This is a genomic window from Bacteroides sp. AF39-11AC (genome assembly GCF_003474285.1).
Lineage (GTDB): Bacteria > Bacteroidota > Bacteroidia > Bacteroidales > Bacteroidaceae > Bacteroides.
The window spans coordinates 602840-788589 of record NZ_QROH01000002.1; the positions used below are offsets into that span (position 1 = coordinate 602840).

130 protein-coding genes and 1 pseudogene (1 of these 131 cut by a window edge) are annotated in these 185750 nt (G+C 43.0%); 77 read left to right on the forward strand and 54 right to left on the reverse strand.

Features of this window, described 5'->3' with window-relative positions:
- Positions 1-1036, reverse strand: the 5' portion of a protein-coding gene (locus tag DW036_RS05110) for a retron St85 family RNA-directed DNA polymerase (protein ID WP_118461818.1). The gene continues 86 nt to the left of window position 1, outside the view; the window shows 1036 of its 1122 coding nt (coding positions 1-1036); its start codon is at positions 1034-1036; its stop codon lies off the left edge, out of view.
- 270 nt (positions 1037-1306) lie between these two features.
- On the opposite strand from DW036_RS05110, the gene DW036_RS05115 reads away from it, so the two are divergent.
- From DW036_RS05115 to DW036_RS05190, 15 genes are all read left to right on the forward strand, one after another.
- Positions 1307-2845 carry a peptide MFS transporter gene (locus DW036_RS05115; RefSeq protein WP_118461820.1) on the forward strand — a complete coding sequence of 513 codons (1539 nt, stop codon included), beginning with the start codon at positions 1307-1309 and terminating at the stop codon, positions 2843-2845.
- A gap of 39 nt (positions 2846-2884) precedes the next feature.
- A complete protein-coding gene (hpt, locus tag DW036_RS05120; protein WP_022209252.1) occupies positions 2885-3421 on the forward strand; it encodes a hypoxanthine phosphoribosyltransferase in 537 nt (178 codons plus the stop codon).
- 53 nt (positions 3422-3474) lie between these two features.
- Positions 3475-4047, forward strand: a complete 573-nt coding sequence (locus DW036_RS05125; protein ID WP_118461822.1) for an adenylate kinase — start codon at positions 3475-3477, stop codon at positions 4045-4047.
- A 498-nt stretch (positions 4048-4545) separates the two neighbouring features.
- The gene (gene obgE / locus DW036_RS05135; RefSeq protein WP_118461826.1) at positions 4546-5718 is read left to right on the forward strand and encodes a GTPase ObgE; all 1173 of its coding nucleotides are present in this window, start codon (positions 4546-4548) and stop codon (positions 5716-5718) included.
- Complete coding sequence (pgeF, locus tag DW036_RS05140) at positions 5715-6536, forward strand: peptidoglycan editing factor PgeF (protein WP_118461828.1); 822 nt, start codon at positions 5715-5717, stop codon at positions 6534-6536. Before obgE ends, pgeF begins: the two co-directional genes overlap by 4 nt.
- A 10-nt stretch (positions 6537-6546) precedes the next feature.
- Positions 6547-7191, forward strand: a complete 645-nt coding sequence (locus DW036_RS05145) for a lipoprotein signal peptidase (protein ID WP_118461829.1) — start codon at positions 6547-6549, stop codon at positions 7189-7191.
- Complete coding sequence (locus DW036_RS05150) at positions 7161-7826, forward strand: B3/4 domain-containing protein (RefSeq protein WP_118461831.1); 666 nt, start codon at positions 7161-7163, stop codon at positions 7824-7826. Before DW036_RS05145 ends, DW036_RS05150 begins: the two co-directional genes overlap by 31 nt.
- Before the next feature lie 18 nt (positions 7827-7844).
- Positions 7845-8471, forward strand: a complete 627-nt coding sequence (locus DW036_RS05155; protein WP_118461833.1) for a M23 family metallopeptidase — start codon at positions 7845-7847, stop codon at positions 8469-8471.
- Positions 8472-8540: 69 nt separating this feature from the next.
- Positions 8541-9584 carry a PhoH family protein gene (locus DW036_RS05160; protein ID WP_233560306.1) on the forward strand — a complete coding sequence of 348 codons (1044 nt, stop codon included), beginning with the start codon at positions 8541-8543 and terminating at the stop codon, positions 9582-9584.
- Positions 9562-10506 (forward strand): phosphoribosylaminoimidazolesuccinocarboxamide synthase, encoded by a 945-nt coding sequence (locus DW036_RS05165; protein ID WP_061436422.1) that lies wholly within the window; start codon positions 9562-9564, stop codon positions 10504-10506. Before DW036_RS05160 ends, DW036_RS05165 begins: the two co-directional genes overlap by 23 nt.
- Positions 10507-10576: 70 nt before the next feature.
- Positions 10577-11314: a bifunctional demethylmenaquinone methyltransferase/2-methoxy-6-polyprenyl-1,4-benzoquinol methylase UbiE gene (ubiE, locus tag DW036_RS05170; RefSeq protein ID WP_118461835.1), complete on the forward strand. Its 738-nt coding sequence runs from the start codon at positions 10577-10579 to the stop codon at positions 11312-11314.
- Between the two features lie 32 nt (positions 11315-11346).
- Complete coding sequence (locus tag DW036_RS05175; protein ID WP_118461837.1) at positions 11347-12093, forward strand: shikimate dehydrogenase; 747 nt, start codon at positions 11347-11349, stop codon at positions 12091-12093.
- 17 nt (positions 12094-12110) lie between these two features.
- A complete protein-coding gene (locus tag DW036_RS05180) occupies positions 12111-13061 on the forward strand; it encodes an alpha/beta hydrolase (RefSeq protein ID WP_118461839.1) in 951 nt (316 codons plus the stop codon).
- Positions 13062-13099: 38 nt separating this feature from the next.
- Positions 13100-14005: a YgcG family protein gene (locus DW036_RS05185; protein ID WP_118461841.1), complete on the forward strand. Its 906-nt coding sequence runs from the start codon at positions 13100-13102 to the stop codon at positions 14003-14005.
- A gap of 134 nt (positions 14006-14139) precedes the next feature.
- Positions 14140-14721: a LemA family protein gene (locus DW036_RS05190; protein WP_007212564.1), complete on the forward strand. Its 582-nt coding sequence runs from the start codon at positions 14140-14142 to the stop codon at positions 14719-14721.
- 123 nt (positions 14722-14844) lie between these two features.
- Here the strand turns inward: DW036_RS05190 and DW036_RS05195 are convergent, their stop codons facing one another.
- Together DW036_RS05195 and DW036_RS05200 are read right to left on the reverse strand one after the other, a co-directional pair.
- Entirely contained in the window at positions 14845-15405 is a 561-nt protein-coding gene (locus tag DW036_RS05195) for a hypothetical protein (RefSeq protein ID WP_118461843.1), read from the reverse strand.
- A 13-nt stretch (positions 15406-15418) separates the two neighbouring features.
- Positions 15419-15907 carry an RNA polymerase sigma factor gene (locus DW036_RS05200; RefSeq protein ID WP_061436135.1) on the reverse strand — a complete coding sequence of 163 codons (489 nt, stop codon included), beginning with the start codon at positions 15905-15907 and terminating at the stop codon, positions 15419-15421.
- 1062 nt (positions 15908-16969) lie between these two features.
- Here DW036_RS05200 and DW036_RS05210 point away from each other — a divergent pair.
- From DW036_RS05210 to miaA, 12 genes and pseudogenes are all read left to right on the forward strand, one after another.
- Positions 16970-18139: an AIR synthase-related protein gene (locus DW036_RS05210; RefSeq protein ID WP_118461845.1), complete on the forward strand. Its 1170-nt coding sequence runs from the start codon at positions 16970-16972 to the stop codon at positions 18137-18139.
- A 5-nt stretch (positions 18140-18144) separates the two neighbouring features.
- Complete coding sequence (locus tag DW036_RS25390; protein WP_147350487.1) at positions 18145-18348, forward strand: hypothetical protein; 204 nt, start codon at positions 18145-18147, stop codon at positions 18346-18348.
- 5 nt (positions 18349-18353) lie between these two features.
- Positions 18354-19466, forward strand: coding sequence for a peptide chain release factor 1 (gene prfA, locus DW036_RS05215; RefSeq protein ID WP_022208719.1), 1113 nt, complete (start codon positions 18354-18356; stop codon positions 19464-19466).
- A 25-nt stretch (positions 19467-19491) separates the two neighbouring features.
- Complete coding sequence (locus DW036_RS05220; protein ID WP_118461847.1) at positions 19492-21243, forward strand: DUF4153 domain-containing protein; 1752 nt, start codon at positions 19492-19494, stop codon at positions 21241-21243.
- Between the two features lie 36 nt (positions 21244-21279).
- Entirely contained in the window at positions 21280-22104 is an 825-nt protein-coding gene (pyrF, locus tag DW036_RS05225; RefSeq protein WP_118461849.1) for an orotidine-5'-phosphate decarboxylase, read from the forward strand.
- Positions 22105-22162: 58 nt separating this feature from the next.
- Positions 22163-23091, forward strand: a pseudogene (gene rhuM / locus DW036_RS05230) (RhuM family protein).
- 50 nt (positions 23092-23141) lie between these two features.
- Positions 23142-24371 carry an HD domain-containing protein gene (locus DW036_RS05240; protein ID WP_118461853.1) on the forward strand — a complete coding sequence of 410 codons (1230 nt, stop codon included), beginning with the start codon at positions 23142-23144 and terminating at the stop codon, positions 24369-24371.
- An 85-nt stretch (positions 24372-24456) separates the two neighbouring features.
- Positions 24457-25497: a UDP-3-O-(3-hydroxymyristoyl)glucosamine N-acyltransferase gene (lpxD, locus tag DW036_RS05245; protein WP_118461855.1), complete on the forward strand. Its 1041-nt coding sequence runs from the start codon at positions 24457-24459 to the stop codon at positions 25495-25497.
- A gap of 3 nt (positions 25498-25500) precedes the next feature.
- On the forward strand, positions 25501-26886 hold the full coding sequence (locus DW036_RS05250; RefSeq protein WP_118461857.1) for a bifunctional UDP-3-O-[3-hydroxymyristoyl] N-acetylglucosamine deacetylase/3-hydroxyacyl-ACP dehydratase: 1386 nt from the start codon (positions 25501-25503) through the stop codon (positions 26884-26886).
- Between the two features lie 87 nt (positions 26887-26973).
- On the forward strand, positions 26974-27741 hold the full coding sequence (gene lpxA, locus DW036_RS05255) for an acyl-ACP--UDP-N-acetylglucosamine O-acyltransferase (protein WP_007215340.1): 768 nt from the start codon (positions 26974-26976) through the stop codon (positions 27739-27741).
- A gap of 23 nt (positions 27742-27764) precedes the next feature.
- Entirely contained in the window at positions 27765-28325 is a 561-nt protein-coding gene (locus DW036_RS05260; RefSeq protein WP_118461859.1) for a hypothetical protein, read from the forward strand.
- Positions 28326-28453: 128 nt separating this feature from the next.
- Positions 28454-29350, forward strand: a complete 897-nt coding sequence (gene miaA / locus DW036_RS05265) for a tRNA (adenosine(37)-N6)-dimethylallyltransferase MiaA (protein ID WP_118461861.1) — start codon at positions 28454-28456, stop codon at positions 29348-29350.
- A gap of 3 nt (positions 29351-29353) precedes the next feature.
- Here miaA and DW036_RS05270 read toward each other — a convergent pair whose 3' ends face one another.
- The gene (locus tag DW036_RS05270) at positions 29354-30601 is read right to left on the reverse strand and encodes a carcinine hydrolase/isopenicillin-N N-acyltransferase family protein (RefSeq protein WP_118461863.1); all 1248 of its coding nucleotides are present in this window, start codon (positions 30599-30601) and stop codon (positions 29354-29356) included.
- A 142-nt stretch (positions 30602-30743) separates the two neighbouring features.
- Here DW036_RS05270 and DW036_RS05275 point away from each other — a divergent pair, with 142 nt between their 5' ends.
- On the forward strand, positions 30744-31919 hold the full coding sequence (locus DW036_RS05275; protein WP_118461865.1) for a peroxiredoxin: 1176 nt from the start codon (positions 30744-30746) through the stop codon (positions 31917-31919).
- A 16-nt stretch (positions 31920-31935) separates the two neighbouring features.
- Here DW036_RS05275 and DW036_RS05280 read toward each other — a convergent pair whose 3' ends face one another.
- From DW036_RS05280 to DW036_RS05300, 5 genes are all read right to left on the reverse strand, one after another.
- A complete protein-coding gene (locus DW036_RS05280) occupies positions 31936-32541 on the reverse strand; it encodes a TonB-dependent receptor plug domain-containing protein (protein ID WP_118461866.1) in 606 nt (201 codons plus the stop codon).
- A 91-nt stretch (positions 32542-32632) separates the two neighbouring features.
- The gene (locus DW036_RS05285) at positions 32633-33400 is read right to left on the reverse strand and encodes a TlpA disulfide reductase family protein (protein WP_118462052.1); all 768 of its coding nucleotides are present in this window, start codon (positions 33398-33400) and stop codon (positions 32633-32635) included.
- 94 nt (positions 33401-33494) lie between these two features.
- Positions 33495-35651 carry a M56 family metallopeptidase gene (locus DW036_RS05290; protein WP_118462053.1) on the reverse strand — a complete coding sequence of 719 codons (2157 nt, stop codon included), beginning with the start codon at positions 35649-35651 and terminating at the stop codon, positions 33495-33497.
- A gap of 13 nt (positions 35652-35664) precedes the next feature.
- The gene (locus DW036_RS05295; RefSeq protein WP_118461868.1) at positions 35665-37509 is read right to left on the reverse strand and encodes a TlpA disulfide reductase family protein; all 1845 of its coding nucleotides are present in this window, start codon (positions 37507-37509) and stop codon (positions 35665-35667) included.
- Positions 37510-37530: 21 nt separating this feature from the next.
- Complete coding sequence (locus DW036_RS05300; RefSeq protein ID WP_118461869.1) at positions 37531-37893, reverse strand: BlaI/MecI/CopY family transcriptional regulator; 363 nt, start codon at positions 37891-37893, stop codon at positions 37531-37533.
- Between the two features lie 166 nt (positions 37894-38059).
- Between DW036_RS05300 and DW036_RS05305 the strand changes: the two genes are divergently transcribed.
- Together DW036_RS05305 and DW036_RS05310 are read left to right on the forward strand one after the other, a co-directional pair.
- Positions 38060-38764: a hemerythrin domain-containing protein gene (locus DW036_RS05305; RefSeq protein WP_118461871.1), complete on the forward strand. Its 705-nt coding sequence runs from the start codon at positions 38060-38062 to the stop codon at positions 38762-38764.
- The gene (locus tag DW036_RS05310; RefSeq protein ID WP_118461873.1) at positions 38754-39368 is read left to right on the forward strand and encodes a response regulator transcription factor; all 615 of its coding nucleotides are present in this window, start codon (positions 38754-38756) and stop codon (positions 39366-39368) included. The genes DW036_RS05305 and DW036_RS05310 overlap by 11 nt, the downstream gene beginning before the upstream one ends.
- Before the next feature lie 586 nt (positions 39369-39954).
- Here DW036_RS05310 and DW036_RS05315 read toward each other — a convergent pair.
- Genes DW036_RS05315 through DW036_RS05330 form a run of 4 tightly spaced genes read right to left on the reverse strand, consistent with a single transcriptional unit; the run spans position 39955 to position 43016 of the window.
- Complete coding sequence (locus tag DW036_RS05315) at positions 39955-40437, reverse strand: hypothetical protein (RefSeq protein ID WP_118461874.1); 483 nt, start codon at positions 40435-40437, stop codon at positions 39955-39957.
- Between the two features lie 25 nt (positions 40438-40462).
- Positions 40463-40663, reverse strand: a complete 201-nt coding sequence (locus DW036_RS05320; RefSeq protein ID WP_118461876.1) for a DNA-binding protein — start codon at positions 40661-40663, stop codon at positions 40463-40465.
- Between the two features lie 41 nt (positions 40664-40704).
- A complete protein-coding gene (locus DW036_RS05325) occupies positions 40705-42045 on the reverse strand; it encodes an alpha/beta fold hydrolase (RefSeq protein WP_118461878.1) in 1341 nt (446 codons plus the stop codon).
- Positions 42046-42056: 11 nt separating this feature from the next.
- Positions 42057-43016 (reverse strand): SPFH domain-containing protein, encoded by a 960-nt coding sequence (locus DW036_RS05330; RefSeq protein WP_118461880.1) that lies wholly within the window; start codon positions 43014-43016, stop codon positions 42057-42059.
- 162 nt (positions 43017-43178) lie between these two features.
- On the opposite strand from DW036_RS05330, the gene DW036_RS05335 reads away from it, so the two are divergent.
- Positions 43179-47546 carry a response regulator gene (locus DW036_RS05335; RefSeq protein ID WP_118461882.1) on the forward strand — a complete coding sequence of 1456 codons (4368 nt, stop codon included), beginning with the start codon at positions 43179-43181 and terminating at the stop codon, positions 47544-47546.
- Positions 47547-47635: 89 nt separating this feature from the next.
- Here the strand turns inward: DW036_RS05335 and DW036_RS05340 are convergent, their stop codons facing one another.
- The 10 genes from DW036_RS05340 to DW036_RS05385 all read right to left on the reverse strand — a co-directional run bounded on the left by DW036_RS05340 (position 47636) and on the right by DW036_RS05385 (position 64975).
- Complete coding sequence (locus tag DW036_RS05340) at positions 47636-49222, reverse strand: DUF5123 domain-containing protein (RefSeq protein WP_233560308.1); 1587 nt, start codon at positions 49220-49222, stop codon at positions 47636-47638.
- A gap of 32 nt (positions 49223-49254) precedes the next feature.
- Positions 49255-51276 carry a RagB/SusD family nutrient uptake outer membrane protein gene (locus DW036_RS05345; protein ID WP_305000350.1) on the reverse strand — a complete coding sequence of 674 codons (2022 nt, stop codon included), beginning with the start codon at positions 51274-51276 and terminating at the stop codon, positions 49255-49257.
- 7 nt (positions 51277-51283) lie between these two features.
- Positions 51284-54514 carry a TonB-dependent receptor gene (locus DW036_RS05350; RefSeq protein ID WP_118462057.1) on the reverse strand — a complete coding sequence of 1077 codons (3231 nt, stop codon included), beginning with the start codon at positions 54512-54514 and terminating at the stop codon, positions 51284-51286.
- A gap of 235 nt (positions 54515-54749) precedes the next feature.
- Positions 54750-56051 carry a pectinesterase family protein gene (locus tag DW036_RS05355; RefSeq protein WP_118461886.1) on the reverse strand — a complete coding sequence of 434 codons (1302 nt, stop codon included), beginning with the start codon at positions 56049-56051 and terminating at the stop codon, positions 54750-54752.
- A gap of 30 nt (positions 56052-56081) precedes the next feature.
- Complete coding sequence (locus tag DW036_RS05360; protein WP_369905919.1) at positions 56082-57632, reverse strand: pectate lyase; 1551 nt, start codon at positions 57630-57632, stop codon at positions 56082-56084.
- Between the two features lie 238 nt (positions 57633-57870).
- On the reverse strand, positions 57871-60276 hold the full coding sequence (locus DW036_RS05365) for a TonB-dependent receptor domain-containing protein (protein ID WP_118461888.1): 2406 nt from the start codon (positions 60274-60276) through the stop codon (positions 57871-57873).
- A 256-nt stretch (positions 60277-60532) separates the two neighbouring features.
- Positions 60533-62194, reverse strand: coding sequence for a hypothetical protein (locus tag DW036_RS05370; protein WP_118461890.1), 1662 nt, complete (start codon positions 62192-62194; stop codon positions 60533-60535).
- A 47-nt stretch (positions 62195-62241) separates the two neighbouring features.
- Entirely contained in the window at positions 62242-63408 is a 1167-nt protein-coding gene (locus DW036_RS05375) for a MalY/PatB family protein (protein ID WP_118461892.1), read from the reverse strand.
- Between the two features lie 69 nt (positions 63409-63477).
- A complete protein-coding gene (locus DW036_RS05380; protein WP_118461894.1) occupies positions 63478-64095 on the reverse strand; it encodes a CPBP family intramembrane glutamic endopeptidase in 618 nt (205 codons plus the stop codon).
- 1 nt (position 64096) lies between these two features.
- Complete coding sequence (locus tag DW036_RS05385) at positions 64097-64975, reverse strand: prenyltransferase (protein ID WP_118461896.1); 879 nt, start codon at positions 64973-64975, stop codon at positions 64097-64099.
- 226 nt (positions 64976-65201) lie between these two features.
- Here DW036_RS05385 and DW036_RS05390 point away from each other — a divergent pair, with 226 nt between their 5' ends.
- The 4 genes from DW036_RS05390 (at position 65202) to DW036_RS05405 (ending at position 69766) form a co-directional block, all read left to right on the forward strand.
- Positions 65202-65987, forward strand: a complete 786-nt coding sequence (locus tag DW036_RS05390; RefSeq protein ID WP_118461898.1) for a Cof-type HAD-IIB family hydrolase — start codon at positions 65202-65204, stop codon at positions 65985-65987.
- A 19-nt stretch (positions 65988-66006) separates the two neighbouring features.
- Positions 66007-68016 (forward strand): tetratricopeptide repeat protein, encoded by a 2010-nt coding sequence (locus DW036_RS05395; RefSeq protein WP_118461900.1) that lies wholly within the window; start codon positions 66007-66009, stop codon positions 68014-68016.
- Between the two features lie 73 nt (positions 68017-68089).
- Positions 68090-68704 (forward strand): L-threonylcarbamoyladenylate synthase, encoded by a 615-nt coding sequence (locus tag DW036_RS05400; RefSeq protein WP_118295483.1) that lies wholly within the window; start codon positions 68090-68092, stop codon positions 68702-68704.
- A 51-nt stretch (positions 68705-68755) separates the two neighbouring features.
- Positions 68756-69766, forward strand: a complete 1011-nt coding sequence (locus tag DW036_RS05405; RefSeq protein ID WP_118462061.1) for an AI-2E family transporter — start codon at positions 68756-68758, stop codon at positions 69764-69766.
- A 136-nt stretch (positions 69767-69902) separates the two neighbouring features.
- On the opposite strand, the gene DW036_RS05410 is transcribed toward DW036_RS05405, so the two are convergent.
- The 7 genes from DW036_RS05410 to DW036_RS05440 form a co-directional block, all read right to left on the reverse strand.
- On the reverse strand, positions 69903-70316 hold the full coding sequence (locus DW036_RS05410) for a DUF3244 domain-containing protein (protein ID WP_118461902.1): 414 nt from the start codon (positions 70314-70316) through the stop codon (positions 69903-69905).
- Positions 70317-70466: 150 nt separating this feature from the next.
- Entirely contained in the window at positions 70467-72146 is a 1680-nt protein-coding gene (locus DW036_RS05415) for a lipopolysaccharide assembly protein LapB (RefSeq protein WP_118461904.1), read from the reverse strand.
- Positions 72147-72207: 61 nt separating this feature from the next.
- On the reverse strand, positions 72208-73848 hold the full coding sequence (locus tag DW036_RS05420) for a sialidase family protein (protein WP_118462063.1): 1641 nt from the start codon (positions 73846-73848) through the stop codon (positions 72208-72210).
- 47 nt (positions 73849-73895) lie between these two features.
- The gene (locus tag DW036_RS05425; RefSeq protein WP_233560310.1) at positions 73896-74552 is read right to left on the reverse strand and encodes a hypothetical protein; all 657 of its coding nucleotides are present in this window, start codon (positions 74550-74552) and stop codon (positions 73896-73898) included.
- Positions 74553-74769: 217 nt separating this feature from the next.
- Positions 74770-75582: a glucosamine-6-phosphate deaminase gene (nagB, locus tag DW036_RS05430; protein ID WP_118295487.1), complete on the reverse strand. Its 813-nt coding sequence runs from the start codon at positions 75580-75582 to the stop codon at positions 74770-74772.
- Between the two features lie 48 nt (positions 75583-75630).
- Positions 75631-76830, reverse strand: a complete 1200-nt coding sequence (locus DW036_RS05435; protein ID WP_118461906.1) for an FprA family A-type flavoprotein — start codon at positions 76828-76830, stop codon at positions 75631-75633.
- Between the two features lie 60 nt (positions 76831-76890).
- Positions 76891-77820 (reverse strand): TIGR01212 family radical SAM protein, encoded by a 930-nt coding sequence (locus DW036_RS05440; protein ID WP_118461908.1) that lies wholly within the window; start codon positions 77818-77820, stop codon positions 76891-76893.
- 535 nt (positions 77821-78355) lie between these two features.
- Here DW036_RS05440 and DW036_RS05445 point away from each other — a divergent pair.
- The 6 genes from DW036_RS05445 (at position 78356) to DW036_RS05470 (ending at position 85733) form a co-directional block, all read left to right on the forward strand.
- Positions 78356-79315 carry an ROK family protein gene (locus DW036_RS05445; RefSeq protein ID WP_118461910.1) on the forward strand — a complete coding sequence of 320 codons (960 nt, stop codon included), beginning with the start codon at positions 78356-78358 and terminating at the stop codon, positions 79313-79315.
- Positions 79316-79366: 51 nt separating this feature from the next.
- Positions 79367-80512: a sugar MFS transporter gene (locus tag DW036_RS05450; RefSeq protein ID WP_118461912.1), complete on the forward strand. Its 1146-nt coding sequence runs from the start codon at positions 79367-79369 to the stop codon at positions 80510-80512.
- A gap of 34 nt (positions 80513-80546) precedes the next feature.
- Positions 80547-81308 carry a sugar isomerase domain-containing protein gene (locus DW036_RS05455; RefSeq protein WP_007666871.1) on the forward strand — a complete coding sequence of 254 codons (762 nt, stop codon included), beginning with the start codon at positions 80547-80549 and terminating at the stop codon, positions 81306-81308.
- A 169-nt stretch (positions 81309-81477) separates the two neighbouring features.
- On the forward strand, positions 81478-83691 hold the full coding sequence (locus tag DW036_RS05460) for a S9 family peptidase (protein WP_118462067.1): 2214 nt from the start codon (positions 81478-81480) through the stop codon (positions 83689-83691).
- Complete coding sequence (gene lipA / locus DW036_RS05465) at positions 83688-84557, forward strand: lipoyl synthase (protein ID WP_118461913.1); 870 nt, start codon at positions 83688-83690, stop codon at positions 84555-84557. Before DW036_RS05460 ends, lipA begins: the two co-directional genes overlap by 4 nt.
- Positions 84558-84614: 57 nt before the next feature.
- On the forward strand, positions 84615-85733 hold the full coding sequence (locus DW036_RS05470) for a hypothetical protein (RefSeq protein ID WP_118461915.1): 1119 nt from the start codon (positions 84615-84617) through the stop codon (positions 85731-85733).
- Here the strand turns inward: DW036_RS05470 and DW036_RS05475 are convergent.
- Positions 85699-86403 carry an SAM-dependent methyltransferase gene (locus DW036_RS05475; RefSeq protein WP_118461917.1) on the reverse strand — a complete coding sequence of 235 codons (705 nt, stop codon included), beginning with the start codon at positions 86401-86403 and terminating at the stop codon, positions 85699-85701. The two genes, DW036_RS05470 and DW036_RS05475, sit on opposite strands and share 35 nt — an antisense overlap.
- Positions 86404-86525: 122 nt before the next feature.
- Positions 86526-87383, reverse strand: coding sequence for an enoyl-ACP reductase (locus DW036_RS05480; protein ID WP_022391855.1), 858 nt, complete (start codon positions 87381-87383; stop codon positions 86526-86528).
- Positions 87384-87899: 516 nt separating this feature from the next.
- On the opposite strand from DW036_RS05480, the gene DW036_RS05485 reads away from it, so the two are divergent.
- From DW036_RS05485 to DW036_RS05525, 9 genes are all read left to right on the forward strand, one after another.
- Positions 87900-89504: a glycoside hydrolase family 28 protein gene (locus tag DW036_RS05485; RefSeq protein ID WP_118461919.1), complete on the forward strand. Its 1605-nt coding sequence runs from the start codon at positions 87900-87902 to the stop codon at positions 89502-89504.
- Positions 89505-89755: 251 nt separating this feature from the next.
- Positions 89756-90976, forward strand: coding sequence for a DUF4861 domain-containing protein (locus DW036_RS05490; RefSeq protein ID WP_118461921.1), 1221 nt, complete (start codon positions 89756-89758; stop codon positions 90974-90976).
- A gap of 36 nt (positions 90977-91012) precedes the next feature.
- The gene (locus tag DW036_RS05495) at positions 91013-92692 is read left to right on the forward strand and encodes a glycoside hydrolase 43 family protein (protein WP_118461923.1); all 1680 of its coding nucleotides are present in this window, start codon (positions 91013-91015) and stop codon (positions 92690-92692) included.
- A gap of 398 nt (positions 92693-93090) precedes the next feature.
- Positions 93091-93744, forward strand: coding sequence for an HAD family hydrolase (locus DW036_RS05500; RefSeq protein ID WP_118461925.1), 654 nt, complete (start codon positions 93091-93093; stop codon positions 93742-93744).
- A gap of 404 nt (positions 93745-94148) precedes the next feature.
- A complete protein-coding gene (locus DW036_RS05505; RefSeq protein ID WP_118461927.1) occupies positions 94149-96632 on the forward strand; it encodes a glycoside hydrolase N-terminal domain-containing protein in 2484 nt (827 codons plus the stop codon).
- Between the two features lie 292 nt (positions 96633-96924).
- Positions 96925-100185, forward strand: a complete 3261-nt coding sequence (locus tag DW036_RS05510) for a TonB-dependent receptor (RefSeq protein WP_233560312.1) — start codon at positions 96925-96927, stop codon at positions 100183-100185.
- Between the two features lie 22 nt (positions 100186-100207).
- Positions 100208-102193 (forward strand): RagB/SusD family nutrient uptake outer membrane protein, encoded by a 1986-nt coding sequence (locus DW036_RS05515; protein ID WP_118461930.1) that lies wholly within the window; start codon positions 100208-100210, stop codon positions 102191-102193.
- Between the two features lie 20 nt (positions 102194-102213).
- Positions 102214-103902 (forward strand): DUF4957 domain-containing protein, encoded by a 1689-nt coding sequence (locus DW036_RS05520; RefSeq protein WP_158585944.1) that lies wholly within the window; start codon positions 102214-102216, stop codon positions 103900-103902.
- 95 nt (positions 103903-103997) lie between these two features.
- A complete protein-coding gene (locus tag DW036_RS05525) occupies positions 103998-105410 on the forward strand; it encodes a glycoside hydrolase family 140 protein (RefSeq protein ID WP_118462069.1) in 1413 nt (470 codons plus the stop codon).
- A 13-nt stretch (positions 105411-105423) separates the two neighbouring features.
- Here the strand turns inward: DW036_RS05525 and DW036_RS05530 are convergent, their stop codons facing one another.
- Positions 105424-109875 carry a hybrid sensor histidine kinase/response regulator transcription factor gene (locus tag DW036_RS05530; protein WP_118462071.1) on the reverse strand — a complete coding sequence of 1484 codons (4452 nt, stop codon included), beginning with the start codon at positions 109873-109875 and terminating at the stop codon, positions 105424-105426.
- Between the two features lie 85 nt (positions 109876-109960).
- Between DW036_RS05530 and DW036_RS05535 the strand changes: the two genes are divergently transcribed.
- Positions 109961-111115 (forward strand): dienelactone hydrolase family protein, encoded by a 1155-nt coding sequence (locus DW036_RS05535; protein WP_118461934.1) that lies wholly within the window; start codon positions 109961-109963, stop codon positions 111113-111115.
- Positions 111116-111136: 21 nt separating this feature from the next.
- Complete coding sequence (locus tag DW036_RS05540) at positions 111137-115549, forward strand: two-component regulator propeller domain-containing protein (protein ID WP_118461935.1); 4413 nt, start codon at positions 111137-111139, stop codon at positions 115547-115549.
- 91 nt (positions 115550-115640) lie between these two features.
- On the opposite strand, the gene DW036_RS05545 is transcribed toward DW036_RS05540, so the two are convergent.
- The 6 genes from DW036_RS05545 to DW036_RS05570 form a co-directional block, all read right to left on the reverse strand.
- Complete coding sequence (locus DW036_RS05545) at positions 115641-116792, reverse strand: dienelactone hydrolase family protein (protein ID WP_118461937.1); 1152 nt, start codon at positions 116790-116792, stop codon at positions 115641-115643.
- Positions 116793-116808: 16 nt separating this feature from the next.
- A complete protein-coding gene (locus tag DW036_RS05550) occupies positions 116809-118341 on the reverse strand; it encodes a RagB/SusD family nutrient uptake outer membrane protein (RefSeq protein ID WP_118461939.1) in 1533 nt (510 codons plus the stop codon).
- A gap of 21 nt (positions 118342-118362) precedes the next feature.
- Positions 118363-121356, reverse strand: a complete 2994-nt coding sequence (locus tag DW036_RS05555) for a TonB-dependent receptor (protein WP_118462073.1) — start codon at positions 121354-121356, stop codon at positions 118363-118365.
- 31 nt (positions 121357-121387) lie between these two features.
- A complete protein-coding gene (locus DW036_RS05560) occupies positions 121388-121597 on the reverse strand; it encodes a hypothetical protein (RefSeq protein WP_118461941.1) in 210 nt (69 codons plus the stop codon).
- A 161-nt stretch (positions 121598-121758) separates the two neighbouring features.
- A complete protein-coding gene (locus DW036_RS05565; RefSeq protein WP_118461943.1) occupies positions 121759-123075 on the reverse strand; it encodes an acetylxylan esterase in 1317 nt (438 codons plus the stop codon).
- Positions 123076-123223: 148 nt separating this feature from the next.
- Complete coding sequence (locus DW036_RS05570; protein WP_118461945.1) at positions 123224-124990, reverse strand: pectinesterase family protein; 1767 nt, start codon at positions 124988-124990, stop codon at positions 123224-123226.
- A 148-nt stretch (positions 124991-125138) separates the two neighbouring features.
- On the opposite strand from DW036_RS05570, the gene DW036_RS05575 reads away from it, so the two are divergent.
- Entirely contained in the window at positions 125139-125486 is a 348-nt protein-coding gene (locus DW036_RS05575) for a cupin domain-containing protein (RefSeq protein ID WP_115502660.1), read from the forward strand.
- 91 nt (positions 125487-125577) lie between these two features.
- Here DW036_RS05575 and DW036_RS05580 read toward each other — a convergent pair whose 3' ends face one another.
- Complete coding sequence (locus DW036_RS05580) at positions 125578-127680, reverse strand: pectinesterase family protein (protein ID WP_369905956.1); 2103 nt, start codon at positions 127678-127680, stop codon at positions 125578-125580.
- Positions 127681-127983: 303 nt separating this feature from the next.
- Between DW036_RS05580 and DW036_RS05585 the strand changes: the two genes are divergently transcribed.
- Entirely contained in the window at positions 127984-129429 is a 1446-nt protein-coding gene (locus tag DW036_RS05585) for an MFS transporter (protein WP_118461946.1), read from the forward strand.
- A 387-nt stretch (positions 129430-129816) separates the two neighbouring features.
- Here the strand turns inward: DW036_RS05585 and DW036_RS05590 are convergent, their stop codons facing one another.
- The 6 genes from DW036_RS05590 to DW036_RS05615 all read right to left on the reverse strand — a co-directional run bounded on the left by DW036_RS05590 (position 129817) and on the right by DW036_RS05615 (position 138673).
- Positions 129817-133209, reverse strand: a complete 3393-nt coding sequence (locus DW036_RS05590) for a DEAD/DEAH box helicase (protein ID WP_118461948.1) — start codon at positions 133207-133209, stop codon at positions 129817-129819.
- A complete protein-coding gene (gene tatC / locus DW036_RS05595) occupies positions 133209-134030 on the reverse strand; it encodes a twin-arginine translocase subunit TatC (RefSeq protein ID WP_118461950.1) in 822 nt (273 codons plus the stop codon). The genes DW036_RS05590 and tatC overlap by 1 nt, the downstream gene beginning before the upstream one ends.
- Positions 134031-134121: 91 nt before the next feature.
- Positions 134122-134337 (reverse strand): twin-arginine translocase TatA/TatE family subunit, encoded by a 216-nt coding sequence (locus tag DW036_RS05600; protein WP_022392885.1) that lies wholly within the window; start codon positions 134335-134337, stop codon positions 134122-134124.
- Between the two features lie 99 nt (positions 134338-134436).
- Complete coding sequence (locus DW036_RS05605) at positions 134437-136965, reverse strand: bifunctional UDP-N-acetylmuramoyl-tripeptide:D-alanyl-D-alanine ligase/alanine racemase (protein ID WP_118461952.1); 2529 nt, start codon at positions 136963-136965, stop codon at positions 134437-134439.
- Positions 136941-137930, reverse strand: a complete 990-nt coding sequence (locus DW036_RS05610) for a GSCFA domain-containing protein (protein ID WP_118461954.1) — start codon at positions 137928-137930, stop codon at positions 136941-136943. Before DW036_RS05610 ends, DW036_RS05605 begins: the two co-directional genes overlap by 25 nt.
- 20 nt (positions 137931-137950) lie before the next feature.
- Positions 137951-138673 carry a helix-turn-helix domain-containing protein gene (locus tag DW036_RS05615; protein ID WP_118461956.1) on the reverse strand — a complete coding sequence of 241 codons (723 nt, stop codon included), beginning with the start codon at positions 138671-138673 and terminating at the stop codon, positions 137951-137953.
- Positions 138674-139374: 701 nt separating this feature from the next.
- Here DW036_RS05615 and dxs point away from each other — a divergent pair.
- The 14 genes from dxs (at position 139375) to DW036_RS05685 (ending at position 154845) form a co-directional block, all read left to right on the forward strand.
- On the forward strand, positions 139375-141279 hold the full coding sequence (gene dxs, locus DW036_RS05620) for a 1-deoxy-D-xylulose-5-phosphate synthase (protein ID WP_118462076.1): 1905 nt from the start codon (positions 139375-139377) through the stop codon (positions 141277-141279).
- A complete protein-coding gene (gene trkA, locus DW036_RS05625; RefSeq protein WP_007666955.1) occupies positions 141276-142616 on the forward strand; it encodes a Trk system potassium transporter TrkA in 1341 nt (446 codons plus the stop codon). Before dxs ends, trkA begins: the two co-directional genes overlap by 4 nt.
- Before the next feature lie 5 nt (positions 142617-142621).
- Positions 142622-144073 (forward strand): TrkH family potassium uptake protein, encoded by a 1452-nt coding sequence (locus tag DW036_RS05630; protein ID WP_118461958.1) that lies wholly within the window; start codon positions 142622-142624, stop codon positions 144071-144073.
- A gap of 103 nt (positions 144074-144176) precedes the next feature.
- A complete protein-coding gene (locus DW036_RS05635) occupies positions 144177-144557 on the forward strand; it encodes a hypothetical protein (protein WP_187374555.1) in 381 nt (126 codons plus the stop codon).
- 112 nt (positions 144558-144669) lie between these two features.
- A complete protein-coding gene (locus DW036_RS05640; protein ID WP_007212460.1) occupies positions 144670-145023 on the forward strand; it encodes an NADH-quinone oxidoreductase subunit A in 354 nt (117 codons plus the stop codon).
- Positions 145011-145610: an NADH-quinone oxidoreductase subunit B gene (locus tag DW036_RS05645; protein ID WP_118461960.1), complete on the forward strand. Its 600-nt coding sequence runs from the start codon at positions 145011-145013 to the stop codon at positions 145608-145610. Before DW036_RS05640 ends, DW036_RS05645 begins: the two co-directional genes overlap by 13 nt.
- A gap of 7 nt (positions 145611-145617) precedes the next feature.
- Complete coding sequence (locus DW036_RS05650; RefSeq protein WP_118461962.1) at positions 145618-147210, forward strand: NADH-quinone oxidoreductase subunit D; 1593 nt, start codon at positions 145618-145620, stop codon at positions 147208-147210.
- A gap of 96 nt (positions 147211-147306) precedes the next feature.
- Positions 147307-148383 carry an NADH-quinone oxidoreductase subunit NuoH gene (gene nuoH, locus DW036_RS05655; RefSeq protein WP_118461964.1) on the forward strand — a complete coding sequence of 359 codons (1077 nt, stop codon included), beginning with the start codon at positions 147307-147309 and terminating at the stop codon, positions 148381-148383.
- Positions 148384-148438: 55 nt separating this feature from the next.
- Positions 148439-148915 (forward strand): 4Fe-4S binding protein, encoded by a 477-nt coding sequence (locus DW036_RS05660; RefSeq protein WP_118461966.1) that lies wholly within the window; start codon positions 148439-148441, stop codon positions 148913-148915.
- Positions 148916-148994: 79 nt separating this feature from the next.
- Entirely contained in the window at positions 148995-149510 is a 516-nt protein-coding gene (locus tag DW036_RS05665) for an NADH-quinone oxidoreductase subunit J (protein ID WP_118221920.1), read from the forward strand.
- Between the two features lie 12 nt (positions 149511-149522).
- Positions 149523-149831, forward strand: a complete 309-nt coding sequence (gene nuoK, locus DW036_RS05670) for an NADH-quinone oxidoreductase subunit NuoK (protein WP_022392897.1) — start codon at positions 149523-149525, stop codon at positions 149829-149831.
- Positions 149832-149871: 40 nt separating this feature from the next.
- Positions 149872-151839 carry an NADH-quinone oxidoreductase subunit L gene (gene nuoL / locus DW036_RS05675; protein ID WP_118461967.1) on the forward strand — a complete coding sequence of 656 codons (1968 nt, stop codon included), beginning with the start codon at positions 149872-149874 and terminating at the stop codon, positions 151837-151839.
- Between the two features lie 48 nt (positions 151840-151887).
- Positions 151888-153369 carry a NuoM family protein gene (locus DW036_RS05680; RefSeq protein WP_118461969.1) on the forward strand — a complete coding sequence of 494 codons (1482 nt, stop codon included), beginning with the start codon at positions 151888-151890 and terminating at the stop codon, positions 153367-153369.
- Between the two features lie 36 nt (positions 153370-153405).
- Complete coding sequence (locus DW036_RS05685; RefSeq protein ID WP_118461971.1) at positions 153406-154845, forward strand: NADH-quinone oxidoreductase subunit N; 1440 nt, start codon at positions 153406-153408, stop codon at positions 154843-154845.
- Positions 154846-154932: 87 nt separating this feature from the next.
- Here the strand turns inward: DW036_RS05685 and DW036_RS05690 are convergent, their stop codons facing one another.
- Complete coding sequence (locus DW036_RS05690) at positions 154933-157719, reverse strand: ATP-binding protein (RefSeq protein ID WP_118461973.1); 2787 nt, start codon at positions 157717-157719, stop codon at positions 154933-154935.
- A gap of 257 nt (positions 157720-157976) precedes the next feature.
- Between DW036_RS05690 and DW036_RS05695 the strand changes: the two genes are divergently transcribed.
- Positions 157977-160781 (forward strand): TonB-dependent receptor, encoded by a 2805-nt coding sequence (locus DW036_RS05695; RefSeq protein WP_118461974.1) that lies wholly within the window; start codon positions 157977-157979, stop codon positions 160779-160781.
- Positions 160782-160858: 77 nt separating this feature from the next.
- A complete protein-coding gene (locus tag DW036_RS05700; protein WP_118461976.1) occupies positions 160859-162358 on the forward strand; it encodes a hypothetical protein in 1500 nt (499 codons plus the stop codon).
- Positions 162359-162602: 244 nt separating this feature from the next.
- Here DW036_RS05700 and DW036_RS05705 read toward each other — a convergent pair whose 3' ends face one another.
- The 3 genes from DW036_RS05705 to DW036_RS05715 all read right to left on the reverse strand — a co-directional run bounded on the left by DW036_RS05705 (position 162603) and on the right by DW036_RS05715 (position 165759).
- Positions 162603-163856, reverse strand: a complete 1254-nt coding sequence (locus DW036_RS05705; RefSeq protein ID WP_118461978.1) for a mechanosensitive ion channel family protein — start codon at positions 163854-163856, stop codon at positions 162603-162605.
- Between the two features lie 65 nt (positions 163857-163921).
- Positions 163922-164917: a DUF4435 domain-containing protein gene (locus DW036_RS05710; RefSeq protein ID WP_118461979.1), complete on the reverse strand. Its 996-nt coding sequence runs from the start codon at positions 164915-164917 to the stop codon at positions 163922-163924.
- 20 nt (positions 164918-164937) lie between these two features.
- Positions 164938-165759 (reverse strand): AAA family ATPase, encoded by an 822-nt coding sequence (locus DW036_RS05715; RefSeq protein WP_118461981.1) that lies wholly within the window; start codon positions 165757-165759, stop codon positions 164938-164940.
- Between the two features lie 91 nt (positions 165760-165850).
- On the opposite strand from DW036_RS05715, the gene DW036_RS05720 reads away from it, so the two are divergent.
- Positions 165851-166765 carry a DMT family transporter gene (locus DW036_RS05720; RefSeq protein ID WP_118461983.1) on the forward strand — a complete coding sequence of 305 codons (915 nt, stop codon included), beginning with the start codon at positions 165851-165853 and terminating at the stop codon, positions 166763-166765.
- A 68-nt stretch (positions 166766-166833) separates the two neighbouring features.
- On the opposite strand, the gene meaB is transcribed toward DW036_RS05720, so the two are convergent.
- The 4 genes from meaB to DW036_RS05740 all read right to left on the reverse strand — a co-directional run bounded on the left by meaB (position 166834) and on the right by DW036_RS05740 (position 178611).
- Positions 166834-167937 carry a methylmalonyl Co-A mutase-associated GTPase MeaB gene (gene meaB / locus DW036_RS05725; RefSeq protein WP_118461985.1) on the reverse strand — a complete coding sequence of 368 codons (1104 nt, stop codon included), beginning with the start codon at positions 167935-167937 and terminating at the stop codon, positions 166834-166836.
- Between the two features lie 90 nt (positions 167938-168027).
- Positions 168028-169098: a DUF1573 domain-containing protein gene (locus tag DW036_RS05730; protein WP_118461987.1), complete on the reverse strand. Its 1071-nt coding sequence runs from the start codon at positions 169096-169098 to the stop codon at positions 168028-168030.
- Between the two features lie 71 nt (positions 169099-169169).
- Positions 169170-174929, reverse strand: coding sequence for an alpha-2-macroglobulin family protein (locus DW036_RS05735; protein ID WP_118461989.1), 5760 nt, complete (start codon positions 174927-174929; stop codon positions 169170-169172).
- A gap of 775 nt (positions 174930-175704) precedes the next feature.
- Positions 175705-178611, reverse strand: coding sequence for a hypothetical protein (locus tag DW036_RS05740; protein ID WP_118461991.1), 2907 nt, complete (start codon positions 178609-178611; stop codon positions 175705-175707).
- 250 nt (positions 178612-178861) lie between these two features.
- Between DW036_RS05740 and DW036_RS05745 the strand changes: the two genes are divergently transcribed.
- The 6 genes from DW036_RS05745 to DW036_RS05770 form a co-directional block, all read left to right on the forward strand.
- Positions 178862-179809 carry a site-specific integrase gene (locus DW036_RS05745; RefSeq protein ID WP_118462080.1) on the forward strand — a complete coding sequence of 316 codons (948 nt, stop codon included), beginning with the start codon at positions 178862-178864 and terminating at the stop codon, positions 179807-179809.
- A 396-nt stretch (positions 179810-180205) separates the two neighbouring features.
- Positions 180206-183415 (forward strand): PL29 family lyase N-terminal domain-containing protein, encoded by a 3210-nt coding sequence (locus DW036_RS05750; protein ID WP_118461993.1) that lies wholly within the window; start codon positions 180206-180208, stop codon positions 183413-183415.
- 267 nt (positions 183416-183682) lie between these two features.
- Positions 183683-183985, forward strand: a complete 303-nt coding sequence (locus DW036_RS05755; protein WP_118461995.1) for an STAS-like domain-containing protein — start codon at positions 183683-183685, stop codon at positions 183983-183985.
- Positions 183986-184278: 293 nt separating this feature from the next.
- The gene (locus tag DW036_RS05760) at positions 184279-184632 is read left to right on the forward strand and encodes a type II toxin-antitoxin system RelE/ParE family toxin (RefSeq protein WP_007667031.1); all 354 of its coding nucleotides are present in this window, start codon (positions 184279-184281) and stop codon (positions 184630-184632) included.
- Positions 184629-184919: a helix-turn-helix domain-containing protein gene (locus DW036_RS05765; RefSeq protein WP_007667035.1), complete on the forward strand. Its 291-nt coding sequence runs from the start codon at positions 184629-184631 to the stop codon at positions 184917-184919. Before DW036_RS05760 ends, DW036_RS05765 begins: the two co-directional genes overlap by 4 nt.
- Before the next feature lie 268 nt (positions 184920-185187).
- Positions 185188-185750, forward strand: a 563-nt coding sequence (locus DW036_RS05770; protein WP_187374556.1) for a phage integrase SAM-like domain-containing protein, incomplete at its 3' end; no start/stop codon positions are given.

Below are 185750 nucleotides of genomic sequence, written 5' to 3' on the forward strand. Positions count from 1 at the left end.
GAGTTCCAATCAGACGCTTCAGGTAAGCAGGATCATGAGAACCTATCCGGCGTTGATGCTCCGCAAGCCCTTTCGTCAGAATGAAATGGACATTCTTGCGTATCTCCCTTTTCTTTGCTTTAGGAATGGTCAGTTTCACACCGGAACTGATGGAAACGCCTGTGATAATCTTTCTCTTATGCCCACTCAGGAAACGGGTTTTCTTATGATTGATTTCAAACTTTTCCTCCCGAATGATCTGTTTAATCAAAGGCAATATCTGTTGTGCCGGAAAGACATCTCCTGAAAAGGTGAGATCATCCGCGTAGCGGGTATAAACCAGATTGTATTCAGTAGCCAGTGCCGCCAGTTTTTTATCCATCTCATAAGAGATGATATTACTCAGCGCCGGACTGGTAGATGCTCCCTGAGGCAAACATCTGCGTACACAGCATAAAGCCGCAAGCACTCTTGCAATCTTCGGCGGATATCCCATACTCTCGAACATTTTCCGTACCCGCGGACTGCGTATAGAACCAAAGAAATCATGGATATCAGTTTTCAGCACATAGGGCTTGCCCAAGTGTGGCCGGACATTATCGGAAATGGACATCTTGCACCGGAAACCGGTAGCGGCGGGATGCAGATTCACAAATGATAAAACGCGCTGATTAATAGCATTCTGAATGGTTTTCAGCTCTTTGTCCGGTGCTGAAATCATACGGTAGCCTCCCTTTCTTTTGCCAATCCAGAATTCCCGGTAATGTCCGGGAATATCTTTCAGTATCTCCTTTAGAACCGCTTCTTCCACTCCCAACAGATTGGCACACTTCGCCACCGCCTCTGCATCAAACCACGGAATAACGGTCGAAGCAGAAGCGCCAAACCACCGGCTGAACCATCCCTTACGGGTAGTTTCCGTATCAGTAGCATCTTCTGTATTGCTGCGGTTTCCGGCTTTCCACCTTTTGTATCCTTCCTGTTCACGACTCGAAGAGATAATTTTGTAAATCAACAAGCCGGTGACAATCAGTACCGCTATTAGAATTCCGTTCATCTTACATAGCCAAAAAAGGAAGAGGATGAGTATTTACTAATGTAAATCGTGGTATTTATACCAGAGTATTTACATTTCTAAGAAAGCTCCTGAGCTTACGAGGCGACTGCACCTCTTTCCTGCTAAATCTTTTTCTCATCCTCTTCGTACGCAAAAATAGATTTTTTTTCACTTATAGCGCAAAAGAGAGACAATTTATTTTAATGTAGTAATGTTTTTTTAATCAGATTCTATAACTTTGCCTCCCATAAAGAAAATATCTATACTATAATGAGTACATCCAAACACCCGAAAGGTCTTTACCTCGTCTTTGCTACCAGCACGGCAGAACGTTTCAGCTACTACGGTATGCGTGCTATCTTCATCCTGTTTCTAACCCAGGCACTCTTGTTCGATAAGGAACATGCCGCCTCTATTTATGGCAGTTATACCGGACTGGTTTATCTCACTCCGCTCATCGGCGGATATATTGCTGATAAATACTGGGGCATCCGGCGTTCCGTTTTCTGGGGTGCCATGATGATGGCGGTAGGCCAGTTCCTGATGTTCTTCAGTGCGTCGATGCTAGATACTAAAGAGCTTTCCCACTGGTTGATGTATGGGGGACTCACCTTCTTGATTTTAGGAAACGGATGCTTTAAGCCTACAGTTTCGTCATTGGTCGGACAACTTTATGAACCGGGAGACAGACGCCTGGACTCTGCTTATACTATATTTTATATGGGTGTAAATGTGGGTTCTTTCTTCGCCCCACTGGTTTGCGGTTACTTCGGTGAGACGGGTGATCCTAATGATTTCAAATGGGGATTCCTGATTGCAGCAATCGTTACAGTATTCACGGTAATTCTGTTTGAAACGCAAAAAAGCAAGTATCTGATCGGTCCTGACGGAAAACCGCTCGGCATTATTCCGGACGCCAAACGGGAGCAACCGAAAGAACATAAAACAGTTCAGCAAACAGCCATAGACAAAGATAAGAAGATGCGCAACAATTTGCTTCTCGGAGCACTGACCATTGCCCTTGCCTTATTCTTCTACTGGTGTTTCGGCAACGATTGGGTCAGTATAGGGATATTCACGGCCTGTATCATCTTCCCCGTCAGCATTCTGCTGGATGGCTCTCTGACAAAAATAGAGCGTGACCGTATCTTCGTTATTTACATTATCGCTTTCTTCGTTATATTCTTCTGGGCAGCCTACGAACAAGCAGGTGCTTCACTCACCCTTTTCGCTGCCGAGCAAACCGACCGTACAATCCTCGGTTGGGAAATGCCTGCCTCCTGGATACAATCTTTCAATCCGTTCTTCGTAGTTATACTGGCAGCCATTATGCCCAGTGTATGGGGTGCGCTGAACAAACGAGGCATGGAGCCGGCTTCCCCCACCAAACAAGCTATTGGTTTGTTACTGCTCTCACTGGGGTATTTAGTCATTTGCTTCGGTGTGAAAGATGTACAACCCGGTGTAAAAGTCAGCCTTATCTGGCTAACCGGACTTTATTTCATCCACACTATGGGAGAAATAGCCCTCTCTCCTATCGGCTTATCCATGGTAAACAAACTCACTCCTGTCCGTTTTGCCTCTCTCATGATGGGAATCTGGTATCTTTCCACCTCTACTGCCAATAAATTTGCAGGAACTTTAGGCGGTCTTTATCCCGAAGACGGGAAAGTGAAAACCCTGCTTGGATTCCGCATCGAAACCATGTTCGACTTCTTTATGGTATTCGTTATCATGTCCGGCGTAGCCTCTCTTATCCTCTTCCTGCTCTCAAAGAAATTACAGAAGATGATGCATGGAGTGGAATAAAAATCGTATTTTTGTGCCAATTTTAAAAATCTATCCCTTATGGACACCATACAAATAAAAGACAAAAAGTTCACTGTTTCTATCAAGGAACAGGACATTCTGAAAGAAGTAACCCGCGTTGCAAATGAAATCAACCGCGATCTGGCTGGTAAAAACCCTCTATTTCTCAGCGTCCTTAACGGTTCGTTTATGTTTACTGCTGACCTGATGAAAAACATTACTATTCCCTGCGAGATTTCTTTTGTGAAACTGGCTTCTTACCAGGGGGTGTCCTCTACCGGAGTTATCAAAGAAGTGATCGGTATTACCGAAGATCTGACAGACCGCACGGTAGTGATTGTGGAAGATATTGTAGATACTGGCCTGACTATGCAACGTCTGTTGGACACGCTGGGCACACGTAACCCGAAAGAAATTCACATCGCTTCGTTGCTGGTGAAACCCGATAAGTTGAAAGTAGATTTGAATATCGAATACGTAGCCATGGAAATCCCCAATGACTTCATCGTAGGTTACGGATTGGATTATGACGGTTTCGGGCGCAATTATGCGGATATTTATACAGTAGTGGATTAAAAAGGAATTTGAATTAGGTATAATATAAGTAACAGTTAAATTGTAAATCACAAATGTTGAACATTGTAATTTTCGGTGCTCCCGGTTCAGGAAAGGGAACACAAAGTGAGAAAATCGTAGAAAAGTACGGTATTAACCACATCTCAACCGGTGACGTGTTGCGTGCAGAAATCAAGAACGGCACAGAACTGGGCAAAACAGCTAAAAGTTATATCGATCAAGGTCAGTTGATCCCTGACGAACTGATGATTGATATCCTTGCAAGTGTATTCGACAGCTTCGAAGACAGCAAAGGTGTAATCTTCGACGGTTTCCCCCGTACGATTGCACAGGCAGAAGCTCTGAAGAAAATGCTTGCTGAAAGAAATCAGGAAGTAAGCGTTATGCTCGACCTGGATGTACCTGAAGACGAACTGATGACCCGCCTCATCAAACGCGGTAAGGATTCCGGTCGTGCCGATGATAACGAAGAGACTATCAAGAAACGTCTTCTTGTTTACCATTCACAGACTTCTCCGCTGATTGACTGGTACAAACAAGAAGGACAATACCAGCACATCAAAGGACAAGGTGCACTGGAAGAAATCTTTGCTGATGTTTGCGCTGCAATTGATGCTGCAAAGTAAAGTAACACAATCATAATTTAGAAGCGCGGTATTATCATTTTCATGGTATTACCGCGCTTTGTTGTTCTTTTATATAGCCTGAGATGTATGGAAAATGAAACACGCATGCAGTGAGATAGTTGATTCTTCCACAAAGAATCAAGAGTTTGTCTACAAGAAGTTAACTTCCTGTCGACAAACTCTTAACTTCTTGCAAACAAGAAATTAAGAGTTTGCAACCACCTAATATACAGCAATATAAAAACATTATAAGAAAAGAGATTTTATATCAAAACATTACCATTTACCTAATTCCACTAAAAACGTTCTGTCCGCAAAATCGGACTTACATTCAACCTCCCCTATCATATAACCAAAAGCTTTCAGCCTGGCAGAGTTTAGACGAAACTAGAGTTAGCAAGCAAAAAGGAATAAAAAAGTTTGAGGTAGTCCTAGAGAATCGTTACTTTTGCATCGAAAAAGAAAATAAGTATTTTAAAATCAATTGTAAGGAAAGAAATGGCTGAATCGAACTTTGTTGACTACGTAAAGATATATTGCCGCTCCGGAAAGGGCGGACGAGGCTCTACGCACATGAGGCGTGAGAAATACATACCCAATGGCGGCCCCGACGGAGGTGACGGAGGACGAGGAGGTCACATCATCCTGCGCGGCAACCGTAACTACTGGACGCTATTACATTTGCGCTACGACCGCCATGCACTGGCCGGACATGGAGAATCCGGTTCCAAGAACCGCAGTTTTGGTAAGGACGGAGAAGACAAGATTATTGAAGTTCCCTGTGGCACAGTGGTATACAATGCCGAAACAGGTGAATATATCTGTGACGTCACCGAGCATGGGCAAGAAGTAGTTCTGCTGAAAGGTGGACGCGGCGGACTGGGTAACTGGCACTTCAAGACAGCTACTCGTCAGGCACCCCGCTTTGCACAACCGGGCGAGCCGATGCAGGAAATGACAGTAATCATGGAGCTGAAGCTCTTGGCAGATGTAGGGCTGGTAGGCTTCCCGAATGCCGGAAAATCGACCTTGCTTGCTTCCGTATCTGCCGCCAAGCCCAAGATAGCCAACTATCCCTTCACCACATTGGAACCCAACCTGGGTATTGTTTCTTACCGTGACAGCAAGTCGTTTGTCATGGCGGACATTCCCGGCATCATTGAAGGAGCCAGTGCCGGTAAAGGTTTGGGATTGCGCTTTCTGCGACACATCGAGCGTAACTCTCTGTTGCTCTTCATGGTGCCTGCCGATAGCGACGATATCCGGAAAGAATATGAAATCCTGTTGAATGAACTGAGCACTTTCAATCCTGAAATGCTGGACAAGCAACGGGTACTTGCCATCACCAAGAGCGATATGCTCGATCAGGAATTGATGGACGAAATAGAGCCTACACTCCCTGCAAACGTTCCGCATGTATTCATTTCTTCCATTACCGGTATGGGGCTTTCCGTACTGAAAGATATTCTTTGGGAAGAATTGAATAAGGATAGCAACAAAATAGAAGCTATAGTCCACCGTCCGAAGGATGTAAGCAAACTCCAGCAAGAACTGCAAGAAATGGGTGAGGATGAGGACCTCAGCTATGAATATGTGGAAGACGACGAGGATGTGGAAGACTTGGAAGACTTTGAATATGAGGAGGAAGACTGGGAGGATGACAAGCAATGATTGCTCTGACAGAAGATAAACGAATGTTGGGGTACGGGGTTTTGACACCGTACTCCAACATTTTTTGTTTCGCAACTACCCGCCGGGAAGGTTTCAGCAAAGGAGATTATGCCTCTTTCAACTGTACACCTTACACGGGGGATGATGTGGAATCTGTCCGTCGCAATCAGGAACTACTCTGCAACTCCATGCCTCAACACCCTAAAGAATTAGTCATTCCGTTCCAGACACATGGTACAAAGGTGAAAGTGATTGATGAAAAGTATCTCAATGCCACATCTGGCGAGCGTACGGCCATGCTGCAAGGGGTGGATGCACTAATCACCAAGGAACCGGGTTGCTGCATTTGCATTTCTACGGCAGACTGTATTCCTATCCTGTTGTATGACCGCAAGAACCAAGTGGTAGCCGCCGCCCATGCGGGTTGGCGGGGAACGGTGAATTACATAGCCGGACATACTCTCGACAGGATGCGGGCACTCTATGGAACCGATGGAAAAGATGTTATCGCTTGTATCGGCCCCGGCATATCCTTGCCTTCTTTTGAAGTAGGCGAAGAAGTGTACGAAGCTTTCCGCATGAACGGTTTTGCAATGGATTATATATCAGAATGGAAGCCGGAAACACATAAGCATCACATCGACCTGTGGGCTGCTAACCGGATGCAGTTGCTCGACTTCGGCGTACCCGGCGAGCAAATAGAAACATCTGGTATTTGTACCTATATAAGGCATGAAGAATTTTTCTCGGCAAGACGGCTTGGCATTAAATCTGGACGTATACTATCGGGAATTATGATAGTAGACACAAAACCATAACTTTTTTAATATGAAGAATATTTTGTCCAAGGGGCAGCTATCGATTCTCATTGTATTGGGAATTTTGATTCTTGACCAAATCATAAAGATTGAAGTAAAAACAAATATGTACTATGGCGAAAGCATACATATCACGGATTGGTTTTATCTTCGCTTTATAGAAAATCCCGGCATGGCTTTCGGTATGCAGATAGTGCCTAAAGCCATTCAGACTATTGCCCGTACAATATTTTCCATCGCGATTGTATGGTATATCGCCATACTTATTAAAGCTAAATATAAGCGCGGTTACATTGCATGCGTTTCATTGATATTGGCAGGAGCTATCGGGAATATCATCGACAGCATATTCTATGGCGTTATTTTCAGTAAGAGTACACCCGCCGAGCTCTCTACTTTCGTACCTATAGGGGAAGGATATACCGGTTGGCTGCATGGGAAAGTGGTCGATATGTTCTACTTTCCTCTTTTTGAGTTTAACTGGCCAAACTGGATGCCATTTATTGGAGGAGACAATTTTGTATTCTTCAGTCCGATATTCAATTTGGCGGATGCTGCCATCAGTTGCGGAGTGATTATTTTGTTTTTGTTTTACATGAAAAGTTTAAATAGCAGTTTCAGTTTATGTACCAGATCACCGTATCAGAAGAAATAAAGAATGCCTGCCCCATCTTCAAAGGTGCAGCCGTTTATGCAGAAGTTACCAATACAGCCTTTTGTGAAGGGCTTTGGGAAGAGATCAACGCTTTCACCCGGGAACTGACTTCCACTACCCAGCCGGAGGACATCAAACTGCAACCCGCCATTGCAGCTACCCGCGAAGCTTATAAACGTTGCGGTAAAGACCCCAGCCGTTACCGTCCTTCTGCCGAAGCCTTGCGCCGCCGCCTGATGCGCGGAATTGCCCTTTACCAGATAGACACACTGGTTGACCTGATTAATCTGGTGTCTCTGCGCACCGGTTATTCCATCGGTGGTTTCGATGCGGACAAGATACAGGGCACTGACCTCAAACTGGGAGTTGGACGCGCCGAAGAACCATTCGAAGGTATCGGACGGGGCGTGCTGAACATCGAAGGACTTCCCGTCTATCGCGATGCCGTAGGCGGTATCGGTACTCCCACCAGCGACAATGAACGTACTAAAATGGATTTAGGTACCCAGCATATCCTTGCCATCGTCAATGGTTACAGCGGACAGGAAGGTTTGCAGGAAGCTGTCGAAATGATACAGGAGTTACTGAAAAAATACGCTTCCTCGAATGGAGGAGAAATTATCTATTTTGAATAACGAGAAGGACCTTTAATCATGAACATATTCTTTCTGTTACTATCATTCGCACTGGCTTATACTCCGCCTGAAGAGAAACCAAACTTCTCGCAAATGGAAATCAATCATATCCGGGTTACTACACCGGGGCTTTTCGATAACGATAAATTGTTAGAATTGCATCTGGAACAAATACCTGATACCGCCTATTGCTTTCCGCTTCCCGGAGGAAAAGTGATTTCTCCTTACGGACGCGGTGGCGGCCGCCACTCGGGGATTGATATCAAGACTTGCGCCAAAGACACGATACGCAGTGCTTTCGATGGCATTGTACGTATGTCGAAGCCTTACAGTGCTTACGGTAACGTAATCGTTGTGCGCCATTCTTCGGGATTGGAAACGATATACAGTCATAATTTTAAGAATCTTGTTCAGAGCGGTGACGTCGTAAAGGCCGGACAACCCATTGCACTGACCGGACGTACCGGACGAGCCAGCACCGAACACCTTCATTTTGAAACCCGCGTCAACGGGCAGCATTTCAACCCCAATCTCATTTTCGATTTCAAAGAAAGGACACTCCGCAAAGAGTGTATTCACTGCACCAAGAATGGAAAAGGCGTCATCGTGAAGCCTGCAACAAAAAAAACAGCCGGAACCAGCTAAGTATCCAAACGTTTCACTAAATTTGCAACTGTTTTACCTATAAAACGACATGAACTTATAAACAATTCAATGATAGAAAAACTGATTGTTCTTGAGGATATCGACCCGGTTATCTTTTACGGTGTGAATAACGCCAATATGCAGTTGATAAAAGCTTTGTACCCCAAACTGCGCATTGTTGCACGCGGCAATGTCATCAAAGTATTGGGAGATGAAGAAGAGATGTGCGCATTCGAAGAAAACATTACCAAGCTGGAAAAATACTGCGCCGAATACAACTCATTGAAAGAAGAGGTGATCATCGATATCATCAAAGGAAATGCACCGCAAGCAGAAAAGTCGGGTAACGTCATCGTATTCAGCGTGACAGGCAAACCGATCATCCCCCGCAGTGAAAATCAGCTTAAACTGGTGGAAGGTTTCGCCAAGAACGACATGGTATTTGCCATAGGTCCTGCCGGTTCGGGAAAGACGTATACTGCCATTGCCCTTGCCGTACGTGCCCTCAAAAATAAAGAGATCAAGAAAATCATCCTCAGTCGCCCCGCCGTGGAAGCCGGTGAGAAGCTTGGATTCCTGCCCGGTGACATGAAGGATAAGATAGACCCGTACCTGCAACCATTGTATGATGCCTTGCAGGATATGATTCCGGCTGCCAAACTGAAAGAATACATGGAACTGAACATCATTCAGATTGCTCCCCTCGCCTTTATGCGCGGACGGACGTTGAATGATGCAGTCGTAATTCTGGATGAAGCGCAGAACACCACTACCCAGCAGATCAAGATGTTCCTCACCCGTATGGGTATGAACACCAAGATGATCGTAACGGGAGATATGACACAGATCGACCTGCCCTCTTCCCAGACTTCGGGACTGGTACAGGCACTCCGCATCTTGAAAGGTGTGAAAGGCATCAGCTTTGTGGAACTGAACAAGAAAGATATTGTGCGTCACCAATTGGTAACCCGCATTGTAGATGCCTACGAGAAATTTGATAAGGAAACCAAAGCCGAACGGGATAGTCGCAAAGAAGCGAAAGCGGAAAGTAACCTCAATAATAGATATCCAAATCATAAATATAACAATGATGAAAGCATTAACAAAAACTGATTTCAATTTTCCGGGACAGAAAAGTGTGTACCACGGAAAAGTACGCGATGTTTATAACATCAATGGTGAAAAGCTGGTTATGGTAGCAACCGACCGTATCTCCGCATTCGACGTTGTTTTGCCGAAAGGCATTCCTTTCAAAGGACAAATGCTGAATCAGATTGCAGCCAAATTTCTGGATGCCACTACTGATATCTGTCCCAACTGGAAGACAGCTACACCCGACCCGATGGTAACGGTAGGTGTAATGTGCGAAGGTTTCCCCATCGAAATGATTGTACGCGGTTATCTTTGTGGTAGCGCATGGCGTACTTACAAGAGCGGTGTACGCGAAATCTGTGGTGTGAAGTTGCCCGAAGGAATGAAGGAAAACCAGAAGTTCCCCGAACCCATCATCACCCCGACTACGAAAGCTGAAATCGGTGAACACGACGCAGACATTTCAAAAGAAGAAATTCTTGCTAAAGGTCTGGCTACTCCCGAAGAATATGCCGTATTGGAGAAATATACCATGGCACTCTTCAACAGAGGAACTGAGATCGCAGCAGAACGTGGTCTGATTCTGGTAGATACAAAGTATGAATTCGGTAAGCACAACGGTACTATTTACCTGATGGACGAAATCCACACACCGGACTCCAGCCGCTACTTCTACTCCGAAGGTTATCAGGAACGTTTTGAAAAAGGCGAAGCACAGAAACAACTTTCTAAAGAATTCGTTCGCGAATGGTTGATGGACAATGGTTTCCAGGGCAAAGAAGGACAACAAGTTCCGGAAATGACAGACGAAATCGTAGCATCCATCAGTGAGCGTTACATTGAACTGTACGAGCATATCACCGGAGAACAATTCGTGAAGGAAGATACCAGCAACATTGCTTCACGTATCGAAAAGAACGTAACGGAATACTTAAATAAGTGATAAACGGTTTAGTGACAAGTGATTAACAGGTTTATTAATCACTTATCACCAACTACTAAACACTATCAACATGGATTATCCCCAGGAACATATCAAACCCTACGGTAAGGACGGAAAGAAGAGTGAACAGGTAGAAGAAATGTTCGACAACATAGCTCCTGCTTACGATAAGCTGAACCATACCCTTTCATTAGGCATCGACCGTAGTTGGCGCCGGAAAGCGATCCATTGGTTAAAGCCTTTCCAACCGAAGCGCATCATGGACGTAGCCACCGGTACAGGTGACTTTGCCATTCTTGCCTGCCGCGAGTTGCAGCCCGATGAACTGATAGGCACCGACATCTCAGAGGGAATGATGGACGTGGGACGTAATAAAGTAAAACAGGCGCACCTCTCGGACAAAATATCCTTTGCCCGGGAGGACTGCACCTCTCTCTCATTTGCCGATGACACGTTCGATGCCGTAACCGTAGCGTTCGGCATCCGCAACTTCGAAGGGTTGGACAAAGGGTTGGCGGAAATGTGCCGCGTGCTGAAAACCGGAGGGCATCTCATCATTCTGGAACTCTCCACGCCGGACCGTTTTCCGATGAAACAACTTTTCACCATCTACTCCAAAGTAGTCATCCCTCTGCTCGGCAAATGCCTGTCAAAAGACAATAGTGCTTACACCTACCTGCCCCAAAGCATCCGTGCTTTCCCGCAAGGCGAAGTGATGCAGGAAGTTATTCGCAAAGCAGGTTTCAGTCAGGTTAATTTCCGCAGACTGACGTTCGGTATATGCACTCTTTATACTGCGACTAAATGAAATGATTATTGACATAGCACACTAAGAGAATTATGCAGAAATACGGTTTAATAGGCTATCCGCTGAGACATTCGTTTTCCATCGGATATTTCAATGAAAAGTTCAAATCGGAGAATATCGATGCCGAATATGTGAACTTTGAGATACCCAACATCAATGACTTTATGGAAGTCATAGAGGAAAATCCCAACCTCTGCGGACTTAATGTGACCATCCCGTACAAGGAACAGGTCATCCCCTTTCTTGACGAACTGGACAAAGATACCGCAAAGATCGGCGCAGTGAACGTCATCAAAATCATCCGCCAGCCGAAGGGAAAAGTAAAGCTTGTCGGCTACAACTCGGATATTATAGGTTTTACACAGTCCATTGAGCCTTTACTGCAACCCCATCACAAGAAGGCGCTGATTCTGGGTACAGGCGGTGCGTCCAAAGCCGTCTATCGCGGACTGGCCAATCTGGGCATCGAAAGCGTATTCGTATCGCGTACGAAAAAGGAATCGTCTTATCTCACTTATGACGAACTGACACCGGAGATCATGCAGGAATATACAGTCATCGTAAACTGTACGCCCGTAGGCATGTATCCTAAGGTGGATTTCTGTCCGGATATTCCTTATGATCAATTAACTCCCAACCATTTGCTCTACGATTTGTTATATAATCCCAATGAAACCCTTTTCATGAAAAAGGGAGAGGCTCACGGCGCCGTCACTAAAAACGGGCTGGAAATGCTGTTATTGCAAGCATTTGCCGCATGGGAAATATGGAACAAATAGAGTGAAAGGAAGGAAATATGAAGAAAGGTATCAAGTACAGTCTGCTCGGACTGTTAGCAGTTATCATTATTGCCCTCACAGGTGCGAGTTTCTACATGCTCGGCTACTCGCTGAGACCGGAGCACAACAAAGGGAAAGATATTCCCGGCTCCTACGAGTATATGCTCAGCGAGTACCCGCAAATCAAGCCTTGGATAGATAGTTTGCAAACAGCCGGTGCTTTACGGGATACCTTTATTATCAACCCTGAAGGAGTGCAACTGCATGCCATTTACGCAGCCGCTCCCGAACCTACTCACAAAACAGCCGTCATCGTGCATGGTTATACGGACGATTGCATCCGTATGCTGATGATAGGTTACCTTTACAACAAAGATTTAAAGTATAACATTCTGCTGCCCGACCTGCAAAATCAGGGATTAAGCGGAGGCCCTGCCATTCAAATGGGTTGGAAAGACCGGCTGGACGTATTGCGCTGGATGGACATTGCCAACGATATTTACGGCGGAAATACCCAGATGGTAGTACATGGCATCTCTATGGGTGCCGCCACCACTATGATGGTATCCGGTGAGCCTCAACAACCTTTCGTGAAATGTTTTGTGGAAGATTGCGGTTATACCAGCGTATGGGACGAATTCTCCTATGAGTTGAAAGGGCAGTTCGGGCTGCCTCCTTTCCCGTTGATGTACACCACCAGCTGGCTGTGTAACGCGAAATACGGCTGGAACTTCAAGGAAGCTTCTTCGCTGAATCAGGTCAGGAAGTGCAAACTGCCGATGTTCTTCATTCATGGCGATGCAGATACATACGTACCCACCTGGATGGTCTTCCCGCTCTATGAGGCAAAATCGGAACCTAAAGAATTGTGGCTTGCCCCCGGTGCCACACACGCCATGTCCTATAAGGATCACCCGGAGGAATACACCGAACGTGTGAAGAATTTTGTAGGAAAATACATCTATTGATGTGATTTTTCCTATATTCGCCACACAAATACATTAGTATGAAAAGATTAATCTCCATAAGTTTATTCCTATGCCTGCTGCTATCCGTGCAGGCACAGAAGGTCTATACTACAGACAATATCCCCAAAGTACATCTTCAGAACAAAATGCGCTATGTCTGCAATCCGGACGGCATCCTCTCTCAGGCTGCCTGCGACAGCATCGACCGTATGCTGTATGCATTGGAACAACAGACCGGCATTGAGACAGTAGTTGCCGTAGTTCCGTCTATCGGCAATGATGATTGCTTTGACTTTGCACACCGCCTGCTCAACGAATGGGGTGTGGGAAAGAAAGGAAAGAATAATGGTCTGGTCATTCTTCTGGTGACCGACCAGCGCTGCATCCAGTTCTACATTGGTTACGGACTGGAAGGAGATCTGCCCGATGCCATCTGTAAACGCATCCAGACGCGCGACATGATTCCCTATCTGAAAGATGGTAACTGGGATGCGGGTATGGTTGCCGGTGTGCGTGCCGTATGCGGCAGACTGGACGGCAGCATGGTGAATGATACAGATGATGAAGAAGACATTTCCTTCTTCGGCATTCTGGCAGCAGTTATCGGATTCTTTGTTGTTGCCGGAGGAATCGGTTGGATGGCGGCACGTGCCGCAAGCAAATGCCCCAACTGCGGACAGCACAAATTGCAACGCACCAGCAGTAAAGTGGTTTCACGGATCAACGGAGTAAAAACGGAAGATGTTACCTACACTTGCCTCAACTGCGGACACAAGGTAGTACGCCGCAAACAGTCGTATGATGAAAACTATCGCGGAGGTGGCGGAGGAGGTCCGGTCATATTTGGCGGTGGCGGAGGCTTCGGCGGCGGAGGCGGTGGCTTCAGCGGAGGCAGCTTCGGTGGAGGTATGGGAGGTGGCGGAGGTGCCGGTTCCCGATTCTGAGAGTTGAAACTCTCAGAGTGACAAGCTACGGGCTACAAGCTACAAGTGCCTTTCGGTATCACAGCGCAGCAACTCGTAGCTTGTAGCTCGCAACTTGTAGCTAATTAATAATAATCATTTAATAAAAGAAAAGTATGAAGAAATCAACTATTATCATTCTTGTTGTTTTAGCTCTCCTCGTCATTTGGGGTGTCACTGGTTATAACGGACTGGTAACTATGGATGAAAACGTAAGCGGACAATGGTCAAACGTTGAAACACAATATCAACGCCGTGCCGACTTGATTCCGAATCTGGTTAGTACGGTAAAAGGATACGCTTCTCATGAAAAAGAGACTCTGGAAGGTGTGGTAGAGGCTCGCAGCCAGGCTACTCAAATTAAAGTAGATGCTAACGATCTGACTCCGGAAAAGTTGGCTGAATACCAGAAAGCTCAAGGTGCGGTAACTTCTGCATTGGGTAAGTTGCTTGCCATTACTGAGAATTACCCCGACTTGAAAGCAAACCAGAATTTCCTGGAACTGCAAGCTCAATTGGAAGGTACTGAAAACCGTATCAACGTGGCACGCACCAACTTCAACAATGCAGCAAAGAACTTCAATACCGCCATCCGCCGCTTCCCGAAGAACATTCTTGCAAGTCTGTTCGGTTTCGAAAAGCGTGCTTACTTTGAAGCTTCCGAAGGAGCTGAAACAGCACCGCAGGTACAGTTCTAAAATAGACATAGTCCTACCGTAACAAACGGTTCAATAAAAACAAGTCCCCCTTCCACCCATTGGAAACTCCGATCTATTCGAGTCTCCGGGATGGAAGGGGGACTTTCATTTTTTTTAAGATGACTACTGTAAATCCGTTATTGCCTCTTTCAATTCTTTTATCCCGCTCCATGCTTTGAGGAACAAACGGATTCCTATCAGCAACCCTACGACAAGCCCAGTCCAGGCACCTATTAATATATAGCGATCACCCATTTGAGACATATCCCATATCATACTTGCCAGCAAAGGTACGGCACACAACACACTCCCAGCTATTCCCACTTTGAAAGACATCCGGAAGCGACTCTCCGCCAGGCACACTTCACGTACAGTCATCTTCAGGCAATCAATCTTCCTTAGCAGCAACATCCACGTGAATTGCCGGGCTATTATCACAGCTACAAACAGAAACAACAGTATCCACGTTGACATGCTAAAATCACACATCTGATTATGAACAATATACCAGCAAAAAAAAGGTAAACAGATCACTACAACCGTAAATCGCCGCAACACACGATCCTGTACCTGCTTTACTTTGCTGACCACCTTACTATTTAGTTGCTGGCGCTGCTCCATTTCCAGACGCCCGAGCCTTTCTTCCATTATATTCCAATTTTGTTTTAATTCTTCCAGTTCCATAATCTGTTTTATTTTAGCTATTCGCTTGTTTGGTAAGTTTATCCTTAATTCGTTTCAATTTTGAAGCTACGGTATTGCGCGGCACACCGACAATTTCCGCAATCTCTTCGTAAGAATTTTCATCCAGCCACAGCAAGATGACGGCACGTTCAAACTTGTCCAGTCCCGCAATGAGGCGATACATCTCTTTCAAGCGTTTGGTCGTTTCACTATCTTCTGCTTCCAAGCCATAGAGGGAATCCAAGGAAGTATGTTCGCCCCGGCGTTGCTGCTGGCGGTAGAAGGAGATACAGGTATTTAATCCCACGCGGTAAATCCACGAAGAAGGTTTACCCTTTCCTTCATAACCCTCGAAGCCTTTCCAAAGGTTTATTACTACATCTTGGTAGAGATCTTTAAAATTATCTCCATCCGTTGCATACATGTAGCAGATTTTATAGATCACTCGCTTGTATTCCTCGATGAGGGAAGTGAACTGTTTTTCCTTATTATTTTGTTCCATCTTAAGATAGTCTTTTATACATAAGACGCCCGATTTGGATATTAGTTGCAAAAGGGAAGAAAAAAACAAATTAAAGCTGTTTTCACGTTCAGAATTTGCCATCTTTTGCCACCGCATTGGCAATACTTTGCCACTTCGATGGCAAGGCTTTGCCAACACGATGGCAAAGTATTGCCAATGCGGTGGCAAAAGATAAACAAAGTAATAGCAACAATTACTTCACTTAGAGTCCACTGTTCAGTAAGGTTAGCTATAAAGATTTTATAGTTTATTTCTACCCCACTCTATATATACTCTTACATAAAAAAATGTATCTTTGTGGCGTATTTCTTTCGTAGGAAAGAGATATATTTTGCGATTTGGAGATATCATTTTATTATTCGTAACTTCTAAAATCTGGTAAATTTCTACAAGAGCGAATAATAAGTGGAAGTCTCCACGTCTGGATTGCATATAACTCTGTTATATACACTCTGGCGTGGGGCTATTACTTATTATTTTCTTGACGGGTTTACCAGAGCCTTGGAGTTGAATAATAATGTTAATAGTTCCCACGTCTCTTATTTTATAGTCAGAGAAATAGGAACACACAACTAACCCTTTAAAAACTTATAACACGATGAATGAACCTCTTACCTGCTCCTGTCAAATGAAAACCGACTTAGAAAACTCAGCCGATGCATTTTCTTTTTTCAAAGAGAACTACCCTTTATCCAGTATTACGAATAATCTGAATACACTTTCCAAGCAAGAACTGCGCTGTGCTTGTTGCTTGATGGGGACTGTCTTAACAGGAATATCCCAGAAGAAAACAATTTGGGAACGATTGAAAGTAAAGAAGTAATGTTTGATTAATTTCTTATGCAAAGGCAAGGCTATAAGCAAAATAATCGCTACTTTTGCTACGTGAAGATAGGCTGCACCTCAGCAAAATGCAAATGCCGGGGCATTCAGTTTAAATAAATCTCTCACATTCGAAAAAGAGAATGAATTCTCTTTTTACTCATAAAATCGAGATTTTGCACTATCTTTGCACATTCAATTGAAAAAACATATCAACTCATGAGTAACCAAAGATACATGATGCGCGGTGTCAGCGCTTCTAAAGAAGATGTGCACAATGCCATCAAGAACATCGACAAAGGTATTTTCCCGCAGGCTTTCTGCAAAATTATCCCTGACATTTTGGGCGGTGACCCGGAGTATTGCAACATTATGCACGCCGACGGTGCAGGCACAAAGTCCTCATTGGCTTATATGTACTGGAAAGAAACAGGTGATCTTTCTGTTTGGAAAGGCATTGCACAGGATGCACTGATTATGAATATCGACGACCTGCTCTGCGTAGGTGCAGTAGATAATATCCTGGTTTCTTCTACCATCGGACGCAACAAACTCCTCATTCCGGGAGAAGTAATCTCCGCCATCATCAACGGTACGGACGAATTGCTCGCCGAGCTCCGCGAAATGGGTGTAGGCGTATATGCTACAGGAGGTGAAACTGCCGATGTAGGCGATTTGGTGCGTACCATCATCGTAGACAGTACCGTAACTTGCCGCATGAAGCGCAGCGATGTGATTGATAATGCCAATATCCGTCCGGGCGATGTAATTGTAGGCTTGGCTTCTTACGGACAGGCTACTTACGAAAAAGAATATAACGGTGGCATGGGCAGCAACGGATTGACCAGTGCCCGTCATGATGTATTCTCCAAATATCTGGCAGAGAAATATCCCGAAAGTTATGACAAGGCAGTGCCCGAAGAACTGGTTTACTCCGGTGGTCTGAAACTGACGGATGCCGTAGAAGACAGCCCGCTGGATGCCGGAAAATTGGTACTCTCTCCTACCCGCACGTATGCGCCGGTAGTGAAGAAGTTGCTGGATGCACTTCGCCCTGAAATTCATGGTATGGTACACTGCTCGGGTGGTGCACAGACGAAAGTGCTGCACTTTATAGGTGATAATTGCCGCGTGATTAAGGATAATCTGTTCCCTGTTCCTCCTTTGTTCAAAACGATTAAAGAGCAGAGCAATACAGACTGGGCAGAGATGTACAAGGTATTCAATATGGGACACCGTCTTGAAGTATATCTATCGCCCGAACATGCCGAGGAAGTAATTGCCATCAGCAAGAGTTTCGGTATTGATGCACAGATTGTTGGACGTATTGAAGAAAGCAACCAGAAAGAACTGATTATCAAGAGTGAGTTCGGAGAATTCAAATACTAAATTCAATGAAGAAACTGATTTATATCTTATGCTGCCTCTTCTGCCTTTTCATCACCGTAGATATGGGGTATGATACGTGGGAACAGTTATCAGCGAAACCATTTTCTTTCAGGCTGTTCATGCGTATACTTGCATTGTTGGGTTGGTGTGTCATAACTTATGGCGTCGCCACCCGGAGATATGGATGGGTACAAAAACTTTGCAAATAAAATAAATGGCAGACAACAATACCATATTAGAGAAACTCGAAGGGCTTGTTGCCCGCTTCGAAGAAGTATCGACGCTGATTACAGACCCGGCAGTGATTGCCGACCAGAAGCGTTACGTTAAACTCACCAAAGAGTACAAAGAACTGGGCGACCTGATGGAGGCCCGCAAAGAATATATCCAAGTGCTGAACGGCATCGAGGAAGCCAAAGAGATCATCTCCAATGAAACAGACCCGGAGATGCGGGAAATGGCACGCGAAGAATTGGATGCCTGTCAGGCACGCCAGCCGGAACTGGAAGAACATATCAAACTCCTCCTCGTACCTGCCGACCCGCAAGACAGCAAGAACGCCATCCTCGAAATCCGCGGGGGTACAGGTGGTGACGAAGCCGCTATCTTTGCCGGAGACCTCTTCCGCATGTATACCAAATATTGCGAAACGAAAGGTTGGAGGATGGAAATATCCAGCGTCAACGAAGGCGCGGCAGGCGGATTCAAGGAAATCATTTGCAGCGTTACGGGCGACAATGTATACGGAACATTGAAATACGAATCGGGGGTACACCGCGTACAGCGTGTTCCGGCTACTGAAACTCAGGGACGTGTGCATACCTCCGCCGCATCCGTAGCCGTGCTGCCCGAAGCCGAAGAGTTCGATGTAGTAATTAATGAAGGCGAAATCAAATGGGATACTTTCCGAAGTGGCGGTGCCGGCGGACAGAATGTAAATAAAGTTGAGTCCGGTGTACGTCTGCGCTATGTATGGAGAAATCCGAACACCGGCGCTTCTGAAGAAATCCTGATTGAGTGTACCGAAACACGCGACCAACCGAAGAATAAAGAGCGTGCCCTCTCACGTCTGCGTACCTTCATTTACGACAAGGAACATCAGAAATATCTGGACGATATTGCCTCCAAGCGAAAGACAATGGTATCTACCGGAGACCGCTCCGCTAAAATCCGTACCTACAACTATCCGCAAGGACGCATCACCGACCATCGTATCAACTATACCATCTATAACCTCTCCGCCTTTATGGACGGTGACATTCAGGATTGTATCGACCACCTGATTGTAGCGGAAAATGCAGAACGTCTGAAAGAAAGCGAACTGTAAGCCAACAGGTTAAGAAGCAGAGCGAATGAAAGGACAGCTACTACATAAAGTATTTCATACCCTGACGGAAGCGTTTCAAAATTGCCTGAGGCGCTTTCCTTCTACAGTATGTTTCGTCCTTGCACTTACCGCTTATTTAGTCTATCTGGTAGCTACCGACCTGGATGATGACAGGAAGCTGGTGATGGTTCTGGGTTACTATTTTTCTATCGGTACGTTGCTCTCACTCACTCTCCACCTGTGGAGCGAAGAGATAAAGAGCAAGATAAAAGGAGTGATCGTACATATAATAATGCACGTATTGCTGATTGCCGATGCGGTGTACCTCTACAGTCTTTCACCGGAACAGTCGCTTACCGAAATAGGCATAGCCCACGGAGCCGCCATCCTGGCACTGTGGCTTTCGGCTTTCTTCCTTTCATTCATCAAAGAAAAGAATGACATTCCAAGCTGGAACTTCGCTTCATACACGGTCGGCGCTTTTGTCACGGCCAATGTGGTGGGGCTTATCATGAGCGGTGGAATCAGTCTGCTGGTGTTCTCGCTCCGCCAACTCTTCAATGTGGATGTAAGTTGGAATTGCTATCTGTATATCCTTATTATATGTAGCGTGTTGCTTCCGATGTTGCTCTTCCTTGGCATGTTGCCCAAAGATGAACAAAAACACAACCGGGAGCCGCAACCGTCGGAGTTCCTGAACGGCACGATACATTTTCTCTTCCTCCCGCTCATGGCAGGATATCTCCTCGTGCTTTATGTTTATGCAGCCCGCATTTTTATCAGTTGGGAACTGCCCACAGGCTGGGTTTCCTGGCTCGTGGTAGCACTGATGGCAGGATGTATCGCCATTGAATTCGGACTATATCCCGTACGTATTCAGGAGAAGAAACCTATAAACGAATGGATTGCGCGTTGGTTACCCGCTTTGGTATTGCCGATGCTGGTACTGATGACAATCGGCATTATACGCCGCTTCAACGATTACGGCGTTACCATCAATCGCCTTTACCTTATAACTCTCAACATCTGGTGCTACATTGTTTGTATCGGACTCGTCTTCACTAAAGCCCGGCGCATCAGTTGGATACCGATTTCGTTCTCCATCCTCTTTCTGCTAACTTCGGCACTACCAGTCAATTATGCAAGTATCACCCGGAATATCATGCGCAGCAGCGTAGAGAAAGAGCTGAAACGCACCAATTTGAAACTGCCACTCACCCGTGATCAATACGATGACTGGATGGAATCGCTCCCGGCAGAAACGGCAGTGCAAGTAAACGACAAGGTCAGATATCTGCGCAACTGGTTCGGACGGAAAAGTATTGCCGACCTTGTGGACAAGGATGCCTCTTTCTATTCTTCTAAAAATTACGGTACTACCGATACAACAGACGATTCCGATTCCTTTGTATCATACAGCGGCAAGAGTTCCCGGCAAGTCAGCATCCAGATACCGGACGGGTACCATCAGTTCATAGCCATACCGGATGGAGATATACAGGACAGATACTTCCACATACCATACGACTATCTGGAAACAGGAATACTGCCTGTTCCTCTTACCACTCAGACTAACAATAAGAACGATACGATCTTCATTGACCTGAAAACAATGGAGGCACTTGATAATCACAAATATAATCAAATGCCCCCTACCCGATTTAAATGTAATTCCGACAAATGCCTTTTCATGCTTACAAGTTTCTCTCTGGATTACAATAAGAAAAGGAAAGACGCTCTCAGGTTACGCATAGAAGGCTACTTATTCAAGAAATAACCAAACGAATTATAAACAGATTAAATAGATTCAGTAATGGATAAACAACAACTTTTTGAAAATATCAAGCGTAAGAAATCATTCCTCTGCGTAGGTCTGGATACAGACATCAAGAAAATTCCGGAACACTTGTTGAAAGAAGAAGATCCGATCTTCGCCTTCAATAAAGCCATCATCGACGCAACGGCTGACCTTTGCATTGCCTACAAACCGAACCTCGCTTTCTATGAGAGCATGGGTGTGAAAGGCTGGATTGCTTTTGAAAAGACTGTGAAATATATCAAGGAAAACTATCCCGACCAATTCATCATTGCCGATGCAAAACGTGGTGACATTGGAAATACCTCTGCCATGTATGCCCGCACATTCTTCGAAGAACTGGACATCGACTCTGTAACCGTAGCCCCTTACATGGGTGAGGACAGTGTTACTCCGTTCCTGACTTACGAAGGCAAGTGGGTAATCCTCCTGGCACTGACAAGCAACAAAGGTTCCCACGACTTCCAATTGACGGAAGATCCCAACGGAGAACGCCTTTTCGAAAAAGTACTGCGCAAGTCTCAGGAATGGGCCAATGACGGACAGATGATGTACGTGGTAGGTGCCACACAAGGCCGCGCTTTCGAAGATATCCGCAAGATTGTTCCCAACCACTTCTTGCTTGTGCCGGGTGTAGGTGCACAGGGTGGCTCACTGGAAGAAGTTTGTAAGTATGGCATGAACTCCACTTGCGGACTGATTGTAAACTCCAGCCGTGGCATCATCTATGTGGATAAGACTGCAAAATTTGCAGAAGCTGCACGCAATGCCGCAAAGGAAGTGCAACGGCAGATGGCGGAACAGTTGAAGGCTATCCTTTGATAGCCACTGAATAGCTAAGAAACTTAATGAAAAGGTTATCAGAAAACCAGCAGCAATCATGAACCAAAGCAAGATTGTCATATATCAAACCCAGGATGGAAAGACTTCCATTGATGTGAAGCTGGAGCAGGACACAGTGTGGCTTACACAGGCACAAATGGTTGAGCTTTTCCAGAAAGACCAGTCTGTAATCGCCCGCCACATTGCGAATGTATTTAAGGAAGGAGAACTTGACAAAAATAGTAATATGCAAATTTTGCATAATACTCTCTCCAAATATAAACCTACTACCATTTACAACTTGGATGTCGTCATTTCCGTAGGTTACAGAGTAAAGAGCCAAAGAGGTACACAATTCCGTATATGGGCAAACTCTGTTCTGAAAGACTACTTGATTCGTGGTATCGCCGTCAACGACAATCGCTTAAAGCAGCTGGGAGAGGCCATCAAAATATTAAAACGCACCACCAACCAACTTGACGCCCAACAAATGCTTGCCGTAGTAGAGCAGTACACTATAGCCCTTGACCTACTGGACGATTATGACCATCAGTGCATCAGAAAACCCGACGGGAATAAAGCAACGTATGTTCTGACCTACGAAGAATGCCGTAATGTAATAAACAGCATGAAGTTCAATACAGACAGTGATCTCTTCGGCAATGAAAAAGATAAATCTTTCTATAGCAGTATCGGCGCTATCTACCAAACCTTTGGCGGAGAAGATGTTTATCCGTCCGTTGAGGAAAAAGCCGCCAATCTACTCTATTTCATATAACCAAGAATCATTCATTCAACGATGGCAACAAGCGTATTGCAGCTACCATATTCCTCTATTTTCTGCAAAAGAATAGAATTCTATATCATGAAGACGGAGAGAAACGCATCAATGACAGCACACTTGTCGCAATAACCATCATGATAGCCGAATCAAAAACAGAAGAAAAGGAGATTATGACAAGATTGGTTATGAACTTCTTAACATAAACATTAGAATCAGACAAAAACTTTATATAAAAACGAGTAAATTATAACACATGCCCTACGAACGAAAGATCATTAACGACCCGGTGTTCGGGTTCATCAATATCCCGAAAGGGTTGCTGTACGACATCGTGCAGCATCCCCTTTTGCAACGTTTAACCCGCATTAAGCAACTAGGTTTGTCGTCTGTGGTTTATCCCGGTGCGCAGCACACTCGCTTTCAACATTCGATGGGGGCTTTCCATTTGACGAGCGAAGCTGTCCAGCAGCTCGCCAGCAAAGGAAACTTCATTTTTGACAGTGAAGCCGAAGCTGTGCAGGCGGCCATTCTGATGCATGATATCGGACACGGTCCTTTTTCTCATGTACTGGAAGATACTATCGTACAGGGTGTATCTCACGAGGATATCTCCCTCATGCTGATGGAACGCATCAACAAAGAAATGAACGGGCAGCTCACCCTTGCCATCCAAATATTCAAGGACGAATACCCCAAGAAGTTCCTGCACCAACTGGTCAGCGGACAACTTGACATGGACCGCATGGACTACCTTCGCCGCGACAGTTTTTACACCGGCGTAACGGAAGGTAACATCGGCTCGGCACGCATCATCAAGATGCTCGATGTGAAAGAAGATCATCTCGTGGTAGAATCCAAAGGCATCTATTCCATTGAGAATTTCCTCACGGCCCGCCGCTTGATGTACTGGCAGGTATATCTGCACAAAACGTCCGTAGCATACGAGAAAATGCTCATCAGCGCCCTGCTCCGTGCCAAAGAATTAGCAAGTAAAGGTGTGGAATTATTTGCTTCACCGGCATTGCGTTTTTTCCTTTACAATGACATCTACAAGGAAACTTTCTATAACAATCCGGAGTGCCTGGAGAACTTTATCCAACTGGATGACAATGACATATGGACCGCATTAAAGGTCTGGAGCACCCACAACGACAAGGTTCTGTCCACGTTGAGCCTCGGTATGATCAACCGTAATATCTTTAAAGTGGAAATTTCTACCGAACCGATATGTGAAGAAAGGAAAAAAGAGTTAACTTTGCAAATCAGTCAGCAACTGGACATACCCCTCTCCGAAGCGAGCTATTTCGTCTCTACCCCCAGCATTGAGAAGAATATGTACGACCCGGCAGACGATAGTATTGATATCCTTTATAAAGACGGAAGTATCAAGAATATTGCTGAAGCATCGGACATGCTCAATATTTCCCTACTGTCTAAAAAGGTAAAAAAATACTATCTTTGCTACCAACGTTTGCATAGGTAAGTATAAAATATTCACCCAAGGACAAGGAAATATAAAAAAAAAGTCCGTTATTTGTGATTTGAAACCATCTAACAAGAATAAGACAATGGAGTTCTCTGCTAAACAAATTGCAACATTTATCCAAGGAGAAATCGTTGGAGATGAGAATGCAACTGTACATACTTTTGCCAAGATAGAAGAAGGCATCCCCGGTGCTATATCGTTTCTGTCAAACCCCAAATATACATCTTATATCTACGAAACCCAAGCCAGTATTGTACTGGTAAACAAAGACTTCGTTCCTGAAAAAGAAATAAAGGCTACTTTAATTAAAGTGGATAATGCCTACGAAAGTTTGGCGAAATTGCTCAATCTTTACGAACAAAGTAAGCCTAAACGTGTGGGTATCGATCCGTTGGCTTTCGTTGCCGAGACTGCTAAAATCGGCAAGGATGTTTACATTGCCCCCTTCGCTTGCATTGGTGAATACGCAGAAGTGGGAGACAATACAATGATACATCCACACGCTACTGTCGGTAGTGGTGCCAAAGTGGGCAGCAATTGTATCCTATATGCCAATACAACCATTTATCATGACTGCCGGATAGGTAATCATTGCATCCTGCATTCCGGCTGTGTGATCGGTGCGGATGGTTTTGGTTTCGCCCCAACTCCCGAAGGTTACGAAAAAATACCTCAAATCGGTATCGTAATACTGGAAGACAATGTAGAGATAGGCGCAAACACTTGCGTGGACCGTGCTACAATGGGGGCAACCATCGTACACAAAGGTGTGAAACTGGACAACCTGATACAGGTAGCCCACAATGACGAAATCGGTGCAAACACCGTTATGGCGGCGCAAGTGGGTATTGCAGGATCTACCAAGATAGGCGAATGGTGCATGTTCGGCGGTCAGGTAGGCATTGCAGGACATATCCATATCGGAAATAAAGTGAACCTCGGAGCACAGTCCGGTGTTCCCAGTAATATTAAGGATGGCAGCCAGTTAATCGGTACTCCTCCCATGGAACTGAAACAATACTTCAAAGCCTCCGTTGCCCAACGGAACCTGCCGGACATGCTAACAGAACTCCGCCAGCTCCGTAAAGAACTGAATGAATTAAAACAACAAATAAATAAGTAACAAATGTTGAAACAAAAGACTCTGAAAGACAGTTTTTCCCTCAGTGGTAAAGGTCTTCACACGGGACTTGACCTGACCGTTACTTTCAATCCGGCTCCGGACAACCACGGATATAAAATCCAACGCATCGACGTAGAGGGACAACCTATCATTGATGCGGTTGCGGATAATGTGACTGAGACCACGCGTGGTACCGTTCTTTCCAAGAATGGTGTGAAGGTTAGCACGGTAGAGCACGGTATGGCAGCCCTTTATGCCTTAGGCATCGACAACTGCCTGATACAAGTCAACGGTCCTGAGTTTCCTATTCTGGACGGTAGCGCCCAATACTATGCAAAAGAGATAGAGCGCGTAGGTACAGAAGAACAAAACGCCGTTAAAGATTTCTATATTATCAAGTCGAAGATTGAGTTCCGCGATGAAAAGACCGGTTCTTCCATCATCGTGTTGCCCGATGAGAACTTCAGTCTGAATGTACTGGTATCTTACGATTCGACCATCATTCCCAACCAGTTTGCAACACTGGAGGATATGTCGAAATTCAAAGACGAAGTAGCTGCCAGCCGCACATTCGTATTCGTACGCGAGATTGAACCACTGTTGCAGGCCGGCCTCATCAAAGGCGGCGATCTGGACAATGCCATTGTGATCTACGAACGCGAAATGTCCCAGGAAGACTTCGACAAGTTGGCCGACGTAATGGGAGTTCCTCACATGGATGCCAAACAAGTGGGTTACATCAACCACAAACCGCTGGTATGGGCCAATGAATGTGCCCGTCACAAATTGCTCGACGTAATCGGTGACTTGGCTTTGATAGGTAAGCCTATCAAGGGACGTATCATCGCTACCCGCCCGGGACATACCATCAACAACAAATTCGCCCGCCAGATGCGTAAGGAAATCCGCCTGCACGACATACAGGCTCCGACTTACGACTGCAACCGCGAACCCGTCATGGATGTAAACCGTATCCGCGAACTGTTGCCGCACCGTTACCCATTCCAATTAGTGGACAAGGTTATCGAAATAGGTGCCAACTATATTGTAGGTGTGAAGAATATCACTGCCAACGAACCCTTCTTCCAGGGACACTTCCCGCAAGAACCGGTAATGCCGGGTGTATTACAGGTTGAAGCTATGGCACAGGTAGGTGGTCTGCTTGTATTGAACTCCGTAGACGAACCTGAACGTTATTCTACCTACTTCATGAAGATAGATGGTGTGAAGTTCCGTCAGAAGGTAGTGCCGGGTGACACCCTTATCTTCCGCGTAGAACTGCTTGCTCCTATCCGCCGTGGCATTTCCACGATGAAAGGTTATGCGTTCGTAGGCGAGAAAGTGGTTTGCGAGGCAGAGTTTATGGCACAAATAGTTAAAAACAAATAACCTCTGAGTTGAGAGTTGAGAATTGAGAGTTGAGAGTTATTCTCCTCTATTAATTTTCAACTCTCAACTCTCAACTCTCAACTAAATATGATAAGTCCCTTAGCGTATATTCATCCCGAGGCAAAAATCGGGGAAAACGTAGAGATTGCTCCTTTTGTATTCATCGACAAGAATGTGGTAATCGGCGATAACAACAAAATTATGGCAAATGCCAACATTCTGTACGGTTCACGTATCGGCAATGGAAATACTATTTTTCCGGGAGCCGTTATCGGTGCCATCCCTCAGGACCTGAAATTTCAGGGAGAAGAGAGTACCGCTGAAATTGGTAACAACAATACCATTCGTGAAAATGTTACCATCAATCGCGGTACAGCTGCCAAAGGCAGAACCATTATCGGTAACAACAACCTGTTGATGGAAGGTGTGCACGTAGCTCATGACGCCCTTGTCGGTAATTACTGTATCATTGGTAACTCTACCAAAATGGCAGGTGAGATTGTAATAGACGATTTCTCCATTATCAGTGCCAATGTATTGATGCATCAGTTCTGCCGTGTAGGTGGATACGGAATGATACAAGGAGGTTGCCGTTTCAGTAAGGATATTCCGCCATACATCATTGCAGGCCGGGAACCGATTGCTTACAGCGGTATCAATATTATCGGGTTGCGTCGTCGCGGATTCTCCAATGAAACCATTGAGAATATACACAACGCATACCGTATCATTTATCAGAGTGGATTGAACACTTCAGACGCATTAAAGAAAATAGAAGAAGAAATTCCGACGAGCCCGGAAATCGAATACATTGTCAGCTTCATCCGTGACTCCGAACGTGGTATTATTAGGTGATAAAACGATAAAGTAATTAGAATATGATATACAGATTTACACTTATCTCCGATGAAGTAGACGACTTCGTAAGAGAAATACAAATTGACCCGGAAGCTACATTCTACGACTTCCATGAGGCTATAGTGAAGTCAGTAGGTTATACTAACGACCAGATGACTTCTTTCTTCATCTGTGATGATGATTGGGAAAAAGAAAAGGAAATTACACTGGAAGAGATGGATGACAATCCGGAAATGGACAGTTGGGTAATGAAAGACACCACTATCAGCGAACTGATAGAAGATGAAAAGCAGAAGTTACTCTATGTGTTCGACTACATGACAGAACGCTGTTTCTTCATCGAACTCTCCGAAATCATTACCGGAAAAGAAATGAAAGGTGCCAAGTGTACCAAGAAGGAAGGTGATGCTCCGAAACAGACAATTGACTTCGAAGAAATGGCAGCCAACAGCGGATCGCTTGATCTGGATGAAAACTTCTATGGAGATCAGGACTTTGATCTGGAAGAATTCGACCAGGAAGGTTTCGACATGGGCGGAGGCGAAGGTGGCGCAGCACCGTTCGAGGAAGAAAAGTTCTAATATTATTTTAAATTTTTCATCCGCAGATAACGCGGATAACACAGATTTGAAAGACTTAAGCCTAGAAGAGATCTGCGTTATCCGCGTTATCTGCAGATGGAAAATGATTCTCTAAATACCATTTCCTTATGAAAACCCTGATAGTGCTTATTGGACCGACCGGAGTAGGAAAGACCGAACTCAGCCTGCGGCTGGCAGAGCATTACCAAACTTGCATCGTTTCCGCAGACTCCCGGCAACTCTATGCCGACTTGAAAATAGGGACGGCAGCCCCTACCCCCGAGCAACTGCAACGCGTGAAACATTACCTTGTAGGAACCTTGCAACTCACCGATTATTACAGTGCCGCCCAATACGAAGCAGAGGTACTGAAGCTTCTGGAAACCTTATTTACCGAACAAGACACCGTATTGCTTACCGGTGGCTCTATGATGTATGTGGATGCCGTTTGCAAAGGCATTGACGATATTCCGACCGTAGATGCTGAAACACGCCAGGTGATGCTACATAAGTATGAAACGGAAGGTCTGGAAAGATTGTGCGCAGAGCTAAAGTTACTCGATCCTGAATACTACAAAATAGTAGACCTGAAGAATCCTAAACGCGTAATCCATGCACTGGAGATATGCTATATGACAGGGAAGCCCTACACTTCATTCCGCACCCAGCAAAAGAAAGAACGCCCTTTCCGCATCATCAAAATAGGATTGACACGCGACCGGGAAGAACTTTACGACCGCATTAACCGACGGGTGGAGATTATGATAGAGGATGGCCTGGAAGAAGAAGCCAGAAAAGTATATCCTTATCGGGCACTCAATTCATTGAATACAGTAGGCTATAAAGAGATGTTCAAATACCTCGACGGAGAGTGGACCTTACCTTTTGCCATAGAGAAAATCCAACAGAACTCCCGGATCTATTCGCGCAAGCAGATGACATGGTTCAAAAGAGATGAAGAAATCCGTTGGTTCCATCCGGAACAAGAAACGGAGATACTGGCGTACCTCCATTCGGTAATGTAAGTTCTATTCTGATTCCAGTAAACTCTGATAAATCATTCTGATAGATGATTCCAGTTCATCGTACAGCTTCGGTATTGCTTGGGTATCGAGGCTTCCTTTTTTATACCACTCTTCCAGCAATGGCTTCGTCGTACGGAAAACTTCATCTTCTACCGCAGTAATCGCTGTCATATAACCGTCACCTTTCTCAGGACTATACAATCTTTCCCAATTCAGATAACGTCCGGTACCCATTCCCTGCTTATAGCTAAAAACTCTGTCTGCCAAACGAAGTGACCAATCACTGAGCAGAGCTGCCTCAGATTCTTTATTAAAACGTACCATTCCGGGAAGAAGTTTACCGGCATCTTTCACCCACAGCGGGACAGCTATACCGGTAGGAGGATAACCTAACAGTGTCCACATGGTAGTCAGTTCGGCCTTTTCACCCGGTTTTACACCCTGTACCACCACCGAACACGATGTACTGCTACGCGGAATGAAATCCTGATCTACAAACCAACCCGATGCCTGAGGACGATTATACGCCCCGCTACGCAAATCAATATCCAGCATACGGTTACGGAACGAACGGGATAAATCATTGAAAATAAACTGTGGGGTAATGCTACCTGTAGCCGAAGCTTTCATCAGTACCTGGTCTGCTTCCATATAGCGCACATAGCCGGCTCCCTCGTTCACCTTACCTGCAAAAGAGAAATTGGTACGGGCAATGTAGCCATAAGGAGCATCTTTCGGGTTATTGGCATCATACATCACATATTTATAATAATCTACCTCAAATATAGCTGCACCGCCTTGTGCATCGATTACACCGAAATTAGCTTCGATATCGCTGGGCTTGGAAATGGTATCCAGAAAATGACAGAAGTCCGCTACCGTAGCACAAACTTCAAGCGCACGATAAATGACACGTCCATTGGCTGCTCCCCGTTCTTCATCGCCTTTTACATCCACCAGATTATACGATTGTGTATTCATCAAAGCAAATCCTGAGGAATTAGTTCCCATCCATGCCTCTTTCAGATATGCATTGGCGCTATTCACTACAGCAATAAAGTTATACTTCTCGCCTTTCACATAATCAATATGGTTTCGCATAAAGTCCGTATCACGGTTTTTCCAAAGCAGGGGACGACCGTCAGGGGTCACTTTACCCGATACAACAGCAGAAGTACAAGCTTGCACAGGAGTAGCGAAAAAAACGATTGCTACCGCACATAAGATTAATAAGGATATTTGTTTCAACATAAGTCATCAGATATTTGGGAAGTTGATACAAAAATAAGATTTTCTACTAAAGAAGTATTCAAAAAGATCAGAATTATTTAGTTCCGGTTGAATATCTCAATAGGATTAATTACTTTTGAACGCAACTAAAAAGTACAGTACTATGAAACCACTTATTCCACTGGCAATATTTATATTCATTCTCACAGTCAGTTCTTGCACTACAGCACCTAACTTCCGAATAGATGGTACAACGCAGGGAATACAAATCGGGGACACACTTATTCTTACCCACCATCTGCTGCCGGACTGGAAAGAAGGCGACCGTGATACTTTCATAGCAACAAAAGAAGGAAAATTTTCTTTCTGCAAACATACAGATGAGACAAAGCTTTACATCATAACCTACCATCCTTCCCAAAATGAACCCTTAAGATATTGCAATCGCGGCTTTGTATTTTATGCCCGTCCGGGCGATTACCTGAAAGTAAAGGGGAACGTAGAGTTCTTTCCTGCCATGCACAAAGAGGGCGGAATGTATGATGATCCGCGTTTACAACGCATCCTGACCTTGGAAGATAGTATAACAGTGGAACAAAACAAAATATACCGCAAACTATACTATTTTGCAAACCTGCGAGGCACCCCACAGGCCAATCCCGACTCTATGATGTATTATAACCAAGCATACAGTCAATGCCGTTCCAGCGAACTAAGTGAAGCTCTGAAAGAATTCCGCAATACGGCAGATGACAGTGAATATGCCGCTTGGGAATATCTGCAAGCCATAAACAGAGTCTCCTATTCGGAAGCTGCAGAAAGATTCACTCATTTTACTCCCGAAATTAAATCATCGACTATCGGAAGAAAACTGGAACAGTTGCTCAAGGTCATGAAAAATATAGAACCGGGAAACACTCCAAGCGAGTTTACCGTAATCACTTCTGATAGTGCCCGTATTTCTTTGTCGGACTACCGTGGTAAATATTTACTTATTTATCATTGGGGATATGGATGTCCTGGAACTACCTGGGTACATCCGCGCTTATTGAAACTCTACGAAGAATACCACGATAAAGGTTTTGAAATCTTAGGATTCACTGGCGATAAGCAACCAGAAAGTCTCTCTCAGGACTCAGAAGCTGCTTCACTGTTTTATCCACCCTGGCCCACTGTATATACAAATCAAAAGGAAAATAGCTTTATTGCCGATGATTATTACTTCAACGGAGTTCCTATCCTGATGGTTATCTCACCCGAAGGAAAAACTCTTCTGAGGGGATATAGCAGCACCTATCAGCCCCTCAAAGAATTATTAGCAAAGGAGATGGGTAAATAAAAAGGCGGATAATTTCTTATTCATATTCTCCCCTTATGAAAATCATTGGTTTAATATAGATTTCCAAAGTTCCGTCTGCACCGGTTTTCACTTCCATTTGTTCGATGTTCGTTTGGTACGCAGTGCTGGCCGGAACTTCTTTGCCATCAATATAATAACGTGCATTTCGCCTGTCAACACCTCTCGGTTTCAGCAACTCATCAATCTGCTTAATCGTTTTTTCTTCCTTCACTTGCTGTGGAGTTTTCAGTTTCAGAACTATGACTCCATTTATTCCACGCGTACCATAAATAGCAGTAGCCGAAGCATCTTTCAAAATATCAATGCTTTCAATGTGCATAGGATTCAATGCCGCAAAGATTTCATAAGGAAGCTCTAACCCATTTACAATGTATAAAGGCTCATTGGATGGAATAGGAATGCGGTCTCTGATAACCAATGTACCATCTTTCTTCGGAGACTGTGTCACAAGTGTGTCATTCTTCAAAGTATCTTTGAAAATTACAAGCTCTTTCATGAAAGAGGCTTCAGCATGAATAGATATAGCGGCAGACATTACTAATAATAGAAATACTCCCCAAAAGAAGCTATATCCCTGGTGAATTTGTTTTCTTTGTCTCATAGCATTATCTTTTAAGTGATAGAATCTAAACCGTCTCAAACAAAAATAATTAAAAGTAATGATTTAAACAAAAAAATAAGAAACAAAGTATTTATTCAGCAGATAATTCCTTTAACCTATCAAGCAGATATGCTCGCTTACTCTCGCTTGTACCTTCTTCCCAATAGCGGATAATACCTTTCTTATCTACCAACACTGTAGTCGGTGTAACCTGTACTTTAAACAGATTGAAGAAAAATAATTCATCGGCAATATGCGTAAAAAGGAAAGGACGGTTCTCCACAATCTTCTTTATTTGTTCCGGTGTATTCCAAGTCGTGGAGAAATAAGTCACATTCGGACAGATCTTCATCCATTCATTCAAGTCCGGCATTTCTTTGATACAAGGTCGGCAACCCGTATGCCAATAGTTCAGCACGAAAGGCTTTCCTAGAATATCTACTTTTGTCCATACTCGTCCTGCCGTATCCTTTACTTCAAAATCCGGAAATGGCTTACCTACCCATTTATCAAGAGTAATCGTATTACTTCCGGCAACCGCCATCGGTTTTTGTGTTCCGGAACGTGAGATCATCAATAATTCCTCCCCTCCGGGTACTTTATCTACCGAAACCCGGTATTTCATTGCATAATCCGGTAATTTTTTCCCCTTATTCAGACGTATCTCCAATGCTGTATGTCCCTTTTCATCTGTCAACATAATCATTTGAGCTCCTTCATCATTCCGAACTCCCGGTGGCATACCATTGAAAAAGCATCCGTCAATGAGAACAAACTTGTCACCAGTAGTTTGGGCAGAGCAAAGCCCCGCCCAAACAAACATCATAAAGAGAAACAAAAAGAGAGAATTTCGTGTCATAATAGTAGTATTTAATTTTATTTCAATGTCGCAATCAGTAATAAAGGTATATACTTCATTATCCACCGGATCATAGTGTTACACCATATATACTTTATTCATCTTTCAAAGTAACTATCACTTTCGGTTCAGCCTTTACTTTGGCAGTCGCCATATTGATATAAGAAACAATCAATTTATCACCCTTTGAAACCGATAAGACAAAGCGACCATCCACATCGGTTATACTCCCTGTATGCGTTCCTTCTATCAATACAGATGCCCCCACAATAGGCTCACCGTCTTTATCCTGTACAAAGCCTTCAACCTTCATATCACCTTTGGATGAAGTTTTCTCAGCACCTTTTTTGTCTTTGGTAGTGATATAAATCTTGCCCTTACCACTATTTGAATCTTTCTCTACACTTATACTCTCAATTCTGTCAGCTGGTACTACACTACCCAAATCGACTTCCTTTGATTCAATTTCCACGCCATCCACATAGATAATCGCATCTCCCAAATCCGCCTTCTTACGATTTACATATACATTCTGTATTCCGGGAAGAGTAGATGATTTACTTGTCCCTTTCACTCGTAAAGTAGTAGAAGTTGAGTTCGTATTTTTGCTTCCTATAACGATAGGATATTCTTTATCTCTCAAAGTAATCAGAATCACACCATTCTTTCCCTTTTCTCCATACAATTCTGCGGCCGATTTATCCTTTAAAACAGTCATACTCTCTATACTTTCCGGTCTCAACGCTCCCATTATAGATGAAGGAACTTCTTTCCCATCCACAATGAACAAAGGTACAGCTTCTCCACGAATGGTTCCGGCAACTGTTACCAACTGAGAACTTGTTATCTCACCACCTTCCAGTTTGAATACCACCGGCAATGTATATTTCACTGCTACCGCCTTTCCTTTCTGCATACCTGGCTTCCACTTCGGCATCGCTCCCACTAATCGAATAGCTTCAGCATCCAAGTCTTTATCCACAGAACGAAGCACTTTCGGATTTGTCACATTTCCTTCCTTATCGATAATGAATTGCACCGTAACACGCCCCTGTGTACCATTCTTTTCTGCAGCTTCAGGATAACGCATATTCTTCTGAATGTACTCCATCGAAGCAGCTATGCCACCCGGGTATTCTGGCATTTGCTCCACCACCTCGTAGAAAGGAGTACCTTGTAACTTTTCAGTCACTTCCACGGGAATATACTTCACCTCTACTGGTTTAGCTGTATCTTTCAGAGCTGTAGCTACTTGTACTACCTCTTCCGTACTTTTTACGGCTTTTGCTTCCACAATTGCTGTCAAATCATTAACTTTGACGGCAGAAATCTCTTCTGCAGTTTCTGAGATTTCAGGACGGGCAAAAGCTGTTACTGCAATAGCTGCTACCGGAAGTATATATAAATACTTCAATTTTGCCCACGGATTCGATTTTTCTTTTAACATCATAGTGATACGTTTTTTAAGTTTACTGTGATTAAAGCTGTTGGCCATAGAGTAGAGCCTTGTGCCGACAGCTTTTTTGATTAATAATAGTTGATATTGTTTCGCGTCAACGCCTTTCTCAATAACCGTTTCATCAGCCTCATACTCATGGATATTCTGTAGCTCCTGTTTCAATAACCATGAAGCCGGATTGAACCACTGGAAGAAGATACAAATATCCGCCACCAACAAGTCCCATGAATGCCGATTCTGAATATGAGCCAATTCATGAATAAGTATCTCCCGACCATTCTCATCCAGATCTTTTTCCGAAATAACAATATATTTCATCCAACTGAACGGAGCTATATCACGGTCATGTACTATCAGAGTCACTTTCTCTCCCCCATCGATATATTTACTTAAATTCTCTTTCCTACCAGATTTTAGCAACCCGCCTAATTTCAACAACGAATACCCATTGCGTAGGGCAAAGAGTAAAATTCCTGCCAGGTACACCAACAATGCAACCTGTATCCAAGTCACCGTCACTTCCTCTGCCTGTAAATCCGTAGCACTAGCCGTGTTCATCATATCCGCCAGCATCAACCACTGTTCTAAAGTCATCATGGTCTGATGAACTTCTGTCTGTTCCTCTACGGTTACCTCTACCAATGGCAAGAGGCACGATAACAACAGAATGCTCAATAGCGCCACCCGGTTGAAACGATGAAACGTTTCGCGACTCAGCAATAATCGGTAGAATAAATAAAATACCACCAGACAAACCGACGACTTCAGTATATAGACAAAGAAAATTCCCATATGGATGTACAATTTATAATTTAATCAATTCTTCTCTCATCTTTTCCGCACCGGGGAAACCTGTAACTTTATATGAAAGCTTCCCTTCCCGATCTATCACAAAGTATGTAGGTATTCCCGGATACTCATATAATTTGCCTAATGCAGCACTTTGTTCATTCGTAATCCGGTAATGAATTCCGTGAATATCAGGTATTGTGATTTTCCACTTTCCTTCGGGTGAACTTTCATCCGCTACATAGACATATACTACATCTTTCAGTTCTTCTTTAACTGGTTTCAAACTATTCATAGCTCGCATACAAGGACCACACCAAGTATTCCACATATCTATCAGAACCACTTTACCACGATAAGGACGAGTGATAACTGCTAACAAACTGTCCGCTGTAACTGCCGTATCAAGTTGGCAGATCGTATAACCAGTTTTCTTTGCACTCTCTGCAAGTAAATCCGCCACTTTCTGATTTCTGATGGTCAAAGCTTTCTTGATTTCCGGTTCGGATATACTATCCAACGTCAGCATCTGTTTCTCCGACAATGGCTTCAGGCGGGCAAGAGTAGATCCTAAAGGTCTCGCCCGTAAGATATCCTCCCAGATAGGTTGCGGTTCAAACTTACCTTTGAAATCCTCGGTTGCAGCACGAACAAAATCAGGATAACCGCCATATCGTATATAAGGAGAATGAATAAAATCCAATTTCAGGATATCATCATAATAGTTCTCACCTACCGTCATATCCGCACGCTTCACTCCTTTTTTTCCACTGATCATCGGGGCATAACTGATTGTACCCTTATACCCCTTGATAGCAAAGAAATACGACATTTCCAGATTGTTTATCATGTATGTGCGTGCAGCATCACTCAGCAACTTATTCTTTAGTATTTCATCACGATTTTTTTCGTAAATCTTCGTCACATACTTTTTATATTGGGCAGGAGTGACACCGCAAATATTCTCATAAAAACTATCCGCGCTGTAAATACTCGTCAGTCCGGCATACTTTGTTAGTTCAGTATTCAGACCGGCATACGTACCCTCAAACCAAACCAGTGGTCTTCCATCTTTCTTCCCGAACAAACGGCTTTCCGACCAGTAAATTTCCGGTAAATTAAATGTTATTTCAAGCTCACCACCCGGTACCAAAAATATCTCAAACCTCTTCCTCCCCACACGCAATGTAGCATCACCCGGTATCATCAAGTTTGTTTCATAATAAAAGCTTCCATCCTCAGCTATCGGAATGGATTGACCAAATACATCAAAAAAGAACCAGTCACTGCAATTGAAATTCAGAGTAGTTCCATATGCCGGATTGTAACCTAATATATGTCCGCGGATCACCGTCTTTCCATTTTTCAAATCAGGGTCAGGCAAAGGCTGAGAATAATCCAATTGCTGATTCAACAGTTTCTCTGATATTCCGATTTCCGGCTTCTTACCATCCAGACGCACCCCATAAATATTCCATCCTTCACTCTTCTTTGCAGGCATTTCATAAAAGTCGAGACTTTCCGCATCCATAGGAATCGGTTCAAACTTCAAAGTCACAGCCAGTTCACCCGAAGCCGGAAGATTTGTCCAAAACTCTTTCGAAAATCCATCGCCCCCCAGATAAGCATACATTTTCTCCCCTACCTGTACGACAGCAGTTGAGTCTATTCTTATTCCTTCACCCGGTCTGGAATATATTTTAGCCTCTATCCATGTCGTATCTTTCCCTAATATCACTTTCTGGAATTCTATTTGGTTGGTACTCGTTGCCATGAAATAAGGAGCTTTCACCACCTTCTTCGCCTGTAAGCCTGTGCAAACAGCTACCAACACTAAACAAATTATAGCAATGTTTTTCATAATCTTCGATATTTAAAGTTACTATATCTTCCCTCTCTCCACTTCCGCAATCAGCTGCTTCAAATCTTCCAGTGAGATATCTTCCTCCTTTACCAACGATGATACTGCGTTGAGATATGAATTATTGAAGTACTTACTAATCACTTTCTTCAGCGTTCCCTTGCTGAAGTCTTCCCTATTCACCACAGCATAATACTGGTACGTGTTACCGTAAGTCTTATGTGCCAGGAAACCCTTATCTTCCAATCCCCTCACAATTGTGGACAGCGTATTAAAATGCGGCTTCGGCTCTTCATAGAAAGCCAGCATCTCCTTCACAAACAACGGACCTTTCTCCCAGAAAAATCCCATGATTTCCTCTTCTTTTGCAGTCAATCCTTTCATAACTCTTCATTTGTTTTTCGCAAAGAACTAAAATATTTAGTTTATAAACTAATTTTCCTCGTTAAATAAGACTAAACACAAAATACCTACATATAGCGATTGCAATTCCCGGGGAAAATCCGTTACTTTGCGCACGAATTAACAAAGAAAGAAAGGATAATCTGCAATGAATGAACCGCATAAGTATCGCGCCACAGACAAAATGAGCGACCTTATCTGTGATAACTACTCCTTATTAATGGTTATGAGCCGCTTCGGCCTCTCCCTGGGATTTGGAGATAAGAGTGTAAAGGACGTTTGTGAGGCACAAGGCGTAGACTACCGCACCTTTCTCGCAGTAGCCAATTTCATCAGCGAAGAGCAATATACCTATAGTGGAGATGAAAATGTATTTTCCATCTCAGCCCTTATGGATTACCTGAAACGGGCGCACACTTACTTTCTCGATTTTAAATTACCTGTTATCCGTCGTAAGCTCATCGAATCTATCGATTGCTCGGGATCGGATAATATTGCCTATCTCATTCTGAAATTCTTCGATGAATATGCCAAAGAGGTACGTCGCCACATGGAATATGAAAATGAGGCTGTGTTCACCTATGTCGAAAAACTGCTCGAAGGCAAACTTGCAGAGAACTATGATATAGCAACCTTTGCCAGCAAGCACAATCAGATTGAATCCAAACTGACCGAACTGAAAAATATCATCATTAAATATTATCCGGAAAAAGAGAACAACAACAAGCTCAATGCTGTTCTTTTTGACATCTTCAACTGCGAACATGACCTTGCTTCACACTGTCAGGTAGAAGACTATATGTTTGTTCCTGCTGTAGCCCAACTGGAAAGGAGATTGAAAAATGAACAATAATGTTTCTGTAAAGATAGCAGTCGCTGAAACTTCTGTCATTATCCGAAGCGGACTTACGACAGTATTGAAGCGCCTGCCTAATCTGAATGTAGTACCTATAGAGGTTTCTTCCCCAGAGTCTTTGCAAAGTTACATACACTTGCATACACCTGATATACTGATTGTCAACCCTACTTTTGGCGGCTGGTTTGATCTTCCTGCATTCAAGACAGAAAATGGCAAGGTAGAAACTAAATATCTGGCCCTTGTATGTTCCGTAATCGACAGCAATTCATTAAAAGAATACGATGACCATCTCTCGATATGCGATGATCCGGACACCATTGCCACTAAAATAAACCAACTGCTGTGCACTGACGAAGAAGAAGAAAAAGAGAGTGAACAGGAAACACTCAGCCAACGAGAAAAAGAAATTATTACCTGTGTTGTGAAAGGCATGACCAACAAAGCCATTGCCGACCAACTTTATCTTTCTATCCATACAGTTATCACTCACCGCCGGAATATCGCCCGTAAACTGCAAATACACTCTCCGGCAGGTCTGACCATTTACGCCATTGTGAATAAATTGGTAGAATTGCAAGATATTAAGGATAACTTATAAAGAAAAGGGTACACCAGGAAATACTCCTGACATACCCTCTAATCTTTATTGTATTGGTTCCTAAAGTTCCCAACACTACTACAAATTAATGATTCTTTCTACTTTCCTCAATACCAGATACCATTATTTAATAACTTTCTCTTGCATATTTAGCTGCAATAGTCTTGCATTATATAATCTTCCTCCTTATTAAATCCAACTTCATTTTTATCTGTTTGTGTTGATCAATAGCACAAAGATGAAAACATACTGAGAATAGACCGAAAACAAGAATATTATGACTACTTTCTCAGGATTACAAGAAGTTAAGAGTTTGTCAACAAGGAGTTAACTTCCTGCTGACAAACTCTTAACTTCTTGTCAACAGGGTATTAAATGAAAAAATCCCCGTTCTTTCACGATATCACATCGGGGAAGACGGGAACCTTTTTTCCTTAATAAAAGTGGTTACGTAATTATGACTAACTAATTCATTAAATCTGATGATGCAAAAGTAGGGCATTTGCGAAGATGCTGCAATCCCTAAAACAAGGTATAATGAAAGAAGGCAGTAGTCATAATTAGGTATATAGACCTGTAAACATCCCTATTTATACTTAAACGCCAGGATATAATACACAATAAGCACCAATATCAGCAAACCACCGACAGCTCCTGTTATTATATTACACAGTCCTTGTGGAATACCATATTCCACCTCAACTTTACTAAAGACAAGAGTAAGAAACAGCAAAGTTAAACAAACATTTAATATCCGGGCAATGCGAACTGCCATAAGATACTGCACTGCCACATTACGTTCCGTAATACGTACCGGAAAACGTATCCAGCGGATAGGGAAATATGCAGAGAAACCTACCAAAAGAAGACAGAAAGTACCTAATCCGGCAGCTAACAAAGAAAAGTTTGCTACAATCTTATCTTCTGCATGTGTATACACCCATATAGCACACCCCCAAGCAGCAACAGCTAATAAAACAGCAACACCTTCCAGTATACGGTCTATTACGGTAGGATATACACGGATATTAGGAAACTCTTTAGTTGAATAAGAACCAAGATTTAACATAGAAATATGAATTATGAATTATAAATTACGATTCCAGTTCTTCAGGCGAAGGAATATTTTTAGTTTTCTTCATCCGCCCACTCTTCCGCAAAGCCTCAGCAATAATCCACTGAAGCTGTCCGTTAGTGCTGCGAAACTCATCGGCTGCCCATTTTTCAATAGCATCCATAGTCGCTGCATCTACACGCAAGACAAAGCTTTTGGTTGAAGTTTCTTTTTTAGCCACGATTCTATTTTACGATTAAACAATTTACTATTGACTTTGTATCATAACAGACTTCCGTTATGGATGAATGATACAATATCGTCCATAACATATCCCACTACAGGTGACGCCTGGTTATATTCAAATGGGGTAGCCTTACCACTACCTTCCTGCAACATATGATTGAGTTTAGGGTAAGATTTAAAGAAAGCATTCTTATTACGCAAAAGTCCAAAACGCCATAAGCCGAAATCCTGCATAGTAACCTGATAATCACGCTCACCTTGTAAGATCAGCATAGGTAAAGTCAATTTAGATGCCACTTCTACAGGTTTATAAGCATTAGCAAATTCCCAATAGGGACGAGGAACATTCAATAGCAAAGGAAGTTTGTCATCAAAATCCGGTGTACCCAACTTCTTTATATTATCTGCCTGCTTTTTTATTTCAGCAATCTGTTCTTTGGCACGGGCAGAAGAATCTGTCAAAGAAGAAATATAGGTCATCTGCTCAACAATTGCATCTTCAAACGGACGGGCTAAAGCAGCAACAAGAATAATTCCAGTCAATCCGTCGGCCCGTTCTGCAATACGAGGGGCAAGTGTGGCACCCAAACTATGGCCTAACACATAAACACTGTCAGCATCAACCTCCGGCAACGTCTTTGCCCAAGCAACAATGGCTATAGCATCATCCACACTTTCTGTGTCATAATCAATTTCACGACCTTCCGGCACACAAGCGGCACCATAGATTTTCGTACGTTTATCATAACGGATCGTTGCAATGCCACGTTCCGCCAATCCCCAAGCTAAATCACGAAAAGGTTTATTCGGCCCTACAGTCTCATCACGATCTTGCGGCCCGGAACCATGTACGAGAATTACCACAGGCACCTTTTTCTTCCCTACAGGCAATGTCAGTGTTCCGGGTAGCTTAAAGCCATCCGCTCCAACCGTTATATCCCGTTCCAGCATCTTCTCTTTATTATAAACCACCGGCTTTGCTGTAGAGGCAGCAGGCACAGGCATTAGACGAATCGTATTCATCCCACCATCTGCATCAAAAGACAGCAGGAAACGAAGGTCGTAACGCTCAAACTTCAAATCACGATGATAGAGCGTAATCCCCTCAGCACTTTCTTTCCGCCATTCGCCTTTGGACTGAAGTTTCCCGAACTGCTTTTCCGACTGCTTGAACATATCCCTAAAAACTTCCGGAGATAATTTTTCCTGTAAATTCTTGTTCAGGAGAGCATGGATACTATCAGCCTGATTTGCTACAAACAATTCATATACATGCTCTGCACGATTTATATTTGCATCCTGAGCAAAAACCGCTACTACATGTCCCAGCAATAAGCCAAGCAGTAATGCCCACTTATATAAAAAAGAGAAATTCATACTATTTGAATTTAATGATTTAATGTACCTGCGTTTACAATTGGCTGTGCAGCCTCATCCGCACAAAGCACTACTAATAGGTTACTGACCATAGCCGCCTTTTTTTCCTCGTCCAATTCAACAATCTCTTCTTCGGAAAGTTTATGCAAAGCCATTTTTACCATAGAAACAGCACCTTCCACTATTTTCTCGCGGGCAGTGATAATAGCTGAAGCCTGCTGACGGCGAAGCATCACTGCGGCAATTTCAGGTGCATAAGCCAAATAGTTGATACGTGCTTCCACCACTTCCATACCTGCCATAGCAAGGCGTTCATTCAGTTTCTGTTCCAATTGTTCATTGATTTCTTCACCGCCGGAACGAAGTGTCAACTCTTCAGTATCCGCTTCGTTATCATCGTAAGCATATTGCCCGGCCACCTGACGTAAAGCAGCGTCACTTTGTATCTTTACAAAGTTTTCAAAGGCATTCATACGGCTGGCAACTGCATTACCTATACTAATTTGATTCGCATTGCCTGTTACTGTATGTGCAGAGGATGCCATGGTCTGTGAATCAATTTCAAACATGGCCTTATAAGTATCTTTAAGTTTCCATACCAGCACCAAGCCAATCAGAATAGGATTACCTATTTTGTCGTTCACCTTGATAGGTTCTACATCCAGATTTCGTGCACGAAGAGAGAGTTTCTTCTTATCCAGGAACGGATTTACCCAGAAAAAGCCTGTTTCTTTAAATGTCCCTTTGTATTTACCAAAGAACACCATGGCCCGGGCCTCATTCGGTTCCAATTGCATATAACCGGCAAACATAATGCACCAGACAATGCAAAGGATACCAGCAACAATCGCTGTCGGAACACATGTGGTAAGGCCGAAGATAATAAGTGCCGGCAACACGATAAGATGAATGAATAATCCTAAGAAACCGTTCATCTTAAATCCATTAAAATTCAATTCTTTTGCTTCCATACTTTACAGATTTAATTGATATCATTTTGATATCACAAATATATCGAAATATTGAGCATATAAACAAGCAGTCTGAGAAGATTTTCCGGGGAATTAAAGAATATTAAGGAAGAGAGTAGTTTTTGTTGTATATTTGCATAAGAAAACTCAATCAGTCATGCAATGAGAAAGTACATCCTATCACAAACTATTTATTTACTGCTATTTATAATCTTCATTACCTGTAAAGCTGCTGCCCAACCTGTGTGCCAGATACAACATTTCTCTGCTTACAATGGATTAGCACAGCGAACGGTAACGAATATCGTACAAGATTCAAAAGGGCTTATCTGGTTCTCAACCTGGAATGGTCTGAATAAATTCGACGGGTATACCTTCAAAAATTATAAAGCATTCCCGGGAGACGGCTCCAACCTGACCAGCAACCGCCTGTCTTCCATCACTCAGACCCAGACTTGTGACATCTGGTGTCAGACTTATGATCTCCGCGTTTATCTGTTCGACACACGTAGCGAGAAGTTTATAGATGTTCTGCGCCCTTACGAAAACCAGAGCGAACAAACATATGCCGTACGTACCATTTATGCTCTACCAAAAGGTATCAGCTGGATTCTGTGCGAACAGGAAGCATTCCGAATCGACGAACTGAGTTGTAAAGAAGGAGAAGGTATCACTCTTTACAGTCCGGAACAAAAAAATCTGAAAGGGAGTCACATTATCACTGTACATCAGGACAGTGAAGGAGATGAGTGGATCCTGACTGATAAAGGAATATCCATCATCGGCAAAAAGAAGATTGAATCGGATATACCATTCAAGAGCATTAAAGAAAATAATGGTAAGATATATCTGGTATCCAATGATAATCAATTGGTGATATACAATCCCCAGACACAGCAATTACAGTTTAATGAAGCACCTTTCCTCTCTTCTAATACCATTAATTCCATGCAGAATCTCGGCAAAGATAGTATTGGGCTTTGTACAGATGAAGGTTTATATATCTTTTTTGCCGGAGAAGGCAGATACAGGCTTATCGATCCTCGTACTTCAACCAAACTTTCTCCCAAAGTATTATCCGTATTCAAAGATCATCACGGAGAATTATGGATGTTTGCCGATACCCCGGGAGTAGTAAGGTACAACCTGGTTACAGAAGATAAGCAACACTACATCACTCCCAAGGAGGATCTGCCAAATGCCGAACGTGTAAACCGTGATTTCATTTTCGAAGATTCACAGGGAACCTTGTGGATGGTCCCCCATCAGGGTGGTTTCTGTTACTACGACCGGAGAAACCGCCAGTTGAAACCCTATTATACTGATTACGACAATCCAAATTCGAAGTATAGTCCCAACATTCTAAACTACTTCCTGGACCGTCAGGGCAACCTATGGTTCTGCAATACCTGGGATGTTACCAAAATATCTTTCTTCCCGCACGCCTGCCACCTCCAATCCATTGACACCGGCTTCGAGACCCGTGCTTTTCTTATAGATAAGGAAAAGAATCTCTGGACATCTACCAAAAAAGGTTCTGTCAGGATATATCGGACGGACGGCAGCCTGAAGGGCTATCTGACTCCGGAAGGAACTATCAGTTCTAATCCTGTGTCGTTTTCCAAGAATATTTATTGTTTCATGGAAGATAAAGAAGGTATCATTTGGATGGGTAGCAAACAGGACGGACTTTTCCGTCTGGAAAGAACAGGGGATGACCGTTTCAAAATGCGTCAGTTCACCCGTCAAAAGGATGATCCGTACAGTTTAAGTTACAACAGTATTTATACCATCTTTCAGGATAGCAAAAACCGTATTTGGATAGGATGTTATGGTGGCGGATTGAATCTGATTGAAGAAACGCAGGAAGGAGACATACGCTTTCTGCATAGCGGCAATAAATTAACGGGATATTCGAAAGATCGCTTTGCCAAAGTACGGTACATCACTGAAGCTAACCGGGTATTATTGGTGGGGACAACGGAGGGTTTACTCACCTTCTCCAGCGAATTTACACAACCGGAACAAATTGAATTCTACCGGAATATACGTATCCCTGATAAAGTATCCAGCCTTTGCAGCAACGATGTCATCTACATTTATACCGACAGCCGGAAAGATACCTACGTCCTATCGTTTACCGGAGGTCTCAATAAAATATTGTCCGAAAATCTGCTAAGTGACCAAATAGAATTCAAAACATACACTACCCAAAACGGCCTCCCCTCAGACCTTGTGGAATCTATGATAGAAGATAATAAAGGGAATCTCTGGATAATAGCAGAAAATGCACTGGCATGTTTTCATCCGGACAAAGAGACCTTTGAACATTACGACAAGAAATATCTGCAACAGGATCTATACTTCACCGAAGCCGCTCCTGTGCAGAGCCAACATCACCAGCTATTACTTGGAACAGATATCGGCATTCTGAGAATATTCCCTGAGCAACTTCAAAAAAGTAGCTATGTTCCTCCTATCGTATTCACCGGGCTCAAGATACAAGGAACTTCTCAAGATCTGGATATTGATGATCTGAAAGAATTAAAACTGAAACCTTCCGAACGAAATGTAACTTTCCAGTTTGCTGCACTGGATTACATTGATCCACAATCCATCAGTTACGCTTATCGTCTGAAAGGTCTGGAAGAAAATTGGAACGAAGTAGACAACAGCCGGTCTGCCAGTTATATCAACCTCCCTCCCGGAGATTATGAACTGCAGATACGATCTACTAACAGCGATGGGGTATGGATGGAAAACGGTACACGTGTTCTTCCCATTATAGTGCTTCCTACATTCTGGGAGACCTATTGGGCATGGATACTTTATGCCATTTTATTCATAGTATCGACTGCAACGATCGTTTATATCATTCTCTATATATATCGTCTGCACCACCGAATCAACCTGGAACAACAACTGGCAAACATCAAACTACGTTTCTTCACAGACATTTCGCACGAGTTACGCACCCCGCTAACACTGATAGCCAGTCCGGTAACCGAAGTGTTGGAACATGAAACGACTCTATCTGCCAATGCACGTAAACACCTGACATTGGTACACAAAAATACGGAACGTATGCTCCACTTGGTGAACCAGATTCTGGATTTCCGCAAAATAGAAAATAAGAAGATGAAAGTACTGTTGGAAAAGACCAATGTGGTTGTCTTGCTGGAAAAAGTAATGGATAATTTCCGTCTTATCGCTGAAGAAAAGAATATAAACTATCAATTACAAACAAACCAGAAGATAATATCCGCCTGGATTGATCAGGATAAATTCGAGAAGATAATTTTCAACCTGTTATCCAACGCTTTCAAATATACGCCTGTCAACAAGTCTATTACTGTTCATGCCAATGCAGAGGGAGACAAGCTGATTGTATCCGTAGCTGACGAAGGAATCGGTATTGATCCAAAGAAGCAGCAGACGCTTTTCCAACGCTTTGAGACTTTAGTGAAATACAATATATTACAACCGTCCTCCGGCATCGGCTTGTCACTCGTAAAAGAATTAATAGAGTTGCATTGTGGTAGCATTGAAGTGAAGAGCCAGCCCGAAGTAGGTAGTGAATTTATTGTCACCCTGCCAATGGGGCAGAAAATATATGAAACTCATGAAAACACTGAATTCATTCTGAATGACGGAGCTTCCACAGAAACCGACAATAAAATGGATGAAGTTTCTCAGGATATACCTACGGATACCGACGAAGCTGATCCGATTTCCATTCTGATCGTAGAAGACAATACAGAGCTTCGGAGCTTCTTGCATACTATTCTTTCGGAAAACTACAAAGTCATTGAGGCAACTAACGGTCAAGAAGGTTTAGAACGTGCACAAGAGCATATTCCTGATCTTATCATCAGCGACATCATGATGCCTGTAATGGATGGTCTGGATATGGTGAAGAACATTAAAGAGAATCGGGAGATTTGTCATATCCCCATCATCCTCTTATCCGCCAAATCATCATTGGATGACCGCATCTCCGGATTGGAGCAGGGGATCGACGATTATATCACCAAGCCTTTCAGTGCTACTTACCTGAAAGCACGTATCAAATCGTTGCTACATCAACGTAAGCAGTTACAGGATATTCTCTGGAAACAATGGTCTGAAAAGCAGGAAAACCCCACTGCACCGTCTATTGATATATCCCCGTCACAGCCACAAATCACTCCATTCGACAAACAATTCATGCAGCAGGTAATGGAAGTTATGGAAAAAGAAATGGATAACTCCGACCTGACCATCGAAGAGTTTGCACAGAAACTGAATATGGGACGTACCGTCTTCTATCAAAAACTAAAATCTATCATCGGCCTATCACCAGTGGACTTCATACGGGAAATCCGAATCAAACGTGCCGTACAGTTAATAGATAGCGGAGAGTACAACTTCTCACAAGTAGCGTATATGACGGGATTCAACGATCCGAAGTATTTCAGCAAATGCTTCAAGAAGCAGGTGGGGATGACACCTTCAGAATACAAGGAAGGGAAAAAAATGATTAGTGGTTAGTGATAAGCATTTATACAGAAAGTCCGGACTTTTTAAAGCCCGGACTTTCCTTTTTGAGAGAATCTTATCCTGAATCTAATACCTACTTATTAAAACCATCTCGGGTCTCCCGCGACTCCGGTTCCTGCAAATCCAGCACCTTGTTTGATGTGGAAATCACCATTGGCAGGATCCACAAACAAGCCATAGATATCCAGGTTCACAACCGTAATATCATCCAGCGGGCGAGAATCTTCTATTAAATCATTTGTCTTGTAAGAACCACCATAAGAAATAGTAACATTGCTATAATTACCATTCGTAGAGTGTAGTTTCTGACCACCATTAGGACCGGCAAAAATACAGTTTTCAATAGTCACAGTCGGTTTGGAGTTGTTGTCAAGTAACCAAAGGTGAGTCATCTTCTCTGCAATATTTACCAAAGTCACATTCTTGAATTTGATATCAGTCTTCACACGTATATCGGCAATACGGGTGTTGAATTCAGTTAATGTACTATTCGTAACATTGATAGCAGGAATTGTACAGCCTGAGCCTACATTGAGGAAGCTCCAACCACCAGTGTTCGATACCCAACAGTTATTGAAGTTGACACTATTGCCTTCTGCACCACTATGGAGACGGACAGCAGAATTAACTTGTTTCACTTCACAGCCTTCAAAAGTAATATCGTGGAACTTCTGCGCACCTACCTGGAACATAAATCCACCATCGGAGTTCATGCTGAGGTATTCAAAGCTAACATCTTTCACTTCACTTTCGATGGCAAAATAAACTTTGTTCAATTGAGACAGCTTGCCATTAGAGTTCTCTGAACCAACAAAACTAACATACTCTATTCCGGTCGGAATCGTAATTGTACCTTCCAAATTCCATTCCAAACCAGCTGCAAAATTAATCGTAGCCTTCTTGTAACCCTTTCCTGCATACTCTACAAGGAACTCATTAATATTTTCCACCGCAATATGACCAGGAATATTAAGAACAACGCTACCTATAAAACCGGAAGTTTTCACATCCATCGTTCCACGCAGCACTTCATTATAGAATATCTGTACAATATAAGGAACTCCCATGTCAAGATTTTCAAAAGTAGCAGTTGCATTCTGTATTTCAGTTGCAGTCAGTACATGATTATCAATTACCGTACTATCTGCATCCATCAGCACAAGATTAGTTACTCGCTCTGTCTGCTCCCAAAGCATAGTCAGACTATTAACAGTTGGTCTGCACCCTCTGAATATCTGTTCGGCCGGAGTGGTAAACGTAAATGAACTTAATTTTGATTTTAATGATGCATCTGCATTCTCAGCATGCATACGTACCCAGTAATTAGTAGTACCGTCAAATCCCTCAAACCAAGTACGATATTCCACCTTCATGGCCGTGTTTGAATCAGCAAATGGAGTCAGGGTATCTGCCAAAATAACAACTGTTCTATCTACATTTGTAAAGTCGGCATCTTTACTGAATTCAAATATATAGTTAGCTGCATCAACCACTCTGGTGTGTTTAATCTGAATGGAAGTAGGCTTCAACGTACTTGCCTCGAAAATCAAAGGCTTAAACAAACGGTTCTCACCGGTAGCCACTTCCCAATCGTTTACGTCACGGTCGCACGAAGAAAAGAGTGCGGCTACCATGACAAGGGATGCGAATATGCTTTTAAGTTTCATAATCTTCATTTTTTAATTCTGTTGTCCATTTATTAATAACCATAGGAATTTACCAAAAAGCCCTTGGACTGATAAATATCCGTATCATAGATAGCATAAGGATGACGATAGTTACAAGTTCCGTTACCAATAGGATATTGTTTCAACATATCACCAATCTCACCACCATTCTTCAGTTTTCCCAGTAATGCACTATAGTCGTAAGATGCGTTGATACCGGTAGCCATTACCAGAATCTTGGCAAGTTCGTCACGATAAGTAGTACCTGAACCGGTTTCAGGTTTTGCATAAGCTTTCGGGAACCAGTCAATCTTTTCATAGCCTGCAGGAGCCGTACCCAGTTCCTGATAATAATTAGGTGATGAATAATCTACATACAGTTTATCATCTGTCCTCATCTTATAGTACAATACAGTCGGGAAATCCGAAGGCTGATAAGTCTTATCAAAGATGGTCACCGGATGTTGGTTATCAAGCATCAGGCAAAGACTTTCTTTCATAGCTTCAATCTTGTTATCCAACAGTCCCCAACGAATCAGGTCCATTTTACGTACACCTTCACCACCAAATTCCCAGGCACGTTCATTCACAATAGCATTGAAGAAATCAGAATCATACTTCGCAATTTCGGAAGAGCCGGAACCAAATGCACGTTCACGTACTTTTTCCAGAGCCTGACGGGCAGTCAAACCTGCCGTTGTATTCTGATGATCCGGTCCGTAAAGCTCATTCATAGCCTCAGCAAACATCAGATAAATATCAGAATAACGCATTACAATCCAGTTGATACCGGTAGCCACACGGCCGGCAGCAGCCAAGTGGAGCGCACGATAGGTTTCGCTGGTCCAGTACATACGCCATTTAGCATAGTGCACATTCGTAGCATTCAGACTGAAATCCTCATAATTCTCTTTACGCCAGCGACCGAAAGTCAATGTAACGTCACGACGCTTATCTGTCTTACCGAAAGAATAGAAGTAATAAATTGTAGAAGTAACATAGCTACTACCCATACCTTGCTGTCCGTACATAGAACCTTGTTGAACTTCCCAACCCATCAGAGTACCCACGTCACCGGTATTACCTACACCTAAACCAACTTCATAAAGGTTTTCATTATAAGGATTCTGATCCAGATGATTTACTGTTTTCCAGATATTCTCAAAGTCAGGATCCAATTGATGCGGATTCTCAGGATCACCCAGGATTTCAGCACATTGTTTGGCTGCTATTTCATAATACTCTTTGTAGTTCTTCACGCGACCTACATAATATCCGTTCATTTCGGGGATGGTAGGATGTTTCTCCAATTGCATATCCGGAAATTGATTACCATCACGCAGTGACCAGCCACCTGCGAACAAGGCGACGCGTGCTAACAGGCCTTTAGCAAAACCTTTGCTGATACGTTCCGCAGTAGAAGCTTTACCACTACCTAACCAAGGCAGATATTCGATGGCTTCCTGCAAGTTCTTCACCAGGTCGGCATATACAGTATCACGGTCGATTTTACCGATATATACATTGGAAAGGTCAGAATTGGAAGTTGTTTTCTTATAAGGAATATCTCCATAGATACGTACCAATTCAAAATAAGCCAATGCTCTCAGAGTCAAAGCTTCACCCAGTAACGGCTTACCGACAGTCGGGTTTGTCTTCAGCAATTCACCTTCACGCATTCCTTCTACGGCAGCGGAAGCAAGTTCTGCAAAACGGAAGATATTGTTCCAACGAGTGGTAGAGTTACCGGAATTACCATAATAGTGGTTCTGACCATAATCACTGTTTACTTCCTTATAATTAGTCAGATAAAGATTACAATTTTCCGTATCACTGATATTCTGCCAGTTCACAGAAATTTTCTGTCCGTAAACATACGTATCGGACATGGTAGCATAAACTCCCATCAGGGCAGCCTCGGCCATAGCCTCGGTATTGAACACATTTGTGTTACTTTGTTTGGAGGGGGTGTCAGTTGCCAGGAAATCATCACATGAAGTAGTGATCAGCATGGCAGCTGCCAAAGTTAATATATATAATTTCTTCATGATCATTAGTTTTTTAGAGTGTCAGGTTAATACCAAATAAGAATGAATGAGCTTTCGGGTAAGCAGAGTAGTCAACACCCGGAGTCAATGGAGTGCTACGACGAGTATCTACCTCAGGATCTTGTCCTGAATACTTTGTCCAGCAATGTAGGTTGTAACCAGTGAAGTATACACGCAATTTCTCAACCAGGAACTTCTTAGTCCAAGCCTTCGGTAAAGTATAACCGATTGTAAGATTACTCAGGCGAAGGAATGAACCGTCTTCGATAGCATAGTCCGTCATGACCGTGGAGTTCATCAACGGATGCCAGATCGTAGCATTCTGATTGATTTCCTGCAAACGTGCCGGATTCGCATATTCACCATACATGATATTGTAACCGGTTTCAGGATCGATAGTGGTAAAACGCTTATCCAAAGCCATATCGCTACTCAGATTCTGATACTTCTTGGAACCTGCATACGTAGTATTATCTATTTTATTGGCATTCAGGATATCATTACCATAACTCCAATTGAACTGTACACCAAAATCGATGCCTTTATAGTCCGCATTGATATTGAAACCACCGGTATGTTTCGGCATGGCATTACCAATGACGGTACGGTCATTCGTAGTTACTTTATCAGAACCATCATCCGTCAATTTCTTCAGTTTCATGTGTCCGGGACCAAACCAGTTACCGCTGGTTGCTATAATATCACTACAGTCTGCTACACCCGGTTTAATGATCCAGCGTTTCGTTTCTTCGTTAAAAGTAAAGTCATCGAAAGAATAGAAACCATCCTGTTTGTAACCATATATCTGGCCAATGGATTTACCTACAATGGCACGATAATCATCCGAACCGATACTTACTCCCCAACCGGAAGTAGCAATCATAGAGTCGGAACCATCCAGCTTGTCAACAGTATTGCGGTTGAAAGAGATATTGAAACCCAATGACAAGTTGAAATCCTTAGTTTCAACGGCATACCAGTTAGCTGTCAACTCCACACCTTTGTTAGTAGTCTGTCCCAAATTGCGGTATTGAGTACCGTAACCGGAATGAGTAGGGATATCCACAGCCAGAATCAAATCCTTAGTTACATCCTTATAAGCATCAATTACCACATTCACTTTATCATTAAAGAAACCCAGGTCCAAACCGATGTTGGCAGAAGTCTTGGTTTCCCAAGTCAGGTTCTCATTACGGAGTGTATTGGTTGGTTTCAAACCACTTTGCACTTTCTCACCGATATAGTAAAGTCTGTTTGCAGAGCTTTCGAAACTGTATTGTTGACGCCAGTAAGAACCTACACGTGCATTACCTACCTGTCCATAACTTAAACGAAGCTTAGCATTGGAAAGCCAACTTTTAGTAGCTTCCATAAAAGGCTCCTCAGACAGACGCCATGCCAAAGCACCGGCAGGGAAGAAACCCCATTGTTTACCTGGAGCAAATACGTTTGTACCATCTTCACGAGCTGTGAAAGTCAGATAGTAACGGTCTTTCAACGTATAGTTCAGGCGACCGAAGAAAGAAGAGGTACGTGACGGCTCACCTATATCATTATAAGTAGGCAACGGTTCACCATAATTCCACATAGCCAATACTTGTTCTGCTGTAAAGTCTTTCGGAAAGAATTTGGATTGCAGAGTCATCTTGTCAGATTTACCGGAGAAAACTTCCTGTCCCAACATAATATTGAAACGGTGATCTTTGGCAACCGTAAAGTCATACGTCAAATGATTCTGTATCGTGAAACGGTAACCATCAGTATATTCACGTTTGGCTACGGGCTGTCCACCATTAGCATTAGATTCACCGGTCTTCTTCAACCAGATATTATCCGTATGTGCTTTCTCGTAAGAGTAGCTACCCTGAACACGATAATCCAAACCTTTGATAATATGAAATGTCAAACCGACATTATAGGAATTAACAAATGAGTACTGCTTCTTAAACTCATTGGTAATGTTGTAAATCGGGTCATTCAACATACTGGCCGATTCCGCCCAGTCAAGTTCCTCGCTGGTACCCACCAGGTTCTCCATAGACAAAGTAGTTATACTCTTTACCGGAGCATACTTGACACCATCACGGAGCTTACGGCCACCGGATACGTCGGGACCATCAATTATCGTATTCGTGGTACGGGCTGTAACGTCCAGATCAATGACTTTACCAAAAGATTTATTCAGCTTAATGTTGAAGTTATCACGTACATAGTTAGAGTTCAACATGATGTAGTCTTCATCATCACGCGTATAACTGATATTGTAGCGCATGGTTTCCGTACCACCCGAAAGCGATACATTGAAATTCTTCTGTAAACCGGTATTGCCGTAAAGCTGATCCTGCCAGTCGATACCTTCACGGTATTTGTAAAGGTCTATATCATCCCACATACCATACATGCTATAGAAGCCTGCACTGGATACATTTGGGCTCGAATCGATTTCCTTCTGATAATATACATATTCATAAGGAGAAAGGACATCCGTCAGATTATAAGTCTTCTTTATACCAACATAAGAGTTCACATCTACCACTGTCTTACCGGCTTTACCACTCTTAGTAGTCACCAGAACCACACCATTAGCACCCTTGGCACCATAGATTGCCGTAGAAGAAGCATCTTTCAATACACTAATATCCTGGATGTCCCCGGGAGGAATATCATTAATATTCTTCACGATAAAACCATCTACGATATAAAGCGGAGAATTATCCTGGGTAATAGAACCACCACCACGTACACGTACTTTGATTTCAGCATCGGGAGAACCGTCCGTTACCGTTACGTTCACACCTGCCAGATGTCCACTCATAGCCTGCAAGGCAGAAGTTACAGGGATATCTTTCAGTACCTTGTCGTTCATAGAAGAAACAGAACCGGTCAGGTCTTTCTTCTTCATCGTACCGTAACCTACAACGACTACTTCATCCAACATTTTAGAGTCGTCCTGAAGCTTAATACTTAGCGTCTTCCCTGCAACAGCATCTATCTCCTGGGTCTGCATACCTATATATGAGACAACCAGTTTCTTACCTTTGCCGCTGACCTTCAGAGTAAAATCACCGTTTATATCGGTAATTGTTCCGTTACCGGCATTACCCTTTTCTACAACGGATGCACCGATAACACCTTCTCCCGTGGAGTCTGTCACATTACCTTTAACAGTAATCTCTTGTGCAGACAGTCCGATAGGAACCATTAACAGTATAGCCATTAGCCATACAAAACACTTGTTTTTCATTTCTACAGATTTTTGTTTCACATTAATAAAGGATTTAGTTTCACATATTTTTTCCTGTTGCAAAGGTGACAATTTGCAGGTGGAGAGAGGAGTAAAAACTATCGGAAAAAGAGGAAAATATCTGTTATACCAATAAATACAAGGGGGTTACACAAAAAATCCCGGACTTTCACAAGCCCGGGATCCCACATGCAAAAAATGTCAATGTGTTATAGTGCCATTGCGATTCATTAACTTAAAGAGCACTCTCAAGTCCTAATGAACCATAACGATTGACTGCACGTACTTTTAAATTTCCTTTCATCACGGATCCTGTTTCGAAAACCGGCTTTTGGGCAAAACCTACCACCTGATCATTATCAAAAATGATATAACCGGCAGCATCGGATACAGCTTTCCAAGTAATCTTCGTTCCTTGTTTTTTCAGATTCTGCGGAGCCGGTAGTTTTTCCATCATTGTACGAGGATCCCATCCGTCATTACCCGGAATGATACGTTCGTATACATAGCTATCTGCCTCCTCTTTGGTAACGGTAGCACGACAAGAGCCTTTCGGCGGGTTATTCGGTCCGCGTCCGTCATATTCTGTTTTGCGTAGGCTCAAGTCGAGTACATTACCTTCGGTATCACGACTATCATACTCTGCAAATAGTCCGGGAATAGCTCCCATATTGGTCCAACCCTCGGGAGCAAGGGGAATACGCATAGTGGTATGTATATAGACAGCACGCGGCGAGTTGTGCCAAGGACGTCCCAACTTCTGTTTACCGTCGGCAGCAGAGGCATTGCCATCCACAATGCAATCACGGAAAATATATCCGAACTTTGCATCTTTATGACAGGGAGCGACAATTACAGAACCGCTACGTACATTATACAAAGTACAGTTTTCAAGTAAAGCATCTCCCCCGCCATAAAAGTAATCGACTGCACCTTCAATCCAGCAGTCTTTCACATAGTGGCGGTGAGAATCATTGGTAGAAGTCATCCAGGTGTCCTGAAAAGAACGGAAAATGCAGTTATTGAACGCTGCACAATCTGCCTGGCTACTCATAGCCAATGCCTGTGGACCATTCTGGCTCTCTACCCCCCAATCGTTCACATAAGAGATATTCTCAGTATAGAAATGATCGGCTTTCACCTTAACAACGCTCCCCTCAAACTTATAGACTTCGGAAGAGGGATTATGAACCGAATGTTTCCAAAAAGCCGTCTTTGCCGGTTCTGTACCTTCTTCAGGCTTTCCACCTACATTCAGGAGATGATGAATGATGGTTTTATCCTTGTCCTGACCGATTAGGTGGACATACGTTTTGGTTTCGGGTATTACCACGTGTTCCCGATACGAACCGTTCTTTACGAAAATCAACCACGGCTCTTGCCGGTTGTCGGGTACTGCATCAATAGCAGCCTGAATGCTTGTGTAGTCACCACTGCCATCCTGGGCCACTACAGCCTGAAATGGTGATGCAGTATTCCGGGCATGACCTCCTAATAAAATGCCCATAAATAATGCTGTAAGAATTATCTTCTTCATACTTAATATATTTAATAATTGGTTTGAATTTTACTTTACCAGACCGTTCAGATAAACTTCCAGATTGGTATAACCTTCTTTACTCAATGTAGTAGCAATGCCGTCGGAAACATCTTCCGGATTCAGGCCATGGGCCGCTTCCCAGACATCGGGTATGCCGTCGCCATCAGTGTCCCGCAGTTCATCGGCTGTAATGCCGCCATCACTCAATGCAGGCCAGGAACTGGCGGCTCCTTCCGGTTTCACATCTGCCGGCAGGTCTATTAGTCCGGGAACACTTTCCGCTCCTTTCGTCACACTACCGATATAGGTAGCCGTACCGTTTCTGGTTTCTTCTATAACACGTATATCAATGGCATCCCGTTGCCTGGAGCATCCGGCTTGGTCCAATACGAGTTCATAAGCTTGTTTTGCACTATGAGTAGTGATAATGCCTGCATCCAGAGGTCCGGACAGACGCATTTCCTTTTTCACCTTCTTTGTGAATGTATTGTCACAAGAAGCATTATTGATTTGCCCGTAAATTCCTTTGGTCCAGTTATCTTGGGTTACTTCCTCATTTCCTTCAATGATATTGCCGTCTACATAGAGTTTCCCCCATACGTGTTCCATCGGTTTCCAAGCATTGGGAGTGCCGTCTGCATTCGTGCAATACTTCTTTGTGCGTACTCCTATGGCGGCAATACGGTAGCGGACAGGGCTGTTTTTCGGTGTAGCCGGTCCCGGTTTATAATAATTGTTCACAATATTGATATACATGCCTTCTCCACCATAGCAACCGTTTCCGGCCCAGTTGTAGAACACGTTATTCCTCATATCCATGTGTTCGCGTTCCTGAGTAAAAGGACGGGGCCCCAGACGGGGTGCACGGCTCTCGTGGTGTGCCAGCAGATTATGATGAAAAGAAGCTTTTGCCCCTCCCCAAATGGCTCCATATCCATGTTTACCTTTGGCATGACCCGCCGTGCGAAGACTTTCGGAGACCAGGCACCATTGAACAGTCAGATTCTCACCACCATATATGGAACAACATTCATCTACCGACCAACTGATAGAGCAATGGTCAATGATTAAATTCCTGCAATCCGTACTTCCAAGTCCGTCAGGCTCTCCACCTCCTTCGTTGCCTACACGAAAGCGTAGATAGCGGACTATTACATTATCAGCATTGATCGTTACCGGATAACGGGCTATACAGATACCTTGTCCCGGCGCACTCTGCCCGGCAATAGTTAAATCTCCATTAGCGATATCAAGGCGTTTATCCAGGAATATCGTTCCGGCTACATCAAAGACAACCGTACGTGTTCCCTCCTGTGAAAGGGCGTAGCGCAATGTCCCTTCCTGCAGACCATCTTCCAAAGTCGTTACATGATAGACTTTGCCTCCACGACCACCTGTTGTATTCCGCCCGAAGCCTTCGGCGCCGGGAAAGGCTATCAATTCCTTTGTTGTTTCCGTTTGTTCGTCATCAGGCAGGATACTCGCTCCTGCCGGTATGATTGGAAGCAGGAATAAAGCCAGACATAAGAAACATATAATGTACGCCCCTCTCATTCTGTTTTTCATTTTGTTTTTCATATATACTCTCTTTTTAGATTGGTTCATGTGATGCAAAAGTGAGGAATCCATAGTAAAAAGAGGGGGAAAAACTGATAGAAAAGGGGGACTGATGCTATAAAACGGCGAAAATCACTTATCAAACTGCATTCATACAAAAAGACGGCTTCCCGATTGAAACCTCCGTTTCATATCGACAAGCCGTCCGTCTCCCGTTACAGGAGTGCTTTCAAGTAGGTAAAAACGATGAAAGCAATACTTATAATCTATTCTGAATATCTGAGTTACTATTACGTTGCCCTTTGCTGCGGATATCTCCACCAAATGTGTAGGAGACACCGATGCGGAAACCGGTAAAGGCAAACTGATTATCCGTCGTCATCCGGACACCGTTGGATACCGTCTCAAGTTTCGAATGGCTAATCAGGATATTATTAACATTCAGGCTAAGACTGAGTTTATTATCCAGCATACGATAAAGCAAACCTGCACTGATTCCGTAATTAGGCTTTATCAGATAAACCCCACTATATTGGCGTGAAGTGAACCAACCGGAAAGTGTTCCAATGAATGTCTTCTTCGCATTGAGGAAGAACGTATTACGCAGACTGGCATTATAGGCCCATCCCTTCTCTTCGGCAGATGTGGAAGCGGCACTGGAAGTCGTACGACTATAGTTTACTCCGTGCTGTACATAAGCCTGCATCCACCCTGTACGGAATGTATATGAATTATTCAATCCAAAGGAGTGCGTCTCCATAAAGTTATCCCACAGGAAAGAACTGACATTTGTTTCCGGGTCCAAACCTACCACCTGGAAGAATACATCGTCCGAATAAGAATAGAAAGCGGAAAAATTAAGATTGTTCTTAAATGTATATCCCAATTCGGCATTATACGTATAACTCGGCTTCAAATCTTCCTTTCCACAAGCATAAGTGTACTTATTCTGGTAAAACGGGAACGGATTCACCATATTCTGCGAGGGGCGTGAAATACGGTTGGATAAACTAAGATTCAATGCATTCAGTTCATTAGGTGAGTACAAGAAGTAGAGCGTAGGGAACAGACGGGTATAATCATGCTTGTCTGTCTTATTCGCCGACTCGGAAATACCGGTAGTACGGGTGTGCTCCATACGTACGCCCAACTGCATAGAAAACTGTTTGGAGAACGCACGATTGTAATCGGCATAAAGGGCATAAATCTGTTCCTTATAGTGGAAGTAATCATCCTGCACCAGTGTCGGATCCGAAGTATCATAATCGATACGATTGCGTGTATTTGTGAAAGAGACCTTAGCACCTGCAGTTATCTTATACTTTTCAAACGGAAGTGTAAAGTCGAGTGCAGAAGAGAATACGTCTACCTTACGGTCTTGCAGATAGCTATAATCAAAATTGGTTCCGGGTATTGCTACACCGTCAGGAGTCTGCGTTTCGGACAGGAAGCCCATATTACTATCCCGGTTATCACGCAGGTAGTCCACATCCCAAGTCATCTTCTTTCCTTTGTCCCCCCAAGTCTTATCGGTATGGAAGTTCAGGTTGAGACGGTCGGACTTACCTCCTTCTTTGCTATCTGACAACAGAAGAGAGTCCAGCTGGGTAGTAGCTACATTATAAACTTCCGTAACGGAAACAGCTTTGGCATCTTTAGGATTACCATAGTTATAAACAGCTTGCAAACCTACGGTCCAGTTACGCTCCAAAGCAACGTCCACACCTGCCTGACCATAATAGCTCTGCATATACGTCTTATAATCCGTACGTCCGTCCCAGGTATTCTTGGCGAAATAGCGGCGGTTTGCTTCACGTGTTTCATAGTTACCTTGTGTAGTACCTGCATTGATGAAGGAAGAAACGCGGCCTTTACTGATATTCAGGTTTACTCCACCATAACCGTAGTTTTCCTTCTCACCGGTATTATAAGAAGCGGATACCGTACCTCCCAAGTAATCTTTAGGACGTGATTTCAAGCGTATGTTGATGATACCTGCATTGCCTGCTGCATCATACTTGGACGGTGGAGTGGTGATCACTTCTACTTTCTGTATCTGTGAAGCGTCATAAGACCGGAGATAGTCTATCAGTTCGTCACCGGAGAGTTTCGTTTCACGGTCATTGATATATATTTTCACGCCTCCTTTACCTATAATATCAATACTATTCTGCCCCACACGCAAACCAGGTACTTCGCGCAAAAGGTCGAGTGCATTTCCACCGGCAGAGGCAATGGAATTGTGGGTATCAAAAACCACTCTGTCCACCAGACGTTTGATTACCGGACGAGCGGCTGTAACAGTCACTTCATTTAAAAAGGTAGAAGAGGATTTCAGAGTGAGCATACCTACATTCTTATTTTCCTGTAAAGAGACAGGCAGGTAGATGTCTTCACAACCGATTAGAGTGATATGCAACAGATATTCCCCTTTAGGTTGAGTAAAAGTAAAACAACCTTGTGCGTCCGTCAGCATACCTGTAATGTATGTACTGTCTTTAGCTTGCTTTAAAAGGATGTTTGCTACTTCCATCGGCTGATTGTTTTCATCTTGTACGCAACCGGAGAGTTGATAACTTTGAGCAGAAACAGAAACTGCTACACATAACATAAGGAATAAGGACGTAAGTCTTTTCCCGATAGATTTCATTGAATTTGCTTTCATCGTTTGATTGATTTTAATGTTTCACTTTTCGTTTTTACCTGATGCAAATTTAAGGGTGAAACGTGTCTCAAACGGTCTATATCGGGATATAAAAGTTCTATATCGCCAGCACAAATCCCACTAATTATCAATACATTACAATCATCGTTCTCTATATTTACCTTTTTAGGGTCTATATACTATCTATATGCATTGAAGAAAGTATTCATTTTTTCGGTTATGAATTAAATGGGTACGCGGACGACGCGGACAAGCCTTATTTCTCTAAAATGAACCCGACGATATCCTCCTTCTCTCCCATCCCAAGTTTCTTTCGGATATTTGTCTTCCGCTGATAAATGGTCGGAATACTTTGTTGTGTCACAACACTAATCTCTTTCGTCGAGAATTCTGCGCAAAGCAGACAGCAAAGCTGCTGCTCCTTGTCAATAAGCACAGAACCGAAACGCTGGTTCATTTGGGTATAGAACCCATCATATATACGGTCGATTACGGGATACAGATCCTCCCACACTAAAAGACTTTCTACTGGCAACTCGCGGTTTGTGATACCGGATATACGACGAAGCAACTCCTGATTTTGGGATGTAGGTTGTGTAGCAACCAAGCGTATAATGCCCAACTGTTGCAAAAGTATCTTTCGGAAGAACTGTCCATCTTCCACTTCTTTATCAGTATTTCCAGCAATTCCCTGTTCACCATCTCCTTTTGTAGCATCTGCCAGCAGACGGTTCAGTGTTTCAATACGTTCTTCCGCCTCAATCAAGCGATGACGACGCCCCCGGATATAGAAAAAAGCCCCGCCACCTACTACAACCAACAACAGCAGACAGCCCAATAATGTCAGTTGGGCTTCTTGCCGTTCCACCGTCAGCATCAAGTTAGCATTCGAAAGCGACTCTTTACTTTCGTCCTTCCGCTGAATAGTACTTTGCAAGGCATAGAGGGCATTGTGAACAGAATCATTATATCGCATCACTTTCAGAAAGTCAAACGTACGATGCCGGGTATAATCTATCAATCCCTGATAATAATTCATCATATTTTCTGTGCTCAGAAGCTTCTCCCGGCTGGCAAGCAATGCTCTGCCCTGATCGAGGTAATATTGGGCGGAATCCAGTTTTCCCATCTTTAGAAAACATTCCGTCAACACCAGATCAGTCATGGCAATCTGCCCTCCGTCCGGTGCCAAGCTCCGCAAACGTTTTGAAACTGCTACAGCCTTTTCATAATCGTTGCTGATATAAGACAACATCTGTGCATAGTTTCGCAGATAATGTACCAGACGTACCGTATCCTTCTTTTGCCCAACCAATTCGATACTCCGATCCATATAGTAAGAAGCAGAATCATTTCCCTGTAATCCCATAGCAATACCTAAAGAAAAACACAACCCTTCATCTTCACGAACAGCAATCGCCCTGAGATGGGCTTCTATTGCCTTTTTATAATTCTTCTCAACGTATACATGTTTGTTTGCTTTCAGAGAAAGCATATGGACTATCAGGTAAGTATCTCTACAAGCTGTAGCTGCTGCAATACCACTATCGAGTACAGTCATAGCCTCTTCATGTTTTTTCTGCCAATATAAGTATTGGGATTTCAAGACGTATGAGTTCAACATCTTCACCGTATCCGAGCCGGCTACAAAATAGTTGAATGCCGGCAAAATCAGGGAATCTTCTGCCATGGAAGCCCCTCGCACATTATGTGCAAACGTACGCAACCAACCATACAACATCTTTTCCTCAAACGGCAACCGCTCCGGATTCTTGATTGATGACAGGAGCTTCATTGCACTATCCGAATTTCCATAAATCACTGCATCCGCCTGACGGAGCAAAGTAGTATTGTCCGTATGCCTGCAAGCACACAGCAGAATACTGCTTATGATGAAAAGATATAAGAGTTTCTTCATATAGTATAGCCCTTTACAGGCACCAAAGGTATAATTTTCTTTCTAAATCACTGTACAACCGCATCACGTAGTTGCTTCAAAGCCTGCTCCAGCACCGAACGCGGACAACCGATATTCAATCGCATAAAACCTTCTCCCGGTGCACCGAACATAGTTCCATCATTCAAAGCCAAGTGTGCTTTCTCTGCAAAAAGACGGGTCAGTGCATCTTGTGTCAACCCTAAAGCGCGACAATCCAGAAAAACAAGGTAAGAAGCCTGCGGACGTATCATACTGATGCCCGGAATATATTCTTTCAGATAGTTCTCAGTAAAGTCTATATTTCCTTTTATATAATCGAGCATCTGTTCCAGCCATTCTGCACCATGCATATAAGCCGCTGCAGCACCGATATAAGCAAGCAAATGTCCTTCGGAAAACTCACCAGCTTCCATAAAAGTCTGGAAACGCTCACGAATACCTTTATCAACGGTTATTGCATACGAACTGCCCAATCCCGGCATATTGAATGCTTTACTGGGAGCCATAAAAACAAGAGAATTTGCAGCAGCTTCTTCAGAAACCGTAGCAAACGGATGATGTTTATAAGGTGGCAGAGTCAAGTCAGCATGTATCTCATCAGAGATTACAAAAGTACCATTGTCATAACAAATGGCAGCTATTTCTCTCAGTTCATCCGCCGTCCAGACACGTCCACCAGGATTATGAGGATTACACAGAATGAGCACTTTACAGCCTTGTATGTCTTTGCGGAAACGTTCAAAATCAATATGATACTGTCCGTCACATAGTTCCAGAGGCGAATATACCACTTCACGGCCCATGCGTTCGGTCACCAGGAAGAAAGGATGATAGACAGGAGTCATCACCATCACTTTATCGCCCGGATTAGTAAAACACTGCAAGGCAAAAGCCTGTCCACGGACAATTCCCGGGACAAATGTCAACATCTCACGGGATATATTCCATCCATGACGATCGCGCAACCATGCACAAATGGAAGTATACCATTCTTCACAAGCAAAAGTATACCCCAACACCTCATGTTCCAAACGCTTTTTCAAAGCATCCATTACAAAGGGCGGAGTACGGAAATCCATATCAGCTACCCACATAGGGAGTAAATCATCACGTCCCCAGATATTTTTTACGCCATCCCACTTCACGGAGTTGGTACTACGGCGTTCAATGATTTCATCAAAATTGTATTTCATCGCTGTTTGTTTTATATTCTATTTTTCCTATAAATCAAAATTTCACTCTTCATCCGCAAAAGGGTCATATTAAATCGGGAACACTACAAATACCGCCACATCCCACACCGCATGCGACACGATCAGTGCCCCTAACTTCTGCGGATACAGTCTGTAAGCCAGTCCCCAGATAGCTCCAACTACCAATGCTGCCATCACCAGCATAAAGTTGAACGACCAGATGTGCACCAAGGCATAAACCAGCGTTGTCACAATGAAACCTGTATTCGGGTTCCAACGCTTCGATAGTGCATTCTGTACATAGCCACGCCAAAAGATTTCTTCTGCAGGGCCTATCAATATGAGTAACAGTATAGAGAGTAGCCAAGGATTTTCCCCGGTCTTCATACCATAAATAAGTTCCACCTGTGGACGGGCAAAGTCAAAAAGCCAGGCAGAAACTTTATCCCCTACCCAGAATACTCCCCATAGTACAACTGCCAAGGCCACACCGCCGGCAATATTCTTCCAATCGAACTTCACATCTTCTACCCACCACTGCGGACGAAGTGCAAAAGACATATTCATCAGTATAACTGCCGAAAAGCTCATTGCTGTCCAGAAGTTGAATATACCGCTTGTCCAAGGAGAGAACATAAAAAACCACAGGAAAGCAGCTATCAGTAAAGGAATAATGATTCGTTTCATACTATATTAAAAATGTAACCGCAAACAGTAAGCTGAACAAAAGTTGCAGTTTCGCCGTCTTTTCATCCAGATTAGAGATTGCACTAATCCCTGCTTGCGGCAACCGTAACATGGTACGTGCATTGGCTATAGCCGGCAGAACTCCTATTATAGTCAGTAGAGACCACCATGGGAAGTAGCCCAGTAGTACACAAATTACAATCCACAAGAATGGGAACAGCACTTCAAACATATACAGGTAAATATCAGTCTTCACTCCCAACTTCATAGCAAGAGTACTGATCTTTGCCCGTACATCCGTACCGATATCGCGCGTATTATTGGCATGCAGGATAGCTACTGTTATCAATCCTACCGGAACAATGATCAACCATACATCAGGCAGGAACCTCCCCATCGTTATATAAGTTATTCCCAAAGTAGGCAGAATGGCATAAGCCACGAAAATAACAAAATCACCGAAAGCCCGGTACTTCAGACACGGATAGAGCAACGAACACATGGCACCACAAACTCCTATCCATAACAAGGAAAGTCCGGTACGTGTAACCAGCCAAAGACCGATAACCACTGCCGGTACCATTAATCCTATAGCCAGATTGCGTATTTCCAATGGCATGAATTGGCCGCTCGTCAGGGTCTTCACACCGAAGGTATCTACGCGGTCCACTCCTCGTTCAAAGTCGAAATAATCACTCCATGCATTTCCCGAAGCATGGAAAATGACAATACCGACCAACGCCAGCAATCCGTTCGCCCACTCTATTATCCCGTATGCCCAATACAAATACGCCAGCGTCACAATCACCGGCATTGCTGACGCCGGAAATGACCAAGGGCGTACAGCGATCAACCAATCTTTGAAGGAATGCTTTTTCATCTTCTCTTTTGTTTATTAGGGGTATGCTAATGTATGATTAGACGATTTACGATGTACGATTGATAGTACTTTTGAAATCATAAGCACTGATATACTGGCTATAATGCAATTCCAATTTCAATCATACATCGTAAATCACCTAATCGTACATTAATTTATGTGTGGCAAAAGTACAAAATATCCTCACTTTTGAGTACTTTTGCATCCAAGTAAAATAAAAAATTATATGATTAAAGCCCTGTTTTTTGACATCGACGGCACTTTAGTGAGTTTTGATACACATGCTATCCCCGAAACCACCATCGAAGCCATCGCCGCTGCCAAAGCCAAAGGCATTCGGATATTTATCGCTACGGGACGTCCCGCTGTTATCATCAACAACCTTTCTGCTTTGCAGGACCGTGGACTCATAGATGGTTATATAACCATGAACGGCGGATATTGTTTCGTAGGCAAAGAAGTGATTTACAAGAGTGCAATTCCTGCCACTGACGCACAGACAATGGCGCGTATCTCTTCCGAACAGAATTTCCCCTGTATCTTTGTAGGCGAGCATGATATCTGTGTTTGCCAACCGGATGAGATGGTGAAAAAGATATTCAATGATTACCTGAAAGTAGATGTACTCCCTGTTAAGACTCCTGAAGAGGCTATTTGCCGGGAAATCTTCCAGATGACGCCATTCATCACCTTGGAACAAGAGAAAGTTATTCTCCCACAACTTCCCGGTTGTGAAGCCGGACGCTGGTTCCCTGCTTTTGCCGACATCACCGCAAAAGGAAATACCAAGCAAAAAGGAATCGACGAAATTATCCGTCATTTCGACATTCGCCTGGAAGAGACGATGGCATTCGGAGATGGCGGCAATGATGTAAGCATGTTACGCCATGCTGCCATTGGTGTGGCTATGGGTAATGCAGTGGATGAAGTGAAGGAACATGCCAACTACATCACCACCTCAGTGGACGAAAACGGAATAGCCAATGCGCTCAAACATTTTTCAATCATATAGTCCCCTTTAATTGTTAATTTTGACGCAGTCAATCGATACCAACAATAAAGAGTTTCAGGATGCCCTGAGTCTTATACAATATACTCGCCAGTCCGTATTTTTAACCGGAAAGGCAGGTACGGGTAAGTCTACCTTTCTGCGATATATCTGCGGGAATATAAAAAAGAAACATGTAGTATTGGCACCTACCGGTATTGCCGCCATCAATGCCGGTGGCAGCACTTTGCACAGTTTCTTCAAATTACCGTTTCATCCTCTGCTACCTGATGACCCGAACCTGAGCTTGCAACGCGGGCGCATCCACGAATTCTTCAGGTATACCAAGCCGCAGCGAAAGCTACTGGAAGAACTGGAACTTATCATTATCGACGAGATTTCCATGGTACGGGCAGATATTATCGATGCCGTAGACCGCCTCCTGCGAGTCTATTCCCGCAACCTGCGTGAGCCCTTCGGTGGAAAACAGCTTCTGTTAGTAGGTGATGTTTTCCAGCTCGAGCCTGTCGTAAAAGGGGATGAGCGGGAAATATTAAACCGCTTCTATCCTACTCCCTACTTTTTCTCTGCAAGAGTTTTCAGCCAGATAGACCTTGTTTCCATCGAACTCCAAAAAGTGTATCGTCAGACGGATAAAGTATTTGTCAGTGTTCTGGACCATATCCGCAGTAACACCGCTGGTGCAGCCGACTTGCAATTACTCAATACACGCTATGGCACTGACATTGAGGAAAATGAGGAAGATATGTACATCACCCTCGCCACACGCCGCGATAATGTAGACTACATAAACGACCGGAAACTGGCAGAACTACCCGGTGACTCTGTAACCTTCCGGGGTGAAGTCACGGGAGATTTTCCTGAAAGCAGCCTGCCCACATCACGTGAACTGGTACTGAAACCGGGAGCACAGGTTATCTTTATCAAAAACGACTTCGATCGCCGCTGGGTGAATGGTACTATTGGCATAGTCAGCGGCTTCGATGAAATAGAAGAAACTCTCTACGTCATCACCGATGATGGAAAAGAATGTGACGTCAAACCGGAACACTGGAAAAATATCCGCTATAAATACAACGAAAAGAAAAAAGAGATTGAAGAAGAAGTCCTGGGTACTTTCTCCCAGTTCCCCGTACGGCTGGCATGGGCAATCACTGTCCATAAAAGTCAGGGACTGACTTTCAGCCGTGTGGTTATCGATTTCACCGGTGGCGTGTTCGCCGGCGGGCAAGCCTATGTTGCCCTCAGTCGTTGTACTTCATTGGAAGGCATCCAGCTAAAGAAACCTGTCAACCGCGCTGATATCTTTGTCCGCCCGGAAATAGTAAACTTTGCCGAACGATTTAACAACCGGCAAGCCATAGACCGCGCCCTGAAACAAGCACAGGCCGACGTGGAATATGCCGCTGCAACCAAAGCTTTTGACAAAGGAGATTTCGAAGTCTTTCTCAATCATTTCTTCAAGGCTATACACTCCCGATACGACATAGAAAAGCCTGTTATACAACGCCTCATCCGTCGCAAATTAGGCGTTATCAACAAGCTACGTGACAACAACGATCAACTAAAAGCCCAGATGGCCGAACAGCAAAAACGACTGCAAGACTATGCACGAGAGTATTACCTTATGGGCAATGAGTCTATCACTCTTGCCCATGACTCCCGTGCCGCCATTGCCAACTATGACAAGGCACTGGAACTCTATCCCGAATATGCGGATGCGTGGATACGCAAAGGAATCACCCTCTTCAACGACGGTAGATATCTTGAAGCGGAAGAGTGTCTCACACGAGCAGTAAAACTACGTCCGGCAGAGTTTAAAGCTGTCTATAACCGGGGCAAACTACGCCTGAAACAACAGGAAACAGAAGGCGCCATTGCCGATCTGGACAAGGCTACCACCTTGAAACCCGACCATGCCGGAGCACACGAACTCTTTGGCGATGCCCTGATGCAGGCAGGAAAAGAAGTAGAAGCTGCATTACAGTGGAGGCTGGCAGAAGAACTTCGAAAAAAATCATCCAAGAAATAAGCCACACTTATTTGATAATAAGAAACTTATTCCCTACTTTTGTGTTATTATATATAGACTAATAACCAGCCCTATGCTTCTGAAACTGTACGAAAAGAACAACAATCCACAAGATCTGCAACAGATAGTGGATATTCTGAATGACGGTGGACTTATCATCTATCCCACCGACACCATGTATGCCATTGGTTGTCATGGGCTGAAAGAGCGTGCTATCGAACGTATTTGCCGTATCAAAGAAATTGACCCGCGCAAAAACAACCTTTCTATTATTTGCTATGACCTGAGTAGCATCAGTGAATATGCCAAAGTAGATAACAATACATTCAAGTTGATGAAAAGGAACCTGCCCGGTGCTTTCACTTTCATCCTGAACGGCACTACCCGTTTGCCTAAAATATTCCGCAACCGGAAGGAGGTTGGTATCCGTATGCCTGATAATGCCATTATCCAGGAGATAGCCCGTATTCTGGATGCCCCTATTATGACTACTACCCTACCTCACGAAGAACATGAAGACATGGAGTACTGTACCGACCCGGAATTAATTGATGAAAAGTTCGGTGATCTTGTTGATCTGGTTATCGACGGTGGAATTGGTGGCACAGAATCTTCTACCATTGTGGACTGTACCAATGGAGAGGCAGAGATTGTGCGACAAGGAAAAGGCTGGTTGAATGAAGGGTAACCAACCAAATACCCATTTTGTTTGTTTCTTAAGAAAACAGTCAAAAAGGATATGAGTACAAAAGAACAATACTGGAAATATTCACTAATTACTATTATCATCGGACTGGGTATAATCCTGTTTTTACAGATTACTCCCTTTCTGGGTGGCCTGTTAGGTGCGCTGACTATCTACATACTGGTCAGAAAGCAGATGATACATCTGACCGACAAGCGGAACATGAAACGAAGCATTGCTGCCACCCTCATTACCACTGAAGCCATTCTCTTCTTCTTAGTTCCTTTGGCATTGGCTGTATGGCTATTAGTCAGCAAGTTGCAATATATCAATCTGGATCCTCAAAGCATTATTGCCCCTATTGAAGATATGGCAAATATCATAAAAGACAGGACGGGCTATGATGTTCTGGGTAAAGATACCACTTCCTTTATTATCTCTGCACTGCCTGCCATAGGACAATTCGTAATGGGTAGTATCAGCAGCTTCGCTGTCAATCTCTTCGTATTGGTATTTGTTCTATACTTCATGTTGATAGGCGGACAAAAGATGGAGGAATACATCAGTGATATACTTCCTTTTAATAAAGCAAATACAGATCATGTAGTAAGAGAAATAAAAATGATTGTACACTCCAATGCAGTCGGCATTCCCTTACTGGCAATCATACAAGGTGGAGTAGCTATGATAGGCTACTGGTTCTTTGATGTTCCGGATATTCTATTAACGGGATTTCTCACCTGCCTTGCAACAGTTATCCCCATGGTAGGTACAGCTTTGGTCTGGTTTCCGATTGCCGTCTATATGGCATTATCCGGCGATCTCTTCAATGGCATAGGCCTGGCTATATTTGGAACTCTGATTATCTCTCAGCTCGATAACCTGATACGCTTTATCCTGCAAAAAAGAATGGCAGATATACACCCGCTAATCACTATATTCGGAGTAGTTATCGGATTGTCTCTATTCGGATTTATGGGAGTTATATTCGGACCGTTATTACTCTCATTGTTCTTCTTGTTCGTAGATATGTTTAAAAGAGAGTATCTGGATAAGCCGAAATAGATTAAATAACAAAGGCGGAAAATCCCTCTATCAACAGAGAAACTTCCGCCTGCAGAGTATTCAGATAGTTGAGTATCCAACACCCTAACCAGTAGTTATAATGAAAATATAGTAACAGTGTCTGTGATGCCGGGACTTATAAATTGAACCATCCATAAGCATAAGCCCCGTTATCTCCTTTTATCTCTATCAGGAATGCTCCAGTCACGTCAGATGACAACTGAATATTCTTCAAAATAGAAGTAGTGATATTCTCAGAAGAAGTATACACCGGAACACCATCTTGAGAAATGGTTATTTCAACTTCGCCTACAGCGGCAAAGAAATTAATTTCTACCAAATTATTCCCACATAACGTTGCAATAATAGGAATATCAGGAGTTATTGAACGATGCCTATTCCCATCATCAGAATTTGTTTCAAACGGAATATCATTACCAGATAAAGTTATCTCACCTACTACTTCCAAATCACCAATCATGGATGAATGAGCATTAACTGCAAATAGGAAGAAAAATCCTACCAGACATAAAATAGACTTGAATTTCATTGCTTTTATTGTTTAATTTTGGCTCAAAGATAAAGCTCTAAAACCACATAACCTAAAATTGAATATGGACAAAAAACAGAAAGATACATCTCTGTTAATCAAAGCAATAAAACGAAATCACTCAAGAAAGTATGGACAAAAATCCCCCCATTAAAAGAATAAAATAAACTCTTCCAGAGACTTTTCTTTGTCTATACACAAATGTTCCTTTAGTCTTAACTTCATTCGGTAAACAGAGTTCCGCTCACAATCGAAAACAAACATCAACTGATTAGTCGTAAATCCTACTTTCAGTAATGTTGCCAAGATAAGATCTGTTTTTGTCAGAGTATAGTTTGAGTTTAAACGGGAGATAAAATTTGCGAAGATCAAGTCCATGAAATCAAAGAGATTCCGCTTCTCCTCCAAAGTCATTCTCTGAACGATTAGCTCTCTTTTATTCAGCTGTTCTAACACACAAGAAGCCTTTATACGTATATTTTCACGTAACTCTTTATTTTCTGCAGTTAATAATATTATTTTTCCGTTCAGATCGGCAATCTTCTTCTTTTTTGCTAACTGCTCTTCTTCACTCTTCTGTTTATACTCACCTATGCGGAATGCATATTCTTCTATTTCCTCTTGATTTTTCCTGATTGTATCGATGTTCCGCTGAAAGCGTCTTCTATATTTAGTCCTGATTATTACGATAGCAATCACCATTAGAATAGTAATTAACAAAGTTAAGTAGAACTGACTCTCTTTTTCCAACTTAATCTGTTCATTCTCCATTCTTAACTTCTCATTATCATATTTTTTTTGCAGGGTTAATATCTGTTTCCGCAAGTCTTCATTATGTACAATCTCTAACAAAGAATCGGATTGTTCTTTGTAAAAAAGAGCATCCTTATAGTTCTTCCTTGTCTTTTCTAACCCAGACAAATAATTATATGCTCCAGCCTGTGTATACCTCTTACTACTCTTCACCACTTTCTTGAAGCATCGTTCGGCCTCATCTAAATTTCCCATAGACAGATAAACCTTACCTAAGGATATATAATAGTGATATTGACTAAGAGTATTGGAATCACTCGAAAGAGCTTTCCAGAAAAAGCCAATAGCCGCTTCGTAATCTTTCTCTTTTTCAGCCATGATTCCAAGTATCTGAAAAAGAGAGGAACGTACCCGATGAGTAGTATCCGGCAAAAGCTTTAATCCTTCATCCACATACCATCTGGCAGTGTCATTACTGGCTTTCATCATATATCCACGCGCCAGATTCCGGTATCCATACACAACACCTAAAGTATCCCCTGCCAATTTATAGTAATCAACCGTCTTCTTGAAGTTCAGAATAGAAGCATCATACATTCTTTGGTTGTAATTCAACATTCCGATATTTTCTTCCAGTAATCCTTGCAGTTTATGCTCCTGAGTTCCCTCCAATAAAATCTGTGCATTCAGATAAGCATTCATTGCTTCCGTACTTTTATCCTGATACGAAAGCATAATTCCATAATAAAAAGATGCCTTTCCGGCTTTTACCTTATCATTATGGCTTTCATAATAATCTATTGCGATTTTTATCAGAGAATCAGATTGCAAACTATCCAGATAGTTCTTATCACGCGCTTGTGTCAGCAAGAAGGCATAGTCTGCTTGTTGGCGGCCATTTAATTTATCCGGATGAGTTATTTGTTGCAAAAGATATAGTGCACTGTCCGGATGTATCTCCATACACTCTCTGGCATGCGACAGAAGAACATCTGCTTTATCAACAGAAGATGTACAGTTCCAGAGAAGTCCTAATAGACATAATAATGCAGATATCAGATATAGTTTCTTTCGCATGTTTCAAGTCTTCTTGTTTTATAACAGTGCCAAAGATAGTAATTTTAGCAATTTATGAGGATCAGTCTCCAACAATATCTTTCAATTTTATAGCCTGAAATGTTATGTGGGCCACGCTACTTTCATAAAGAATGCCGACTGTTTCTTTATCGACCATTGTAAGACAAGTATATCCCCAGTTGTTATCCTCATCCAACAGTAGTTGATGCTCTGGCAGCCAGGTTACCCCTCCATCCAAACTAATCTTAATAGTAATATGATGGCGTCCCTTCGTTGTATTGGGGTTAGAGAATATGAGTAAATCCCGGTTCAGAACATTGTCACCGGCTTTTACATGAATCAGACTTGCCATGCAAACAGGCTCCTGCAACGCTTTGCGCGAAGACTCATGTTCAATCCATGTCTCGCCCAGATCTTCCGTAATCGCTACAGCACGACTTCCACCCCGGTTATCGCGCATATTCAGCATCAAGACTCCCGGTTCCACCTCAACAACCTGCGCTTCTGTGGTATTGGTACGTGCTTGATTATGTATTTTCCAAGTTTCACCCTGATCCTTGCTATACATGATACCCGCATTCGGCACACGGGTAGAATCTATAAACTGAATGGGAAACACTAATGTGCCATCTTCCATTGTGATCCCACGTCCGGGTCCTTGCAACAAGAAATACCAAGCAGGATCTTTCACTTGTTCAGTAATGTTAATAGGGCTTGACCAGCTTTTACCGTCATCCGTACTTTTTACCAGAACAAGTTGTGCCGTATGATTCAGATCCAGCCCCGGATGTGAACTCCACCAAGCACGTTGATTCCCCATGCCATGTGTCCAGGCAGCAACTATCCATACATTGTTAGTCTTCGTATCTACCAATATAGACGGATCGCCCACCCCATTCTGTGCCGAAGGCAGCCCACCCGTTTCACCAAAAGCCAAAGGCAGGCGCATCTTTTCCCACGTCTTTCCTCCATCTGTACTACGACTTAAACCGACGTCTACATGTTCCTGAAGATCGACACTACTGTTATAACGTACATCATAAACACCTAATAAAGATCCGCTATTAGTAGTCACCAATCCCGGAATACGATATGCTGTTGAATGATCATCGCCTGCATGACGTACACCTACCCCCATCCGATGCTCAATACTTTTCGGAGAAATAACATTCAGAATCGCCTCCTTGCCATCCAAGATAACCGAAGCAATGGCCGCTCTGACCTTAACATCCAACGAAGTTTCCGGTTTCATCTGCAAGCTGACCCAGAAGAAGTTAATCCCCGGAAACAACTTTTGGTTAGCATCCAGAATAAGGCGTTTTTGAGGTCTAATCACTTCAGCCTTTTTAATAGAATAGGAAGAATTTGCAGCCAAAGTATTTCCGGCAATATGACTTGATATGTATTCCACAGGAGCAAAGCGATCTTTATCTCTGTCCTGCAGGGCTTCAGTACCACTATAGTAAAGCTTTACCGCCTGAATACCAGAAAGTTCAGTATCTTCTCCAAAATCCAGAACAACTCTATCCAGCATTGTGCTTTCCTTAGCATCCAGACGCAAATAGAACAAGACATTATCCACTCTTTCTATCAAAACCGGAACTTGTGTCTCACGGATAAAGATTGTATCTGCAGCCCGGACCACCGGAATGATACATAATAAACAGAAAAGTATAAAAAACAAAATTACCGGCTTCTTCATAGTATAGATAACGTTTATAATAATGTTAGAAGCTACAAAGATAACATTCAATAATAAAAATCCCACATTTGCCGCCTCAAAGTATTTTTTGTTTCATCTTCCTCTTGCTGTAACATTCCTATTTCCTGAAGATGATAGAGCCTCTCCAGCAAAACAACAATCTGCTTTTCACAAATATGCATATCACATATTTCTTTAATCCAGTCCACGGTTTCTTCGAGAACAACGACAGAAGAAAGGGCAAGCGTCTTTTGCTTTTCCGGTTTGCGAAGCATATCTGCCAAAAACGCCAGAATTTTAGAAACCATCTTTTTACTACGGCTACGGAAACGGGATTCCGGATTTTTCAAACGCAACAGAAAATATTCTCCAACCCATAAAGAAGCTATGAACGCCTCGGAAGAAGGCTGCTTTATCCCCTTCCAGAACTTAATCAGGAAAGTATCCACCTCTTCCAAGATATCGTCTGTATTATCATTTATATAAAATCTGTGTGCAAGGCATTCTATTACACATCCCAATTTAGCCACACAGACTCCATCTTTATTATCAGCGACCACTTTTTCCGCTTCTCTCAAGAATTTAAAAGCATTATCCTCTTCCATACGGTCGTCATACAACCGGAACTGATGGAATAATGAGAGAGATTGGCACAGCAAGTCATCAAAAGGGCAATCCGCATCATTCATATTCAAACGATTCATTCATTTCGAAGCTATAAAGATAGGAACGATAAAGATAATAACAAGCAAAAGAGAGTGGACAAAATTAACTTCTGAAAGACAATTAATTTTCAGCACATTATCTTATTAAAAAAGAGTTTTTTCTAATAAGAGGTGGACAATTCAAAAAAGAAATGCGCAACCCGCTTCACACTTATCAGCGGAAAACGAATTGCGCAATTCACTTTTATAGGAAGATTTACTTCAGCAAAGAAGCCGGATCCAAGTGGTCTGCTTCAATATCCTTAAAGTAGCGATAGGTACCTACTTTCAACTCAAAAGTAGCAGCATCGTCAGCAACAATGATACCTTTTTCATGCATTTGCAATGCACTGATGGTCCACATTTGTGTGATGGCACCTTCTACAGCATGATAGAGTGCAAGGGCTTTGTTATGTCCGTTTACAATAATCATCACTTCCTTGGCAGAAAGTACCGTACCTACCCCCACCGTCAAGGCTGTTTTAGGCACTTTATTCACATCGTTGTCGAAGAACCGGGAATTGGCGATGATAGTATCTGTCGTCAGCGTCTTCTGGCGTGTGCGGGAAGACAAAGAAGAACCCGGTTCATTAAAGGCAATATGCCCGTCGGGACCGATACCGCCCATGAACAGGTCAATGCCACCGTAAGATTTGATCTTCTCTTCGTAACGGGCACACTCAGCATCCAGATCGGCAGCATTACCATTCAGGATATTGGTATTCTCCGGATTAATATCAATATGGTTGAAGAAATTATTCCACATGAAAGAATAGTAGCTTTCGGGATGTTCTTTCGGCAAGCCGACATATTCATCCATATTAAAAGTAACTACATTCCGGAAGGAAACAATTCCTTTCTTGTTCAGGTCGATTAATTCCTTGTACATGCCAAGCGGTGATGAACCGGTAGGGCAACCCAGGACAAACGGTTTTTCAGGCGTCGGATTAGCGGCCTTAATTTTAGCAGCTACATAGTGAGCAGCCCACTTAGATACGGATTGATAATCCGGTTGAATGATTAATCTCATTGCAATTGTTTTTTATCAGGTTAATAAATTAGGGGTATTTTCAGTCAATTATTCCCTGTCCTTCTTCAGGCGGTCTGCCATAGAACGTGCCAGATGTTCGCATTGTTCGTAAGTTATGTCCTTCATTGCCTGTTTCATCTCTACAGGATCGGCTATAATTTCGAATTTGCTTTTTTCAGCAAATTCAGCCATACGTTTTACCGCAGCACCTGCCCAAGTGAACGAACCGAAATAGCCCAAATAGCGACCTTTTACCTCACGAATCAATATCTTAGAGAGCAAAGATTCTATATCCGGATAAATCTGGTTACTGTAAGTAGGGCTACCAATAATCAAGCCACGATATTTAAAAATGTCTGCAATAATATAAGAAGGATTACTCTTGCTTACATTATGCATTACAATATTCTTAATGCCTTGTGCTGAAAGTTCAGCTGCAATTGCTTCCGCCATTTGTTCCGTATGACCATACATGGAACCATAGGCAATTACCACACCTTCGTCGGCAGCATAACGGCTCAGTTTATCATAAATGCCTATTACTTTACTTATATTATCTGTCCAGACAGGACCATGGGTAGAACAAATAGTCGTAATGTGCAAACCGCCCAGCTTCTGCAAAGCTTTCTGTACCGGAGAACCGTATTTGCCTACAATATTAGAGTAGTAACGCACCATTTCGTCCCAATAGCGGTCGGTATTGATACGGGTATCGAGGAAACCGCCATCCAATGTACCGAAACAGCCGAAACCGTCGCCGGAGAATAGTACACCTTCCGTTTCGTCAAAGGTCATCATGGTTTCGGGCCAGTGCACCATAGGAGTCAGATAAAAACGTAGTTTATGATGTCCTAATGCCAGGAAATCTTCATCTTTCACAATGTATTGTTCGCCTGTCACTCCATAGTAGCCTTCTATCATACCGAAAGTTTGCTTGTTACCTACAATAACAATATCGGGATAATGCTGCTTAATGAGGCGGATAGAACCGGAATGATCGGGCTCCATATGGTTGATGATAAGGTATTGGATAGGGCGTTCACCTATGATACTTTTTATTTTACGGAGATATACCTCAAAATAACAAGCATCCACCGTATCAATCAGAGCCACTGTTTCGTCGTCTATCAGGTAAGAGTTATAAGACACTCCATAAGGTAATGGCCACAAACCTTCAAACAGGTGTTTGTTACGGTCATTTACTCCCACATAGTGTATTTTTCCTTTTATCATAGTCTTCTGGTTCATAATACTTCTTTATTTAGATTGATTCTACATTCAAACAGCCGCAAAAATAAGGCTTTTTTCTCACATTTCATATTTCTTTCCCTGATAAGCTCCAAGCTGGCGCATTTTTTTTTGTATGCGGTGGTTAAATTCATAATTTTTCAGTCCCCAATCGGGCGCTATTAACAATTCTTTAGGAGACTGTGAGACAAAGCGTTCTAAGACTAAATCAGGGCGTAAATGCTCTATGTAATCCACTACCAAGTCAATATATTCTTCTACGTCAAACAGATGGAAATCCTCGGGATGTTGTTCATATTCATGTGCCATCCGAGTGCCGCGTATCAGTTGTAACTGATGCATTTTCAAGGTGGTAAGGGGGATGCGTGACAGAGTGGAAGCTTGTGCCACCAAATCTTCGTGCCTTTCTCCGGGAAGTCCCAGTATAACGTGCCCACCTGTAAGAATACCACAGCCGGCAGTGCGTTCTACCGCATCTACCGTATCCTGATAAGTATGTCCGCGATTAATACGGAGCAATGTAGCGTCATTCGTGCTCTCAATGCCATACTCTACCAGCAGAAAGGTATGCTTATTGACCTCTTCCAGATAATGAAGCAGGGCATCCGGCATACAATCCGGCCGGGTACCGATGACCAGCCCGACTACATCGGGAACAGTGAGCGCTTCTTCATATTTTCGCTTCAAGGCTTCCAACTCACCGTAAGTATTAGTATATGCCTGGAAGTAAGCAAGGTATTTCATCTCAGGATACTTATGCGCAAAAAAAATCTTCCCTTCTTCCAGCTGCTGGGTAACGGACTTTTCCGTACGGCAATATTCAGGATTAAAAGTCTGGTTATTGCAGTAGGTACAACCACCATACCCCTTTGAACCGTCTCTATTGGGACAAGTAAAACCGGCATTGAGTGATATCTTCTGTACTTTATACGGAAAATAACGCTTCAGAAAGAGTGGAAATTCATTATATAATATAGGTGCGGTGTCCATATCCCTGTTATTTAATGACAAAAATAAGGCTTTTCTTCGAATAGTAGGCTATTTTGTGTTTACAAATAGAGGAATAATTCAGAAGTATCCACACCAATACACCTTCCTCAGATTTAAACAGTGCTTAAGTCCGACTTATCCCTTACCTTCTCCTTCCTATTAAAGAAGGAGTAAGTAAGGAGTAGGTAGGGAGTAGATAAGGAGAAAGTAAGGAGAAGGTATAGAGGAAACAAGCCAGGAATAAATTTTATAGCTTAGACACCACCCTATCATAATCTCATAGCACACACAGCATCTATTTGTTAACGAACATAAAACGATTCTTTTTCACCTGTACTAAAAAATGTTACACCCACAGATTATCAACATTCTGCCTTACACAACATACGTAGGAGAGTCCCTCTATTAAACACAATTTAATGATTGGTGACGTATTTTACACACATTTTCCTCCGTTTACAGGCATGGAAAACGAAATAAATTCATAGCTTTGCCTAAAACCTCGATCAATCAACCTATTAATACTATAATTACCATGGCTACTATCGCTCTCGATATAGGCGGCACCAAAATAGCCAGTGCTATTTTCCTCCCCGACGGAAGTATGTTGTTCAACCGGAAGCGCCTGCTGAAAGGAAGAACAGGACATGAAGTGGGCAAGCTTGCTGCAGAAATTCTTGCCAAACTCCTGACCATTGCCCGCAGAAGCCGTATTCAAATTGATGGTGTCGGCGTATGTGTACCTGGCATCGTTTATTCGCAAACGGGCCGCGTGTGGGCTCCGAATATCCCCGGTTGGGAAAACTATCCGCTACAGGAAGTACTGCGTACCGTGACCGCGCCGGGTATTGAAATTTACATCGACAGTGACCGTACCTGCTATATGTATGGAGAAATGTGGCAAGGAGCAGCCAAAGAATGCCACAGCGCAGTGTTCATTGCCGTAGGTACAGGTATAGGTGCAGGAATCATCATTGACGGGCACGTGTTGCACGGGGCAAACGATATCATCGGTGCCACTGGCTGGATGGCATTGCAACCACCTTATAAAGAAGCATATGATGCCTGCGGTTGTTTTGAATATTACGCCTCAGGAAATGGAATTGGAGCCAGAGTACGGGATGCAGTCCGTGCAAACAAAGCTTATAAAGGGCGTTTGCGCCAGAAACCGATCTGCAGGATTTCGGCTTACGATGTATTCAGTGCATACAATGAAAGTGACCCGATTGCTGTTTCTGTCTTGCACAAAGCAATAGAAATGTGGGGAATGGCTTCGGCTAACCTGGTCAGCTTACTAAACCCGCAAAAAATAATCTGGGGAGGCGGTGTGTTCGGTCCTGCCTCCATCTTCATAGACGATATCTACAAAGAAGCCTGTAAATGGGGACAACCACTCAGCATCAAACAGGTGGAATTTGTTGCCTCTCAGTTGTCCGGTAATGCCGGACTGATAGGAGCTGCTTTTCTCGCTATCAAAAAGCACTTGTATGAGTAATCTCATCGCCTTATCACCTTATTATTTTATCACCTTATCATCTTTATTGATATGAGTAGTTACAACAAGAATCTGGTATTTACGGCTGCGTGCATCGGCATGTGCTTCTTTGGCATTTCGATGATCACCCTGGGGGCGGTACTGCCATCCCTCACCACTAAACTGGCTCTGGATAACCTCCAGACAACTGCACTGGTGACGTTCCTGCCTCTCGGCTTACTGGGAGGTTCCCTGCTTTTCGGTCCTATTGTAGACCGCTTCGGCCATAAAGCGCTACTGCTACTCAGCTGTCTGGTTGTGCTCCTCGGACTGGAAGGAATAGCTTTCTTCACAAGTATTCCGCTATTACAGGTCTCTATTATCAGCATCGGATTGGGAGGTGGTATTCTGAATGGTGAAACCAATGCTTTGGTAGCAGACATCTCCGACGAAGCAGAAAAAGGCTCACGTCTCAGTCTGCTCGGGGCGTTCTATGGCATCGGCGCATTGGGTATTCCTGTATTATTAAGCTTCCTGTCTGAATACTATTCTTTTGAAATCATCCTGCAAGGTACAGGTATGGTCATGTTGATTGGTATTTTGTTCTGCCTTGGGATACGCTTCCCTGCCCCGAAACAACCGCAAGGATTTCCTATTAAGGAAGGATTGGGACTATTAAAGGAAAGTAGTTTATTATTGCTTAGCCTCATCCTCTTTTTCCAAAGTGGCATCGAAGGGGTTTGTAATAACTGGACTACTCTTTATTTGGGACAAACCACCAGCATCCCTGAAAACCGGGCACTTATAGCGCTGACTTGTATGGTAGCCGGATTGACCGTTGCCCGCCTGTTGTTGGTAGTCCTTTTCAAGAAGATAAAGCAAGAGACGGTTCTCCGCACCAGTTTGATTACTGCTGTGATAGGCTTTGCACTACTGACATTCGCACCCGGTTTTGCACGTGCTGCCGTAGGTATGGTACTTATCGGTGCAGGACTGGCATCCACTTTCCCGGTCATACTCAGCATTATCGGCAGTCGTTATGCCTCCTTATCGGGAACGGCATTCAGTGTAGCCCTTGTTATTGCTCTTATCGGGCAGACACTGTTGAACAGCCTCACCGGGATTATCTCACAGGGATACAGTATTGTTGTATACCCGTATATGATGATAGTTTCACTGTTGGTTATGCTTCTATTGTTTAAACGTTCACTCAAATAAAAGAAATTATTTACCCCCTAAAAAACAGAAAATTATGTTAGCACTTGAATGGTTAAAAAACGCGCATGGCATCATGGAAAAACTGGAAGCCACGCAATTGGAGAATATCAAAAAGGCAGCCACCGTTATGGCAGATTCTATCGAAGCCGGTCGTTGGGTACACACGTTCGGATGCGGCCATGCCACTATCCCTGTTGAGGAAATGTATCCGCGTATCGGTAGTTTCGTAGGTTTCCACCCGCTGTGCGAACTCCCGCTGACATTCTTTACACAAATCATCGGACAGATGGGTATCCACCAGTTTCTGTTCCTGGAGAGAGCTGAAGGATATGGACAGGAAATTATGAAGAACTATGATTTCGATGCTAAAGATTGCATTTGGATATTTTCTCATACAGGTATCAATGCAGTAAATATCGACATCGCATTGGAAGCCAAGAAGCGTGGCATGAAAGTTATTGTTTACGGTTCGGCAGGAGAAACAGGTGACAAAGCAAGCCGCCATTCCAGCGGTAAGAACCTGTTCCAGCTTGCTGACATTGTAGTAGACTCTTGCGTGCCCTTAGTAGACGCTTCCGTGCCCTTGAAGAATCATTTCGATAAAGTAGGTCCGTTGTCAACCCTCAGTTTCGTTACCATGGTATGGATGACTATCACCACAGTTGCCGAGATTCTGGCAGATCGCGGTGTGCATCTGTATATCCATCCATCTCACAACGTTCCGGGAGACACGACAGCCCACGAACGACTGGATGCCGCTATTGCCGAATATCAGAAGAAAGTAAAAATCCTCTAACCAGTAGAAGACCCAATCATTATCTATGAGTGACGGTAGCCCGTTTCAGCTTTGCCCCCACAAAGCTGGGCGGGCTTTTTTCGGCCTTACACATCAGGAAACATTATTTATCTATATCTTTTCGGTTTTTATCCCTATATTTGCTCCCCTAAAGAAATCAATCAGAATTATGAAACAGATAAGTATTGCAATTCTTCTTTGCCTCTGCACATTGGCAAGTTTCGCACAAGGCGGCCAGGCACTTGATTTAAAAGACATTGTATCGGGGAAATTCCGCGCAGAAAACATTTACGGAGTCATTCCCATTCCCGGAGACGGAGAACATTACTCACAGATGAATCCGGAAGGAACACAGATTATCAAATACTCTTTCAAAACAGGCAAACCGGTGGAAGTACTGTTTGATGCTGCCACTGCCCGTGAATGTACATTCAAAACGTTCGATAGTTATAGTTTCTCACCGGATGGCACCAAATTACTTATCGCAACAGAAACGACACCAATCTACCGCCATTCTTATACAGCTGTACATTATATATACAGTCTGAAACGAAATATCAATGGAGAAATCAATAACATTGTAGAAAAGCTCTCAGACGGTGGTCCGCAGCAGGTGCCGGTATTCTCACCGGATGGAACTATGGTTGCCTTCGTGAGAGATAATAATATTTATCTGGTCAAGTTCCTGTTTGGCAACAGCGAAAGTCAGGTAACAGAGGATGGTAAACGTAATGCCGTACTGAATGGTATCCCCGATTGGGTATATGAAGAAGAATTCTCCTTCAACCGTGCACTGGAATTCAGTGCCGACAGCAAGATGATTGCTTATATCCGATTTGATGAGACAGAGGTGCCCTCTTACAGTTTTCCCGTCTTTGCAGGAAGCAATCCTCATATCACAGCTTTCGAAAAGTATCCGGGAGATTACACCTATAAATATCCAAAGACCGGAGAAGCTAACTCTAAAGTGTCCGTACATACATTTGACATCAAATCGAAAGTGACACGTAAAATGCAGGTGCCGATGGATGCCGATGGATATATTCCGCGCATCCGCTTTACACATGACCCTAATAAATTGGCTATCATAACGCTGAACCGCCACCAGAACCGCCTTGACATGTACTTTGGTGACCCACGTTCTACAGTTTGCAAGCAAGTGCTGCGCGACGAAAGCGATGCTTATATTAAAGAAGCCGTATTTGACAATATCATCTTCTATCCGGAAAATTTCAGTTTTGTGAGCGAAAAGAGTGGCTTCAATCATCTATATTGGTATAGTATGGGGGGCAACCTGCTTAAGCAAGTTACTACCGGAAACTATGAAGTGAAAGATTTCTTAGGCTGGGATGCCGTTGATGACAGTTTCTACTACACCAGTAATGAAGAAAGCCCCCTGCGGAAAGCTGTATACAAGATAGACCGTAAAGGGAAAAAGACCAAATTGTCTGCACAACCCGGTATCAATACTGCCCAGTTCAGTACGAACATGAAGTACTATATGAATCGTTACTCTAACCTGAGCACTCCTACCGTCATTACCCTGAACGACAATGCCGGTAAGGTGCTGAGCACACTTGTTACCAATGATAATCTGAAAAAGACCCTGGCACAATACAACGTACCTCAAAAGGAATTCTTTACTTTCCAGACTCAGGACGGAGCAACTTTGAACGGCTGGATGATGAAACCTACGGATTTCTCTGCATCCAAGAAATATCCCGTATTGCTATATCAATACAGCGGTCCCGGTTCACAACAAGTGCTCGACACATGGAGTATCAGTTGGGAAACCTATATGGCAAGCCGTGGTTTCATCGTAGTCTGTGTAGACGGACGCGGTACAGGCGGACGTGGTGCAGACTTTGAGAAATGCACCTACCTGAACTTAGGTGTGAAGGAAGCAAAAGATCAGGTGGCAACAGCCCAGTATATGGGTAGCCAGTCCTATGTAGACAAGAGTCGTATCGGTATCTGGGGATGGAGCTATGGCGGCTACATGACCATCATGAGTATGAGTGAAGGTACTCCCGTATTCAAAGCCGGAGTTGCCGTGGCAGCCGTTACCGATTGGAATTATTACGATACGATATACGGAGAACGTTTCATGCGTACTCCCAAAGAGAATGCCGAAGGTTATAAAAGTTCATCCGCTTTCACGCGTGCCAATCAGTTGAACGGAAACCTCTTGCTGGTACATGGTATGGCTGATGACAATGTTCACTTCCAGAACTGTGCAGAATACGCAGAGCATCTGGTACAACTGAACAAGCAGTTCGACATGCAGGTGTATACCAACCGCAACCATGGTATCTATGGTGGAAACACTCGTTATCATCTGTATACAAAGCTGACGAATTTCTTTGAAAGAGAGCTGAAATGAAAGACAGAGTACGTAAGCCCGAATGGCTCAAGATAAGCATTGGAGCCAACGAACGTTATACAGAAACCAAACGTATCGTTGACTCCCACTGCCTGCACACCATTTGCAGCAGCGGACGTTGCCCTAATATGGGAGAATGCTGGGGAAAAGGAACCGCCACCTTCATGATAGGAGGTGATATCTGTACCCGTTGCTGTAAATTTTGTAACACACAAACAGGCAAACCTTTGCCATTGGACCCGAATGAGCCCACTCATGTGGCTGAATCCGTAGCATTAATGAAATTATCCCATGCAGTAATTACTTCCGTAGACCGGGACGATCTGCCTGATCTCGGAGCTGCACATTGGGCACGTACCATTCAGGAAATCAAACGCCTCAACCCAGAGACGACAGTAGAAGTACTGATCCCCGATTTCCAAGGAAGAAAAGAATTGGTAGCTCAAGTTATTGAAGCCCATCCGGAAATCATCTCCCACAACATGGAGACTGTAAAACGCATCAGTCCCCTGGTTCGTAGTGCAGCCCGTTATGAAACAAGTCTGAAAGTTATACACCAGATAGCTGCAAGCGGAACAACTGCCAAATCGGGTATTATGGTAGGGCTGGGAGAGACACCGGAAGAAGTGGAAGAGTTGATGGATGACTTGCGCCAGGCAGGCTGTCAGATACTGACTATCGGTCAATACCTGCAACCTTCACATAAGCATTATCCTGTGGCAGAATACGTTACTCCGGCACAATTCGTTTTGTATAAAGAGAAAGGGCTCGCTAAAGGTTTCGACCAGGTAGAGAGTGCACCGCTGGTGCGTTCTTCTTATCATGCCGAGAAACAAATCCGATTCTATAAAAAAGGAACAGAATAAAAACTAATAGCTCTACTTATTTGTTATCTATGAAGTAACGGCAAAATAAAGTTAGCAATGTCTAAAAAAGGAGTTCTATCATCTAAATTTAATATGTCTTTGGGATTTGTCCCTGTTATCGTATCCATTGTATTATGTGAATTTACGACTCAGGACTTTTCCATCTACATCGGTGCAGGTGTTGGAGTCCTCTATAGCCTATATACAATATGGGGTAAAGGGATTAAGATTCCAAATTTCCTGCTTTACTGTACTACAGGAATGCTCCTGCTATTAACTTTTACAATCCTACTTTTCGGCGATTGCAGCTCTCATGAGATGCTGCCACTGACATTGGAAATCAGTACCCTGATACCAATCGTTATTATCTTCCTGAATAGGAAAAGATTTCTCGCCCACCAGGTTTCCCAATCAAAGAAATGTTGCAAACAACTTTTTGCACAAGGAGCGGAATCTGCTATCGTCTCTACAAGGGTAACAATAATCATTGCTTTCCTTCACTTCTTAGCTATTTTCATAGCAATTTTACTACCTGGTCCCCTGAGCGAAACAGCCCGGAATGTCTTGTTCCGTTATTGTCCGCCGGCTGTATTCCTGCTAAGCATACTGTGCAACCAGCTTGGTATTCTGTATTTCAATATCATAATGGAACACACAGCTTTTGTTCCTATAGTGAATACCAAAGGAGATGTAATAGGCAGAAGTCTAGCAGTAGATGCTATTAACCGGAAGAATGAATATATCAACCCGGTGATTCGTATTGCCGTTTCCCACAACGGCATGTTGTATCTCCGTCCGAGACCTCAACGTTGTATGCTGGATGCCGGAAAAACAGATGTACCGTTGGAATGTTATCTTTTATATGGAGAAACTTTGGAACAAGCCATTATACGGCTTGTCAAACAATCATTTCCGCAAGCTCCCATACAGGATTTGCAGTTCAACATCATGTATCATTTCGAGAATAAAGTGACCAATCGTCTGATCTATCTTTTCCTTATTGAAATAGAAGACGAGAATCTTTTGCGGGACAAACAAACCAGAGATGGAAAGCTCTGGACCTTCCAGCAAATAGAACACAATTTAGACAAGAACTTTTTCAGTTGTTGCTTCGAGAACGAATACGAACACCTGAAAGATGTTATTTATACAAGAGAAAAATACAAGGAATTTTAGAAAGATCAGGTACTTTACCTTGCCACTCTTTCACGGTTTTGGTTTTGATATACTCTCCCTCACACGTAATATTTGCAGCAATACAGAGTTTGGTTTGCGGACGGCAGTTACTCAGGATGTCTTCCACCATTTTATTATTGCGATAAGGAGTTTCAATGAAAAGTTGGGTTTGCTGTTCAGCATAGACTCGTTGTTCCAGAGTCTTTAGTTTTTTAGCACGTTCGCCCGGTTCAATAGGAAGGTAACCATGGAAAGCAAAACTTTGTCCATTAAAGCCTGAACCCATAACAGACATGATTATGGAAGAAGGACCCACCAAAGGAACCACCTTTAAATTCTTTCGCTGTGCAATCGCCACCACATCAGCTCCCGGATCAGCCACAGCCGGACAACCGGCCTCAGAAATCACTCCCATAGGCTGCCCTGCTACCAATGGTTTCAGGTAACCGGAAATATCTTCGGGCGAAGTATGTTTATTCAACGGATAAAAAGTCAATGCGTCAATATCTATTTCCCGATCCACTTTCTTCAGAAAACGACGTGCAGAGCGCACATCCTCCACGATGAAGTGACGAATACCTAAAATAATCTCCTTATTATAGGAAGGCAATACTGTTTCAATCGGTGTATCACCCAAAGTAACGGGCAAAAGATAAAGAGCAGTTTCCACGTTGATAAATGATTAATTATTAGTGATAAGTGATAAAAAAGAAGTGATGAGTGATTAATTTCCCTACAACATCATGTTGCATAGTCACTAATCACTCATCACTAACCGTTAATCATTATATATTAACCGTATATAATGTTTCCATTCTCATCCATATATTCATCCAGTCCTTTTTCATAAGTAGCCATAGCACGCAAACTCATTCCGACGCTGGAGAAACCACCATCATGGAACAGGTTTTGCATAGTTACCTTACGAGTCAAATCGGAGAACATTACAATACAATAGTCAGCACATTCGTCTGCCGATGCATTACCCAGTGGAGACATACGGTTGGCAAAGTCGAACAGCTTATCCATACCTTTCACGCCGGAACCGGCAGTTGTCATCGTAGGAGACTGTGAAATGGTATTGACACGTACATTATGTTCGCGACCATAGATATAACCGAAACTACGTGCAATAGACTCTAACAATGCTTTTGCATCAGCCATATCGTTGTATCCGTAGAAAGTACGTTGCGCAGCCACATAGCTCAATGCAAGGATTGAACCATAATCGGCTATTGCATTCAGTTTCTTAGCTGCTTGTATCATCTTATGGAAAGATACGGCAGAAATATCAAGAGTCTTACCCAGCATATCATAATCCAGGTCATCATATGTGCGCTTCTTACGAACATTCGGAGACATACCGATAGAGTGAAGTACAAAATCAATTGGACCGCCCAATACTTCCATGGAGCGTTTGAATACATTTTCCAAATCTTCTACGCTGGTTGCGTCAGCAGGGATAACTTCACACTGCAATTTATCTGCCAGTGCAGAAACTTCGCCCATGCGAACTGCTACCGGAGTGTTTGACAAGGTGATTGTTGCACCTTCTTCTACAGCTTTTTCAGCTACTTTCCAGGCAATGGACTGCTCATTCAGAGCACCGAAAATAATGCCTCTTTTTCCTTTCAACAAATTGTAACTCATACCTATAATATTAAAGTTTACAAGGTTTCAGCAGGCAAGCCAGCAAGGTATTACCTCTATGTACCTTTCCCCGTCGACTTGTATCTTATCACCTCGTTTACTGTTTTTTGAGGTCGCAAAGATAGTGCAAATTGAACGCATAGCAAAATAAGCTCGCTTATTTTTGCTTTGCTGAAATGCCGCCTATCTTATTTAAAGATATGAACTTTCTACATAAAAAAACTCCGAAAGTGTGCAAAGAAAAGGCCAAAACCACAAAAAATCCACCTAAACCAACAAATTGTGCACATGGTTTCAGCTAAAGCCCGATACATTTGCAAACGGTAATTAAGAGGTTTTTTCATAATATTTATTTAAGGTTAGAATTAGGTTAACTTATTATTTCTTTCGCAAACTACTCGGGAGAGCAGTTTGCGGGAGGATAATAAAAATGAAGAGTTGGAAATTGAAGAGACCTGTTAACCCGCAACGAATAACTTATAAAGAATAACTTATAACTAAAATATAGTATCACGGATGAACACATTTATCAAAAAACTATTGGTGCTAACAGCGCTATCCTTTCCGTTATTACCTGTACAGAATACGGTAAACGCCCAAAACGGAAACTATATAGATGAAAGTATCTATGAGAATTTACCTTTCGATATGCCGAAAGTAGAACAACCTGCTTTTCCGGATTATACAGTCAATATTATAGACTTTGGAGCAAAAGGAGATGGTATCGTGTTGAATACCAAGGCCATCAACGATGCCATCAAAGCGGTAAATGCTAAAGGCGGTGGTAAGGTAGTCATCCCCGAAGGTTTATGGCTGACTGGTCCTATCGAACTGTTGAGCAATGTCAATCTGTATACGGAGATGAATGCTCTGATACTGTTTACTGATGATTTTGATGCTTATCCTATCATTGAGACTTCTTTCGAAGGATTAAATACACGTCGTTGTCAATCTCCTATTTCTGCCTGGAATGCAGAAAACATAGCCATTACAGGAAATGGTGTATTCGATGGTTCAGGTGATAGCTGGCGCCCGGTAAAGAAGGGTAAACTAACTTCCAGTCAATGGAATAGCCTGGTTAGTTCTGGTGGAGTAGTCGATGAAGCAGGTAGTATCTGGTACCCTACTGCAGGTGCACTGAAGGGCGCTATGGCTACCAAGGACTTCAATAATCCCGAAGGCATTGAAACAGATGAAGAATGGAATGAGATTCGTCCATGGTTGCGTCCGGTATTACTGAATATCGTTAAGAGCAAAAAGGTATTATTGGAAGGTGTTACTTTCAAAAACTCCCCCAGCTGGTGTCTGCATCCGCTATCCTGCGAACATATCACCATCCATAATGTGAAGGTATTCAATCCCTGGTATTCCCAGAACGGAGATGCTCTGGACTTGGAATCATGCAAGAATGCATTGATTATCAACAATATCTTTGATGCCGGTGACGATGCGATCTGCATCAAGTCGGGAAAAGACGAAGACGGTCGCAAACGTGGCGAGCCTTGCCAGAATGTGATTGTTAAGAACAATACCGTATTGCATGGTCACGGTGGTTTCGTCGTAGGAAGTGAAATGTCCGGTGGCGTAAAGAATGTCTATGTAACTGACTGCACATTCCTCGGCACAGACGTAGGGTTACGTTTTAAGAGTACTCGCGGACGCGGTGGCGTAGTGGAAGGTATTTACATCCACAACATTAATATGATTGACATTCCTCACGAAGCACTGTTGTTCGACCTTTTCTATGGAGGTAAAGGTGCGGGAGAAGAATCAGAAGAGGATCTGGAAGGAAGAATGAAATCATCGATTCCGGCTGTTACAGAGGAGACTCCTGCTTTCCGTGATATTCATATTACGAATGTTACCTGTAAAGGTGCCGGACGTGCTATGTTCTTCAATGGACTGCCCGAAATGCCTATCCGCAATGTACATGTAAAAAACGTTGTAGTTACAGATGCCAAACAAGGTATCGTCATCAGTCAGGCTGAAAATGTATCTATCGAAAATGTAAAGATAGAGACTAAAGGTACACCCTTGCAGGTACAGAAAGCCAAAGGCCTGAAAGTAAACGGAAAGACATACAATAACTCTGCGGCTAAAGCTCTGAATATAGATTTATAAACATAGGTAAGCGGACGACGCGGATAAAGCGGATGAACGCGGATTTAAAAGGCTACGCTATAATATTGATAAAAGTCTGCGTTCGTCTGCCTTATCCGCGTCGTCTGCATTTCCTTGCATCTCCGGTGTGTAGAGGAATTATCCGAAACCAATCATTCCCCCAAAGCCAGTAGTATTTATATCAAAATAAAAAAGGATTTACGCGAGGTTTCCACTAATTTTGTAGCAAATTAGTTATATACTTAAAAACCATGAAGAAGAAAATCTTTACAGCATTGCTATTATTGTGTACTCTCTCGGTAGCAGCAGAGGCACAAGAGACAGAAAAGAGTTTTACAGTGGAAGTAAGCAACACTTGGAACAAGGCAAAAGCAGACGAACCGGTAGTGATCAAACTGAGTGAAATCAATCCCCAGTTTCGTGTACGCTCGGCTGTTGTCATGAACGGTAATGAAGAAATCCCCTCGCAACTGGATGACCTGAACGGCGACCGCCGCCCGGACGAACTGGCATTCCTCGTTGACCTGCCTGCCAAAGGTAAAAAGACGCTGACCGTTACCTTATCTTCCGCCCAAAGCGACAAGACTTATCCGGCCCGCGTATATGCAGAAATGCTGGTCAGCGACAAAAGAGGAAAGCATGTGCCTGTACAGTCGGTAACCATCCCAGGCACCAGCAACATTTACAACCAAATGCACCACCACGGTCCGGCTTTCGAATCCGAACTGGTGGCATACCGCCTGTATTTCGACCATAAACAGACTGTTGACATCTATGGTAAATTCAACAAAGGTTTTGAAATCAAAGAATCACAATTCTACCCAACCGACGAACAACTGGCACGCGGCTTTGGTGATGATGTCCTTATGGTAGGAGGCAGTTGTGGTGTAGGTGCACTGAAAGGTTGGGACGGCAAAAAAGCTACCCATATCACCCCCGTCGCCACACTCACTGAGCGTATCATCGCCTATGGCCCGGTGCGCACGATCTCCGAAATTGAAGTAGCCGACTGGCAGTATCAGGGTTCGGAACTGAATATGACGAACCGCTATACCCTTTACGGCGGACACCGCGATGTATTCGTAGAAACATTCTTTGAAGAACCGTTGAAGGACGAAGTCTTCTGCACAGGTGTGGTAGATATCAAAGGCTCCATATCTTACTCCGACCACAAAGGTCTGATAGGTTGCTGGGGAACTGACTGGCCGGTGAATGACACCGTAAAGTATGCCAAAGAAACCGTAGGCCTGGCCACATACATCCCCCAGAAATATGTAAAGGATGAAGTGAAAGATAAAGCTAATTATCTGTACACCATCAGCGCCAAAGGTAACAGCTATTTCACACACAACATCACTTTTACTTCCATGAAGGAAACCTTCGGATATAAAACACCCGAAGCTTGGTTTGCCTACATCCGCGAGTGGAAGGACGAGCTGGAACATCCGGCAGTGGTGAAAGTGAAAAAGTGATAAATAACCAATCACTAATAACTAATCACTAAAAACATGAAAGCAAGAAAGACCCTAATGAGTCTCTGTCTGTTGCTCGCCTTGCCACTGGCGGCACAGCAAAAGAACTATGTTTCCGAAGTATGGGTAGCCGACCAAGGAAACGGTAAGTACAAGAACCCGGTACTCTATGCAGACTATTCCGACCCGGATGCCTGCCGTGTAGGAGATGATTTCTACATGACATCTTCCAGTTTCAACTGTCTGCCCGGACTTCAGATACTTCACTCCAAAGATTTGGTGAACTGGAGTATCATTGGTGCTGCCGTACCCTATGCACTGCCACCTATTGAAACTCCCGAACGTCCCGAACACGGTAACCGCGTATGGGCGCCCGCCATCCGTCATCACAACGGGGAGTTTTACATCTTCTGGGGAGATCCCGATCAGGGTGCTTTCATGGTGAAAGCCAAAGACCCGAAAGGTCCGTGGACCGAGCCTGTACTGGTGAAGCCGGGAAAAGGTATCATCGACACTTGCCCATTCTGGGACGAGGACGGTAAAGTATACATGGTACACGCTTATGCAGGCAGCCGCGCCGAATTGAAGAGTGTGATCACCATTTGCGAACTGAATGCCGAGGCAACTAAAGCCATTACCCCGTCGCGCATTGTATTCGACGGTCATGAAGCACACCAGACTTGTGAAGGTCCGAAGTTCTACAAACGTAACGGATATTATTATATCTTCCATCCGGCAGGCGGCGTACCCACAGGCTGGCAGGTAGTTCTGCGTTCCAAAAACGTATACGGCCCGTACGAATGGAAAACAGTGCTGGCACAAGGTGATAGCCCTGTCAACGGTCCTCACCAGGGTGCATGGGTAGATACTCCGACCGGAGAAGACTGGTTCCTGCACTTCCAGGATGTAGGTGCTTATGGCCGCTTGGTACATCTGCAACCGATGAAGTGGGTAAATGACTGGCCCGTAATCGGCATTGATAAAGACGGTGACGGTTGTGGTGAACCTGTAATGACTTACAAGAAACCGAATGTAGGCAAGACATATCCTATCTGTACTCCACAGGAAAGTGACGAATTTGATGGATACACTTTGTCACCACAGTGGCAATGGCATGCTAATATCAATGAGAAATGGGCATATTATGCCGGTGATCAGAGTATGATCCGTCTTTATTCTTACCCCGTTGTAAAGGAATACAAGAACCTGTTTGATGTAGCCAATCTGCTATTACAAAAAGCTCCTGCACCTAACTTCACCGCTACTATGAAGCTGACCTTCAAACCGGTAGAGAAATATAAAGGTGAACGTACCGGACTGGTAGTAATGGGTATGGATTACGCCGGATTGATCCTTGAGAATACGGATAAAGGTCTGGTACTCTCACAAGTATCCTGCCTGAAGGCTGACAAGGGCACACCGGAAGAAGTAAACGGTACAGTAGACCTGACTGATAACACAATTTACCTGAAAGTAAAATTCACCAGCGACGGCAAAAAGATTTCCAAGAGCGAAGGTGGACACGACCTGTTGGTAATGTGCGACTTCAGTTACAGCCTCGACGGTAAGAAATACCAGTCACTTGGCAAACCGTTCCAAGCAAGAGAAGGCAAATGGATCGGTGTTAAAGTAGGTACTTTCTGTACACGTCCGGCAATTACGACCAATGATGGCGGATGGTCGGATGTAGACTGGTTCCGTATCACAAAGAAATAATAATCGGCTCTTTAGCTAATCAATCTATTCCTCCTTATTGAAACTTTGTTTTCAGTAAGGAGGAATTTTCATTTCCACTCTGTTTTACATTCACCGCAGTCTATACCGTAACACTTATGCAGCTAATTATCATAGCGTTGCATTTACATTCCATTTACCACATAATGTAACGGCTTTTACCGCAGGATGTAACGCTCTTTACCCCGGGATGTAACGCTCTTTACCCCGGGATGTAACGACCTTTACCTCGGTATGTAAATGGAGTTACCGTGTGGGGTTAACAAAGTTATACTGTAAGGTAACCTAAGTTCCCCTGTAGGGTTACCGTCTTTTGATCTGTATCAACAGATTGTTTGAACGAAATGTCGTATCTTTGTGTTCATTAACGAAAAAGAAGTATGAAGAAATTAGTAATATTCGATTTAGACGGAACCCTACTAAACACCATCGCCGATTTGGCACAAAGTACAAACCATGCATTAGCAGCATTAGGATACCCCACCCACAAAGAAGAAGAATACAACTTTATGGTTGGCAACGGCATCAATAAGCTGTTTGAACGCGCTTTGCCCGAAGGGGAGAAAACGGAAGAGAATGTTTTGCGTGTACGGAAAGAATTTGTCCCTTATTACGACCAGCATAATGCCGACAAGAGTCGTCCTTACCCCGGCATTACGGAACTTTTGGACGAACTGCAAGCCAAAGGTTTGCAAGTGGCCGTTGCTTCAAACAAGTACCAAGCGGCTACCGAAAAACTTATTGCCCACTATTTCCCCAATATCCGCTTTACCGCTGTATTCGGCCAACGTGAAGGTGTCAATGTGAAACCTGACCCTACCGTGGTATATGATATCCTGAAGATAGCACAGATTTCCAAAGAAGATGTTCTCTACGTAGGAGATTCCGGTGTGGATATGCAGACTGCCATTCATGCGGAAGTGACTTCCTGCGGTGTAACCTGGGGATTCCGCCCGCGTGCCGAACTGGAAACTTTCCACCCAAATTATATTATAGATAAAGCTGAAGAGGTTTTGGAAATAGTTTTTAGATAAGAGGGGAGCTATATTCGTTTCTATATGGTTATGAGCTAAATTGATACGCGGACAAGGCGGACGAACGCGGATTTTATAAGGCTGAAAGCCTGAGATTACATAGCGTAGGGCAACGCCCTACGTGATTATGTATATCTCTATTTAAGCCCTGAAAGGGCGCAATCAAGCATACACGCTTTATCTCGCCCTTTCAGGGCTCAAAAATGGGGATGTATATTACGTAGGGCGATGCCCTACGCTATATAATGCAAGCCTTTCAGGCTTAAAATTCAGCCCGATAAATTATCATTTAGCTCATTATTGTGCCGTATTGCGTCATTTTTACTCCTTTTTAGCCAATTATTCCCCCTCAGAATGCCTTAAACTGCCTAACATTGCAATCGAAATACTAAAAATGAAAAACAATGATAAAGAAATGGTTATTAGCATGTTTCACAGTTGTTTATGCCGGAACTAATCTACAGGCACAACAAGAAGATCAAACCCTCAAACTATGGTACGACAAACCTGCCACGCAATGGGTGGAAGCTCTGCCATTAGGTAACGGACGTATAGGCGCCATGGTTTTCGGCGATCCGGTACACGAACAGTTCCAGTTGAACGAAGAAACCGTGTGGGGCGGTTCTCCCCACAACAATACCAACCCCAAAGCTAAAGATGCCCTGCCTCGTATCCGCCAGCTCATCTTCGAAGGTAAGAACAAAGAAGCACAGGAGCTTTGCGGCCCTACCATTTGCTCGCAATCAGCCAATGGAATGCCTTATCAGACAGTAGGTTCACTGCATCTGGACTTCGACGGTATCAATGAGTACAATGACTATTACCGCGATCTGGATATAGAAAAGGCAATTGCTACCACCCGCTTCACAGCCAATGGTGTGACTTATACGCGAGAAGCCTACACCTCCTTCCCCGATCAGGTATTAGTGATCCGGCTGACGGCTTCACAAAAGAGAAGCATCTCATTCACAGCCAAATACACCACTCCTTATAAAAGTGGTGTGGTACGTTGCATCTCCCCCCGTAAGGAATTGCAATTGAATGGAAAAGCCAACGATCATGAAGGCATTGAAGGAAAAGTAGAATTTACCGCACTTACCTGTATAGAAAACAACGGTGGAAAGTTGGAAATACTATCAGACAGCACTCTACAGGTAAAAGACGCGAACAGTGTTGTACTGTATGTTTCCGTCGGAACCAACTTCGTGAATTATAAAGACGTTTCGGGTGATGCCCTCAATAGCGCACAACAGTATCTGAAACAGGTTAATAAGAACTACACAAAGAGTAAGGCTTCACATATCAATGCATATCAGAAATACTTCAACCGTGTATCTCTGAACTTGGGAAGTAATGCTCAGATCAATAAACCGACAGATGTACGTGTAAAAGAGTTCAGCAGTAGTTTCGATCCGCAGATGGCTGCCTTGTACTTCCAATTCGGACGTTACCTCTTAATATGCAGTTCTCAACCGGGTGGACAGGCTGCCAACCTGCAGGGTATCTGGAACTACCAACTACGTGCTCCCTGGGATGGCAAATATACCACTGACATCAACGTTGAAATGAACTATTGGCCAGCCGAAAGCACTTCTCTGCCCGAAATGCACGAACCTTTCCTGCAATTAGTGAAAGAAGTAGCCATACAAGGACGTGAAAGCGCAGCCATGTACGGTTGTCGCGGCTGGACATTACATCACAACACAGACATCTGGCGCAGCACAGGTGCTGTCGACGGACCAAGTTATGGTGTATGGCCTACCTGCAATGCCTGGTTCTGCCAGCATCTTTGGGACCGGTATCTATTCTCCGGTGATAAGAACTATCTCTCGGAAGCATATCCTTTGATGCGCGGGGCCTGTGAGTTCTACCTCGACTTTTTGGTACGCGAACCGGAAAACAACTGGTTGGTAGTTGCCCCCTCCTACTCTCCGGAAAATAGTCCTGCAGTAAATGGACAACGCACATTTGTCGTTGTTGCCGGTACCACTATGGACAACCAGATGGTTTACGATCTTTTCTACAACACCATTGCCGCAGCCAAGCTAATGAACGAAACAACCACTTTCACCGACAGTCTGCAGACTGTTGTCGACAATTTAGCACCGATGCAGGTAGGCCGTTGGGGGCAGTTACAGGAGTGGATGTACGACTGGGATAATCCTAAAGATCGTCATCGCCATATTTCCCATCTCTGGGGACTGTATCCGGGACGCCAGATCAGCGCCTATCATTCCCCTGTTCTGTTTGAAGCAGCCAAGAAGTCTTTGATTGGACGTGGTGACCATTCTACGGGCTGGTCGATGGGATGGAAAGTTTGCTTATGGGCTCGTCTGCTGGATGGTAACCATGCTTATAAACTGATTACAGACCAACTTCACCCCACCACTGACGAAAAGGGGCAAAATGGTGGCACCTATCCAAACTTGTTCGATGCCCACCCGCCTTTCCAGATTGACGGTAACTTTGGCTGTGCTGCCGGTATTGCCGAAATGCTGGTTCAAAGCCATGACGGTGCTATCCATCTTCTTCCTGCTCTGCCTGACGTATGGAAAGAAGGAACACTGAAAGGTATCCGTTGCCGTGGTGGATTTACTGTGAATGAAATGAAGTGGGAAAACGGTAAGTTACAAACCGCCGTTATAACCTCCAATATTGGTGGTACACTCCGTATCCGCACTCAGACTCCCTTGTATTTGAATGGGGAAAAATTGAGCCCAACTACGCAAGAAGTGTCCGACAACCCACTTTTGCAATCACAGAGCATCCGCAAGCCATTAATTGCCGCTAATGCTCCAATTTGCATACCGGAATATGCACAGACTTATGTCTATGACATTGAAACAAGTGCAGGCAAAGAGTACATTCTGACATCAAAAGAACAATAAAATAAATAGTTATCAAAAACATAGAGATAGCGACTTAAGTGAGCCGTTCATATGTTAAAGTGTCAAGAGGGGAACAATAAATTCCCCTCTTTTCTGTTATATAACATCATTTCGATAAGCCACAGAAATAATATATATAGTGAAAAACAAAAATTACCACCCTAAAAACAGATATTACACATTTATCTTTTTACATCCATATACATTTGCAGCAAAGAATTAACAGTGTGCACGAACACACTAATGAAAAAAATCATTTTTAATTAATAACATGCAAAGAATGTCTAACAAGATGAAAAACATGCGCACCGCGCTACTATTCTTTTTAGTAGCCGTGATATCGCTTAGCGTATCTGCGCAAAATGTAACTGTAAAAGGTACAGTGACAGACCAAACAGGAGAGACGGTTATCGGTGCTTCCGTTGTACAAAAAGGAAATACCAGTAATGGTGTAATAACCGACATCGATGGAAATTTTTCTATCAACGTTCCTGCAAATGCGACCTTAATTTTTTCCTATGTAGGTATGAAAACACAGGAAATAGCCCTAAAAGGTCAAAAATCAATTAATGTAATACTAGAAGATGACTCACAAGCTTTAGATGAGGTTGTGGTTATCGGTTATGGTACTACTAAGAAAAAAGACTTAACCGGTTCAGTATCTTCTGTTAGTGGGGAAACTTTAGCAAAGGTTCCTGTATCCAGTGCTGCTGAAGCTTTAACAGGGCGTTTAGCCGGTGTACAAATTACTACAACAGATGGTTCTCCTGAAGCAGAAATGCTTATTCGTGTACGTGGTGGTGGTTCTGTTACAGGTGACAACTCACCTCTTTACATCGTGGATGGCTTCCCGGTATCCAACATTAATGATGTTGCCCCTGCTGATATCCAAACTATCGATGTTTTGAAGGATGCCTCTTCTACCGCTATTTATGGTTCGCAAGGTGCAAATGGTGTTGTAATTATTACTACCAAAAGCGCTAAAGGCGGCAAAACACAAATTTCTTATACCGGCTATATGCAATCTAAGAAATTAGCTAATCGTAAGAAAGTATTGGATACTTATGAATATGTAATGGCTAATTATGAATTAGCAGCATTAGGAGGTACTACCGACCTGAAAAACTTTGCAAATAATTTCGGTGTATATGATGACTTATACCTATATAAAAGCATTGAAGGCACTGACTGGCAAGATGACATGTTCGGTTCAAATGTACTTTCCAACTCACACAACATCAGCATTCAAGGTGGTAGTGAGAAAACGAAATATAGCCTAAGTGTTACCTACCAGAAAGATGGCGGTTTGATGGTAAATAATGATTTTAGTCGTGTTACTGGAAACTTCAAATTAAGCCACGAAATATCAAAAGCTTTAAAATTTGATTTCAATGCTCGTCTTTCTGACGCTACAACAAATGGTTCTGGTACTGCCGGTGGTAATTACAAAGTACGTACATCTGAAGCTATTACTAAAGCTCCAACAGAAGGTTTAAATGGATTCAAAGAGGTGGATCCAAGCCAAATGACAGAGGAAGAATACGAAGAATGGCAAGCCAGCCACATGTCTTTGACTGAACGTGCTCAACAATATTGGAAAAGAAAATATCAAAAAAGCTATAAATTCAATGGTAGTATAACTTGGAATATACTAAAAGGATTAAGTTTTAAAGCAGAAGCAGGTTACGAATGGGGTTTCAATGAAACTCAAAACTGGTGGGGACATACAACCAGCAATGCCTCATATGTAGGAGGACTCCCACTGGCCGATTGGACAAAAGAAAATAAAAAGAAACTTCGTGAAGCTGCCACATTGACTTATGATTTCGCAATTAACAAAGATCATCGTTTCAACATTTTGTTAGGACAAGAGATCAACAGTAGTATGGGGAATCAGAATTATATGTATGCAGACTATTTCAGTAAAGATTTGAACGCAGAACAAGTTTTTGCAAACTTTGGTTTGGCAGACGGTACAAAGAAAACAACCAGTAAGATAAGTGCAGATGATAATTTGGCTTCTTTCTTCGGACGTTTGAACTACAACTATGGAGATCGCTATTTGGTTACCTTCACCATGCGTGCCGATGGTTCTTCCAAATTTGCTCCTGGTAAGCAGTGGGGATATTTCCCAGCAGGTGCTATTGCATGGCGTATTAACCAAGAACCATTTATGGAAAATACCAAAGATTGGTTATCTAATTTAAAGTTACGCCTCAGTTATGGTACAGTAGGTAATAACCGCATTGCAAATACGTTATATATGATGACTTACGCAATTAATGCAAGTAAAACTTATGGTATCGGAGATGCTCTCAATAACTATTATTCAGCTACTAACAAACAGCTGGCTAACCCCGATTTAAAGTGGGAAACTACCATTACACGTAATATAGGTTTAGACTTTGGTTTATTTAATGAAAAAATATCCGGTACAGTAGAAGCTTATTGGAACACAGCTAAAGATCTTTTGATTGAGCGTAGTATCGTAGCTCCTGGTTATACAACCACCATGGAAAATACAGCTGAAACATCAAACAAGGGTCTCGAAATAAGTTTGAATGCTTTCATTCTAGAAAAGAAAAACTATAGTTTATCTGCTAACTTTAACATTGGATTCAACAAATCTAAAGTAGAAAAACTGGCTAATGGTTTGTCTGAAATGGCCTTTTCTTCTGGTTGGGCAAGCACCGACAACAAAGGCTATAATGACTATTTAGTAAAGGTAGGACAACCTGTAGGTTTGATGGTGGGTTGGGTTACAGATGGTTACTATACAACAAATGATTTTAGCAGTTATGACGAAAATTCTAAGAAATACATTTTAAAAGATGGCGTACCTACTACTGGACTTCTTGGTGGAAAAGCAGGTATACGTCCCGGAACTATCAAATTTAAAGATATCTCCGGTCCTAATGGCAAACCAGATGGAGTAATTGATGATTACGACCGTACAGTAATTGGTAAAGCATCACCTAAATTCACTGGCGGTTTCGGTTTAAACGGAACATTCTATGGCTTTGATGCATCACTTATGTTTAGCTTTGTTTATGGAAATGATATCTATAATGCAGAAAAAATGTCTGCTTCTCAACAATACAGAGTTAGCAATCCTAACTTATTAGGGTTTATGAATAGTAGCAACCGATATACATATATTGATAATGCAGGTAATTTAGTAACTGATTTAGCTACCTTACAGCAAATGAATGAGGGTGCTAACGCAAAAAAATACTGGACACCATGGTCATTTGGTAATGCTGTTATCACTCCTCATTCTTGGGCTATCGAAGATGGTTCATTCTTACGCCTACAAAATGTAACGGTAGGATATACTATTCCTAAAAAATATACTAACAAGTTCATGTGTGAAATGCTCCGCGTTTATTGCACACTTAATAATGTATTCTGCCTTACAAGCTATTCCGGTTATGACCCCGAAGTTAGTTCCACTATCCGTGGTAGTTCAGCTTCCGGTCTTACCCCAGGCGTCGATTACTCTTGTTATCCGAAGAGTTTCTCTTGGACATTGGGTGTAAACTTGACTTTCTAATCTAACTTAAAAGATAATCATCATGAAAATAAATAAATATATAATAGCAACATTCATGGGAGCGGCATCATTAACTTCTTGTGAGGATTTCCTTACAGTAGACTCTCCCTCTCAGTTCGATACAAACTACGTTTTCTCTAATGAAAATGATGCAAAAAAAGTGCTTTTGGGAGCATACCAATTATTCTGTGAAGACCCTTTCACATCTCGTATGTCAGCAGTATGGGCACAAAACACCGATGTAGAAGCTATTGCGCCAGGCGAAAAACCAGATGGTAGTCGTCGTGATGTATGGTCATTGCAAGGTGGATTACTAGAAGGGTTTGGTGATATAAAAAAGGCGTGGGATAATAACTATTTAGCAATAGATAGAGCTAACCAAGTCATTGAAGGTATCAGACAAAGTTCAATAGCTAATACTCCTAATATGAAAAGTATGTTGGCAGAAGCCTATTGCTTACGTGCTTATCGTTATTGGATGTTATGTTGTATTTGGGGAGATGTTCCTTATTTTAGTGAAGCTGCAAAGGCAGGTATGGAATTAGATCTCCCCAAAACAGATAAAAATATAATCTTCTCTAAAGAAATTCAGGCATTAGTTGATCAAGAAGAAAATATGATGTTCTCTGATGTCGCACCCGATGGTATCGAACGCATGAATCGTGATTTTGCACTTGGTTTGATTGCACGTCTGGCAATGTTCCGTGCAGGATATGGAATGACCAAAGAAGGCACAATGAAACGCGCAGAAGATTATTTGGATGTAACAAGTGAAGATTTAACTGTTACCTATACTATTAATGGTACAGAAAAAAGAGCTAGTACCTCCAGAGATTACTATGAACTAGCCAAAGATTACTGTCAAAAACTTATCAGTCTGAAAGGACGTACGTTAGTATCAGATTATAAAAACATATTTGAACGTCAATGTCAGTTTGTAACAACTCCTAACGAAGAAGTTCTTTATGAAGTAGCCTTTGTTGCCGGTAATGGCGGCGATGTAGCTTGGTGTATCGGTCAAACAGTAAGTGCTAGTTCTAAAGGTTCAACAACAATTCAAGTAAACTTAACCCCAAGTTACTATTGTTCATTCGATGACAATGATATACGTCGTGACGTTACTTGCTGTTTTGCTAAATATACAAGTGATAACACTCAATCACCAGAATCATTTACAGGGCTTACCGTTGGAAAATGGAGTCGCATGTGGATGACTAGTACCCCCGGTAAAGATTCATCTAAGGGAACCGGTATTAATTGGCCTCTGATGCGTTATTCCGATGTGTTGCTTATGTTGGCTGAAGCAGAAAATGAGTTGAATGGACCAACAGCTTTAGCAAAAGAGCAACTGCTTAAAGTACGTACTCGTGCTTTTTCTTCTGCAGATCAAAGCGAAAAGGTTACAAACTATGTAAATGCTTTAAGCAATAAAGAAGAGTTCTTCAATGCTATTGTTGATGAACGTGCATGGGAATTTGGTGGTGAAGCTTTACGCAAATATGACTTGGCGCGTTGGAACATCTATGGCAAGAAGATCGTAGAAACAATTGAAACTTTAACTCAGATGGGACGTTCTTCCATTGATGAGTTCAAAGATGAACCAGGAGTACAACCTTATTTGAACTATGCAAGAAAGCTTTATTATACAAAGAAAGCCGGTATGCTTGTATTCCTGAATGACAAATATAAATTGGCTCCGGAAGATGAGCCTAAAGAAACTGTAAAAGATGAAGATCTGAATAAAGCTGAAAATGAAGGAAAATATGCAACTATGAACTTCACTAGCCAACTTATTACCGCATTAACAGCTAAAGATCCTGTAACAGGAGAAGAAGTAAAAACAGGTGAATATGAACCTGCCAACTATATCAAATATTGCTGGAGAGGTTATACAGATCCTACCGGGCAAAGTGCAGTTCCTTATCTGTTGCCTATTGGTATTGAGACTGTTCAGAACAGTACAGTACTTAATAACGATGGTTATGGACACGTAAAAAGCAGTAACTAATCTCTAAAAGCCAAATGATTATGAAAAATATATTCAATATCAAAACATTATTATTAGCACTAACCCTAGGAGTTGGTGCAATGATGACAGGATGCGATGACGATGAAAGCCTACCAAAAGCAGATGCTTTATTCCGCCCTATTGTAAATGAAACAATCGTAGGGGGTCAATGGATCGAACTCAATTGGGATCGCTATGAAGGCGCTGATTCTTTTCAACTTGAGTTATCAGGAGAAGATGGGCTGGAATTAACAGCTGAAACAGACACTACATTTTATCGTTTCGAAGGCTTGTCATACGATACGGATTATGTAATTAAAATACGTTCATTTAGCAAAAGTTCCGGATTGGAATCTAAATTTTATATAGTACCTACTATCACCACCACAGATATCGTTACAGATTTAAAGGAGGTGCAGACCATTGATAATATGGCACTGGTATCATGGGGTAGTCCGGCAATATACAATAATCTGAAGATATTCCATGTATATACTCCCGAGGGAGCAACAGAAGAAACTGAAGAGGTTATAAAAGAAATACCACTATCTTCAGATGAATTAGCCTTAGGACAAATCATTATTGACGAATTAGAACCTGAGAATAATTATATTGTCCGCGCTTACTATGGTGACACTTATCTAGGTAAGAAGAAGTTTACAACTAAAGCGCCTGAAAATTATGAAGGAGCAGTTATAGACCTCCGCTCTTACAGTGAAGAGGATAGCTACAGCCTATTTACTCAAAGTTTCATAGATGATGCAGTTGCTCAATATCCTGACCAAAACATTACCATTGTATTACAAGGTGGCGTAGCCTATGAATTAGCTACAGTTCTACTTCCTGCAACTACCGGAACAATTAGTGTTGTTACGGGACAGACATTAAGAGGAAATGCAAGTTTCAGAGTATCAGGAAATCTCGGAGTAAAAGATGGTGCATCTGTAGGTGGATTTATCGTCAATAACGTGTTCTTTACTGAACATGATGACAAACCTAAGACTTCTGGCAATTTTGGTGGATGTTATTTATTTAACTTCAATAAATCAGGTGCAAGTTTAGGTACATTGAAACTCTTAAATTCAACAATCAAATACAAACGTGGTCTATGCCGCATACAAACAAAAGCATCTATTGATAATTTCATCATGGATAATTGCATTGTTGATTCTATTGGTGGATATGGTATTACAAATGCAGATAATGGTGATGCAGATATTAAAAATATCAATATCACAAACAGTACTTTCTCACACTGTGAAAAGTTATTTGTTTCAACGAAACCAAACAGTAAATCAGTTAATTCATTCTTTGCAGAGAAATGTACTTTTGTATACAACATGAAAGATGGGAACAACTACATGTTTGATTTCAACAATATGTCATTCGGTTCAGATCCAAAACTAAAAGATTGTCTATTCGGCCCTGGCGGCAATGCAGTATCAATTAAGGAAGATGGTAGCTCAACTGGGTCTATCGGTGCATTTAGCGCTTTCAGAGCAGCAAAAGGTAGTATGACTCTTGATAATTGCTATGGTACTACTGACATTAAATGGTATATGGCTGATGGTGCAACAGAACCGGCATCTGCATTGGAGTTAACATCAACCAAGACAGATGTTAATGCAACTTTCAGCAATGCAGCCGGCAGTAACTTCAGTTTGATAAATCTTACATTAAAAGGTGTTGCTGGTGATCCACGCTGGTAATAATCTCTTCTATCCTTATAGATAAATAATAAAAAGAGGGGCCGCTCCAAATGACTATTTGGTAGCGGCTACTTCATATCCTTAAAATGGAAGACATGAAAAAACTATTATTATATACCATCTTTGCCTGTATCTATTTACAAGCATTCCCTCAATCCCGTAATCTCCCTTGGGAGAATGGGAAACTGCAAGTATCAGAGAACTTCCGCTATCTTCAACATACCAACGGAACTCCCTTCTTCTGGCTCGGAGATACCGGTTGGTTACTTCCCGAAAGACTGAACCGGGATGAAGCGGAATACTACCTGGAACAATGTAAACAAGCCGGTTTCAATGTAGTACAAGTACAAACAATCAATGGTGTACCTGCAATGAACTTTTATGGGCAATCCTCTATGCCGGATAGATTTGATTTCTCAAACATAGATCATCCGGGAATATATGGTTATTGGGACCATATGGATTTCATCATTGATGCCGCCTCCCGTAGAGGAATATATATTGGCATGGTCTGCATTTGGGGTGGATTGGTAAAAAGTGGAAAAATGAATGTAGAAGAAGCCCAGACTTACGGTAGTTTCCTTGCCAATCGTTACAAAGATCGTCCTAACATCATCTGGATGATTGGCGGAGATATCTACGGAAACATCAAAACAGAAGTATGGAACATGCTTGCTAACACTATCAAATCTATCGACAAGAATCATCTAATGACTTTCCATCCTTTCGGCCGGACTCTTTCTACAGAATGGTTCAATGATACCCCATGGTTGGATTTCAACATGTTCCAAAGCGGACACCGTCGATACGGACAAAGCAAAGAGGATAAAAACAGCCTGTTGCCACAAGGTACGGAAGAGGATAACTGGCGATATGTGGAGCGTAGTCTTTCCCAACGCCCATTACGTCCGGTTATTGATGGCGAACCTTCCTATGAAGCTATTCCACAAGGCCTCCATGATCCAAAAGAAGGTTTCTGGAAAGACAATGATGTACGCAGATATGCTTATTGGTCTGTATTCGCCGGAGCATTCGGACATACATACGGGCACAGTTCCATCATGCAATTCTTAAAACCAGGAGTGAACCCGGCCTATGGTGCAACAAAGCTATGGTATGATGCACTAAAAGATCCCGGATTCAACCAGATGAAGTACCTGAAGACCTTAATACTTGCTTTCCCCTTCTATGAACGAGTACCCGATCAAAGTTGCATTGCCGGTGAGAATGGTACTAAGTATGAACGCCTTATTGCTACCCGGGGAAATGATTATATGTTAATCTATAACTATACCGGACGTAACATGCAAGTCAATCTCAATAAAATCAGTGGAAAAACTAAAAAGGCTTGGTGGTATTCACCCCGCAACGGCAACCTGTCTTATATTGGTGAATTCAGTTCCAATACAGCAACCTTCCAACCCGAAGGCAATCATATAAACGGAAATGATTGGGTATTGATTATCACAGATGCCAATAAAAATTACACAACGCATTGGCAAAACTAGCAAGAAAGGGGCGTTATTTTTTCAGCCCCTTATCTCTATACTCAGTAGGTGTCATTCCCATCTTCTGTTTAAAGCACTTACTGAAATAACGCGGATCATTGATGCCCACCATATAAGAAATCTGAGTCATGGAATACTCTCCGGTTTCAATGAACTGGACAGCGCGTTTAATACGCATTTCTTTGATAAACTCAATAGGAGCCAATCCGGTCAGCGTCTTCAGCTTTTTGAAGAATACAGAACGGCTGACAGCCAACTCTTGCACCAGATCATCTACCACCAATTCACCATTATCCATATTCTTTTCCATCAGGTCTACCAGTTTATCCATAAACTTACGGTCGTTAGGAGACATTTCAGGACCTTTTTCTTCCACTGTTTCTTCTTCGGAAGTAGTGGCAGGAGCTCCAGTCATTAAGTTATCGCGATAAATGCCCTGCAGTTTCTGACGTTGAGTAAGCAGATTCTTTACACGTGCTTTCAGATAAGTGGCACTGAACGGTTTGGTAATATAGTCATCAGCTCCATACTCCAAGCCTTCCAGTTTGCTCTCAATAGAAGTTTTGGCTGTCAACAATACAATAGGAATATGGCTGGTCGTCATGTCCGCACGCAATTCACGAGTCATAGCTATACCATCCTTTTCGGGCATCATCACATCACTGATAATAATATCCGGTAAGAATTTCAAAGCTTTACTCCAACCTTGCATACCATCTACAGCCTCCACAATCCTGTATTCGGAAGCAAAGATACTGCGCAAGAACAGACGGAGTTCTGAATTATCTTCCACAAGCAGCATCGTCCCTTTAGCATTTGTATCTTCTTCGGTCTCATCCGGAAGGCTTTCCTCTTCCGACTGATTGGGAACTTCACTAAGTATGTCCGTCACTTGTTCTACAACTCCCATACCCACAGTAGTATCATCCTGTAAGAATTCCACTGTTTTATCATAGTGCTCTTTTCCTTTCAGGAAATCTACTTTAAAACAACTCCCCTCGCCTAATTTACTATCAACTGTAATAACTGCCTTGTGCATCTCCACCAGTTCTTTCACCAACGACAAACCAATGCCTGTACTGGACTGATTGAACAAGTTACGGTCTACCAGATTCTCAAAACGGACAAACAATGATTTCTTCTTATTATCCGCAATGCCTATTCCCTGATCTTCCACACCTACGGAAACCGTCTTTTCATCTTCACGCACCAAAACTGTAATCATCTTCCCATTTGGAGTGTACTTAAAGGCATTGGAAAGCAGATTGAATACTATTTTCTCAAACTTATCAACGTCCACCCACAGATATAATTCCTCCTTCTCTGTTTCAAACAGGAAGTCTATCTGGTGTTCTTCGGCAACCGACTCAAAGTTTTCCATGATCTTACGGGTAAAAGCAACCACGTTTATGCGTTGCACCTGCATCTTCATCTTCCGGTTCTGTATCTTCCGGAAGTCCAGAATCTGATTGATAAGCCTCAACATACGGTTCGTATTCCGTTCTACCACCTGCAATTGCTCACGTGCATCAGCTGGAAGTTTCGTATTCGCTAGAACGTATTCCACAGGCCCTGAAATCAGAGTCAACGGAGTACGCAGTTCGTGAGAAATATCTGTAAAAAAGCGCAGCTTCATATCTGTCATTTGCTGCTCCACAGATACTTCATGTTTCAGACGATAAATGGTGAACAGGATATAAACAGCTGTCACAATAATCAGTATAACGAAAAGCACATACAGAAAGTAGGCAAACGGAGTTTCCCAGAAAGAAGGAAGAATCTCAATATTCAGTATGCGCGTATTTTCCGTCCACACTCCGTCTCCATTGGTCGAACGAACCTTAAAGATATAGTGTCCCTTCGGCAAGTTGGTATAGGTTGCAGCACGTTGCTTGCCAACAAAGTTCCAAGCTTTTTCAAAACCTTCCAAAATATAAGCATACTGAATTTCAGAAGGTGCGGAATAATCGAGTGCAGCGAACTGAATCGTGAAGATATTCTCCCGATGGGATAATACCAGTTCTCTCGTATCATCCAAACCTTGTTTCAGAACCGAACCTTGTCCCGGCTGTACATCCTCATTAGCTATTAATAATTTGGAAAAAACAATCGGCGGTACATAGTTACTTTTACAAATAGAATCCGGATTAAAGTAAAAGATACCTGTATTAGCTCCGAAAAGTATATTTCCCGAAGCCGTATATTCCGAAGCCGCCTCACTGAAACGTGCACGGAAGAAAATCTCTTTATCCGCATAGTTTTCAAACGTCTCTTCAGAAGGAATAAATTTGCTTATGCCATTCTCAGAACTCAACCACAAATAACCGTTCTTATCTTCCTGTATGGAAAGCAGCACATCCGAAGGGAGTCCATCTTGCACTGTATACGATTTGAAAGTGGCATTACCATTGCCGTCCAATGACACCAGTTTATTCAGTCCGCCACCAAAAGTTGCAATGAAGAGTTCCTGATTACGGGTCGACACAATCCAGTGTACATCATTATTGCTCAGACAATGCTCATTATCCGGAACACGCAGGAAATGATGAAACTTCACATCTTCGGGATTTTTGAAGCCGGCATCTATCATCAGTGCACCAATGGTAGTCCCTATCCAGATATGTCCTTTATGGTCTCCTGTAATAAAACGGGCTTTGTAACAATAGTCAATGGGATATCCTTTCAGATTATTACGGTGGTTCACAAAGATTTCCTTTCCACCCTGATCACGTGTCATATAGTTTATTCCACCGGCAAAAGTAGCTATCCAGATACGTCCGTGACTATCTTCATATACACAGTAAACATTGTCGTCACTCAAACTATAAATATCCTCTTCCTGATGCTGATAACGAGTCAACTTATAGTGCAATCCATCTTTTTGCTTCTCGGCTTTCACCAGACCATCCCCTTTCGTTGCAATCCAAAGATTTTGTTTGCTATCCTGCAAAATGAAATAGACATTACCACGCAATGGAGTACCACTGTGCGACACTGTACCATTTTCAGTCAAATAACCTTTATCTACGCGTTTCTTATCATATACCCGTAATTTTCCATCTTTCAAACCTACCCATAAATTCTGATCCATATCTTCACAAAGGGCACGAACCTCATTACTCAAAGACTCATAATCATGTGGCATGGGAGTCATCACACGGAACTGAGATGGCCGGAAGGTCACTTTTTCCAGTCCTTTAGAATGCGTACACATCCATAAATCACCCTGTCGGTCAGAAAAAGCTGCATGAATTTTATTAGAGAAACGCCAATCACTTCCTGACAGACTATTATAGAATGGATGTAAGCTATTGCTTTTCCGATCAAAATATGAAAATCCGCCCCCATAAGGATGTACCCACAGTACACCATTAATATCCTCATGAATATGAAAAGCCGGACGCGAGCGGTCAGTGCTGGTAGGCTCCACCGGTACTTTCTCATGTTTCAGGATCCGTGTACGCGGATTGAAGTGCACCACTGTACCCGGAATATGCTGTTCAAACCAGACCTCGGACGCCTTATCTACATAAACCGAGTGAATAGATGCATTTGGAAAGTGGGAAGCCGGAAAATGTTCTATCGCTTTCGTCTTAGGTTGATATGAGAAAAAACCATCTTTCGCAGTAGTAAATATCAGTTCATTACCCTCCACGCTATTGATAGAAACAATACGGGAAGATGCAGGCAAATTCTGCAACTGAAATTGTCCATTTTCCTTCTGATAGCACCACACACGTCCGTTATCCGAACCAAAATAGATTTCTGAATCATATTCCAGACAGGAATAAAAAGCTTGCCCTCCTTTCTTTTCCCGTTCAGCAGCATCTACAAAATAAGATGCCGGAGTAGTCTGTCCTGCTGCCAACATTCCCAATCCATTATCAGACAATATCCATTCATTACCCGAAAGGTCTTCATATACCCCAAAAACACGAGTGGCAGAGAATTGTCCTGATTGAGCGGAATACCATTGTGAAGTCAAACTATAATCTTCTGGGTTCGTAGCTATGCGAATGGCGCCTTCCGTTTCGGTTAGCAACCAAACCGCGCCACCTGGAAGAGCTTCTATCTTCGTGACATTGACTGCACTGCCCCTTTCGCCTTCAGCCGGAACACGCTCAAATGCTTCCGTACGCGGATCAAAACGATAAGCATGATTATCATAAGTCTGTAGCCAAAGGAAGCCATACTTATCCTCCACCATATGGTCTACACGATTATGGCTCAACACGATACGATTATCGAGCCGTGCCTTATATGTTTTAAATGAATAACCATTGAACTTATTAATACCATCCCAAGTAGCAAACCACATATTCCCTTTACGATCTTGCAGGATACTCATTACTGTATTTTGAGAAAGTCCGTCTTCAGACGAATAATGGGTAAAGAAACAATCCGGTTGTGCTTTTACTGATAATACACACACCAACCCAACTATCAGATATAAGATTTTTTTCATCATAACAGGCTTATTCTATGCGGTAAAGATACGTATTTCATAGAAAAATCATGTATCTTTGTTTAGATTTTAACAACCACTGACCATGAAACGCATTACAACCATTTTCCTAATAGTTCTCTTCGGACATCTTGGCATGATTGCACAAACCGACACCACTACCTATGGTGTTGTAAAAAATATGCCTGTCTTCTATGAGCAACTGAAACAGCAACTTACCTTTCCGATGGCATGGGGAAATTCCCCTGTCCGCAAATTTGAGACATGGCGTACCCAGGCACGGGAAACCTTATTAGACTGTATGCAGAATTTGCCCCCTGCTCCCGCTGATTATGCCATGGAAGTAATCGCTACTAAACAACGCAATGGATATAAAGCTCAAAAAATACTATTTAATGTATCAGAATGGTGCCGCATCCCCGCCTATCTGCTAATACCTGACGGTGAAGGCCCTTTCCCGGCAGTCGTTATGCTGCACGACCATGGTGCACACTTTTCCATTGGTAAAGAAAAAATGGTTCGTCCATTCGGAGTAAGTACCGAAGTCATGGCAGATGCAGATGACTGGGCATCCCGTTGCTACGACGGACAATATACAGGAGACTATTTTGCCGAACACGGTTATGTAGTACTCTCCATTGATGCCTTATTCTGGGGAGATCGCGGACGGAAAGAAGGAGTGAACTATGACGGACAACAGGCATTAGCTTCCAACTTTCTGCAAATGGGGAGTTCATGGGGAGCATTCATCCAAATAGATGATGTACGAAGTGCAGAATTTCTGGCTTCACTCCCATGTGTGAATAAGAATAAAGTAGGTTGCGCAGGTTTTTCGATGGGAGCCTATCGTTCATGGATGCTCGCTGCAATCACCGATTGCATAAAAGCCTCCGCATCCATCTGCTGGATGAACACTACCGAGTATCTGATGACACTAACCAACAATCAGAACAAAGGGGGATCAGCCTATTCTATGTTGATACCCAACCTGCGTCGCTATCTGGACTACCCGCATACGGCAAGCATTGCGTGCCCGAAACCAACTTTATTTTTTAACGGAAGCCAGGACAAGCTATTCCCAGTAGAAGGTGTGAAAGATGCATATAACATCATGCAAACAGTTTGGCAAAGCCAGAAAGCATCCGACCGCCTGATTACTAAAATATGGGAAGAGAAGCACTTCTTTAACAAGGAAATGCAGAAAGAGACATTGGAATTTTTCGATAAATGGCTGAAATAAACTCTCATTTATTATCTAATCATGAAGCACATCTGGATACTATTTATATTTTGCATAGCCTGCAATAGCCTGTGCATGGGACAGCTACCACATACTTTCACACAATATACTTCAGAGGATGGACTTGCACAAAAAACCATACAGGGAATCATGCAAGATCATAAAGGAGTTATGTGGTTTGCCACATGGGATGGACTCTATAAGTTCGATGGATATACATTCAAGAACTATAAAGCACACCCGGGCGATAGTATCGGATTAAGTAATAACCGTCTGGACAATATAAAAGAAGATAAATACGGATATATCTGGGTGCGAAGTTATGACCATCAGGTATACAGATTTAATCCAAGAACGGAACAATTCCAGGCAATCCCTTACGAGAACTATTTATCACAAGATATATATGTACTTCCATGCGGAGATGTCTGGGTGGTTACCATACAGAATGAACTAATTCGTATAACCATTCATCCGGATACTCAGGAGATGAAAGCCACTAACTTTTTCAAATCCCACCAAATTTCATATTCAGAACGAATTAATCTCATCTTCCAGGATAAACAACAAAACCAGTGGATATTAACAGAGAATGGCTTGTATCGACTGAGTCAAAAAAATGGTGAAGAAAAGTTATCCCCCTATTTTGTCACCCCCTCAATAAAAGACAAGCAGCCTTTTTATGATGCATTAGAAAATGAATATGCACTTTACTTCACTTCCAAGCGAGGATGCATCTACGAATATCATTCCAATAATGGTCAGTTCTCAAGACAAGAACTCACCACTCACTCCTCCCTTAAAATTATCCGGCAATTAAAGCATGATAAACTATTTATCGGCACAGCCACCGATGGCTTCTTTATTCACGAGCAAAGAAGCAAAACCTCCCGCCATTACAACACTGCCACCCACCCTTCACTGAAAGATAACCAGGTAAAAGAAGTGTATGTCGATTCCAATGGTGAAGTGTGGATGCGTTTGAAAATAAAAGGAGTCACCCACTTTAATCCAGAGAATGAACAATTTGATTTCTTCATTCTGAAAGATAAATACGGAAAAGATGTTGTTGACTCCCGACCTGAAATGTATATCTATGAAGATATAAATGGTGCTTTATGGATACACCCTTCCGGTGGTGGATTTGCTTGGTATGATCGTAAAAACAATCGTATAAAACCCTTCTATAACCCATCCTTGCAATCCGGGTGGAGCACCGACAATAAAGTCACAGCTATTTTTACCGATAAACAAGGTAATCTATGGTTAGGATCATATGGTAATGGACTGGAAAAAGTTTCTTTCAATACCAATCACTTTCATCTTTTGACAGCAGCTCCTGATGATCCGGAATTTCCAGGTAGTAATATTCGCGCCATTTATCAAGATCGTGACGGATACATATGGACTGGAAATAAAGATAAAATAGTACGAGTCTATGATCAAAAACAACGTTACATAGGCAATCTCACTGCACAAGGAACGATTTCTCCTCATAGCACAGATGAATTAGGCATTGCTTATGCCATTATGCAAGATCATGAAGGAACAATCTGGATTGGCACCAAGGGTAATGGTTTGATTGCAGCCAAACCTCAAAGTAAACCATTGACCTATCACCTTACCCAATATACGACTGACACCAACAATGTATATAGCCTAAGCGGCAATGAAATCTACAGTTTATATGAAGATAAACAGCAACGAATCTGGATTGCAACATTTGAAGGCGGAATAAACTATTTGAAAAAAGAAGCGAATGAAAAGCCTGTCCAATTCATTAATTACCGAAACCGCTTAAAGAATTACCCTATCACTCAATGTTATCGTACCCGTTTCATCACCTCTGATGTTAAAGGAAATATTTGGATAGGCAGTGCTACAGGGTTACTGATGTGTGAAGGTAATTTCAATGAACCGGAGAAAATCACTTTCCATCGTTATAGCCGTATACCAGGTAATCCACAAAGCCTCAGCAATAACGATGTACATAATATCTTCTTCACTCAAAAAGGTGAAATGTACGTTGCAACATTTGGAGGTGGTCTCAATAAATTACTCTCACTCAATAAAGAACAAGCTACATTCAAAGCCTACACGATGAAAAACGGACTCCCGTCGGATGTTCTGTTATCTATCGAAGAAGACAAAGACGGCAATTTATGGTGTGCCACAGAAGAAGAACTCTGTAAATTCATTCCTACAACAGAAAAGATCATAAACTACCCTTCCAGAGTTTTTCCAAGACGAATTTCCTTTAATGAAGGAGCTGCATTACGGGCGCACTCTGATCATCTGATGTTTAACACAGTCAAGGGGATCCTCTGTTTCTTCCCGGATTCAATCCATACAAGTACTTATATTCCCCCTATCATCTTTACCCGCCTCCAACAAGCGGAAAAAACGGTAACACCCGGAGAAGGCAGCATATTGTCCACCCATATCGATGATACCCGACTCCTAACATTACCTCACGATAAAAATGCTTTTAGTATTCAGTTTGCAGCACTGGATATGAAATATCCTAATAACATTTCATATTCTTATCAGTTGGAAGGGTTTGAAAAAAACTGGAATGAAATAGGCAATCAACGAACTGCCACTTACACCAATCTTCCTAAAGGACATTATACTCTGAAAGTCCGTTCCACAAATAGCGACGGCGTATGGGTAGAAAACACACGTACATTAGCCATCACTGTACTTCCCTCTTTCTGGGAAACCCCATGGGCGTATCTGCTTTATATACTCTTTATCCTATTAATCATTTTTATAGCTGCCTATATTCTCTTTACCATCTTCAGACTTAAACATAAAGTTACTGTAGAACAAGAGATATCAGATATCAAATTACGTTTCTTTACGAACATCTCTCATGAATTACGTACCCCGTTGACTCTGATTGCCGGCCCCATAGAGCAAGTCTTGCAGCATGGCAAGTTAGAGGATGAAGAACGAGAACAATTGGTTTTAGTAGAACGTAATACAAACCGAATGCTACGCCTTGTCAACCAGATACTGGACTTCCGCAAAATCCAGAATAAGAAGATGAAAATGAAGGTGCAGCAAATCGATCTTATCCCGTTTACCCGGCAGATAATGGAAAGTTTCAACAAGCTGGCGGACGAACATCAGATGGATTTCGGAATGACTGCACAAACTTCGCAGATCAAAATATGGGCTGACCCGGATAAATTAGAGAAAATATTATTTAATCTGTTATCAAATGCATTCAAATATACTCCCCAGGGTAAGCAGATTAAAGTAAGTATACAGGAGGGAGAAACTGATGTAACGATTGCAGTGGAAGATCAAGGTATCGGCATTGCCGAAAACAAACAAAAATCTTTATTTATCCGCTTTGAGAATCTTGTAGATAAAAATCTATTCAACCAGGCCAGCACCGGTATCGGACTTTCACTCGTTAAAGAATTGATCGATATGCATCATGGTACAATCAGCATCCAAAGCAAACCTGGCGAAGGAAGTTGCTTCACTATCAAACTTCCCAAAGGAAAAGAGCATTTTGACGAAACTGTTGAATTCATCCTATCCGATTATGTTATAACTGATATTGTTCCGGGATATATGAATACCTCGTTATCCTCTCTTGCAGAAAGTGAAGAAACAAACCTGAACCATGAAAAAGAAACGATTCTGATTGTAGAGGATAATCAGGAACTACGCTTCTTCATAAAGACTATCTTTATTCAACATTTCAATGTGATAGAAGCAGAAAATGGAAAAATAGGATTAGAGAAGAGTAAGAAATATCTGCCGGATATTATTATCAGTGACGTGATGATGCCCGAAAAGGATGGAATTGAAATGGTACGCGAACTGCGGGAAGAGATGAATACCAGCCATATTCCTATTGTAATGTTGACAGCCAAATCTACTATCGAAAGTAGAATAGAAGGTATGAAATCAGGAGCAGACGACTATATAACCAAACCCTTCAGTGCTGCCTATCTGAAAGCGCGAATTTTCAACCTGGTTGACCAGCGCAAGAAGCTGCAAGCATTATTCTGTGCAAGCCTGCTGCCCACATCTACCAGCCAACAACCGAACTATGAAAAAGAAGAGAGACCACCCTCCTTATCCGCCAACGACCGGAAATTCATAGATAAAGTTATGGAGACAATAGAGAAACATCTGGATAATGGTGACCTCATGGTTGAAGATATTGCCAACGAAGTAAATATGAGCCGTTCTGTATTCTTTAAGAAACTGAAAACACTGACAGGCCTGTCTCCTGTAGAATTTCTAAGGGAAATACGCATGAAACGTGCCGCCCAACTAATAGAAACTGATGAATATAATATGGCTCAGATAGCTTATATGGTGGGACTAAATGATTCCCACTATTTCAGTAAATGCTTTAAGCAACAATATGGCATGACGCCGACAGAATATAAAGAAAGCCGGAAATAAAATTTCCCCATGTTCTGTATTAAAAGCATTCGCACATCCTTAATACAGAACATAGGGGTATCTTATGAAATAGTCAATCTCTATAAAACAATCAATCTTCCTGTAACCACTTATCAAGGAAACCCAAGACAGCTTCCTGTACTTTCTTACCACAATCATGTGGCATATCCCACAGTTCTGTTACCAGTTTATCTCCTGCCGAGCGACTTTCCCACACTTTCCGCATCTCAGCGAAAGCGGCGTTTACTCCTACCGGATGAAACAATTTATCATGCTCTCCATTTAGAAAGAACATAGGCTTAGGGCAAGCTATAGAAGCAATATGCGGATAATCCAGATAGCGCCTGATGCCTGGAAGCATATTGGCAAATCCTCCCCTTTCATTTCCATATTCCCATGAGAACTGACAATCCGTGGTAACCATCCAGCAAACGGCAGCTCCAGCCTTTATTTTATCAGTCAAAGCCGAAAGCATCCAAGCACGATAGGCACCCATAGAAAAACCCATGCAACCAATACGTTTAGAGTCTACTTCGGGCAAGGTTGACAGAAAGTCAGTAGTATACATGTCTTCATAGTTCATAAAAGCACTCCAACTACGCCCTAACATCATAAAGTTGCCAGCCACAGCCATATGTTTATCACCATCAATTCCCTCTTTACGTCCGCGTTCACCCCAAAAGATAGCGTCGACAGAAATAACCACATAACCATGGGCTGCCAAGTAATCGCCTACATATTGCCCACCATAGCATTGTTTCGCCCAGGCATCGGCATCCGCCAATACTTCCGGAGACACACCAAAAGGACGTATCATCTTCTCTTTACCAATCGTATAATGTCCTCCATGATCGTGTAGAAGCACAACTGCCGGAAAAGGGCCTTCACCATCAGGAACCAGCATATAAGCATTCACCCGTGAATAACCGGTCAGATTAAAGCGTAATTTCTTAGCTTTATATCCATCCCGTTGTTCTTCCGCCACTACTTCCATCTTATAATCAGTAGTATAAGGAGGTGGGGCCAACATGGCATCCAACACAGCATTGCGCGCTTGTTTACGCCATTTCTTAAAATTCTTGACAGGACTATTTCCCCAAGCCATGGGATAAGTCAACTCTTGCTTTAACTGATCCAGAAAAACCGGCATTTCCCTTTCCAGTTCGTAACCGGATAAATGCTGAGAAAGGGCGACCACCGAAGTGGCCAACCCTAACACGCAAAGAATGATACTTTTTATCATACCAAAAACATATTTATTAATAATTCGGATTTTGTTTCAAATTAGGATTATTATTCAATTGAATAGCAGGTATAGGATAAATACCTCTCCACTCTTCCGTAACACCAGTCTTATAGAACCAGGTATCTGTGAAATAAGAACCAAAACGAATCATATCACGTCGACGCTGGTTCTCCCAGATAAATTCACGGGCACGCTCTTCCTCTATCTTTTTCAAAGTCAGCCCATCCCAATCGGAAAGATTGCTACGCCTGCGCACTTGATTTACTAATTCGAGTGCCTCATCCAATTGTATCCCTTGCCTGAACAAAGCTTCAGCTTTCATCAACAATACATTGGAATAACGTTCCAAAATATAATCGTTATCAGCCTTACTACCAGACCAGGCCACACCTATTGGCGAATACTTCAACACACGGTAGCCTTCATTATCCTGAGCAGAAACCATATCTTTGATAGTTGTCAGCACCAATTGAGTGCCTTTATCATCACATAACGGAGTAACCCCATCCTGATAATACTGAGGACCATACTCCAAAAGTTCCAGACGTTCATCTCCTTCTTCATATCTCTTCAAGGCATCATCTGTAAAACAATAACCGTTAGCCGGTGCAAAAGCTAAATTATACTTCTTTTGATCAAGAGCATGTTGAGCATAAAGAATGAATTCATTGCCATCAACACCTTTGGACGGATCTACCGCAAACGAAGAAATAACCTCTTTTGAATTTGATTCATTGGTAGCAAGAAAGCAATCCCCCACTTTATCTTCCAAAACATAGGCATTGGTTCCAATGACATGATTACACATAGTCACCACATCAGCCCAATGAGCTTCACCGGCATAAACCTCAGCATTCAGATAAACAGAAGCCAATGCCGTATACACAGCTTCTTTTGTTAAACGAGGATAATAAGATGCGCGATTCACTTCTTTAATAGAAGGCAAATCTGCAGCAGCCTCTGCAAACTCTTTTACTACAAATTCATAGACCTCTTTTCTGGAAGCTGTCTTCGGTAAATCATTTGCATCAACTTTAGCTCCTGTAAAAAGGGGTACATTTCCGAAATAATCCATTGCATAATAATATCCATAGGCACGGAGAGCACGTGTTTCCGCAATCAAGGCTTTCAATTCATTTTTCATGGGAGAGGATTCCATACTGGCTATCACAGCATTGGCTGCACCAATACCGGGAAATAGGTATGTTCCCCAGCAAGTTTCAAGGCGTGCATTATCCGCTGTTATCTTATGTGCCATGATCTGCATATTACCTTCATCATACCATCCACCACTGGCACGACCCGGACAGAAAAATTCATCCGTGCCAAACTCTCCAATTCGCCAGCCATCACCACCTGCCCTAGACATATATGCCAGATATTGGTATACACCTACTACGGAAGAGAGAGCTTCTTCTTCTGTCTGATAATATGTTTCGGGAGAGAGTCTACCGTATAATTCTTCATCCAGATTAAGACAACCGGACAACATGCTAATCCCAACAAAACATGCAATTATGCTCTTAAATATTCTTTTTGTTTTCATCTTCTGATAATAAATTAAGGTTTAAAACGAAACGTTGATACCCATTGTGAAAGTACGTGCTTTCGGATAACTCAAATAGTCTATGCCCATCGGAGCTACTCCTGTTCTGGAAACCTCCGAATTTACTTCCGGGTCCAAACCGGAATATCCGGTAATGGTGAATAAATTCTGACCGGAAACAAATACACGGGCACGAGTAATACGCAACGGTTTGAAACTAAAATCATAACCTAAAGAAAGATTATCCATACGTAAGAACGAACCATCCTCTATAAATCTGGAAGAGAATACTTTGGCTTCTTCACGATTCACACCGGCAGTCACTGCCTCTTTCAATACATTTCTACCCGGTAGGTTATTCAGATAAGAAAGGTTGTTTGCCGTACAGTTATAGACATCATTTCCTACACTACCACGCAGGTTCATGCTTAAACTCCAATTTTTATAACGCAAAGTAGTAGAAATGCCATACGTAAAATCGGGTTGTGCGCAACCTATGATTTCAGACTCGCCATTATTGGCAAACTGTTCTTTACCATCTACGATACCAATGAATTTCTTTCCATAGAAAGTTCCCAAAGGTTGTCCAGGTATTACCAACTGGGCATAAGAACCTGAAAGACCTTGGCCCTGACAAGGAGCAACTTTCATGTTTTCACCAGTCCACTTATCATTCGACAGACTTATCAGTTCATTCTTATTCCGGCTGAAATTCAAATTCACATCCCATGAAAAGTCTTTGGTACGCAGTACACCAAATCCTAAGTCTATTTCAAGACCCTGATTCTTTACAGAACCTACATTCGCAATCTGCGAAGTAATCAAGGAAGGGGAAGGAACCGCCACGGAAAGCAATAAATCAGTCGTCTTTTTATAGTAATAGTCAATACTACCATGAATTCTTCCATTGAAGAAACCAAAGTCCAAACCTATATCTGTCTGTGCAGTCTGTTCCCATTTTATATCAGGATTAGAGTATTGTTGAGGTAATACAATAGTTACCTTCTCACCCCCTACCAAATATCCATTAGTACTGGCTCCCAACGTATTCAGAGAATTATAATTACCAATCTCCTGATTACCCGTGATACCATAGCTGACACGTAGTTTCAGATCTGTAAGAATATCGCTATGATAGAATTCCTCCTGAGAGATTCTCCAAGAAGCGGCTGCAGAAGGGAAAATACCCCATTTGTGATCGGCACCGAAACGGCTGGAACCATCACGACGTACTGTAGCGGTAAATAAGTATTTATCCCCATAATTATAATTCAGACGTCCATACATAGATATAAGGGTATTGCTTTCGGCAAAACTGCTTACGCTTTCCACTGTTTTTGCAGCAGCAAGGCTATACCACTTGAAGGTGTCGGATAAGAAACCATAAGCACGGGTATGATTTCCTTCATCATAAAAATACTGGTAAGAATAACCCAGCATGGCATCAATAGAATGTTTACCAAATTTTTGATTGTATTTCAAGATTGTTTCCAACAGTTTAGAATAATCCTGCAATTTCTGTACACTAACATAACCATCATTGCCATTACCCAGCAGATTACTCTTGGATATATAAGAGTTACGTTCGATAGAATTATAAGTATAACCCAAATTCACCTGGAACGTAAAAGGTTTATAGAAATTCCAATCAGCAGTCAGATTACCCAGGAATTTTCTGTTTTTACGCTCATCCAGAATTTCAGATGCAAAAGATACCGGATTCACACGATAAGGAGGCACATCATAGAAATCACCTTCCTCATCATAAACCGGATAAGTAGGATTAAAAACATATGCTTCGTACAACATGCTACTTCCCATCTCACTACCAACAGTATTGGATACCGGTGCCTGGTCAGCATGTGTTTCACCATAGTTCAAATTCATATTTAACTTCAGCTTACCATCCAGTGCTGTATGATTGATATTCACACGGGCATTGGCACTTGTCATACCAGAGCCCAGCATAATACCTTCCTGGTCGCTATAACCCAAAGATGCGCGATAGTTTGTATCCTCACTTCCACTCATGAAAGAAAGGTAATGATTTTGAGAGATTGCCGTACGGAAAATACGATCTTGCCAATCTGCATTATCACCTTTATCATCCAAAGATAATCCTAAATCAGTTACTGCCTTACGGTATTCATCACCAGTCAGTACATCCAGCTTATTAGCTACATTAGAAATACCCAAGCTATAACTGTAATCCAATTGCTTAACACCTTTTTTCCCTTTCTTCGTAGTGATCATAATAACGCCATTAGCACCACGGGAACCATAAATAGCCGTAGCAGAAGCATCCTTCAAGATATTGATGGATTCAATATCATTAGGATTAATAGAAGATAATGGATTTACTGATTCCTGGTCAAAGAAGTCTGTATTACTACCATTGGAAGCAATGTGACTGGAACTTACACCAGCAGAAGAATTGATAGGAACACCATCAATTACATATAACGGATCATTGGAAGCGGTAATAGATGTACCACCACGAACACGAATTGTATTAGATCCACCGGGCTTACCACTATTCTGGCTGATATTTACTCCTGAAAAAGCACCTTGCATCAATTGTTGAGGGCTCAGGTCAGTACCAACTTTAAAACGATCACTACTGATGGAAGATACAGAACCTGTCAAATCGGACTTTTTCATAGTACCATAACCTACTACCACCACCTCTTCCAAAGCCTGTGCATCATCCAGCAGTACCACATCAATTGTATTTTGTGAGCCGACTGCGATTTCCTGTGTTACATATCCTATATAAGAGAAGATGAGAGTGTTTTTTCCCGAAGAAACCGACAATGTATACTTACCATCCATATCAGTTATTGTTCCTACAGCGGAATTACCTTTTACAGTCACATTCACACCGATCAACGGCTCTTGCTTCGAGTCAGTCACCGTTCCTGTAATCGTCTTGTTTTGTGCATACAGACATTGTGTTACTATCAATGCCAATACAAAACACAACTTTCTAAAATCAAAATGCAGTTTGTTTTTCATATCAATACATTTGGGGTTAATAAATAAAGATTCAAAGTTTCTCAATAAGATTTTGTCTTTCACCTTGCCGTGCAAAGGAGAGGATTATATTGATTTTGCAGGTGAAAAATATGCTCAAATCGGTTAAAAAAATAGTCCACACAGCCCAAAGTTCTTTTGGAAGGGGTTTTAAACAATTATTCCACATCTTTTCTACACCTTTTTCTCCCCTTGAAACCGTTTTTTCTACGAATCTATTCATCACTCTCTGTTTATTCACATCAACCACTTTATTAAACTACTATTTCGCTACACTCATTCATCTCATTTTCTATCAAAAAAGAAAAGCTTATAAAAAATCCTTTCTGATATATTTTCAAAGGAAGTATATCAGAAAGGAAACAGAATATAAAACGTTCTTATTTACTTCAAATGTCTCAATATCCACTTCAGCTGTCCATATTCCGTAGCATCAGAAGTCCAATGCTCATTAATCGGAGTTATCAGTGCTTCCTTGGGGCAATCCAGCACATTATAAACAGCATAACTGGTAGTAGGCGGACAGGTATCATCATTATATCCCCAAGTGATATAAGTAGGAACTTTAATCATACGGGCGAAGTTCACCACATCATAATATGCCATCGTTTTCAGCTTATCCGGAGTATCCATACCCTCTACTCTAAAAAAATGAGGATAGCCACCTGCACGTCCTGCTTTATAGCCTGCCATATCACTCAATGCCGGATGATTGACTACGCAAGCCGTTACACGGCTATCCAGTCCGGTAGTAATCAGTGCCAAAGCTCCTCCTTGGCTGCCACCTTGGACAATTACATTTTTACCATCCCATTCGGGCAGAGAAGTCAGGAGATCGATACTGCGTACACAACCCAAATAGACACGTTTCATGTAATAATTATCGCGGTTCTCCAATCCGTTATTTAAATAACCGTTCTCTCTGCCATTAAAAGCATTGCTGATTTCCTTAAATTTTTCCGCACTCATCTCCGGATTCAGGCCATGTATCTCGATTTCGAAACGGATACATCCTTCTTCTGCATAATATTTATGGCGCAGAGGCTCCTTTATAGTTTTAATTCCAGCTCCCGGAGGGCAAAGTACAACCGGACAAGAACCTTTCACTGCATTCTTAGGATAGAAAAGATAACCATAAATGCACTGTCCATGGTTATTCAGCATTAATTTAATGAGATAACAATCAACCTTATCCGTACAATACTCCTCTGCAAGTTTTTTAGTATAAGTCAACGGATATTTGGCAGCTTCCGCTTTATTGTTTTTCCAGAATTCTTTAAAATCTTTCGGCATCTGTGTGTAAGGTTGAATCTTTTCCGGTGAAAAGCCTACCTTCACATGATGTTTATAGCTTGTTCCATCCACGGTCGCTGTCAGACGACAATCACGGAAACCGGGTTCTTTCATTGTTCCCACAGGTATCACCGCCTTTCCTTGCTTCAAAATAACGGAACCGGAAGTATCCGCCGGCATCATGTCACCACCTATTTCATAAGAAACAGTTACACCATCCTGCGGAATTCCGTATTTATAGAACTGCACCTCAACCGCAGCTTTCTCTCCGGTCTTATAAATCCAGTCAGCATGATTGGGCACGGTCACCCAAAGTACATCACTCCGGTACGGGTAGTTTTCCGCACATACAAATGACAGCGGAAAGATCAAGGCGAACAGCCATATAAACAAACTCTTTTTCATCATTATGTTTTTAGTATTATCACATTATTTTACCAGTCACAAAGACCATCTTCCTACCAAGTCCGTATCAACTCCGTGTCAAGACCGTGTCAAGTCCGTAGTTATGAACACGGAGATGGTACGGAGATGATACGGTTTTGACAGATACGGGTCAGCGCTTTATGCTTAATAATTCATTCCCATTTTTTACCGGATTCCAGTCATCCTCTCCGGCAAGTATGGAGTCTATCTCATAGCCTTTGAGGCTCTTCAGTTGATGTGAGAAAGGTACACGTGCTTTTGGATTGGCACCTTCACCCGTGCTTTCATACTCTGCATAGAATGCGGTCTTTTCCGCTTCCTTTTTACCCCAGTTATTCCAACCGGCAGGAGCGATATGCTTGCCTAAATTGCAACGGATGAATACAGCCTGCGCATACGAACGCCAGGGACGCGACAGATAGACATCCTGTACACCCTTATCAGCCGTCAGTCGGCAATCATAAAATACATAACCATATTTCTGCCCTTGATCCGTAGAAGGTGCTGTCACATAGCCCCCACCTTTACTATGAATGTGACAACGATTGAATACAGCCGTAGACCAGCCAAAGATAAAATCGACCGTACCTTCTATGTAGCAATCTTCATAGTACTGGCGGCAGTCTTTTCCATAGGTATAGAGTGTATCCTGGAAACCAAGGAAACGACAGTTTTTGAAATAAACACGATCGGCACTTACAAAACAGGCTACAGCCTGTCCCACCGGACCCGAGGAATTCTCAAACGTAATATTCTCAGCATAAAAGTCCGGAGCATAAATATAGCAGGAAGATGAACCGGAAGTTCCTTTTTCTTCACCAAAGCAATTCTTCTTCTGTGCATAATCATCATACGAAAGTATGGCACTTTCCTGACCTATCAGGGAAATATTAATTTTGCTTTCGGGTACTACAATTTTCTCTTTATACACACCTTTACGCACCAATATCGTAGTACGGATATTCTTGCGGAAATCGGGAACAGCATCAATGGCTTCCTGTACAGTGAAAAAGTCTCCGCTACCATCCTGTGCCACTACGAAATCATAATGTCGTACATACTTAGCTAATTCCGGTACTTCCTTAGCAATGGCATCCATAGCCAGGCCGGCTACAATGCGGCCACCATATACATTCAGATGGGTATTATCTTCGCGTCCTTTAGGTATAGCAGCAACCTGATTGGCAGGTACCCACATGAACAGCTTTTTAGAGTCTACCGGTCCCATGCCTTCTACCAGGTCGTGCGTAATCTTATTCATATCCACAAATGCAACACCCAGCTCTTTCGCCACATTCCGCGGAGAGTCCAGATAGGCTCCGTGCGTATCAATCAACTTGTCACCTTCAGCAACAGCCGGCTGTTCCGAAGCTTCCCGCTTTGCATCCGGATTCACGCCTTTCTGTATATCATCCTGACTGATAGCCTGAGCAACTGCATTCCCATCCGCTGTGCCGAAGTTTCGGCGTACGATGGAGTTAAACAAAACAGGGATACCTCCCTTAGCACGTGTTTCGTTTACAAAACGTTTCAGGTTTTCATCAAAAGTACTTCCCGGAGCTGTATACCGCTTTGGGTCGGATTTCTCATCATTGTGACCGAATTGGATAAATACATAATCACCTTTCTTCACTTGTGAGATTACTTTCTCCCAGCGCCCTTCATCAATAAAGCTCTTGGAACTCCGCCCGTTCACGGCATGATTATCCACACGTATTTCCTCGGAGAGATAACCGGGCAACATTTGCCCCCACCCCCGTTCCGGATTTTGACCCGTCAATGACTTATTAGCCATAGTGGAGTCTCCGATCATAAAAATCGTAATCACTGGTTTGTCAGCCTTGAAAGCAGAAAGCAGAAAAAACAACCCCAGCAATAATGTCAACTTATGTTTCATAGTTCATTATATATAAATAGTATTCTTAGTTTCCGGCTGCAATATTACCTAAAAACAGAGGGTTTTAGGGGTAAAAAAAGTCGCAATCGGTAGAAAAATTAATATTAATCGTATATTTGCCGACAAAATAATCAATCTGACTGGCAAAATGGAAAAGACAAGAAGTAACACTTTCATTCTTGAAAAAGAAATAGTATGGGAACCTGCAGGTGAAGGAGTGGTACGCCAAATCATGGGCTACGACGGACAAGTGATGCTTGTAAAAGTGAAATTCGAGCAAGGAGCTGTCGGTACACCACATACTCACTATCATACACAAACCACTTATGTGGCAAGCGGTAAATTTGAATTTACCGTAAATGGTGAAAAACAAATTGTAGAAACCGGAGACGGTGTTTACATCGAACCGGATGCGGTACATGGTTGTGTATGCCTGGAGGCTGGTATCCTGATAGACTGTTTCAGCCCCATGAGAGCAGATTTTCTGAAGCGCTAAATCCTGTCTGCAAGGAGTTAACTTCTTGCGAACAAAAAGTTAACTTCCTGTCGACAAGAAATTAAGTTCTTGCAGGCAGGAAGTTAAGTTGTTATTTTGCAGATTTCCAATCACTACACATTTTATAGATATAACTCAGATCATCATATAGTGTAGCTTCCTTTTTCGTCAATTGTTTCGCCCACTTCACACGATCGGCTGTCGGAGAGCCCTCTCCAGTACTTCCATATTCAGCATAACGTGCTGTCTTCTCATTTTCTGCATTTCCCCAGTTATGCCAACCTTCGGGACGGATATGTTTACCCATTTCGCAATTGATAAATACAGTAGCGGCATACGGACGCCAGGGACGTCCCAGATATACCTTATCCACACCAGGGTCGGCAGTCAGCCGGCAGTTCTTGAAAACGTATCCCACCGCAATATCTTTGGGGGTAGAAGCTGCCGTTACGTATGAATTGGTTTTACTCCGTATCTCGCAATTCTCAAACAATGCAGTAGAAGGACCAAATATAAAATCGGTAGTACCATCAATATAACAATCTACAAAATAGAGCCGTGTACCGGCAACACCTGTATAAATAGTATCCTGATTACCCAAAATACGGCAGTTTATGAATACCAGTTTATCACCTTCCGTATGAAGTGCCACGGCTTGTCCCAGTCTGGCGGCATTATTTTCTATAGTCAGATTCTTGAAAGTTATGCTATTCCCCTCTACTTTCACTGTATAGGTGCGAAAAGTACCCATTTTATTAATATTGGCGTGGTCATCATACGTGATAATCGTATTTTCCACACTTTCACCAATGAATTCTACATTCTGCAACCAGGAAGGGATAACCACTTTTTCTTTATAAGTACCATTCTTTACCAGTACCGTCACTTTATAATCCATAAAAGCCCGGATACCTTCCATAGCTTCTGTCAAAGTACGATAGTCTCCCGAACCATCGCGAGATACAACAATCGTATCCTTCCATTGAGTCTGTGCCGACAATGGCGACTGCAAACGCTCCCATTCCAAACTTGCCATGATAAACGGGCCTACCGCCTTGGGATCATTGCTACGGATTGTCTCATTTATATAATAGGTGTAATCGCCCATACGGTAATTCTTACCGCCTAATCCGGCAACTGCACAAGCTTTCGTAATAGTTACCACACCATCTTTATCTACTTCGATGAAGTTATCGAGGATGCCCTGATAGCCTTTGAGAGCTACTTCCAGATATGACTTATCAATATATCCTTTACGAACCGCCTTAAACAAAGCGTAAACAAACATAGTGGAACAAGAAGACTCTACATAGTTTCCTTTCTCACCGCTTTTATCCAGTACCTGATACCACAGTCCCGTCTTCGGATCTTGTATACGCTTCACTTGTGCAGCAATATTATTCAAGATAACGAGCATAGAATCACGTCCAGCCTCATGCTTTGGAATATAGTCCAATGCATCTACAAATGCCATTGCATACCAGCCCATAGCACGTCCCCAGCTATGTTGAGACTGTCCGGTAACAGGATCTGCCCAACGTTCCTTACGACTGACGTCACAGGCATGACGGTAAAGGCCATTTTTGGGGTCATAAGTATGGCGGGCTACTGTAATAAACTGATTGACAATATCCTGATAATCCTGCACACGATTATTACGGTAAGCATATTCTGCATAGAAAGGCGCTCCCATATAAATACCATCCAGCCACATCTGGTTAGGATAAATCTTCTTATGCCAGAAGCCACCGTCCTCATTGCGCGGATGGGTATCGAGCTGGCTGCGCAGCAAGTCTATAGCTTTCTTATATTTCTCATCTTTCGTCTGTTCATAAATACGGAACAGGAATTTACCGGAGTTCAGACGGTCAATATTATATTCATGTAATTTATAAGTCTCGATGCTTCCATCATTGTGTATCATAGTGTCCGCGTAAGCCAATGCATAGTCGAACATTTTCCTATCTCCATAGGTATCATACACATCCAGCATAGCTTGCAATTCCAGCCCGTGGCAATAGTCCCATTTCAATTTCGGCTGGAAATCCAACTGCCAGGATTCCGGGCAACGAATCATCTCTGACTCTACCATACGCACCGACCAGGGTTGCTTATCACTGACTTTCTGGGCGGACAACTGGGTAGAGCAAAGCAGCGCTCCCATCACAAAAGTTTTACAAAGTAGATTATTCATCATTCTATTCTTGTTTTTAGGTATATAGATTATATTGAGTAATGTGACAAAGATAGCGGTTCTCACCTAAACCGTTGTGTACTTTTCGACCGAAATGGTGCATTATTTATTTTCGTCCTCTACAATCTTATTTTTTCGTGTACGAGAACGAGCGATTTCGTGCGCGATAACGAGTTTTTTGCCATTTATTTGCATTTCGAACAAAAATTGCAGGAAATTAGACGAAAAAAGTATTGATATACATCAAATAATGTGTATTTTTGGCCCCAGAAATAAGAATTAATAATTTTAAATCAACGTATCATGAGTTTAAATCAAAATGCAGTGGGAAAGATGACCAACTACAGGTGGACCATCTGTGCCATGTTATTTTTTGCGACAACAGTAAACTACCTTGACCGCCAGGTGCTGTCATTGACGTGGGATGAATTTATCAAACCCGAATTCCATTGGGACGAATCACACTACGGCATTATCACATCTGTCTTTTCTATTGTTTATGCAGTCTGCATGTTATTTGCAGGCCGTTTCGTAGACTGGATGGGAACTAAGAAGGGTTTTCTCTGGGCTATCGGCGTATGGTCGGCAGGTGCCTGCCTCCATGCCTTATGTGGTATCGTTACAGAACATTTTGTAGGTCTGCACAGTGCAGCCGAATTAATGGGAGCGACCGGTGATGTTGTAGTAACCATCGCTACCGTCAGTATGTACTGCTTCCTCGCCGCCCGTTGCGTACTGGCACTTGGTGAGGCCGGTAACTTCCCCGCAGCCATCAAAGTAACCGCCGAGTACTTCCCTAAGAAAGACCGCGCGTATGCTACTTCAATCTTCAATGCCGGTGCTTCTATCGGTGCTTTGGTTGCCCCGCTGTCTATTCCTTTGCTGGCTAAGGCTTGGGGCTGGGAGATGGCTTTCATAGTAATCGGTGCTCTTGGTTTTATCTGGATGGGCTTTTGGGTATTCATGTATTCCAAACCTTCTGAAAGCAAACACGTAAACAAAGCTGAACTGGACTACATCGAACAGGATAGTTATGAAGAAGGTGCTGCTCCGATAGTAGCAGAGAAAGACGAAAAGAAAATGAAATTCTGGCAGTGCTTCAGCTACAAGCAAACTTGGGCATTCGCTTTCGGTAAGTTCATGACCGACGGTGTGTGGTGGTTCTTCTTGTTCTGGACTCCTTCTTATCTGAATACACAATTCGGTATCAAAACCTCTGAAGGATTGGGTATGGCATTGATCTTTACGCTGTATGCCATTACGATGCTCTCAATCTATGGTGGTAAATTGCCTACCATCATCATGAAGAAAACCGGCTTAAATCCTTATGCCGCCCGTATGCGTGCGATGTTGATTTTCGCATTCTTCCCGCTGGTAGTGTTGCTAGCACAACCTTTGGGTACTATATCTCCGTGGTTGCCGGTTATCATGATCGGTATCGGTGGCGCAGCTCATCAATCCTGGTCTGCCAATATCTTCTCTACGGTAAGTGATATGTTCCCCCGTGCTGCTATTGCAAGTATCACTGGCATTGGTGGTATGGCAGGGGGCGTAGGTTCCATGCTGCTGCAGTTCATAGCAGGTGAGCTCTTCGTTTATGCCGGAGAAACCAACATGACTTTCATGGGCTTTGAAGGCAAACCGGCAGGATACTTCATCATCTTCTGCGTATGTGCGGTAGCTTACCTGCTCGGTTGGGTTGTCATGAAGGCTTTGGTTCCGAAATACAAACCTATCGTATTGGAATAATATTATTATTCTATATATAATAAAAAATGACAAAGGTGCTCAGCGATGGGCACCTTTTTTAGTATAATATAAAAAGTATGGGCACAAAAAAAGCCCCTTCTCACGAAGTGACTCTCTTCTGCACTCTCCTGCTAAAACCACACAAACCTCAGTGCCCACTTTAGCAAATTACACCTCCAGACGGTTCATGAGAGATACAGGAGCGCAAAATTTTAAGATGAAAAAAAGGGAAGTCTCACGACTTCCACAATTCTTCTAACCTTAAATCTAAATCTCTATGAAAAAAACGTTCGGCAAAGATAGCCGTTTATTCCATTCGGAGATATTAATAAAAGATATAAAGATTTGAGGAACATTTAAGATTTACTAAATGGAATTGGTAAAGCTTTATAAAACCGTATCAAGCAGATCGGCATAGATAGGATTTTGTCGTAACAAGTGAGGCACCCCTGTCATAAATAGCTGCTTGCGGGCACGGGTGAGCGCAACGTTTAGTTTCCGATCAATCCATACCCCTTTTTCTTCCGTAAGGTTGGCAAGAAATTTCAGTTGATAAGTACGGTTCACACAGAAAGAATAAATAATCACATCCCTCTCACTCCCTTGGAAACGTTCTACAGTGTCCACCAGAATATCATTCAAAACAGGAATACCCAAAGCTGCTATCTCGCTCTTTATAAGAGCTATCTGACTACGATAAGGAGTGATAACACCTAAAGTCAAAGCAGAATTAAAACCAGAATTGCTTGCTTCATACTGTCTGTAAACGGCAGCAGCCAACCGAGCTGTAAGCTGTGCTTCGGAATGGTTAATCTTCGCTGATTGTGAAGGAGTCTCCGGCACCGAGGGAAGAAAAGCTACCCGACTCACCAATACATCAGCAAATTCATCATTCTCCAGTCCCGGAGCAAGTTCAAGTTCACCTTGCTGATGCGGCAAACCGACCGCTTCCAGTAATCCGCCATAAAAAGCACGATTAGGGAACCGGGCTACTTCCACATTCATACGTCCCTGCCGGCAAAGCATATCGTAAAAATGCTGAGTGGTTGGCGACGGATGATTAACAGAGATTGTACGATAGAGACGTTCGAACAGAGAATCTTTTAGATTATACAAACCGATACTCTGCAGACATTCTTCACACACTTCAGATTGCGATTCGGATTGAAGAACAACGGCAGGCAGTTGTTTATGATCGCCGATAAGAATGAACTTACCGATGGCGTTGTTGCCAGCCACATTTCGTGCACAAAGAAGTCCTAACAGTTGCGGCTCCAATATCTGGGTAGCCTCATCCACAATAGCCACATCAAAAGTCTTCAGACGAAACATATCCGTTTTAGATGAGAAGGTAGCAACAGTACCAACGAAAACACGGCAACGTTCTATGCGTGCGTGTACTTCACGACGTGTAGAACAAGGCTCCAGCACATTCTCTATTAATCGGGAACGGAAAGGAGGATCGCAAGAGAGCTCACTTCCGATACGAATAAAATCAATCTCAGGCGTTATTACAGAAAGGGTTTTGCAGATCTCATCCACTGCACGATTTGTATATGAAAGCAACAGTATCTGTTTCCCGTCACGATAGAATGCTTCTACCATACCACGCAAAGCACGGGAAGTCTTTCCGGTGCCCGGAGGACCTATCAAAAGAAAATAATCCCTGGCTGCCTGTGCCTTCAAGGTAATGCGGGAAAAATCATTGGAAGCAGCTGCAATACGGGCATCAAAAGAAGTATCAAATTCCGGTTCACGCTGAGACAGCAATAGATCCCGGCGATCCTTGTTAGCGGAAAGGAAAGCGGAAAGTCCCAGATACATGCTGCGGAAAGAAGTATCCATATAATCGTGCTCTATGGCATAGCGACTATCCAGAGGAAGCACAGAAGTATTTTGTTGCGAAGCACGAAGACGGATACGGATATCCCGGTCGGTGATTCGCTCTATATTTCCTTTGAATACCATCTTATTGGTTACATTGTCCGTATCTTGATTGCGTTGATAGAGGACAATGGTGTCACCCTCACGGAAATTCGGCAAAACTTGCAGAGGTGAATCATTAACCGGACGTGCCAGTACAAGATATGCCTTATGTATATCTGCCGCATGATTCTCCGTGATCGTCAGATCATATAGTATCTCTCCCGCCTCACGTTTTTCTTCAAGTGTGGAAAGCCACAAAGCAGCAGCTCCTGCACGCCCTTCATAATCGATATCACCTGATTTCGAAGTGTACAATTCCTTGGTTATAAAATTGTAGAGTGTATAGAAGTAACGTTGCTCCAATGCAGTAAGCATCCGGATACGTTGTGCCACTACATCGATGGACGGATAGAGATAGCGTTTCCATAACGTGTTATTCAGATGACGCTCATTCAGTGTCTCCGGATTGATAGCTTTCAGACATTCCGCCGTATAATAAGGACTGTTACGTAATTGCATGCCATATTCATTCGCCACAATCCGGTTGCGGACATCCATCACACGCCGTACCATCGCCCACGATGGACGAGCAGGATATAACAACGGGTAACGTGTATACAGCAAGTATGCCTTTACTCTACGGTGGTCCATTCCCATAGAATATTCCAGCACTGCCTGATACAATAACATCTGCACCTTATTATTCTCTTTCGGTTCCACCTTACCCCGGATAGAGTACTCATCGGCTTTACCCGACTTCATTTCTATAAAGGAAGACATATCGCGCTGCATATAGTCCAGACGTCCTTGCAACCCCAGTGCTTCACATATATAGGTAGGTTCCAGTACCGCATCTGTTTTATCCAGTTCATAACCGGGAGTCCGGAAAGTTTCAGTCACCGTTTGACGGATATGTTCGAAGTGCCGTTTACAATCGGCAAAGAATTCCTTTTCTTTCTCCTTGTCCAGCAAATCGGCACATGCAGCCAACTCTATGGAATAAGTGCGGAAAGCCTTTTTCATGCAGGATAAATAGTCCGGCTCCTCTTTCGCATAGATCCATTCGTCCAGGAAAAGATTGGCAATATTACCGAGCAACAGAGGACGTGTATTATCGGGAGATTGCAAACGTGCCAGCAGATAATTGGCCGGATGATGCCCGTAATCTTTAAAACACTCTGCCAGAGAACTGATATCCAACAGATAATCCGGTTCTAAAATAATAAAGGAAGGTGTCAATACACCTGCCTCATCTACAGCTACATCCAATAGATTGACCTGTGCATGGCGCCATAACAATTGACAGGTTTCTGCAAATTCCTCATTCACCTGCGGTACATTGTATCGCACCCGTAACGGTTCATCAGCAACGGTATCTACAGGCAATACATATAAATACGTATCATCGGCATATTGAAAACAAACACGCATCCGGCGTACCCGTTCTTTAGCAGGCGGAGAAACGATGTAAGTAGCATCCGCACGGGGAAGCAAGCGGTAAAGTTCCGCCGGTACCTCCTCTCCCGTAAGCTTCTTCACAAAGAAAGTCAATGTCTTGATGTCTCTCAACAGATTCTCTCGTGAGGGTTCAGCCAAACGGTTCAGAACAGCATTGGAGGTCAGGCGAAAAGTATGTAAACGATTTTGTTCCACAACAGACAGTCCGGCTTTCGAGGCAACAAAGCTGATACGTGCAGACAAGTCAGTCATTTGCAAGCTACCGTCCGGCATCTGTGTACGGCAAAGACGTTCCAGAAATTCACGGAGCTGACGGTAAGCCGTTGTTAACGGAATATTTTCATCCCGGCAGACCGTAAGTAAAAAGTAATAGTATTCCCGTGCCTCTTCCTGCATTACTCCTCCTTATCTTCATCCGCCTCGTCCGTGTCAGTTTTCTTATCCTTAATCATCAGGATACTCAACTCATAGAGCAGATAAAGCGGAATAGAAACCACTGTCAGAGTGAAAGGATCGCCGGTTGGCGTAATAATAGCTGCGACTATCACAATAATCACCAGTGCATGACGACGGTACTTGCGCAGGAAAGATTTGTGTACCAATCCCAAAAGTGAAAGTAACCAGGTCACCAACGGCAATTCAAAAGCCAGTCCCATACAGAGCACCAGCATCATGAAGTTATCTATGTAAGAATTTAAAGAAATCTGATTCTCGATGGATGCACTCAGTTCGTAGGTAGAGAGAAAGCGCAACGTCAATGGGTAGACCATAAAATAGCCCAGCAGTACACCGAGGAAAAACATCACTGTACCAATACATAAAGCTTTCTTCACCCCACGACGCTCGTTAGGATAAAGGGCAGGACTGATAAACCTCCAGATTTCGAAAAAGATATAAGGCGTAGCCGTAACTACCGACATCCAGAATGCGGTGGACATATGAACAAAGAACGGAGCCGCCAGATTTATATTGATCAGTTTGACATGAAACTGCTGCGTAAAGAATTCATCGTTAAGATTGAATGTTTTTCCTACATATCGCAGCACGTCGTAAAAAATGAAATCATTGTGGCAGGGTGCCAACACCACATTATCAAACAACCACGGCATTGCAATAAAATAACCGACTGCAAATACAAACCACACACCGAGAACTCGAAACAGTACCCGACGCAGTTCGTCCAAATGATCCCAAAAGGTTAGTTCTTTATCTGCCATACTAGTGAAATAGTTACAAGCTACAAGCTATAAGTACCTTCGGCATGATAGCACAGATACTTGTAGCTCGTAGCTTGTAACCCGTAGCTTATTATTTTTTAGAAGCCGGCTCTTCTATATCATCCTTTGCTTTATTTATTTCTTCTTTCGCCTCGTTCACACCATCCTTGAAGCTCTTCACGCCTTTACCTAATCCCTTCATCAATTCAGGTATCTTCTTACCACCGAACAACAACAAGATAAGCAAAGCAATAATGACCCATTCGGAACCGCTGGGCAGAAAGCCTAATAAAAGTAAGTTTGTCATATTCATAGTTTTTAAATTTGTTGCAAATATAATAGTTTCACTACAGATTACACGCTTTTACACGGATTAAAACGAAAAGAATAAAGGTAAACCCGAATATCAGTCCTGATAATAGACCCTCTTCACCCGTGTAGAAACGCTTGTCAATACTTCATAAGGAATGGTTTCAAGTACATCGGAAAGCACCGTAATGGGCAGATGATCGCCAAATATCTCTACGGTATCCCCTTCTTTACATTCAATATCCGTAACGTCTATCATGCAGACATCCATGCAGATATTACCGACATAAGGTGCACGTTGCCCATTCACCAAACAATATGCATGACCATTGCCTAAGTGACGGTTTAGTCCGTCGGCATATCCGATAGGCAGTGCAGCAATACGCGAATCACGTGTCAGATGTCCCTTGCGACTATATCCAACCGTATCTTCTTCGGGCACCCCCCGTATTTGCAGGATGGTAGTTTTCAGTGTACTTACATTATTTATAATAGTATTATCGATCGGACTGATACCATACAAACCGATGCCCAGACGTACCATATCGAACTGTGCTCCGGGGAAACGCTCAATACCTGCCGAGTTACAGATGTGACGGAGTATCTTATGCGGAAATGCTGCTTGCAACTGCATAGAAGCAGCTTCAAACATTTCTATCTGTCCACGCGTAAACGCGTCAAACTGAGATGCGTCACTACCCACAAGGTGAGAGAACACAGACCGTGCAATGACTGCATTCTGGCTCTTCAACCGTTCTATAAGCCGTGGCATATCCTCAGGCGCAAAACCCAGACGGTGCATACCCGTATCCAGTTTTATATGAATAGGGAAATTGGTGATACCTTCTTTTTCCGCCTCCTTAATCAGTGCATCCAGCAAATGGAAACTGTACACTTCCGGCTCCAGCTTATAGTCGAACATGGTCTTGAATGCCGTCATCTCCGGATTCATAATGATGATGCTCGCCGTAATGCCTGCTTTGCGCAGCTCGGAACCTTCGTCGGCCACAGCCACAGCCAGATAATCGACATGATGTTCCTGTAGCGTCTTGGCAATCTCATACGAACCTGCACCATATGCAGACGCTTTCACCATGCAGACCATCTTGGTTTCCGGCTTCAGTTTACTACGATAATAATTCAGGTTGGCTATCATGGCTCCGAGATTCACTTCAAGAATCGTTTCGTGTACCTTCTTCTCCAGTTCTTCCGTCAAAGCATCAAAGCCAAACTGACGGGCACCTTTTATCAATATAATTTCATTTTCCAACCGTAGCTCACCACGGGAAATAGCACGCAACAATGCTTCCGTATTAGGATAGAAAGCCTTTTCAATATCAAAACGTGCAGCACACGAAGCAATCTCATTTCCAACACCGATGATGCGCTCAATGCCACGACTGTTGATCAATTGCGATACCTTCCGGTAAAGCGTCGGTGCATTCTGCCCCGTTTCCAGTATATCAGAAAGAATGAGTGTACGCTTCAACCCATTGCTTTGCGAGCGACGGTAGAGGAAATCGAGCGCAATATCCAATGAAGCGAGATCACTGTTATAACTATCATTAATCAATAAGCAACCGTTTTTGCCCTCCTTTACTTCCAGACGCATAGCCACCGGTTCCAGTGTCGTCATGCGTTCCGTAATTTTTTCGGCGGGAAGCATCAGGTAAAGACAAGCCGCCAGGCAGTTCAACGAATTCTCAATAGAAGCATCATCAATGAAAGGTAGCATAAAAGTATTGTCCATTTCCAGGTAACGGTAAGAGATGACGGTACAATCTTCTTTCTTCTCCACCTTACTTATAAACAGGGGACGCTCCATATCCCTTCGGCTCCATGCTATTTCACGGGCACTGAGCATGGATTTTGCCACACAATTACTGATAAACTCATCATCACCATTATAAATCACCACATCGCAGTTCTTAAACAGGGTTAGTTTCTCCATACATTTCTCTTGCAGAGAAAAGAAGTTTTCCTGATGAGCACCACCAATATTAGTCAGTATGCCAATGGTTGGCTTGATAATATTCTGTAAGGCACGCATTTCCCCCATCTCCGAGATACCAGCTTCGAAAATAGCAAGCTCAGACTGTTCGTTCATTTGCCAGACAGACAGAGGCACTCCGATCTGAGAATTATAACTGCGAGGCGAACGGACAATTACCCGTTCGGGACTAAGCAACTGATGAAGCCACTCTTTCACAATAGTCTTTCCATTACTGCCTGTGATGCCAATCACAGGAATCTGGAATTGCTCACGATGTTGCTCCGCCAATTTCTGCAAAGCTTTCAGCGGATTAGCAACTACTAAAAAGTTGAGTTGGGGTATGAGACTTGACTGCGCATCATCATGTTGTATAGAATCATCTATAATCAATTGTCCATTTTCAATTGCCTTATAAGTTTCTTTGCTTACCACAAAATTGCGAACGCCACGTGAATATAAATCAGATATATAGCGGGCACCGTCATTGCGTTTGGTAGTTAAGGCAAAGAACAAAGTTTCTTCGGGGAAACTCAAGGAACGGCTATCGGTAAGTAACCAGTCTATAGTTGCCGGCGTGTCCCCCACACGTCGTGCACCAATGCGTTCGGCTATTGTTTCAATCGTATATGACATATTTCTTTCTCGTTTTGGAAATCTAAGTACGGGTATTTTTGGTTAAGTCGATCTATTTTTAACACAATTTGTCCTAAAAAACACTTATACTCCTCTGACTCCGGATGGAAGGGCTTATGAGATAGCGCTTTATTGATATTTTCACTTTCCTGCATAATCTCTAACGCATCTTCCGAGAAGCAAGTCTGCACGAACTTCTCCCATACATAACGTACCGCCTGGGGGGACGGATGCACCATATCGTCAGCATAAAAACGATAGTCGCGAAGCTCATCAAGCAAGAGTTCGTAAGCCGGAAAATAAGAGACATATTCGGGAAAAGAAGCCTGCAATTGGTCGATGGCAAGCAAAAGCGTGGCTTTGCTCAATTGATTGGCATGCATTCCATCGCGTATGTGCCGTATAGGGCTGACGGTAAGAATCACTTTCAGCTTCGGGTTCCGGGCAATCAGACCGGAGAAAAGGGAGGTATAGTCGGATACAATCTCCTGCACACTGAGTCGGCGACGAATAAAGACAGATTCCGGTTGCTTGTGGCAGTTTGCAACAACATGCCCCGTAGTCTTCTGTTCGTACACCCAGGATGTACCAAAAGTCAACATCAGACAATCCAGTTGATGAATGCATTCGTGTGCCGCCAACAAGCGGGCATTGATGCGCTGCAAAGTTTCCTCCATTGAAGGTGAAGAAAAATCTCCATGATGCATAGGACTATGCCAACATTCGCGGAAGAAAAACAAATCTTCTTCCTTATATACCTTACCTGCCACCACCTCACGCAAGGCAGCCGAAATGGACAAGGGATTATAGAGAACACCAAAAGGATTTATATCCGGATGAAATTTAGCATCCGCGAGTAAGCTCCCCATGTTGGTAGCAAAACAAGACCCCATCAACAGGAGGCTATCTGCCTGTACAAGAGGTGGTAAACCGGAAGGCAACTCAACGGGAGTAAAGAAATCCATAGATTATGAAAATTAGTATTCTACATCATCATATTCTTCCGGATCGAGAACTTCACAATTGCCATTGCCTGGATAGCCGCAAACGGCACATCCATCGGTTCATGATGCGGATTATAGCTCACCAGCCTGATACAACCGTCTATTTCCGAACGGTTCACATACTTCACCGCCAAATATTCGTCTCCATCGATATTGAACGAAATCAGGTACATCTCACCATAAATGACATTGCTAAAGCTACTGATTTCCTTAAAGCCTACGATATCTCCTGACTTCAAGATGGGGTACATACTGTCTCCACTGATATAGAGGGCACCATCACACAAGGGAATGCTGGGAATCTGTATCTTACCTACTACATATTGACGTTTGTTGGCAAGCAGTGTTTTTAGATTGGCAGCAGCAGTGATGTCATAAAGCGCTACGCTACGATCGCCCACCGGGTCGGGTGTTTTGGGATTGTGGATTATCTCTACTTCTCCCCTTGCGTACTCACTATTGCATAATTTTGCCTGATGTACAGGACTTCCTTTTCCCAGCAATAACCAGTTGTAGTCTACGTCTTTCATTTTGCTCAACAACAACGGAAAGTCAGTACTGTTACGCGCAATCCAGTTGCTAAGTGTGGAACGCGAAACGCCCAGGTAAGCGGCCAGATCAGCATCAGTCTTAAAGTTCAGTACACGTTTGGCGCGCTTCACTATGTCCGCTACGCTAAATAAGGAATCTTTTTCTTTCTCCATTTGATTTGTGCTAATTAAGTTCCAATGCATTTCTTGTTCATAGATGCACACTTCTGCATTTCGTAAAATGCCAAAACTGAGGCTGACTGTTTTCTATACGAAAACCAAGCGATGCATTGCAGCAACAAAAGTAATCAATTTGTTTTAAAGGGACAAACAAAAAGCAAAGATAACCCATCCGCTAATCAAAGAATAGATAAGACGCGTTGATAAATCAATTCATCCCGGACGGGTTATGAGTTAAATGATGATTCAGTATGCCACCTCCACATATAAGCAACAAATGCTTACAAAACAAGATATTTGTGAGATCAGTCGTATACTTAGGGTATCTCAGTTCCGTACTTAGGGGGCCTCAGTCCCATACCGAGATACCATCATTATAACATATTTGATAATCAAGCATTTGCAAAAAACCTTTCAGGTCTTAAGAAATTGTAACAAACAAACTGCTTTAAATGATAAATTAGTTCTTTTTTTTCGGGTTATGAATTAACTACAAGCTATAAGCGCCTTTCGGAAAATAGCGCAACCACTTGTAGCTTGTAACCCGTAACTCGTAACTTTTCCGTTATTAAAATATAAGATAAATACAGATACACGAAGGTTAAAGAAGCAAGGATTCGTATTTTTTCCCCGAAAAGGAAATGACCTTCCGTTTTCTTTTACTAATTTTGCAGTTTGTAATCCTCAGAACAGAGATGAAGACAGAGACAGCAACATATAACTTGCTAAATTCTATTTCTGACCCGGAAGACCTGCGCAAACTGAGTGTTGAGCAACTCCCGGAAGTCTGCAAAGAATTGCGGCAGGACATTATAAAAGAAGTTTCGTGTAACCCGGGACACTTTGCAGCCAGTCTGGGGACGGTAGAATTGACCGTCGCCCTGCATTATGTGTTTAATACCCCCTACGACCGTATTGTGTGGGACGTGGGCCATCAGGCGTATGGTCATAAGATACTGACCGGACGCCGGAAAACATTCTCCACAAACAGGAAATTCAAAGGCATTCGTCCTTTCCCTTCTCCCGATGAAAGCGATTATGATACTTTCACCTGCGGACATGCGTCTAATTCCATTTCAGCAGCACTCGGCATGGCCGTAGCAGCAGAAGAAAAAGGAGAAAAAGATCGCCATGTGGTTGCTGTAATAGGCGACGGCAGCATGAGTGGAGGACTGGCTTTTGAAGGGTTGAATAACGCCTCTGCAAGTTCCAACAATCTTCTCATTATCCTCAATGATAATGACATGGCCATCGACCGCAGCGTAGGTGGTATGAAGCAATACTTGTTCAACCTGACAACTTCGAACCGCTATAATCAACTGCGTTTCAAAATATCCAAGATGTTATTCAAAGTGGGCATTCTCAATGAAGACCGCCGTAAAGCACTCATTCGTTTCAGTAATAGTCTGAAATCGATGGCTGCCCAACAACAGAACATCTTCGAGGGAATGAATATCCGTTATTTCGGTCCCATCAACGGGCATGATGTGAAGAATATCGCCCGTATCCTGCGGGATATCAAAGACATGAAAGGACCGAAAATCCTACATTTACATACAGTCAAAGGAAAAGGATTTGAACCGGCAGAAAAGGCACCGGGTATCTGGCACGCACCGGGTAAATTTGATCCTGAAACCGGTGAACGCTTTACGGCAGACACTCACAATCTGCCCCCGCTCTATCAGGATGTGTTCGGTGAAACCCTTGTGGAACTTGCCGAACAGAACCCACGTATTGTCGGTGTTACTCCCGCCATGCCTACAGGATGCTCTATGAACATGCTGATGAAGGCAATGCCCGATCGTGCCTTCGACGTAGGAATTGCCGAAGGACATGCTGCCACTTTCTCAGGAGGTATGGCAAAAGAAGGAATGCAGCCGTTCTGTAACATCTATTCCTCATTTATGCAACGTGCCTATGACAACGTCATTCATGACATAGCCATACTCAAATTACCCGTTGTACTTTGCCTGGATCGTGCCGGACTGGTAGGCGAAGATGGACCAACGCACCACGGTGTGTTCGACTTAGCTTATTTCCGTCCCATTCCCAATCTAACTATATCATCACCCATGAACGAGCATGAACTGCGCCGCCTCATGTACACGGCACAGTTGCCGGATAAAGGACCGTTCGTCATCCGCTACCCTCGCGGACGCGGTGTACTGACAGATTGGAAATGCCCATTGGAAGAAATCCCCGTCGGCAAAGGATGCAAACTAAAGGATGGTAAGGATCTCGCCATACTCACCCTTGGTCCGATAGGTAATATTGCCGCAAAAGCCATCGAACGGGCAGAAAAAGAAAAAGATATATCAATAGCACATTATGACCTGCGCTTCCTTAAACCACTGGACGAGGAAATGCTGCATGAAATAGGACACTCATTTTCCCGCATCATCACCATTGAAGATGGCATACGGAAAGGCGGCATGGGTAGTGCCGTTCTGGAATTTATGGCCGACAACGGATATACCCCACACGTACAACGCATAGGTGTACCGGATACGTTTATAGAACATGGAACAGTACAAGAGTTGTATCACTTGTGTGGTATGGATGAAAAAGGGATATTAGAAAGCATAATAAAAGAGCGATGAAAATTATTATTGCCGGTGCCGGCGCAGTAGGCACACACTTGGCAAAATTGTTGTCCCGCGAAAAGCAGGACATCATATTGATGGACGACAATGAGGAAAGGTTGAGCACTCTCAGTTCTAACTTTGACTTAATGACGGTCACAGCTTCACCTACTTCCATTCAAGGGTTGAAAGAAGTGGGGGCTAAAGAGGCAGACCTCTTTATAGCCGTCACTCCCGATGAGAGCCGTAACATGACCGCATGTATGTTGGCTACCAACCTCGGTGCGAAAAAGACTGTTGCCCGCATTGATAATTACGAATACCTTCTGCCCAAAAATAAAGAATTTTTCAAGAAACTGGGTGTAGATTCACTGATTTACCCGGAAATGCTTGCAGCAAAAGAAATCGTATCCTCCATACGTATGAGTTGGGTACGCCAATGGTGGGAGTTTTGTGGCGGGTCCTTGATACTTATCGGTACCAAGATGCGTGAAAAAGCAGAAATACTGGATATTCCTCTCCACCAACTTGCCGGAACAGATAAACCCTATCACGTAGTAGCCATCAAACGCGGTAACGAGACACTTATTCCGCGTGGTGACGATGTAATTAAACTACATGATATTGTTTATTTCACCACCACCCGCAAATATGTACCCTATATACGCAAGATAGCCGGCAAGGAAGACTATGCCGATGTACGTAACGTAATGATTATGGGTGGAAGCCGTATTGCCGTGCGAACCGCACAATATGTGCCCGACTATATGCAGGTAAAGATCATAGACAACGATTTGAACCGTTGTAACCGTCTGACGGAAATCCTCGATGATAAGGTCATGATTATCAATGGTGATGGTCGTGATATGGACTTACTGATTGAAGAAGGTCTGAAGAATACGGAAGCTTTCGTAGCACTGACGGACAACTCGGAAACGAATATTCTCTCCTGCCTTGCAGCCAAACGTATGGGCGTCAGCAAAACAGTGGCAGAAGTAGAAAATATAGATTATATAGGTATGGCAGAAAGCCTCGATATCGGTACAGTGATCAACAAGAAGATGATCACCGCCAGCCACATCTACCAAATGATGCTGGATGCTGATGTCAGCAATGTAAAATGTCTTACTTTTGCCAATGCCGACGTTGCAGAATTCACCGTGAAGGCCGATTCTAAAATCACCAAACATCAAGTTAAAGACCTCGGTTTACCCAAGGGAGCTACTATCGGTGGATTAATCCGCCAGGGTGAAGGTGTGGTAGTAACCGGTAATACCCAGATAATACCGGGCGACCACGTAGTGGTGTTCTGCCTGAATATGATGATTAAAAAGATTGAGAAATTCTTTAATTAAGCGACGTGATTAACTTTAAGATAGTAATACGGATTATCGGTATTCTCCTGTTGCTTGAAACAGTGATGCTGCTTGCCTGTTCCGGCGTTTCGTTCTATTATCAGGACGAAGCATTGATAGATTTCTGGGTATCGGCAGGTATCACAGCAGGAGCAGGATTACTTCTGGCAGCCATGGGCAAGGGAGGAGATCGCCAACTAACACGCAGAGACGGATATGTACTCGTCAGCTTTGCGTGGATAGCATTTTCACTTTTCGGCATGCTGCCATTTTATATCAGCGGATATATACCGAGCATCACCAATGCTTTCTTTGAAACAATGTCTGGCTTCAGCAGTACGGGCGCTACCATATTGGATGACATAGAGTCATTGCCCCACGGACTCCTCTTCTGGCGCAGTATGACCCAGTGGATAGGCGGTTTGGGGATTATCATGTTTACCATTGCCATCCTTCCGATATTCGGAGTCAGTGGTTTGCAGGTATTTGCAGCCGAAGCCAGCGGGCCGACACACGATAAAGTACATCCGCGTATAGGCATTACCGCCAAATGGATTTGGAGTATCTATGCAGGTATTACTGGTATTCTCGTTGTTTTACTGATGATGGGCGGAATGGATTGGTTCGACAGCGTTTGTCATGCATTTGCCACTACCGGCACAGGTGGTTTCTCAACCAAACAAGCCAGTGTAGCCTACTATCAATCTCCCTATATTGAATATGTAATATCCATCTTCATGTTTATATCCGGCATCAACTTTACATTGTTGCTGCTCTTCGTCAACCGGAAATTCAAGAAAGTTATCCACGATGCCGAGTTGAAATGGTATTTCTGGTCAGTTATATTATTCACCGGCTTAATTACAGTCATACTTTACTATTCCAAACCAATAGGAATGGAAGATGCCTTCCGCAAATCACTGTTCCAGGTTATCTCACTGCATACCTCTACCGGATTTGCTACAGATGACTATATGCTATGGCCTGCCGTAACATGGGGATTACTAACCATTGTCATGCTGATGGGCGCCTGCGCAGGAAGCACGACAGGTGGTCTCAAATGTATCCGCATGGTTATTCTCGGCAAAGTAGCGCGTAATGAATTCAAACATATTCTCCATCCGAATGCAGTGTTACCGGTCAGGATTAACAAACAGGTTATTTCACCTTCCGTACAATCTACCGTACTGGCATTCTGCTTTATATATGCAGTTATTATTATCATCAGTGTACTGATCATGATGGGACTGGGTATCGGTTTTGTAGAATCTGTGGGTTGCGTAGTTTCCAGTATCGGTAATATGGGTCCCGGATTGGGTGAGACAGGTCCTGCCTTCTCATGGAATGCATTGCCCGATGTAGCAAAGTGGTTATCATCTTTCCTTATGCTTCTGGGGCGTCTGGAATTATTCACGGTATTGCTGCTTTTTACCCCGGAATTCTGGAGAAGAAGTTGATATAAGGCAAAAAAGTGCTAAAAATAAAGTACTTTGCCATCTCTATATAACAAAATAGCCAATATTTGTTATACATTTGCAGCCGAATGAAAAAAGTAGTTGTATGAAACAGTGCATAAAATACTTTATGATAGTCTTACTCGGCGTATTATTATACGACGGCGCTGCACAGGCGGCAGGTATATCATGCACTTTCATACGTAATGATGAAGAACGCTGTATCCTGTCTCAGGCTCCTACTGCCCACAAACAAGATATCCGCAGTATATTATATGACCACTTCTCGTCTATGGCTTTATATATGGACAATGTGGACAGCACGCAAGTACCCGGTAACAAGAGCGTCTTGCTATTGCTGAATTATTTCCGGATGTACGGACTGCCTGATTCTTCAATCAGTGGCTCGTTGCTACATGCTTCTTTCGACCCTGTTCCCGACCCGCTTTCTTACTATGTGTTCGGGCTGAGAAAGATAATCATTTGATAAAAAGTCTGGCAAGCTTAAGAGCTTACCAAAGTCCGTCGAAGGCAATTCAGAGGCATTGCTCACTTCGACCAACTATCCTATTATATACATCTAAAAGTTAATTAGATTTATGAACTTTACTTTGTTAGTAGTCGTCTTGCTGACGGCAATTGCTTTCGTGGGTATTGTTATCGCATTGTCTAAAGCGATATCACCCCGTTCGTACAATCCACAGAAAATGGAAGCGTACGAGTGCGGTATCCCTACGCGTGGTAAATCATGGATGCAATTCCGGGTAGGTTACTATCTGTTTGCCATCCTGTTCCTGATGTTTGATGTGGAAACAGTATTTCTGTTCCCATGGGCTGTTATTGCCCGTGACCTGGGAATAGCAGGATTACTCAGTATCTTATTTTTCTTACTTATCCTCGTATTAGGACTTGCCTACGCATGGCGGAAAGGAGCACTGGAATGGAAAGAATAAAAAAGCCCAAAATAAAATCTATCCCGTATGAAGAATTTACGGATAATGAAACATTGGAGAAACTCGTTCGCGAACTTAATGCCGGAGGTGCAAACGTCGCCCTCGGAGTATTGGACGATTTCATCAATTGGGGACGCAGTAATTCGCTGTGGCCACTTACGTTTGCAACAAGCTGTTGTGGTATCGAGTTCATGGCACTGGGTGCCGCGCGCTATGACATGGCACGTTTCGGATTTGAAGTAGCCCGTGCCAGTCCGCGACAGGCAGATATGATTATGGTATGCGGAACCATTACCAATAAGATGGCACCTGTACTTAAACGCTTGTACGACCAGATGCCGGACCCGAAATATGTGGTTGCCGTAGGTGGATGTGCTGTCAGTGGCGGACCATTTAAAAAGTCATACCATGTGGTAAATGGAGTAGATAAAATTCTACCGGTGGATGTGTACATTCCGGGATGTCCTCCCCGGCCGGAAGCATTCTACTATGGTATGATGCAATTGCAGCGCAAAGTAAAAATAGAAAAATTCTTCGGTGGAGTCAATAGGAAAGAACCTAAACCGAAAGAGGAGACAGAAAAATAATCAAAATATGGATAATATACGATTTATAAAACCTGCGGACTTACATGCTGAAATGCTGCGTCTGTACCGAGAAGAGCAGATGGACTTCTTAAAGTGCCTCAGCGGTATGGACTGGGGAGAACCCGCCGACGGAGACGCACAGGATGCTCCACGCGGACTGGGTGTTGTCTACCTGCTGGAATCCACCGCTACCGGTAAGCAAGCAGCAGTACGTACGGCTACTTTGGACCGCGAAAATCCTGAATTGCCCAGTGTAAGCGACATTTGGAAAGCAGCGGACTTTAATGAACGTGAAGTATATGACTTCTATGGCATTGTCTTCATTGGGCACCCTGATATGCGTCGTCTCTACCTGCGTAATGACTGGATAGGCTATCCGATGCGTAAGGATAATGATCCGGAAAAAGACAACCCATTGTGTATGGACAATGAAGAAACAATCGATACCACTATCGAGTTGAAACTGAACCCGGATGGTACCGTGAGAAATAAAGAGATGATACTCTTCGGTGACGAGGAATACGTTGTGAACATCGGCCCCCAACACCCGGCTACGCATGGTGTAATGCGTTTCCGCGTATCACTGGAAGGCGAAACCATCGATAAGATAGATGCTAACTGCGGTTATATCCACCGGGGTATTGAGAAAATGTGCGAAAGCCTTACTTATCCGCAGACACTGGCACTGACCGACCGTCTGGATTACCTGGGTGCACATCAGAATCGCCATGCCCTGTGTATGTGTATTGAGCAGGCAATGGGCATAGAAGTGAGCGACCGCGTGAAGTATATCCGTACCATTATGGATGAATTGCAACGTATCGACTCTCACTTGCTATTCTATTCCTGTCTGGCAATGGACCTCGGTGCCCTTACCGCTTTCTTCTACGGTTTCCGTGATCGTGAGAAAATACTCGACATCTTTGAGGAAACCTGTGGCGGACGCCTCATCATGAACTACAACACCATCGGTGGCGTACAGGCTGACTTGCATCCTAACTTCCAGAAACGAGTGAAAGAGTTCATCCCCTATCTGCGTGGAATCATCCATGAATATCACCAGGTATTCACCGGCAACATTATCGCACAACAACGTCTGAAAGGTGTAGGAGTGCTGAGCCGTGAAGATGCTATCGCCTTCGGAGCCACAGGCGGCACAGGACGTGCCAGCGGCTGGGCTTGTGATGTGCGCAAGCGCCAACCTTATGGAGTATACGACAAAGTAGATTTCAAAGAAATCGTCTATACCGAAGGAGACTCCTGGGCACGTTACATGGTTCGTATGGATGAAATCATGGAAAGTATGAATATCCTTGAGCAACTCATCGACAATATTCCCGAAGGTCCGTATCAGGAAAAGATGAAACCTATTATCCGCGTACCCGAAGGGCAGTATTATGCTGCTGTAGAGGGAAGCCGAGGTGAGTTTGGCGTCTTCCTGGAGAGTCATGGTGACAAAACTCCGTACCGCTTGCATTTCCGTTCAACGGGATTACCATTGGTAAGTACCGTAGACACTATCTGCCGCGGATCGAAGATTGCCGACCTGATAGCTATCGGAGGAACACTGGATTACGTAGTGCCAGATATTGACAGGTAATTAATGATGAACGATTAGTGATTAATGATGAGCGAATTACGCTGTCACATCGCAAGATACTAATCACTGATCACTAACAACTAATAACTAAATAACGTGTTTGACTTTAGTATAGTAACCAACTGGATACACCAGACGCTGACTTCCGTCATGCCGGAAGGTCTGGCAATATTCCTCGAATGTGTAGTGATAGGCGTGTGCATCATTCTGATGTATGCCGTGCTCGCCATCATTCTTATTTATATGGAGCGCAAGATATGCGCTTTCTTCCAATGCCGCCTCGGTCCGAACCGTGTAGGTAAATGGGGTAGCATCCAAGTCATTTGTGACGTATTGAAGATGCTGACCAAAGAAATATTCACCCCCAAGGATGCCGACCGCTTTCTCTATAATCTGGCACCGTTCATGGTGATCATAGCTTCGTTCCTGACCTTTGCATGCCTGCCTATTAATAAAGGTATGGAAGTACTGGACTTCAATGTAGGTGTATTCTTCCTGCTGGCTGCGTCCAGTATAGGTGTAATAGGCATTCTATTGGCAGGATGGGGTTCGAACAATAAGTTCTCACTCATCGGTGCCATGCGAAGCGGCGCACAGATTATCTCATATGAATTGTCTGTGGGACTAAGTATACTGACCATGGTAGTACTGATGGGAACAATGCAGTTCTCTGAAATCGTAGAAGGACAAGCAGATGGATGGTTCATCTTCAAAGGACACATACCTGCAGTAATTGCATTCGTTATCTATCTGATAGCCGGAAACGCAGAATGTAACCGCGGTCCGTTCGACTTACCGGAAGCAGAAAGTGAATTGACGGCAGGATACCACACCGAATATAGTGGTATGCACTTTGGTTTCTTCTACCTGGCCGAATATCTGAACCTGTTTATCGTAGCCAGTGTAGCTGCTACCATCTTCCTGGGTGGCTGGATGCCATTCCATATTATAGGACTGGACGGCTTCAATGCTATAATGGATTATATTCCGGGCTTCATCTGGTTCTTTGGTAAAGCTTTCTTTGTAGTATTCCTGCTGATGTGGATTAAGTGGACATTCCCCCGCCTGCGTATCGACCAGATATTGGCACTGGAATGGAAGTACCTGGTACCGATTTCAATGCTGAACCTGATCATCATGGTACTGATTGTTGTATTTAAACTGCACTTCTAGCCGGCGTAGCGCCGGAGCAAAGTTTCCCTTCGGGTAAATTAAATATAAAGAGATAATGAAAGATAAGAACGAAACATACAGTTATTTAGGCGGATTGATGCATGGCGTCGGTTCTTTGCTGACAGGTATGAAAACTACCATGACTGTTTTTTGCCGCCGGAAAGTAACGGAACAATATCCGGAAAACCGTGCGACACTGGAAATGTTCGACCGTTTTCGCGGAACGCTGACCATGCCCCACAATGAGCGGAACGAACATCACTGTATAGCATGTGGCCTATGTCAGATAGCATGCCCCAATGACACTATCAAAGTAACCAGTGAAATGATAGAGACTGAGGACGGCAAGAAAAAGAAGATTTTGGCGAAGTATGAATACGATCTCGGTTCATGCATGTTCTGCCAACTTTGCGTTACAGCTTGTCCGCACGATGCAATTACGTTTGCTACAGACTTTGAACATGCAGTATTCGACCGCACAAAGCTGGTGAAGACGCTTAACCATCCGGGCAGTCACGTAATAAAAAAATGATTAACGATTAGTGATAAGTGATTAGTGCCATGCGGTATATACTAATCACTTATCACTAAACACTAAAACATTAAATCAAATGGAAATAACCCTTGAAACCGTAGTATTCTACTTTCTGGCAGTGTTCATCACCGTGTGTTCTATTCTCACAGTGACCACACGCCGCATGGTACGCTCGGCAACGTATCTGCTGTTTACGCTTTTCGGCACAGCAGGCATCTACTTCCTGCTAGGTTACACCTTCCTGGGATCAGTACAAATCATGGTTTATGCCGGCGGTATTGTGGTGCTCTACGTCTTCTCCATCCTGCTAACCAGTGGTGAAGGAGACCGTACCATTGACAAATTGAAACGTAGCAAACTGGTGGCCGGTCTGGGAGCAACCGTAGTCGGAGCCATCATCGTATTGTTTATCACACTGAAACATAAGTTTATAGTAACCACCGATCTTGTACCATTGGAAATCAATATCAAGACTATCGGACATTCTATGTTGAGTAGTGATAAATATGGTTATCTGCTTCCTTTCGAAGCAGTCAGCATCCTGTTGCTGGCATGTATCGTAGGTGGCTTGGTGATTGCACGTAAACGATAAAAACAAGTGATTATGATACACATGGAATATTATCTGATAGTTTCGGCTATCATGTTTTTCGCCGGTATTTACGGGTTCTTCACCCGCCGCAACACGCTGGCGATACTTATCAGCATCGAGTTGATACTGAATGCTACGGATATCAACTTCGCAGTATTCAACCGTTTCCTTTTCCCCGACGGACTGGAAGGGTATTTCTTTGCCCTGTTCTCCATTGCCATCTCGGCAGCCGAAACGGCAGTAGCTATCGCGATTATGATCAATATCTACCGTAATATACGAAGCATCCAGGTTAATAAACTGGACGAGTTGAAGTGGTAGAATTAGTACAGTATCAATAATAGAATAAAAAGAAAAGAATATGGAATATACAATCTTCATTCTCCTGCTTCCTCTCCTCTCCTTCCTGGTATTGGGGATTGGCGGCAAATGGATGACGCACCGGACGGCAGGCATCATCGGTACCACGGTATTGGCTGTGGTAGCCCTACTGAGCTATGTCACTGCCTGGCAATATTTCTCCGCTCCACGTCTGGCGGACGGCACTTTCGACACAGTTATACCTTATAATGTGACGTGGCTGCCTTTCACCCCAACGCTGAGTATCGACTTGGGTATCCTGCTCGATCCTATTTCAGTAATGATGCTCATCGTTATCTCTACCGTATCGCTGATGGTACATGTCTACTCCTTCGGCTACATGAAAGGTGAACGTGGATTCCAACGCTATTATGCATTCCTCAGCCTCTTCACTATGTCCATGCTGGGCTTGGTAGTGGCTACCAATATCTTCCAGATGTATCTGTTCTGGGAGTTGGTGGGTGTTTCGTCTTATCTGCTTATCGGTTTCTACTATACGAAACCATCTGCTGTTGCTGCAAGCAAAAAGGCGTTTATTGTCACCCGTTTTGCCGACCTGGGTTTCCTGATCGGTATCCTCGTTTACGGTTACTATGCCGGAACCTATACTTTCCAGCCCAGTGAAATGGCATTACTGAAAGGTGGTGCGACAATGATACCTCTGGCACTGGGACTTATGTTTATCGGTGGTGCCGGTAAGAGTGCAATGTTCCCATTGCATATCTGGTTACCAGATGCTATGGAAGGCCCGACACCTGTCAGTGCATTGATCCATGCAGCAACGATGGTAGTAGCCGGAGTTTATCTTGTAGCACGAATGTTCCCGTTGTTCATCGGTTATGCACCGGATGTGCTGCACCTGGTAGCTTACGTCGGAGCTTTCACTGCATTCTACGCCGCTTCGGTAGCTTGTGTGCAGAGTGATATCAAGCGTGTATTAGCATTCTCTACTATTTCACAAATTGGCTTTATGATGGTGGCACTGGGAGTTTGTACTTCTACCGATCCACATCACGGTGGCCTGGGTTACATGGCAGGAATGTTCCATCTGTTTACACACGCCATGTTCAAGGCATTGCTCTTCCTCGGTGCAGGTAGCATTATCCATGCAGTACACAGCAATGAAATGTCCGCTATGGGTGGGTTACATAAATATATGCCTGTAACCCATATCACGTTCCTGATTGCATGTTTTGCCATTGCAGGTATCCCTCCGTTCTCCGGATTCTTCTCTAAAGACGAAATACTGACTGCATGCTTCCAGTTCAGTCCTGCTATGGGTTGGATTATGACAGCAATTGCTGCTATGACGGCATTCTATATGTTCCGCCTCTATTACGGTATTTTCTGGGGGGGAAGTAGTGATAAGGGATTAGTGATTAGTGATAAGCAAGTGGCAGGAAATGACAAGACTGCGCAGCCTGCTAATCACTCATCACTCACCACTCATCACTCCCATACCTCCCCCCACGAAAGCCCGCTGGCTATGACTATCCCATTGATGTTCCTTGCTGTTGTTACCATTGTGGCAGGTTTCATCCCCTTCGGTAAGTTCATCAGCTCCAACGGTACAGCTTACGAGATACATCTCGATTGGAGAGTAGCAGGCACCAGCATCGTTATAGCCGTTATCTCCATTGCGATTGCTACAGCTATGTATGCACGAGCCAAACAACCTGTTGCCAACGCTCTTGCCCACCGCTTCCGCGGATTATGGACAGCTGCTTATCATCGATTCTATATCGATGAAGTATATCAGTTCATAACTCACAAGATTATTTTCGGTTGCATCTCCCGTCCCATTGCCTGGTTCGATCGCCATGTAGTAGATGGCTTCTTCAACTTCCTTGCCTGGAGTGCCAATGCCACCAGCGATGAGATACGCGGTTTGCAAAGCGGACAGATTCAGCAATACACTTACGTATTCCTGTTGGGTACGCTGGCGCTGATATTGCTGTTACTGCTATAATAGAGAAATGTTAATCGTAATTCGTAAATAGTAAAACGTAATATAAAGATGAACATATTAAGTATTTTTGTTCTCATCCCTCTGTTGATGTTGCTTGGTCTCTGGCTAAGTCGTAACATCAAGCAGATACGCACGGTGATGGTCGTAGGTGCATCAGCATTGGTGCTGGCTGCCGTAGGCCTGACCATTGCTTACCTGCAAGCCCGTGCCGCCGGAGACACTGCCGAAATGCTGTTCCGTGCAGATGTACCTTGGTATCCGGCACTCAATATACATTACTCTGTGGGAGTAGACGGCATTTCAGTAGCCATGTTGCTGCTTTCTGCCATCATTGTCTTCACCGGTACTTTCGCCTCCTGGCGTTTGCAACCGCTGACAAAAGAGTATTTCCTCTGGTTCACCCTGCTTTCCTTGGGTGTGTTCGGCTTCTTCATTTCTACGGACTTGTTCACCATGTTCATGTTCTATGAGGTAGCGCTCATTCCTATGTACCTGCTTATCGGTGTATGGGGCAGTGGACGAAAGGAATATTCTGCCATGAAGTTGACATTGATGTTGATGGGTGGTTCTGCATTTTTGCTGATTGGTATTCTGGGTATCTACTTCGGTTCCGGTGCCACCAGTATGAACTTGCTGGAGATTGCACAACTGCACAATATTCCAATTGAACAACAACGCATCTGGTTCCCGCTCACCTTCCTCGGTTTCGGTGTACTCGGTGCATTATTCCCGTTCCATACATGGAGCCCCGACGGTCACGCCTCTGCGCCTACGGCTGTAAGTATGCTCCATGCAGGTGTATTAATGAAACTCGGAGGTTATGGCTGCTTCCGTATCGCCATGTATCTGATGCCTGAAGCTGCCCAGGAACTTGGATGGATCTTCCTGATCCTGACTGGTATATCCGTAGTTTACGGTGCTTTTTCTGCTTGTGTACAGACTGACTTGAAGTATATCAACGCATACTCTTCCGTATCTCACTGCGGTCTCGTACTCTTCGCCATCCTGATGATGAACCAGACTGCTTGTACCGGTGCTGTCCTGCAAATGCTCAGCCACGGATTGATGACTGCCCTGTTCTTTGCCCTCATCGGTATGATATACGGTCGTACTCATACCCGTGACGTACGCGAACTCTCCGGTTTGATGAAGATTATGCCTTTCCTGGCTGTTTGCTATGTGATTGCCGGACTTGCTAATCTCGGACTTCCGGGACTCAGCGGTTTCGTTGCCGAAATGACTATCTTCAACGGTGCATTCCAGCATGTGGATGTCTTCCACCGTACGTGGACGATTATTGCCTGCACCAGTATCGTAATCACTGCAGTCTATATTCTTAGACTCGTTGGTAAGATTCTCTATGGCACTTGTACTAACAAGCATCACCTGGCATTAACCGACGCTACCTGGGATGAACGCACCGCCGTTATCATACTCATCGTTTGCGTTGCAGGTCTCGGTCTTGCTCCGTTATGGATCAGTAATATGATTGGAGACAGTGTGCTTCCTCTGGTAAGCATATTCCAATAAAGTCATGCTAATAACTAATAGTTAATCACTAAAAATATGGATTATTCCCAATTCCTCATTCTCAAAGAAGAGCTTTCGCTGATAGCGGTCATCGTTATCCTCTTCGTAGCCGACCTCTTTATGAGCCCTGATGCACATAAAAAGGATGGCAACCCACGACTCAACACCATGTTGCCCGTCGTGTTACTCACGATACACACGCTGATTACTATCATACCCGGTCCGGCTGCCGATGCTTTCGGTGGTATGTACCATAATGCGCCGATACAAAGTATTGTGAAGTCTATACTCAGTGTTGGCACGCTTATCGTCTTCCTGATGGCACACGAATGGCTGAAACTTCCGGATACGGTAATCAAACAAGGTGAATTCTATATGTTGACACTCTGCACACTGTTGGGTATGTATTTCATGATTTCTGCAGGACACTTCCTGATGTTCTTCATCGGGTTGGAAACAGCAAGTATCCCAATGGCTGCGCTGGTTGCTTTTGATAAGTATCGCCACCACTCTGCCGAAGCCGGTGCCAAATACATTCTTACCGCACTTTTTTCAAGCGGATTGTTGCTATATGGTATTTCGCTTATTTACGGTACGGTGGGTACACTTTACTTTGATGATGTTCCGGCTCATCTAAACGGTAGCGCCTTGCAGATAATGGCATTCGTATTCTTCTTCTCCGGTATGGGATTCAAGCTCTCGCTCGTCCCCTTCCACCTCTGGACAGCCGACGTATATGAAGGTGCTCCGAGCGTGGTAACTGCTTACCTGAGTGTAATCTCCAAAGGATCGGCTGCTTTCGTGCTGCTGACAATTCTGATCAAGACGTTTGCTCCGATGATAGATCAGTGGCAGGAAGTACTCTACTGGGTTATCATAGCCTCTATCACCCTTGCCAACCTCTTTGCACTGCGCCAGGAAAACCTGAAACGACTGATGGCATTCTCCAGTATCTCGCAGGCAGGTTACATTATGTTGGGTGTCATTGCCGGTACACAACAAGGTATGGCATCATTGGTGTACTACATACTCATTTATATGTTTGCCAACCTCTCCGTATTTGCAGTAATCACGATTATTGCTTTGCGTGCCCACCGCTTCACACTCGAAGAATATAACGGACTGTACAGTACCAATCCCAAGCTGGCGTTCCTTATGACGCTCGCTCTGTTCTCACTGGCAGGTATTCCTCCGTTTGCAGGCTTTTTCTCGAAGTTCTTTATCTTCGCAGCAGCCTTTCAGGGTGGCTTCCATTTACTGGTATTTATTGCATTGGTGAATACTATTATTTCGCTCTATTACTATCTGAAGATTGTGAAATCTATGTATATCAACAAGAGCGATGAGCCTATCGCCACTTTCCGTAGCGATAATTATACGCGTGCCAGTCTTGTCATCTGTACGCTCGGTATTATTGTATTGAGCCTTGCAAGCGTGGTTTATCAATCCATCGACAAGTTCTCGTTCGGGCTATAACGAACTATAAATTCTTATTTCACAAAAAGTGTGTACCAAAAGAATAAAATCTCCGGTATACACTTTTTTTATTCCATGATGCCCGCCTTATACCACCGGCAATGTAAACCAGAATGTCGATCCCTTACCCAGTTCGCTATCCACACCTATGGTACCGCCCAATTGTTCAATAATACTCTTGCTGATAGAAAGTCCTAATCCGGTGCCCTGAACGAACGAATTCAGCTTTATGAAGCGATCAAATACCTTCTTGCAGGCTTCTGGTGCAATGCCAATACCCGTATCCGACACATATATCCGCAGACGACCTGCATCCGGCTTATCATATCCGATGCGAATGCTACCCATTGTGGTAAACTTACTGGCATTGCTTACAAAGTTGGAAATCACCTGGTGCAACCGGTTTGGATCACTCACTATTATACACGATGGCAAAGTAGGTTCGAACAGAAGTTCTACTCCCGGTTTCACGCGCAACCTCATGGAACGTGCCACGTCCCCACACAAAGTATTAAGATCCAATTCCCTGAGTTTGAAGTCAAAGGTTCCCGCCTCTATCTTCGACAAATCCAGAATATCGGAAATCAGTTGCAGCAAGAGATCATTATTTTCCTCTACCATCTTCGAGTATTCCTGCTTTTCATCCGGGTCTTCCGTCTCCACAAGCAGACTTGAAAAACCTACAATAGCATTCAATGGTGTACGTATCTCATGGCTCATATTTGCCAGAAAAGCACTCTTCAAACGGTCAGCCTCTTCGGCCTTCTCTTTGGCACCTATCAGTTCGCACTCGGTTTCTTTCAGTTCAGTAATATCATAGTTGACACCGATCAGTTCAACCATACTATTTGCCGGATCATACCGGTTGAGTAGCACATTCACACGCACCCAGTTCCATCGGTTCAGTGTACCGGGTCTGAGCACACGCACCTCACTTTTGAAACTTTTCGCCTCACCCTGCCGAGCTTTCTCGAAGAAAGCAAGTATACGTCTGCGATCTTCAGGGTGCATCTTACCGTAAACACCTACGACTTCCCCCAATGGGGTATCCTCATCCTCACCCATATTTTTAAACCACTGTTTAATGGCATATCCTTTACGGGTCAGCAGATTCAGCTTAGCATAGCCCACTTTGGCATAATCGGAAATCAACAGGAAGAAATTCTCGAAGTCGCGGATACGGTTGATGGAAGAAATACGCTCCGTATTATCAATATTGATAAGCACAAATCCGGTACATTCACCCCGGTTGTCATATATCTTACTTACTTTGGTATAGAGTTCTATTCCGCCTTTCTTTTCAGATTCATAATAATTGCTCACATTAGAGAATTCATAATCTTGTGAGAAATCAAGCTCATCTTCCAGCTTCACCCTTTCACGAATATCCAGTGGCACATTGGGGTTTTCAAAGAAGTTGACGCCAAGGGTTTCAGACTTATCTTTAACGCCGAATATTTCCAAGTCTTTGTTATTGAGGTCAATCAATATTCCATCCTTATCGTAGATTTCCACGCCGACCGGAATGTTGGAGAAGATATTGCGCAATAGCTTTTCGCTATGATCCAGTGCCATATAAGTGCGACGCATCTCGGTTACGTCCATATAGAGACAGACCAATTCATCCGGTTCGGGTGCATAGATCACACAATGGCAAGTCTTGTCAGTCCGTTCAAAATACTCGTCCAGTTCGCGGAAAGTACCTTGCCTGTGTATATCCGCAAGCATCTGAAGCTTCGCGCACATCTTGTCCGAGGAATAAATCTCCGAAGCAAAACGCCCTTTATAGGCCTCTAAAGGCATACCGCACAGATCTGAGCTAAACTGGTTGGCATCCGTGATAAGATAATCATAAGGTTCTCCATCCTCATCGCAAAAAATGGAGAGGCGCACGTAGCCCATGGGCATGTACGTATAGAGATTGCGCAGAAAGGCACGTTCCCGTTCTGCTTCATCTTTGGTAAGACGCAGACTGATACAGATATTGATAATATTGGCCAGAGATGAGAACCATTGGTAATCTTCATTCGTCCACTTATAATGCCTGTCTACCAGGTCGATGCCGATATATCCCCACATTCGTTCAGTATTCCGTAAAGGAATCACCATTAGTGATTTGATATTCTGCACGGCAAGCACTTCGTATTCCCGACGGGCCTCTTGAGGCAAATCATTCAAAGTATTCAGCAGGATGGGTTTATCTTCCAGCATTTGTTTGAGCCACCACTTCATGTCGTCGGTAGGAAGCTGCCGCAACAGATTCATCTCCGAACTCACTCCGTCGGCTACCACTTCGTATGTACAGCTCAGAACACGGTAATGTTTATCATACTCCATAATATAGACGCGCCCCCCGTGGAAGAGATCGAGGACATCTTTCAATACGCTTAAGATAGCTTCACTCAGACTTTTATCTTTCAGGAAATTGCGCAAGGAATGCGACAATGAGTGCTGCCGGAACAGTAATTCATTGAATTGCTTCAAAATATCGCCCGACCGTGCATCGGTCGGTTCATTAACCAACTGCAGAATACCGAATGCTACCGGATGTCCATCTTCCGTCAGCCACTTCTCGCCCAGACGGGAGCGAACCCAGATAACCCCTTCTGAAGAGTAAATAGGAAAAGTCTGTTCATACACCTCGATTTCTTCTATCGAAAGGAACTCACGAGTAATACGCCCTCGATAATCCTCACGAATCAGTGCACCAAACTGCTGAAAGGTCATAGTATTGCCTTCCAGCCCCAATAACTTGCAAACATACTCGGAACAAAGATATTCCCCGGTGGCAAAGTCTGCTTCCCACCAACCTATTTGCCCTATAGAGGAAAGAAGCTGAAAACGTTTTACCTCATGCGATTGGTTGTCGCTCATACGATTTGTGTTTTTAATATTCTAAAGATGCAAAGATAATGCTTACTTATTAAATTCCGCTCTATTCACACCAACAAAAAAAAAGAAAGTTTAGAGCCGTCAGCAGAGTGAATCACAGGAAAATGAAAAGGTCTTCTGCCAGTTGTTTTGCCTTGTCACTTAATTGTAACCTAATTGAGAATCAATTGTATGACATGTGTATTACGGTTGTAATTCCGTTGCCGCATCTTTGCACCGGAAACAAGAAACGATAAAAGATGAGCATGAAACTGGATTTAGGAAAAGTATTTTTCTTCATTTTATTACTGGTACTTTCCACCACGACCGCCCTGGCTGGAAACATCAAAGGAACCGTCCTCGACAAGCAGACGAAAGAGCCGCTGACCGGAGCTACCATACAGATAACCGGGACAGCGCAGGGGGTAGTAGCCGACATCGACGGTAACTATACGCTGAATGTAAAAGATGGTACATACACCATAGCCGTGAGATATATAGGATACAAAGACATCCTGCTCAACAGTGTAAAAGTCAAGGCCGAAACTGTGCTGAACTTCGAAATGGAAAGTGATGCACAAGCATTAGGCGAAGTCTCCGTCACCGCACAAGCCAAACGGAATAACGAGGTAGCACTCATACAGGAACAACGCCGCAGCCTTGTGGTACAGAGTGGGGTTTCCGCCCAACAAATAGCTAAAACCCAGGACAGCAATGCCTCGGAAGTCATCCGTCGTGTACCCGGCATCAGCATCATCGACGAAAAGTTTGTAATGGTGCGCGGCCTGTCGCAGCGGTACAATAATGTATGGATGAACGGTAGTGCCGTTCCCAGTTCGGAAGCCGATTCACGCGCCTTTTCATTCGACATCATCCCCAGTTCACAACTGGATAATATGGTAATCGTAAAAAGCCCCGCCCCGGAATATCCCGCAGACTTCACAGGCGGATTCATCCTGATAAATACCAAAGATATGCCCGGCGAAAACAGCTTCAACATATCAGTAGGAGGAGCTATCAATGACCAGACGCACTTCAAAGACTTTCGTAAAGCCAAGGGTAGCAGCATGGACTGGCTCGGCTTCGGAAACGGTTTCCGTAGTCTGGATGCCGGCATGAAAGGCACACTGAACATGTATCCCGGATATGAAACCGGAAACACAGCCCGCATAGATGTATTGAACAATGGTTTCAACAATGACTGGACACTGAAAACCATCAAACCCGTAGGGGACTTAAAATTGAATATGGCATACAACCGCAAGTGGGAAACCGAAAGCGGACGTGCCATCGGTATGCTGGCTGCTGTGAATTACAGCAATTCCTATAAGACCTATCTCGATATGGAAAATTCTCTCTATGGTCCTTATGATACCAACAATGACAAATACGTCTATCTGCGGAAAGCAACGGACAACCAGTACAGCAATGATATCCGCCTCGGTGCCCTGCTGAACCTCACCTTCCAGCCGCGCAACAGCAACCACCGCTATGAGTTCAAGAATATCTTCAACCAGATATCCAAAGACCGCTACTCGGAACGTACAGGTTTCAACGCACAACCGGACAACATCAACAACATGGAGTATTACTACTCCAGCCGTACCACTTACAACACCCAATTCACAGGCAGGCACAGCTTTGATGACAGTCGTTTCGACTGGAGTGTGGGTTATGCTTACGCCAACCGTAACCTGCCGGACCGCCGTCTCATTGAACGTACCGACCGCACCAATGAAACCATGGGTATTTACCGTATCAGCCGTGAATTCACCAAACTGGACGAGCACATCGGCTCAGCAAATATAAATTATCGCCAGGACTTCCAGTTCGGTGACATCGCCCCCACTTTGAAAGCCGGCGTTTATGGCGAGTACCGTACACGTACCTACAACACCCGCCAGTTCCAGTACGGCTGGCAACCGAATAACAGCCTGCCTAAGGGATTCCAGTTTGACAATGATGTGGCAAACAATGTATTGATAGATTCCAACTATGGAATTGACAAGCTCTACATGCAGGAAGAAGTGAACTACATGAATAACTATGAGGGCAAAAACACTCAATTGTCCGGCTATATCGGCATCAACGTTCCGATAGGTTCCTTCAGCTTCTACGCCGGAGCACGCTATGAATATGCACGTCAGGAACTGATTATGAACACCCGTTCGTATGAAGAAAGCCTGCAAAGCACTTTCTATGACTATAAAGACCTGTTCCCTTCCGTCAATGCCACTTACAAACTGAGTGAAAAGCATCAGTTCCGCCTGGCTTACGGTAAATCGGTAAACCGTCCTGAATTCCGCGAACTGTCCACTTCCGTTTACTATGATTTCGACCTGGGAAGCAGTGTCATGGGTAATTCATCCCTGCAGGCAGCTTACATACAGAACGTAGACTTGCGCTACGAATGGTATCCCAGCAACGGTGAACAAGTTTCCATTGCCTTGTTCTACAAACATTTTGAAAATCCCATTGAATGGACCTACACCATGTCGGGAGGAACCGATCCGATCTACTCTTACGTCAACGCCAAAGGTGCCAACAACTACGGTATCGAAGTAGATATCCGCAAGAATCTCGACTTCATCGGTATGCGTAATTTCAGTTTTTCATTCAATGGCGCGTGGATTAAGAGTAAAGTACAGTTTAAAGAAGGAGGCAATAATATAGACCGTCCCATGCAGGGGCAATCACCTTACCTCATCAACACGGGCCTCTTCTATAACAATACGGATAAGGGATGGAATGCCGCCGTACTCTACAACCGTATCGGAAAACGTATCATCGGTGTAGGCAACCGTTACGGCAGTTCTTCCGAAGGTGATGCACGCAACATACCAAACTCTTACGAAATGCCGCGCAACAGTATCGACCTTTCGGTAAGCAAAAAGTTTGGCAAACTGGAAATAAAGGCTACCGTACGCGACTTGCTGGCTGAACGCTACTACTTCAAGCAGTTTGAAGACGTCGTCGTAAACGGACAAGTCCGCACCATTGAAGAGGTGACCCGCAGTTATAAACCGGGCAGAAGCTACAATCTGACCATAGCCTATAGTCTCTGACAACCTACCCTTTCAGTTTATTAAGTACTAACAAAACCTGAATAATAAAGAAGTTTTATTCCCAAATTAAGAAAAGTATGAAAATGGAAATTAAGAAGTTTGGCTGGATCATTATGATGTGCACAGCCATTGTAATTGGAAATGTGATGTCTTCCTGCTCCGACGACACCAATGGAGACAACGGAGGAAACGGAAACGGAAGTACAGATCCCGAAGTGACCTACGATGGTACAACAGCCTACAGCAAAGGCATCTTGTTCAAGAATGGAACAGAACTGGGCAATGGCGATCAACACTTCGTATTCACCGGTGACGTAACTCTGGAAAAAGGAACCTACCTGCTGAAAGGTTGGGTATATGTAGCCGATGGCGCTAAACTGAAAATTCCCGCAGGCACTATTATCAAGGGTGACAAACAAACAATGGCGGCCCTTATTATAGAACCGGGGGGATATGTAGAAATGAAAGGAACCAAGGAAGCCCCTATTGTCATGACTTCCGAGGAGGCTCCCGGACAGCGCAGGCCGGGTGACTGGGGTGGTTTAATCATTTGCGGTAAAGCTAAAAATAACCAGGGTACACAGCAAATAGAAGGCGGACCACGCACCATACACGGAGGCAGCAACGATGCCGACAATTCCGGTATCTTCCAGTATATCCGCGTGGAGTTTGCAGGTTATCCCTTTGAAACAGACAAAGAGATCAACGGTATTACATTCGGCTCCGTGGGTAGTGGTACCACCATCGACCACTTACAGGTATCGTACTCTAACGATGACTCTTTCGAATGGTTCGGTGGCGCAGTGAGCTGCAAATATCTGGTAGCTTATAAAGGTTGGGACGATGAATTCGATACGGACAACGGCTTCAGCGGAACTGTACAATACTGCCTGTCTATCCGTGACCCGCGCATTGCCGACACTTCGCAATCCAATGGCTTCGAAAGCGATAACAACGGAACAGGTGCAGATATCGCTCCATTCACAACCGCAACATTCAAGAATGTAACGTTCATCGGTCCGATGACTGCCAAGAACACTGATTTCCAGAACACTTCCGAATACATCACTGCCGGTGACATGTACCCGGATAATAAATCCAAGCTGGGTCTGTTCCAGTCCGCCATGCAGATACGTCGCAGCAGTAAGCTGAACTGCGAAAACACATTGGCAGTAGGTTATCCTATCGGTCTGATTGTGGATGGCGAAAAAGGAAACACGGTTCAATATTCTAAAAACGGCGATTTCCATCTGAAGAATATCATCTTTGCCGGTATGGGTGTAGTTGGCTCGGACAATAATAAGAAATACGAAGATTATCTCTACAACAGAGAAACCGGAACGTATGATGAAAGCCAGGTTTCTTATTCACACACTTTCTTCAAGAGTGAGGCTTCGAACAAAGTAATGACTGAGGCTGAACTGGGATTGACTGACCCGATGAATACCGGTCAGAATTACTGCCCCGCTACGGCTATCATGGGAACTGACGGAAACTATATCGGTGCTTTCCGCGACACGAATGATAATTGGCTGGAAGGCTGGACGAACTTCGACCCACAAAACACAGTATATTAATCACTCATTGAAATTCACACGCCGAAGCTAAGCTTCTACAAAAGCAACGCCGGACAGTTCTTCTGAACTTGTCCGGCGTTTACTAATATCAGGGAACTACAAGATCGATTTCTTCTCACTATAGCAAGAATATATTCTCACCGCACTGAGAATATATTCTCATCGTATTGAGTATTCTTTCTCATCGCAATGAGAATACATTCTCAACATAGTGAGAAAGCCGAGAATTCAAGAGCCTTTCGTCTCAACTAAGCCTTTCACGGAAATCTTCACCGGATGGTGACTGGAATACGTGCAGATCAAACTCTGAAATAATAGCCAACAGATGGTCGAAAACATCAGATTGCAAGTCTTCATAAGGTATCCAGGATGTGGTTGCAGAAAAGAAATACAATTCCAACGGTATACCGTGATCGGTAGGTTGAAGCTGACGCACCATACAGGTCATATCATGATTTACACCCGGATGGCTCTTCAGGTAGCAATTCAGGTAAGCACGGAAGACACCGAGATTCGTCTGGCGACGACCGTTCACAAGGATGGAGTTGTCGATATGATGCTCTTCATTATACTCCTTTATCACTTGTTCCGTCTGTTCAACGTAGTTTGCCAAGAGCTGTATCTTGCGATACTTTGCCAACATTTCGGGAGTACAGAACCGTACACTGTTCATATCGATATTGATAGAACGCTTGATGCGGCGTCCGCCACTCTCCTGCATACCACGCCAGTTTTGGAAAGAGTCGCTTACAAGCAGGTAAGGAGGAATGGTAGTGATGGTCTTGTCGAAATTGCGCACCTTCACCGTGTTCAATGACACTTCTATGACGTCACCATCCGCTCCATACTTAGGCATAGTGATCCAGTCTCCCACTTTCAGCATATTGTTGGCAGAAAGTTGCACACCTGAAACAAAGCCCATGATACTGTCTTTGAATACTAACATCAGCACGGCAGCCGAAGCTCCCAGACCGGTGAGCAATACACCGGGTGAACGGTCAATCAGTATGCTGACAACGATGATACCCCCGACAAAATAAAGAATGACCTGCACTGTCTGCAAGAGTCCCTTCAAAGGGCGGTCGCGAAACTGTTCCTTCTCGCTATATACGGTATAGACCGCAGTAAGCAAAGCACTAAGAAAACTAAGAAACATTATAATAATAAAGATGAGGCAGAAACGCATAATAAGCGCCAACGTAGCCGAACCCGCATCGGAAAAAGCCAGGGGAAGCAAGATATAAATAAGAATAGGTGCCACCATACGACTGAGGTGCACCATTACCTTCCGATCGAAAACAATGTCATCCCAAGTAGCTTTTGTTTGTTTTACCAAACGCGAAACGACCTTCAGTAAGATCTTCCGGCAAATGGAATCTGCCAGATAAGCCACCAGGAGAACTCCCAGAAATGCTATAAATTGATCTAACTGGTCGGCCAATGACTGGCTGAAACCTAAACTCTGAAGTCCTTCGTTAATTTGTTGTACAATACTCATGATAGTAAGGGGGTTATTATTAATAAATACATCTGCTACTTGTCACTTTTGCAGCTCGTCTCTCGTCACTTGCTCAGGAAGTCTCCTATATCTTCTTTTAACCACTGATACAAATAAAGGTTCTTATATCCGCTGTTCTTTTTCAACATCAAGCCGACGTTGGTCTGGCTATTCTCATAGCTGGTCAGTTCGTTATGGAATTGCTCGTTGTGAGCAGCCAGACGTTTAATTTCCTGTTCGCGCTCACGACGCAATACGGTACATACGGGGATAAGAAGTTTCATCACAACACCGTCCATGAGGTGATGCCCCTGTATATACAGGTAAGTTGTATCAGGATTCAATCCCAGTCTCTCCAACTCCACGCCTAAAGCCTCCACCGCCTTTATATTTCGCGGAAAGCGCCTGCGCATCTCAGAAAGTTTCTTATCAACGGCCCGCTGCACAGGATCTAACGTCCGTTCGGGATGATGCACATTAACTTCCTGTAAACGGGTGCAGGCATTGAAATCGTACATCGGGAAAGTATATGTATCCCGTTGGCAATAGAACCAGACGTTCCACAGAAAGAGCGGATAAATAATCTGCGAATAGCGTTTCAGGAAAGCAGGAAAGTCTATCAGCATACGGTCGTTCAACGTAGCCTGTACACAAACTTCATGCAAGCTTTCAGCATAGCAATGGAAATTCTCGATGGCATAGGCGTACGTCTGGAATATGTAGGGGCTACTGTTTATCTTATGTGAAACGTTCGTTTTGCCTTGCAGCAGAAAGTCGTAGTCACTGTCCACACAGGCTATCAGGCTCTTGCCCAATTCAGTAGTGTTCAGCGTGTTCATCAGCACCATCTTCTTACCTTTGGCAAGAGAGGTGGCCGAAGGCAGCATCACCTGGAAGTAGTAATCATCCGTCTCGAACTCTGCCAACAATGTGCGCCAGAAAGCTACATCATCGTAACTTTCCACATATGCCACAATACGACGACGCGCCTTCTTGGGATAGAGTTTGTTGGCGGCATTGAAATAGGCGGAGGTGAGATTATGTTTTAAAGAAGTAGCCATAGGTATATTATCACCTTTATTTATATCTCAACCGAAATATCGCTCACTTCCGTCACTGCATCCAGCCAACCTTCCATGATGACGGCGGGAGAATGGGTAGTGAGTATCAGTTGCACATTGGGATTCAGTTCACGTATCATGCTGATAAGTTTCTGCTGCCACTCGATGTGAAGGGAGGCCTCGGGCTCGTCCATAAAGAGGACACAATGGGCATTATCGCGCACCAGCACAGTAAGCAGGATAATCAGCATCTGTTTTTCACCGGAAGAAAGTTTATAAGGCAACAGGCGTTCACCGTCCTGATAGAAGATGATTTCATTGCTGCGGCGATCTATGCTTTTGCGGGTATAACTGAACAACTGGTCCATCAGGTCCTGAAACTTTCGCTTGGGCAAAGAGAGGGAAGCAGCTTGCGAACGCTGTTCCTCATCGCCTGAAAGAAGCTCGATCATCTTGTTGCCAATGTTAACCTGATAGTCAAGATAACGGCGTTGCAAAAGATAGAGTTGCCAGTCGAGTTCGGATTTGACGTTCGGATCAGCCATGCGGGCGGTAAAGTCACCCATTATCAAAGGACGGTCATAGCTGCGGATTACGTCATAAGGGATATACGTGGCATCCGGACGATCGAACGTAATACGTACTCCTTCTATCTCACCATTCTTTATCTCACCCGAAAGCTCTTCCAGATAGTGGACGGAACGGTTAAGAATCGTAGTCTTCCCTACTCCATTGATACCGGAAAGGATATTCACATCGGGACGCAAATCCCAGGCTATGTTAAAGCGATCCCACAACCTGTGTATCTCGATACGTTGGATATAATTGGCTTGTTCTTCCATAGTTTTTGCTTTTAATCAAAGCAAATATACAGGATTATTTTTTAGTTTCCCAAAATAGTTGTTCTTTTGCAGCCTCAAAAACAAAAAGAGTATGAATAAGAATGTACAAGGGCATATATTCGCCCTGACTGCCAACATTTTATGGGGGCTTATGGCTCCTATCGGCAAATCCGCACTTATGGAGTTTTCAGCTTTATCGGTGACCACATTCCGCATGGTGGGTGCGGCAGCTTGTTTCTGGTTGTTGTCCGCATTTTGTAAGTATGAGCATGTGGACCACCGCGATATGCTGAAGATATTCTTTGCTTCACTCTTTGCACTGGTATTCAATCAAGGGGTATATATTTTCGGTCTTTCAATGACTTCACCCATTGATGCCTCCATTGTGACAACCACACTTCCCATCGTGACCATGATTATTGCCGCTATCTACCTGAAAGAGCCTATCACGAATCTGAAGGTACTGGGTATCTTTGTGGGAGCTATGGGAGCACTGACACTTATTTTAAGTAGTCAGACTGCAGGCAGTGGTAACGGTAGCATTATCGGAGATTTACTTTGTCTGGTAGCGCAAATCAGTTTCTCTATTTATCTGACTGTATTCAAGGGGTTATCGCAGAAATATTCTCCCATCACGCTGAATAAGTGGATGTTTATATATGCATCCATGTGTTATATTCCATTCTCCTATCAAGATGTGGCGGGTATTCAGTGGGCAGAGATCTCCACTGCAGCATACGTACAAGTAGGTTATGTGGTAATAGGCGGTAGTTTCCTTGCTTATATCTTCATTATGACTGCACAAAGATTACTGCGCCCCACAGTGGTAAGTATGTACAATTATATGCAGCCCATCGTAGCTTCTATCGCTGCCATTATCATGGGCTTGGGAGTATTCGGCTGGGAAAAGGGAATAGCTATTGCCTTAGTGTTCCTCGGCGTATATATTGTGACGAAGAGTAAGTCGAAGGCAGACTTTGAAAAGGAAGGGAAAATTTGTGATTAACGGTTAATGATTAGTGATTAGCAGGCTACGCTATTATACCGTATGGGCTAATCACTAATCACTCACCACTAATCACTCTTTCTCATTTCCCCGAAATACGTATCCAGCAAGCTTTTTGCAGCAACAAATGAAGTGAGTTTACCTTGCAACACTTGCTGTTCTTTATCCCCCAGCATAGCTTCTATAACCGGATTATGATAGAAACTATCGCGCAGGCGTTCATTGATACTCTCGTACATCCAGTATTTACTTTGTTCATTACGGCGGTAATCAAAGTAACCGTTGTCCTTCACAAAAGCAACGTAATCGTAAATCATATCCCAGATTTCTTTCACTCCCAAGTTATAGAAACCGGAATAGGTCATTACCTGTGGCGTCCATCCTGATTCAGGAGCAGGGAACAAATGCAGAGCATTACGAAACTGATTTGCAGCCAGTTTAGCACGTTCCAGATTATCACCGTCGGCTTTGTTGATAACAATACCGTCGGCCATCTCCATGATGCCGCGTTTGATGCCTTGCAATTCATCGCCCGTACCGGCCAACTGAATAAGCAGAAAGAAATCTACCATAGAATGTACAGCTGTTTCACTCTGTCCTACACCTACTGTCTCTACAAATATCTTATCGAAACCGGCAGCTTCACAAAGAATAATCGTCTCACGCGTTTTACGGGCTACTCCCCCCAAAGACCCTGCCGATGGACTGGGACGAATAAAAGATGCAGGATGAACGGAAAGTTGCTCCATACGTGTCTTATCACCCAGAATACTACCTTTACTACGCTCACTACTGGGGTCGATGGCAAGCACCGCCAGCTTACCTGCATATTTTTCCAATACATGCAGACCGAAAACATCAATGGAAGTACTTTTACCCGCTCCCGGTACACCACTGATACCTACACGGATAGAATTTCCGGAATAAGGCAGGCATTTCTCAATGACTTCTTGTGCCACTGCCTGATGTTCAACTTTCACGCTTTCCACCAAAGTCACTGCCTGGCTTAAAATGGTTACATCACCTTTTACAATGCCTTCTACAAACTCCGCCACGGAAAGCTGACGCTTTCTGGGTTTAGGACGACGATAGGGATTAACAGATGAAGGTTGTTCAATGCCTGCATTGACAACCAGGCCTTTATAGGCTTCATTGTTTTCAGGATGTTCCATGATAAGATTTATAATTTATGATTTACGATTTACGATAGGACTTATGATTTATAGGGCGGTAGAATAGCGTATTATAAATCATAAATCTTATCACTTTGCCTTAATATTGATCTCAACCTTAGGTTGCATCGGATCATTTGTTATCATCAGAATACGCAAATGACGTTTCTTCTTTGCAATATTCTTCTTATCTACCGTCACACGCAAACGGGTAGTTTCTCCCGGCTGCAAAACACTTTTCTTAAGACTTACTCCCAAGGCAGGATTGAATACCTGCAGTTTACTAATCTGCAACGGAGAGCGTCCGGTATTGGTAAGCTGTATATCATGTTTCACTTTATTCTTCTTTGCCAATAAAGCGCTCAGGTCTATATCAGTTTCCGAAAGACGGACTACCGGAGCATTTGCTCTATCCGTATCTGTCATACCGGAAAAGTCGGGTAAAAGGATAGCTGAAAGCGGTATTTCGTTTTCATCACTCACTTTATCTCCTATGAAACGGGACAGGTAAACTGATGCTTGCGTTAAGCCCAAATCAGTCAGTTTTTCTGTATTGAGGGTTAATGTAATCAGTCCCCTCTCACCTTTCTGAAGTACATTGGGTTCCACTTTCATATCCAGATAGGAAGGCAGGTGCATCAATACCGGTTCATACGAACGATCCGACTGATTCACAACTCCAATCCGTATAACAGGCTTTGCGCCACGATGGGTATCAGGGAAATCAATTTCATTCTTATCTATACGAATCTGACCAATCAGATAAGGATAAGTTTTCGTAAAGTCTTTAATCTCGCGCACTACTTCGCCTGTGAAGTGCAAATAAGCCAGATTAGGCTGTGCATTAGAGTAAATAGCCACTGATTTATCAAAGCGGCCCAATGCCTTTGCATCAAACTCCACGGTAATGATACCTTTATCACCGGGGGCAATAGGCGTTTGGGTCCACTGAGCTACGGAACAGGCACAGGAAGGATCTACCTCAGTAAGCACCAAAGGTTGGTCACCGGTATTGGTGATGACATACTGTGCACTGACGGGATGTTTCCACTCAATCTGTCCGAAGTTGTGGGTTTCTTTATTAGATGAAAAACGCGGTTGCGCCGCAGCAGTAAGTGCTACGGCGGCAAACGCATACATACATATCAAGGTTCGTTTCATTCGTTTTCATTTTAGGATGCACAAAAGTAGTTTTTTTAAATGAGAGTTCCTAAAAGGGTGTTTTAAAATTACTACTCTACCTCTACTTTCATGGATGCCGAATGGGCAGCATACTCGGGTGCATAAGCACACTGTATGGTAGCTAATCCAGCCTCATATTGCCCGCTACGAGCCACACGGTAACTGTATTCCAACACATACACACCTTTGCTCAGGCTGTCGAAGAAGAAATTAGTAGAAGCATCCTCTATTTCTACATAATATCCTATTCCGCCGTTCCAGCGATAACCGGAAAGTGAATTCACCGGTTCGAAGCAAGCACCACGCTTGTCTTTCAACTGAACGAAATCCATTGCACGGTCAAGGCGTATCGTCAGACGGGAAACCACTTTATCACCCACAGCCAACTGTGTAGTAGCAGTGACTGGTTGCAGTTCCTTCTTTCCGGTAGCCAAAGTGCGTTCTACATAAAGTTTCTTTTCCACTGCCAATTCACCACCCTGCTGTTTCACGTCAGAAATCGGTGAGAGGTATTGAGCATACACTGCACCCCAGGCAATACCTGCATCCCGTTTTTCTACAGTGATAGATTTGGCACGCAATTCGGGACTGCCTTGTGCAAAGCTTTCTTTAATATATCCCAGTCCGGGAACGGTGGTCTTAGCAGGACTATATGTTTCCAATACTTTATTACCAAGAACAATGCGTACATCACCACGGGTAGCCAACAAATCACTCCCTTGGCAAAGCAATGCATAAACGGCATCCGCTGTTGCAACCGGTGAGTTCCAACTTGTAGTCTGCTTTTGTTTCAGCAACCAGAGCTTCATTTCTTCTACCAAGGCGTCATTGCCGCCTGCCAGACGTAAAGCTTCCATTACTTCCACATGAACAGGAATAGGCTGCATTCCCCAACGGAAGGGCTTTTCATTGAAAGCAAAATAAGCTCCCTGTTCATTGGTTTGCACCAGATGTTCCTTAATGGAAGCAATAAACTCATTAGCCTCAACCGTACGGCCGGCTTTTAGTAGAATGATAGCCGACTGCGCTTTCATTCCCATTTCAGCAGTGTTCAGGTTCTTGCCGACTTTGGAAAGGAAATAACTGTAAGCAGCCCCATTGGCAGCAGGTACTTTCTCACCGGAAATAGCTATCAGATAGAGATAGGTCATTGCCGGATGTGAGAGGGTAGTTATTTTAGCTCCGTCTTTCTCCGCTTTACGAATACTTTTGTATTCCTCCAATGCTTGTTGATGCAGATATTTAAAAGCTGTCTGCTGCATAGAAAGGGCATCACCGGAATTCTTTTGTCCGGTAAGTAAAGGCAAACGAACAAGAAGTTCGGTGATATATCCCGTCATATTACGGCTACCCGGCATCCCTTTATACCAGCTCCATGCGCCATCGGCATCTTGCAGTTCTTTCAATCTGGTAAGAGTGGTTATATTATTATTTGCCAGGTTATTGAGATCAAACAGTGTAGCAATACGGGCCTGCTGGTCAGCTTCTGTAGTGGCCTCCAGTAACCAGGGACTTTCTTCAAGAAGGATATTCTTCACATCCTGATTCTTCTGCAACTGACTGAGGAAAGTTTCTTTCTTACCACCTTGCATGCGCCAACTATCGAATACAGCTTTAATGCGTGGCTGGCTATTGGCAATGTATGAAGCAAGGGAATTGGCATAATATGCGGCAGCCCAGGCAGTAGCATTATCTGTACGAGGTTGGCTCAATACCGGCAATGCTTGTACGGCATACCAGGCCGGATTTCCGGTAAACTCTACTGTCAGACGACGGTCGGTAGCCGTACGGCTGTTATTATTGAACAGGCTGTCCAGAGAGAAAGTACGGGTTTCTTCACCTCGTATCGGCATAGCAAGAGTTTCAGTGATATATTCCTTATCACTCAATACAGGCAACAAGTGTTGCTCGCCATCGCTGAATGTACCGCCATCAGCAATCATGCGTACGCCCAGCATATCCTGTTTATCCGTTACTGTGAAACGGAAGCTTACAGGAACTGTTTTTCCGGCTTCTACTGTGAAAGATTGGCGTTGTGTAGAAATCACTTTATCCGTCATCGGATCAAAGAGTACAAACTTCGTGGTTCCTTTCAGAGCTTTTCCTGTCAGATTGGTAATCGTTGCGGCAATACTGGTCTTATCCCCTACCCGTACGAAACGCGGCATATTAGGAGACAACATAAATTCTTTCACCGTGACTGTTGAAGCATCCAATTTCCCGATCATCATTCCTTTCGTGTGAGAATACCCGCGGAAGTTCCAACGTGTCAGGCTTTGCGGCATGGTGAAGGAGAAGGAAATTTCCCCTTGCTCATTTGTGCGAAGTTGCGGATAGAAGAAAGCTGTCTCTGCAAAGTTCGTACGCAGTTCGGGAGCATCACCAAGTTCTACGGCAGCGCCGGTTTCTTCAGTTGACACCATTTCTTCTTCAAATACCATATCTGCAACATCGGCAGAAGAATCTTCAGCAACCCTCTCTTTCATCCGTGGACTCGCCAATCCCCGTACCTGCACACTTCCGGTCATGGTGGAGTTTTTCATAGCACCATAACCTACTATCAATGCTTCCTGTACACCTTCTTCCGAATAGAAAGTATCATAGACAAATGGAGGCACCTTCCAGTCTCGCATTGGGAAATAACAAGAGTAATAAACAGAGCCTGTATACCCATACGACCAATAAATCTGAGGCACAAACCGAGAATAATTCACATAAAAACTCTGACGATTGGGGTATATCTTATCCAAAGAGGCATCGTACATAGTGGCGAGCATTTCAGCATCGGCAGGTATACCCTGTGGTGTTTTAATGGTCAGGCGCCACTCTTCTTCTTGCCCGGGACGTAACTTGTCACGGAACACATCCCATTTCATTGTCAGTTCTTTATCCGGTCTACGCTTCTGCAAATCCACTTTTTCGAAATAGAGTTCTCCATCCTTGACAAAAGCAAACAGATATTCTATTCCGTCCCCGTATTCTTCTTTATAAGGCACATCAAAACGAACAATGGAATCGGATAATTGAAGTGTTGTACTGCTCAGGCGCTGCTTACCACTGAATATATCCAGCATCACGTAGGTATCTTTAAAGGAAGTTCCCAAACTGAACTGTGCAGGGTGTCCGGCATCAAACTGCGTATTACGTGAATAGAACCAGACGGGCGATGTCACAGGAGGACGATTATCATTATAGGAGAAAAGCACGATATTTTGTTTGTAGTCAACATCCCTACTCTGATCGTCCTTTGCTGTCAGTTGCAGTTCATAAGCGCCGGAAGGCAGATTCTTCCATTCCGGCAATACTACTTCCACATTGGAAGTAAACTGCCCGCTGAAACGAGCTTCAGGCTTTCCATTCACAGTTTGCACCAAACGGTAATCCCCTTTCACCGATACAGGCTCCATATTCAGGTTCCGGGCTACAAAAGTCAGCTGGATACTGTCATCCTTACAGATACGATCTTGTGTATCAACAGACAGAATCAATGAACGGTCTCCGGCAGACAAGGTAGTTACAGAAGTCTGTGTTTCACCGGCCTGATTGGTTACAGAGGCTTCTATCCGATAAGTATAGTAACCGGAAGTAACACCTTCCACACCTTGCAACCGGACAGGAATGGAGAACATTCCGTCATCACCTATCATTACGCTACCTGAAACCAGAGAAATAGTATTTCCATAAGCTCTCCACCACGAGAACTGGCTGCGGGTAACAGTATAATTCAATTCCAACCCCTGCAAGGGCACACCACTGAAAGAACTTACCGTACCTTTCACCTGTACGCTATCTCCTATCTGGTAAGACTCTTTCTGAGAATCGAAGACGATGTCGAATGTAGGACGCTTATATTCTTCCACTTGTACAGATGTCCAACCGTTTGCTTTTCCTGTTCTGATAGAATAAGACCCGTTCAGACAAGCAGTAGGAAGCACAAACTCAGTGGTAAACGAACCAAACTCATTGGTACGGACTTCTTTCTTTCCAATATTAGTATCATTCACATCGGTAAGCTCCACAGTATAAGTCTTATTGGAAAGCACCATAGCCGTATCACCACTTTGGGAATAAGCGATACCTTTTATATAAATTGTTTGTCCCGGACGATACAAAGAGCGATCCGTCAATATCTTCACTGCTTCGGATTCTCTGTCTGTATGATTCCAGGTTCCATTAGAGTTATTATAGATACGCTGCAATGGCATTGCCGTATCAGTGCCTTTCGTGGCAACCAACGAACGGAACTGCTTATTCCACGGTAGTATCACTTTACCCGATGCATCCGTAGTTTTCTGCTCCAATACCTTGTTTTCTCTGGTTCCATAACTTGAATAGAAAGTAATCTGAACATCCGCTACAGGTTTTCCGGTTTCAGCATCCAAGGTCACAACCTCATAATCTTTAGTTGAGAGAGGCATAGTCAATACTTTGAAACGAGTGAGATAAAGGTAATTCTCGGCAGTTCGCCCTTTCTTATCATCAGGTACTACCTGCACTACATAAATACCCGGTTCGTTCGGCAACAACATATGATATGTACTATCTGCCGGAAGGTAATTAGCCGGACGCAACAAAGAAAAGTGTTCCGTTTTTACTTTATGGGCATACTTCTTATAGAAAGCAGGATTAATCACCGGCATATCCGTTGTAGCCTTCGACAGAGTAGTACGGAAGACATTCACCGTAAATCCATCCAAATTACAATGAGTAACCCTCAATTTCAGAGCATCACCGGGATAGGTAACCTTGTCTGCACTAAAGTTCAGTTGCGGCTGCAAAAGACTTTCTTTCAGCTCACGCAATGCAGATATCCGTTTATAGTCGGGGTAAAGGTTGATGGCTTCATCACAAGTTTGCAAAGCCTTTTCATATTCACGTATATTGCGATAATAACGTGCTTTGGCTAAATAAGCCTCTGCACACACATCACGCTTGGCATAATCTTTAATAATGCGGTCCAAGGCACGTAAGTATTGGTTCTGAACTTCACTTTTACCTTCTTTCACAGCTCGCGGACGAAGCAAAACATCTCCTTCCCTGTTACGCCATTCCATATAATCCAGCATAGTCAGTACGGCAGCATCTTCCATGCCGGGCATTTTCCGATAGGTATTTATCATCTGGCCATAAATGCCCATGATGTCTTTCTTTACCAATGAGTCCGTCTCGAACCATGAAACTTTCTGCAAAGCATCAATGGCACGTGATGCCAACAAATGATACATTTCATGGTGATAGTACTCACTTGCATTCCCTAAAATTACAAAAGGAATATAAGTACGCGAAGATGTATTCAACAAATCAGCAGAGTCCTTCAATGCCTCTCCTGTATACTTCATCACCTGCTTCATGAAGAGGTTGCCGCTCCATTCACGAATATCTGCCGGCAAGGCTTCACCTTCCAGATCGAGCGAAGTGCGTTGCCGCAACTCCCATCGGTTATTATCTGCATAATTGGCATAGATACTTGCCACCAGTGAATTCAGTACGGCACGACTGACCGGATTTTGTTCACGCTCCGCCCATTGTTCCAGCCCTTTCAGGTTGACATAGAAGCTATCAGGTGTCAGTACATTCTGAAATGTATTCCGGCACATATAGGCTTTTAACATCTGCGGGGTATTCTTTTCCTGTTCCCCTTTCCGGAATATCTCATCCGTCAGTTTTATCACAGTTTGCGGCAAGCTCTTTTTTTGTGCCTGCTCCACTTGTTTCCACAACTTATCAAACGACTGCGCATGCAGCACGGGCATACAACCCCAAAATGCTGCCAGCAGTATTAAACTACAAATTCTTTGAATTCTTTCCATAGATATTATTCTATTAGTCTTTGTACTAACAACAAAGTAAGGGAATAAAGTTTAAACAAAAGCTGATTTTTATATAAAAAAGCTTTCAAGGGGATATAAAAGAAGCGAGGAATACGTTTTCTGGACGTACTCCTCGCTTCATCAAGTTTAGTTAAAATGCTTTCTTATTTCTTCAGGGTATAACCCATCATCAACATCTCATTCCGACCTACTTCGGCGAGAATGTTTCTCCATGTTTTAAAAATCTTTTTTTTCATAACCTTAAAAATTAAACTAATACCTAAAAATCAAATACACACAATCTAAAAGAGGGGTTTAGTAAATTGTTGAATACCCCCAAACATGCTTATCAGCTTCGCTGATGTGCTTAAAAATTTTCTTTAACGTTTTCATTTTGTTATCCTCCTTAAAAAATCTTGTTATCCTATTAAATACATGTTTTATAACACAAAAATAATACCTTTGTTTAGAACAAACAGCAATATTTGGCAGTAAAGTATGTTTTATAACATATTTCTTGATCTATATCAAAAACAAGAAGATCAAACAAGGAGGGAAGTGGAAAAAATGGCAGAAAAAGGAAAGAGTGACAAGGTATGGGACAATATGACAGAAAAAGAGTGAGGCTGTCTCCCACCGGGGACAGCCTCACACAACAACATTTTACTTTTCACGATGGTGAAAAAAAGGACTATTCTTCACAGAGTAGTTGTTTTATTAAAAAGGTATGCCCCGAAGGACATACCTTATATTAATTGCTTAGGAAAGCAAAGACTTAGTTACCTTCAGTTGATTTAACATCCATGTAAACTGCAGTCTTCACAGTACCCCACTTATAAGTTACGATTACGGGAATCTTAATCTTAAATGCTTGTACATTATTTCCATTATTCTTGTAAGTAAGTGTACCATAGTCACCAACAACAGTAGAATTAGCAGGAGTAATCACAATCTGATTAGTCACTTCAGACAACTTCTTCGTTTCGATGTTGTTACCATTCATGTTAGTTGTAATGTTAGCAATATCAGCTGCAATAGACTCAACTTTATAATAATCATAATAACCAGTACCATCATATTCAACGCCACTTGCACTTGTTCCCTTAGCAAACTTGTAATCTCTCCAGTCGGTCAAGTAAACAAGATCAAGCATCTTCACTGTATAACCTTCATCTGTAGCATCTACGAAGTACTTACCTGTGTTAGCAAATACATTGATCGGACGCAAGAATTCAGCATTGAACTGGCCATCAGTCATCGGTAAACGCATGCTGCACTCATTAGTCAATACCATATCAAGTATAGCAGTGAACGGAGCAACATCATGAGCAGAGATATTCAGGATAGCCTTAGCAGCAGCTGTTTGTTGATATTCAACATTGTTACCAATGATCTTAGCAACTAAAGAAGTTGCATTAGCATACAGTTCTTTACCGTTAGCAGCTACAGTCAATGTATAAGTTGCACCATCATTACCCTGAACTTTAACATTATTGTTTTTATCAGAGAAGATGTATTGATAAGAAATCTTATCCAACTTAAAGTCATCACTTACCTCATTATTCAATTTGAATGAAGGTTTGTTTCCTTCGAATACATTATCAACATTTACAGAGAATGAGCAATCGTTCGGAGTAACACCAGGAACTACTGTATTCATTCTGATATTGTTCATGTTATTGTACCAGTATTCAGAGTTCTTGCTGCCAGTATTGAAGCTTGCAGACGGAGTCTTAACAGTAGCAGTAAATGTAATAGTTACATCAGCACGTGACTTATCATTCTTAGGAACATAAGTAGCAGTTGCAATCAGTTTACCACTATTGTTATTTACGGCATTTACCTGATCTGCAGAAGTTACAGTCCAAGCCAAGCAAACTGTTTCAACATTAGGATCAGCATCGTTCAATTCAACAACTGTACCATATTCACCAACTTTCAGGTCAGCAACTTTCTGGCCATCAGAATTAGTAGAGCTTGACTTCAATTCATAAATTGCGTGGAAGTCTTCCTTAGTCAAACCTAACTTCTGATAGATGTGAACATTCATTTCGTCAAACTTCAGATCGTAAGTTTCAGGAACACATTGCAGTTTGAGGTCACCACATGCCTTCGGATAGTCAGTACCTGCAACATCACCTCTTGTAATCTTAACTTTGATCCAACCTACATTAACAACTTCACCATTAGAAGCATTTTGAAGTTCTACACGTACCAAAGGCATACGACCAACAGCAGCGATAGGATCTTCAGTAATATCACCAACCTTAGCAGTCAAAACAGTACCGTTCAGATTAGCAAAGAAGCTACTCTGGAGAGTCTTGTTATCACCTTGATAGTAGTCAGATAATTTATAAACCAATTTCAAACCATAATCAGCCAACTTATCATTAGCGATAGTCTTATCAGTTCCAACTGTACCAATCTGCGTCATAGGATCTGAGTCAGTCCATTCAGTATAGTGTGTCTCAACATATTTAGACAAATCGATACCCTTTTTGTCATTGTAAGCAACTTCACAAATAGGATCTTTAGTAATTGCATCTTCTGCCTTACCTACCAAACCAGCTGCCGTATTTTTTGCATCAGCACCATACAAGTGAGCTTTATGTGCACCAGCATCTTTAGCATTAGCCAAAACAAAATCTTTCAAAACTGATTTGTAAATAGCAGCATAGTCAGAATTAACCACTTTAGTGCCACCGTTTACTTCTACAGTAGCTTGCAGATTCATCACAGTAATCTTAGAAGCATCAATCTTCTGGATAGCTTCACTGTTACCATTGAATACAACTTTCAAGATACCATCAGTAATAGAACATTTTTCCAAATCAATGTTAGCAATGTTAAATCCAGTAGCACGTGTGCCAACGAATTCTTTATCATCTGCAGACAATACTAATTTAGAGATTTGTTTCATAGTAACACCAACCGGGTTTACATGATAGTAAGCAACCATATCCGGAGTAATATTACTCTTAGAAGCAGGAGTTGCAGGAGCATTCCAAATTTCACCCTTTTCTGTTACAGCTTGGCTCTTAACAGTCCATTTGTCATAAGTCAGGTTAGTAGCTCTCATAGCTTCTACACCGCTCAGGTATGCTTCAGGAACAAAAACCAAGCTTGTCAAAGGCAGTGCATCCTGAATATAGAAATTAGAACTTTCACCATTCTCTGTTACAGTATAACCAATGATTACACCATCTTTCTTAATTGCAGCAATGCTACTTGTTGCTTTCGGAATAGTAACACCTGTTTTAACTCCATCATACAAGATTTCTCCTGCAGCGTTGATCGTCAGCTTCGTAGGATTAAAGCTTTCTGCAACTTCAGAAGTAGGGAGAGTAGCAGATGAAACCTCAGTACCATCTTTCTTCAAAATAACTTTGCCATCCTTTATCTCGATAGTGTAGTTTGGAAGGTTCTGGGCGATTGTGCAAGAAACGCTCTTATCGTTGCTGTCAACGATAGTCAACTTTCCGGTTGCAGCATCGTAAGTTACACTTTTTACCCCATTGTTTCCAATAGCAGTTTTCAAGTCAGTAAGGCTCTGGTTGATTTGACCGATTTCGTTGTCAATACGTTTGATGTCATCATCGTAATCCTTACAGCTGATGAAAGACGTCGTGGCAGCGAATGTCAATGCTCCAAAAAGCACCACTTTAACAAATCTTTTTCTCATAATTGCTTTTAATTTACATTAATAATATATTATTAAACACTCAGTTTCAATAGAACAATTCTATACGTTTACATTTTTTAGTACGATAATATTTCTTTTACGAAGAGGCTTTTCCTCGTCCGTTACTTTATAGGTAACGGCATAAAATACCGTGCAAATATAATTGATTTTATATAATTGTGCAAATAAAGCTGTTTTTTTTGTGATATTCATTAAAAAAAGAGTAATAGTATTCAAAAAACATTCGATTATGAAACAAAAGTTATTATTGGAAATGCTATCCACCACCATTCAGGAGCTTCGTGCTAATGGTCAATGGGGCACTGCTCACGTTTATCGAAGTGCCCGCAATTCTTTTTCTACATTTAATAATAATAAGGATATACCATTTTACAAATTGGATCCTAACTTATTAAAAAGCTTTGAGATATATCTTCGTCAACGCAAATGTAGTTGGAATACGGTTTCTACTTATATGAAAGTATTAAGAGCTATTTATAACCGAGCAGTAGACAATGGATATGCTTTATATGTTCCGCGACTTTTCAAGCATGTGCATACAAGTGTGTGTGCGGATCAAAGAAGGGCTTTAGAGGTTTCTGATATAGGGAATCTGCTTTGTGAGACAGAAAAAGCAGCCACGTGTGGTTCTTTACCTATAGAGTTGCAAACTACGAAGAACATATTCGCACTCATGTTCTTACTACGCGGTATTCCGTTTGTAGATTTGGCATATTTGCGTAAAGCGGATATTCAAGGTAATACTCTAAGATACCGTAGGCGAAAGACTGGACGTTTATTGACTGTAATGTTGACACCAGATGCTATGAAACTTATACGTATAGTAGCTAAAACAAAGCCGGAATCTCCTTATCTTTTTCCCTTTTTATCAAGCCCAGAAGGTACAGAAGCTGCTTATCATGAGTATCAATCATCCTTAAGGATGTTTAATTATCGATTATCCCGATTAAAAAAATATATGAAAACTGCTGCCCATCTAAGTTCCTATACTATTAGGCATACATGGGCAACAATGGCATATTATTGCGAAATACATCCAGGTATTATATCAGAAGCGATGGGGCACTCGTCTATCAAAGTGACGGAAACTTACTTAAAGCCGTTCCAAAATGAGAAAATAGATAATGCTAATTCGCAAGTTATCTCTTATGTGAAAGAATACGCAAGTATTGTTTAGAGATTTATTAGAATAATAATCGGTTTTACGTTCACCCCGGGGAATAATATTCTTCGGGCATATTTTTGTGTCCCTACTCTTCTAATGTTTTTTTGCGTCATATTGCTCAATATTAATTAATTGCATATTCTATCTAAGTATTTTAGCTTGAAAACCTCTTTGTTTTCTCTTTTTTTGCCAATGTCAACATTATCGCAGTATTCAAAATTTACAGAATATATCAATAGCTAATGGCTAAAAATTATGAGAAGTTACATTTCTTAGAAAAGGTTAAATCAATTATTTGATTTAGACTCTGTTACCTATAAAGTAACGGTTTTAAGAAGGTGAGGTTTTAGAAATGAATTTTTATTATTCTTTATTTTTTTAAATTTATAAATTTAAAGTTTTTTTATTATGAACAAAAAATTTCTAAGTGCAATCCTGTTTGGAGCTTTGATGATAGGTTCTACAGGAACGTTCACGTCTTGTAAGGACTACGATGACGACATCAAGGACTTGCAGGGGCAGATTGATGCCAACAAAACTGCGATTGACAAGATCAATGCTTTGATCAATAGCGGTTCTGTTATTACTGGCGTTAATAAAACGGATAAGGGTGTAACCGTTACATTAAGTAATGGTAACTCTTTTGATTTGACCAATGGAAGCAATGGTACTGATGGCAAGGCAGGTTCTGTTGTTGAAATCGGCGAGAATGGCAATTGGTGGATTGACGGTAAGGATACCGGAAAACCGTCACGTGGGGCATCAGGTTCTGCCGGAACTAGTGCTTCTACCATTTACTATGTTCCTGGAACATCAGGCGATGAAAAAGGGGTTTGGGTAAAGGTTACAGTAGCAGCCGATGGTACCGAAACAAGAGAGGCTACAAGCAATACTTGGTTGCCTGCAGGTACTATAACTGCTGTTGCTGATGACAATACTATTACATTGTTCAATGTGAGTGGTGTAGATGGCGGTAAAGTGGTATTGGCAAGAAGTAATAGTTTCTTGAGCTCCTTGAGCTACATGACAACTAATATCAATGAAGATTTGGGTAAAGTTGCATTCTTCCCTGTTATTGGTTATGACTACGCTTCTTGGGAAAACAGTCCTATTTATGAGCATAATTCAAGCAAGAAAGATACAAAGGAAGATGCTAAATACATTACGATGTATGAAGGTTGGTTGAACATGAACTATAAGGTTAACCCTGCCACTATATCAAAAGATGCATTTACTGTTCTAGGATTCGATCATGGAAAGGCCTATACAACCAGAGCTATTGCTCAAGAGTTAACTATTGGCACATGGGGGCTGAATGATGGTACCTTGTCTGTTCCTATCAAAGGTTTGCAGATGATGCACTATGGCAACCTCTTTGATGATCCATTGGTGAAGAATGGTGGTAAGGGTATTGAGCAAAAAGATAAGTTCGGAAACCAAGTTGATGAATTGGCTCTTCAGGTAAAGAATAGCAAGGAAAGTGCAGCTGCTGACGGTGTTGTTACTTCTGAGTACATCACAATGAAGCGTATGGTAGTTGAACAGGAAGATGTTATGATTGGTCTAAATAAAGATATCAATTTGGACAAAGCCGTAACATTAAACCGCGACTTACACCGTATGTATCCGCTTGCTTGGAGTGCAGATAAGAAGAATACTTATAAGGCGGATCTTGCTGTGAATATCAACGTTCCTTTCGATGGTATTACAGATTTGAGCGAATATCTTGAAGAATATGCTATCCGTATTCATACTAATACTGGATATGATAAAGGTAAAGGCATCAATGAACTTGATGGCAAGAATTCTGAGTGGCAAGCTACTTTGACAGAACTTGGATTTGACAAGCTTTCTTTGGAATATGCTATCGAACCTTATACAAAAGCTCAGGTAGACCAGAGTGAAGGTGCGGAAATATACGACAAAGAAGAAGTGATGAAGTATCTCGTATTGGACGGAAGCAAAATTTCATTCCATAAGGAAAATACAGCTTCTATTGGTCGTGAACCGATGATCAAGGTTTCATTATATGCAGGTGAAGGTGATAACAAATTATTGGTTATGACTAAGTTGCTGAAATTGAAAGTTGTTCGTAATATCCAGCAAGATAAGTTACCAATAGCACTGGATCATTTAAAAGATCAGATACTACCGTGTCAGCCATTTGATGGGGAAAATACTTTGGGTGGATATATTGATATGGATAAGGTATTCAATGCTTTGAACATGAGTAAGGAACAGTTTGTTAATACTTATATTCGTTTAGCTACTGACTGGTGGAATTATCAACGAGGAACACTCGTTATTAAGAAAGATGGCAAAATTCTTGATGCAGATCATGCTAATGCTGTTTATATGAATATTCAAAACGTAGAATGGTATGAAGATGGTACATACCAAAACAACAGATTGCCACTGTATATTAAACCTTATGCATTACCGGGTTTATATACCGTAGAAATCACATACGAAACTAAGTCTACTGAAGCTGCTTACAAACAGGTTGTCATTACAGATGAATTTAGGATTGATTATCCTGAAACTTCATTGACTTACAATCCTAATATGTGGAACGGCACTGAAAACATGCTGGTTTATGGTCATGCAACGAACAATAGTGACTATGACAACCCGCTTGTAATGGAAGGTTACCTTGAAAATGGCTTCACTAAGTATACCGGTTCTTCTTGTCCGAAAGCTACTTCTACGTTGCATTTCGAAATTATCACAGATAATAGTACAGAAGGTCAATACAATAAGGCAAACTTCTATGCTGATGGTGCTTGGCGCGTAACAATCGCAGAAGTAACTGATGGTACAGGTGCTGTTAAGCATCAGATAAAATTGGATGCTACATGGGATGCTACAGCCGGTAAATATGGTAACTTCAAGTATGCTAAGATGGTAAACAAGAACATTAAGGTTAGAGCTTACTCTATCTTCAATGGTATTCTTGACTGCCCGAACCATGATGCAACTACTCCTGTTTGTGGTACAGCGAAAGCACACAAAGCAGGCTGTGTAAACAATGCTACGAATAGCGCAATCTTTGATGTTAAGTTCGTTAATCCGGTTGCATTTGCTGATTATACTAACGACAAGTGGTATCTGATTGACAAAGCTCCGTCAACGACTGAATACGGTTATCAAGTTCCGTTGTACAGACTGTTCAGAATATATGATACTCACAAGTCTACAACTAACGGTATCATTTGGGAACCGACTCAGCAACAAGGCTGGTGGGAACAAGGTTCAAACAAGGATAAAGTTGGTGTAGGTCTGCGTACTTTGCACGGATTGAAGATCACTTACGTTGTTGACATCGCCAAGAATAAAGTATTGGCTGACGACGGTGTATTGACCAATGTACGTGTTGATGGTCTGTCTTTGCAAAATGGTAAGGTAGAGAGTGAAGGTCCTGGTATCCTTACTTGGGTTAACTCCGGTGATGCAGTTATCAGTGCACAGCCAATCGTTGTTACCATTAAAGCTTACTATGGTTGGGCTCCTACGGATTATACTGAACACAATGTTACAGTACAGGTTTATCCGGCAGACAAGGAACGTCCGGTAACATTGCCGACTCCGGGTATTGTAACGGATGGAACAAAGTATTAATAACATACTGATTCTTTAAGAGTGGAAGAGGGTGTTCGAAACACACCCTCTTCTTATTAACAACATAACTACTCTGTGAAGAATAGTCCTTTTTTTCACCATCGTGAAAAGTAAAATGTTGTTGTGTGAGGCTGTACCCAGTGGGAGACAGCCTCACTCTTTTTATATAGATAATCGGAAGTGGATACATATTCGTTTATAATGAAATAGAATATAGAAACAATCGTTTCTTTTTTCAAGTGTATAGTATATCTTTGCTATTGTAATATGGAAACGACAGTATTCAAATTTAGATCATTCGGTGAAAACCTTGGAGCCCGGGTTTTGGGTGAAAAGGTTCGTCAGGACTTGATAGCAACTATCGAATCCTCTGAGTGTGTGATTTTAGACTTTGAAGGAGTGAATGTTGTTTCCAATTCATTTGCAGATGAATGTATCGCAAAACTGATCCCTATTTTAGGGTTTAATAAGTTGAAGCAAAAAACTACTTTTAGAAATATAAATGACTTTGCACGAAAAAATGTTCTGATAGCCCTTCGACGGAGATTGTCCATAATATGTGCAGAATAACTTAATATAGGAAGAGGTGGTATTTTATGAATATCGCCTCTTTTTTCTTTTCCCCAAGCAAACCATTTTTAGGACTTTTCTATAAAGATACAACATGACGTGAGAGAACTTAAAAGCCATGTAATAAAACCAGATGAAGCAGAAAAGACACAGATGTATTGCTGTGACTGGAGGAAGGAATCTTGCCTTACTGTCAATTTACCTATTTTGCGTGAATGTTAAACACAATGCAATATTGAAAAAAGTATCTTGTTTTTCTTGCATACATGTAACTTATAAATTACCTTTGCTCTATGAAAGTTAGAGAAGTAGTAACATATAAAGGCTATTTTGATGAGTTTTTCAAGCAACAACCGCAAAAGGTTCGTGATAAAATCATCAAAGTATTAGATATTATCGAGCAGATAGACCGAATACCCTTGACATACCTAAAATACATTGAGGGGACTAATGGGTTATTTGAGGTTCGTGTACAGCTTGGCAATAATATATTTCGTATCTTTTGTTTCTTCGATGGTAACAAGTTGGTAGTTCTATTAAGTGGCTTTCAAAAAAAGACCCAAAAGACACCCTCCGAAGAAATAAAAAGAGCTGAACGCCTGATGACTGATTATTACGAAGAAAAAGGAAAGGAGACATTCAAATGAATACAAAGACATTAGATCAGATTAAAGATGAATATTACGGTGAAGTCGGGATGCCGGAACGGGATCGGCTCGAACGAGAACTTGTGGCTTTGCGCATCGGTTTCAAAATACGAAGTGCCAGAGAGAAATTGGATTTGACACAGGCAGAACTTGCAAGTCGTATTGACAAGAAACGAACATTTATATCAAAAGTCGAAAATGATGGGGAGAATATTACTCTCAAAACATTGTTTGATATTGTAGAGCGTGGACTTGGCGGTAAACTTAATATTGAGGTTCAGCTATGATATTTTAATTTAAAAAAGGTAACGCTTCCACTAACAATGGGAGCGTTACTTTTTTGTTTAGGCATTTCTCTCGCTTTATCTCGCATTCGTATTTTCGCTTTTCTTCTTGGGGATGAAACCTTGTAGGTTCAAAATGCAAGATTGCTTAAATGGGCTGAAATCCACCTAATTCTAAATGTCACTTTCATATTCTCTATAAAGAGTGTAATTTCATATTCATGTTCATTTTATATATATTGCACGATGAAATTATATAAATTATTTAGGAATGAATAGAAATGAAGTTACTTTACAGAAGATGTTCTCAATAATAATTGAGGAACTTCGTGAAAACAGCCGATGGGGAACTGCGCATATCTATCAGGCTACGTCAAATGCCTTTTCTGCATTTGTAAACAATCAGGAACTGCCCTTACGTAAATTAAATTCCGCAATACTGAAGCGGTTTGAGAACCATCTGAGGCAGCGGAACTGTAGTTGGAATACGGTTTCTACCTACATAAAAACAATACGCTCTGTCTACCACAGAGCTGTTGATATGAAATGCGCCCGGTATATACCAAGACTGTTTGAACACGTTTATACGGGTACGCGTGCAGATAGAAAGAAATCATTGGAAACATCGGATATAAGCTATCTGGTTCGTCAAACGGAAATGAGCATACAAGAGACAAATTATTTATCTCAGAATCAGCAGACAAAGGTCTTTTTCGTTCTTATGTTTATGCTGCGTGGCATTCCGTTTGTCGACCTGGCCTATCTGCATAAAAGAGATCTGCAGGGCAATGTATTGTCTTACCGTCGTCGTAAAACAGGACGGGCTTTGACGGT

Bases quoted from the DNA above. Each gene is read 5' to 3' on its own strand.
- DW036_RS05115 (WP_118461820.1), top strand. From the start codon at position 1,307: ATGAGTACATCCAAACACCCGAAAGGTCTTTACCTCGTCTTTGCTACC.
- hpt (WP_022209252.1), top strand. From the start codon at position 2,885: ATGGACACCATACAAATAAAAGACAAAAAGTTCACTGTTTCTATCAAG.
- DW036_RS05125 (WP_118461822.1), top strand. From the start codon at position 3,475: ATGTTGAACATTGTAATTTTCGGTGCTCCCGGTTCAGGAAAGGGAACA.
- obgE (WP_118461826.1), top strand. From the start codon at position 4,546: ATGGCTGAATCGAACTTTGTTGACTACGTAAAGATATATTGCCGCTCC.
- pgeF (WP_118461828.1), top strand. From the start codon at position 5,715: ATGATTGCTCTGACAGAAGATAAACGAATGTTGGGGTACGGGGTTTTG.
- DW036_RS05145 (WP_118461829.1), top strand. From the start codon at position 6,547: ATGAAGAATATTTTGTCCAAGGGGCAGCTATCGATTCTCATTGTATTG.
- DW036_RS05150 (WP_118461831.1), top strand. From the start codon at position 7,161: ATGTACCAGATCACCGTATCAGAAGAAATAAAGAATGCCTGCCCCATC.
- DW036_RS05155 (WP_118461833.1), top strand. From the start codon at position 7,845: ATGAACATATTCTTTCTGTTACTATCATTCGCACTGGCTTATACTCCG.
- DW036_RS05160 (WP_233560306.1), top strand. From the start codon at position 8,541: ATGATAGAAAAACTGATTGTTCTTGAGGATATCGACCCGGTTATCTTT.
- DW036_RS05165 (WP_061436422.1), top strand. From the start codon at position 9,562: ATGAAAGCATTAACAAAAACTGATTTCAATTTTCCGGGACAGAAAAGT.
- ubiE (WP_118461835.1), top strand. From the start codon at position 10,577: ATGGATTATCCCCAGGAACATATCAAACCCTACGGTAAGGACGGAAAG.
- DW036_RS05175 (WP_118461837.1), top strand. From the start codon at position 11,347: ATGCAGAAATACGGTTTAATAGGCTATCCGCTGAGACATTCGTTTTCC.
- DW036_RS05180 (WP_118461839.1), top strand. From the start codon at position 12,111: ATGAAGAAAGGTATCAAGTACAGTCTGCTCGGACTGTTAGCAGTTATC.
- DW036_RS05185 (WP_118461841.1), top strand. From the start codon at position 13,100: ATGAAAAGATTAATCTCCATAAGTTTATTCCTATGCCTGCTGCTATCC.
- DW036_RS05190 (WP_007212564.1), top strand. From the start codon at position 14,140: ATGAAGAAATCAACTATTATCATTCTTGTTGTTTTAGCTCTCCTCGTC.
- DW036_RS05195 (WP_118461843.1), bottom strand. From the start codon at position 15,405: ATGGAACTGGAAGAATTAAAACAAAATTGGAATATAATGGAAGAAAGG.
- DW036_RS05200 (WP_061436135.1), bottom strand. From the start codon at position 15,907: ATGGAACAAAATAATAAGGAAAAACAGTTCACTTCCCTCATCGAGGAA.
- DW036_RS05210 (WP_118461845.1), top strand. From the start codon at position 16,970: ATGAGTAACCAAAGATACATGATGCGCGGTGTCAGCGCTTCTAAAGAA.
- DW036_RS25390 (WP_147350487.1), top strand. From the start codon at position 18,145: ATGAAGAAACTGATTTATATCTTATGCTGCCTCTTCTGCCTTTTCATC.
- prfA (WP_022208719.1), top strand. From the start codon at position 18,354: ATGGCAGACAACAATACCATATTAGAGAAACTCGAAGGGCTTGTTGCC.
- DW036_RS05220 (WP_118461847.1), top strand. From the start codon at position 19,492: ATGAAAGGACAGCTACTACATAAAGTATTTCATACCCTGACGGAAGCG.
- pyrF (WP_118461849.1), top strand. From the start codon at position 21,280: ATGGATAAACAACAACTTTTTGAAAATATCAAGCGTAAGAAATCATTC.
- DW036_RS05240 (WP_118461853.1), top strand. From the start codon at position 23,142: ATGCCCTACGAACGAAAGATCATTAACGACCCGGTGTTCGGGTTCATC.
- lpxD (WP_118461855.1), top strand. From the start codon at position 24,457: ATGGAGTTCTCTGCTAAACAAATTGCAACATTTATCCAAGGAGAAATC.
- DW036_RS05250 (WP_118461857.1), top strand. From the start codon at position 25,501: ATGTTGAAACAAAAGACTCTGAAAGACAGTTTTTCCCTCAGTGGTAAA.
- lpxA (WP_007215340.1), top strand. From the start codon at position 26,974: ATGATAAGTCCCTTAGCGTATATTCATCCCGAGGCAAAAATCGGGGAA.
- DW036_RS05260 (WP_118461859.1), top strand. From the start codon at position 27,765: ATGATATACAGATTTACACTTATCTCCGATGAAGTAGACGACTTCGTA.
- miaA (WP_118461861.1), top strand. From the start codon at position 28,454: ATGAAAACCCTGATAGTGCTTATTGGACCGACCGGAGTAGGAAAGACC.
- DW036_RS05270 (WP_118461863.1), bottom strand. From the start codon at position 30,601: ATGTTGAAACAAATATCCTTATTAATCTTATGTGCGGTAGCAATCGTT.
- DW036_RS05275 (WP_118461865.1), top strand. From the start codon at position 30,744: ATGAAACCACTTATTCCACTGGCAATATTTATATTCATTCTCACAGTC.
- DW036_RS05280 (WP_118461866.1), bottom strand. From the start codon at position 32,541: ATGAGACAAAGAAAACAAATTCACCAGGGATATAGCTTCTTTTGGGGA.
- DW036_RS05285 (WP_118462052.1), bottom strand. From the start codon at position 33,400: ATGACACGAAATTCTCTCTTTTTGTTTCTCTTTATGATGTTTGTTTGG.
- DW036_RS05290 (WP_118462053.1), bottom strand. From the start codon at position 35,651: ATGGGAATTTTCTTTGTCTATATACTGAAGTCGTCGGTTTGTCTGGTG.
- DW036_RS05295 (WP_118461868.1), bottom strand. From the start codon at position 37,509: ATGAAAAACATTGCTATAATTTGTTTAGTGTTGGTAGCTGTTTGCACA.
- DW036_RS05300 (WP_118461869.1), bottom strand. From the start codon at position 37,893: ATGAAAGGATTGACTGCAAAAGAAGAGGAAATCATGGGATTTTTCTGG.
- DW036_RS05305 (WP_118461871.1), top strand. From the start codon at position 38,060: ATGAATGAACCGCATAAGTATCGCGCCACAGACAAAATGAGCGACCTT.
- DW036_RS05310 (WP_118461873.1), top strand. From the start codon at position 38,754: ATGAACAATAATGTTTCTGTAAAGATAGCAGTCGCTGAAACTTCTGTC.
- DW036_RS05315 (WP_118461874.1), bottom strand. From the start codon at position 40,437: ATGTTAAATCTTGGTTCTTATTCAACTAAAGAGTTTCCTAATATCCGT.
- DW036_RS05325 (WP_118461878.1), bottom strand. From the start codon at position 42,045: ATGAATTTCTCTTTTTTATATAAGTGGGCATTACTGCTTGGCTTATTG.
- DW036_RS05330 (WP_118461880.1), bottom strand. From the start codon at position 43,016: ATGGAAGCAAAAGAATTGAATTTTAATGGATTTAAGATGAACGGTTTC.
- DW036_RS05335 (WP_118461882.1), top strand. From the start codon at position 43,179: ATGAGAAAGTACATCCTATCACAAACTATTTATTTACTGCTATTTATA.
- DW036_RS05340 (WP_233560308.1), bottom strand. From the start codon at position 49,222: ATGAAACTTAAAAGCATATTCGCATCCCTTGTCATGGTAGCCGCACTC.
- DW036_RS05345 (WP_305000350.1), bottom strand. From the start codon at position 51,276: ATGATCATGAAGAAATTATATATATTAACTTTGGCAGCTGCCATGCTG.
- DW036_RS05350 (WP_118462057.1), bottom strand. From the start codon at position 54,514: ATGAAAAACAAGTGTTTTGTATGGCTAATGGCTATACTGTTAATGGTT.
- DW036_RS05355 (WP_118461886.1), bottom strand. From the start codon at position 56,051: ATGAAGAAGATAATTCTTACAGCATTATTTATGGGCATTTTATTAGGA.
- DW036_RS05360 (WP_369905919.1), bottom strand. From the start codon at position 57,632: ATGAAAAACAAAATGAAAAACAGAATGAGAGGGGCGTACATTATATGT.
- DW036_RS05365 (WP_118461888.1), bottom strand. From the start codon at position 60,276: ATGAAAGCAAATTCAATGAAATCTATCGGGAAAAGACTTACGTCCTTA.
- DW036_RS05370 (WP_118461890.1), bottom strand. From the start codon at position 62,194: ATGAAGAAACTCTTATATCTTTTCATCATAAGCAGTATTCTGCTGTGT.
- DW036_RS05375 (WP_118461892.1), bottom strand. From the start codon at position 63,408: ATGAAATACAATTTTGATGAAATCATTGAACGCCGTAGTACCAACTCC.
- DW036_RS05380 (WP_118461894.1), bottom strand. From the start codon at position 64,095: ATGAAACGAATCATTATTCCTTTACTGATAGCTGCTTTCCTGTGGTTT.
- DW036_RS05385 (WP_118461896.1), bottom strand. From the start codon at position 64,975: ATGAAAAAGCATTCCTTCAAAGATTGGTTGATCGCTGTACGCCCTTGG.
- DW036_RS05390 (WP_118461898.1), top strand. From the start codon at position 65,202: ATGATTAAAGCCCTGTTTTTTGACATCGACGGCACTTTAGTGAGTTTT.
- DW036_RS05400 (WP_118295483.1), top strand. From the start codon at position 68,090: ATGCTTCTGAAACTGTACGAAAAGAACAACAATCCACAAGATCTGCAA.
- DW036_RS05405 (WP_118462061.1), top strand. From the start codon at position 68,756: ATGAGTACAAAAGAACAATACTGGAAATATTCACTAATTACTATTATC.
- DW036_RS05410 (WP_118461902.1), bottom strand. From the start codon at position 70,316: ATGAAATTCAAGTCTATTTTATGTCTGGTAGGATTTTTCTTCCTATTT.
- DW036_RS05415 (WP_118461904.1), bottom strand. From the start codon at position 72,146: ATGCGAAAGAAACTATATCTGATATCTGCATTATTATGTCTATTAGGA.
- DW036_RS05420 (WP_118462063.1), bottom strand. From the start codon at position 73,848: ATGAAGAAGCCGGTAATTTTGTTTTTTATACTTTTCTGTTTATTATGT.
- DW036_RS05425 (WP_233560310.1), bottom strand. From the start codon at position 74,552: ATGAATCGTTTGAATATGAATGATGCGGATTGCCCTTTTGATGACTTG.
- nagB (WP_118295487.1), bottom strand. From the start codon at position 75,582: ATGAGATTAATCATTCAACCGGATTATCAATCCGTATCTAAGTGGGCT.
- DW036_RS05435 (WP_118461906.1), bottom strand. From the start codon at position 76,830: ATGAACCAGAAGACTATGATAAAAGGAAAAATACACTATGTGGGAGTA.
- DW036_RS05440 (WP_118461908.1), bottom strand. From the start codon at position 77,820: ATGGACACCGCACCTATATTATATAATGAATTTCCACTCTTTCTGAAG.
- DW036_RS05445 (WP_118461910.1), top strand. From the start codon at position 78,356: ATGGCTACTATCGCTCTCGATATAGGCGGCACCAAAATAGCCAGTGCT.
- DW036_RS05450 (WP_118461912.1), top strand. From the start codon at position 79,367: ATGAGTAGTTACAACAAGAATCTGGTATTTACGGCTGCGTGCATCGGC.
- DW036_RS05455 (WP_007666871.1), top strand. From the start codon at position 80,547: ATGTTAGCACTTGAATGGTTAAAAAACGCGCATGGCATCATGGAAAAA.
- DW036_RS05460 (WP_118462067.1), top strand. From the start codon at position 81,478: ATGAAACAGATAAGTATTGCAATTCTTCTTTGCCTCTGCACATTGGCA.
- lipA (WP_118461913.1), top strand. From the start codon at position 83,688: ATGAAAGACAGAGTACGTAAGCCCGAATGGCTCAAGATAAGCATTGGA.
- DW036_RS05470 (WP_118461915.1), top strand. From the start codon at position 84,615: ATGTCTAAAAAAGGAGTTCTATCATCTAAATTTAATATGTCTTTGGGA.
- DW036_RS05480 (WP_022391855.1), bottom strand. From the start codon at position 87,383: ATGAGTTACAATTTGTTGAAAGGAAAAAGAGGCATTATTTTCGGTGCT.
- DW036_RS05485 (WP_118461919.1), top strand. From the start codon at position 87,900: ATGAACACATTTATCAAAAAACTATTGGTGCTAACAGCGCTATCCTTT.
- DW036_RS05490 (WP_118461921.1), top strand. From the start codon at position 89,756: ATGAAGAAGAAAATCTTTACAGCATTGCTATTATTGTGTACTCTCTCG.
- DW036_RS05495 (WP_118461923.1), top strand. From the start codon at position 91,013: ATGAAAGCAAGAAAGACCCTAATGAGTCTCTGTCTGTTGCTCGCCTTG.
- DW036_RS05500 (WP_118461925.1), top strand. From the start codon at position 93,091: ATGAAGAAATTAGTAATATTCGATTTAGACGGAACCCTACTAAACACC.
- DW036_RS05505 (WP_118461927.1), top strand. From the start codon at position 94,149: ATGATAAAGAAATGGTTATTAGCATGTTTCACAGTTGTTTATGCCGGA.
- DW036_RS05510 (WP_233560312.1), top strand. From the start codon at position 96,925: ATGAAAAACATGCGCACCGCGCTACTATTCTTTTTAGTAGCCGTGATA.
- DW036_RS05515 (WP_118461930.1), top strand. From the start codon at position 100,208: ATGAAAATAAATAAATATATAATAGCAACATTCATGGGAGCGGCATCA.
- DW036_RS05520 (WP_158585944.1), top strand. From the start codon at position 102,214: ATGAAAAATATATTCAATATCAAAACATTATTATTAGCACTAACCCTA.
- DW036_RS05525 (WP_118462069.1), top strand. From the start codon at position 103,998: ATGAAAAAACTATTATTATATACCATCTTTGCCTGTATCTATTTACAA.
- DW036_RS05530 (WP_118462071.1), bottom strand. From the start codon at position 109,875: ATGAAAAAAATCTTATATCTGATAGTTGGGTTGGTGTGTGTATTATCA.
- DW036_RS05535 (WP_118461934.1), top strand. From the start codon at position 109,961: ATGAAACGCATTACAACCATTTTCCTAATAGTTCTCTTCGGACATCTT.
- DW036_RS05540 (WP_118461935.1), top strand. From the start codon at position 111,137: ATGAAGCACATCTGGATACTATTTATATTTTGCATAGCCTGCAATAGC.
- DW036_RS05545 (WP_118461937.1), bottom strand. From the start codon at position 116,792: ATGATAAAAAGTATCATTCTTTGCGTGTTAGGGTTGGCCACTTCGGTG.
- DW036_RS05550 (WP_118461939.1), bottom strand. From the start codon at position 118,341: ATGAAAACAAAAAGAATATTTAAGAGCATAATTGCATGTTTTGTTGGG.
- DW036_RS05555 (WP_118462073.1), bottom strand. From the start codon at position 121,356: ATGAAAAACAAACTGCATTTTGATTTTAGAAAGTTGTGTTTTGTATTG.
- DW036_RS05560 (WP_118461941.1), bottom strand. From the start codon at position 121,597: ATGAATAGATTCGTAGAAAAAACGGTTTCAAGGGGAGAAAAAGGTGTA.
- DW036_RS05565 (WP_118461943.1), bottom strand. From the start codon at position 123,075: ATGATGAAAAAGAGTTTGTTTATATGGCTGTTCGCCTTGATCTTTCCG.
- DW036_RS05570 (WP_118461945.1), bottom strand. From the start codon at position 124,990: ATGAAACATAAGTTGACATTATTGCTGGGGTTGTTTTTTCTGCTTTCT.
- DW036_RS05575 (WP_115502660.1), top strand. From the start codon at position 125,139: ATGGAAAAGACAAGAAGTAACACTTTCATTCTTGAAAAAGAAATAGTA.
- DW036_RS05580 (WP_369905956.1), bottom strand. From the start codon at position 127,680: ATGAATAATCTACTTTGTAAAACTTTTGTGATGGGAGCGCTGCTTTGC.
- DW036_RS05585 (WP_118461946.1), top strand. From the start codon at position 127,984: ATGAGTTTAAATCAAAATGCAGTGGGAAAGATGACCAACTACAGGTGG.
- DW036_RS05590 (WP_118461948.1), bottom strand. From the start codon at position 133,209: ATGCAGGAAGAGGCACGGGAATACTATTACTTTTTACTTACGGTCTGC.
- tatC (WP_118461950.1), bottom strand. From the start codon at position 134,030: ATGGCAGATAAAGAACTAACCTTTTGGGATCATTTGGACGAACTGCGT.
- DW036_RS05600 (WP_022392885.1), bottom strand. From the start codon at position 134,337: ATGACAAACTTACTTTTATTAGGCTTTCTGCCCAGCGGTTCCGAATGG.
- DW036_RS05605 (WP_118461952.1), bottom strand. From the start codon at position 136,965: ATGTCATATACGATTGAAACAATAGCCGAACGCATTGGTGCACGACGT.
- DW036_RS05610 (WP_118461954.1), bottom strand. From the start codon at position 137,930: ATGGATTTCTTTACTCCCGTTGAGTTGCCTTCCGGTTTACCACCTCTT.
- DW036_RS05615 (WP_118461956.1), bottom strand. From the start codon at position 138,673: ATGGAGAAAGAAAAAGATTCCTTATTTAGCGTAGCGGACATAGTGAAG.
- dxs (WP_118462076.1), top strand. From the start codon at position 139,375: ATGAAGACAGAGACAGCAACATATAACTTGCTAAATTCTATTTCTGAC.
- trkA (WP_007666955.1), top strand. From the start codon at position 141,276: ATGAAAATTATTATTGCCGGTGCCGGCGCAGTAGGCACACACTTGGCA.
- DW036_RS05635 (WP_187374555.1), top strand. From the start codon at position 144,177: ATGAAACAGTGCATAAAATACTTTATGATAGTCTTACTCGGCGTATTA.
- DW036_RS05640 (WP_007212460.1), top strand. From the start codon at position 144,670: ATGAACTTTACTTTGTTAGTAGTCGTCTTGCTGACGGCAATTGCTTTC.
- DW036_RS05645 (WP_118461960.1), top strand. From the start codon at position 145,011: ATGGAAAGAATAAAAAAGCCCAAAATAAAATCTATCCCGTATGAAGAA.
- DW036_RS05650 (WP_118461962.1), top strand. From the start codon at position 145,618: ATGGATAATATACGATTTATAAAACCTGCGGACTTACATGCTGAAATG.
- DW036_RS05660 (WP_118461966.1), top strand. From the start codon at position 148,439: ATGAAAGATAAGAACGAAACATACAGTTATTTAGGCGGATTGATGCAT.
- DW036_RS05665 (WP_118221920.1), top strand. From the start codon at position 148,995: ATGGAAATAACCCTTGAAACCGTAGTATTCTACTTTCTGGCAGTGTTC.
- nuoK (WP_022392897.1), top strand. From the start codon at position 149,523: ATGATACACATGGAATATTATCTGATAGTTTCGGCTATCATGTTTTTC.
- nuoL (WP_118461967.1), top strand. From the start codon at position 149,872: ATGGAATATACAATCTTCATTCTCCTGCTTCCTCTCCTCTCCTTCCTG.
- DW036_RS05680 (WP_118461969.1), top strand. From the start codon at position 151,888: ATGAACATATTAAGTATTTTTGTTCTCATCCCTCTGTTGATGTTGCTT.
- DW036_RS05685 (WP_118461971.1), top strand. From the start codon at position 153,406: ATGGATTATTCCCAATTCCTCATTCTCAAAGAAGAGCTTTCGCTGATA.
- DW036_RS05690 (WP_118461973.1), bottom strand. From the start codon at position 157,719: ATGAGCGACAACCAATCGCATGAGGTAAAACGTTTTCAGCTTCTTTCC.
- DW036_RS05695 (WP_118461974.1), top strand. From the start codon at position 157,977: ATGAGCATGAAACTGGATTTAGGAAAAGTATTTTTCTTCATTTTATTA.
- DW036_RS05700 (WP_118461976.1), top strand. From the start codon at position 160,859: ATGAAAATGGAAATTAAGAAGTTTGGCTGGATCATTATGATGTGCACA.
- DW036_RS05705 (WP_118461978.1), bottom strand. From the start codon at position 163,856: ATGAGTATTGTACAACAAATTAACGAAGGACTTCAGAGTTTAGGTTTC.
- DW036_RS05710 (WP_118461979.1), bottom strand. From the start codon at position 164,917: ATGGCTACTTCTTTAAAACATAATCTCACCTCCGCCTATTTCAATGCC.
- DW036_RS05715 (WP_118461981.1), bottom strand. From the start codon at position 165,759: ATGGAAGAACAAGCCAATTATATCCAACGTATCGAGATACACAGGTTG.
- DW036_RS05720 (WP_118461983.1), top strand. From the start codon at position 165,851: ATGAATAAGAATGTACAAGGGCATATATTCGCCCTGACTGCCAACATT.
- meaB (WP_118461985.1), bottom strand. From the start codon at position 167,937: ATGGAACATCCTGAAAACAATGAAGCCTATAAAGGCCTGGTTGTCAAT.
- DW036_RS05730 (WP_118461987.1), bottom strand. From the start codon at position 169,098: ATGAAACGAACCTTGATATGTATGTATGCGTTTGCCGCCGTAGCACTT.
- DW036_RS05735 (WP_118461989.1), bottom strand. From the start codon at position 174,929: ATGGAAAGAATTCAAAGAATTTGTAGTTTAATACTGCTGGCAGCATTT.
- DW036_RS05740 (WP_118461991.1), bottom strand. From the start codon at position 178,611: ATGAGAAAAAGATTTGTTAAAGTGGTGCTTTTTGGAGCATTGACATTC.
- DW036_RS05745 (WP_118462080.1), top strand. From the start codon at position 178,862: ATGAAACAAAAGTTATTATTGGAAATGCTATCCACCACCATTCAGGAG.
- DW036_RS05750 (WP_118461993.1), top strand. From the start codon at position 180,206: ATGAACAAAAAATTTCTAAGTGCAATCCTGTTTGGAGCTTTGATGATA.
- DW036_RS05755 (WP_118461995.1), top strand. From the start codon at position 183,683: ATGGAAACGACAGTATTCAAATTTAGATCATTCGGTGAAAACCTTGGA.
- DW036_RS05760 (WP_007667031.1), top strand. From the start codon at position 184,279: ATGAAAGTTAGAGAAGTAGTAACATATAAAGGCTATTTTGATGAGTTT.
- DW036_RS05765 (WP_007667035.1), top strand. From the start codon at position 184,629: ATGAATACAAAGACATTAGATCAGATTAAAGATGAATATTACGGTGAA.